The sequence below is a fragment of the Cupriavidus sp. 22TCCZM01-5 genome, from assembly GCF_057798915.1.
The window spans coordinates 54654-253808 of sequence record NZ_JBYOJR010000006.1; the positions used below are offsets into that span (position 1 = coordinate 54654).

Sequence of the window (199155 nt, forward strand, 5' to 3'; positions counted from 1 at the left end):
GCGGCCAGCTTCATCTGCTCGTATTCGAGCAGGCGGCGCACCAGCTCGGCGCGCGGATCCTCGGCATCCTCGTCGCTGTCGGCCTTCTTGACCGGCAGCAGCATGCGCGACTTGATCTCGATGAGCATCGCCGCCATCAGCAGGTACTCGGCCGCCAGCTCCAGATTGGTCTTGCGGATCTGCTCGATGTACGAGAGGTACTGCCGGGTGACCTGCGACATCGGGATGTCCAGGACGTTGAAGTTCTGCTTGCGGATCAGGTACAGCAGCAGGTCCAGCGGGCCCTCGAACGCCTCCAGGAAGATCTCGAGTGCGTCGGGCGGGATGTAGAGGTCCTGCGGCAGCTTGAACAGCGGTTCGCCATACAGGCGCGCGAACGCCATGCCGTCAACCACATCGGCCGGGCCGCCCGGCTGCGCCGGCGGCGCGGCAGGCAGTTCCACGGCAAGCGGCAGCTTGTCCTGATCGCTCGGGTTCATGGATGGCGTGCGTTATCCGCCACTTCAGAGCGAATCAATTGTCCAGCGAGTAGACGTAGGGCTTTTGCGCCACACGCGAAGCCTGGGCGCGGGTGCGCTCGTCGAGGTCGATCGGTTCCTTGTCCCACAGCAGGGCGCGGCCTTCGCGCTGCTCGGTTTCGAGGGCGGGACGTTCCTGCTTCAGCGATTTCAGGAACTGGGTGATTTCCGATTCGTACATGGCCATGGTGGGATTCTGGTAATGCGCCGCGAGGCGGCAGAAGGTACGGTGCGGCAGGATTTTACAGTATTCGGCCCCTGCCACGGTCCGTTCCACGGTGCCGGAATGCCGCCAGGGCTCGCCGGCCGGCATGCTTATGGCGGTATGTGGTTTCGGGCACGGGCGGGGGTGTGGTCAAATACCGACATTGCGTGCCGCGCGCACGCGCCATTCCGCCCGTCGGAGCAACACCAGCGAATGAGGACCGAACCGGCCCGCGTGGCGGCCACCCCAGACTGGAGTATCCGGCCGGATGCGCGGCGCCGGAGGCACGCGCGCCTGCGCGCGCTGCTCCTGCCTGCGCTGGCGGCGTGGCTGCTGCCGGCGCAGGCCGCCTACGAGGTCGAGGTAGAGGCACCCAAGCCTTTGCGCGAGATCCTGGAAAACCACCTCGACCTGTCCCGCTACAAGGACCGCACCGACCTGTCTCCCGACCAGTTCGACTATATGGTCGAAACCGTGGGCGACCAGGTGCGGCAATTCGCTTCCACCGAGGGATATTTCGACCCCGTCACCACCACGCGACTGGAGGGCGGGGGCGACAAGCGCGTGGTGCACGTGATGGTCGACCCCGGCGCGCGCACGCTCATTCGCAACGTCGATATCAAGGTGGATGGGCCGGCGGCCACGCGTTCTCCCGAACAGGTGGCCGAGGTGCAGAAAAAGTGGGGCTTGCCCGCCGGGGAGCCGTTCCGGCAGGAAGCCTGGGACAAGGCCAAGGAAGATGCGCTGGTGGCGCTGCAGAGCCGGAGCTACTACGGGGCGCGGCTGGCCCAGTCCCGGGCGCTGATTGAGCCCGACGAACTGCGCGCGGACCTGTCGGCGCGCTATGACAGCGGGCCGGCGTACCTGCTGGGGCCGTTGCATGTCAGCGGCACGCGACGCTACCCCGCGCAGATCATCTACAACGTGAATCCGCTCAACGAAGGCGAGCCGTACCGCGTGGAGCGGCTGCTCGAGCTGCAGCGCGCGATCCAGAACCAGCCCTATTTCTCGAACGTGCAGGTCGAGCTGGTGCCGCCTGCCGGGCAGGCGGCCAACCCGCCCGACGGCGTGATTACCGCGCCGGTCGAGGTCAAGGTGCGCGAGTATCCCGAACATCGGCTCAACGGCAGCGTCGGCTTCACGACCGATACCGGCGCGCAGGTCGGAGGCCGCTATTCCTACTACAACCTGTTCAACCGCGCCTGGGTGTTCGATTCCCAGGCCAGCATCGAGCAAAAACGCACCTACCTGTTCGCCGAAACCGCCATGCCGCCGGATCGGAGCACGTTCCGCAACAGCTTGTATGGCAGCTACGAACGCACCCTCGACCTCGAGAACACGGACACCACGAGCTGGCGTGCCGGCCTGAAGCGCTCGCGCTCGCGCGAGAAGTACGACATCACGCTGTCGCTGGACTTCTACTACGACAACCTGCTGCCGCAGAACCAGCCCGCGCAGATCAGCAAGGCACTGGTCCCGGCCTTCGCGTGGACGCGGCGCGATGTGGACAATCCCGTTTTTCCCCGGCGCGGCAACGTGATCAACACCCAACTCGGCGTGGCGGCCAAGGGGCTGCTCAGTGATGCCACGTTCTTCCGCGCGTACGGGCGCATCCGCCAGTACGTGCCGGTGGGCAACCGCGACTTGTTCATCGCGCGGCTGGAGCTTGGCGCCAACCTCACCAGCGCCGATTCCAGCAAGATCCCGGCCACGCTGCGCTTCCGCGCCGGCGGTACCGATTCCGTGCGCGGGTACAGCTACCAGTCGATCGGCACGGCAAGCGGCTCCAGCGTGCTGCCGGCCAAGTACCTGGCCACGACCGGGCTGGAGTACCAGTACTGGTTCAAGCCCGACTGGGGCATGGCGGTGTTCTGGGACGCCGGCACGGCCGCCGACGCGCTCAACGACGTGAAGATCTTCAATGGCGTGGGCGTCGGCGCGCGCTGGCGCAGCCCGGTGGGACCGGTGCAGCTCGACATCGGCTACGGCATCCAGGACAAGCAGTTCCGTCCGCATATCTCGCTCGGAGTGGCGTTCTGATGAGCCTGGCCGACATGCCTTCCGTACCGGGCCGGGGCAACGACGGGCCGCCGCCTGACGCACCGCCGCCTCGCCGCCGGCGTTGGCGGCGGGTGCTGGCGTGGATCGCCGCGGGCCTGCTGGCCTTGCTGGTGGCGCTGGCTGCCGCCGGCGTGCTGGCGCTGCGCTCCGAGGCCGGCACGCGGCACCTGTGGGCGCTGGCCACGCGGTTATCGGCAGGGATGCTGTCCGGCAAATATGAAGGCGGCACGCTGTTCCAGGGCCTGCGGCTGCGCGACGTGGTGTTCGCGAGCGGCGAAACGCGCGTCACGGTCGACCGGATCGACAGCAGCTGGAATATGGCGTGGTCGCCGCGGCACTGGCATGTGGCGTGGCTGCGTATCGGCAAAGTGGACGTGCAACTGGGGCCGTCCGCCCCGAGCACGACGCCGGCAAAGATGCCGGCTTCGCTCGAACTGCCGCTGGCCATCGACATCGACGTGCTGACGCTGGAGCGGCTGGCCCTGCGCACCAGCCCGGCGCCAACGGCGCAGCCGATGATCTTCACGGGGCTGGCGGGCGCGCTGCATTCCGACGGACTGCGGCATCGCCTCAGTGTCGACCGGCTCGAGACACCCTATGGCAAGCTGGCCGCCAACGCGCAGATCGCGGCGCAGGCCCCGTTTGCGCTCAACGTGCAAACCTTGCTCGAGGCAAGCTGGCAAAAGGAGGACTTTACGGTCAGCGCCAGCGCGCAGGGTTCGCTGGAGGCGTTGCGCGCCGAGCTTGAGGCCAACGGCGAGCGCATCCGCGCGCGTGCCAGCGCCGACGTGACGCCATACGGCAAGGTGCCGTTCACACACCTGCTGGTCGATGGCGAGCGCATCAACCCGCGGCTGTTCAGTCCGTCGGCGCCGCAGGCGAACCTGACGGTTCACGCCGAACTGCGGCCGGTCGACGCAACCGGTGCGCCGGCGAAGCCGCCGGCGCCGGCATCGGCGCCGGCATCGGTTCCGGCTTCAGGCCCGGCGGCACCTGCCCCAGCGGCGGCTCCGCTCACCGTCGCCGGCGACATCATGGTGCGCAACCTCGAAGCGGGCCGCATCGATGCTGGCAAACTGCCGGTGCAGTCCGTGCAGGCCCACGTGCAGCTCAACGAGAAGGCACAGGCCTTGCGCGATCTGCGCATCGCCCTGGCGGGCAAGGCCGAGATCACGGGCAGTGGCTCGCTGCAGGACGGCCGCGGTGCCTTCGACCTGGACGTGCGCGGCCTCAATCCCGCCGCCTTGCATGGCTCGCTGAACGAAGCCAGTTTGTCCGGCCCGCTGGCCGTTCGACTGGACCGCGGCCGCCAGAGCGTGGCGCTGGACCTCAGCGGCGGCGAGTTCAAGCTCTTTGCCGATGCCAGCATGGACGAGGAAACACTGACGCTGTCGGCGCTGCGCGCAACCCTGGGCGCGGGGACGCTCACGGCCGACGGCAAGCTCGGCCTGAAGGACCGGCAGGCCTTCGAGTTCAAAGGCAAGCTGGCGGCGTTCGACCCGGCGCGCCTGGCCAAGGTCGCCAGCGGCCGCATCAACGCGGACTTCAGCACGACCGGCACGCTGGTCAACGAGATTCGCGCCGCGGTGGATTTCACCGTGCGCGAGAGCGAGTACGCCGGCCTGCCGATGACCGGTGCGGGCAAGATCCGCCTGGCCGGCGAGCGCCTGCTGCCCAGCGAGGCCTCGCTCAGCATGGCCGGCAACCAGGTCGACCTGCGCGGCAGCTTCGGCGCGCGCGGCGACCGCCTGCATGTCGCCGTGGACGCGCCACAACTGGAGCGGCTGAAATTCGGCGTGGCGGGCAAGCTCAAGCTTGACGCGGACGTGAGCGGGACGATCAAGCGGCCCGAGATCGTGGGCGACTACAGTGCGCAGGCGCTGAAATTCGGACCACACAGCGTGGCGACGGCCAGCGGCCACGCCGAAGTTCGCGGCGGGCTCGACGGCACGTTGTCGGTCCAGCTCGCGGCGCGCGGCTACAAGGGGCCGCAGGCAAGCCTGAGTACGCTCGATGCCACGCTCAACGGCACCCAGGCCAGCCACGTTTTCGATGCCAAGGCTGCCGGCACGCTGCACCAGCGGCCGCTGCAGCTGGCGCTGTCCGGCCAGGGGGCGTGGAAGGGGCCGAAAGATGGCTGGCAAGGCACCATCCGCACGCTGGAGGAACGCAGCACCGTCAACGTGAAGCTGGCCGCGCCGGCGCAACTCATGGTGGCCGATCAACGGCTGCGGCTCGGCGCCACGCGCCTGCTGCTCGACCGCGCCGTGCTGCAGGTCGACAGCCTGGATTGGGACCACGGCCGCATCCGCACGCAGGGCCATCTGGATGGCATGCAGGTCGGCCATGTGCTGGAGCTCGTCGAAACCGTGACCGGTGAGAAGCCGCCGATGCGTTCGGACCTCGTGCTCGACGGCCGCTGGAACCTGACACTCGCGGAAACCGCGGCAGGGTTTGCCGAAATCCGCCGCCGCAGCGGCGATATGTCGGTCAATGCGGGGCGTGGCTTCACGTTGCTGGGGCTCGGCGAGACCTCGCTGCGCGCCGACATCGCCGGCAATCGCATCACGCTGCGCGGGGGCACCGTGGCCGAGCGCATCGGCAAGGTGGCGGTCGATGTCTCGGCGGGACTGGTGCCGGACCAGGGCCTGCTCACCGTAGGGCCGGCCTCGACGCTGGGCGGCACGGTGCGGCTCGATGTGCCGCGGCTGAAGTCTCTGGAAGCGCTGAGCGGGCCGCAGTATGCCTTCGAAGGCAAGCTCGCGGCCGCGCTGCGGCTCTCCGGCACGGTCGGCGCGCCCGTGCTGGCCGGCACGGTCGACGGCGACAGCATTGCGCTGACGATGTATGACCTGGGCATCCGTCTGACCGACGGTACCGTTCGCATCGTGCTGGATCAGAACACGGTGGAACTGAAGCAGGTAGTGTTCCACGGCGGCGACGGCAAGGTCACCGCCACCGGCAACGTCAAGCTGGGCGAAGCCGATCCGAACCTGACGGCCAGCATCGTCGCCGACAAGCTGCAGCTGTTCGCCAGCCCCGAACGCACGCTGATCCTGTCGGGTAACGCGACCATCGGCAATGAAAACCGCCAGATGGTGATCCGCGGCAAGTTCCGCGTTGACCGCGGCCTGTTCGATTTGCCGAAGGCGGGAGCCCCGGTGCTCGGCGACGACGTCGTGGTGGTGCGCCGCAAGGACCAGCGCGAACTGAAGACGGCGGCCACGCCGGCGCCGGAGACCAAGCCCGCAAGCAAGTTCAGCCCGCTGATCGAGGTCACGGTGGATCTCGGCAACGACTTCCGCTTCCGCGGCGCCGGCGCAGATATCGAACTGGCCGGGCAGATGACGGTGCGCAGCGAGCCGCTCTCGCCGCTGAAGGCCACGGGCACCGTGCGCGTGACCGAGGGCACCTACGAGGCCTTCGGCCGCAAGCTGAACATCGAACGCGGTACCCTCAACTTCAACGGCCCGATCGACAATCCGAACATGTTCATCCGCGCGATGCGCCGCGGCCAGGAAGTCGAAGCCGGCGTGGAGGTGACCGGCACGGTGCGACTGCCGCGCGTGCGGCTGGTATCCGAGCCCAATGTGCCGGAGGAAGACAAGCTGTCGTGGCTGATGTTCGGCTATGGTGCGGAAAGCGCCGCGGCGGGCCAGCAGAAGCAGCTCGGCGGCGCGGCACTGGGTGGTGCCGCGCTCGGCATGATCGGCGGCAAGGCGGGGAAGGGCGTCGTGCAGCATTTCGGCCTCGACGAATTCTCCATCGGCCCGTCCACGGCCGGCCTGAATGACCAGCAGGTGGTGAGCGTGGGCAAGGCCGTGACCGAGAAGCTCTCGGTCGGTTACGAGCAGAGCCTGACGTCGGCTTCCAACGTGGTCAAGCTGACCTGGGCGTTCTCGCGCCGCTGGTCGCTGATCGCCAAGGGCGGATCCATCAATGGTCTGTCGGTTTTGTTCAACCGCCGCTTCGACAACTGGGGCATCCTGTTCTCGGGGGCTTCGAATCGCAGCGGCACCAGAAGGAGCCAGGAGGATGGCAACCCGGAATCCGATAGTGAAAGCGCGGCACAGGCTGCATCGGCTGCCGCCGCAGAGCCGGTCAAGCGCTGACCGTCACCCGCCAACTTTTGCGTCGCCGCGACGCCTTGCCGCCATGGGACTGTTCGCTTCCTTGCTCGCGTTGTTCGGCTGCGACCAGCAGAAGGTCGATGAAGCCATGAAGAAGGCCGGCGACACCGCTCGCGCAACGTGGAACTCGGTCAAGCCGGATAGCCAGTTGTTCAAGGGCATCGAGCCGGGGCAGTCCACCGAGGCTGACGTGCTGCGCCAGGCCGGCAAGCCGGAGACCACCTGGGAAGAAGAGAGCGGCGCGCGGCGGCTGGAATATCCACGTGGGCCGGAGGGAGCTACCACGTGGATGGTGACGATCGATGCCGACGGCAAGGTCGCCCGCATCGAGCAGGTACTTACCGCGGAAAATTTCACCCGGGTGCGGCCTGGCATGAACCAGGACCAGGTCAGGCGCATGCTGGGCAAGCCGACCAAGGTCGAGAAGTTTTCGCTGAAGAAGGAGGAGGTGTGGGGCTACCGGTGGTGGGAGTCGTCGCAGGAGAAGGCCTTTTTCAATGTGCACTTCAATCCTGATGGCATGGTTACGACGACGTCGCGAAGCGACGATCCTTCCCGCATGGGGGGAGGGTGATCGCCCTGCTGCGATAAAAAAACGGCGGCTGCCCGAGGGCGCCGCCGTTTTGCATGCTGCCGTACCGCAAGGTCAGCCAATCCGCATGCCAGGCACCGCGCCGCTATGCGGCTCCAGGATATAAAGCCCCGGATTGGCCTTCTCATCCGCCGCCGAAGCCGCCAGCACCATCCCTTCCGACACGCCGAACTTCATCTTGCGCGGCGCCAGGTTGGCGACCACCACGGTCAGCTTGCCCACGAGCTGTTCCGGCGAGTAGGCCGACTGGATACCCGAGAACACATTGCGCGTGCGGCCCTCGCCAAGGTCGAGCGTGAGCTGCAGCAGCTTGCTGGAGCCTTCGACCTTCTGGCATTCGACGATCTTGGCGACCCGCAGGTCGATCTTGGCGAAGTCGTCGATCGTGATGGTGTCGGCGATCGGCTCGATCGATGCGGCCGATGCGGCTGCGGCCGGCGCCGTGGCCTGCAGGGACTCGCGGTTGGCTGCCAGCAGCGCGTCGATCTGCTTCGCATCGACACGGGTCATCAGGTGCTGGTACGGCTGCACCGGGCTCGCGGCCGACAACTGCTTGTCGATGGCGCGCCAGTCCAGCGGCTCGACATTGAGGAATCGCTCCACGCCAGCGGCCATCGTCGGCACCACCGGCTTCAGATAGACCGTCAGCAGGCGGAAGGCTTCGAGCGACACCGAGCACGCGGCGTGCAGCGCCGGGCGCTTGGCCTCGTCCTTGGCCAGTTCCCAGGGCTTTTCGGTATCGACGAAAGCGTTGACGGCGTCGGTCAGTTCCATCACCTGGCGCAGCGCCTTGCTGTACTCGCGCGCTTCATACAGGTGGGCGATCTGCGGGGCGGCCTGGCGCAGCTGCTCCAGCAGCGGATGGGCCAGCGCGGCCTCGTCGACCTTGCCCTCGAAACGCTTGACAAGGAAGCCCGCGGCGCGGCTGGCGATGTTGACGTACTTGCCGATCAGGTCGCTGTTGACCCGGGCGATGAAGTCGTCCAGGTTCAGGTCCAGGTCTTCCATGCTCGCATTGAGCTTGGCGGCGAAGTAGTAGCGCAGCCATTCCGGGTTCATGCCGGTGTCGACATAGCTCTGCGCGGTGATGAAGGTGCCGCGCGACTTGCTCATCTTGGCGCCGTCCACCGTCAGGAAGCCGTGCGCGAACACGTTGGTCGGCGTGCGGTAGCCCGAGAAGCGCAGCATGGCCGGCCAGAACAGCGTGTGGAAGTACAGGATGTCCTTGCCGATGAAGTGGTACTGCTCGGCCGTGGAGTGCGGGCCGACCCAGGCGTCGAAGTCGATGCCCTTCTTCTCGGCCAGGTTCTTGAAGCTCGCGTAGTAGCCGATCGGCGCGTCCAGCCACACGTAGAAGTACTTGCCCGGCGCGCCCGGGATCTCGAAGCCGAAGTAGGGCGCGTCGCGCGAGATGTCCCAGTCGGACAGGGTCGAGGCTTCGCCTTCGCTGCCCAGCCATTCCTGCATCTTGTTGGCGGCTTCGGGCTGCGCCAGGTCGGCCACCCACTCGCGCAGGAAGGTCTCGCAGCGCGGGTCGGACAGCTTGAAGAAGAAGTGCGTGGACGACTTGCGCACCGGGGTGGCGCCGGAGACTACCGAGTACGGGTTCTTCAGGTCGGTCGGCACGTATGTCGTGCCGCAGACCTCACACGAGTCGCCGTACTGGTCCTTGGCGCCGCACTTCGGGCACTCGCCCTTGATGAAGCGGTCCGGCAGGAACATGTTCTTGACCGGGTCATAGAACTGCTCGACCTCGCGCTCGGCGATCAGGTCGTCGGCCTTCAAGGCCAGGTAGATCTTCTCGCACAGCTCGCGGTTTTCCTCGGCGTCGGTGCTGTAGTAGTTGTCGAACGACACCAGGAAGCTGTCGAAGTCGCGCTTGTGCTCGGTCCAGACGCGGTCGATCAGCTGCTTCGGCGTAATGCCTTCCTTCTCGGCACGCAACATGACCGGCGTGCCGTGGGTGTCGTCGGCGCCGACGTAGTAAACCTCGTTGCCCATCATGCGCTGGAAGCGCACCCAGATGTCGGTCTGGATGTATTCCACCAGGTGGCCGATATGAATCTGGCCGTTGGCATATGGCAGGGCAGATGTGACGAGGATACGACGTGCGGTCATGGAAAAGAGCCGGTGGGGATGACGGGGGAAGCAATCGAAGCAGCAGCCGCGGCGGAGCCAGGCGCCAACTGCGAAAGGGCTATTTTAGCAAGCACCGCGGAGCGCGGCCGGTATTGCCGCAAGGTGAAAACTCGGAAACCCATTGAGTGACGTAACGGGCACTCATTTTGCTGAAGCCAAAAAAAAGCGCCGGTTAGAGCCGGCGCAGCTTTCCACAACGGAAAAGGAGGAGAAATCAGGCACCGCCCGGGAGGTCAGCCACCCATCGCGAGCCAGCAACGGTGGCAAGCGGTACCTGTCTCTATGACTAGGTCACCCTTGAATTGGTTTCAAAAAAATTTCGACACGGCGATTTTGTGTCCGGCCGGCCTCGGTGGCGTTGTCCGCCACCGGTTGGGTCTGGCCCCGGCCCTCGGCCGACAGGCGGTTGCGCGAGACTCCGCGGTCACCCAGGTAGCTGGCGACGCTCTGGGCGCGGCGCTGCGAGAGCTGCATGTTGTATTGCGCGTTGCCGGTGCTGTCGGTATGGCCGACGACATTGGCGCTCACGTCCTGGTGCTGGCCCAGCGTCTGGGCCACCTGGTCGAGTACCGAGCGGAACGACGGCTTGATCGTGGCGCTGTCGGTGTCGAAGGTGACCTGGCTCGGGATATTGACCTTGAGCGAGCCATCCGGCTGCTCGGTGATCTGGGTGCCGGTGCCGGCCGTGTCCTTGTTCAGCTTGCCGCGGATGGCGTTCCAGTTGTAGCCGGTGGCGCCGCCAATGGCACCGCCCACCGCCGCGCCGACCAGCGTGCCAGTGGTGTTGCCGCCGATCAGATTGCCCAGTCCCGCACCCACTGCAGCACCCACGCCGGTCCCGACGGCCGTGTGAGTCTGTTGTTCGGTGGCGCAGCCGGCGGCCAGCAAGGTGGCCGCGGCGAGCGAGACGGTGGCGAACTTGAATTTCATGCTTTCTCCTTCTGATGTTTCCCGTAGAAGTTCTTTTGCTGCTGCAACGCAGATGGTAACGCCGTTTAGTAGCGGCCAGTGCACGTGCCATGCCGTCGCGCCGCAGGCAAGCAGGCAGGGCGGGGCCCTATGCAACACTGGGGCACTACAATATGGATATGGCGGCGCGCGCACAAGTGCAAGCTTGTGAGATTTGTAAATGTCTGTAATCCCATAAGGCAGGCAAGGGCTTGTACGCCAATTCGCGGTCCTGATGGCCGCTGCTTCATACTTTGATACATTAGCCCGTCCCCACCCTCTACATAAAAGCGGAGTTTGTCTTGAGCCTCAGCACTGAACAGGTCACGGAAGTCCTGCGCACGGTGATCGACCCCAACACGGGCAAGGACCTGGTGTCCACCCGCTCGGCCAGGAACATTCGCGTCGACGGCGGCGAAGTATCGCTGGAGGTGGAACTCGGTTATCCGGGTAAGAGCCAGTTCGATCCGATCCGCAAGCTGGTCGTTGCTGCGGTGCGGCAATTGCCCGGCGTCAGCAACGTGAGCGTCAGCGTCAGCATGAAGATCGTCGCCCATGCGGTGCAGCGCGGTGTCAAGCTGCTGCCGGGGGTGAAGAACGTGATCGCCGTCGCTTCGGGCAAGGGCGGTGTCGGCAAATCCACCACGGCGGTCAACCTGGCGCTGGCCCTGGCGGCGGAAGGCGCGCGCGTCGGCATGCTCGACGCGGACATCTATGGTCCCAGCCTGCCGATGATGCTGGGCATCGACGGCCGTCCCGAATCGTCCGACGGCCAGACCATGGAGCCGCTGGAAGGCCACGGCGTGCAGGCCAACTCGATCGGTTTCCTGATCGAGCAGGACAACCCGATGGTATGGCGCGGCCCGATGGTCACGTCGGCCCTGGAGCAGCTGCTGCGCCAGACCAACTGGCACGACCTCGATTACCTGATCGTCGACATGCCGCCCGGCACGGGCGACATCCAGCTCACGCTGTCGCAGAAGGTGCCCGTGACCGGCGCGGTGATCGTGACCACGCCGCAGGACATCGCGCTGCTGGACGCCAAGAAGGGCCTGAAGATGTTCGAGAAGGTGGGCATCCCCATCCTTGGCATCGTCGAGAACATGGCGGTGTACTGCTGCCCGAACTGCGGCCATGTCGAGCACATCTTCGGTCACGGCGGCGGCGAGAAGATGTGCGCCGACTACGGCGTCGAGCTGCTGGGCAGCCTGCCGCTGAACCTGTCGATCCGCGAGCAGGCGGATTCGGGCCGTCCGACCGTGGTTTCCGATCCCGACAGCCCAGTGGCGGAACTGTATCGCGGCATCGCACGCAAGGTGGCCATCAAGGTGGCCGACAAGGCGCGCGACATGACCAGCAAGTTCCCCAGCATCGTGGTGCAGAACACCTGAGGCCAACGCCATGGACACGCCCGCGCCGCAAGCCCGCCCCGCCGTCACGATGGCGGTGGTCATGCGCAAGGTGGCGCTGGCGAGCCGCTGGCAGCCCTGGAAATGGGAGCTCGACGCGGTCTGGCCGGACCTGGGCGAGTTCGGCACCGCCCCCATGTGCCTGGCACAGGACGAGCACGGCGCGCGCTGGCTCTATCCGGGCTTCGAGGTCGTGCTGTTCCATGACCAGGGCGAAGGCTACTACCTCAACCTCACCTCGACGCAGCCCTGCTGGTTCGTGCACTGGCGCATGCAGGAAGATGTTCCCGCGGACGAGGCGCGGCCGGTGCCCGTCACCGTCTCCCTGTCCTACAACGAGGCGGGGCGCTGGCTCGATGCCGGCGAAACCGTCGAGAACGTGCCGCTTGCCGCCGACCAGCGCGAATGGCTGCAGGCCTACGTCGACCAGAACTATCGTCCCGAACCCAAGCAGCGCCGCCGGCCCGAGTCGTTCAAGGCGCCGCAGGATCGCGCACGCTACTGACGGCTGCCAGCCATGAGCGACTCGTCCTTCCTGTCACGCTGGTCGCGCCGCAAGGCTACGGTGCGGGACGGCGGTACCGTGCCGGACGAGGCGCCGGTTCCCGATCCCGTTCCTCCCGCACCGTTGCCGGCAACCGGTGCTCAGGCTCCTGCAACGGCCGCAGAAGCGCCGGTCGACTTTCCCACCATGGCGGACGTGGCGCGGCTTCGGCCGGGTGACAATATCGCGCGCTTTGTCGCGCGCGGCGTGGATGAAGGCGTCAAGCGCGCCGCGCTCAAGACCTTGTTTGCCGACCCGCACTTCAATGTGATGGACGGGCTCGACACTTACATCGACGACTACGGCAAGCCGGACCCCATTCCATTGGATGTGTTGCGTCGCCTGCGGCAGTCCGAGGCGCTGGGGTTATTCGACCCCGCGGATGCACCGGAGCCGACGGAGTCGGCGGCGTTGCCGGAAGGCGCCGCGCAGGCTGCGCCGGCCTTGTCCGACGAAGGACAGGACGATGCCGGGGTGCCCGAAGCACCCGCCCATGTGACTGAGCCGTACCCGGACAAACACGCGTAGCTTCCCGCATACACCGGTCCTACAATAGGACTCCCTCACAAATTCCCGGCCTGCAGACTCTCGCAAGAAAGGGCGCCCGGGCCGGTCAGCCGCATTCGCCATGCCGACGCTGATCTGCAATTGCAATGACACCATGCCGCTTGACGGGGCGGCGCTGTCGCAAGCCAGTGGGACGCCGCTGAAGGTACACCGCCTGCTGTGCCGCAGGGAAATCGGTGATTTCACCGCCGCGCTCGATGGTACCGATGACGTGATCGTCGCCTGCACGCAAGAGCAGCACCTGTTCGCGGAGATCGCGGCCGAGGCCGCGCGCGGCACCGATGGCCGCACCGTGGTGATCGCTCCCGTGCGTTTCGTGAACATCCGCGAGACCGGAGGCTGGTCCCAGGGCGCGAAGCGCGATCCCAGGACCGCCAACGCCAAGATCGCGGCATTGCTGGCCGTGGCCGCACTGCCGGAGCCGGAGCCCGTGCCGGTGGTGGACTACCGCTCCGAAGGCACCGTGCTCGTGATGGGGCCCGCCGACCGTGCCTTGCCCTGGGCCGAGCGGCTTGCGGCCATGTCGCTGGAAGTCACCGTGCTGCTGCCCGCCGGTACTGCGCCACATCGCCGTGTGGCGCCCGGAATTGTTCCCGCGCAGCGGGCCTACCCCGTACACAGCGGCACGCTGCAAGCGTTGACCGGCTGGCTCGGCGCGTTTGCCGCGACCTGGGAGACCGGTGCGGGCCGCAGCAATCCCATCGATCTGGATCTCTGCACGCGATGCAATGCCTGCATCGAAGCCTGCCCGGAACAGGCGATCGACTTCAGCTACCAGATCGACATGGACCGTTGCCGCGCGCACCGCGATTGCGTGCGGGCATGCGGCGCGGCTGCCGCGATTGATTTCGATCGGCCGGCAGCAACCGCCGAGGCACGTTTCGACCTGGTCTTCGATCTCAACGACGCGCCGGCCTTCACCATGCACCAGCCGCCGCAAGGCTACCTGCATGCCGGCGCTGATGCGCTGCGCCAGCAGCAACAGGCACTGGCCCTGACACAGCTCGTCGGCGAGTTCGAGAAGCCGAAATTCTTCCGCTACAAGGAAAGCCTGTGCGCCCACGGCCGCAACCAGACCACGGGGTGCACCGCCTGCATCGACATCTGCTCGACGCAGGCGATCCGCTCGCAGTGGCATGACGGCAAGGGACGCATCGAGGTCACGCCCAATCTCTGCATGGGCTGCGGCGCGTGTACCACGGTTTGCCCGAGCGGGGCGATCAGCTATGCCTATCCGGGCCCGGAGATGCTGGGCATGCGCTTGCGCACGCTGCTGTCGGCCTACCGCTCGGCGGGCGGACGCGACGCCGTGGTGTTGCTGCACGGCGATGCCTCCGGCACGCCGGCCATCCTGGCCCTTGGCCGCGCGGCGCGTGCCGGACAGGCGCAAGGCATACCTCCGAACGTGATGCCGGTGCCGCTGTTTCATCCGGCCGCCGCGGGGCTGGAGCTCTGGCTTGCGGCGCTGTGCTGGGGCGCGGCGCGTGTGGCGGTGCTGCTGATCGGTGACGAGGCGCCGCAGTACCGCACTGCGCTGATCGGGCAGGTCGATGTCGCCCGGTCGCTGCTGGCCGGGCTCGGCTACGACGGTGGCGCGGTGTCCCTGGTCGAGGCGGGCGACGCCGCGTCGCTGGACGCGGGGCTTGCCGCGCTGCGCCCGGCGCTGCGCGAATTGCCGCCGGCGCCGTTCGGTGCCGTGGCCGCCAAGCGCGAGATGCTCGAGTTCGCGCTAGACCACCTCGCGCGCCACGCGCCGGTTCCGGCCGACATCGTGCCGCTTCCGGCGGCGGCGCCGATCGGGGCCGTGGCGGTGGACACCGCTGCCTGCACGCTCTGCATGGCCTGCGTGGGCGCGTGCCCGACCCAGGCGCTGCGCGACAATCCGGAGCGCCCGGTGCTTGGCTTTCTCGAGCGCAACTGCGTGCAATGTGGCCTGTGCGAGAAGACCTGCCCCGAGAACGCGATCACGCTCGTCCCGCGCCTGCTGGCCGGTGATGCGGCGCGGCGCACCGTCACGCTCAACGAGTCGCAGCCGTTCCATTGCGTGCGCTGTGGCAAGCCGTTCGGCACCGCGCAGATGGTGGAGTCGATGCTGGTCCGCCTGGCCGGGCACCCCGCCTTTGCCGGTGCTGCCGCCGAGCGCCTGAAGATGTGCCCCGATTGCCGCGTGATCGACATGATGGAGCGCGATCCAGGAGCGGTCAGCGGTGCCACGCTGCGGTAAGCGCTTCCGCCCAGACAAGGAACATCACGATATGACAGATTTCCAGCCCATCCAGCTGACACCCCCTGCGCACGCCGACGATGCCGAGGACATTGCCCGTGCCGATCTTTATGGTCTCCTGGCCACGCTGTTCTACCGGGCGCCGGACGCGGCGCTGCTTCATCACATCGCTGCCAACCGCGCACCGGACGACGATTCGGACACGGTATTGGGTCGAGCATGGAATATCTTGTGCAATGCGGCATCGGCCACGACCGAGGCCGAGGCGGCTGACGAGTACCGTGAACTGTTCCTAGGTGTGGGCCGCCAGGAGGTCTTCCTGTATGGGTCCTACTACCTGACCGGCTTCCTGAACGAACGCCCGCTGGTGGCCTTGCGCGATGACCTGGACCGCTACGGGCTGGTGCGGCATGACGATGTCAGCGAGACCGAGGACCACGTGGCGACGCTGTGCGAGGTGATGCGCTTCCTGGTTGCCGGCGAGGATATCGCCATTTCCAATCTGGGCGAACAGCAGCGCTTCTACGCGCGGCACATGCAGCCCTGGATCGGAAAATTGTGCGATGCACTAAGCAGCCATCCACAAGCGCGCTTCTATCGCAGCGTTGCCGGACTGATGCAGGCCTTCGCGGAGGTCGAGGCCGTGGCACTCGAGATGCATTGAATACATCGCCCTCGCATATAGGGATTAACCCGGGATCGGCATGGTCTTTCAGCCAGGTTGCACCTAGAATATGCATAAGAACGCATAACGGCTGAATCATCGGCGCGCCAACGCCGAACCGAGGAGTGCCTTACATGAGAGAGAAGCAACCCAGGGTCGCACGCCGCACGTTTCTCGCGGGCGCTGGAGTTGTCGCTGCGGCCGCCGGCGCAGCGTCGCTGACCGCGCGCGGTCCTGCCGCGCCCGTCGGGAGTGCCGTCATTCCCGAGCCCGCCGACGTACCGTCGGACAGCAAGGGCTATCGCGTTTCCGAACACATTCGCAAGTACTACCGCACCACGCTGGTGTGAGCATGCCGGCGGGCCGGCATGCGCGGCCCCGCCTACTCCGCATCTGCTGGATGCCTGCTTTCCTCTGCTGAGGTGAGACATGATCTTGACCCGCAAACGCGCGGCGCAGGGCGCATCGACCCGGCTCGCTGACGGTCTGGCGCAGGCCAGCGCAACTGCCGGATCCGGCCGGCTTTCCACGCGGCTCGCCGCGGGCCTTGCCGGTGCCATGCCGACCATGGACCGGCGCAGTTTCCTCAAGCGTTCCGGCATCGGCGTCGGGGTGGGGCTGGCCGCTTCGCAACTGGCGCTGCTGCGCAAGGCCGACGCCGCCGATGACAAGACCGTCGCGGCCGCGGAAGGCAAGGGCGGCATTGTCGTGAAGCGTACCGTGTGCGGCCATTGCTCGGTGGGCTGCGCCGTCGATGCCGTGGTGCAGAACGGCGTATGGGTGCGGCAGGAGCCGGTGTTCGACTCGCCCATCAATATGGGCGCGCACTGCGCCAAGGGCGCCGCGCTGCGCGAGCATGGCCACGGCGAATATCGCCTGAAGTACCCGATGAAGCTGGTCAACGGCAAGTACCAGCGCATCAGCTGGGACCAGGCGCTCGACGAGATCACCGCCAAGATGAAGGAGATCCGCCAGCAGACCGGGCCGGATTCGATGTTCTTCATCGGCTCGTCCAAGCACAGCAACGAGCAGGCCTACCTGATGCGCAAATGGGTGTCGTTCTTCGGCACCAACAACACCGACCACCAGGCGCGCATCTGCCACTCCACCACCGTGGCAGGCGTGGCGAATACCTGGGGCTACGGGGCGATGACCAACTCGTACAACGATATGCAGAACGCGAAGGCGGCTCTTTATATCGGCTCCAACGCGGCCGAGGCGCACCCGGTGTCGATGCTGCACCTGCTGCACGCGAAGGAGAACGGCTGCAAGGTGATCGTGGTGGATCCGCGCTATACGCGCACCGCTGCCAAGGCGGACCACTATGTGCGCATTCGCTCGGGCACCGATATCGCCTTCCTGTTCGGCGTGCTGTACCACGTCTTCCAGAATGGCTGGGAGGACCAGAAGTTCCTGCACGACCGTGTCTATGGCATGGACAAGGTCAAGGAGGAGATCCTGGCCAAGTGGGCGCCCGACAAGGTCGAGGAAGTCTGCGGCGTGCCCGAGGCACAGGTGAAGATGGTGGCCGAGATCATGGCGAAGAACCGGCCCAGCACGCTGGTCTGGTGCATGGGGCAGACCCAGCACACGATCGGCAACGCGATCGTGCGCGCCTCGTGCATCGTGCAGCTCGCGCTCGGCAATATCGGTGTCTCCGGCGGCGGTGCCAACATCTTCCGCGGCCATGACAACGTGCAGGGCGCCACCGACGTCGGGCCCAACCCGGATTCGCTGCCCGGCTACTACGGCCTGGCCACGGGCGCGTGGAAGCACTATGCGGCGGTGTGGGGCGTCGACTACGAATGGATCAAGAAGCAGTTCGTGTCGCAGGCGATGATGGAGAAGTCCGGCTCGACCGTGTCGCGCTGGATCGACATGGTCACCGAGAAGAACGAGCTGATCGACCAGGACAACAACGTGCGCGGCGTGTTCTTCTGGGGCCATGCGCCGAACTCGCAGACGCGCGGCCTGGAAATGAAGAAGGCCATGGACAAGCTCGACCTGCTGGTCGTGGTCGACCCGTATCCGTCCGCCACCGCGGCCATGGCCAACATGCCGCCGCCCGAAGGCGACAAGGTCAATCCGAACCGCGCGGTCTACCTTTTGCCGGCCTGCACGCAGTTCGAAACCTCGGGCTCCTGCACGGCCTCCAACCGTTCGCTGCAATGGCGCGAGAAGGTCATCGAGCCGCTGTTCGAGTCGATGCCCGACCAGACCATCATGCAGGCCTTTGCCGACAAGCTCGGCTTTGGCAAGGAGCTGTCGAAGAACTACAAGATGATCGAGGTCAAGCGCGCCGGCCGTACCTGGATGGAGCCGGAGACCGAGTCGATCCTGCGCGAGATCAACCGCAGCAACTGGACCATCGGCTACACCGGCCAGTCGCCCGAACGCCTCAAGGCGCATATGCGCAATATGCAGATGTTCGACGTGAAGACGTTGCGCTGCAGCGGCGGCAAGGATGCCGCGACCGGCTACGACCTGACCGGCGACTACTTCGGCCTGCCATGGCCGTGCTACGGCAATCCGGAACTCAAGCACCCTGGCTCGCCGAACCTGTACGACACCAGCAAGCATGTGATGGATGGCGGCGGCAACTTCCGCGCGAACTTCGGCGTGGAGCGCGATGGCGTCAACCTGCTGGCCGAGGACGGTTCATACTCGAAGGGGGCCGAGATCACCACGGGCTATCCCGAGTTCGACCACGTGCTGCTCAAGAAGCTGGGCTGGTGGGACGACCTGACCGACGACGAGAAGAAGGCCGCCGAAGGCAAGAACTGGAAGACCGACCTCTCGGGCGGCATCCAGCGCGTGGTGCTCAAGGTGCATGGCTGCCACCCGTTCGGCAATGCCAAGGCGCGTGCCGTGGTGTGGAACTTCCCGGACCCGATTCCGCAGCACCGCGAGCCGCTGTATTCCACACGGCCCGACATGGTCGCGAAGTATCCGACCCACGACGACAAGATGGCGTTCTGGCGCCTGCCCACGCTGTACAAGACCGTGCAGCAGCGCAACGTCGAGAACAAGATCTACGAGAAGTTCCCGATCATCCTGACGTCAGGCCGCCTGGTGGAGTACGAGGGCGGCGGCGAGGAAACCCGTTCGAACCCGTGGCTGGCCGAACTGCAGCAGGAGAACTTCGTCGAGATCAACCCGCGCGCCGCCTCCGACCGCGGCATCCGCAACGGCGACTTCTGCTGGGTCAAGACGCCGACCGGCGCCCGCATCAAGGTACGTGCGCTGGTGACGGAGCGCGTCGGCCCCGATACGGCCTTCATCCCGTTCCACTTCTCGGGCTGGTGGCAGGGCAAGGACCTGAAGGAGTACTACCCCGACGGCGCGATGCCGGTCGTGCGCGGCGAGGCCGTCAACACGGCCACCACGTATGGGTACGACTCGGTCACGATGATGCAGGAAACCAAGACCACGATCTGCCAGATCGAACGCTTTGCATAAGGGCAGGATGACATCATGGCACGCATGAAATTTATCTGTGACGCCGAACGCTGCATCGAGTGCAACAGCTGCGTCACTGCCTGCAAGAACGAGCACGAGGTGCCGTGGGGCGTGAACCGGCGCCGCGTGGTCACCATCAACGACGGCATGGTCGGCGCGGAGAAATCGATCTCCGTGGCCTGCATGCACTGCTCGGACGCCCCCTGCATGGCGGTCTGCCCGGTCGACTGCTTCTACCGCACCGAGGATGGCGTGGTGCTGCACGACAAGGACGTCTGCATCGGCTGCGGCTACTGCTCTTACGCGTGCCCGTTCGGCGCGCCGCAGTTCCCGTCCACGGGCACCTTCGGCGTGCGCGGCAAGATGGACAAGTGCACCTTCTGCGCGGGCGGACCCGAGAAGAACGGCTCGGAGGCCGAATTCGAGAAGTACGGCCGCAACCGGCTGGCCGAAGGCAAGCTGCCGCTGTGCGCGGAAATGTGCTCGACCAAGGCGCTGCTCGGCGGCGACGGCGACGTGATCGCCGACATCCTGCGCAACCGCGTGATCAAGCGCGGCAAGGGCGGCGATGTGTTCGGCTGGGGCACCGCATACGGGACCAAGGGCGGTGCGCAGCAGGCGCCTGCAGCACCGGCGGCGCCGGCCAACCCGGCCCCCGCCGCGGGCAACGGAGGGCAACCGTCATGACGCACATTCCGATGGCCGCCATGCTGGCCGTGGCCAGCCTGCTGCTCGCGGGCTGTGGCGAAAAGGCCCAGACCGCGACGGCCTCGCACAAGAAGTCGGATGCGCCGGCCTACCAGGGCGCGCCGGACGACCCGTTTGTCGTCAAGGGTTGGACAGCTGGTGACAAGACCACCTGGGACAACCAGATCCGCCAGCGCAACCAGCTGCAGAACGAATACAACCGCACGCCATGACTGCGTCGCAGGCAAGGCGGGGTGACCCAAAGGAGCGCATATGAGGCCCACGCAGATTAGGTGCCCCTGGCGTGCCTGGCTTGCCGCAGGCGCGCTGGCCATGCTGACGTTCACAAGCGGCGGCGCCGCTGTTGCGCAGGCGCAGGCGCCGGCCTCGGCGCCGCCGGCCGCCCAGTCCATGCAGGCCGCGGACGCGAACAACCCGGCCACGCATCCGGTGCAGCCGTTCGCCGGCATTGCCTCGGAGAACATTTTCAACGTGCCGCGCCGCGACGTTGCCAACGAAGCCAGGTCGCAGCAGGAACGCACTGTGACGCAGCCGGGCAATAACGCGCCGGTCTGGCGGGAGGTCAATTCCGACCAGGCCCACTACAGCAGCCTGCCGGCCAAGGAAGCCGGCGTGCTGATCCAGCGTACCGGGCAGCAGTGGCGCCTGTTCCGCAATGGCGTGATCACCGTGTGGGGCGGCTGGCTGCTGGTCGTGGTGCCATTGGCGATCCTGGGCTTCTTCCTCTGGCGCGGCACCATCCCGCTGCGCGAGCCGCGCACCGGCCGCATGATCGAACGCTTCACGCCGTTCGAGCGCATCGTCCACTGGACCATGGCGATCTCGTTCGTGCTGCTGGCGGTGTCGGGCATCGTGATGCTGTTCGGCAAGCATTTCCTGCTGCCGGTGATGGGGCATACGCTGTTCGGCTGGCTCAGCTACCTGCTGAAGAACATCCATAACCTGGCGGGCCCCGTGTTCACGCTGTCGATCGTCGTTGCCTTCGTGATCTTTGTGCGCAGCAACCTGCCCAGCCGTGACGACCTCGACTGGATAACCAGCCTCGGCGGCCTGGCCAGCGGCAAGCACGTGCCGAGCGGCCGCTTCAATGCAGGCGAGAAGATGTGGTTCTGGGGCGGGCTGGTGATCTTCGGGCTGGTGCTGTCCGCGTCCGGGTGGGTGCTCGACATGATCGTGCCGGGGCTCGATTACTACCGCGCCACCATGCAGATCGCCAACGTGATCCACGGCATTGCCGCCGTGCTGATGATCGCGATGTCGCTTGGCCACATCTACATGGGCACCATCGGCATGGAAGGCGCCTACCGTGCCATGCGCGACGGCTGGGTCGACGAGGCCTGGGCCAGGGAGCATCACGAGCATTGGTACGACGATATCAAGGCTGGCAAGATCCCGGCCCAGCGCTCGCCGACGCCGGATGCCGGTGCTGCCCGCCGGCGCAATCCGGGCGAGGCCTGAGGTACGGACATTGACGCTCCTTCACGGATACCGACCATGAAACGCTTCCTGATGCTGGTTGCGCTGGCCGCCGGCGCCGTCGCAACCCAGGCCACGCTGGCCAAGCTGCCGCCGCCGACCGATGCGCAGAAGGCCAAGGCCGAGGAGACCAAGGCGAAGTCGGCCTGGGCCGACAAGGTCGCGGCCTTCCAGCTGTGCAAGTCCCAGGACAAGACCGCGGCACGCTACTACAGCGACATGAAGGCCGGCGGCAAGGAAACTCACGCCCCTGTGCAGACCGCCGCCTGCGTGGATCCGGGGCCATTCGTGCCGCCTGAGGCGCCAGCCGCCCCCGCCGCCTCGGCGGCAGTACAATCGCCTGCAAAGGCGCCGTAATCCAGGCCCCATCGCTTGCCAGGCTGGCGTATGGGGCAAACCTGAGCAGCCCCGATCTCGCCCCCCATGCCTCTGCGTCCCGAACTTACCCACGCGGCCGTTCCCCTGATCGAAGAAGTGGAAGTCGTCGACGAGCTCGGGCGCGCCCGCCCCGCGTACCTGCCCGGGGAGCGCCCGCTGACGGTCTATCTCGACAAGCGCGAACTGGTCACGCTGATGACGCTGGGTGGCGCGCCCGAGCACCTCGTGCTTGGCTACCTGCGCAACCAGCGGCTGGTGGAATCGATCGAGGACATCGCCGCCGTGCAGGTCGACTGGGAAACCGAATCGGCAGCCGTGACGACCAGGACGGGCGTTGACCGCATCGAGGAACGCACCGCGCGCCGCGTGGTGACGACCGGCTGCGGGCAGGGCACGGTATTCGGCTCACTGCTCGACGAGATCGACAATATCCGGCTGCCCGTCGGCGCCATGCTCGACCAGGACACCCTGTACGCCATCATCGACACCATCCGCCTGCAGCAATCGGTGTACAAGCAGGCCGGCTCGGTACATGGCTGTGCGCTGTTCCGCGGCAGCGAACTGCTGATGTTCGTGGAGGACGTGGGCCGCCACAACGCCGTGGACGCGATCGCCGGGCGCATGTGGCTGGAAGACATAAGCGGCGACGACAAGGTGTTCTACACCACCGGCCGCCTGACCTCCGAAATGGTGATCAAGGGCGCGCAGATGGGTATCCCTTTCCTGCTGTCGCGCTCGGGCGTGACGCAGATGGGCTATCAGATGGCGCAGCGCGTCAACCTGACCCTGTTTGCCAGGTGTACGGGCAAGCACTTCTTGCTATACACGGGGAAAGAGCGCTTTCAACACCGCCTGGCCGAGGAAGTTGTTGCGTAGGCAGCACTTCAATTGGCCCGGCATCGGGGCGGATTGGTTGTACAATTCGGCGCACTCTGCCTAAGCGTTTACCCCTCCCGACCCTATGAGCATCAAATCCGACAAGTGGATCCGCCGCATGGCGGAGCAGCACGGCATGATCGAGCCGTTCGAACCCGGCCAGGTGCGGGAGGCTGACGGGCGCAAGATCGTGTCGTACGGTACGTCGAGCTACGGCTACGACATCCGCTGTGCCGACGAATTCAAGATCTTCACCAATATCAACAGCACCATCGTCGACCCGAAGAACTTCGACGAGAAGTCCTTCGTGGACTTCAAGGGTGACGTCTGCATCATCCCGCCGAACTCGTTCGCGCTGGCGCGCACGATGGAGTACTTCCGCATTCCGCGCAGCGTGTTGACCATCTGCCTGGGCAAGAGTACGTATGCCCGCTGCGGCATCATCGTCAATGTGACGCCCTTCGAGCCCGAGTGGGAAGGCTATGTGACGTTGGAGTTCTCCAACACCACGCCGCTGCCCGCCAAGATCTACGCCGGCGAAGGCTGCGCCCAGGTGCTGTTCTTCGAGAGCGACGAAGTCTGCGAGACCTCGTACGCCGACCGGGGCGGCAAGTACCAGGGCCAGCACGGTGTCACACTGCCGAAGACCTGAGCGCATTACAATGCCGGCGTTTGCCGGAACGGACGGCTCGCACTAGACGCGCGGGCGCCAAGACCTGACGTGAGAGCCACATGTCGCCGTCGCAGGGGAACCCCTGCCGGCCATGTGGCTCAGTCCTTTATGTCCTGCTTTCCCATCAAGGATGCCCGATGAAATTCCGCTTTCCCGTCATCATCATTGACGAAGACTTTCGCTCCGAGAACATCTCCGGCTCGGGCATCCGCGCGCTGGCCGAGGCGATCGAGAAAGAAGGCATGGAGGTCATGGGCCTGACCAGCTATGGCGACCTGACCTCGTTCGCGCAGCAGTCCAGCCGTGCGTCGACCTTTATCGTGTCGATCGATGACGACGAGTTCGTGACCGCCGATGACCAGCCCGAGGCGGCTGCCATCGAGAAGCTGCGCGCCTTCGTCAACGAAGTACGCCGCCGCAACACCGACCTGCCGATCTTCCTGTACGGCGAGACCCGCACCTCGCGCCATATCCCGAACGATATCCTGCGCGAGCTGCACGGCTTCATCCACATGTTCGAGGACACCCCCGAATTCGTGGCGCGCCACATTATCCGCGAAGCCAAGGTCTACCTCGACACGCTGGCGCCGCCGTTCTTCAAGGCGCTGATCGACTACGCGCAGGATTCGTCGTACTCGTGGCACTGCCCGGGCCACTCGGGCGGTGTGGCATTCCTGAAGAGCCCGGTCGGCCAGGTGTTCCACCAGTTCTTCGGCGAGAACATGCTGCGCGCCGACGTCTGCAATGCGGTCGACGAACTCGGCCAGCTGCTCGACCACACCGGCCCCGTGGCGGCGTCCGAGCGCAATGCCGCGCGCATCTTCAACTCGGACCACATGTTCTTCGTGACCAATGGCACGTCGACGTCGAACAAGATGGTGTGGCACGCCAACGTGGCGCCGGGCGACATCGTGGTGGTGGACCGCAACTGCCACAAGTCGATCCTGCATGCGATCATGATGACGGGCGCGATCCCGGTCTTCCTGATGCCCACGCGCAACCACTACGGCATCATCGGCCCGATCCCGAAGAGCGAGTTCGACCCGGAGACTATCCGCAGGAAGATCGCCAATCACCCGTTCGCGAGCAAGGCGAAGAACCAGAAGCCGCGCATCCTGACGATCACGCAGGGCACCTATGACGGCGTGCTGTACAACGCCGAGCAGATCAAGGAGATGCTCGCCTCGGAAATCGACACGCTGCATTTCGATGAAGCGTGGCTGCCGCACGCGGCGTTCCACGAGTTCTATCACGACATGCATGCGATTGGCCGCAACCGCCCGCGCAGCAAGGACGCGCTGGTGTTCGCCACGCAGTCCACGCACAAGCTGCTGGCCGGCCTGTCGCAGGCCTCGCAGATCCTCGTGCAGGATTCCGAGACGCGCAAGCTGGACCGCTACCGCTTCAACGAGGCGTACCTGATGCACACCTCGACCAGCCCGCAGTATTCGATCATCGCGTCGTGCGACGTGGCCGCGGCGATGATGGAAGCTCCCGGCGGCACCGCGCTGGTGGAGGAAAGCATCCAGGAAGCGCTGGACTTCCGCCGCGCCATGCGCAAGGTCGAGGGCGACTTCGAGGCCGGCAACAACGGCGACTGGTGGTTCAAGGTCTGGGGGCCCGACACGCTCAACGAAGAGGGCATGCCCGAGCGCGAAGAGTGGATGCTCAAGGCCAACGAGCGCTGGCACGGCTTCGGCGACCTGGCCGACGGCTTCAACCTGCTAGACCCGATCAAGGCCACCATCATCACTCCGGGCCTGGACGTGGACGGCGAGTTCAGCGACCGCGGCATCCCGGCAGCCATCGTCACCAAGTACCTGGCCGAGCACGGCATCATCATCGAGAAGACGGGCCTGTACTCGTTCTTCATCATGTTCACCATCGGCATCACCAAGGGCCGCTGGAACTCGCTGGTGACCGAGCTGCAGCAGTTCAAGGACGACTACGACCAGAACCAGCCGCTGTGGCGCGTGCTGCCAGAGTTCGTCGGCAAGCACCCGCAGTACGAGCGCATGGGCCTGCGCGACTTGTGCGATGCCGTGCATAGCGTCTACAAGGCCAACGACGTGGCGCGCGTGACCACCGAGATGTACCTGTCGGACATGGAGCCGGCGATGAAGCCTTCGGATGCGTGGGCGATGATGGCACACCGCGAGATTGAACGCGTGCCGGTGGACGAGCTCGAGGGCCGCGTCACCGCCATCCTGCTGACGCCGTATCCGCCGGGCATCCCGCTGCTGATCCCGGGCGAGCGCTTCAACCGCACCATCGTCCAATACCTGAAGTTCGCGCGCGAATTCAACAAGCTCTTCCCGGGCTTCGAGACCGACGTGCACGGGCTGGTGCTGGAAGAGGTCGATGGCCAGAAGGCTTACTTCGTCGATTGTGTGAAGCAGGGCGGGTGAGCTTTACGCTGATGCGCTGAGGTGGTCATGCGCCGGCCTGCCAAGTGGGATGGCAGGCCGGTTTTTTTTGGGTGCTTCGCCGGATTGGAGGGTTTGGGTGGGGGTGCAATCTGGCGAAGATCCCTTCTTTTTGACAGCGCGCTCCCAAATGCGCTCTCACGCCTTCCAGTCCACGTTGAAGTCGCCCAGGTAGTCATCCACCGCTGCGCCCACCGTTGGATGAAAAGCATCCTTCCCCAGTTTGTCGAACAGTTCAAAGCGCTTGAGCTTGTCCTTGACGGGGTCCTTCATCTCCGCGAAGTGCAGCTCGATTCCGCGCTCGTCCAGGGCCTTGTCGAGTTCGCGCAGCATGTCCGCCGAGGTCACGTCGACGCTGGTCACCGGCTCGGCCGCCACCACCACGCGCCGCACCGCCGTGGGCGAGGCATCGACGGCGCGCAGCACGCATTCCTGGAACAGTTCGGCATTCGCGAAGAACAGTGGCGCATCCCAGCGGAACAGCACCAGGCCCGGCACGCGGCGCGCGTTCGGGTAGCGCTCCACGTCGTGATAGCCACGCACGCCGTCGGCCCGCCCGAGCACCGCGTAGTGCGGGCGCCAGCCGTCCCACAGGAACTCGATGATGGCAATGACCACGGCCAGGCAGATGCCCGGCACCGCGCCAAAGACCGCGACGCCGGCAAAGCAGGCCATTGACAGCCAGAACTCCCACTGCTGGATGCGGTAGATCCGCCGAAGGTCGGTAAACTCGAACAGGCCGAGCGCCGCCGCGATGACGACCGCGGCCAGCGCGCTGTTGGGCAGGTGGCGCATCAGGTCCGGTGCAAACAGCAGCAGCGCCGCCACGGCCAGCGCGCCGACCACGCCGGTGAGCTGCGTGCGCGCACCCGCGGCCTCGGCCACCGGCGTGCGCGACGCGCTGCTGCTGATCGGAAATCCCTGGAACAGCCCGGCGGCCAGGTTGGCGGCGCCCAGTCCGACCATTTCCTGGTTCGGGTCGACCGGGTACTTCAGGCGCGCGGCGTAGGTGCGCGACAGCACGCTGGTATCGGCGAACGCCACCAGCGCAACCGCGCAGCCGCCCAGCACGATCTGGGTCAGGTCGACGCCGCTGAGCCACGGCAGGGCGAAGCCGGGCAGGCCTTGCGGCATCTTGCCGAGCACCTTGACCCCGTGCGCATCGAGACCGAACAGGCTCACGCTGAGCGTTGCCAGCACGACCGCGATCAGCACGCCGGGCACGCGCTCGAACCGCTTCAGCAGCAGGATCAGTACCAGGCTCGCGCCGCCCACCGCCACGCTGTACCAGTTGGGCTTGCCGTCAAGGATGGCATTGCCCAGGCTCCACAATTCCCGCAACGGCCCGGCATCTTCGATCGAAATGCCAAACAGCTTGGGCAACTGGCTGACCAGCACGGTGAACGCGATGCCGTTCATGTAGCCATAGCGAATCGGCTTGGACAGCAGTTCGGTAATGAAGCCGAGCCGCAACAGGCCGACAACGATACAGACCAGCCCCGATACCACTGCCATCATGCTCGCGATAGTGATGGCGCGTGCCGGGTCGCCGCCGGAAAGCTGGACCACCACGGCCAGGATCGGCGCCGCCAGCGCGGAGTCGGGACCCAGTACCAGGATGCGGCTCGGGCCGAACAGCGCGTACGCGAGCAGCGGGACGATGGTGGCGTACAGGCCGTAGATGCCCGGCACGCCCGATGCTTCGGCATAGGCGATGCCGACCGGCACCAGCATGGTCGTGAGCACCAGTCCCGCCGCCAGGTCGCGCGGCAGCCAGCCAAGCTCGTACGTGCGCAGCATCTGCAGGCCCGGCAGCCAGCGCAGCCAGCCGGAGGTCGAATCATGAGCTGCGGTCTTGCGTGCCGTTGGGCTGTAGGGTTGGTCGGACACGGGCTCCTCTCTGCGGTTGCGCAACAGGATTCGAAGTGGACGATTCCTAGCATAGCAATCCGCGCGGATGGCGGGCATGGCGTTTGCAGCGATGGGTTTCAAGCCTGAGATAGATCGCGGAAACGGCACCTGGGCTGTGGGACCGTTTTTGTTGCGGCGCGGCACGGTACTGCCCGCAAGACGCGGGTAAAGGTGGCGCAAGCGGCAGCCAGGCTTGGCCTGCTCACAAGGCACGCGGCGCTCAAGGCAGCCGCGACCACCATGGGACGGGTACACCGGCGCAGGACCTTCCAGCGTGATCGGGTGGTCCAGCGCAAATCGCGCGGAGGCGGGAACCAAGCAGTCCTGCAACCGGTGGTCAAACTTTTCAGCAGCGCGCATATCCTGCCAATGAAAATCGCTCAAATTGCCCCGCTTCAGGAATCCTGCCCGCCCAGGCACTACGGCGGCACCGAACGTGTCGTGGCGTATCTCACCAATGAACTGGTCAGGCTGGGTCACGACGTGACGCTGTTTGCCAGTGCCGACTCATCGACTGCCGCCCGGCTCGTGAGTTGCGTGCCGCGGGCGCTGCGCAGCGACCCGTCGGTGCGTGACTTCGTGCCCTATCACGCGATGATGCTTGATGAAGTCCTCCGGCGGGCAGACGACTTCGATATCCTGCACTTTCACACCGAGCTGCTGCATTTCCCGATGGTGCGCAGCTTCGCGCATCGCACGGTGACCACACTGCACGGCAGGCTGGACCTTCCGGACCTGTGGCCGTTCTACTCCGTGTTCCCGGACATACCGCTGGTATCGGTGTCGCTCGGGCAGCGTGGTCCCATGCCGCCGGTCTCCTGGCTGGGCAACGTCTATCATGGCCTGCCTGAACAGCTGCTGCCGTTCCATGCCTCGGGCCGGGGCGGCTACCTGGCTTTCCTCGGGAGAATCTCGCCGGAGAAGCGCCCCGACCGCGCGATCGAGATTGCCGTGCGAAGCGGCCTGCCGCTGAAGATTGCCGCCAAGATCGACCGCGTCGACCGCGCATACTGGGAAGCCGACATCGCGCCGCTGCTCAGCCGGCACGCCAATGTGGAGTATCTTGGAGAAATCGGCCAGCGCGAAAAGATGCGCTTCCTCGGCGACGCCCGTGCGCTGCTGTTCCCGATCGACTGGCCCGAGCCTTTCGGCCTCGCGATGATCGAAGCCATGGCCTGCGGCACGCCGGTGATCGCGTTCCGGTGCGGCTCGGTCCCGGAAATCGTCGATGACGGGGTCACCGGCTTCGTCGTCGACAGTATCGACGAGGCTGTGGCGGCAGTCGGGCGTATCGGCGACATCGATCGCTGCGGCGTGCGACGCGCGTTCCAGGCGCGCTTCAGCGCCGAACGCATGGCCAACGATTACCTGGCATTGTATGGCCGCCTGCACGACCCGGCGTCCGGCAATGGGCGCCCGTATCGGGGTCAGCCCGCCGACCCGGCCTTGCACATCGCGGCCTGAACCTGGAGGGGAATCCATGCTTGATGCTCCCGAAGGCCGGCGCGGCACGGAGCCGGAAGCGACGCCGTCCGCGCCCATTGTGATCGCCGCGTCGCGCTCGCTGCGCCAGACCCAGCCGCGCACGCTGAAGCATGGCGATACCTTCTCCGTGTTCGACCAGCACGGGGACGCGATCGCCGGCTCGGGCGGCTCGGACGGCATCTATCACTGCGACACGCGCCACCTGTCGCACTTCCACCTGACCATCAACGGGTGGCGTCCGATCCTGCTCAGTTCCGTGCTGCGCGACGACAACGCCGCGTTCAGTTGCGATCTGACCAACCCCGACCTGTTCGATGCGCAAGGGCAACTGGCCATGCCGCACGACCTGATCCATGTACGCCGCTCGCGCTTCCTGTGGGACAGCACTTGCTACGAGCGGCTGGCCGTGCGCAATTTCGATGACGTGCCGCGGCACATCCGGCTGGAACTGGCGTTCGCGGCGGATTTCGCCGACTTGTTCGAGGTGCGCGGTGCCAGGCGCACCAGGCGCGGCCGTCATCATGCGCCTGTGCTGACGGGCAATGACGCGCGGCTCGCGTACACCGGGCTGGATGATTGCGAGCGCACCACGCATCTGTTATTCGATCCCGCGCCGACGCTCCTGCGTGAGGACGGGGCGTTATTCGAGCTGGAACTGGTGCCGCAGAAGACATATCTGCTTTACGTGGAGGTGTGCTGCGGCCAGGTGCGGCCCGAAGGGCCTCCCCTGCATTACGCCTTCCCGTCGGCCCTGCGTGCTTCGCGGCGCGCACTCCAGGCGTTGTCGGCGCAGGCCGCAACGGTGACCACCTCCAACGAGATCTTCAACGAGGCCGTGGGCCGCAGCATGTCCGATCTCTACATGCTGATCACGCAGACGCCTTACGGGCCCTATCCCTACGCCGGCATTCCTTGGTTCAGCACCTTTTTCGGCCGCGATGCGCTGATCACGGCGATGGAAACCCTGTGGCTGGACCCGGACATCGCGCGCGGCGTGCTGGGTTACCTGGCGGCGCACCAGGCGACGACATCCGATCCTTCGGCCGATGCCGAGCCGGGCAAGATCCTGCACGAAAGCCGCAAGGGCGAAATGGCGAACCTTGGCGAGGTGCCGTTCCGTTGCTACTACGGCAGCATCGATTCCACGCCGCTGTTCGTGATGCTGGCAGGCGCCTACCTGGACCGCACGCATGACCTGGCCACGGCACGCGCGCTGTGGCCGCATATCGAGGCGGCGCTGCGCTGGATCGACCAATATGGCGACCGCGACGGCGACGGCTTCGTCGAGTACGGGCGGCGCAGCGCCGAAGGGCTGCTCAACCAGGGCTGGAAGGACAGCCGCGATTCGGTCTTCCATGCGGACGGCACCCTGGCGGAAGGCCCGATCGCGATGGTGGAGGTGCAGGCATATGTGTACGGCGCCTTGACGGCGGCCGCACGGATCGCACACAGCCTGGGCCACGGCGGACGTGCTGTCGCACTCGAAACGCGTGCCGCGCAACTGCGCCAGCGCTTCGACGACGCCTTCTTCGACGAGGCACTGGGCACCTACGTGCTCGCGCTCGATGGCGACAAGCGGCCATGCCGCGTGCTGTCCTCCAATGCGGGCCATGCGCTCTATACGGGCATTGCACTGGCGGAGCGCGCGGCGCCGGTGGCGGCCGCGCTGATGGGCAGCGCGTCGTTCTCCGGCTGGGGCGTGAGGACCATCGCGTCGAGCGAAATCCGCTACAACCCGATGAGCTATCACAATGGTTCGGTCTGGCCTCACGACAACGCCATCATCGCCGCCGGGATGGTTCGCTACGGCTTGCGCGAAGCGGCATTGCGCATCTTCGACGGCCTGTTTGCCGCGTCCACCCATATCGACTTGCGCCGCCTGCCCGAACTGTTCTGCGGCTTCGTGCGCCGGCGCAACCGCGGCCCGACGCTGTATCCGGTGGCGTGTATCCCGCAGGCCTGGGCGGCCGCCGCGCCGCTGTCGCTGCTGCAATCGTGCCTGAACCTGGACTTCGACGTGGGCGCGCGCCAGATCCGCTTCGGCTATCCGGCGCTGCCGTCCTTCATGGAGGACGTGGTGCTGCAGGGACTCTGCGTTGCCGATGCGTCCGTCGATCTGATGCTGCGGCGTACGGGCAGCAGCGTGGTCGTGAATGTGCTGGCGCGGCGGGGGGATGTGCTGGTGACGACCACGAATTAGCCGTGGGGCTTCAAGTGGCTATCTGCCTCCTCGGAGGAAAACTCAAAAGGATTGTCAGGTTGACTGAACTTGAGATGCATCACCTTCCCGGTCGGAGTGAAGCGAGCTCGCTCGAACGAGTAATAATCCATCTGCAAGCCAACGCGAACCGTCCGCGCGTCGTCGAACAGATAGCTATTCTTCGGAAAGGAAATTCCGCCGCTCCTTGTTGATACTACTGCCCGACATGCTGAAAGCAGGCTCGGCAAATGCAGGAAGGTCGCCTTGCCATTCTGGCGGATCGGGTCAATCAGCAGGTAGATTTGAGTGTGCCGGCCAGCCTCGCCGGATCCGTTGCTGTGTCCTTCTACGCACAGCAGAGGGGGCCGGTAATCGGTTCGTTGCGCAAGAAACACCAAGGCACTTGTCGGCACGATATCCAAGGCATGCTCGCCGGGGAACGTTGTGGCACGGGCAAAACGATAGGCCCGGCCGTTGACGATGACGCGATTCCCGGCGACTTCAATATTCACAGGCTTTCCTTCCAGTTCGGATCGAAGCTGAATATAAATGCCTGGCTTGTCGGGATACGCGTACGCAATACCAGCGTCGCTCCTGATCGGATCATGAAACACGGCACCTGCCTGATCGGCATAGAAGGCATCATGGCTTTCGTAGGTAGGGGCCGCAACGCAATCTCCGGCAAGAAGAATCAGGGTCGCGGCCAGTATCGAAGCTGACTTCATCTATATGCCTTGCCTCCAGAGGCTTTCACGTAGTCTGGATTGTGGCCCCAGAATATTGAGCTGCCATGCGCGGCAGTAGAAACCCAAATGGAATCATATCTTCCACGCTCGGCGCCATCGACTATCTTTCCGGTCTTCTTGTTCCTGACCCTCCAGTACACAATAGTCTCACGTCGCTTCTCCTGTACGCCAAAGATGTTATGAGCGGGGCTTCCGAATTTGAAACCATCTTGTACTTTCGGATGCTTGGCATAGTTTGTCTTGAAGTCGAGACCGTCCCACCAGAACGCACCATTAGAAGGATCTGGTCCATCATTGGCTAAGGCCTTTTTTCCCCATTCAACGGCGAGTTTCATGCCCGGATTGAGTTCTATGTCTTTGACCGAGGCGCGCATTAACTTATTGAAACGAGCGTTTGACCCATCCCATGCATACGAATAGTTAGGATCGGCAGCTCGTAATTGCGATACCGTCTTTCCGCCCCATGCTCGACATCTGTTAGCCACAGCAAAGGCAATTCCACCGATTTCCTCGGAGTCATCGCGAATGGAAGCTTCCCCGTAGGCGATTGCAGCAAGCAAGCGCAGATCCTGGTCAATCGCGTCGCTCATCGAACGTCTCCCGCCCGCCAAGCGACAAGAACTATATGCGGATGCTCTTTGACTGCGAAGGAGCGAGTCGCCCCAGCTGCAAGCGCTTCATCATGAACAAGGGTTTGGCCGTAGCTCGAAATCTTGTAGGTCATGCCTTCGACGGGCTCCCCGGTCTCCGCATCAACGATCTCAAAGAAGTGCTCGAGCTCGTCGTCCGTTGCGCTCAACGATGCTGCGGAGTATCCGGTCGCTGCCTCCGGGCCACTGGCAGCATTCGTACCGCAGTCCATCCAATTTACTTCGACTGTGGTGTCCCATTGCGTATGGACGACGTAGGGCTTGATCGGGCACTTGCAATACACGCGGGCGCCACTCACGAGCAGTTGCTTACCCATTACGTCGAAGTTCGGATGGCAATCGTTAAATACGGGCCCGCTGGATTTGCAAGCCGGGCAAGTTGCAATGTCGCCCTCGACGCCCATCGGCACGCCATGATGCGTGAAACCATGGTGGCAGGCGATGAGTTGGCCTCCGGTACTTGTCGGATCGCCGTTCTTCAGTGCATAGCGAATATCGGGCATTCGTGGTCCCTCCGTGACAGAAAGAACCAGCTATACATGCCGCAACAAGCGCCGGATATAAGGAAAGGATGAAAATCGCCTGATGTTTTCGAGATAGGGCAGTCTCTGACTTTCAAGTCCTGGAGGCGATGGACCCGCCGTAGCAGAGGCAGGCCTGCGACGTGCGCTTATCCGGCGCAGAGCAACGCGCGGAAAAAAAATGCCCCGCATCCGCGGGGCATTTGTCGGTTTGACAGCCTCAGCCTACTTCTTCTCGAACTCGAACTGCGGCGCCGCCGGCTCCGCGGGTGCCGCTGTGCCTGGCAGTTCCAGCGTGCCTGGCGCCGATGCCGGCTTTTCCGGCTCGCCGCCGAGCGGAATACTGACCTCCGCCCCGGTGTTATGGTGCAGCGACCCCTTGTCCAGGAAAGCGGTCACCATGCCCGGCCAGAACATCACGGCCAGCACCATCAGCAACTGCAGGCCGACCCAGGGCAGGGCGCCCCAGTAGATGTCCGAGCTCTTGACCTCCTTGGGCGCGATGCCCCGCAGGTAGAACAGCGCGAAGCCGAACGGCGGGTGCATGAACGAGGTCTGCATGTTCACGCACAGCATCACGCCGAACCACACCAGCGCCGCGGTGGCCGCGGCTTCGGGGTTGCCGCCCATCGAGTCGGCGACCACCGGCGCCAGCACCTTCACCGCCACCGGAGCCAGCATCGGCACCACGATGAAGGCGATCTCGAAGAAGTCCAGGAAGAACGCCAGGAAGAAGATGAACAGGTTCACCACGATCAGGAAGCCGATCCAGCCGCCCGGCAGCGAGGTGAACAGGTGCTCCACCCAGGCACCGCCGTCCACGCCCTGGAATACCACTGAGAAGCAGGTGGAGCCGATCAGGATGAACACCACCATCGCCGTGATGCGCGCGGTGGACTGGTAGGCGTCGACGATCAGCAGGCGCAGGTCGGTCATCTGGCCGGAACGGATGACCAGCCACAGGATGACCAGGTAGAGTACCGCCAGAGGAATGCGGAACAGATGCGAGCCAAAGGCAAAAACGCCCACGGCCGCGGCGATCAGCGTCGCTACAATGCCGGCGCGGTAGACCAGGCGGTCGGTGCTGGTGAAGGCCTTGTCGCGGATCACCGCAAGCACCAGCGCGCCAACGGCACCCATGGCGCCCGATTCGGTCGGCGTGGCAATGCCCAGCATGATCGTGCCCAGCACCAGGAAGATCAGCACCGCGCAAGGGATGATGCCGCGCAGGCACTTGGCCCACAGCGCCCAGCCCCGCAGCGTGCGGGCTTCGGCCGGAACCGGCGGCAGCCAGTCGGGCTTGAAGCGCGCCAGGAAGAACGTGTACAGCGCGAACAGCGCGATCTGCACCACCGACGGGCCCCACGCGCCCAGGTACATGCTGCCCACGTCGGCGCTGCCGGCGGGCGTCTTGAGCTGGTCGGCCAGCACCACCAGCACCAGCGACGGCGGCACCAGCTGCGTGATGGTGCCCGACGCCGCCAGCACGCCGGTGGCGTACTTCATGTTGTAGCGGTAGCGCATCATCACCGGCAGCGAGATCATCGCCATGGCGATCACCTGCGCGGCCACCGTGCCGGTGATCGCGCCCAGGATGAAGCCGACGATGATCACCGAATAGCCGAGGCCGCCGCGCACCGGGCCGAACAGCTGGCCCATGGAGTCGAGCATGTCCTCGGCCAGCCCGCATTTCTCCAGGATCGCGCCCATGAAGGTGAAGAACGGGATGGCCAGCAGCAGCTCGTTGGCCAGCACGCTGCCGAACACGCGGCTGGGCACAGCCTGCAGGAAGCTCAGCGGAAAATAGCCCCACTGGATAGCCAGGAAGCCAAAGGCCAGGCCGACGGCGGACAGCGAAAACGCGACCGGGAACCCGATCAGCATGAATACCACCAGGCCGCCGAACATCAGCGGCGGCATATATTCCAATGGAATCATTGCACCGGCCTCTCGTATTTGGATTCGATACGCACCAGGCCTTTCAGGGCGGCAAAGCGCTTGATCAGTTCAGATACACCCTGCAGGGCGAGCAGGGCGAAGCCGACGGGCACCACCAGCTTGATCGGGTAACGCGGCAGGCCGCCGGAATTGCCCGATTGCTCGAGGAGGCGCCACGAGGGCAGGAACAGGGAATCCCAGGACAGCCACGTGAACAGGATGCACGAGGGCAGCAGGAAGACGATGATGCCGAAGATGTCGATCCAGTGCTGCGCACGCTCCGAGACATTGCCGTAGATCAGGTCGACGCGGACATGTTCATTGCGCTGGAAGGTGTACGAGGCGCCGAACATCACGGCGATCGCAAACATGTACCACTGCAGTTCGAGTGGCCAGTTATCGCTCAAGTTGAAGCCATAGCGCAGTAGGGCGTTGCCTGCGCTGATCAGGCACGACAGCAGGATCATGATGTTTGCAAGCCTGCCCGTGTGCTGATTCAACCTGTCGATCTGTCGTGACAGACCAAGCAAGTAGTTCATGGGTTGTCTCCCCGGTTTTTTGCGGCGATTAGTTTATCTGTAACAAAATGCGTCGGCGCTTGGGGCTAATACCTATCACATTGCGCAAAAATACGGCATGCCAAAGAAAAAAGCCACGATGGCCGGGCCATCGTGGCTTTTTCTTGCTTGAGCTTACGCGGAACTTACAGCGCGGCGCGTGCGGCGGCGATGGCGGCGCGCACCTGGTCCGGTGCGGTGCCGCCGATGTGGTTGCGCGCGGCGACCGAGCCTTCGAGCGTTAGCACGCCATGCACGTCGTCACCGATCAGCGCGGCCTTGTCGCCCAGGCCAGACACCTCGCGCAGCTCGGCCACGCTCAGGTCGGCCAGGTCGCACTGGCGGCTGTCGCAGGCGCGCACGGCATGGGCCACGGCTTCGTGCGCGTCGCGGAACGGCAGGCCCTTCTTGACCAGGTAGTCGGCCAGGTCGGTGGCGGTGGCGTAGCCCTGCAGCGCGGCGGCGCGCATCGCCTCCGGCTTGACGGTGATGCCCGGCACCATGTCGGCGAAGATGCGCAGCGTGTCGACCACGGTATCGACCGTATCGAACAGCGGTTCCTTGTCTTCCTGGTTGTCCTTGTTGTACGCGAGCGGCTGGCCCTTCATCAGCGTCAGCAGGCCGATCAGGTGGCCGTTGACGCGGCCGGTCTTGCCACGCGCCAGTTCGGGCACGTCGGGGTTCTTCTTCTGCGGCATGATCGAGCTGCCGGTGCAGAAGCGGTCGGCGATGTCGATAAAGCCGACCCGCGGGCTCATCCACAGCACCAGCTCTTCAGAGAAGCGTGACACGTGGGTCATCACCAGCGCGGCGGCGGCGCAGAATTCGATGGCGAAGTCGCGGTCCGAGACGGCGTCCAGCGAGTTGCGGCACACGCCGTCGAAGCCGAGCTGTTGGGCAACGAATTCGCGGTCGATCGGATAGCTCGTGCCGGCCAGCGCGGCGGCGCCCAGCGGCAGGCGGTTGACGCGCTTGCGGCAATCGGCCATGCGCTCGGCGTCGCGCGTGAACATTTCCACGTAGGCCAGCAGGTGGTGGCCGAACGTGACCGGCTGCGCCACCTGCAGGTGCGTGAAGCCCGGCAGGATGGTGTCGGCGTTCTGGTCGGCCAGGTCCAGCAGCGAGACGCGCAGCGCGCCGAGCAGGGCGATGATGTTGTCGATCTCGCTGCGCAGCCACAGGCGGATGTCGGTCGCGACCTGGTCGTTGCGCGAACGGCCGGTATGCAGTCGCTTGCCGGCGTCGCCCACCAGCGCGGTCAGGCGCGCCTCGATATTCAGGTGGACGTCTTCCAGGTCCAGCTTCCACTCGAAGCCGCCGGCCTCGATTTCGCCCTTGATCTGCGCCATGCCGCGCTCGATCTCGGCGCGGTCGGCGTCGGCGATGATGCCCTGCTTCGCCAGCATGGCCGCATGGGCCAGCGAACCCTGGATGTCGAACAGGGCCAGGCGCTTGTCGAAGAACACCGAGGCGGTGTAGCGCTTCACCAGATCGGACATCGGTTCGGAGAAGCGGGCGGACCAGGCTTCGCCTTTCTTGGCAAGTTGGGAGGTCGTCATGGACGTCAGGGCTGTGGCTCGCGCGGCGTGCGGCCGGTGCATGACCATGCGGGGCGGGCGCGAGCGGATTTCGGAGAAACGACGATTATATCGCCCGCGCGGCCCGCGACGGCGGTTGCGGGGCCGGGGCCAGGGGCGTCAGAGCGGGGAGTGGATCAACGGTCCCTTGAATACCACGGGGCCGCTCGGCCCGTCCGGGTTGGGCGATCCGCCCGGCGGCTCCACGCTGACCGCGAGAGCCGGGACGGCCGCGGGGAACTGCGTCAGTGCGAGCCGCGCCGTCTGCGCGCGGCCGATCACGCCCAGCGAGCGGGGCTTGCCACCTTCCGGCAGCGCCCATAACTGCAGCACCTGCTGCCCGGGCAACGTCATGTCGTCAAGCCTGCGCACCAGCAACTGCTGCGCGCCGGCATCCCAGGACACCAGCAGCGCCGGCCGGGATTGTGCATTGTTAAGCACCGCGATGACCGTGGTCTCGCCGGGCTGTCGTTGTGTCATCAGCCAGCCGATGCCGATGGCCAGCACGGCGACGGTGGCCATGGCGGCCGCGGCGCCGCGCCAGAATGCCGGCGCCGACCACAGCTTCTGCCACCACGACGGCCCCGGCGCCCCGGACGAAGGCGCGGGCTTCCAGCCGAGCCGCTGCTCGATACCGCACCAGACCGCCTCCACCGGCCCGGCGGCGGGCTGCAGCTCGGCCATGCCGGACAGCCTGACCTGCCAGTGGCCGATCGCCGCACGCACCGCCGGTTCCTCGCGCGCGAGCTGCTCCATGCGGCGCCGAGCTCCGCCGCGCAACACGCCCAGCGCGTACTGGGCCGCCATGCGGTCAAGCAGGTCGGGGTGCCGGGTCAGCCTCATGGCGCGCCCTCCAGGCAGGTGCGCAGGTGCTCCAGGCCGCGGCGGATCCAGGACTTGACCGTTCCAAGCGGCGTGCGCAGCCGCTGCGCCAGTTCGGCGTGGCTCAGGTCATGCAGGTAGGCCAGCACGATGGCCTGGCGTTGCGCCTGCTCCAGCCGCTGCAGGCAGCGGTTCAGTGCGCGCGCCTGCTGGCTCGCCAGCGCGAGTTCGGCTGGGCCCGCGGCATCGTCGGCCAGCCATTCTCCCAGTTCCTCATCGAGTTCCACCGTCTGCGGCAGGCGCGCGGCGGCCGCGCGGCGCAGGCAGTCCAGCGCGCGGTTGCGAACAATGGTGGTCATCCAGGTCATCGGCGCGGCCAGGTGCGGCCGGTAGTCGACGGCGTGGTGCCAGATGCTGACAAAGCTTTCCTGCACGACATCCTCCGCCCAGTCACGCCTGCCAGTGATACGCAGCGCAAGGCCGAACAGTTTCGCCGAAGTCTGCTCGTAGAGCGCGCGCAGCGCCTGGCGGTCGCCGAGCGCCACCGCCTGCAGCCACGCCGCAAGCTGGTCGTTGTCGGCCGGCGGGGCAAAGGACGGTTCCGGGGAAGCAGACACGCGGCGGTTCCAGGGGAAGGCTTTGCCCGATTATAGGCAGCGCCGGTGCATCCGATTGTCCGGTGCCTGCGTAAAAGGGTCAGGCGAGCCGCACAGCGGACGCTGCCCCTTGATTCCATACAGGAGAACACCATGGAACGCATGCCCACGCCAGACCGCCGGCTGGTCCAACCCGCGGACGTTGCCATCGTCAACTTGCCCGACGAGCGCCGGCGCGGCCTGCTCAAGGTGCCGGGCCTGTTCGCGCTCGGCTCGCTGGCCGTGCTGAGCCTGGGCGAGTCGATGCCGGCCTGGGCCCAGACACAGTCGGGCAGCACGAAGGACGACATCAATATCCTCAACGTCGCGCTCGGACTGGAGTACCAGGCCATCGCGGCCTACCAGGTCGGGGCGGAAAGCGGGCTGCTGCAGAAGCCCGTGCTCGATACGGCGGTGAAGTTCCAGACCCACCACAAGGCCCATGCGCAGGTGCTGGCCGGCACGGTATCGAAGCTCGGAGGGTCGCCGGTGATGGCGAAGAAGCCGTCGGAGTATGCATTTCCGACCGGACAGCTCAAGACGCAGGCGGACGTGCTGCGCTTCGCGGCGGGGCTGGAGAAGGGCGCCACCGCGGCTTATCTCGGCGTGCTGCCGAATTTCTACAACCGTGACCTGATCAAGGCAGCGGGCAGCATCCTCGGCGACGAGGCCATGCATTGGGCGGTGCTGCTGCATGCGCTGGGGGAAGACCCGGTGCCGGGCGCGTTTGTGGGCTGAGCCAGGCTATAGTCGCCAGATGGACAAACGCCCGGACGACATATCGTCCGGGCGTTCTGTGACGCAATGGCTCAGTTGGCGATCAACCCGTATTGCGCAGCCCCGCCGCTACCCCGTTGATAGTCAGGTGGATACCGCGGCGAACGCGGATATCGTCCCCGTCCTTGCCCGAGCGATAGCGCTTGAGCAGCTCGACCTGCAAGTGGTTGAGCGGATCCAGGTAGGCGAAGCGGTTCTTGATCGAGCGTGCCAGCAGCGGGTTGTCGGACAGCCGCTCCTGGTGGCCGGTGATCAGCGCCAGCATCTCGCTGGTCAGGTGCCATTCCTTGCTGATGCGCGCGAACACGTTCTTGCGCAAGGCCGCGTCGTCACAAAGCTGCGCATAGCGCGAGGCCACGGCCAGGTCGGTCTTGGCCAGCACCATGTCCATATTGGACAGCAGCGTGGAGAAGAACGGCCAGGTCTTGACCATCTTGCGCAGCGTGGCTACCGCGGCCTTGCGCGCCTTTTCGTCGGGAGCGGTGTCCAGCAGCGACTTGACCGCGCTGCCGAAACCATACCAGCCCGGCAGCAGCAGGCGGCACTGGCCCCACGAGAAGCCCCACGGAATCGCGCGCAGATCCTCGATGCGGCGGTTCTTCTTGTCCATCAGCTTGCGCGAGGCCGGGCGCGATCCCAGGTTCAGGTCCGCGATCTCGATGATCGGCGTGGTGGCGAAGAAGTAGTCCTTGAAGCCCGGGGTTTCATACACCAGGTTGCGGTAGGCGCCGAAGGCGCGGTCCGACAACTGCTGCATGATGCCCTCGAACGTGCTCAGCTCCTTCGGCGCGTTCTGCTGCGGCAGCAGCGACGCTTCCAGCGTCGCGGCGATCACCGTTTCCAGGTTGCGCCGGCCGATCTCGGCATTGGCGAACTTGCTGTTGATGATCTCGCCCTGCTCGGTCAGGCGGATCTGCCCGTTCACCGTGCCCGGCGGCTGCGACAGGATGGCCTGGTAGGTCGGGCCGCCGCCGCGGCCAACCGTGCCGCCGCGGCCGTGGAACAGGCGCAGCTTGACCTTGCGCTGCTCGAATAGCTGCACCAGCGCCAGCTCGGCCTTGTACAGCTCCCAGTTCGAGGTCAGGAAGCCGCCGTCCTTGTTCGAATCGGAGTAGCCCAGCATCACTTCCTGCTCGACGCCGTGGTGCTCGATCACCGAGTCGAAGCCCGGCAGGTCCAGCAGCGACTGCATGATGCCGGCGGCGTTCTGCAAGTCCTCGATGGTTTCGAACAGCGGAATGACCATCAGCTCCATGCGGGCCGGGTCGGTCTTGCTGCCCAGCGTGCCCTGCAGCATGCCGGATTCCTTCTGCAGCAGCATGACCTCGACCAGGTCGGACAGCGTTTCCGTGTGCGAGATGATGTAGTTGCGCGCGACCCGCTTGCCGTAGCGCGCGCGCAGTTCGCGTGCCGTTGCCAGGATCGCCAGTTCGTTGCGGGTCTGTTCCGAGTACTCGTGCCAGGGCAGCGTCAGCAGGCGCGGCTGGCGCAGTTCGGCCAGCAGCAGTTCGAGCTTGCGCGATTCCGGCAGCGCGGCGTAGTCCTTCTCGACGCCAGCGGCGGCGAACAGCTCGGCCACCACCGCTTCATGTACGTCGGAGACCTGGCGCATGTCGACCGATGCCAGGTGGAAGCCGAACACGGCAATCGCGCGTACCAGTGCATCGATGCGCGTGCTGGCCAGCGCCCGGCCGTGGTGCGCGCGCAGCGAGTCGATCACCACCTGCACGTCGGCGGCGAAGGCTTCGGCGCTGCTGTAGGGTTCGGCGTCGGCCACCGGATGGCGCGGCGCGCCGTGGCCGGTCAGCACCTTGCTGGTCGCGGCCAGGCGCGCGTAGATGCCGATCAGCGCGCGGCGGTAGGGCTCGTCGGCGCGATGCGCCGAATGGTCGGGCGAGGTCTCGGCCAGCGAGAGCAGCTCGGGGCTGGCGTCGACCATCAGCGACGACATCGACAGCTCGGCGCCGAGCGCGTGCACTTCATCCAGATACCAGCCCAGGATCATCTGCGACTGCTGGGTGGCGGCGTGATCCAGTGTTTCCGCCGTGACGTTCGGATTGCCGTCGCGGTCGCCGCCGATCCACGAACCCATCTGCATGAACGGCGCGAGCGGCGCCGGCTCGGCCGCACCGCCCTTGGCCTTGCGCGAGGCCGGGAAGATCGCGGCGATGTCCTCTTCCAGTTCGCTCATCAGCTGTGGGATGCCGTGCAGGAAGGTGGTGCGGTAGTAGGACAGCGCGTTGTCGATCTCGTCCGCGACGGTCAGGCGCGCGTCGCGCAGCATGCGGGTCTGCCACAGCGTGGTGACCTTGGCGCGCAGCTGCGCGGTGTTGCGGTCGCGCTCGCGCGCGGTCATCGGCAGGTCGCGCTCGGCCAGCAGGCGGGCGATCTCGCGCTCGGCGTCAAGAATGCTCTTGCGCTGGACTTCGGTCGGGTGCGCGGTCAGCACCGGCACGATCAGCGCCTCGTCCAGGAACTTGCGCAGCTGCTTGCCGGTGACGCCGGCGGCGTCGATCTTCTCCAGCGCGTGCTGCAGGCTGCCGTCCTGCGGCGGCGAGCCGGCCAGCGCGTGGATGCGGCGCCGGCGGTTGTGGTGCTGGTCCTCGGCGATATTGGCCAGGTGCGAGAAATAGCTGAACGCGCGAACGACCTGGTTGGTCTGGTCGCGCGACAGGCGCTTGAGCAGGCGGTCCAGCTCGGCGCCGGCGGCGCGGTCGTTCTCGCGGCGGAAACGCACGGCGGTCTGGCGGATGGTCTCGACCACCTCGAAGGCGGCGTCGCCTTCCTGCTCGCGCAGGCATTCGCCCAGCAGGCGGCCCAGGAAGCGGATGTCCTCGCGCAGGGGCAGGTCCTTGTCGGCGGCGGAGCGGCGGGCGGGGCTGGGGTTCATGGCACCGTTGGCGGGCACGACCATCAGGTTGGCCTTTGAAATCCGCTTGGTACCGGTGGCCTTGGAAGCGGTCTTACGGGTGGGGGCGCCGTTTGCGTCACTCTGGCCTGAGGCCTGGGAGGGGACTTCTCGATTGGCCATGCGTCGGCCGGGGCGCGCAGCGTGCTGCGTCATGCAATCTCCTCTTGCTCTACTTCTGGTCCAATGGTGCGGAGCGGCGATTGGGTCGCGTGCTAACATTGACGAATGCAAGCACCCGCCTCTCCGACTTCTTCTAACGCCGTGTCCAGCAGCCTCCCACACAAGCTCGTCATTGCCTCCCGCGAGAGCCGTCTGGCCATGTGGCAGGCGGAACATGTGCGTGCTGCGCTGCAACAATACTATCCCGCGTGCGATGTGTCCATTCTGGGCATGACCACGCGCGGAGACCAGATTCTAGACCGGACTTTGTCGAAAGTCGGTGGAAAGGGTTTGTTTGTCAAAGAGCTGGAATTCGCCATGGCGGAAGGCCGGGCCGACCTGGCGGTGCATTCGCTCAAGGATGTGCCGATGGAGCTGCCCGAAGGCTTTACCCTGACGGCGGTGATGGAGCGTGAAGATCCGCGCGATGCGCTGGTATCGTCGGCGTTCGCTTCGCTCGACGACATGCCGGCGGGCACCGTGGTGGGCACATCGAGCCTGCGCCGCGAAGCCGCGTTGCGGGCACGCTACCCGCACCTGGTCATCAAGCCGCTGCGCGGCAATCTGGATACCCGGCTGGGCAAGCTCGATCGCGGCGAGTATGGCGCGATCATCCTGGCCGCGGCCGGTCTCAAGCGCCTGGGCCTGGGCGACCGCATCCGCGCGCTGATCGCGCCGGAGGCCTCGCTGCCGGCGGCAGGGCAGGGGGCGCTCGGCATCGAGATCCTTTCGACGCGCCCGGACGTCGCCGGATGGCTGGCGCCGCTGAACCATGCGCCGACCGCGCTTGCGGTAACGGCGGAACGGGCCGTGTCGCGCAGGCTGGGCGGATCCTGTCAGGTGCCGTTGGCGGCGCATGCGCGCTGGGACGGCGACCAGTTGCGACTCGACGCCTTCGTGGCGATGCCCGATGGCACGCGCCAGACGCGCGCCATGGCGGCCGGTCCCGCGCCCGACGCCGCGGCGGCCGAAGCGCTCGGCGAATCCGTTGCACGCGACCTGCTGTCGCAGGGTGCGGCAGATATCCTCGCCGCGCTGGCCGAAACGCCTGATCCCCAAGCTCCTGCCTGAGGCCGGCCCATGCCCCGCCCGACTGTCGTTGTCACACGACCCGCCGGGCAGTCCCGGCAACTGACCGAGGCCCTCCAGGCCGCCGGCCTGGATGTGCTGGGCTTTCCGCTGCTAGCCATTGGCCCTGCTGCCGATGACGCGCCGCTACGCGCCGCGCTGGCGCGCCTGGGCGAGTTCGCGCTGGTGGTCTTTGTCAGTCCCAATGCGATCCAGTACGCGCTCGATGCACTGGCGACGGTGCAGGGCAATGCCATGGCCCAGTGGCCGTCAGGCGTGCCGGTGGCCGTGGTTGGCCCCGCGAGCGTCACGGCCCTCGCCGAGCGAGGCATTACCGCGCCCGATCATCGCGTGATCGCGCCCGCCGGCGCTGGCTGCAACGCTACGAACGGTATCGCCGCCGGTGAAGAGGCACGTTTCGATTCCGAAGCCCTGTGGGCGCAGCTGGACCCCTCCGCGCTGCGGGGGCGCGCCGTCCTGATCGTGCGCGGCAACGGCGGCCGCGACTGGCTCGGTGATCGCCTGCGGGAAGCGGGTGCCGAAGTCACGGCGGTCGAGGCCTACCGGCGCACCTTGCCGGAACCCAGCGCCATGCAATGGCAGGCGGTGCGCGACGGCCTGGGCGCGGGCGCCGCCCCGCAGGCCTGGCTGCTGACCAGCTCGGAGGCCGTGCGCAACCTCGATACCCTGGCGCGACAGAACCTGTCGCCGCAGGAACTGGCCACCCTGAAACAGGTGCAGTGCATCGCGCCGCATGCGAGAATCGCCGAACAGGCGGAGGCGCTCGGCTTTACGCGCATCCTGCGTGCGGCGCCGGGCGACGCCGGGCTGCTTGAGGCGTGCAAGCAGTGGGCGGATGCCTATGCCGGACCGGTGCCTGCGAGTACCGCGGCTCCCGCGGTCACCGTGGCACCGCCGGCGCCACGGCCGGAGTCGCCGCCCGTGCAGCCGCCTGCCATGACAAACAGGGTCGAACGCGTGACGCAAGAATCTACGTCCTCCTCAACCACCATTCCGCCCGCAGCGGCTTCAGACGGGCCAGCGCCGCCGTTCACCGGGCCGCGCCCCAACGCCGCATTGTGGGTGCTCGTGGCAGTCCTGGTACTTGCGACCGCCGGCGGCTTCTGGTGGCTGCAGCAGCGGGTCGACCACCTGACCGAGGAGCTGGCGCGGCGCCAGCAGAGCAACGACGCGTTGGTGCAGGAAACCCGCGTGTTGTCGCGCAATGCGCAGGACACGGTCAAGGAACTGCAGGCCAAGGTTGGCGGGCTTGACGGCCAGGTCGGCGAAACCCGCGACAAGCAAGCCGCGCTCGAACAGGTCTATCAGGACCTGATGCGCAACCGCGACGACTGGGAGCTCGCCGAGATCCAGCAGCTGCTGACCAATGCCGGCCAGCAGCTCCAGCTGACGGGCAACGTGCAGGTCGCGCTGGCGGCGCTGCAGAGCGCCGACGCGCGCCTGGCCCGTACCGACAAGCCGCAGTACAACCTGCTGCGCCGCGCGCTTGCACGCGATATCGCGCGCATGAAGGCGGTCCCTGATACCGATTTGACCGGTGCCGCGATCAAGCTGGACGAGGCCATCAACCAGATCGATTCGCTGCCGCTGCTGTCGAGCGAACGGATGCTTGAACGCACTGAAGCAGGAGACCGCCAGGAAGCAAGCCGTGGTGCGGCCAAGGGTGCCAAGGCATCGGCGCCGGCAACCGGCGGCACCGGCAACTGGTTCACGCGGTTCTGGGACTACATGCGCGAGGAACTGGCGCAGGTCATCCGCATTCGCAAGGTCGATGACGCCGAAGCCTTGCTGCTGTCGGGCGACCAGGGCTGGTTCCTGCGCGAGAACGTCAAGCTGCGCCTGCTCAATGCGCGGCTGGCGCTGTTGTCGCGCAACGAGCCGGTCTTCCGCAATGACCTGGCCGCGGCGCAGGCCATGATCGGCCGTTACTTCGACGCCAAATCGCGGCGCGTGCAGACCGTGCTGACCTTGCTCAAGCAGGCGCAGGCCGGCGCGGTGACGGTGCAGCTGCCGACCATGGCGGAAAGCCTGGGCGCACTGCACGCGCTGAAGAAGGAGTAAGCATGCGCCTTCTGTTCTGGGTAGCCGTCCTGTTCGGTGGCGCCGTCGGACTGGCGCTGTTCACGCAGTTCAACCACAGCAATGTGGTGCTGTTCTATCCGCCTTACCGGGTCGAGCTGTCGCTGAACCTTGCGCTGGCATTGCTGCTGCTGGTGTTCTTCGTGGTGTGGACGGTCCTGTCCACGGTGCGCCATCTTTCCGAGATGCCGCGCCGCGCCGCCGCCTATCGCGAGCGCAGCCGCATGAACAAGGCCCAGGCGGCGCTGCGCGAATCGATCGAGAACCTGTTCGCCGGCCGCTTCGCCCGCGCCGAACGAGCCGCTCGCGAAGCGCAGTCGTGGGAGGCGCAGGCGCAGACGGCGGCGCTGGTTGGCGCCCGCGCCGCACACCGCATGCAGGAAACCGAGCGCCGCGACGCCTGGATGGCGCAGGTCACCGATCCCGAGCGTGAGCAGGCCCGGCTGGTATCGATGGCGGAACTGCTGGTCGACGCGCGCGATGCCGACGGCGCGCTGGAAACCATCGCGCAATTGCAGGCACAAGGCGCGCGCCAGATCCACGTGCAGCGCATTGCGCTGCGCGCGCACCAGCACCTGAAGAACTGGTCCGAGGTGCTGCGCCTGGCCCGTTCGCTCGAAAAACGCAACGCGCTGCATCCGGTGCTTGCGCTGCGGCTCAAGCAGATGGCCTGCGAGGCCATGCTGGAAGAGCGGCGCCACGATGCCGAGGCGCTGTCTGCTTTCTGGCGCACGCTCTCGGCCGACGAGCGGCGCGCCGCGCGCATCGCCGAGCCGGCGGCGCGCTACTTTGCCGCGCTCGGCCGGCAGGATGAGGCGCGCCGCATCATCGAGGACGCGCTCAAGGTCAACTGGGACAGCCGCCTGGTGCTGCGCTACGCGGACTGCGCCAAGGCCGGCCAGGCATTACCGCAAATCCAGCAGGCGGAAAAATGGATCAGCGAGCATCCGGCGGACGCCGATCTCTACTACACGCTTGGCGTGCTTTGCCTCGGTGAGCACCTTTGGGGCAAGGCACAATCGAGCTTTGAACGTGCGTTGAAGTATGCGGACCGGGAGCAGCAGACCCGCCTGCGCGTGCGCACTCACCTGGCGCTCGCACGCCTGTTCGAAGAGACCGAGCGCCCCGAAGAGGCGCAGCGCCACTACCGCGAAAGCGCAATGCTGGCCGCTTGAGGCCGGGATGCGGAGGCCCACGGGCTTCCGCGCATCATTCCTTTGCGGCGTTCATCTTGCCAGCCGCCGCCTTCACTACCGCATAGCGCTCAAGCGTTTCCTTGCGCGCCACGTCGTGCTGCACCAGCGGGCGCGGGTAGTTCGCGCCAAGGCGCACGCCCGCGGCCGCGAGCACGTCTTCCGGTGCGGTCCACGGCGCATGCACGTACTTGTCCGGCAGCGCGGCCAGTTGCGGCAGGTACTTGCGGATAAAGCGGCCCTGCGGATCGAACTTCTCGGACTGAGTGACCGGGTTGAAGATGCGGAACCACGGCTGCGCATCGCATCCCGTTGAAGCAGCCCACTGCCAGCCGCCATTGTTGGCTGCAAGGTCAAAGTCGTTGAGCTGCTCGGCGAAATACTGCTCGCCGCGGCGCCAGTCCACGCCCAGGTCCTTGACCAGGAAGCTGGCGGCCACCATGCGCAGCCGGTTGTGCATGTAGCCGCTTTGCCGGATCTGCAGCATCGCGGCATCGACCAGCGGATAGCCCGTGGCGGCATCGCGCCATGCCTCGAAGTAGCGTTCGGCAGTTGCGCCGTCGCGCCAGCGGATGGTGTCGTAGGCGGGGTGGAAGGCTGCCCCCGCAGCCACATGCGGATGATGGTGCAGGATCATGAAGTAGAAGTCCCGCCAGATCAGTTCCGACAACCAGGTGGCCGCACCGGCGCTGGCCGCGCCACCGCGCAGCGCCGCCTCGTGTGCTGTGCGGGCGAGTGTGCGGATCGATACCGTGCCGAATCGCAGGTGCACGGACAGGTGGCTCGGCCCGCGCAGCGCGGGGAAATCGCGCCGGCGGGCATAGCTGCCCATGCGTGACGTGAATTCCTCCAGTAATGCCTGACCGCCGGAACTGCCCGTCGGCATGGCAATGTCCGGGAGGTTACTCGGGGCAAAACCAAGGGCTCCCAGCGATGGCAGCGGAGCCTGCCCGCTTTCGGGTGGTGGCGCCAGCGCATCGAGATACGGCTCGATCGGGTAGGGTCTCAGGTCGAACGGCTGGACCGTCCTGAGCCAGGCATTCTTGTAGGGCGCGAATACGGCGAACGGCTTGCCCTGGCCGGTCAGGATCTCATCGCGCTCGAAGATCACCTGATCCTTGAAGGTGAAGAAAGCGCGCGAGTCTGCCGCCAGCGACTCGCGTACGGCAGACTCGCGCGCATTGGCGGCCGGTTCATAGTCGTGGTTGGCGAATACAGCCTGTGCATCCAGCCGGTGGGCCAGCGCGGGAATCGCGCGGGCGGCGGCATCGTGGAGCACGATCAGGCCGCCGCCAGCCGCGCGCAGCGTGGCGTCCAGTTCCACCAGCGATCCGCGGATGAAATCGACACGGCGGTCCGCTCGCAGGCCGCGGGCCAGCAGGGGATCCAGGATATCGCGGTCGAACACGAACACACACCACACCCGGACGCAATGCTTGAGGGCATAATGCAGCGCCGCGTGGTCGGTGGCCCGCAGGTCGCGCCGGAACCACACGAGGCCGCGGTCGAACCGGCTGCCGATCTGGTACGGCGGACGAACTGTGCCCGATGTGTCTGCGACGCGCATGGTGCCCGAAGGAAGGAATTTCCGGGCGATACCCTACCATAGCGATACAGCGCCACGGCTGCGCAATCCTTTCATTGACGATTCCATTTCCATGACCCTCGATCGCATCCTTCAATCCCAGGGCTTCGGCACACGCCGCTATTGCGGCGACCTGATCGCCGCCGGACTGGTGGAGGTCAACGGCGAACTCTGCGAAGACCCGCGAGCCCAGTTCGAGGTCGACGGCCTGCAACTGACCGTCGATGGCGAAGCGTGGGTGGCCTGCGCCAAGGCCTACCTGATGCTGAACAAGCCAGCCGGCTACGAATGCTCGCAACGACCTCGCCACCATCCGAGCGTCTACAACCTGCTGCCGGTGCCGCTGCGCCAGCGCGAAGTCCAGGCCGTGGGAAGGCTGGATCACGACACCACCGGCCTGCTGCTGCTGACCGACGATGGCCAGTTCATCCATGCGCACACTTCGCCCAAGCGCAAGGTGCCCAAGGTGTACGAGGTCACGACGGCGGAGCCGGTCACGCCGGAACAGGCGCAAGCGCTGCGGGATGGCGTGCAACTCGACGACGAACCGGCGCCGATCGCCGCAGAAGCCTGCGAAATTACCGGCGAACGTAGCCTGAGGCTGACCTTGCTGCAGGGCAAGTATCACCAGGTCAAGCGCATGGTGGTGGCGGCCGGCAACCACGTGACAGCCCTGCACCGCAGCGCCTTGGGCGGCCTGCAGCTTGATCCCGCGCTTCCCGAAGGGGATTGGCGCTGGCTGACGCCGGCGGACCTGGCGGCCCTGAACAGCAAGGGGTGAGCGGACGGTTGCTGCACTGCAGCGCCCGCCAATTCTTTTCCGGAAGCCCTCCGGCGATTTGATAAAATGCCATTTATGGCCAAGCCCGAAGCACCTCCCATCAATCTGACCAATCAGTTCCTGATTGCCATGCCAGGCATGGCTGATCCGACCTTTTCGGGCTCCGTCGTCTACCTTTGCGAACACAATGAGCGCGGCGCGCTCGGGCTGGTGATCAACCGCCCGATCGATATCGACATGGCCACGCTCTTCGACAAGATCGACCTCAAGCTGGAAATCCAGCCGGTGGCCCATCAGCCGGTCTATTTCGGCGGCCCGGTGCAGACCGAGCGCGGTTTTGTGCTGCATGACCCGGTAGGCATCTATGTGTCGTCGCTGGCAGTACCTGGCGGGCTGGAGATGACCACTTCGAAGGACGTCCTCGAGGCCGTGGCCAACGGTAGCGGCCCGCATCGTTTCCTGCTGACGCTGGGTTACTCCGGCTGGGGCGCAGGCCAGTTGGAAGAAGAGCTTTCCCGCAACGGCTGGCTCACGGTCCAGGCTGATCCCGAAATCATCTTCAGCGTGCCGCCCGAAGAACGGTTTGCGGCAGCCATCCGCCTGTTGGGCATCGACATCACCATGCTTTCCGGCGAGGCAGGGCATGCCTGACGGCGTGGGGCGCGAACTGCCCCGCGACGGCACGGTCCTGGCATTCGACTACGGCGAAAAAAAGATCGGCGTTGCCCTGGGCAATTTCGTCACGCGCCACGCCACCGCACTGACTATTCTTCCGAACCTGTCTGTCGAAGGCCGCTTTCAGGCGGTGGGCGAGTTGATCCGTGAGTGGACCCCCGTGCAGCTGATTGTTGGCATGCCGGTCAACCCCGAAGGCGGCGAGCAGCCTTCCATGCGGCTTGCGCGCCGCTTCGGCAACCAGCTCAACGGGCGCTTCAGCCTGCCGGTGGAGTGGGTGGACGAACGCTATTCCTCGCGCATGGCCGCCATGGCCGGCGCGCGCCGCGGCGAACTTGATGCCGAAGCCGCGCGCATCATCCTGCAACAGTATTTCGACCAGCTTCCGCTATGACCCGACATACCAATCCCGACGCCGAGACGCTCTACCGCGCCTTGCTCGACCAGGCCCAGGCGCTGATCCCGCAAGCCGAGCGCGCGCAGTGGTCCGTGGCCGGCATCCACTCCGGCGGTGCCTGGATTGCGCAACGGCTGGCGGCGGACCTGAGCCTGCCCGATCACGGCGTCATCAACGTGGCGTTCCATCGCGACGACTATGCCAAGAAGGGCCTGCACAGCCAGGCGCAGCCGAGCACGCTGCCGTTCGACGTGCAGGACCGCAAGATCCTGCTGATCGATGACGTGCTCGCCACCGGCCGCACCATCCGGGCGGCAGTCAATGAATTGTTCGACTATGGCCGTCCGGCGCGCGTGGCGCTAGGCGTGCTGGTGGACCGGGGCGGCCGCGAGCTGCCGATTGCGGCGGACCTGGTCGCGCTGCAGACCGAGCTGCCGCGCGAGGCCACGCTCGTGCTGTCGCGCCAGGGCGAGGGCGCGCAGGCGACCTTTGCTTTCTCCACCGAATCCTCGGCCGGTTGAACCGGCCAATTTTTCGTCCACCGGCCCCGAGACCAGACCACTTCCCTGATTTTTGCCCGCGCCTGACCACCCATGACCAAGACGTTCCGCAACCCGCAGCTGACCAAGAACGGCGAACTGAAGCATCTGCTGTCGATCGAGGGATTGTCGCGTGACATGATCACGCACATCCTGGACACTGCCAGCCAGTTCGTGTCGCTGTCCGATTCCGACCGCGATGTGAAGAAGGTGCCGCTGCTGCGCGGCAAGAGCGTGTTCAACCTGTTCTTCGAGAACTCCACGCGCACGCGCACCACCTTCGAGATCGCCGCCAAGCGGCTGTCGGCGGACGTGCTGAACCTGAACATCAACGCCTCGTCGACGAGCAAGGGGGAGTCGCTGCTCGATACGATCAACAACCTGTCGGCCATGTCAGCCGACATGTTCGTGGTCCGCCACGCCAGTTCCGGCGCGCCGTACCTGATCGCCGAGCACGTGGCCCCGCACGTGCACGTGATCAACGCCGGCGATGGCCGCCATGCGCACCCGACGCAGGGCCTGCTGGACATGTACACGATCCGGCATTTCAAGAAGGACTTCACGCAGTTGCGCGTGGCGATCGTCGGCGACATCCTGCACTCCCGCGTGGCGCGTTCGGATATCCACGCGCTCACCACGCTGGGCGTGCCGGAAGTGCGCGCGATCGGGCCGCGCACGCTGCTGCCGTCGGCCCTGGAGCAGATGGGCGTGCGCGTCTTTCACAACATGGAAGAAGGCCTCAAGGGCGTGGACGTGGTGATCATGCTGCGCCTGCAGAACGAGCGCATGAGCGGCGCACTGCTGCCGTCGGCACAGGAATACTTCAAGGCCTTCGGCCTCACGCCGGAGCGCCTGGCGCTGGCCAGGCCCGACGCCATCGTGATGCACCCGGGGCCGATGAACCGCGGCGTGGAGATCGACTCCGCGGTGGCGGATGGCCCCCAATCGGTGATCCTGAACCAGGTAACGTTCGGCATTGCCGTGCGCATGGCGGTGATGGGGATCGTGGCAGGAAACAGTGACTGACCGCACGATGCCGATTTCGAGCCAGAACATCCTGAACACGCCAAGCGACACGACAAGCCAAGCTATGAAGATTCACATCCAGGGCGGCCGCCTGATCGACCCGGCCGCGAACCTCGACGCCCAGCAGGACCTCTACATCGCCGCCGGCAAGATTGTCGGCGTGGGTAGCGCGCCGGCGGATTTCACCGCCAACAAGACCATCGATGCCCGCGGCCTGATCGTGTGCCCGGGTCTGGTCGACCTGTCGGCCCGGCTGCGCGAGCCCGGCTCCGAACACAGGGCCACGCTCGAATCCGAAGTGGCCGCCGCGGCCGCCGGTGGCGTGACCAGCCTGCTCTGCCCGCCTGATACCGACCCTGTGCTCGACGAGCCCGGCCTCGTGGAGATGCTCAAGTTCCGTGCCCGTACGCTGAACCAGACCCACGTCTACCCGCTTGGCGCGTTGACTCAGGGCCTGAAGGGTGAAGTGCTGACCGAGATGAACCAGCTGACCGAAGCCGGCTGCATCGGCTTCAGCCAGGCCGAGGAGCCGGTGCGCAACACGCAAGTGCTGCTGCGCGCGCTGCAATATGCGCAGACCTTCGGCTTCACCGTGTGGCTGCGCCCGGAAGATCCGTTCCTCGGCGGTGGCGTGGCCGCGAGCGGCGCGGTGGCGTCGCGCCTGGGGCTGTCGGGCGTGTCCGTGATTGCCGAGACGGTGCGCCTGCATACCATCTTCGAACTGATCCGCTCCACCGGCGCACGCGTCCATCTTTGCCGCCTGTCGTCGGCGGCGGGTCTGGAACTGATGCGCCAGGCCAAGCGCGAAGGCCTGCCGGTCACGTGCGACGTCAATATCCACCATGTCTCGCTGACCGACGTCGACATCGGCTATTTCAACGCGCAGATGCGCTTTTCGCCACCGCTGCGCAGCACGCGCGACCGCGATGCCATCGTCGCCGCGCTCGCCGACGGCACCATCGACGCGCTGTGCTCGGACCACACGCCGGTGGACGACGATGAAAAGCTGCTGCCGTTCGCCGAAGCCACGCCGGGCGCGATCGGCCTGGAACTGCTGCTGCCGCTGACGCTGCGCTGGGCCACGGAGCACAAGGTGCCGCTGCAGGCGGCACTGGCGCGCATCACCTCCGAGCCTGCACGCGTGGCTGGTTTGAAGGCAGGTACGCTGGCTTTGGGCGCGGTCGCCGATATTTGCGTATTCGATCCGAAGGCAGTCTGGAAGGTCGACCGCCAGTCCATCAAGAGCCAGGGCAAGAACTCGCCATGGCTTGGTTATGAGATGGAAGGCAGGGTGCGCATGACGTTGGTCGGCGGCCAGGTCGTCCACGGCAACCACAACCAGCACTGACACGCGCATGATCTGGCTGCGCAAGGCGGCGCTGGTGCTGCACCTGGTGCGGGGGTTGCTGACCTGCGCGGTGTTGTTCCCATGGCTGGGCGCACGGTCGCGCGAATGGCACATCCGGCGCTGGTCGCGCCGGCTGCTGCGGATCTGCGGGATCGAGCTCGAAATCGCCGGTGACATGCCGGCGCACGGCGGTTGCCAGGGAGCGCTCGTGGTCTCCAACCACATCTCGTGGCTGGATATCTACGTGATCCACAGCTGGCGGCCGGTGCGCTTTGTCGCCAAGTCGGAGATACGGAGCTGGCCGGTCATTGGCTGGCTGTGCGAGAAGACCGGGACGTTGTTCATCGAACGCGCGCGCAAGCGTGATGCCCATCGCGTCCTGCATGACATTACCGATGTGATGCTGCAGGGTGACCTGGTCGGCGTGTTCCCTGAAGGCACGACCACGGACGGCAGTGACGTGCTGCCGTTCCACGCCAACCTGATGCAGGCGCCGATCTCGGGCGGGGTGCCAGTGTTGCCGCTCGGACTCAGCTATCTGGACGCCGCGACCGGCAAGCCCACGCTGGCCCCGGCCTATATTGGCGACCTGAGTCTGCTCGACTGCCTCAACGCCGTCTTGCGCGCGCCGCGTATTAAGGCTCGGCTGTCGGTCGGGCCGATGCTCCATCCCAGGTCCGACAGCCGCCGCGAACTGGCGGGCGCCGCGCGGGAAGTGGTCGTTCACCTGGCCCGGGGCGCACATGAGGCGGCAGCAGCTGCCGCGATCCAGCGCAGTCAGTCGGGTACGGAAGCGGTTGGCGTGGAGGCATCGACTGCCACGACCTGAGCCCGGCTGTCGCCCCCGCCGTGGCGGGGTACGGCGGGATCAGGCGAACGGGTCACAATATTGGGGGCACTCCACCTGGACCACCGTCCGCGCGGTGGGATCCGGGGCGAGCCGCGCGGCGGTCAGCTTGCCGCCCCAGACGCAGCCGGTATCCAGCGCCATCAGGTTCGGGCGCATCACCAGGCCCAGTGTCGACCAATGCCCGCACACGACGGTGACGTTCTCCGTGAGGCGACCCGGCACGTCGAACCACGGCATGAAACCGGCGGGAGCATTGCCCAGCCCTTCCTTGGTCTTGAAGTCCATCACGCCGTCGGCTGTGCAATAACGCAGCCGGGTCAGGGCGTTGATGACCACCCGGTGACGCTCGATGCCCCGCAGGCCGTCATGCCAGCGGTCGGCGGCATTGCCGAAAATGTCGGCGAGGAAGCCTTGCCAGTTGGGGCCTTGCAGTTGCTCTTCGACTTCGTGGGCCAGGTCGATGACTTGCTCGGCGGACCATTGGGGGAGGACGCCAGCATGGACGAGCAGGAAATCGTCCTCGAGCAGGGCCAGGGGGCGGTGACGCAGCCAAGTGAGCAGGTCCTCACGGTCGGGGGCAGTCAGAATGTCCTGAAAGGTGTCGGACTTGCCGTTCTTGCGGACGCCTGCGGCTGCGGCCAGGGCGTGGATGTCGTGGTTGCCCAGGACGGTTTCGGCGCGTTCACCCAGATCGCGCACGGTGCGCAGGGTCTGGAGGGAGGCGGGGCCGCGGTTGATGAGGTCGCCGACCAGGCGGAGGCCGCTGTCTTTGGGGAGCTTGGCGAGGAGTTGGTCGAAGGAGCCGGAGCAGCCTTGGAGGTCGCCAATGGCAAAAGATGATTTATGAGGCACTTTATGCTTGTGTCCGCAGAGCAGAAGAAAAAAAACGTCGCTATTTGTAGAGAAGTGACCGGCAATCTGCCGAATCGTTACAACAGGCTACAAAAAGACTCCGGCTATCGGGCGGCGAGCCCATACAGTCGGATAGAATACCGCGACTTCTGCAGGTACTTAACGCCCCGCCGTCCCCCACGAGGACAAGGTGGGCGCTCGGCTTTTGTCGGGTAATCGGAACATATCGAGAGCAGGGAGCTAGTTTTGTCGCATATTTTGGTCACTGGGGGTGCTGGTTTCATTGGCGCCAACTTCGTTCTGGCATGGCTGCGGGATAAGGCCGCCGACGGCGTCGTCAACGTCGACAAGCTGACGTATGCGGGCAACCGCAAGACGCTGGCGTCGCTGGATGATGACAGTCGTCACGTTTTCTCGCAGACGGATATCTGCGACCGTGCCGCGCTGGACGAACTGTTCGCGACATACAAGCCGCGCGCGGTGGTGCACTTCGCCGCCGAAAGCCACGTTGACCGTTCCATCCACGGCCCCGGCGAGTTCATCCAGACCAATATCGTTGGCACTTTCACGTTGCTGGAGGCCGCTCGCGCCTATTGGGGTTCGCTGGAAGAGCCGGCCAAATCGGCATTCCGGTTCCTCCACGTTTCCACGGACGAGGTTTTCGGCTCGTTGAGCGAGACCGATCCGCAATTCTCGGAGACCACCCCGTACGCGCCCAACAGCCCGTACTCGGCCTCGAAGGCCGCTTCGGACCACCTGGTTCGCGCCTACCACCACACCTATGGCCTGCCGGTCCTGACGACCAACTGCTCGAACAACTACGGGCCATACCATTTTCCCGAGAAGCTGATCCCGCTGATCATCGCCAACGCGCTGGCCGGAAAGCCGCTGCCTGTCTACGGCGATGGCCTCAATGTCCGTGATTGGCTGTACGTGGGCGACCACTGCTCTGCAATTCGGGAAGTGCTCTCGCGCGGCCGGCTCGGTGAGACCTACAACGTGGGCGGCTGGAACGAGAAGACCAATCTCGATGTGGTTCACACGTTGTGCGATCTGCTCGATGAGCTCAAGCCCAAGGCTGCTGGCTCCTATCGCGAACAGATCACCTTCGTGAAGGATCGCCCGGGACATGACCGCCGCTACGCGATCGACGCCCGCAAACTGGAGCGCGAACTCGGTTGGAAGCCGGCCGAAACATTCGAGACGGGGCTGCGCAAGACGGTGCAGTGGTATCTCGATAACCAGGCGTGGGTCCAGGACGTAATGTCTGGCGAGTACCGGAACTGGGTGGCGAAGCAATATGCAGCGTAATTCGAAGGTGCCGACGCTTCTGGTCACGGGTTGCAACGGGCAGGTTGGATTTGAACTGCGCCGCAGCCTGGCGCCGCTCGGCAATGTGGTGGCGCTGGATCGCACCGCCTGCGATCTGGCCAACGCCGACGATTTGCGCCGCGTGGTGCGAGAGCATCGGCCCGACGTGATCGTCAATCCTGCGGCGTACACGGCTGTCGACAAGGCGGAAACCGAGGCTGAACTGGCATTTTCCATCAATGGCACCGCGGCTGGCATCCTGGCCGAAGAGGCCAAGGCGCTGGGCGGCCTGCTGGTGCACTATTCGACGGACTATGTGTTCGACGGCAAGAAGGACGGTGCTTACGTTGAGACGGATGCTGTCAATCCGCAATCCGTTTACGGCAAGAGCAAGCTGGCCGGCGAACTGGCCATCGAGGCCACGGGCGCACAGGCTTTGGTGTTGCGTACTTGCTGGGTGGCGGGTGCCCATGGTGGCAACTTTGCCAAGACGATGCTGCGCCTTGGCCAGGAACGCGACAGCCTGCGTGTCATCGCTGACCAGTTTGGTGCGCCTACCACGGCATCGCTGATTGCGGATGTCACCGCGCAGATTGTGGCTCGTCAATGGTTGGCCGGGGATCCTCATGCCTTTGCTAGCGGCGTCTATCACCTGGCCGCAGCGGGCGAAACGACCTGGCACGGATACGCCACTGAGGTGCTTCGCTACGCGAAAGCGCATGGCGTTGAGTTGAACGTGAACCCAGAACAGATCGAAGCAATTCCCGCGACGGCGTATCCGCTGCCGGCGCCGCGCCCGTCCAACTCGCGACTGGATACTACGCGCCTGCGGGAAACCTTCGGCATTCATCTTCCGGACTGGAAGCAGGGCGTGCATTTCCTGCTGGACCAACTCCTTCCATAACAGGGGTCAATATGCGCAAGGGCATTATCCTGGCCGGAGGTTCCGGCACGCGGCTCTATCCCATCACGCGGTCTGTCTCCAAGCAGCTGTTACCGGTGTACGACAAGCCGATGATCTACTATCCGCTGTCCACGCTGATGCTGGCGGGGATTCGGGACATCCTGATCATTTCTACGCCGGAAGATACGCCGCGCTTTTCCGACATGCTCGGGGATGGCAGCAAGTGGGGCATCAATCTCCAGTACGCGGTGCAGCCGTCGCCGGATGGATTGGCGCAGGCGTTTATCATCGGCCGCGATTTTGTAGGCAATGACCCGAGTACGCTGATCCTGGGCGACAACATCTTTCATGGGCACGATCTGGTCAGCCAGCTCACTCGATCGTCGGCCCAGTCCCAAGGCGCAACGGTTTTCGCATATCACGTGCACGACCCCGAGCGATATGGCGTTGTCGAATTCGACCAGAATTTCCGTGCCCTGTCGCTGGAGGAAAAGCCGCTCAAGCCGCGTTCCAACTATGCGGTGACCGGTCTGTACTTTTACGACAACCAGGTTTGTGATATCGCGGCTGATATCAAGCCGTCGGCGCGCGGTGAGCTCGAAATTACTGATGTCAATAAGCGGTATCTTGAGGCGGCGCAGTTGGATGTGGAGATTATGGGGCGTGGCTATGCATGGCTCGACACAGGTACGCACGAGTCTTTGCTTGAGGCAGCTAGCTTCATCGCCACACTGCAGAACCGGCAAGGGCTCATGGTGGCATGCCCGGAAGAGATTGCTTATCGCAGCAAGTGGATCAGCGCGGAGAAGGTCGAGGAACTTGCGAAGCCGCTATGTAAGAATGGCTATGGCAAATACCTCCAGCAAATTATTTCGAGTACCGTCAAATGAGCCTTACTGTCATTCCGACCGCGCTCCCGGAGGTCCTGATTCTCGAGCCTAAGGTTTTCGGCGACGAACGGGGCTTCTTCATGGAGAGCTTCAATGCCAGGATCTTCGAGGAAGCCACCGGAGTCCGCCGGAACTTTGTGCAGGATAACCATTCGCGTTCCGCGTTCGCGGTGCTCCGGGGTCTCCATTACCAGATCCAGAAGCCGCAGGGAAAGCTGCTCCGTGTCACGTCCGGCGAGGTCTATGACGTGGCGGTCGACTTACGCCGCAGCTCGCCGAATTTCGGCAAATGGGTGGGAGTGACGATTTCCGAAGCGAATAAGCGGCAGTTGTGGGTGCCGGAAGGCTTTGCACATGGTTTCGTGGTGACATCTGCCTCTGCCGATGTCCTGTACAAGACGACCGACTACTGGTACCCGGAGTACGAGCGCAGCTTGCTGTGGAACGATCCAGCGCTTGCAATCGACTGGCCGGTGTCCGGCACGCCGACCCTCGCGCAGAAAGACCGGAAGGGAGCCCGGCTTGAGGCCGCGGAAACCTTTTCTTAATGACGCGTTGTTAACGCATTAAGTATGCAGAAATTTGAGACGTCGATATCGTCGCTAGGTCGATCCGTGCTGCAGCACAAAGGCCTGATCCTGAGTTTCGCCCGACGCGATGTCGTTGGCCGCTACAAGGGGTCAATGTTCGGCATTCTATGGTCGCTGCTGACGCCACTTTTCATGCTGGCTATTTACACGTTTGTGTTTGGGGCCATCTTCAAGGCGCGCTGGGGCGTAGGCTCGACGTCCAGGACCGAGTTCGCGATCGTGCTGTTCGCGGGCCTGATCGTATTCAACATTTTTTCCGAATGCATTGGGCGGGCCCCAAGCACCATCCTGTCCAACGCAAACTTCGTGAAGAAGGTCGTATTTCCGCTCGAAATCCTGCCGCTCGCGCACCTGCTGTCAGCACTGTTCCATGCCGTGATCAGTCTGCTTGTGCTTCTGGTCTTCGAGTTGATCATCGGCAACGGCGTGCCTGCGACTGTCTTCTTGTTGCCCGTGGTGATAGCGCCTTTTCTCTTATTCATCGCCGGGCTGAGCTGGTGGCTTGCGGCCACAGGCGTTTATTTCCGGGATATCGGCCAAACCATCGGCCTGATGATCACTGCGCTGATGTTCCTGTCGCCCGTGTTCTTTCCGATCTCCTCGCTGCCGCAACAATGGCAGATCGTGGCGAAGTTCAATCCTCTTACCTTGCCCATCGAACAGGCACGCAACATCATTGTCTGGGGCTCTCCGGTCCACTGGGGCGAGTGGGCAGTCTATTCGCTAGCGTGCTGCGCCGTGGCCTGGCTCGGCTATGCATGGTTCCAGAAGACCAGGAAGGGATTTGCAGATGTCCTCTGATGTGATCGTACACACCGAGAACCTTGGGAAGTGCTACGAAATCTACGATAGACCCAAGGACCGTCTCCTGCAAATGCTGGCAAGGGGGCGTAAGCAATACTACCGGGAGTTCTGGGCCCTGCGGAATATCTCGCTGGAAATTCGACGCGGCGAGAACGTCGGTATCGTCGGCCACAACGGCTCGGGCAAGTCCACGCTATTGCAACTGCTCGCAGGCACACTGAACCAGACTACCGGTACCGTCTCGGTTAGCGGCCGCGTTGCCGCGTTGCTGGAATTGGGCTCCGGCTTTAATCCGGAGTATTCTGGCCGCGAGAACGTAAAGATGTATGCCCAGCTGCTGGGTATGAGCGACGAGCAGATCGAGGAGCGCTTTGACCGGATCGTGGACTTTTCCGAGATCGGCGATTTCATCGATCAGCCGCTGAAGACGTATTCCTCCGGCATGTATGTGCGGCTGGCATTTTCCGTCGCCGTCCACGTCAATCCGGAAATTCTCATCGTCGATGAGGCGCTATCTGTCGGTGATGCCTTTTTCCAGGCTAAATGCATGGCGTTGCTCAAGAAGCTCATGGACGACGGCGTGACGCTGCTCTTCGTGAGCCATGACCCGGGGGCGGTCAAGGCGCTGTGCTCGCGTGCCGTCCTGCTCGACCATGGATCGATGCTTGCCAATGGTGATACGGAATCTGTGGTGGAGACGTACTACGCACAGTACGTGCAACGGCGTCAGAGCATCGCTGTTGGCGACGGCAAGGTACGAATGACCGATGCCGCCGATAAGGCTGCAGCACTCGCGGAGGATGCGGAATCGGAGGCCGCTTTCAAGTCGCGCTCGTCATACCAGCGCTTGCAGAACGGGATGGCCGAATATTTGAATGTGACTCTGCTCGACTCGTGCGGTAGGCCAGCGAGATCCGTGGACTTCGGCGAAAAAGTCACACTTCGGGTGAAAATCCAGGTCCGACGAGACCTGCCTCAGCTCAGCTTCGGGTATCACATCAAGGATAAGAACGGCTTCGATATCGTCTATTCGGATAGTGGCATTGAGCAATGCAACATCGAATCACCCCGCGAAGGGAGCGTGCACGTCGTAGACTGGACTTTCCGTGCGCGACTGAAGGAAGGTGAATACACGGTGGCGGCGGTACTGGCCGTCCCGGTCGACCTTTCGATCGGGCTTGTCGAGACATGTGACCACGTGCCGCTCGCGTGTCAGTTTCGCATCGACCGCGCCGGACATCTGCCGATCTACGGAGCCACGGCGTGGGACAACAAGGTGACCGTTATTGAGGTGCAGACGCCGCCTCTGCTGGAGCGTGTATGAATGCAAGGCTGACACCACTGGTGATTTACGGGGCGGGCGGATTCGCGCGCGAGGTGCTGCAAGTCGCCCTCGATATGAACTCGCAGACTCCACGCTGGGACGTTCAGGGTTTCCTTGTCGACCCCGGCTACGACGTCGCTGAGCCGGTGCATGGATTACCGGTCATGACCACCGATACCTGGACGGCCCCGGTAGATGGCGAACTGGTGATTGCCATCGGCGACACAAGCGCGCGCCGGGCGATCGCCCACCAGATGTACGCGCGATTTGGGATGCGATTCGCGACTCTGGTGCACCCACGTGCGTGGGTCGGGCGGCATGTCCGGATCGGTGAGGGCTGCGTGATTTGCGCCGGGGCGTTGATCACCACTGACATCGTCATCGGCAGGCACGTACATGTGAACCTGGGCAGCACGATCGGGCATGACGCGGTTCTGGAGGACTTTGTCACGCTTAACCCTACTGTCAGTGTATCGGGCAACGTCCATTTGTGCGAAGGCGTCATGGCCGGCACGGGCGCTAAGTTCATTCCACATGTCCGGGTTGGTGCCGGCACTGTGCTCGGTGCTGGTGCCGTCGCAGTGGCCGATCTGCCGGCCGACGTGACTGCGGTTGGCGTACCGGCCAAGGCCATCCGGCAACACGATGTTTCCTGGTCGATTCAGTCGCCGGGAGGGCAGGCATGAGCGCACCCAAGCCGTTCGCGCAGCAGATCTACGTCACGCGTCCCATGCTGCCATCCCTGTTCCGGTATCAGGAGCTCGTGGCGCAGATTTGGGAGGCTGGCTGGCTAACCAATGGCGGTGGCAAGCATGTTGCCCTGGAGCGTGCGCTGGAGACCTACCTCGGGTCCAGGCACGTGTCGCTGTTCAACAACGGCACCATCGCACTGATAGCGGCGTGCAAGGCGTTGCGCCTGCATGGCGAGGTCATCACTACGCCGTTCACGTTTCCGGCGACAACGCATGTACTGGACTGGGGCAACATCACGCCAGTGTTCTGCGATATCGACCCTGTGCGGCTGACAATCGATCCGCGCAGGATCGAACGCCTGATCACATCCCGCACGACCGGCATCCTGGGCGTACACGTGTATGGCATTCCCTGCCATACACAAATGATCCAGGACATCGCCGATGCCTATGGCCTGCGCGTCGTCTATGACGCCGCCCATGCGTTCGGCACGGAGATCGACGGCGTACCGGTCGCCCAGTACGGCGATTGCACGATGTTCAGCTTTCATGCGACCAAGCTTTTCCATACCGCCGAAGGCGGCGCGCTGGCTGTAAAGGATCCGGAACTGAAGCAGCGCATCGACCTGCTCAAGAACTTCGGGATCAAAAGCGAAGTGGATGTGGTCATGCCGGGCATCAATGGCAAGCTCAATGAGTTGCAGGCTGCCATGGGCCTGGCCAACCTGGAGTGCCTGGATGAGGAACGCGCGAAGCGAGCCAGAGTTGCGGCGGTCTACAGGGAGCGACTCGACCGCGTCGCGGGTCTGGAATGCGTAACGTTGCCGGAGGGGGTCAAGCCGAGCCTGCAATATTTTGTGATTCGGGTGCACTCGGGCGGCAAGGTCACGCGTGACCAGCTTTACGAAGAGCTCAAGGCCTTCAACGTGCTGTCTCGCCGGTATTTCTATCCCTTGTGCAGCGAATTTAGCTCCTATCAGGCATTGCCGAGCGCAGCACAGTCCGAATTGCCGGTGGCACATCAAGTCTCGCGCGAAGTCCTGGCGCTGCCGTTCTTCGGGGACCTGGGAGAGGAAGGGGCCGGCCGCATTTGCGACATGATTCAGCACATTATGGGACGATGAGCCCGCGAAAGGCACGACAATAAAAGTGCGTCCTCTAATTTCGATTATTACCACCTCCTACAATTACGAGCGCTACATCGGGCGCTCCATAGAGTCGGTACTGCAACAGAGCTACGGGAACTGGGAATTAATCATTGTCGATGACTGTTCGTCCGATGGTTCATGGGATGTTATTTCTCAATACAAGGATCCACGGATTCGAGCGTTCCGGAATGAGGTAAACCTGGGGGCCTGTGCTACCTATAACAAGGCGTATAGTCATTGCAGCGGTTCGCTGATCGCGAGCCTTGATTCGGACGATGTGTTTTTGCCGGAGAAGCTTGCGATCCAGGTCGCCGAATTCGAACGTCATCCTGAAATCGGTGTCTCCGGCACGAAGATTGAGGTGATCGATGAAGCCGGCACGATCGTCCCGGATAGTGCAGTGGCGGCATGGTTTAACGATTCGCGTGACCTGAATGTTCCCGGCGAGTGGGTGTGGGAAAACCACCTATGCCATTCAACCGTGATCCTTCGGAAGGAAATCCACGACGCCATCGGCGGGTTCAGGGACGAGCTCATCTATACGCCGGACTGGAATCTGTGGCTCCGGGCGCTTGCTGCGGGGGCGCGGTTCTCGATCGTGAATCAGGTCCTGCTCCAGTATCGCGTGCATGGAAATAACATTACGCACAAGGATCCGCTCTGCATGATCTCCGAATACGCGGAGACGACGCGCGAGATCCTGACGCCCTTTCTGTTGCAGCGCAAGGCATACGCGGCGGCCCGAGAGAATTTCCGGCGTTTCGCGGCCCATTCGGTGCTGAAGGAGCGCGGTGAAGACACGCTGGCGAACGTCCTATCCACGATCAGACCGCGGGGAACCGAGCGCAGCGAGCAAGCACCTTCGCCTCGCGATGTTGCGGAGCTGATTGCCGACTTGCTGCTCGAGGAAGGCAAGCTGCGTGAGACCTCTCGCCGGCTGCAGGAGCGGGACGCCGAGCGCGAGCAGCGGTTGGCATACCTGGAACAGAAGCTGGCCCAGAAGCAAGGCTTGCGGGCCGCTGGCGTGCCGGCCTACGGCCAGGATGAAAAGGAACAATTTCGTCGACTCATGAGCACATTGCGTCCAAAGCTATTGAGGCTCGCCCGAGTGGCTTATCACCGGGCGCCGCTGCCTTTGCACATGAAATGGCGTATCCGACAGTACGCTTCGCCTACCCTTGCATTGTTGCGGGGCCAGCGCTCCGACGTGTTCGGGGTATTAAGAGACACCCTCGCGCAAACGGGCAGGAAGGAACTCGCTGACAATGGGCGCTGCGGGTCCGACGAAGACATCCTGGGCCGCATACTGGGTGACCTGTCCCGGCAGTCCCTCGAGAAAGGGCCAATCGGGCATATTATCGTCCTGCCTTTCCTTGGCGCGGGCGGCGCTGAGATGACAGCCCTGAATTTCGCGCGTGCCGTGCGCGAATTCAATCCTGACGAGAGCGTGCTCATCGTCGTGGCGGACAGGCCCGCGGTGGACAAGGCCGTGGAACTGCCGCAGGGCGTGTACCTGCTTGCACTGGATGCGTACTACGGTGCGGGAGCGAGCTATGCCATCAAAGGCAGAGCGCTGCAGCAGCTCGCCTTGCTGATCCGGCCGCATACGTTCCACAACATCAACAGCGAAGTCGCCTGGCAGCTCATCATTGCCGAGGGCACGCGGCTGCGCCGGGCGATGAAGGTGGTTTCAAGCATTTTTGCACTGCAGTTCGCTGAAAACGGCAAGGATATCATTGGCTATGCAGCCAATTTCTTCCCGAAGGGATTTCCACAGATTGACCTGCTGCTGACCGATAACCATCGCTTCATCGAAGGCGCGAGCGCTCGCTTTGGCGTATCCGAAGCAGAGCGGGGCAAGCTGGTTGCCGTCTACAACCCGGTGCGCATCGACCAGTCTGTCGCCCAGCCTAGCAGGCAGTCGCAGGCCGCGCATCTGCGTGCCGCCGGCAAGAACCGGAGCCTGCGTTTCCTCTGGGCCGGGCGCCTCGATGCGGAAAAGCGCGTGGACCTGCTCTCTGCGATCGCGCGTCAATGTCCATCAATCCGATTCGAAGTATTCGGTCAGGCCGTGCTGAAGGATAAAGAGATGGAACCGTTGCCGCCTAACGTCAGCCTGCACGGACCGTTTGCGTCGCCAGCGGAACTTGTGGCCCATGGCCCCTATGACGGTTTCTTGTTCACGTCCCGTTGGGAGGGAATGCCAAACATCCTGCTTGAGGTCGGGGCGCTGGGTATCCCGCTGATCGCGCCAACGGTCGGCGGCGTGGGCGAACTCGTGAGTGACCAGACCGGCTATCCGCTGAAGGAATACCCCGAGCCCGCAGATTACATCGAAGCCATGCAGGCCATCGCCGGTGCGCCTGAGTCTGCGCTGGCGAAAGCGCAGCGGCTATGCACGTTAATTGATGAGCGGCACGGCTGGAAGGCCTTCGCGCAACGCGTGCGTGCATTGCATGGATACCTGCCGGAACAGGAGGGCCGAGAGTGACGAAGCGTGAATTGACTGAGCAATGGCCGCGCGTTTCCGTCGTGATCCCATGCTACAACCAGGCCGGCTATCTGATGGAATCCGTCGCATCCGTCAAGGCAGCGTACGCAGGTGAACTCGAGATCATTGTCATCAACGACGGCAGTACGGATTCTCATACCGCGCGCCAGCTGCGCGAGCTGCTGACGTACTATCCGGAAGTCCGTGTCCTGGACCAGCAGAATGCAGGGCTTTCGGCCGCGCGCAATGCCGGTATCCGCCAGTCGACGGGCACCTATATCCAGTTGCTCGATGCGGACGATCTGCTGTTGCCCGGCAAACTGACGCGGCAGGTCGAACACTTCGACGTCGCCAGCGCACTCGATGTGTCGGTATCCAATTTCTTGCTGTCGGATGAAGAGCTCATCAGTTTTTCCAAGCCGGAAGAAGCAATCGCGCAGTTTGACCTGTCCGTCGAAGACTTCCTGTTTAAATGGGAGCGCGGGTTTGCCATACCCATTCACGGTGCACTGTTCCACCGTCGGGTGTTCGATCACGTCCTGTTCGACGTCAGTGCTCGTGCAAAGGAGGACTGGCAGTTCTGGTGTCACCTGGCGCTGAACAAATATCGGATGGCATACCTGCCCCTGCATGCCGCGATCTACCGACAGCACGGTCACAGCATGCGCCGCTCGTACCTGAGCATGGGACGCTCCTGGATCCAGGCGGTGATCAACCTGGAGCAGAAGGTCCGCCATAGCCATCCGTTGTTTTTTGAGGCCGGGATGGCATGGTTCGAGCAGTGCTATCGCTCGCATCCTTCCTACCGCGCCGAAGTGGCCGCGCTTCAGGCCACGAAGCAGACTGTGCCGGCGCCAGCGGTGAGCCGCGCAGAGGAGCCGGAGCCCGAGGAACTGGCAGAGCAGATCCTGCAAGACTTGGTACCGCTTGGGACACCATGCGGGCAGCCCCTGATTACCGTGGTGGTTCCCATCTACAATCACTACGGATATCTGCGCGAATGCCTCGGTTCGTTGCGTGCGCAAGGCGACGTTGCGTTCGACGTGATCTGTGTCGAGGACGGTTCCAGCGATGTCCGCGTGACGCGGCTGATGCGAGCGCTCGCCAATCGGCTGTCGCGACTGCACGTCATTACACATGACGAGAACCATGGCATTTCCCGTAGCCAGATGGAAGCCGTCGGCCAGGCGCGGGGCGCGTTCATTGCTTTCCTTGACTGCGACGATGCGCTGGGCGAAGGTGCGCTGGGCCGGGTTGCGGCGGAGATCGAAAGGAAGCCAGGCGTCGATTACTTCTTTACCGACCGGTTGGACGTCGGCACCGACGACACCGTGATCCGTCATGCCCGCTATGGCGGCTATGACAACATCAAGCCCAGCGGCAATATCCGCGACGATCTGCTGGACGGGATGGTGGCGTCCCATCTGAAGGTAATCCGGCGTTCGGGCTATCTAGAGGCCGGCGGCGGGGATCCTGCGTTCGACGGCATCCAGGACTGGGAGATTGCCCTGACAGTGGCCGAGACGGGCGAGTTTTGCTACATCCCGGAAGCGCTATACCGCCACCGCATCCATGCGCGCTCGGTAACGACCGCGAGCGCTATCTCGCAGATGCGCAAGACCAACCGGTTGCGCCGCCACTTTCAGGAGCGGTGGATGACGGCGGGCGGCGACGCCCCGGTGGAATTCGCCATAGACGAGCGCTCAGCCGTCCTCAACCTGGACGAGGTAAAGGCGGCATGGCGCGCCGGGCGCCGCTGCGTCCTGACGCTTGAGGGCATGCCGATCGTGCCGGTGATCAACGTCATCCGCGAGTTCAACTCGTATTTCGACCGGATCAGCTACACGCAGCCTGAAGTATTTGCGGTCCTGATCGGCTATGTCTGGTCGCCGGACCTCCTTCAGAGGGCGTCGCAATAATGGCGTGGACCGACGGGCACCTGCTGACCGCATCGGTGGTCAGCCATCACCAGGAGGCGCTGCTCGAGCAACTGCTTCCGCAGCTGCTCGCCATTCCGGGGATGCAGATTGTGGTGACGGTAAACGCCGGCGGCGACTCCTTCGAGGCGCGCGACCCGAGGATCCGTGTCATCCGCAACGCCCGCCCGAAGGGCTACGGGGCTAACCACAATGCGGCGTTCGACCTCTGCCGGACGCCGTACTTCGCGGTGTTGAACCCCGATCTGGGCCTCACCGATACGACCTTTGGGCCGCTCCTGGCATGTGTGTCGGAGGCGCCGGGTGTCGCCGGCCCCCATGTTTTTTCCCCCGCTGGGACGATTGAGGATAGCGCCCGCCGCCTGCCCAGCATCACCAGGTTGCTGGCACGCAGGATCGCCGGCAGATCGTCACCTGACTATGATGCGGCCATTCCACGCCAGCAAGTGGACTGGGTGGCCGGCATGTGCCTGATGTTTGATAGCCACAGCTTTCGCACTGTGGGTGGATTCGACGAGCGCTATCACCTGTACTGCGAGGATGTCGACATCTGCCTGCGGCTTCATCTGATGCAGCGGCAAGTGAACTGGGTCAAGGAGGCCGCAGTCGTCCATGACGCCCGCCGTTCGAGCCGCCGCCGGCTGCGCTATATTTGGTGGCACCTCTCCAGCCTGACGAGGCTATTCCTGTCCGCCGCCTACTGGCGTTTCTCGTGTTCACGGAGCGGTTCCTGATCATTCATGTTTGATTTTTTCTGGGTTCCCGCCTTTACGTTCCTGGTGTCTGCGCTAGGTGTGCTACTACTGCGTCCCGTGGCGATGGTAGGGGGCTTGCTCGACCGGCCTGACAACCGCAAACGCCACCAGGGTGCCGTGCCCTTGGTGGGCGGAATTGCCGTCACGCTTGCGGTCTGGGCGGGCTGCCTCCTGTTCATGCGCGACCAGGGATACTACGTCGCCCTGCTGGGCGGCCTGACGCTGCTCGCGCTGGTGGGCCTGATCGATGACATGCAGGGCATGTCGCCCGTCGCCAAGCTTGCCGCGCAGTTGTTCGCAGCGATCCTGATGACATCCTGGGGGGGGGTCTACCTGACTTCGCTCGGCGATATCTTCGCGCGGCGCGAAATCGTGCTGGCGGACTGGGGCATCCCGCTGACACTTTTCGCAGTGGTATCCGTGATCAATGCCATGAACATGTGCGATGGACTGGACGGTTTGGCCGGCGGGCTGTCGTTCATCATGTTTGCATGGCTGGCGTATCTGGCTGGGGAACTCGGCAATGCTGCCGCCCAGCGCGTCTGCGTGATCTTCTGCGGCGCGATCCTCGGTTTCCTGCTGTTCAACATGCGGAATCCGCTTCGTGGCAAGTTACGCGTCTTCCTTGGCGACGCGGGCAGCCTGATGCTCGGATACGGCGTCGTGTGGTTTGCCGTGGAGCTTTCCCAGACCCGCTACAACTACGGGCATCATGTGCCCCCGGTTGTCATGCTCTGGGTGTTTGGCTTTGTTCTGATCGACCTCCTGACGGTGGTCATTCGCAGGGCGCTGAAGAGGCGCAATCCGTTGTCGGCGGATCGCACCCATTTGCACCATGTACTGCTGAGACTTGGTGTAGGGCCTGACGCGATTGTCTGGGTCATAGTGATCAGCAACGCGATGCTCGGCCTGATCGGCGTTTATGGCTGGAAAAGCGGTGTCTCCGAGCAAACGCTTTTCCTCGGCTTTCTCGGCTTGACGCTCGCACATCTGTTCGTCATGCGCAATGCCTGGCGTTGCCTGCGCGTCGGCCGGCGGCTGATCTCGCGTGTCCGGCAAGGCTGGGCCGCGAAGGTCGGCAGATAGAAGGGGAATCCGTGCCACCCTTACCATCTCGATCGGGCACTACAAATAGCAATCAGCCGTGTCGCGTCATGCAGCGAGGGAACGACAATGACTAAGGTACTTTTGATTGGTGGCGGCGGCTTTATTGGCAGCCGACTCGCGCTGCGCTGTCTCTCGGCAGGATTTTCAGTTCGTGTTGCTGATGTCCAGTTGCCCGCCGCGGATCAGGTGGCTGCGCGCAATATTGAATATGTAGCGGGCGACTTCAGCGAGACGTCGGATCTGGATCGGATGCTTGAAGGCGTCGATATCGTCGTCCATCTGGTGCATCGGGCGATGCTGCTGGGCCTGGATTCCAGCATGCTCCCGGAGATTGAGCGCAACGTCGTGCCGGCGATCAAGCTATTCGACCGCTGCCTCGAGCATCCCGGCCTGCGACTGGTTTTCGTCTCGTCTGGTGGCACCGTCTACGGTGATCCGGATGAGAGGCGGCCCCTCGCGGAGCATGCGGCGCTACGCCCCATCTCGGTCTACGGTACGTCCAAAAGCATGATCGAAAAGGCCCTGGGCCTGTACGTGGCCCAGCGCGGGCTTCGTGCGCTTGTGGTGCGTCCGGGAAACGCTTACGGTCCGGGCCAGCTCCCTTTCAAGGGGCAAGGCCTGATTCCCACGGTGATGGCGTCGGCGCTGCAAGGAAAGCCGGTCACGATCTACGGCGACGGAACTGCCATTCGCGACTACATCCATGTGGAAGACATCGCACAGGGCATTGTTGCTGCCATTCAGGCCGGCAGCAACGGCGAAGCCTATAACATTGGCACCGGCAGGGGCGTTTCGATCAACTCGCTCATCAATGACCATATCAGGCCGCTCGTCATCGCACACGGTATCGACATAGACCTGCGCTACGTGGAATCGCGTGGCGTGGATGTCAGCTATAACATTTTGGGTACCGCGAAGCTGACCAACGAATGCGGCTTCACAGCACAGACCCGGCTTGAGGACGGCATCGCTGAAACCTGGAACTGGATCCTCCGAGGCTATTCAAGTGTTCGACAGTAGAACCATGGTCAACTGATCGCACGATCCAACAGATTGCCCTTAGTTGGCGGCGGGCAACGCCGGCATGCAGGGAGAAATGAATATGGAAACATCGCAGAGTCGTATTGAAATGCCTTCGGATCCGACGGTCAGCGCCATCATGACCTTTCATGGGGAAAAGGTCCTGGCGAATTTTGCATTGCGGGGTTTTGCCCGGATGAGGCAGACATCCGAAGCCGCAGGCGTTTGCATCGAACTAGTGGCGGTGCTCGACTGCGCAGATGACGAAACCACGCGGATTGTGACAAATCACTCCGCCGTCCGCCAAAGCGACCAGATTGTAGAGGTAAAGAACGGAGATCTGGCGTCGTCGCGCAACGATGGCATCAGGCGTGCAAAGGCGTCATACATTGCAATTCTGGACGGGGACGACTACTACTCCAAGGACTGGTTCGTGTCAGCGCTACAGACGGCAAGTACAGCACGGGGCACGGTGATCGTTCATCCCGAACTGACGATCTCCTTTGGTGCGGTCCATTGCGTCGCGGAGACCTTCGACATGGATTCGGGAAGCTATCCCCTGGCCGGTTGCATGATGGCGCACCCCTGGGTGTCCTGCTCCTTCGGAGCGCGTGATGTCTACCTGAGCCACCCCTACCAGCCCACGCATCTCCGTGCCACTGGCTTTGGCTATGAAGACTGGCACTGGAACCTCGAGACGCTCGCCCACGGTATCAGGCATGTCACGGCGCCCAGGACGGCGCTGTACTATCGGCGAAAGGCGTCGTCCATGGTCACCGAAATGGCGCAGAACGGCGCAACCGTGCGGCCGAGTCTTTTTTTTGACGAGCCGGAGAAATGGCAGCAGGCGTCTTGCGGGAAGGGTGGAGCAAATTGATGAAGCGCATGGCCAAGAACGTTGTGCGGGCCACGTGGCGGTCGCTGTTGAAGCCAATCGTACGAAAGCTGCCGCCATCAATCGGCGATCGGATCGAGACCCTGCTTCACTACACCAAGCTAACTCTGGTCGGCGGCCAGACGATTTCGTTCAGGGATATCGAACGACAACTGGCCGAGGAAGATTCGGTATTGGATAGGCCGGCCGACAACATCAGCGTGACGGTCAGTCCGATCACACATAAGCAGCCACCGGCGTTGCTGCCCGACTGGGCCCTTGCCGACTTGCGCGAGCTTGCCGAGATCGAGCCATCGTTGTATCCGAATCGCGATTATGTCGCTTCGTTCCAGCGGTACGAGCTGCCGGTGAAGCCTGCCGCGGGCGAGCTTTACGTCGAATGCTTCCCCGTGGTCCGCGACCTGAACCCCGACTTGATTATATTGGTCCCGTGGATCAAGCATGGCGGTGCCGACCAAGGTGTTCTGCACCATGCAGAAGCGGCCGTGACAGCCGGGAAAGCAGTGCTTGTCATTGCCACCCTGGACGCCGAATCTCCGTGGGCGGATCGGTTGCCACAGGGCGCCGTTTTCCTGCCTTTTGGGCAAATGGCGCGCAGCCTGACTTGGGAGGAGCGGATGGCGGTTCTGACGCGAATCCTAATTCAGTCATCGGCGAAGACGATCCACCTGATCAATTCTCCCCTGGGCTGGGATGTCCTGCGCCATCATGGCAAGTCGCTACGAACGCTGGACAAGCGCATCTTTGCCAGCGTTTACTGCGACGACTTTGATCGTCATGGGGTCAGGTGGAGCTATGCCGATCTCTATTTCCCTAGCTGCCTGTCATATCTGGATGGCATCTTCTGCGACACTCGGGCTTATCCGGGCGAGTTGAAAAAGCGCTTCGGCATCAGCGCAGCCAAGCTCCATACCTTGTACTTCCCTCATGCATTGGATGCACACCCCCGCTATCGGGCCGGTGCAGGGCGCACGGTGCTTTGGGCGGGACGATTCAGCCGGCAAAAGCGCGTCGACCTGCTGGAGAAGATTGCTGCGGCGATGCCGGACGTCCATTTTGATGTGCACGGCTGTGGCAATGGCCAGGAAGAACGTGATCTTGCCGATCGCCTCACTGAACTCGGGAATGTCACGGTACATGGCCCGTTCCGTTCGCTCGATCATTTGATCGAGGACGGCAAGTATGCGGCGTTTCTTTATACGTCGGCTTGGGATGGACTCCCGATTGTCCTGCTGGATGCCACTGCGGCGGGGCTTCCCATCGTCGCCTCCTTAGTTGGCGGGGTCGCGGAGTTTGTTACTCCGGAAACAGGGATTCCAGTCGAGCAGGACGATGTGCAGGGCTATGTGAATGGTCTCAGATGCTTCATTGAGGACCCGCACAACAGTCGGGTGCGTTGGGAGCGGGCAGAGAAGCTGCTTAAAAGTCGACATACGGGGGAGCAATTCCGATCAGCTGTTGCAGCAATCCCTGACTACCTGTGACGCCCGCTTGCATTGATGGGCGATCAATTTTTCTATTGTTGAAAGTTCACGGAGTAAGAGCACGAGGCAGAAACGGCTCCGCCGGGGCAATTACGAGCATGGGGCTTTAGCTGCCGGCCACTAGGCCAAACAGATCTCCCTGAATTGCCGACAATACCGCCGATTCCAAGAATCGCGATGAATAGACCGGGTGCGTAGTCTTAAAGACTCCCCGGAAGTCAACCAGACACCACGATCTTTAGAATATCCATATCTGCCCATGGAAAGCAATCCCTGCCTGGTCTGCACCGGCCCATCCTTTCCGTACTTCCGCAAACATTTCTCGGCGTACGGTTTGTCTGATGTCGAGTACCTTCGGTGTTCTCGTTGCGGATTTGTTCATTCTAAGACTCATGCCGATATGTCAGATGAGGATTGGGGCAGGCTGAATGAAGCATACCATTCAGGCTACCAGTCCCTTGAGCACAATCCAGACGACCCGCGATGGCTGGCCAGAATTGATGCGCAAGCGGCATTCATTGCGGATTCCGCACATCTGGGGCTGATACCGACGGAGCGTGCATGGATTGACTATGCAGCCGGAGGTGGTCAACTATCTTCTGCCTTGCAGAAGGTTAGTGACCGTACATTACTGAACTTCGATCGGTATATGGAAAGTCCGGAACCAGCTCTGAAGACTGCGCCCATTCCGGCGGCCTTTGATTTCGTTATTTCCACATCCGTGTTCGAGCACTTAAGAAGACGAGAAGATCTCGACGCAATCAACGCGCTTGTTTCCCCAGGCGGGGTGATGGGTTTACATACCCTGGTTCGTGAAGAAATTCCCGCGGATCCCGAGTGGTTTTATCTGCTGCCTGTTCATTGCTCTTTTTTTACAAACCAGAGTATGGAGGTTCTGTTCCGTCAATGGGGATATCAATGTTCCATATATGAGGTCGAATCGCGTCTATGGCTTTTCTTTAAGCGGCCATTTGAAGAGATTAAGGGCATCGTCGACCGAGTACATAATAGGAAAGGTAAAGTGGTCTACCTATTAAAGCAAGGATTTTTGGATTATTGGAAGTAACGAATTTCGCACTTAGCTATCCGCCTAGAAGATCGAAGAGACGTGCGGTGGAAGCGTGGACAGATATGCCGACCGCCTCTAATCGACTTCTGTCACTTTCCTTCGATACCCAAGAGGAGAGCGCGAACCAAAGCGCCAGGATGCGTCTCTTGGGGGCGGGGGAAGAAGCGATCGACGAAGGGTCTTTGGCATGGTCACTTCGGCTCCATCGTGATTGGAGGAATAGATGAACGGAAAAGCCGCAAGAGATGTCTGAGTCGCCCAAAGCGTTTCCCAAGTGAATGAACGCATACAGGATTTCCGCGGATTTTCGTGGGAACTACTGGATAGGTTCGCTTCGCATCTACACGGTCATCAGCGGAGTGCGAGGCTTGGGCAGGGCGCACTGGCCGGCCCCTCTGGCCGTTACAGTATGGCCACCTCTGCGAATTACCGTGAAGAGCATGGATGCGAAGCGCTGTTCAAGAAAAGTCGACTTCAGAAGAAAAGATTCGATAATTCAACTTACAAGCCCCAGAACTATCGCTGCTTCAAGCAAACATACATGGCGCCGGAAACTCTCTTAATTGATTCTTCTGCCGGCCAGGCAGCGACGTTCTCGCATGGCTCTGCCCGATTGACGGAATCGACGTTCCAAACTCTGCCAGTTGCTTCCATCATTAGGTGTTGAGTTGCCCAAGTTACCGCTAGGGCAGATGAGTTGAGATCGCCGTCAATCGTACCCATACCAACGGGGTGGCTCCAGTTCGCGCCGACCAGCGTAACTCGCTGGTCGGCCGTGACGCCCTTCTTTAAGAGATCCTTTGCGATTTCGCCGGCAACCCAGGCATCCCACCGGTTGAGGCGCACCTGATCGTGAAGCATGGCGTTGCTGTGAAAGGAAAAAATGAGGGCAATTAGGGAGGCTCCGATGGCAAGTTGACGCGCTGCGGAGTGCGACAGGCAGAGGGAGATGACCGCTAGCGTGATCCCATAGGCAAAACCCACGCCATACAAGGCTCGTGGCACAGGCCACCACACGCTGGAAACGGTCACCAGGAATACGCTACCGAAGTACATCGTGATCGCCATGCAGATGATCACTGCCGCAGCCTTCGGTCGCGTGAGCGCAATTCTGGCGAGACAACAGGCAAAGATTAGTGCAAGCAGCAGCTTTGGCTCAGAGGACAGTACCGCTTCGGACTCAATCAGAATCTTCCGGGTCACGCCGCCAACCTGAATCAGCCGCGGCATGATTTCGTCGATCTGTATGATTGAGCCCCTAGTGTCTAACGATGCGCTCAATGTGCTTCTGCAGACCTTGTAGGCTATGACATAGAGCACGATGGCTGCGGCAAAGGCAAATACAACATGCGCGTTTGCCTGCAGCGCGGATGCAAAGCCCTTGCGCTCGCCGCTGTGCAGCATATCGACGGTTATTCGGGCTAGCAGGATAAATACGGCGACGATGAATGCGGTTTGTTGAGCTCCGGCGAGGAGGACGAGGGGGATAATCAGCCATGCCAATGCATATCCTACTGTTATCCGGTCGCTCTTGCTTTCGAGCCTGGTGATGCAGGTGAAGACAAGCGCCAGCAGCCCGAAGGACGTGCCTTGGGTGATTAATGATTCCCGGAATGTAAAATACTCAGTCAGGTACGGGTGGGCGCCGATCAGTGCGCCAATTGCCGCAAGGGTATAGGCATTGCCTCGGGTCCTTGTGATATAGAGCAAGGCTCTCGAGATAGCAATCGCAGCAAACGCAAAGAAAAGCAGCGTGGCCGTCCAGGAAATCGAGGTCGGTGTTACGCCGAGCGCTGATAGGATCGATTGGATCGCAGCCTGAGTAAAGCGCCCCTGCGACATATAGAAGAGCGGATTTCTGTCGTGGTGACTTGCTACATAGTCATCCAGCCCATATGCAGGAAACAGCGCTAGGCCTTTGCTGAAAGCCAGTCCGAGCAGAGAACCGCAGAATACGATTTGGGCCCTGCTCAAGCTGTAGCTGTCAGCAAAAATCTCTTGGTTTTTCACTTTTGGAGAGAAATCCATTCGCTAGATGATGATTTGAGTATCTTGATTCCGTTTAGTTAGCGGAACGAATATCTCTTGTGGCCAAGATAGCTTGTCACAACCGGAACCGCGACCCCAAATAGGTGTGCGACCTCTTTAGCGTGCAAGACTACCCCGAGTGCAGGCAATACATGGTAGGCCAATACTAGACTCACAGCCCAAGTCTGGATGACCGCGGCGATATTGACGATGGTGAAGATTACTGCCGAGCGCGCTATCGATTGCGTCGATGTAGTAAAGACGAATATCTTCGCCAGCAAGAAGGCCGTCACCATCCCGGTCACGTAGGCAGCCACGATCGCATAGGAGAAGGGCATCCACAAGTTGTAAACGATACGGCTGGTCCAATTCACTACGGCAGCAAAGCCGCCAGTCAGCAGGAACAGCAGGAAAGTGCGAGATGGCATCAGAACATCCTGGCCATCTTGCGGGACAGTCCGATGCTTTCCGAGATGCCGCGGTCTTCCGGGTAGTAGTAGGACGTGTCTGCAACCAGCAGGCCCTTTACAGGAAGCTGGATCGGCGGCAGGCGGTCGAGGTATCCCGGCTCGCAGATCGGCTGTGCGAAGCGGTAACGGCTCGCGCGGACTTCAAGGAAGTCGCTCTCCTTCAGCGACGGGTTTATCTTCATCAGGTAGGACTTCACCTTGTCAATGAAGACATTGTCCGGGTGCTGGTATATCGGATGCTCGCCGGGCACGTAATACGGTACATAGACGATGTGGCTGTCCATCTTGCGCAGGTTCGTATATTCGACGATACCCGGGATGTCCATGTCGGGATCATTGACGTTAAGCCAGAAATTTTCCGTAACTGCCTTCTTCAGCTTGGCAATGACGCAGACCACGGCGACGTTCTTGACGCTCTTGAACTTGTCGAGCACGTCATTGGGCAAGTCCGGCATGATGCGAGGCACGTACGGCAGCGGTACGGTGCTGATGACCTTATCGTAGCTCTCTACGCCATCCTTGGTCTCTACGCCCTTGACGATGCCCTGCTCGATGACGACGCGTTGCACGGGTGTAGACAGGCGGAACTCGCCGCCACCGGCAATGATGGCGTCGCGCATGGCGTTCAGCAAAGTGTCCGAACCTCCATCGAGATAGCCGAGCTTCTCGTGGAACAGATTGTAGCGTGACCGGCCGATCCGACGAATACGGCTCCAGATCCAGGCTGCGGACAGGTTGTAGGCGTAATCGTAGAACTTGTAGTCGAAGAGGCGCCGCCAGAGAACTTCCCATGCCTCTTCGCCGATCCAGCGACGGATCCAGCCCGTTGCCTCAACCTTGTCCAGAGGGCGCCAGTCGTCACGCTTGGTAGACAGGAACGCGTGCAGGCCGTAGCGAAATTTGGCAATGAAGCTAAGGCCCTTGAATTTCAGGAGGGCGATGGGATTGCCCCAGGGTTGGACCTTTCCCCGGTAGTAATAACCCATTTTGGTTTCGCGCCATTGCAGCTTGTCGGTGAGCCCCAGTTCCTTCAGGACTTCGAAGAAGGCGACGTCCGACGTTGCATGGAAATGGTAATAGCGCTCGATCGATGTGCCGCCGAAATCGAAGCAGGCTGCCATGCCGCCGACACGGTCATCTGCTTCGTAAATGACGGGCTTGTGCCCGTCGCGCACGAGTTGGTAGGCGGCGCCCAGGCCCATCGGACCAGCGCCGAGTACGGCGATGCGTTGCGACATTCAGAACTCCAGCACCACGCGGCTGTAGCGCGGATCGTTAAAGGTTTCGTCGACGGCCTTCTTGAAAGGGGTCGAGGTGACGCCGAAAATGCCGGGCCAGTCGATGACCTCGAATTCATCCTTGGCGCTAAGCGCAGCGAGCTGTTGCGTCGTAAACGGGGGATTCTTGTCGAAAAGCGACCAGGTCCAGAGCAGCGCATAGAAGAGCCCGTACGGTATGCGCACGATCGGCGTCTTTGAGCTTGTAGCCTGCTTGATCTCGCGGATGATGTCGATGTAGTCGACCTTCTCGTGCCCGGAGATGTTGTGCACGCCTGCGCCGCGCCGGTTTTCAATGCAGCTAATGATAATGCGGCAGAAGTCGCCGACATAAAGCGGCTGGCGCATATAGCGTCCGTTCCCCGGAATCGGAAATACCGGGACCTTTTGCATGAAACGCGAGAGCCACCCGAGGTGCTTGCGGTCGAACCAGCCGAACATCAGCGTCGGGCGCAGGATCGGGCAGGGGATGCCGCTGGCGAGGACCATCTCTTCCTGCTCTTTCTTGCTGCGCGTGTAGAAATCGTCGGCCACGGACTCGACCACGGACGAACTGATGTGGACGAGGTAAGGCACGTTCTTCGCCTTGATGGCGTCAAGGATAACGCGCGTCGAATCGACGTTGTTGCGCACGAACTCCTGCCAATCGGTGCCGCCAATCTGGGCCTGCAGCATGACCACCACAGCGGCGCCATCGAAGTGAGCCAGCCAATCGCCAGGCCCCGAAACGTCGACGCATTCGACGGTCACATCGGGTTGGGTCTTCCTGAGGACTTCCACGTTGGCGCGATGCTTGTCGAGCACTACGATGTTGCTGTAGCCAAGCTCCTTCAGGCGGGCCACCAGGTTTTGTCCAACCAGGCCCGCACCGCCCGGGAGGACGATCTTCTCGTTCAGGTTTTTCACACTTCGCCTCGATTCATGATGTTCGCTGTATTGCAGTCGGCTATCGGCAGGTCATCCGGGGACAACACGTACACCGGTCCGCTGCCAATGCAGCGCGGGAGCCTGCTTTCAAATATCCATCTTGTTAAAGACAACGCTCGGCAAATGTCGGATCACCATCATGATCACGGCCCATTTTCCCGGTGCGTAGACGACCGGCCTGCCCCCGCGCATCCCGTCGACGATGCACTTCGCGACGTCTTCCACCCGGGCCATCTTGCCGGCCTGGGCGGCCATATGCGCGGTCATCGGCGTGGCGGTGGGGCCGGGCTTGATCAGGACGACCTTCACGCCGTTGCGGCCGCCCAGAGCCATGCGGTGCTGCAGGCCTTGCGCATACCGGGTGACCATGCCTTTGGCGGCACCGTAAACATAGTTGGACTTACGCCCGCGATCCCCGGCCACCGAACCGATGATGCCGAGCGTACCGCGGTTGGCATTGGCCATGTGTCCGGCGAAGGCTTCCGCGAACAAGACCGGCGAGATGCCATTGACGGTCAGCGCCTCGGTGGATGCGGCGAGATCCCGCTGGCAGAGCTCCTGGTCGGGCAATGAGCCGTGCGCGATCAGCACGGTGTCAAGCTGGCCATCGGCTGCGATGGTGTCGGCTAGCTGGCGAATCGCAGTTGGGTCGGTGAACTCGCTCTCGACGATGCGGACCGCCGCGCCGGGGCCGCGAACCAGGAGATCGGCGGCGATGCGCTCGGCTTTCACACGGTTGCGAACTACAAGCGTCAGTTCGACCCCCGGTTCGGTGGCCCATGCGCGTGCGCAGTGCTCGGCGATCGAGGAGGTTGCGCCAACGATGACGATTCGCTTTCTCTGGTCTTGCAAGGTCAGTGCCCCATGAGTCTGCGTGACAGGGCAGAGCTGATGCCCGGATCACGAAATGGAAGAAATTCCGCGAGCCGCGGATAGCCGGCTTCGAACAGCGCGCGCGGCATGCGCGCGTCCTTGGCCGGATAGAGCCGCCCTCGCGCGTTACGGACGATGGCGTCAAGACGTTCGAATAGCTTGGCGGTCTTCTCGCTCCGGTTGGGGAAATCGAGCGCGAGCGTGACGCCGGGCTCCGGAAAGCTCAGCATTCCCGGGGCCTGCCGGTCGCCGAAGGTCTTGAGCACGGCAAGGAACGAGCCCTCGCCCGACCTTGCGATCTCGGTCAGCATGGCCTGAACGGCATCACGGCCGACCGCACGGGGCACCACGCTCTGGTACTGGAAGAAGCCCTTGGGACCGTACATACGGTTCCATTCGTGCAGGTTGTCGAGCGGATAGAAGAACGGTTCATAGTGGGCCACGCCACGACCTGCCTTCCACTTGTTGAGATGGAAGTAGGCCGTGTTGAATGGCCGAAGCGTCAGTCCGTTCACCAGTGAAACCGGTGGCACGAATGGCATCGTCTTGCTGCGGCCCTTCGGCTCGGGACGGCCCGTCGCACTGCTCGGATTGCCTCGCATGAACAGCCCGCGCTGCGAGCTGCCGCCAAGGCAGTCGATCCAGGACACTGTGTGCTCCCAATCTGCCTCCGAGCTGTCGGCAATGGCGAAGAACTCGTCCAGGCTGGCATAGGGCAGGGTCTCTGTATCGAGCCAGGGTCCGGCAATTCGCCGCAGTTGCAGCTCGGCCGTCACAATGACTCCCGTCAGGCCCAGCCCTCCGATGGTCGCGGCGAACCATTCCGGCTGCTCACCAGGGCCGCATTCGAGCACGCTGCCATCGGTACGCACCAGCGTCAGCCGGCGAACGTGGTCGCCGAATGAACCGAAGACATGGTGGTTCTTGCCATGCACGTCGTTCGCAATGGCGCCGCCGACCGTGATGAGCTGGGTGCCTGGTGTTACCGGCAGCATCCAGCCGAGCGGCAGGGCGAGATGCTGGATATCGCGCAGCAGCACACCGGCCTCGCAGACCAGGTACCCGTTTTTGTCGTCAAATGCAATGAAACGGTCGAGGCCGGTCGTCTTCCAGAGAGTGTGGCCGGGATTGAGGCAGACGTCGCCATAGCTGCGACCCATGCCGTGCGCAAGTCCTGGCAGCGAGCCGGCAAGGTGCCGCGCCACCTGCGTTCGATCGGTCAAAGCCTGAACTTCATGTTCCCAGCTTGCTAGCCGGCCCCACGACGAGACGCCTACCACGGCCACCCCACCGTCCCCATTGCCAGCACGGCGGCAAATGCGACCCCGGCGAGCTGGCTGGCGCGGTCCTTGACCGCGAAGATCAGCGGATCGTCGTGCATCCGGCCGCGATGTGCCTTCATCCACATCCAGCTGACCCAGAATAGCATGATGGGCACCGCGCCCCAGATGAATTCGGGAGTGCTGTAGAGTACCAGCACGGAATCGCTGTTGAGATAGAGCGCGAGCACCAGGACAGATGCGTAGCCAGCGCCAATGCCAAGTGACTGGATCAGTTGCGCATCGCTGGTGTAATAGCCACGGCCATGGACCTTCTCCTTACCGTTCTGCAGCTGAACTTCAAGTTCGGCGTAGCGTTTGACGAATGCCAGCGACATGAAGAGGAATATCGAAAACGCCAGCAGCCAGAACGTCATCGGCAGCATTGCCGCGGCGGCGCCGGCGATGATGCGCAATGTGTAGAGCAAAGCCAGCACAAGGCAGTCCACAAGGATGATCCGCTTGAGTGCCAGGGAATAGGCGCAGGTGACGAGGAAGTAAACCGCTAGCCAGGGCAGGAAACTGCCGCCGACGAACGATCCCAGCGCCACGCTGATCAACAGCAGCACAGGCGCCAGTACCACACCCTTCCACGCGGGAACCTGGCCCGACGCGAATGGGCGGAAGCGCTTACGCGGGTGCTGCCGATCGCTTTCCAAGTCGAGCAGGTCGTTGGCGATATAGACCGATGACGCGCAGATGCTGAACGAGAAGAACGCCAGGAGCATCGCGATCCAGATCGAGCCACTGGTCAGCTTGTGGCCGGCAAACATCGGCACGAACAGCAGCAGGTTCTTGAGCCACTGGTGGACTCGCAGCACGCGGCGCCATGCCGTGAAGCCGAAACCTTCGGCCGGGAACACTCGTTCGATTTCGCAGCAGGCGCCTGCGGCTCTGGCCAGGCTAGCCGATCCATTGACCACGATGGCATTGCGCGCGCAGCGCCAGACGGCAATATCGGCGCTGGAGTTCCCAACATAGTCGAAACCGGCGTGACCGTAGCGCTCGTGGAGAACGGCGGCCTTATTGGGGCCGGCGAGATTCGTGACACCATCGCTGGCCATGACCTCGTCGAAAATGGTCAGGTGTTCGGCGATAGCGAGGGCCAGCGACTTGTCGGACGCCGTACACAGAACCAGTTTGCGGCCTGCGGCCTTCTGCACCTTGAGCCATTCGAGCAGCTCGGCATTGTAGGGCAGGGAGGCTGGGTCGATGTCCACCAGCCCTGCCAGGCGTTCCTTGAGCACCGCCCTTCCTCGAGTAAGCCAGAGAGGGATGCGCAGGACGCTCCCCGGGCTGTCCCGCAAGACGCGCAGTGCGGATTCGTGGAGCATGTCCGTACGAATCAGTGTGCCGTCAAGGTCGACTACGAGTGGCATGAATACCAAGAAACCCCTCCCCAAAACTTGTTATATGTACTACTCGCGCATGAGATCGTGCATGGCGGCAGCAAACGGCGTTGGCTCGGCCTGCAGTCAATACTCGGATCTCGGATTCATCTATGGCCGGGCGCTTCTAGCGCAGGGCGAATACTGCGATCCGGCGTATCCGGTCGCCTCAACCCTGTTTGGCCATTTCGGCTTGCGTGCGCGTGAATACCGCATTCCCACAACGAAGGCAGTATTTTAGCGGCATCTTTCAGGTCTGTTTCTAATCGCGAGCCAATTTAGGGTCACAATGCCAGTCCACTGTGACTGGCATATGGATGGAGAGCTATTAGGACCCGCCTTCCTTTCACATTCGCCCCATCAAATTGCCCCACTTTGCAGCAATGTCCGGAAAAGCGAATGCCCTAGCCTTACCTCTTGCTGTCGCGCCAATCCGCGCAGCCTCATCCGGGTTTTGGATGAGTCGCAGCAACCCTTCAGCAAGCGACTCTGTGTTGGCAGCTGAAACGAGTAGTGCGTTTTCGCCACTTTTCAGCAATTCCTTCGGTCCGGCGTCGCAATCAGCTGAAACTATTGGTAATCCAAATGCCATAGCCTCAATAAGTACAAGCCCGAATCCCTCATACCGCGAGCTCAGGCAAAAGACCGAAGCTCTACGATAGGACTCCGCCGCATCCAGACAGATACCCGGCAAGCTGACACTGCCTTCCAGTCCGAGCTCGTCAATAAGCGCCGTCAATTCCGGCCGTTCTTCGCCTTCCCCATGGATGATAAGGTTCCAATCTGGAGCTTCGGCAGAGACTTGCTTCCACGCCTGAATCAGCACGTCAAAGCCCTTGGCATGCACCAGCCTCCCCATCGCCAGCACGGTCTTGCTTGTCCGGGGCGCCGGGTCTTCCGGGAACGGAAACGGCAGAGGATTAGGAATGGCAACCACATGACTACGTGGCCGCAGCGCTTCCTCCCACCTTAGCCTGTCCCGCTCCGTCAGCACCACGACATGCCTGCAATAACGCGCAGCCAGTCGCCGCGCAAGCTTCCGGGCCGGTTTGCCTAGGTCCTCGTCAAAGTGACAATGTTCCCAGGCAATATGCTCGACACCCAGCCCCACCGTGGCTGGCAGCGTGAAAAGCGCCAGCATGGTGTCAACTTGCACCAGTACATCGACTCCACGCTCACGACAATACCGTCGGATGCCTGCCACCGTCGCCAGATAGGCCCGCTTGAACGACGGCCGCTGCGCAAATAACGCGTCGTGCCGAACGGCGGGATGTAAGGGAAAGCAGCTCTCCTTATCCCAGAGGCTCAGAACGCTGACGGTGTAACCGCAATCGGCCAGCGCATTGGCGATGACCGCCGTCATCCGCTCGGCCCCGGCCATCGCATTCAGAGTGCCCGTCAGGAAACAAACATGGCGATTCTGACTCATGCCTTTGCCCCATGTGCCGCCGGTGTCCCCGGCAGTGGACGAAGGCAGACTGCAATGCCGAACGCAATGGCAAGCAGATTTGCCACCGCGTAACCAAGAATGGCTCCGCGCGCACCAAGGTTCGGAATCGCAATGCTATCCACAACGACGGTGGTGGCAAACACGATGCCCCATTTGAGCGCTACCAGTTGAGGCCGTCGCATGTAGATAGGCAGCAGGGTGAGCGCAACGTCCGCAAACACCAGTGAGGATGCCATTGCCGCGAGCTGAAGCAGCTCTGCTGCAGAGGCGAACGCCGAGCCGTAAAGCAAGTGGATGATCCAGTGCGCCGACGTGGCGATGATAATCCCGCCCGTGGTGCCGATCACAACCATGCCAACCGTAATGCGCAGGATATTCCGACGAGCCTGAGCCAACGTTGGCTGCGCGTAAACATAGATGGGCGCGATGCCTGCGGCAACGATGCTGGCCACTGTAACGAAGTTGTCCAGTATCTGCATGGTGGCCGCGTAGGCGCCGAACTCGGACAAGGGTACGAGAGGCTTGAGCAATAGCTGGTCCACCCGGCGCGAACCCATCATCAGCATGAAGCTCACCCAGAACAGCGTGCCGTTACTGAATAACTCTCGCACCAATCCGGGATCGGCGGCGACGCGCGCCTGGGGAGCGCGCGACAGATAGAACTGCGCCAGCAGGATTGCCGCGAGGACCGGCTCCAGCGCGATCGCCATTGCGTAGGCAGACACATTCTGGCTTCCGAACCAGAAAAGCAATCCGACACAAGCTGCCTTGACCAGCAAGGATGAGGCATTGATGACAGCGTTGGGTCGCGTGCGCGTCTGTGCTTGCATCCACGCGGTCACGATGCCGGAGGGCTCGCGCAGCAGGATTGCCATCCCTAGGATCAAGGCCGGCCACCATGTTTCAGGTCCCTGGCCGGTCACGAGCATGAAGGCGCAGATCATCAGGTACGCCAACACCCCCGCAGCTAACCTCAACCCAAACGCATGCACCACCAACCGATGCTGCGCCACCGGATCCGTATTCGCCACCAGCCGGGGAATCACCACCTCGCCACCACAGATCAGCGCCACCGACGCCGCGATATACACCACGGCCTGCGCATACTGAAAATGCGCGAATCCTTCCGGCCCGAGTCCTCGCGCCAGCATGGCGACGATGCCAATACCGCCCGCGACCTGGAGGCCGCGCTCCATCAGCATCCAGGCGAGATTGCTGGCTACCTGTCGCCTCATCGGGCTGGCTCCGGTGCCGGGTTGCAGGTAACGCCAGCCAATCCGGCATAGCAGGCCACCCATTGCCTTGCAACGGCCTCGAGGCTGAACCTGTCCAGAATGCGCTGACGGCGCGCTGACTGCTCCAGGGCAGTACCCGTGCCGTGAGCCAAGGCCCGATCCAGCGCTCCAGCCAGTGCCTCGACATTGCCACGCGGCACGATTTCCCCAGCGTAGCCAAGCAGTTCTTCCACGCCCGCCGCGTCGGTCGCGACCACGGCACAGCCACTCGCCAGGGCTTCCCCGATGACCAGCGGCATGCCTTCGATATCCGACGACAACGCAAACACGTCAGCCGCGTTCAGCAATTCCGGTACGTCATGCCGCATGCCGAGCAGCGTGACGAAATTCTCCAGCTTGTGCCGGTGGATGCTGGCTTCCAGCTCGCCTCGCATTGGGCCTTCGCCCGCGATAAACAAGCGCAAGTTCGCCCCAGATGTAGCGGTCTGCGTTTGGCGCAGCAGCCGCGCGAACGCTTCGATCAGTACATGCTGGGCTTTCTCCGGCACTAGCCGTCCGACGGTGATGGCGACTCGTGTGCTCGCATCTACCCCGAGCGCTGTGCGAGCGGCTTGCCGCCGCCCGGAATCCGGCCGGAAGAGCGAGGTGTCTATGCCGTTAGGCATGACGCGGATACGTTCCGGCGCCATCGCGCCGGCGGCGATCATGGCCTGCCGCCCAGCCTCGCTGACATGCGTGGTCAGCGCCGCCCATCGGTCGGTCAGGCGATAGGCCAGCATGCGCGCGCGTCCGCCTTCGCGGGCGCTGTGCGCGGAACACAGCACGGGCGGCGCGTCAGTCAGGGCGGCAAGCGTCCGGGCAGCGAGGTTGGCGTGCACCATATGGGCGTGAATGACGTCAGGCTCCCACTTTCGCACAAACCGATTCAATCGCCACAATGCCAAGGCAAAGGACGGCACGGTCTTGCGCATGCCAAGGTGCAGCACGGTGGCGCCATCAGGCAGCGATACCTCCTGTTCCGCCGTCAGGCTGACCACGGCCACCGCATGCCCGTCACGCAGGAACTGCCGCGCGAGCCCGGCAATCTGCTGTTCCGCGCCACCCATCTTGAGGCCAGTGCATAGCAACAGGATCCGCATGGGCCGCTGCGCGGGCATGCTTATCGATTCTTGCTGCGTCACCGCGCACCGTACCCGGTCAGGATCGTCTGCATCGTCTTCACGGCAATCAGCAGGTCCAGTGCGAACGAGCAATGCTTGACGTAGTACAGGTCGTAGCTGAGCTTGGTCACGGTCTCTTCGCGCGTGCCCACATATCCCTGCTGCACCTGCGCCCAGCCAGACAGGCCAGGCCGCACCAGGTGGCGATAGGGGTAGTAGGCAATGGTGCGCTCGAAATCCTCCACCATCGGAATCTGTTCCGGGCGCGGACCGATCAGGCTCATGTCGCCTGTCAGCACGTTCCATAGCTGCGGGATTTCATCCAACCGGTACTTGCGGATGAACCGCCCGACGCGCGTCACGCGGGGGTCCTTGCGTGCCGCGAACTGCGCGCTGCCCGAGTTGTCCACAGCCATGCTGCGGAACTTGAACATGGTGAAGGGCTTGCCCAGCAGCCCCGCCCGCACCTGGCGGAAAAGGGCCGGTCCCGGCGATTCCAGGCGGATGGCCACTGCCACGGCCAGTGCGAGCGGCAGCGCTAGCGGCGCCAGGCACAGCACCGTGCCGATATCGATGACGCGCTTCAGGTAGCCATAGAAGTAATGCGCCGCGTAATCGTCCAGGAAATTCTCGTCGATATGCGCCAGTCCGACCCGGCCGGTCAGCATCTCGCCGACGCGCTCGACTGAATAAATGCGGACATGGCTGAGCTTGAACTGCGCCAGTGCGCGGGTGCGTTCGGGGTCGGCGGCGGCGTTGCGATCGAGCATCAGGCCGTCGCAATTCACTGCTTCTGCGAGCGAGCTGATGGGCTGGAAGCGGGTGCGGCCGGCGGGCGCGGCACCGGGCATGGCTAGCACGGCTTCGAGTTGCGCCAGCGCGGCTGCGTCCGTGTAGCCAAAGACCGGTACATAGTTGCGCACGAAATGCCGGTAGCCAAACCAGAGCCAGGCGAGCGTGGTGAAGTACGCCAGCAAGAACGCGCCGCGCGAGTACTCGATATGGAAGCCGGCAAATACGAACAGCAAGGCCGCGAAGGGCAGGGTGGCGGCCAGGCCTGCCAGGCTATTGCCTTCCATGGCGGGCAGGTGCAGGGAGCGGTGCAGCAGGATGAAAGCCGCCAGGTACGGGGCGATCGACCAGAGCAGCGTGCGATTGAACACGTAGGTCACGAAGCCGGCGCGCTGTGCCAGTTCGGCGAGGGCGATGTTCATGCCGAACAGCAGCAGCCCGAGCAGGGCCCAGGCCAGCATGCGGCTGGCGCGGCGGATGGTTTCGGAGCCTGTGGCGCGGGCGACTGCTGGCCGGCGCAGGCTGTCAGTTTTGTGCATGGCGTTGTCGTGCGGACGCCCGGTAGCGCGGCGCGCTGGCGAGCGTGTCCTGATAGACGGCCCAGGTGGCCTGGATCATGCGCGCCAGGCCAAACTGCTGCTCCCAGCGCTGGCGCGCCAGGCGGCCAAGCGCCTCGCGCCGCGGCGCGTCGGCGGCCAGGGCTTGCAGCGCGCGCGCCAGGGTTTGCGGCTGCTTGTCTTCCAGCAGGATGCCACAGCGGCCGTCGTCGAGCTGCTCGCGAATGCCGGGCAAATCGCTGGCGATGACGGGCAGGCCTGCCCGCATGGCCTCCAGCACCGACAGTGGCAATGCCTCATGGTCTGAAACCAGCACAAAGATCTGCGAGGAGGCCAGCAGGCCCGGGACGTCATGGATACTGCCCGGCAAGGCCACCTGCGCAGGTGTCATGGCTTGCGCCCGCGCCCGGATGGCGGGCAGCTGCGGCCCTTCGCCGGCGATGACCAGTTCACACTGGGCAAGCCCCGTCTGCCCGAACGCTTCCAGCAGGACGTCAGGCCGCTTAGGGTGCGCAAAGCGCGCAACCATGGCGATTCGGCGCAGCGGCGCGCCCGGACGGGCACGCTCCGCCACGTCTGCCAGCCCATTGCGGATGACGCTGACGCGCGAACCGGCGATCGGCAGGCTGCGAGCCAGTTCACGTTCTCCATCCGCCACGCAGATCAGTCGGGTGGTCAAGGGCGCGAGCAGCCATTCCGTCACGCGCGCCGCCAGGCGCTGGCGCCAGGGCGCGGCCGGCTTGAAGGCGAAGCCGTGTACGGTGTAGATCACAGGAATCCCCAGTACCTTGCCGGCCACGCGCCCGAGCGCACCTGCTTTGGCGCTGTGGGCATGGATGATGTCGGGTGCAACCTGGCGCAGTGCGGTATTCAGCTCCCTGAGGGCCTGAACCGCGCGCACCGGAGAGAGGGCGTTGTCCAGCATGTGCAAGCGTATTGCCGGAATGCCGGCCGCTTGCGCGCTCGCGAACAGGTGCCCGTCGCCGCCTGCCAGCAGGGTGACATCAGCGTGCTGGCGCATAGCTTGCATCAGGTCTGCCACATGCGCCTGCGCCCCGCCGATCTCCGAATTGGTGATCAGGTAGGCAATGTGCGGGCGGTGGGCGGATGTGGCTGACAAAGGATTCCGGGCAGACGGGAACGGGATTGCCGTGTCGAAAGGCAGATAAGGCTGGCCGCGCCGGGGTGCCCCATCAGCAAGAGCGATAACGCCGCCGAACGGCAGAACGGCGCCCATTCCGGGGCGGCGGCGTGATTATAGCGCCGGCTATCCTCGCGATCCGGCAAAATAACACCTTTGGCGCGACGAGCGTCCCGCAAGCCGGGACGGCACCGGGCAGCAGAATCTCTAACTGGAACCCCTATGCAAATCGATCCCAGCATCTTCAAAGCCTATGACATCCGCGGCATCGTCGGTAAGACGCTGACCCGCGACGTGGCCCGCCTGATCGGCCAGTCATTCGGTTCCGCGGCAGCCGAAGCCGGCGAGAAGGCCGTCGTGGTCGGCCGCGATGGCCGTCTCTCGGGCCCTGACCTCATCGGCGGCCTGGTCGAAGGCCTGCGCGCCGCGGGCATGGACGTGATCGACCTCGGCATGGTTGCCACGCCGATGGTCTATTTCGGCACGAATATCGAGCTGGATGGCGTAAAAGCCACTTCCGGCATCATGGTCACCGGCAGCCACAACCCGCCGGACTACAACGGCTTCAAGATGGTCCTGGCCGGCAAGGCGATCTTCGGCGAGCAGATCCAGGCCTTGCGCCAGCGCATCGAAGCGGGCAATTTCACCAGCGGCGCTGGCGGCTACCGCCAGTACGATGTGCGTCAGCAGTACCTCGACCGCATCACCAGCGACGTGAAACTGGCCCGCCCGATGAAGATTGCGCTGGATGCCGGCAATGGCGTGGCTGGCGCCTTCGTAGGCGACCTGTTCCGCGGCCTGGGCTGCGAGGTCACCGAGCTGTTCTGCGAGGTGGATGGCAACTTCCCCAACCACCACCCCGATCCCGCTCATGTGGAGAACCTGCAGGACCTGATGCGGTGCCTGCGCGACACCGACTGCGAGCTGGGCCTGGCCTTCGACGGCGACGGCGACCGCCTCGGCGTGGTGACCAAGGACGGCCAGGTCATCTTCCCGGACCGCCAGCTGATGCTGTTCGCCGAGGAAATCCTCGGCCGCAACCCGGGCGCGCAGGTGATCTATGACGTCAAGTGCACTGGCAAGCTGGCCCCGTGGATCCGCCAGCACGGCGGCGAGCCGCTGATGTGGAAGACCGGCCACTCGCTGGTCAAGGCCAAGCTGAAGGAAACCGGGGCACCCATCGCCGGCGAGATGAGCGGCCACGTGTTCTTCAAGGATCGCTGGTACGGCTTCGACGACGGCCTGTACACCGGTGCACGCCTGCTGGAAATCCTGTCGCGCCATGCCGACCCGAGCGCCGTGCTGAACGCGCTGCCCAACGCCAACAACACGCCCGAACTGCAGCTCAAGTGCGCGGAAGGCGAACCGTTCACGCTGCTCGACAAGATCAAGGCGAATGCGAAGTTCGACGGCGCGCGCGAGGTGATCACCATCGACGGCGTACGCGTGGAGTATCCCGACGGGTTCGGCCTGGCACGTCCGTCCAACACCACGCCGGTCGTGGTGATGCGCTTCGAGGCTGACAACGACGCGGCGCTGGCCCGCATCCAGGCTGAATTCAAGCGTGTGATCCTGGCCGAAAAGCCTGATGCCAATCTCCCGTTCTGAACAGATGCGTGAGGCAATGGCCGCTCCGGCGGCACCGCAGGCCGTGACGCAGGCGGTGCCGTTCGTATTGCCGGCCAATCCGCGCATCCTGGTAGTCAAGGTCTCGTCGCTGGGCGATGTCGTTCACAATATGCCGCTGATCCACGATCTGCGCGCGCGCTGGCCGGGCGCGCAGATCGATTGGGTGGTGGAGGAGGGCTACGTTGACCTCGTGCGCCTGCTGCCCGACGTAGCGCGCGTGATCCCGTTTGCGCTGCGGCGCTGGCGCAAGCGCTTCTGGCAACCCGCCATCTGGCATGAGATCGGTGAGATTCGCGATGCGCTGCGCGCGCAGCGCTATGACGCCGTGATCGAGAGCCAGGGGTTGCTGAAGACCGCGGTGGTCGCGCGCGTGGCCGCGCGGGCTGCCGGCGCGCCGGTCATCGGCCTTGGCAACCGCACGCAGGGTTCCGGCTATGAGCCGGCTGCACGCTTGCTGTACACCGATCCCGTCCGCGTTCCGCGCCAGGCGCACTCTGTACGCCGTTCGCGCCTGCTTGGCGCCGCCCTCACCGGCATGGCTCCGACCGAGCCGCCAAGGTTTTTCGGCGAGTCGGCGCAATCGCTCCATGTCGATGATCCAATCTGGGCGCAATTGCCGGCGCGCTACGCAGTGTGCTTCCACGCCACCGCCGGCGCGAAGAAGAAATGGCCGGTAACCAGCTGGCACGCGCTCGGCCAGCGCCTGCAGGCGGATGGCCTGACCATGCTGCTGCCCTGGGGCAACGATGCGGAGCGCCGCGCGGCACAGGAGATCGCAGCCGGTGTGCCTGGCGCGCAGGTGCTGCCGCGCTTCTCCGTGATGCAGGGCTTCGGGCTGATCAATCGCGCCGAGGTGGTCATCGGGGTAGACACCGGGCTGGTCCATATCGCTGCGGCGCTGTGCCGGCCGACCGTGGAAATCTATACCGCCACCTGGCGCTGGAAGACCGAGGGGTACTGGTCCGAGCGGATCGCCAACGTGGGCGACGACGGCGTCGTGCCCACGGTCGATGAAGTCTGGCAGGCGGCCAGCCGCGTACGCGGAGCTGGCCGATGATGCTGCGCGTCCTGTACAGCCTGCTATGGATCGTCATCCTGCCGCTGGCGTTGTTGCGGCTCTACTGGCGCGGGCGCAAGGAGCCAGGCTATGTCCGCAACGTCGGCGAGCGGCTCGGCGCCTACGGCCATCTGCCCGCGCCAGGCCCATGGCTGTGGGTGCACGCGGTTTCCGTGGGCGAGACGCGCGCGGCGCAGCCGCTCGTCGAGGCCTTGCTGGGCGCCTATCCGACGCACCGGCTGCTGCTCACGCACATGACCCCTACGGGGCGTCAGACTGGCGCGCAACTGTTCGGCAAGGAGCCGCGCGTGCTCCAGTGCTACCTGCCCTACGACTTGCCCTGGCTCGTGAGCCGGTTCTTGCGGTATTTCCGGCCGGCGGCGGGCATGCTGATGGAAACCGAGGTGTGGCCCAACCTTGTGCACGGCGCGCGCCGTGCCGGCGTGCCGCTGTTCCTCGTCAATGCACGCCTGTCGCCGCGCAGCTTCCGCCGCACGGCGCGCTTCGGACGCGCAGCGGCAGCCATGTACGCGGACTTTGCCGGCGTGCTGGCGCAGACCAGCGGCGATGCCGAGCGTTTCCAGGCCCTCGGCCTCGATACGGTACAGATCACCGGCAACCTCAAGTTCGACATGCAGCCGGCACCGGCTGGTATCGAGCGCGGCCATCGTCTGCGCCAGGCGTTCGGCAGTCGTGCCGTGCTGGCGGCCGCCAGCACGCGGGAGGGTGAGGAACCGTTTCTGCTGGATGCACTGTCGCGCTGGCCGCGGCTTGGTGGCGACACGCCAAGACCGGCCTTGCTGCTGATACCGCGCCATCCGCAACGCTTTGACGAAGTGGCGGCCATGGCGGAGCGAGCAGGCTTCTCGGTCCAGCGCCGCAGTGCGATGGATATCGACCACCTTGCCGCGCCGATCACCGCCGACATCGTGCTGGGCGATTCGATGGGCGAGATGGCCATGTACTTCGCCGCATCGGACCTGGCCTTTGTGGGCGGCAGCCTGTTGCCGCTGGGCGGGCAAAACCTGATCGAGTCCTGCGCCGTGGGCACGCCGGTGCTGGTTGGCCCGCATACCTTCAACTTTGCGCAGGCAACGGAAGATGCCATCGACGCCGGTGCATGCCGGCGCGTGGCGAACGCCGAAGAGTTGATGCAGGCCGCGGCCCGCTTGCTCGCCGATGCCACCGCGCTGACGGACATGCGCGCACATGCACGCACGTTCGCGGGAGTGCACCGCGGGGCTACGCTGCGGACGCTGGCGGCGCTGGCGCCTGCGCTGGGTGCCTGAGCCGATCGGGAATTCGTGGCAAGGCCCCAGGCTCTAAGGGGCATTGACCTGGCGCGCCCGGCAGTCGGACTGCCTGGCTCGCCTCATGACAGGAGCCGAACCCATGCAGACACTGACCCGTGATACCTGCCGCCGGATTGCCCGGCGCGGGGCAGCCGCCGCCATCCTGGCAGGTGCCCTGGGCGCGTGCGCGACCGGGCCTGCGCCTGACTCCACCGGCGCCACCACCGCCCTAAACCAGACCCAGTCCTCCGGCCCGAGCCGCTGGGAACTGGTGCGCTGGCAGCAGCCCGACGGCACGTTGCGCGACATCCCGCATGGCGACAACGGCCAGCCCATCATCTTCGAGTTCAGCGCCGGCATCGACGCCGCGCAGGGCACGGTCAGCGGCACCAGCGGCTGCAACCGCTTTACCGGCAGCTACGGCAAGACCGATACCGGCATCCGCTTCGACCACGTCGCCGGTACGCGGATGGCCTGCCCGCCGCCGCGCATGGAGCTGGAGTCGGCCTTGCTCAAGGCCATGCAGACCCCGTTCCTGACGGTTGGCACGCAGCCGACGGCGGGTTCCACGGGGCGCCAGATCATCTGGAAGACCGCCAGCGAAGACCTGCTGCAGTTCGTCGAGCGTGAGGGTGTCGGCCAGCGTGGCGCGCGCATCGACGCCGCGGGCAGCGTCGAGAAGACCGTCTATATCGATTCCCAGCGCGTGGAATGCAGCGGCGTGGGCCGCATGACCTGCTACCGCTGGCGCGAGTCGCCGGAGGCGCCGTGGCAGCTCTGGTATGGGCCGATCGAGGGCCTGGATTTCGAGCCGGGGGTGTCGTACAAGCTGCGCGTGCGCGAGTACAAGGTGCCCAACCCGCCTGCGGATGCCGCTTCGATCCGCTGGCAATTGCTCGGCGTGGAGTCGCGCACGCGCGCGAACTAGGGTCAGCGCATAAGCAAAACGGGCCGCATTGCGGCCCGTTTTGCGTTGTCCAGCATGTCCGTCAGGAGCGGGGCGTGCCGCTTGCCAGCGCCTCACGCCGGCCGCCGCCGCGAGCAGACGCCGCGGGCGCGGGCGTCGCCACCGCACCGACCTTGGCCTTTTGCGGCAACTGGTACATGGCCCCCGGTGCCGACGTCAGCAGCGTGTTGATCTGGACGATATCGTCTTCCTTCAGCGCGCCCGTCGATGCCTTCAGCCGCAGGCCGTTCATGATCGTGTCATAGCGCGCCTTGGCCAGGTTGGCGCGAGTCTGGAACAGCTGCGCCTCGGCATTGAGCACATCGATGTTGATGCGCACGCCAACCTCGTAACCGAGCTGGTTCGATTCCACCGCGCTCTGGGCCGAACGCTCCGCCGCTTCCAGCGCCTTGACCTGCGCCAGGCCGTTGGAGACGCCCGAATAGCTCTGGCGCGCGCCCTGCGCGGCAGTGCGGCGCGCGAATTCCAGGTCGCTGGCGGCCTTGTCGGCCAGCGCCAGCGTTTCACGCACGCGCGACTGGATCTGGCCGCCCGCGAAGATCGGCATGCTCAGCTGCACGCCGATCTGCGAGGCGTTGTAGTGCGTGGAGATCGTCTGCGTGGCGCTGCCGGTCTGGTTGGTGAAGCCGTAGGAAGCCACCAGGTCCACGGACGGCAGGTGTGCGGCGCGCGCCTTGTTGGTTTCGCGCTGCGCGGTTTCCAGGTTGTAGTTGGCCAGGCCCACCTGCAGGTTGCTGGCCTCGGCCTGCGCCGCCCAGGCGTTGGCGTCGGCCGGGATCGGCGCGGGCAGCGCGGCCTCCGGCCGCAACCCGAGCAGTTCGTCGACGGGCTTGCCGGTGATCTGCTGCAGGTTGGCGCGGGCGACTTCCAGCGCGCTCTGCGCGGCGATCTCGGTCGAGGTGGCCAGGTCGTAGCGGGCCTGGGCGTCGTTGGCGTCGGTGATGGTGGCGGTGCCCACCTCGAAATTGCGCTTGGCCTGGGCGAGCTGCTCGCCGATGGCCTTCTTCTGCGCGCCGGCCAGATAGAGGTTGTCCTGGGCCGTGAGCACGTCGAAGTAAGCCTGCGAGGACCGGGTGATCAGGTCGAGCTGCGCCTGCTGGAACGTGACTTCGCCCGCCATCGCGGCCAGCTCGCCCTGCTTGTAGGTTTCCCAGCGGTCCCAGCGGAACAGCGGCTGGCTCAGCTGCAGGGCCCAGCTGTTGTTGTCGAAGAAGCGTACCCCCGAGGCAGTGGGCAGACCCGGCGCCAGCGCCGCAGTCTGGTCCAGCCTGGTGCGGTTGGCGCCTGCCGTGCCGGTGACCAGCGGCAGCAGCCCGGCCCGGCCCTGCGGCAGCTTCTCGCGCGTGGCCAGCAACTGGGATCGCGCGCTGGCGAACTGGGCGTCATTGGACTGGGCGTCGCGGTAGACCTGCAGCAGGTCGGCAGCCGTGGCCGGCATTTGCAGCAGCGCATACAAGGACAGCGCTATAGCCAGCCGCGTCTTGCCGGACACGGCGAAAGGCGCAAACGTCATCACATCTCCAGGTTGCCGGCACAGGCGCGGCCAACAGTCGTTTTCTTGTTCGGGTTTGACTTCGCGGGCGGGCCGGCAAACTGGGTCGCGCAGCCTCTCTCAGTACTTCGGCATGGCCGGATCCACTTCGCTCGCCCAGGCGTCGACGCCGCCGGTGAGGTTGTAGACCTTGGCATAGCCTTGGCGTTCGAGATACGCGGCTACCTGCATGCTGCGCATGCCGTGGTGGCAGATGCAGACGATGTCCGCGTCTTCGTCGAGTTCGGCAGCGCGCGCCGGAATGTCGCGCATCGGGATATGGGTGATGCCCGGCATGGCGCAGGTCTGCACCTCCCAGGGCTCGCGCACATCGAGCAGGACCGGCCTGGCGCGGCTGGCATCCGCCAGCCACTGGGCCAGTTCGGCAGCTTGAATGACCTGCATGGCGGCTGTGTCCTCAGAAACGGAACTGCGACGGCTGGGCCGCGCCGACCAGCGGCTTGACCGCGGTCTCGAACAGGTTCAGCACCTGGTATTCGGTTTCGGACAGGCGCGTGATCAGGCGTGCTTCCATCACCGGCAGCGTGCCGACGAAGGCCGCGATACGGCCGCCCACCTTGACCTGCGACAGGATCGACTGCGGGATGGCCGGCAGCGAGCCGGAGATGCAGATCACGTCGTACGGCGCGGCGGCGGTCCAGCCGTCGGCGGCGTTGCCTTCGGCCACGTCGACATTGGTGACGCCGGCGCCGGCCAGGTTCTGGCGGGCCAGGGTCACGAGTTCCGGCATGATATCCACGGTCAGCACATGGCGCGCGCGGTTGGCCAGCAGCGCGGCCATGTAGCCGGAGCCGGCGCCGATTTCGAGCACGTTCTCATGCTTGCGCACGGCCAGTTCCTGCAGGATGCGGGCTTCCACGCGCGGAGGCAGCATGTTCTGGCCGCCCGCCAGCGGAATCTCCATGTCGACAAAGGCCAGGCCCTTGTAGGCCGCGGGAACGAATTCCTCGCGCTTGACCACCGCCAGCAGGTCCAGGATTTCCTGGTCCAGCACATCCCACGGGCGGATTTGCTGTTCGATCATGTTGAATCGGGCTTTTTCGAGATCCATCTTGCCATTCCTTACCAATGCCAACCGCTATGTGGGTGCTTGTGTCCGGGCCGCGCGGTGCCACGGCCGGGCAGTCTTGTCAAACCTGGTATTTTAACCCTCCGTGCGCGGTCCGGCTCATTCGGCGCTCCGATGTTGTGCCACGGCCTCCGCGTCGGTCCCGGCGGGCGAAGTGGCCGCCACGGCCGCCACGGCCGGCTTGCCTTGCCAGCGCCGCCGCAGCCACGTTGCGAAATCATCAAGGTACGTATAGATCACAGGTACCACCACGAGCGTCAGGATCGACGACGTGATGATGCCGCCGATCACCGTCTGGCCCATCGGCGCGCGCTGCTCGGCGCCTTCGCCGAGGCTGAAGGCCAGCGGCACCATGCCGAAGATCATGGCCAGCGTGGTCATCAGGATCGGGCGCAGGCGCACGCGCGCGGCCTCGACCAGGGCGGCTTCGCGCGAGAGCGGCGCATGGCCGTCGGCGCCGTCCACATGCCCGCGCCGGGCCTGGTTGGCAAAGTCCACCAGCAGGATCGCGTTCTTGGTGACCAGCCCCATCAGCATGATGAAGCCGATGATCGAGAACATGTTCAGCGTCGAGCGGAACAGCAGCAGCGCCGCGAACACGCCGATCAGCGTGAGCGGCAGCGAGGTCATGATGGCGATCGGCTGGAAGAAGCTGGCGAACTGCGAGGCCAGGATCATGTAGATGAAGATCACGGCGAGCGCCAGCGCCGAGACTGCATAGCCGAAGGACTCGTTCATCGACTTGGTGGAGCCGCCAAAACGGTACTTGTAGCCGGCTGGCCAGGTCATGCCCTCGAGCGCTGCCTTGACGTCGCGCGCCACCTCGCCCGCGGAACGTCCGGCGGTGTTGGCAGTCAGCTCGACCTCGCGGTTCAGGTCGCGGCGGCTGATCTGGTTGGCGCCCGTGGTCGGCACCAGGTCGGCCACCTGCCGCAGCGGCACCATCTTCGGCGTGCCGTCGGGGTTGGTCTGGCTGCTGGCGATCATCAGCGCATTGAGGTCCGCCAGCCCCGTGCGCGCATCGCGCGGCAGCCGCACGCGCACGTCGTAGTTCTGGTCATCGGGCGCGCGCCACGAACTGATGGCATCGCCCGCGAGCAGCGGCCGCAGCGCATTGCCGATCTGCGCGACGCCCACGCCCAGGTCGGAGGCCAGCTCGCGGCGGATGCGCACCTCGATGGTGGGGCGGTCGTCCTTCATGCTCGAATCCAGGTCCGCCAGGCCTCGAATGGCCAGCATGCGGCGGCTGGCCTCCTGCGACAGCCGCCGCAGCTCGTTCAGGTCATCGCCCTGGATCGACACCTGGATCGCCTTCTGGCCGCCCGCGCCGTCGGGCATGCCGACCATGGTCAGCGTGATGCCGGCAATGCCGCCCAGGCGCTCCCGGATCTTCGGGTTGAGCTGCACGGTGGACAGCTTGCGCGCGCGGCGATCGACCAGCCGCACCGACACCAGCGCGTTGTTGCGCCCGGACGTATTGCCGGAATTGATCGTCGCGTAGGTATAGGCAACCTCGGGGAAAGACTTGAGCGCGGCTTCGACCTGGCGCACCTTGGCCTCGGTGACCTCAATCGACGTGCCGACCGGCGTGGTGAAGCCGACCTGTGTCTCGCCAAGGTCGGCGGCGGGCACGAATTCCGTGCCGATCAGCGGCACCAGCGCAAAGCTGCCGAAGAAGGTGACGATCGCGATCAGCGTGGTGGCCAGCCGGTGCCTGAGCGCCCAGCCCAGCATGCCGGCATAGCCATGGCCGAGAGCATCCATGCGCGCGGAGAACCAGTCCAGCAGCCGGCCCACGGTGCGGCCGTACCAGCTGGTCTTGTTGCCGGTGCCGTGCAGGTCGGGGTCATGCCAGACAGAGGACAGCATCGGGTCCAGCGTGAACGACACGAACATCGAGATCAGCACGGCCGCCACCACGGTGATGCCGAACTGGTGGAAGAAGCGCCCGATGATGCCGCCCATGAAACCCACCGGCAGGAACACCGCGACGATCGAGAACGTCGTGGCCAGTACCGCGAGGCCGATCTCGGCGGTGCCGTCCAGTGCCGAGGTGCGGTGATCCTTGCCCATCAGGTTGTGGCGCACAATGTTCTCGCGCACCACGATGGCATCGTCGATCAGCAGGCCCACGCACAGCGACAGCGCCATCAGCGTGATCACGTTGAGCGTGAAGCCGCACAGGTACATCACGCCGAAGGTGCCGATCAGCGCGATCGGCAGCGTCAGGCCCGTGATCACCGTGCTGCGCCACGAGCCCAGGAACAGGAAGACGATCGCCACGGTCAGCAGCGCGCCTTCGAGCAGCGTGGAGCGCACCTCTTTCACGCTGCTGCGGATGCCGCGCGCGGTGTCGTTGACCACGGTAAGCTGCACGCCCGCGGGCACCAGCTTGCGAACTTCATCGGCCATGCGCACCAGGCCATCGACGGTATCCACCGTGTTCTGGCCCTGCGCCTTGACCACGGACAGGAAGAGGGCGCGCTTGCCGTCTAGCAGCGCCAGGCTTTCCTGCTCCTCCTGGCCGTCGCGCACGTCGGCGATCTCACCGAGCGTGACCGGCTGGCCCGCGCGGCGCGCGACGATGATGCGGCGGAAGGCGTCGGGCGTGGCCACGCGGCCCTTGACCTGCACCACGGTTTCGGTCGCGGACGAGCGCAGTTCTCCGGCCGGCAGCTCCTGGTTCTCGCTGCGGATCGCATTCATGACCTGGTCGATGCCGATGCCGAGCGCTTCGAGCTGCGCCGGGCGGATGCGGATCTCCACCTCGCGCTTGGTGCCGCCGACGATGTTGATCGCGCCCACGCCGCGCACGGTCTCGAGCCGCTTGCGCACGATCTGGTCGGCAATGGTGGTCAGCTCGCGCTGGCTGCGCTGCGCACCGGGCGCGTTCGAGACGGAGAGATAGAAGATCGGCGCGTCGGTGGGGTCGTAGCGCAGCACGCGCGGCTCTTTGACTTCGTCGCGCAGCTGCGGGCGGATCAGCGCCAGCTTGTCGCGCACGTCCTGCGCGGCCTGGCCGACGTCGACGCTCAGGTCGAACTTGACCACGACCACGGAGGTGCCCTGGTAGGAATGCGAGAAGATCTCGTCAATGCCCGAGATCGTGTTGACGATCTCCTCGACCTTGCGCGTGACGTCGGACTCGACCGATTCCGGCGCGGCGCCCGGGTATTCGGTCTGCACCACCACCACCGGGAAGGTGATGTCGGGGAACTGGTCCACCGGCAGGCGCTGGTAGGAGAACAGGCCCACCACGATGAAGGCCAGCATCATCATGGTGGCCAGCACGGGGTTCTGGATCGACAGGCGGGTGAACCACATGGCGCGTCGTCCTCAGGCCTCAGGCCTCAGGTCCTTCACGCGGCGCACCTGGCTGCCGCTGCGCAGCGTGCCCAGGTTGTTGCGCACGATCTCGGCTCCGGCGGCCAGCCCCGAGATGATCTCGACCATGCCGCTGCCTTCGTCGCGCACGCCGGTCTGCACGGCGCGCTCGGCCAGCATGCCGTTCTCGACCACGTAGACAAAGGCGCGTTCGCCGTCGCTGCGCACGGCCGAGACCGGCACGGACACCACGCCGCTGCGCTCGCCCAGCACCAGCGCGCCGCGCGCGAACATGCCGGCGCGCAGCTTGCCCTCGCCGTTCTGCACGCGCACATAGACCATGATGCTGCGCGTACCCTGGCTGACAGCGGGATTGATGCGCACGAGCGCGCCAGCGAATTGCCCCGCGCCTTCCACATTCAGCCGCACCGACTGGCCCACCGACGCGCGCGCCACGTCAGCCATCGGAACGGGCGCTTCCAGTTCCAGCACGCGCAGGTCGACCAGGTCGATCAGGCGTGTGTCGGGCGATACTTTTTCCCCGGGCTGCACCGCGCGCGCGGCGACCATGCCGTCGAGCGGGGCCTTGACCACGGTATCGTTCAATGCCTTCTGCGCCACGGCCAGCCCGCCCTGGGCGGCATCGAGGTTGGCGCGCGCCACATCGAGGTTGGACTGGTAGTTGTCGAACGCGGTCTTCGAGATAAAGCCCTTGCCGACCAGCTCGCGGTTGCGCTCCCAGGTCTGGCGCGAGTTCTCGAACTGGCCGCGTGCCGCCAGCATCTGGCCGCGTGCCTGCGCGACCTTGGCCTCGTACTCGGTCGGGTCGATGCGCACGATGACCTGTCCCGCGCGCACGGCCTCGCCTTCGCGTACGAGCACCTGCTGCACCTCGCCCGAGACCTTGGCCTTGACCGAGGCCTGGTTCAGCGCGCGCAGGCTGCCCGACAGGGGCAGCGCGACCTGCAGGTCATGCGTGCCAGCCAGCACCAGATCGGACTGCAGGAACTCCACCACGGAAGGCGCAGCGGCCTGCGCCGACGCCTGCGCCCGGCGCGTGCTGCTGGCCTTGCGTACCGCGGCGGTGGCGCTGAGCACAGCCACCGCGCCCAGTACGGCAATCAGGATCTTCGTGTTTCGCTTCATGTCTCGTCTTCTTGTGCGGCGCCTGTGGCTGCCGTCGTGTCCGGCTCGCCGGCGCCCTGCGCCAGCTGCTGGGCCTGCATCTCGTCGCGGATCTTTTCCCAGACGTAGGGTCCGGACTTCGGCGGCAGCGGGCGGTCGCGCGCCTCGCCCGTCGTCAGGCCGAACAGCAGCATTTCGAGCAGGTTGTCGAGGTAGGCATCCGGGTCGATTTCCTTGTGCGCGTAGAGGCCGAACGCACGCTGCCAGAGCATCAGGAACACCAGCGGCGCACAGACCAGCGTGGTGGCCGGATTCGCGGGCAGGGCCCGGAACTCGCCGCGCTCGACGCCGCGCGCCAGCACGCGCGCGAACAACTCGTCGCCGGGCACCATCACTTCTTCCTGGTAGAAGCGCGCGATGTCCGGGAAGTTGCCCGACTCCGCCATGATCAGCTTGGTCAGTCCCGCCACCGGCGTGGCGCCGATCAGTCCCCACCAGCCGCGCAGCAGCTCGCGCAGCAACTCCGGGGTCGAGCCCTCGAAGCGGTCGACCAGGTCCGTGCCGCGCGCCAGGGCCGGCACCAGGTTCTCGCGCACCACGGTCTTGAACAGCTCTTCCTTGTTGGCGAAGTAGAGGTACACCGTCCCCTTGGAGACGCCCGCGGCCGCGGCCACGTCTTCCAGTCGCGTGGCGGCATAGCCGCGCGCCACGAACAAGTCGAGCGCGGCGGCGACCAGTTCCTGCGGGCGGGCGGCCTTGCGCCGGCTCCAACGCGGGACTTCGGCGTCTTTGGGGGAGGCGGGGCGGTCGATCACGGGGGTCTTGCCAGGTATTGCCATGGTGACGAGCAGCGGGGGGCGGATATTAATAACTTATGGGTCAGTAATGTAGGGCGGGTTCGCGGCAGGGGTCAACCCGGGTTCGCCCTGCCTTGGGGCGGATAGCGCGGCACCCATACAATAAGTGACTCAAGATGCTCCTGATGATGGATGCCTGGGAAGACCAGCGGGAGTTGCGGTCGTATTCGGGCACAATGGCGCGTTTGCCGCCGCCTGGCGACGGCCTGCTGAACCAATCACATGAGCTGTCAGTCTCACATTTCTTGCCGCGACGGCTGCGGCGCCTGTTGCATTGCGCCCTCGATCGCATCGCCGCTACCCGGCATGCCGGCTGGAAAACCGGCCGGGGTTCGTTGCGCGCAGTTGCTGCCCGATGCGAGATGCGCGGTGTTCGGCCGGCCGGAGCGGCCGGCCTTTTGCGGCGGGCTGCAACCCTCGGCCGAAATGTGTGGCGACTCGCGTGAATCGGCGCTGCGCTGGCTCACGCAGCTTGAAATCCTGACCGCGCCTGCCGGGCGCGATGCGTAATGGCTTCGCAATGGCTGTGCAGGGGCTGCCCGCGCCGATCGGCGCAAATCCATCCATCGGAGGCAATATGATCCGGATTTCCCGGCGGCGCTGGACTGGCGCCATCGCCGCTGCTGTTGCGACTGTCTGGCTGGGCGCCTGCGGTTCCTTCGGCAACGAATACACGTTTTCGCAAAGTCAGCTGCAATCGGCGCTGGAGCATAAATTCCCGTTCAGCAAGCGCTACCTGGAGCTGTTCGACATCCAGTTGTCCAACCCACGCCTGACGCTCGATGCGGCACGCAATCGTGTCAACTTGCAGTTCGATGCCATCGTTGACAACAAATTGTTCTTCCGCCAGGCGCTGGCGGGCCGGTTCGCGCTGGACAGCGGGCTGCGTTATGACGCTCCCAGCCATTCGGTAGTGCTGCAGGATCCGGAAGTCCAGCAGTTCGATGTGCAGGGACTGCCCGGCCAGTTTTCGCGCCAGATCAACGCGCTGGGCGGGATTGTGGCTGAGCAGTTCCTGCAGGGCTACGCGCTGTATACCTTCAGGCCGGACCAGCTGCGTCTTGCGGGACGAGATGTCGAGCCCGGTACAATCACCGTCTTGTCCGACGGTATCAACGTCAAGATTAACCGCCCCTGAGCCACCAAGCAGGCATCGCCCGGTCCATACCGGGCATGTCCCCGCCTAATCGATCCCATCCATGGAAATCGCACTTGCCCTGAAAGCCGTGATCCTCGGCATCGTCGAAGGACTGACCGAGTTTCTGCCTATTTCGAGCACCGGCCACCTGATCCTGGCCGGCCAGTTGCTCGACTTCAACGACGAGAAGGGCAAGATCTTCGAGATCGTGATCCAGTTCGGCGCGATCCTCGCGGTCTGCTGGGAGTTCCGCCGGCGCATCGCCAATGTATTGAGCGGGCTGACCTCCGACCCGAAGGCGCAGCGCTTCGCCGTCAATGTCATTGTGGCGACGGTACCGGCCATCGTGCTGGCGCTGGTGTTCGGCAAATGGATCAAGGCCCATTTGTTCAACCCGATCACGGTGGCGCTGGCGTTCATCATCGGTGGCGTCGTGATCCTGCTGGCCGAATGGCACGACGGGCGGCGCGGCATGACAACTAATCCGCGCGGCAACGCCTTGCTGCAGGCCGCCAAGGCCGGTGCGCCGCGCATCGAGTCGGTGGATGACCTGAACTGGCGCGATGCCGTGAAGGTCGGCATCGCGCAGTGCTTTGCACTGGTCCCGGGCACGTCGCGTTCGGGCGCCACCATCATCGGCGGGATGCTCTTCGGCCTGTCGCGCCAGGTGGCGACCGAGTTCTCGTTCTTCCTCGCCATCCCCGTGATCTTCGGGGCGACGGTGTATGAGCTGTACAAGGCCCGCTCCATGCTGTCGGCGGACGACCTGGGCATCTTCGCTGTCGGCTTCGTCTTCGCCTTCGTGTCGGCCTTCTTTTGCGTGCGCTGGCTGCTGCGCTTCGTCGCCACGCATGATTTCAAGCCGTTCGCGTGGTACCGGATTGCATTCGGCATCATCGTGCTGGCTACGGCGTACACCGGGATGGTGTCCTGGCACGCTTGATACGGCGGCCGCAGAAAACAAAAAGGCGTGGCCTGTGCCACGCCTTTTTGTTTATGCCAGCCGAGTCGTTCAGCAGCGCTTGCGGAACACGACATCCCAGACGCCATGCCCGAGCCGCACGCCGCGGCGCTCGAACTTGGTGATGGGCCGGTATTCCGGCCGCTCCGAAAAGCCATCAGCGGCCGAGGACGTGTTCTCCAGGGCCGGCTCCCCGGACAGCACTTCCACCATCTGGTGGGCGTACTCTTCCCAGTCCGTGGCGCAGTGGATATAGCCACCCGGTTTCAGGCGCGAGGCCAGCAACTTCACCAGCGGCGCTTGCACCAGCCGGCGCTTGTTGTGGCGCTTCTTGTGCCACGGGTCGGGGAAGTAGATATGCACGCCATCCAGGCAGTTGTCCGTCAGCATGTGGGCGATGACCTCCACGGCATCGTGCTGGATGATGCGCACGTTTTCGATGCCACGCTCGCCCGCGAGCTTCAGCAGTGCGCCCACGCCAGGTTCGTGCACTTCGCAGCCAAGGAAATTGTCCTGCGGGCGGAGCTGCGCGATATGCGCGGTGGTCTCGCCCATGCCGAAGCCGATTTCCAGGATCGCGGGGGCCTTGCGGCCGAATGTGGCTTCCCAGTCGAGCGGCTGGGGGGCGTAGGGTACCAGCAGGCGCGGGCCTACTTCGTCGATGGCGCGTTGCTGGCCGGTGGAGGTGCGGCCGGCGCGCCGGACGAACGAGCGGATGCGGCGGGGGTGGGCAACGCCTTCCGGATCGTTCGTGGGAGGGGCTTCGCTCAGGGCAGTCTGCATGCCTTCTGCGGGGATCGGTTCGGTAGTGGGGTCTTGGGGGAGCATGGCAACAAGGAGGCTATCCCGCAGTTCTCTGTGGGACTGTCATGGCGGCCTTCTTCTTATCAATGAAGGTTATGAATGTGGCAACACCTACCGCGTAGAAGGGGAAGACCTCCCACCAAAGGAACACCACGTCGGTCAGGCCGAGTATGAAAATGCCGGCACACAAGCAGGCGCCCATGCAAGCCGCGGCACGGACCTCTTTGTCGCGGTGCCTGAGATCCCGCGCGAAATAGTAGGCGGGTACCAGGTACAGGGCCAGCAGGGCGGCAATGCCAAACAGGCCAAGTCTGGCAGCGTTGAACAGGAACTCATTGTGCGAATGAGCAAATTCGGAAGCTGCCGGCGTAATGACCTTCCGATTGGCCAAGTCTGCAAGCGCTTCACGATACCTTTCAACGCCCACACCGAAAACCGGATGCTCGCTGAAGATCACGGCGGAGCCGTGCCACAGCTGAAAGCGAAAGCCTATTGAGGTGTCGACATTGCTGCCGGTCATGTACTGCTGGATATCGTTGCGCGCGTCGGCAATCCGGTCTTTAACCAGCTTGGCTTGGCTCATTGCTCCGATGAGCGCGAACGCAATCAGAACTGCAATCACCAGCTTGCGGCCCTTCGGTAGCATTCCGCTGGAGAACAGTGCAATTCCGCCGAACACTGGTATGGTTATCCATGCGCCGCGTGATTGGGAAAGGTAGCTGCCGTACAGGACAATTGCTGCCGCCAGGACTTTAATAAAGATTTGAATCTTGTCCTGTTTCGAGTTCCAGGCAAGCGAGAACAAACCGTACGTTCCCATCACCATTGCCATTTCAATGAAGATGGTGATGGGAATGAAGTCCGTCAGGTATCTGTCTTGCCCCCCGTGGGTTAGTACGTGGATCTTGACAGTGGACAGGACTGCACCGGCAACAAAGGCCCATTGCACATGTCGCAAGTAGCGGATTGGGATGCTCGAAACAGACCACAGCACCAAGGCAAAAAAGGCAAGCCGCGATGGTGCATCAAGGCTACGGCTCGAGAATTGCAGCCTCGATATCTCGTTTGCCACTACCGCAACCATTGGTGCGGCCATTGCGAGGATAAGTGGCCAGTAACGCCTGATCTGACTGACAAGCAGGGGACTTTGCGATTTCCAGCGGCAGATCAGTAACGTGAGGCCCAGCACAATTAGCAGGCCATACAGCACACCGGCCGCACGATCGACGATCAGCGCAAGGACGTAAAAGGCCGCAAGGATGAATGCGGCAAGTCGGGTTATAACCCTGAATATCGCGGAATCCCTTTCCGTAGAATCAAAACCCGACAATTGAGCCGGCGAAGTGAGGCTTTGATCGAGTTGAGTCATTCTCTTCTTGGTCTGCACTTACTTGCGTAAAACGGTAGTTCTCAGGCGAAAGCCTTATGAGGATTTCAGGTTCTGCATTAGCCGCGATTTCAGGTAACGGCAATGCCAGTAGACGCCTTCCGCGATACGGTGTTGTGTGATCAGAAACTTGGAAAACAGTTTCAATTCTCGCGCGGTTCCGGGCCCGTCAAGCGGCGAATCCGCCCATGGCGAGCGGGACTGGATATCAGTGAACAACTCGCGGATGTCATGCAGACACCAGCTGTGCCATGGCTTTACCGGGCCGGTGAAGTGCATGAAAACGTAAGGTTGCGATACGTTCAGCTTGGTTTCGCCGCGTGTCAGGTAGTCCACAAGGTGATATCGATAGTTCCACTTCGAATCTACCAATCTGACCCTGCCATCAAGCGCGATGTTGAGGGCATCCTGGTCCGCAAATCGCATGTCCAGCGTCGTGAGTGCTTTTAACGCGACCTGCTGGACGTCGGCGGCGATCCAGTTCTGCACATCGATGTACATGACGCCGGCATTGAAGTAGTGGCCGTGTTTCAGCCCCAGTGCCGGGATCTGCGTCTTGACAGTCGTGTCCTTCTCATCGGCGACCGCTGCGGCGATGCAGTCTCCGAGATCGATGGCGAGCAGGTCGGACATATCGCCAAAGCAAAGCAGGTCAGCATCCAGGTACAGCACCTGGTCCGCGATACCGCTCAGCCTCGATGGAATCAGCAAGCGGATAAAAGTGCCCAGGGAATGCTTGCTGAAACAGGGGAACTGACGAAAATCGTCGAGGGTGGCCGTGTCGAGCAGATGGAGCTGGACGGTGACGCCATACAGTTTCTCCAGCTTCTCCAGCTTCTCTCGATTGTCTGCCGTGACGGAAAAAGCAAAAACATGGAAAACGAAATCCACTCCCGGGTTGTTTTCCACAACGGACGTGATGGTGACACCCATGCCGCGGTAGTAGCCAGCATCCACGCCGAATGCCACATGGACCGGCTTCTTGTCGGCGTGCAGGTCAGATACGTCTCGCTGTTTAGATGGCACTGATCATCCTCGGATAAGGGGGGTGAACCATGTAGGGGCATGGATAACCCCGGAGGAAAGCCAGGGTTGCAAATGCGGCAACGACAACCATCCGAGTGATGGAGTTGGCCGCAATGGGGACAACGTGTGTCTCCTCTGCCTGCTACCGATCGGTCTGTGTGGGGCCAGTGGCACCCGCCACGAACTTGGCAGTGGAGCGGGCGATGGGAATCGAACCCACGTCTTTAGCTTGGGAAGCTAAGGTAATAGCCATTATACGACGCCCGCATGGCATAGCTTGGGGGCGGATTCTAGCACGAATTGCCGCCGGCTCGCCGCATTGCCGGGACGTGATGGCCTGCTGGTTGCTTTGAGTGGCGGCCGCGCCGTATGCTTGCCTGTGCGCCATTCGCCATCCTTCCGCCATTTCCAGAACAAAGGACCGACCGTGACCACCGACTTCATCGCGCGATTCGAAGCAGACTGCCTCCCGCGCATCGTCGATGCGATAGTCCGCCTTTACCCGCACCGTTTACAGGTGGAAGTCCTGCCGGGTACGCTGCCAGGCTCGCCGGCGCGCGTCCGCATTCGGGGGCACGGTGCGGTGGAGTTGCAGCGTTTTGCGCATCCGCTCGATGTCACCCTGGCGTGGGACGGACTGGAAGTGGAGTCGCTGTTCACAGCCGGTGGCGATCAACGCTTTGCCGCCTACCTCACGGCCTTGCCGGCCAAGCTGAGGGCCTGGCAGGAGCCGCGTCAGCTTGACTGGAGTTCGCTCTCGCAGGCTGACCCGTCGGTGTTGATCGGCGGGCTCGATTTCGAACACTGAGATGGGTATCTAGTCCACGCGCAGTCGGCAGGTGGCGGTTTCCTGCTGGCCGGGCTCCAGCCAGCGCAGCCCCTGGCCATTGTGGATGGCGTCAGGCAGGCCGAGCCACGGCTCGACGCAGTAGAAGTCTGAATCGTCACTTTCCGACCATGTCGTCACCGCGTGCCATGCGATGCTGCCCGGCACTTCGAGGTCAACCGTCAACGTCTTGTCCGGCGATGCCATCGTGATGGAGCCGGCACCTTTCAGCACATGGAAAGTGTCTTGCAGGCGGTGGTCGTCCAGTGCATAGGCCGGTTCACCCGCCGCCGGCGTGGTAAGCCGACCGTCCGGCTCCTGTCGCACTCGCGCCGTTTCTGACAGTAACAGGCGGCACTCGCACCGCTGCATGGCGGGCAGGGAAAAATAGAAGTGGTGGCCGGCATAGTAGGGCAGGCGCGTGCCCCCAGTGTTTTCCGTGCGCAGGGCCACTTCCAGTCCACAGTCGAGCAAGCGGTAGCTTGCCTCGAACCTGAACGCATGGGGATAGCCGGCCTTGGAGCTGTCCGACGATTCCAGCACCATGGCGATGCCGTCGTCCGCAGTGTCAGCCACTGCGAAGGGCAGGTCGCGCGCAAACCCATGCTGCGGCAAGGCGTGAATCAAGCCGTCCGCGTCGCGCCAATGGCCGGCTTGTCCGTCGGCAAAGTGCCGTCCAATAAACGGGAACAGCAGAGGATTGCCGCCTCGGATCTTCGCCGGGCGGTTCCAGTCGGCCTGAGCGGGCCAGTAGAGGATGTCCTCCCCGTGCAGTACCCAGCGCACGAGCCGTCCACCATGTTGTGGCGCCAGCAGCAGGTAATTTTCCTCGTGGCCGATGCGTACCAGGTCCTGATCCTGAAAGCGTTGGATATGTCGGAATGCCATGCTTTGTCCGGTAATGGACTGCGCATTGTATTCGCGATGGCGCGAGGGGAGACATCACTCGCGCATATAGATCGTATCCCGCACCAACGGATAGACCTGAGTCTCCCAGCGCCTGCCATTGAACACGCCATAGTGGCCAACTCCCGTCTGCACATGGTGCATGCGCAGGTACGGGCGCAGGCTGCCACACAGGTCCTGGGCGGCCATGGTCTGACCGATGGCGCAGATGTCGTCGCGTTCACCCTCCACGGTCAGCAGGGCGGTACGGCGGATGGCGTGCGTGGAAACGCGGCGACCGCCCACTTCCAGCAGCCCCTGCGCCAGCAGGAAACGCTGGAACACCATACTGACGGTCTCGAGGTAGAACTCCGCCGTGAGGTCCATGGTGGCGAAGTACTCGACGTAGAAGTCCTGGATGGCGTCGGCCCTGTCGTGCTCGCCGCGCGAGCGCAGCGCGTGCAACTCGCGCAGCGCCTGTTCGTGCCGATCCAGGTTCATGCTCATGAAGGCCAGCAACTGGACAAAGCCCGGGTAGACACGGCGCAGCCCACCAACAAAGCGCAGCGGCACGAAGCCGATCAGGGTGCTCTCGAACCACTCAATCGGACGGCTCATGGCCAGTTCGTTGACCTTGGTCGGATTGACGCGCGCGTCGATTGGCCCGGCCATGAGCGTGAGGCTGGGCGGCTGGGCCGGGTCGTCATCCTCGGCCATCAGCGCGGCGGCGGCCAGCGCCGCAACGGTGGGCTGGCATACGGCCACCAGGTGCGTGTGCCCGCCCAGCGTCTGCAGAAAGAAGATCAGGTGATCGACGAATTCATCGAAGCCGAAGCGGCCGGCCAGCAGCGGGATATCGCGCGGGTTGTGCCAGTCGGTAATGTAGACGTCATGGTCGGCCAGCATAGTCTGCACCGTGCCGCGCAGCAGCGTGGCGAAATGGCCGGACATCGGCGCGACCAGCAGCACGCGGGGTTGCCCGCCGATGCCGTGACGGCGGAAGTGCAGCAGCGAGCAGAATGGCGTACGCGCCACCACTTCCTCGGAAACCTGCACGGGCACGCCATTGACGACTACGCTGTCAATACCAAAGGCGGGACGGTGGTGGGTCAGGCGTGCCAGTGCCAGGATCTCGCAGGCTGCCCACAGAGAACGCAGTGAGTCGGTACCGGCGGCGCGCGGGTTGGCGGCAATCCAGGATGCAGTGAGATCGGCCAGCGTGCAGCCCGGCTGCATCAAGTCCGCATAGGTCTGGTACGCCTGGTACAGCATGGCTCGCCTCCCGTGATTCAGTGGGCCGGTATCCGCAATATATATGCCATCGGCATGAATGGTGGCACAAGCTTTGCGAGCCGCACGGTCAAGATGGCGGGGACGTGCCGCAGGTGGCGTCGCAGTCGCCCGCAAGGGGCTGCGGGTTGACAGCATGCGCAAGGGCTTCATGCTGGTGCTGGCCCGCTGCACTGCATGGGTGCGTAGTGCCGGAGAGCCGGCATTGCGCGGATCGTCGCGACGGGTAAGGAGGCGAGATGGGCAAGACCACACTCACCATCAGCAGCAAGACCTATTCATCGTGGTCGCTGCGCGGATGGCTGCTGGCGCGCTTTGCGGGCCTGGAGTTCGAGGAGGTGCTGGTGACCCCGGACGACCCGGCCGTGCGGGCCGAAATCCTGCTGCTGTCGCCGTCGATCCTGGTGCCTTGCCTGCGCCATCAGGGCGTGACCGTCTGGGACACCCTGGCGATCGCCGAATATCTGAACGAGATCCATCCGAAGGCGGGGCTGCTGCCGGACGACCGCGCAGCGCGCGCGCATTGCCGCGCGATCTGCGGGGAGATGCATTCTGGCTTTGCTGCCATGCGCGCGGCGTTGCCTATGAATCTCAAGGGGCATTTCCCGGGCTTGAAGGTATGGTCGCGCGCGCAGGCCGATATTGATCGCATCACCGCCATCTGGACGGACTGCCTGACGCGCTATGGCGGGCCTTATCTGTTTGGCACGCGCACGATGGCCGATGCCATGTATGCGCCGGTGGTGACGCGCTTCGTCACGTACGGCGTGATGCTGGACCCGGTGCCCGTGGAGTACTGCAAGCAGATCCTGGCCATGCCCGAACTGCAGGAGTGGATCGCCGCGGCCAAGCAGGAGCCCGACGAAATCAGCGAACTCGACGTGGAGTTTTGACGTTCGCCGGGCGCACGGCGGTTCAGGCCGGGGCGGAGTCTGCCTGCCGAGCCGCAAGATATCGCCCGGCGTAGGCGAAATACCAGTCCAGGCTGTCCGGATTGGCCATGGCATCGCGGTTGGCGATGCTGTGCGGTGCATGCCCCAGCAGCAGCTTCTTGATTGGCACTTCCATCTTCTTGCCGGACAGCGTGCGCGGGATGGCCGGCGCCTGGAGGATCTCGTTGGGCACGTGGCGGGACGACAGTGCGTCGCGAATGCGGCTGCGCAGCGTATCGCGCAGGGCATCGTCCAGCACCAGTCCGTCGCGCAGCACCACGAATAGCGGCATGTACGAATCCCGGCCCAGGTACTCGAGATCCACCACCATGCTGTCCAGGACTTCGGGCAGCTCTTCCACCACGCGGTACAGCTCGCTGGTGCCCATGCGGATACCGTGCCGGTTGATGGTGGCGTCGGAGCGTCCGTAGATGATGGCGCCGCCACGCGCGGTGATCCGAATCCAGTCGCCATGCCGCCACACGCCGGGGTAGGTGTCGAAGTAGCTGTCGCGGTAGCGCTTGCCGTCGGCGTCGCCCCACAGGTACAGCGGCATCGACGGCATGGGTTCGGTGCAGACCAGTTCGCCGACCTGGTCGATCAGAGCTTGTCCGATCTCGTCAAAGGCCTCTACCTTGGCGCCGAGGCAGCGGCACTGCATCTCGCCCGCATACACCGGAAGCAGCGGGCAGCCGGCAACGAAGGACCCGGCGAAATCGGTGCCGCCGGACATGGGCACCAGCCAGATATCGCTGCGCACGTGGCGGTAGATCCATGCATAGGCTTCCTCCGGCAGCGGCGAGCCGGTCGAGCCCAGGCCGCGCAGCCGCGACACGTCGGCCATGCGCGCCGGCTCGACGCCGGCCTTCATGCAGTTGGTGAAGAAGGCCGCGCCGGCGCCGAACATCGTGACACGCGCGTCGTCGACAAAGCGCCACAGCACGCCTGCATCCGGCCACGCCGGGTTGCCGTCATAGAGCGCGATGGTCGTGCCTAGCAGCAGTCCGGCGACCTGCGCGTTCCACATGATCCAGCCGCTGCTGCTGTACCAGTGGAACACGTCGTCGGGGCCGAGGTTGTTGTGGAACGCCATCAGCTTGAGCTGCTCGATGACGATGCCGCCATGGCCATGCACGATCGGCTTGGGCATGCCCGTGGTGCCGGACGAATAGACGATCCACAGCGGATGGTCGAAGGGCACCGATTCGACGGCGAGCGGCACGCGGTGGCACAGCACGTCCTGCCATGCATGGACGCTTACGCCATCGCGTGCGATGACCCGGTTGCCAGTGTGCGGGACGATGACGACATCGGTGAGCGAGGGCAGGGCGGCGACAAGATCCGCCACCACCGGGGCACGGTCATAATCCTTGCCACCGTAGCGATAGCCGTCGACCGCGATCAGCACACGCGGTTCGATCTGGCGGAAACGGTCGATCACCGCGACCTGGCCCATGTCCGGCGCGCAGCCCGACCATACCGCGCCGAGACTGGCCGTGGCGAGGAAGGCGACGATGGTCGCGGGAATATTCGGCAGGTAGCCGGCCACGCGGTCGCCGCGGCGTACGCCCATCTGGCGCAGCGCATGCGCGAGCGACGCAACCTGGGCTTCGAGCGTATCCCAGCTCAGGTCTTCAAGGGGGCGATTCTCGCCTGCATGGCGGATGGCCGCGCGCTGGCGGGCCGCGCCGCTGCCGGCGTGGCGGAACACCTGCTGCACGTAGTTCAGGCTCGCGCCCTCGAACCAGCGCGCGCCGGGCATCACGCGCCGGTCCAGCACACTTTGCGCGGGCGTGTCGAAGCGCACGTCGAAGTACGCGCGCACCGCATCCCAGAAAGCTTCGATCTCGGTGACCGACCACCGCCAGAGACTGGCGTAGTCGTCGAACGCGAGCCCGCGCTCGCGCTGCAGCCAGCGCATGAACTGCGCGAGCTGGCTGCCGTCGCGGAATGCGGCAGACGGCGTCCACATCAGCTTCCCTTCTTTCCCTTCTGCAAGGGTGGTCATGTCTCCTCCTGGCGCCCGTCTGTCGCGGGCATCGGATGGTGAAGGCGAACGGGGCGGCACGGGTGCGTCTCGCGCCGCTCCGCGGTTCAGCCTGCCATGATAGCGGCGCCCGGGCTCACGCGCTGGCGGGATGGTCGAACAGGGTGGCCATCATGTCGTCCACCCTGGCCTTCACGGCCGGATTCATGCTGATCGTACGGCCCCATTCGCGCGTGGTCTCGCCCGGCCACTTATCGGTGGCGTCGATGCCCATCTTGGAACCGAGCCCGGACACCGGCGAGGCAAAGTCCAGGTAGTCGATCGGCGTGTTCTCCACCATGACCGTGTCGCGCGCCGGATCGACGCGCGTGGTGATGGCCCAGATCACTTCCTTCCAGTCGCGCACGTCGATGTCGTCGTCCACGACCACGATGAACTTGGTGTACATGAACTGGCGCAGGAAGCTCCACACGCCGAACATCACGCGCTTGGCGTGGCCGGCATACTGCTTCTTCATGCGCACCAGCGCCATGCGGTAGCTGCAGCCTTCGGGCGGCAGGTAGAAGTCGGTGATTTCCGGGAACTGCTTCTGAAGCAGCGGCACGAACACCTCGTTGAGCGCCACGCCGAGCACCGCCGGCTCATCGGGCGGTTTGCCGGTGTAGGTCGAGTGGTAGATCGGGTCGCGCCGCATGGTGATGCGGTCGATCGTGAAGACCGGAAACCAGTCCTGCTCGTTGTAATAGCCGGTGTGGTCGCCATAGGGGCCTTCGAGCGCGTGCTGGTAACCCGACGGATGGTCCGGGTCGGGCTGGATATGCCCTTCCAGCACGATCTCGGCCGAGGCCGGCACGCTCAGTTCGGACAGTGTCGGCGTCAGGCAGCCGGCCAGTGCCGTGCGACTGCCGCGCAGCAGGCCGGCGAACTGGTATTCGGAGAGCGTGTCCGGCACCGGCGTGACCGCACCGAGGATGGTGGCCGGGTCGGCGCCGAGCGCCACCGCGATCGGGAACGGCTTGCCGGGATTGGCCAGCGCGTGTTCGCGAAAGTCGAGCGCGCCGCCGCGGTGCGCCAGCCAGCGCATGATGACCTGGTTGCGGCTGATCACCTGCTGGCGGTAGATCCCAAGGTTCTGGCGCTTCTTGTGCGGGCCCTTGGTGACGACCAGCCCCCAAGTGATCAGCGGCGCGGCATCGCCGGGCCAGCAGGTCTGGATCGGCAAGCGCGCCAGGTCGACGTCATTGCCTTCCCAGACGATCTCCTGGCAGGCGGGGCTGCTGACGCGCTTGGGCGCCATGTCCCAGACCGACTTGGCCAGCGTGAACAGCTTGCCGGCCTCGCGCAGTCCGCGTGGCGGCTCGGGCTCCTTCAGGGCCGACAGCACGCGGCCGATGTCGCGCAGGTCTTCGAGCGATTCCGCGCCCATGCCCAGCGCCACCCTGTGCGTCGTCCCGAAGAGATTGGCGAGTACCGGGACGCCATAGATGCCCTCAGGGCTGCCAAAGCCGGCCGGACGCTCGAACAGGACAGCCGGCCCGCCAGCGCGCAGCAGACGGTCGCAGATCTCCGTCATTTCCAGGTTGGGGGACACCGGCACGCGCGTGCGTCGCAGCTCTCCCAGCTGCTCGAGCTGGTTGATGAAATCGCGCAAGTCTTTGTATTGCATAGTGAATTCAGGTCCTGATGTGGCGTCGCAGCAGCGCCGGTGCGTGGCTGCGGTGTGTGCCACGATACACACGCGCAGGCGTCCCGGCAAAAAAATCGCTTATTTGCGTCAACGCAAATTGTAAGTTTTTTGATCCCCGGCGCCTCGCTCGAATCGGTATGGGCCTAGGCCAGGCCTACGATTCCGGGCAATCGAGTGGCGCTTGCGCGACCTGGGGTGCCTTGTTACTAATAACAAAAAGTATGGTTATGATAAATCGTTATGCTTGACTGGTTATAAAAGCGTTCCTACAATCGCGTCTGCTCGATGGACTGTTGCGACGCAACATGGAATCTCCCCTTGTGTCAAGGGGTGCACATAGAAATTTGTGAGCAGAAGATTCCTCCATCCAGACCGGTAGCGGTGGCCCGACAGACATGAGGCCCGACCGGCCGCTCTGGCGACTCGCCGGAGCGTATTGAGTTGTCCGTGGCAGGGCGCGTTCCCCCAAGAGCGTGCCCTGTTTCTAGTTGGGCGCATGGGGAGCGCCCACCAACAGGTGCTGGTTGCCACTGCTAGGCAGCGCAGCATCCTTACTTGAGTACGTTGAGATCGGGTGCGTGCAGCTGTCTGGGCGCGCGCAGCGGGCAACGGATGGAGGTAAGCATGAGCGGTTGGAAAACCCTTCATCTTCCCGGCATCGGGCGGGCATTGCAGGTCCGCCTCAGAAAGCCGGTACCCGGAGTGAATCGGGCATTTCAGTTCCGGTTCGCGCATCCGGTCGCGGGCCGCGCCTTGCGCGGTGGCCGCACAACTTTGAAGTACGCCCTGAACAGCCTCGGCGTGGTATCGGTCGTTACGGCCGTCTCGCTGTCGCTGAGCCAGGAATGGCGCACCACGCTGGCGGCGTTGCTTGCCGGCGATGAAGCGCCCGCAGTGCTCGTGGGGGCTGCGGCGCCCGCTACCGCTACCGCAAGTACCGCCGTACCGTCGAGTTCGGCGGATGCCGCGGCGGCCAGGCTCGGTTACGGCCGCGCCGGCCTGCCGACCGTGTCGGGCGTGGATGAATGGAGCGTGGCGGCAGCCGCCAAAGTGCCATCCGTGGCCCACCTGGCGGCCCAGATCCCGGTGACCCGCGTGGCGCTCGACGCCCGCAGCACCAGCGCGCTTGGCTCCGCGCGCGAACAGGCGGCCGTGGCTGAGTATATTGCGCGCAAGTACCGCGTGGCGGCGCAGGCCACCGCGCAACTGGTCAAGGCAGCCTACCTGACGGGCCGCGAGGTCGGTATCGACCCGCTGCTGATCCTGGGCGTGATCGCGATCGAGTCCAGCTTCAATCCGTATGCCGAAAGCGGTGTCGGTGCGCAGGGCCTGATGCAGGTCATGACCAAGGTGCACCAGGACAAGTACGAAGCCGTCGGCGGCGTGGCCGCTGCACTGAACCCGTACGCCAATATCAAGATCGGCGCACTGGTGCTGAAGGACTGCATTGCCCGCGCCGGTTCGATCGAAGGCGGCCTGAAGTACTACGTGGGTGCCACCACCAATACCGACGGCGGCTACGGCGCCAAGGTGCTGGCCGAGCGCGCACGCCTGCGCCAGCTGCTGGGCGTGCGCGTTGCCGACGCGCAGGCCGAGAAGGCTGCCGAGGGCAAGGCGCAGGCGGAGCACCGCCAGAACGGCGAGAAGCTGGAGGCGGCGAGCAACACGCAGCAGAGCGCCTGAGCGGCGTCTTGCGCCGAGACGAAAAAGCACCCCGCGGGGTGCTTTTTTCTTTTGCCTGTGCAGCCCGGCGGATCAGCGGATCAGCGGAACAGCGGATCAGCGGAACAGCTTTTGCAGCCGCTCCATGGCTTGCTCGATGTTCTGGCGCGAGGTCGCGTAGGAGATCCGGATGTAGTCGCGCGCCGTGTGGGGCCCGAAATCCTGGCCGGGCACCATGACGACGCCGGCATCGTGCAGCATCGCCTGGGTCAGCTTGTCGGCATCGCCGGCGGCGGCGTGGTTCACGCCACGGCAATCCGCGTAGACATAGAAGGCGCCATCCGGCATGACCGGCACGTGCAGGCCGAGCGATTCCAGCGCCGGCACGATCAGGTCGCGGCGGCGGCGGAATTCGGCCTTGCGTTCGTCATAGATGGCCATTGCGTCCGGCTCGAAGCAGGCCAGCGCGGCATGCTGCGCCACGGCCGATGCGCAGATGAAGAGGTTCTGCGCCACTTTCTCGAAATCGGGCACCAGCGCGTCCGGCACCACCAGCCAGCCCAGGCGCCAGCCGGTCATGTTGAAGTACTTCGAGAAGCTGTTGACGGTCACGACGTTGTCGTCGAGGCTCAGTGCCGAGACCGGCGGCGCATCGTAAGACAGGCCCTGGTAGATCTCGTCGAGGATGGCGAAGCCTTGGCGGGCGCGCACCGCCTGCAGGATGCGCGCGAGTTCTTCGGGCAGGATCGAGGTGCCGGTCGGGTTTGACGGCGAGGCCAGCAGTACGCCGCGCGTGCGCTCGTTCCAGTGCGCTTCGACTTGCGCGGCCGTCAGCTGGAAGCGCTCGGCGGGGCCGCTCGGGATCATGCGCGCCGCGCCATCGAAAGCCGCGACGAAATGCCGGTTGCAGGGGTAGCTCGGGTCCGGCATCAGTACCTCGGCACCGATCTCCACCAGCACCGCGCAAGCGAGCAGCAGCGCGCCCGAGGCCCCGGCCGTGACGATCACGCGCCGCGCCGGGATCTCCAGGCCGTACATCGTCTTGTAGTAGCCGGCGATCGCCTCGCGCAGCGCGTGGATGCCCAGCGCGCCGGTGTATTGCGTAACGCCGCGCCGCATGGCGGCTTCCGCCGCGCGCACGACCGGCTCGGCGGCGGTGAAGTCCGGCTCGCCGATTCCCATGTGGATGATGTGGCGGCCGGCGCGTTCCAGCTCGTTAGCCTGCTTGGCCAGCTCCATGACGTGGAAGGCTTCGATATTGGCGAGGCGGGAGGCGGTGGCAAGGCGCTGCAGGTCCATGGCGGTTTGGGCTGTGCCTTTACAGGCTGGCAATGATTGGAAGTGAAAACACCCGCTCGCGCGGGTGTCGTATCGAAGCAGGGCGGGGCCCGCGGGCCCGGTGCTTCAGCGGCGCGCGGCGACCTCGGCCGAGCGCACCTGGGCGGCGAGCTTGTCCAGTACGCCGTTCACGTACTTGTAGCCCTCGACGCCGCCAAAGGTCTTGGTCAGTTCAACGGCTTCGTTGATCACGACCTTGTAGGGGATGTCGACGCAATGCACGAGCTCATAGCTGCCCACCAGCAGGGCGGCACGTTCCACCGGCGACAGTTCATTGACCGTGCGGTCCAGGAACGGCTCGAAGGCCGCGGTCAGGCGGGCCTCTTCGCGCACGGCGCCATTCAGCAGCGCGTCGAAATGCTCGCCGTCGGCCTTGTTGAAGCCCTGTGCGTCGTGCAGGTGAGCCTGGATCGCGCCGATGTCGTTGCGGTTCAGCAGCCACTGGTAGAGGCCCTGCAGGGCCAGTTCGCGCGAGCGGCGGCGCGCGCTCTTGGGCGGGGCCTTGGCTTCGGTGCGGGCGGCGGGCTTGGCGCCGGCCGCCGGCTTGCCGGTTTCAGGCGTGTCACTCATCGTCGTTCTCGTCTTCATCGTCGCCGTTGTGCTCGCGCAGCGAATCCAGGGCGACCACCAGGTTGGCCATTTCGACGGCGGCGCGGGCGCAGTCGCGGCCCTTCTCGCGCGTGCGGGCATGGGCCTGCTCGTCCGTGTCGACGGTCAGGATGCCGTTGGCGATGGGCACGTTGAAGTCCAGGCCAACGCGGGTGATGCCGGCGCCGGACTCGTTCGAGACCAGCTCGAAATGGTAGGTTTCGCCGCGCACCACGGCGCCCAGCGCCACCAGTGCGTCGAACTGGCCGCTTTCGGCCATCTTCTGCAGTGCCAGCGGCACTTCCAGCGCGCCCGGCACGGTCACCACCAGGGTGTCTTCGCCTTCGACACCGAGCTTTTCCAGCTCGGCCACGCAGGCTTCGAGCAGCTCGGCGCAGACCGGCTCGTTGAAGCGGGCCTGCACGATGCCGATACGCAGGCCTTCACCGTCGAGGTTGCTGGGGTAGAAGCCGTGATCCATTGTTCAGTTCTCCAGAGTTCGGGGGTGGCGGCCACGACCGGGCGCGGCTGCCAGGATATTCAGTCTCAGTCGGCCTGCCCGTTCATGGGCTGGTAGCCGGTCACTTCCAGGTCGTAGCCGGTCATGCTGGGCATGCGCTGCCGGGCCGCCAGCACGCGCATCTTGCCCACGCCCACATCCTTCAGGATCTGCGCGCCCATGCCGTAGGTGCGCAGGTCCGGCTTGCGGCGCGGGCGGCTTTGGGGTTCGTCCAGCGCGGTGAACTGGGTGAAGAGCTGTTCGGCCGAGTCGCCGCAGTTGAGCAGCACCATCACGCCGCTTTCGGCCTGGGCGATGGCTTCGAGCGCTGCCGGCATGCTCCACGAATGGGTGGTGCGGGACACTTCCAGCAGGTCGAGCACCGACAGGGGCTCATGCACGCGCACCAGCGTTTCCTTGTCCACCGTGGGCGTGCCCTTGACCAGCGCCAGGTGGGCATGGCCGGTGGGCTTGTCGCGGTAGGCGATGCTGTGGAAGGTGCCGTACGGGGTTTCCATCGACCGCTCGCCCACGCGCTCGACGATGCTCTCGGTGCGGCTGCGGTAGTGGATCAGGTCGGCAATGGTGCCGATCTTCAGGTCGTGTTCCCGCGCGAATTCGATCAGGTCGGGCAGGCGCGCCATGGTGCCGTCGTCCTTCATGATCTCGCAGATCACGGCAGCCGGCGTCAGGCCGGCCAGGGCGCCGAGGTCGCAACCGGCTTCGGTGTGGCCGGCGCGGATCAGCACGCCGCCGGGCTGGGCGGTCAGCGGGAAGATGTGCCCCGGCTGCACCAGGTCGGACGGCTTGGCGTCGCGTGCGACGGCGGCTTCCACCGTGCGGGCGCGGTCTGCCGCGGAAATGCCGGTGGTCACGCCCTCGGCGGCTTCGATCGATACCGTGAAGTTGGTGCCGTGCTGGGTGCCGTTGCGGCTGACCATCGGCTGCAGGTTCAACTGGCGGCAGCGTTCGGCCGTCAATGTCAGGCAGATCAGGCCGCGGCCATACTTGGCCATGAAATTGATCGCTTCGGGTGTGACGAAATCGGCAGCCAGGACCAGGTCGCCTTCATTCTCGCGGTCTTCTTCATCCACGAGGATGACCATGCGGCCGGCACGGATGTCGGCAATGATGTCTTCGGTACGGGCGATTGTCATGGCTTGCTGGGCGGCAATAAGGGGCGGATAAGCGGCCAGCCGGCGGGCGGCGGCTCAAACATGCGGGGACTGCTGCGGGTGTGCGCCAGGCCGGCCATCGGGCGGCAGCCAGGGGCTCGCATCGTCAAACCGGATATTGTACGCCAAGGCAGGCAAGGCGGGAGTGTCCCCGCGCCAGCACACGCGCTGGCCGGGATTCTGCGCGGCGTCTGAAGCACCGCGCGGGAAAGCTGCTACTGCGCGTATTGGCGGGCGGTTTGCCGGGGGTCGTGAACGATCACGCCATACCATCCCATGCCGGGGTAGGTTTCGTAGCCCGGCGTGCGGGCGAAGGCAACCAGCCGGCCGGCATTGTCCGTGTAGAAGCCTGAGGGGGCGTTGCCGTCCTGCAGCGGGAATACTTCGTCCAGCACGCCGGAGCCGTCGGACGCCGCAATCACGCGCCGTCCGGAATCGAGCAGCAGGCAACGCGTGCCCCGCCATTCTTCCTCGGACAGCCGCACATTCCTGACCACCGCGGCGGCTTGCGGCGCCCAGTCGAAGAAGATGGCCAGCACCCCGATCGGCTCGCCATCGGCCTTGCCGCCGGCGCGGATCGCGGTGGCGTAGGTTGCCACTTCTGCCTGGTTCAGGAAGCGCGACACGGCAATGTCGTGGGCGATATAGTCCTGGCCCGACGCGGTACCCATGGCGCGGCGGAACCAGTCCACGCCCGACACCATGCGCCCGGCCACGCTGCCGTAGGTGCCAGGGCGGCCATTCGCGATCACGCGGCCGTGCGCATCGATGACCCACAGGTCGAGGTAGACCGTATAGCTGTCCAGGATGATGCCGAGCCGCTTGCTGGCCCAGGCGCAGGCAGATGCCTCGGCCTGCGCCGCGGCGGCGACGATGGCCGCGTCGGTGGCCCACCAGCGCACGTCGCACGAACGCTCATACAGGTTGCGGTCGATCAGTTCGATCATGTTCAGCGCCATGTCGGCGAAGCGCTGGCCCTGGTGGTCGCGCATCTGCCCGATCATCGCGTCGCCGAGCTGTGTGAGTTCGGAGATGGACCCGGCAAGTTCGCTGGTGAGTTCCCCGGTGATGGCCGAAATGCGCTCGGATACCTGCTTTACCTGGCTTGCCACCACGCTGAAGCCGCGTCCGGCATCGCCCGCGCGAGCGGCTTCGATCAGCGCATTCAGCGCGAGAAACTTTGTCTCGCGGTTGATTTCCGCAATGCCCGAGATTTTCCGGTCCGCGACGCGGCCCACATGGTGGGACAGTTCAACGATGCGATCTGCGCTTGCCAATTCTCTTCCCCCTGTTCATTGTTTTCGCAGGCGCCCTGGTAGCGGTCGTGCGCCCTGACTGGTTGCGGCAAGAGCAATATTTGTGCCAATAATCGTGCACTTTTTGGTGCGAAAGCGGCGATTCCGACACTTTCGGACTGGATTCTGGCGCGGAAGGTGCGGGAGACGGTTGGCGCGGACAACAGCGAAGACTAGAGGGGGCGCGCGGAAAGACGATTGCCGTCCATGACCACACGAAGCAAAACCGCCCGCGCAGGCGCGGGCGGTTTATGGCATGGCAAGTTGTCGCGTACGGCTGAATGCCCTGATGCGCCAATGCGCTGCCTGAATCAGGCGGAGAGGTTTTCCTTTGGCGCCGACAGCATTCTTTCCACGTACCTGGCAATCAAGTCGATCTCCAGGTTCACGCGGCTGCCCGGCTTGAGTTCCTGCAAGGTGGTGACTGCCACCGTGTGCGGAATCAGGTTGATCGAGAACTCGCAGCCGTCGGCCTCGTCGCTGACACGGTTGACGGTCAGCGACACGCCGTTGACGACAACCGAGCCCTTGTACGCCAGGTAGCGGCCCAGTTCGCGCGGGGCGCGCACACGCAGTTCGTGCGATTCGCCGACCGGGGCAAAGTGCACGACCTCGCCGAGACCGTCGACGTGGCCAGAGACCAGATGCCCGCCGAGCCGGTCGGCCAGCCGCAGGGCCTTTTCCAGGTTGACGCGGCCGGCGCGTTCCAGCCCGACGGTCTTGTCCAGCGATTCACGGGAGACTTCCACGTCGAAGCTGTCGGCGGTCATGGCGATCACCGTCATGCACGCGCCCTGGATGGCGATGCTGTCGCCGATGACCACGTCGGTAAGGTCCAGCCCGCCGGCGGCCACGTGCAGGCGCACGCCGGCGTCGCCTGCGCCGAGCGCGGTGACGGTCTCGATGCGGCCCACGGCCGCCACAATGCCAGTAAACATGATGCGTTCTCGAAAGTCGGGGTTCGGTAACCGGCGTGGCATCCACGCCGTCGGTAAATATCAGGCCGAGGTCAGGCGTCGTTGCGGCGCGCGATCAGGCGCAGGTCCTCGCCGATCTGGCGCACATCATGCCAGCGGAACGTTGCCGCATCCTGCAGCCGGGGCAGCGGCGGCAGGTTGAACATGCCCTGCGCGTCGCCGAGCAGCTTGGGGGCCAGGTAGATCAGCAGTTCGTCGGCGCACCGCTCGCGGATCAGCGAACCATTGAGCTTGAAGCCGGCCTCGACATGCAGTTCGTTGATGTTGCGCCGGCCCAGTTCCTCGATCATCTGGCGCAATTCGACCTTGCCGTGCGGGTTCGGCAATACGACCACCTCGGCACCGCGGGCCTCCAGCGCGTGGCGTCGTTCGCGGTTGTCCACCGCACAGAACACCAGCACTGGCTTGGCAAAGTCGCCGCTGTCAGGCGTCAGAATGCGTGCGTCAAGCGGCACTTCCAGGCGCGAGTCCACCAGCACGCGCTGCGGCTGGCGCGGCGTCGGGATGGCGCGCACGGTCATTTGCGGATTGTCGTCGCGCACCGTGCCGATGCCGGTCAGGATGGCGCACGCGCGCGCGCGCCAGGCATGGCCGTCGTCCCGTGCGGCCTGCCCGGTGATCCACTGGCTGGTGCCGTCGTGCAGGGCCGTGCCGCCGTCCATCGATGCCGCAACCTTGATCCGCACCCACGGCAAGCCGCGCGTCATGCGCGATACGAAGCCGATATTCAGGTCGCGCGCTTCCTTTTCCAGCAGCCCGCAGCGCACGTCGATGCCGACGTCGCGCAGCCGCTGCAGACCGCGGCCCGAAACCGACGGATTGGGGTCTTCCATGGCCGCGACCACGCGGGCGATGCCAGCGCGCACTAGCGCGTCCGCGCAAGGGGGCGTGCGGCCGAAATGGCTGCACGGCTCCAGCGTCACGTAAGCGGTCGCGCCGGCCGGGTCGATGCCGCGTGCCTGCGCGTCCTTCAGCGCCTGGATCTCGGCATGGTCCTGCCCGGCCGGCTGGGTGAAGCCTTGTCCGATGATCTGGCCGTTCTTGCTCAGCACGCAGCCGACGCGTGGATTGGGAGTGGTGGTGAACATGCCGCGCGCGGCAAGCGCGAGCGCTTGCTGCATGGCGGCGTGGTCGGAATCGGAAAACATTTGGCCGGTGACTCTTGCCCGCTGGGCGTTTGGTGTGCGTACGGCTGTCAGGGCGGGGCGGGTTCGCCCGATGCCTCGCAGTCCTTGTCATGCCCGGGCGTGCAAAGGCGGATCCGTCCTTGCGCTCCCAAGCGAACCTGGCGCTGCTCGCCGCGGCAGCTGAGCGTGAAAGTGGCGGCCTGAAATCCGCCTTGCTCAGACCGAGAGTATCCCACAGCTGCGAATCGCAGGACGTTGCTGGCGCGCGCGGTCTGTCGCAGGACGACTGACAGGCACGGCGCGTCGAGCTGGACGACCGACAGGACGGTGGCGTCCTGTTCCAGGCGCCGGCGTCCGTTTGTGGCCACCAGTTGCCAGCCATGATCCAGCACAAGGCGGCCGTCGAGCGGCTGTAAGGCGACTTCGACGCGCCGGGCCAGGGCCGTGCCGCGCGCCAGCGCTAGCGATGCGGCGAGCCGGTCGGCGGCGATCGTTACCTGCTGGCGGGCCATCAGGACGCCGGCGAGGTGATAGGCCACCGCTCCCAGTACCGCGAGGACTGCCAGGCAAACCAGCAGTTCTGCCAGAGTGAAGCCGTCTGGATGATGCTGTGCTGATTTGCGCATATCAACAGTCCGATTCCGACTGAGCGGCGTGCGCGGTGCCTCCCGGCAGGTTCAGTCGCTGGCCCGTGCTGCGCAGGATGAGCACGCCACAGCGATGGTCCGGCGCCACCGGTGTCGCCCGGATCTCGACGCAGGCATCCAGGCCGGCGTGCGGGCACGCGGCAGCCGTAAGAACGTGGCGGGGATTTGGCCCGGGCGGAACTGGCCGGGGCCAGTTCCCGGCGGCGATGTCACTGCCCGGCTGCAGGGCAAACGTGGCGGCCGCCAGCGCGTGCTGCTCAAGCTCCAGCATCGCCGCGACCAGCTCCGCGCGCGCCTGCGTCCGCCAGCCGCGCTCAAGATACTGGCTCCATGCCGGCACGGCGACTGCGGCGAGGATCGCCAAGATGGCGAGCGCGATCAACAGCTCGATGAGGCTGAACGCCTGTTGCGCCGAGGCTTTGCGATCGGGGGGAGGTGCGGGCCTCATGGGGCGTCCCGCTGCATGGGAGCCACGACTTCGCGCCAGCTGATGCGGCCAGTGCGGCGCGTTGCGATGGTCGTCGACAGCGGCCGGGCGGACGCCTGGTCCACGGCCCACAGCGTGATCGTGTGAGCGTGCGTGCTGCTGGCACCTGCTTGCTGACGCGGGGCAGATCCTGGGGTACTCGTCAGGACGAAGCCGCCTTCGGCCGCGACCGCCTGTCCGGTCACGAACGCCTGCAGCGGTGCGCCTTCCTGGGTACGGCCCGCGGATTCGCCGGTAGCCGCCAGCACAAGATAGGCCCGCTGAAGCCCGTCGGCGGCACGGGTCGTGAAATGGAGGTAGCCGGGAAACGCATCGCTCAGCGCGTCGAGCTGTTCCCCGGGATTCGGCAGAGTCAGGTGCCAGCCGGCTTCGGCGGCCGTGCCGTGCTGGCCGGGCGGGGCGCGCAGCAGGAATCCTCCGTCGGCGGGCTGGGCCGTGATGCGGGTTGGGGGCCCGCCCGAGCGGGAGGGAATGGCAGCGATTTCGCGGCCTTGGCCATATATGACGAGCGGCGAAGCAGAAGAGCCCGTCAGCAATGGAGGCTCCGCATGCTCCGTCCCGGCGACTACCGGCAGCCGGTGCCGGCAACTCGGGGTGCCCGGGGCAGGGCGTCGCGTAGCGTCGGCTAAGGGGAAGTGCCAGAGCTGGCCACTATCGTCGGTGGCATAGATGGCCAGCGTCGCCCCGGTCATGTCACTCAGGACACTGACGCCGGCAATTGCCGATGTCACCGGTGCGCCGGTGCAGTCGCGCTCGGGCAGCGGCCAGGTCTGTGCGGATTCTCCTGCGGCTTGATCCAGCGGTATCAGGGCCAGGCCCGGACGGGATGCCGGGCTGTCGGGGCGCGCGTCGACAGTGGTGACAGCGAACGACCGGAGACCGTCGTTGCCGGCAAAGGCCGCGGCGCGAACCGGGCCACGGGCAGATAGCGGCAGCGAGGCCGTTGCTGTCATTTCCCACAAGAGGCGGAGCGGCGCGAGCTCCGTTGGATCAGTGATATCCAGCGTGAACACTCCAGGCGGACTGTCACCCTTGGCAGCAGCCGGCATGCCGCACAGCAGCACGGTACGCCACTCACGGTGGATCACGACGTCCGCCGCCTCCGGTCGTGGACAGGGTGCGGGTGCTAGCGCGCCTTTCGGGTCGGCCATGGCGATTGCCTGCGGCAGCAAAGTCCGCGGCAGGTAGGCGACAAGCTCCTCGCCGTTGACGGCATCGAATCCATGCAGCAACGCGTCCGTGGTGCCCAGCCAGACCATGTGCGGCCGCGTGCGATGCCGCTCCCGGAAGGCAGCATGGCCGGCTTTGCCGGGTTGCCATTGCGGCGGGCGAACGACCAGCACGCGCGCTACGCGGGCATTGGCCATGCGCGTCTCGCGCGGACGCAACGCGGTGTTGTTGCGCTCGCCGCGCAGCCACGCGAGCTTGTCTCCCTCGGATACGCCGTTGCCTGCACCGGGCGCCTTGAGCGGACCTGCCGCATCGAGTGCGGGCCACTGCAGAGGTACCAGGCGTTCCGAGTCCGGGCCTATGGGGGCGACCGAAGTGTAAAGACGCCGTGCGGCCACCGGCTTGGCATCGAGCGCTGCGCCGGCTTCCCAGAGCCTCTCGTGAGGGACGGTCTCCGGAGCTTGATGCTGCAGACTCCACCCAAGTGCGTACAGGCGGCCGGTCCAGGGATAAGCGCCGTTGCGGGACTGGTATGAGAGGGGGAGATTGCCGGCGGGCATGTCCGCAACCGTGCTGGCCCATGCAGCCGACGACAGCGACAAGAGCCAGGCCAGGACAATGACGATCATGGTCAGCGGGCTCATGGCTGGATCACGCTCTGGACCACGACTGTAGTATCCCGGGTCCGGCCAAAGCCGATTGCAGTGACGCGAAAGCGCGGGACGGCCGGCTGCGGCCCGTATCCGCTGGAGCCAGCGACGTCGCCAGTCGGCTCGGCAACATAGCGCGGCGGGATGACCGCACCGGCCATGCCTTGCGGCAACGTTGGCATCGCATTGCCGGTAAACGTACCAAACGGCACGCCGATTTCGTCGGCGAGCCCCGTGCCCGACAGCCACGCTTGCCACACGGGCACGCTGTCGGGAGCCGGCATGCAGACTCCGGCCTGCATGCCCTTGCCGCAAGTCCCGCTTGCCGGAAGCGGATCGAGACGCTCAGGCCGACCGCGGCCTGCTGCCGCACCGAGCAGGTCCGCCTCTCCATCCAGCAGCGCCACTTCGGCAGCCCGGAAGGCGATTTCCCTGTCGAGCTGCAACGTGGCGAGCTGGCGGGTGGAGAGCAGGAACTGCAGCGTGGCGGCGGCAGTGAATTCCGCGAGCAACAGGAGCGTTGCGGCGAACAGCAGTGTCGCGCCGCCGTGCATCGGGCGGATGTGGGGCATGGGTGGGGCTAGCACAATGTCTCCAGACATTGCGGCATGTTTCGCACGCGGATAGTTGTGGCGAAGACCCGCCATGTGTTCCGGCTATATCCGGGGAGCGTGTCGAGGGCGTCGGCCATGGCATTGTCGATGTGAGCATGGGTGGCCGTTGCCTGCATGCCCGGTGGCGTGGCGCTGCGTCCTTCCAGCCGGAAGGCCAGTGCTATCTGCACCGCTGTCACGCGGTGCCATGCGTCTTCGCCCAGGGCGCTGACCTCGTCCGCACGAAGGAAGATGCCGGGTTTCTGGTCGTGTTCGCGCAGGCCGTAACGAATCTGCATCGACTCCACGCCCCGCACGATCGCGCCCGATGTCCAGCCGCTGCCGTCGATGCGCCCGTTTCGGCGCGCCGGGTAGCGGCAAAGCAATTGGGGCTCGCCATCGCTGGCGATGGCCACGTAGACGAGATTTGCCGCGACATAGTTCGCGCCGGCGGAGGTGTCCGGTCCCTGCGCGGCAACGGCGTAGCCACTGCAGTCGATCATGGTCTGGTCGGGCATGGCGGCATCGCGCGCCTGGCCGCTGCCGCTGAAGCGGATCAGCAGCGCGTCGCTACCCGCCACACCGGGTTTGCCGCAGCCCGGAATGGCTGCCATGGATGGCTGGCCGCAATTGTCCGCGCCGCTGATCGCGGGCTGCGCCGGCGCGCTGGCGGCCGGATCGGGACGCCAGCCGCCCTGCCGGATCAGGAGCGAGAGGACACTCAACGCGCGCTGTCCGCGTTCCTCGAGCAGGGCCCGCTCCGCCGTAACGAGATAGGCTGCGCGGCAAAGCAGGAACGCGGTGCCGGCGACCGCCGTGACCACCAGTCCCAGCGCCAGGCCGACCATCATCTCCGTCAGTGTGAAGCCACTCGCCGCCAGATTGCGAAGATGGTGATGTGCAAGGCGTGACCTCATGGCTGCATCCACAGTGCGATGCCCCGCAGCGCGGCCGCTGAACCCGGTTCTCCGGCTGCCAGTCTGGCAATGGCCAGCTTGCCACCACCCGGGCAAGCGGCTTGCACCGTGTCTGGTAGCCGCGGACAGCTTTCGGTCGGGAGCGGATCGAACCGGTGCATCGGTGTTACGTCCAGCTCCGCGGTCTCGACGATTTCTCCGGCGGCTCGCATAGCCTGGGCGAGTTGCTCGTGGCCGCGTAGCCGCGTCAGCGCCGTGGTCCCCACGCTGGCCAGCGGGATCAGGCCGGCGCTGACGAGCAGCAGCGCGCAGAGCGACTCGGCCAGGGCGTGGCCGCGACGGTAACGGAGTGAGCGGAAACAAGGCGGCATGGCACTCGGCGACGGTAGAGATGAGGTCGTCAAAGTACCGCCCCGCGGGTCGCCGATCCGTAGACGAACGTAGCGAAACTGGCAAATTTGGTTGCGTCGATGCCGTGGCGCTGGACCAGATTGGCACGCGGCTCAATACCGTCGGCGCGAACCCGGCGGCGTACCTGCAGAATTGCTGGGAACGCTGAACGCTGAACGCTGAACGCTGAACGCGTGGCGCTAGCGCTTGTGGTTGCCTGAGGTCACCTCGGCCAGCACATCGGAAAACTCGGCAACGTCCTCGAAACTCCGGTACACCGAAGCAAAGCGGATATAGGCGATCTTGTCGAGCTTGCGCAGCTCTCGCATGACGAGTTCACCGACCTGGCTGCTCGGAATTTCCTTCTGGCCGAGCGCCAGCAGCTTTTCTTCGATGCGGGTGATGGCTTCGTCGATGGCTTCGGCGGAAACAGGGCGCTTGCGCAGCGCGAGCCGCATCGAGTCCTTCAGCTTGGCGCGGCTGTAGTCCACGCGCGAGCCGTTCTTCTTGACGATGGCCGGGAAGAACAGTTCGATCCGTTCGTAGGTGGTGAAGCGGCGGTCGCAGGCTTCGCAGCGCCGGCGCCGGCGCACGGCATCGCCGTCTTCAGACATGCGCGTGTCGAGCACCTGGGTATTGGAATGTCCGCAAAAGGGGCATTTCATGCCTGACCACCTTCAGATTAGAGCCCCGTCGCCTTGGTATCTTGTCCTTCTGCGGCAACAGGGCGGGTTGGCGAGGCCCGCAAGCGGCGCGACGGCGCGCCCGCGGGGCTGCCGGCCGCCTCGCGGGCGGCCTTGCGCGGCATCAGCCGTAGACCGGGAAACGCTTGGTCAGTGCGGACACCTGCTCGCGCACGCTGGCGATGTTGCCGGCGTCGTGCGGGTTGTCCAGCACGTCGGCGATCAGGTTGGCGACGATGCGCGCTTCTTCTTCCTTGAAGCCGCGCGTGGTCATGGCCGGCGAGCCGACGCGGATGCCCGAGGTCACGAACGGCTTTTCCGGATCGTTCGGGATGGCGTTCTTGTTCACCGTCAGGTGCGCTTCGCCCAGGATGCGCTCGGCTTCCTTGCCGGTGATGTTCTTGGCGCGCAGGTCGACCAGCATCACGTGGCTTTCGGTGCGGCCCGAGACGATACGCAGGCCGCGTGCGATCAGCGTTTCGGCCAGCACGGCGGCGTTCTTGACCACCTGTTCCTGGTAAGCCTTGAATTCCGGCGTCAGTGCTTCCTTGAACGCCACGGCCTTGCCGGCGATCACGTGCATCAGCGGACCGCCCTGGATGCCCGGGAAGATCGACGAGTTGATGGCCTTCTCATGCTCGGCCTTCATCAGGATCACGCCGCCACGCGGGCCGCGCAGGCTCTTGTGCGTGGTGGTGGTGACGAAGTCGGCGTGCGGCACCGGGTTCGGGTAGACGCCCGCGGCGATCAGGCCGGCGTAGTGGGCCATGTCGACCATGAAGTAGGCACCGATCGCCTTGGCAACCTTGCTGATGCGCTCGAAGTCGATGCGCAGCGCGAAGGCCGAGGCGCCGGCGATGATCAGCTTCGGCTTCTTTTCGTGGGCCAGCTTTTCCAGCGCGTCGTAGTCGATGTCTTCCTGCGCGTTCAGGCCGTAGCTGACCACGTTGAACCACTTGCCCGACATGTTCAGGGCCATGCCGTGAGTCAGGTGGCCGCCTTCGGCCAGGCTCATGCCCATGATGGTGTCGCCCGGCTTCAGCACGGCGAAGTACACGCCCTGGTTGGCCTGCGAGCCCGAGTTCGGCTGCACGTTGGCGGCTTCGGCGCCGAACAGCTGCTTGACGCGGTCGATGGCGAGTTGCTCGACCATGTCGACATACTCGCAGCCACCGTAGTAGCGCTTGCCAGGATAGCCCTCGGCGTACTTGTTGGTCAGCTGCGAGCCCTGCGCGGCCATCACGGCCGGCGAGGTGTAGTTCTCGGAGGCGATCAGTTCGATGTGATCTTCCTGGCGCTGGTTTTCCTTCTGGATGGCGGCAAAGACCTCGGGGTCGATCTGGTCGATCGTATAGCGGCTGCGTTCGAACATGGCGAAACTCGTCTGAAAAAAGGGAATCCGATTACTGCTTCGGGGTAGGGCGCGCGGGGAAAGCGATTGGCGGCCGGCACCGGCGGAACTGCGTGAACCGTCGGCGCAGGGCGCACCCTGCTTCCCATTCGCTGCCCAGGCGAGCGGCAGGCGCTTGAAACTTCACGCCAGAGAACTTGCGCTTCCTCGTGGTAGTACCCACTGACATCGCCAGTCGCGCAAGATGGAATGGTTGGGCGCAGTGTAGCGTGAGGCGGGGATTTGCCGCAAGCCGCGTCCTATGGCCCGCAACGCCAGGCGCGGCGCGGCCCGCAACTTGCTGTTGCAAACTCGTCCTGCGGGTTAACACCGAAGCCGTCTCGCTCTCCGTTACAATCCCGGCCATGACAAACTTTGTCTGGACCCTGCGGGTGTACTGGGAAGACACCGACGCGGGCGGCGTAGTGTTCTACGCCAACTATCTCAAATTCTTCGAGCGCGCCCGAACCGAGTGGCTGCGCTCGCTTGGCGTCGAGCAGCAGGCGCTGGCTGATAAGGCCGGCGTGGTGTTCATCGTCCGCAGCACAGCGCTCGACTACAATGCGCCTGCCCGACTCGACGACCAGCTTGAGATCCGCACGCGCATTGAACGCGTAGGACCCGCATCGGTGCAGTTCGCGCAAGAGGCGTGGCGCGGCGAGACCTTGCTCGCCAGCGGCCAGATCCGCGTTGGCTGTGTCGATCGAAGCACTTTCCGTCCATCTCCCATTCCCGCCCCTGTCCTGGCTACCATCAAGACCGCCCGATGAATCCCGTGACCGTCACGCAAGACCTGTCGATCATTTCGCTGGTGATGCACGCCAGCCTGCTCGCACAGGCCGTCATGGCGCTGCTGCTCGTCATGTCGCTGTTCTCCTGGACCTATATCTTCCGCAAGCATCTGGCGCTGCGCTCGGCGCGCACGCAGACGGAAGGGTTCGAGCGCGACTTCTGGGCCGGCGGCGACCTGCAGGCGCTATATAACAGTGCGGTGAACAACCGGCACAACACCGGCGCGCTGGAGCGGATTTTCGAATCCGGCATGGGCGAATTCCTGAAGGCGCGCGAGCGTGGCAACGAAGCGAGCGCACTGCTCGACGCCGCCCGCCGCGCCATGCGCGCTGCCTACCAGCGCGAAATGGACGTGCTCGAATCGCACCTGCCGTTCCTGGCCTCGGTCGGCTCGGTGAGCCCGTATATCGGCCTGTTCGGCACCGTGTGGGGGATCATGAACGCCTTCCGCGGCCTGTCGAACGTGCAGCAGGCGACGCTGGCATCGGTGGCTCCCGGCATCGCCGAAGCGCTGGTGGCAACCGCAATCGGCCTGTTTGCGGCAATCCCGGCCGTGATCGCCTATAACCGCTACGCCACGGAAATCGATCGCCTGGCGATCCGGTTCGAGAGCTTCATGGAAGAATTCCTGAACATCCTGCAGCGGCAGACCCGCTGACCGACTGAACGCCCGGGAGCACAGCAATGGCAGCTATTCAGCGCCGCGGCGGATCGCGCCGCCGGGCCAGTGCCGAGATCAACGTCGTGCCTTATATTGACGTGATGCTCGTGCTGCTGGTCATCTTCATGGTGGCGGCACCGATCGTCAGCCCCGCCGTCGTCGACCTGCCGACCGTGGCCAACGCCACGCCGCAGCAGAAGGCGCCGCCGATCGTTGTGACGGTGCACGAGGACGGTGCGCTGACCGCGCGCGGCAAGGACAACGCCGGCAATTCCTTCGAGCGCCAGCTCGACAAGAACGGCCTGCTCGAATTCGTGCACCAGCGCCAGAACGAGAACCCGGACCAGCCGGTGGTGATTGCCGCCGACCGGTCGGTCAAATACGAGTCCGTGCTCGACGTCATGTCGGTGCTCAAGGCCGACGGCATCAAGCGCGTCGGCCTGATGGTGAAGTCCAAGTAGAACGCGCTTGCTGCGTGAGATGCCTGTCCGAATGCCGCGCCCGATGACGACCGCTGCCGCCTTTCCTTACCAGCCGGTGAAGGAGCGGGGAACCCTGCGTTCCTTCCTGCTCGCGCTCTTCATGCACCTGCTGCTTGGCATCGTGCTGTACTACGGCGTGCATTGGCAGAGCAGCACGCCGGTCGGTTCCGAAGCGGAGCTGTGGGATGAGATTCCCGCCACCACCGCACCGCCTCCCGCACCGCCGGCGCCACCCGAGCCGGTGGTGCAGCCGCGTCCCGCGCCGCCGGCGCCCGAGGTGAAAAGCAAGGTCGAGGAAGAGGCCGATATCGCGCTGGAGCGCCAGAAGCGCCGCGCCGCCGAGCAGGCCGCGCGCGAAGAGGCTGCGCATAAGGAAGCCGCTCGGAAGGAAGCGGAACGCAAAGAGGCGGAGCGCAAGGAAGCCGAGCGCAAGGAAGCCGAGCGCCAGGAGGCGCAACGCAAGGAAGACGCAAGGAAGAAGGCCGCCCAGCAGGAGCAGCAGCACCGCGAGCAAGCCGAGCGGGAGCGCGAGCGCAAGGAAGCCGATGCCAAGGCCAGGGTGAAAGCGGAAGCCGAGGCGAAGGCCAAGGCCGACGCGCAGGCGAAAGCTAAGGCTGAGGCTGATGCCAGGGCCAAGGCCGAAGCGAAAGCCAAGGCGGATGCCGACGCCAAGGCCAAGGCGGACGCGCAAGCCAAGGCCAAGGCGGATGCCGACGCCAAGGCCAAGCGCGAAGCTGCGGCCAATGCCCAGCGCAAGGGCGAGCTGGCGCGACTGCAGGCTCTGGCCGGCGGTGCCGGCGCGGGTGGCCAGGGCGGTGGCGGTGTGGGCAGTACGGCCGGTGCGGGTGCTGGCGGTGGTGGCAAGGCTTCGCCAGGGTATGCCGATCGCGTGCGTCGCAAGGTCAAGCCCAACATCGTCTTCACCGAGGATGTGCCGGGCAACCCGACTGCCGTGGTGTCCGTGCAGCTTGCGCCGGACGGCTCGCTGATGTCGGCGCGGCTGAGCAAGTCCAGTGGCAATTCGGCTTGGGATAACGCCGTGCTGCGCGCCGTCGAGCGCTCGGACCCGCTGCCGCGCGACGAGAATGGCAAGGCGCCTGCCGGCTTCACCATCACTTTCCGTCCCAAGGACTAAGTGACCCGGGCGCCATGAATTGCAACATAATGCAACCTTCATTAACCGGTGCCAGTCCCACCGCTACCATGACAGGTTGCCTGACGCGGCCGGCAGCGTGCGATACGTACGTGGAACGGACATGCGCCGTGCGCATCCACGCCTGTTCTGCTGTCTGCCCGCCATGCCCGATGAATCCTGAAATCGACTGAGGAGCAGCATGCGAAAGCTTTGGGCCCCCAACTGGATGTCCGCGAAGCGGCACCAAGCAAACCAGGCCGCAACCCGAGCCGCAACCCGGCTCGTCGGCCGCCACGCGCTGATGGTCTGGCTGGCCACCGCGATGGCCTTGTCCGCCGGCGCCGCACAGGCGCAACTGAACGTTGAGATTTCGGGGGTTGGCTCGAGCCAGTTCCCGGTCGCCACGGCGAATTTCCAGGGCGAGGCCCAGGCCCCGCAGAACCTGACCGCCATCATCCGCAGCGACCTCGCGCGCAGTGGCCGTTTCCGCAACGTTGATCCGGGCGGCGCCACGGTGGCCGAGTCGGCCAATGTCGATCTCGGCAGCTGGAAGGGACGCGGTGCCGATGCGTTCGTCGCCGGCAGCGTGACCCCTTCGGGCAACGGCCAGTACGAAGTGCGCTTCCGCCTGTATGACACCGTCAAGGGCCAGAGCCTGGGCGGCCTGGCGTACAACGTCAACCAGGGTCAGCTGCGCGTGACGGCCCACAAGATCGCCGACTACATCTACGAGAAGCTGCTGGGCGAGCGTGGCGTGTTTGCCACGCGCCTGTCCTACGTCTCGCGCGTCGGCGGCCGCTACCAGCTGCTGATCTCCGATTCGGACGGACAGAACTCGCAGGTGGCGCTGACGAGCAACGAACCGATCATCTCGCCGTCGTGGTCGCCGGACGGCCGCCGCGTGGCCTATGTCTCGTTCGAGGCCAAGAAGCCGGTGGTGTATGTGCACGACCTGGCCACCGGCAAGCGCACGCTGGTGTCCAACCAGAAGGGCAACAACAGCGCGCCGTCGTGGTCGCCGGATGGCCAGCACCTGGCCGTGGCGCTTTCGCGCGACGGCAATACCCAGGTGTACCAGGTCAATGCCGATGGTTCGGGCATCCGCCGCCTGACCCGCAGCAGCGCCATCGACACCGAGCCGCAGTATTCGCCGGACGGCAAGAGCATCTATTTCACCAGCGACCGCGGCGGTGCCCCGCAGGTCTATCGCATGCCGGCAGGCGGCGAGGAAGCGGGCAGCGCGCAACGCGTAACGTTCAAGGGCAGCTACAACGTCAGCCCGCGGATCTCGCCGGACGGCAAGTACCTGGCGTACATCACGCGTACGGGCGGCTTCAAGCTGCAGCTGCAGGACCTGACCAACGGCGACGTCACTTCGCTGACCGATACGTCGAATGACGAAGCGCCGAGCTTTGCCGCCAACGGCAAGTACATCCTTTACGCCACCCGCGTGGGCGGCCGCGCGGTGCTGGCGGCGGTGTCCACTGACGGGCGTACCCGGCAGGTTCTGTCCCTCCAGTCCGGCGATGTGCGCGAGCCGTCCTGGGGTCCTTTCATGCAATAACGCAATAACAGGAGTCTCTCGCCATGTCCCAACTGATGACCAAAACCCTTGCCGTTGCCGCCCTGCTGGCCCTGGGCGCCTGCAGCTCTGGCGTGAAGCTGGACGATACCGCCAATGCCGGCGCAAACAAGGGCGGCGGCGCTGATGCCCGCACCGTGCAACCCGTGGACGTCTCGCGCGACCCGCTGAACGATCCGAACAGCCCGCTGGCCAAGCGCAGCGTGTATTTCGACTTTGACAGCTACAGCGTGAAGCAGGACTACCAGGGCATGCTGGGCGATCACGCCAAGTACCTGAGCGCCAACAAGGGTCGCAAGATTCTGATCCAGGGCAACACCGACGAGCGTGGCACCAGCGAGTACAACCTGGCGCTGGGCCAGAAGCGTGCCGAGGCGGTGCGCCGTTCGCTGGCGACCATGGGCGTGCCTGACAACCAGATGGAAGCCGTGAGCCTGGGCAAGGAAAAGCCGAAGGCAACGGGCCACGACGAGGCTGCCTGGGCTGAAAACCGCCGCGCCGACATCAACTACTGATCCGATCCGCGTACAGGCCATCCATGAAAGCACGCGTTTCCACCCTGTTGTGGCTTGCCGCCGTTTCCGGCGCGGCCATGCTGCCCCTTGCCCCGGCCCGTGCCGGGGTGTTCGACGATGACGAGGCGCGCCGCGCGGTCCTCACCCTGCGCGACCAGTTCAACGGTTTCCAGGCGACGGCGACGCAGCGCATCGAGCAGAACAGCCGCACCACGATCGACATGCAGAACCAGCTGGAAGGCCTCCGTCAGGAGGTAGCCCGGCTGCGTGGCCAGAACGAGGTGCTGCAGAACACGGTGGATACGCTGCAGAAGCAGCAGAAGGACTACTACGCGGACCTGGATGCGCGCCTGAAGAAGTTCGAGCCGCAGCAGGCCACCGTGGATGGCCGCGAGGGCATGGTGCAGCCGAACGAGAAGCCCGAGTATGACGCCGCGCTCAAGCAGTTCCAGGCCGGCGACTTCAAGAGCGCGGGCAGTTCCTTTGCCGCGTTCGCCAAGAAGTATCCGCAGAGCCCGTACCTGCCGCTGGCGCAGTACTGGCTCGGCAACTCGCTCTATGCGCAGCGCGACTACAAGGGCTCGACCACGGTGCTGCAGAACATGCTGCAGGCGAACCCCACGCACCCGAAGGCGCCGGATGCCATGATCGCCATCGCCAACAACCAGCTCGAATCGGGCCAGAAGGCCGCGGCCCGCAAGACGCTGGAGCAGGTGGTGGCCAAGTATCCGGGCACCGAAGGGGCGCAGGCCGCCACCAACCGGCTCAAGACCCTGAAGTAAGCCGGCCGGAACCGGTCAGAGTCTGCAGGGCCCGCTGAAAGCGGGCCCTTTTTGCTAGCCGCGCTAAAATGCGTGATTCGCCTGCAATTTCCGAGTGCCGCTTGTGCGGCGCGACCGCCACTCATGACCAAACGCGCCATTGTCCTGCTTTCGGGCGGGCTAGATTCCGCCACTGTTCTTGCCATGGCCAAGGCCCAGGGCTTCGAGACCTATGCGTTGTCGATGCGCTATGGCCAGCGCCATTCCTCGGAGCTGGAGGCCGCCAAACAGGTGGCCAGCGCGCTCGGCGCCGTCCGCCACGAGATCATCGACCTGGACCTGCGCCGCTTCGGCGGCTCGGCCCTGACCGACGACAAGTTCGACGTGCCGACCGATGGCGCGTCGTCGGGCATCCCGATCACCTATGTGCCGGCGCGCAACACCATCATGCTGTCGCTGGCGCTCGGCTGGGCTGAAGCCGTCGGCGGGCGCGACCTGTTCTTCGGCGCCAACGCGGTGGACTATTCGGGCTACCCGGACTGCCGCCCCGAGTATGTCGCGGCCTACGAGACGCTGGCCAACCTCGCCACCAAGGCGGGCGTGGAGGGTGACCGGTTCCGCGTGCATGCGCCGATCATCGACATGACCAAGGCCGAGATCATCCGCGCGGGCATCGGCCTCGGTGTGGACTACAGCCTGACGGTGTCGTGCTACCAGGCCGACGACGACGGCCGTGCCTGCGGTGTCTGCGATTCCTGCCGCATCCGCCGCGCTGGCTTCGAGGCGGCCGGCGTTGCCGACCCGACCCGCTACCAGAACGCCTGAGCGCGCCACCCGCCTTTTCATCGCCCCCGACATGCCCGAGATAGATATCGACGCGCTTTCGCGCACCGTGCTGCTGAGCACGTTTGCCCTGACCTTCCTGTTTGGCGCCATCCTGCAGCGCACGCACTTCTGCACGATGGGCGCGGTCTCGGACATCGTCAATATGGGCGACTGGAGCCGTATGCGCATGTGGGGCCTGGCCGTTGGCGTGGCCATGATGGGCACCGGCGTGCTCGCCTGGGCCGGGCTGATCGACCCGACCAAGACCATCTACGCGACGAGCAAGCTCGGCTGGCTGTCTGCGCTGGCCGGCGGGCTGATGTTTGGCTTCGGCATGGTGCTGGCGTCGGGCTGCGGCAGCAAGACGCTGGTGCGCATTGGCGCGGGCAACCTCAAATCGCTGGTGGTCTTCGTGTTTCTGGGGCTGTCGGCCTATATGACGCTGCGCGGCCTCTTTGGCGTGGTGCGCGTCAGCACGGTGGATGCCATCGCGCTCACGCTCCCGACCACGCAAGACCTGCCGTCGCTGCTGTCGCAGGGCACCGGCGCGGCGCGCGGCGCGCTGCAGCTCGGCCTGGGCCTGCTGCTCGGCGGTGCGCTCGTGGTATGGGCGCTGGCCGCGCGGGGCTTCCGCACCTTCGACAACTTGCTCGGCGGCGTCGCGGTCGGGCTGATCATCGTCGGCATGTGGTACGTCTCGGGCCATCTCGGCTACGTGGCGGAAGATCCCAACACGCTTGAGGAAGTGTTCGTCGCCACCAACAGCGGCCGCATGGAAAGCCTCAGTTTCGTGGCGCCGTATGCCTACACGCTGGACTGGCTGATGATGTTCAGCGACAAGAGCAAGGTGCTGACCGTCGGCATCGTCAGCGTCTTCGGCGTGATCGCCGGAGCGGCGGCTTATGCGCTGGCCACGCGCACCTTCCGCTGGGAAGGGTTTGGCAATGCGGAAGACGTGGCCAACCATATGATCGGCGGCATCCTGATGGGTGCCGGCGGCGTGACGGCGCTCGGGTGCACGGTCGGGCAGGGACTGTCCGGGGTATCGACGCTGGCCATCGGCTCGTTTATTGCGCTGGCTGGCATCCTTGCAGGCGCGGTGCTTGCGTTCCGCTACCAGATATGGCGTCTCGAGCGCATGGCATTTGCATGAATCGGCGCTCAACGCTTGACACATCAGGAAGAACGTCACTATAATCGCGGTTCTGTTTTTTCGGGTCGTTAGCTCAGTCGGTAGAGCAGCGGACTTTTAATCCGTTGGTCGCGTGTTCGAGTCACGCACGACCCACCAGTATTACGAAGGGCCTGTGGCGCAAGTCACAGGCCCTTTTTGTTTTTTCGCGGAGCCTGCCCGCACAGCCTGCTCGCATTAACCCCTTCGAGTTAGAGACATTGCCGGTCCTGCCACGGACAATGAACCGAGTTCCTGGCAGCACTGGTGGCGCCGCCACGCCGTCAGCGCCACAACCGTTGGAAGTCCTATGCGGCAAGCAGGCAGGTCTTTGCCAGGCGATGTGCATGCATTGCGCGTTATCTGGCCGTTCGTTCCCGTGGTCATTGCACTGGCGCTGTTCACCATCGCCAGCGTCGACGTTCTATCCGCCGTGCGTGCGTTTGTCGCGGGCGAGAGCGAATGGTCCAAGGGCCAGAAGAACGCCGTCATGCACTTGCTGCGTTATGGCGAGGACCGTAACGAGGCGGACTTCCAGGCCTACCTGTCGGACATTGCCGTGCCGATGGGAGATCACCGCGCCCGCATCGAGCTCGATCGCGACAAGCCGGATTACGAGCGCGCGCGTGCGGGCTTTCTCGCTGGCGCCATCCACCCCGATGACATCGCGGGCATCATCCGTCTGTATCGCAATTTTCGCCACGTTGAAGAGGTCGATGCCGCCATCCGGATCTGGGCGGAAGGAGACCGCGAGATCGCGGCGCTTCACGAGCAGGCGCTGGTGCTGCGGCAACTGGCGGCGCAACCCGGCTGCGGCGTGGGGTGCACGGAGCCGGTGCTGCGGGGCATTGTTGCCATTGACGCACGGCTGACGCCGCTGGAGTCCGCGTTCTCGCACCAGCTCGGCAAGGCTTCGCGGCGCGTCACGCAAGGGCTCACCGTTGGAACCGCCGTGGTGGCGGTTGCGCTGCTGCTCTCCGCGATCCTGTTGTCCCACCGGCGGCTGCGCCGCGAGCGCAGCCTGCGCGCGGCGCTGGCCGAGAGCGAGGAGCGCCTGCAGCTGGCCGTCGGCGGCAGCAACGACGGGCTGTGGGACTGGGACCTGCGCAGCCGCAGGCTGTACTTCTCGCCGCGCTGCGCGCAGATGCTTGGGTACGAGCCGGACGCGTTGCCGCAGGCGCCCGAGACGCTGCTCGGGTTGCTCCATCCCGCTGACGTGAATGTGCTCGACCACAAGCTCTTGGGTCATCTGCGCCGCGGCACGCCGTACGATGCCGAGTTCCGCATGCGTGCGCGCGGCGATCGCTACCTGTGGGTACGTGCGCGCGGGCGGCTGGTGCGCGGCGATGACGGGCGGGCCATGCGCATGGCCGGCTCGCTTACCGACATCTCGGAGCACAAGCGCTACGAGGCACAGCTGTTCGCAGAGAAAGAGCGCGCCCAGGTCACGTTGCAGGCGATCGGCGACGCCGTGGTCACCACCGATGTCTGGGGCCGGATCGATTCGCTGAATCCCGCAGCCGAAGCACTGACGGGCTGGACCGAGGCCGAGGCCCGCGGACGCCCGCTCGAACAGGTATGCGCCCTGTTGGAAGAGGGGAGCGAGGCGCCATTGCGCAAGCTGGTCGCGCTGGCGCTGCAGCAGCGCTGGACCGGCGTGACGGCCCTGCTGACCGGCCGCGGCGGGCGTACGGTGGCCGTCAAGCCATCGGTGGCGCTGATCCGTGACCGCGCGGCGCAGGCGATCGGTGTCGTCGTGGTCCTGCACGACGTCAGCCAGGAGCGCGAGCATGCCGCGAGGCTGGCCCACGAAGCCAGCCATGACGCGCTGACCGGCCTGGTCAACCGGACCGAGTTCGAGCGTCGCCTGGCTGCGGCCATCGCGCGGATGGGGGTGATTGGGGGCGCGCACGCGCTGATGTATCTCGACCTGGACCAGTTCAAGGTCGTGAACGACACCTGCGGGCATGCCGCGGGCGACGAACTGATCCGGCAGATCTCCGCGGTCATGCGCGGCCAGTTGCGCAAGGGCGACACGCTCGCACGCCTGGGCGGCGACGAGTTCGGCATCCTGCTGGAGCATTGCGTGGCGCCCGATGGCGAGCGGCAGGCCGAGGCGCTGCGGCGCGCGGTGGCGGGGTTCCGCTTCACGCACCGCCAGCGTACGTTTGCCGTTGGCGCCAGCATCGGCCTGGTGGTGCTGGACAGCGGTACCGGTGGCGTGGCAGAGGCGCTCAGCGCTGCCGACGCCGCGTGCTATGTGGCCAAGGAGAACGGCCGCAATCGCGTGCAGGTCTACCATCCCAAGGACAGCGTGGTACAGGCGCGCCATGGCGAGATGGAGTGGGTCAGCCGGGTGCATGCGGCGCTGGCCGCCGGCCGGTTCTGCCTCTACGCGCAGGAAATCATCCCGCTGCGCAGCGATGGGCGCGGTGGCCGCCATGTCGAACTGCTACTGCGCATGGTGGACGAGCGCAACCAGCTTGTGCCCCCGATGGCGTTCGTGCCCGCTTGCGAACGCTACAACCTCATGCCGATGATCGACCGCTGGGTGGTCGAGACCGCGTTTGCCGCACTGGCGCATCGGCGGGCGGAATGCGGCGAGGATATCGAGTTGTGCGCCATCAATCTGTCCGCGTCGTCACTGGCCGATGTCCAGTTCCCGGCGTTTGTCCGCGAGCAGGCGCAACGTGCCGGCATCGCACTAAGCGGCATCTGCTTCGAGATCACCGAAACCGCGGCGATTGCCAACCTGACGCAGGCGGCGGCGTTTATCGAGCAGATGCAGGAACTGGGCTGCGCGTTTGCGCTGGACGACTTTGGCGCGGGCATGGCGTCGTTCATCTACCTGAAGCACCTGCCGGCAGCCTACCTGAAGATCGATGGCAGTTTCGTGCGCGAAATGCTGGACGATCCTGTCAAGCAGGTGATGGTGGAGGTCATCCAGCGCATTGGCCATGCCACTGGCAAGAAGACCATCGCCGAGTATGTGGAGAGCGAGGCCATGCTGGCGCGGCTGCGCGAACTTGGCGTGGATTTCGCGCAGGGGCATCACGTTGCGGTGCCCAGGCCATTCGCATCAGGACCGCGTCGGGAGCTGGCCGCGATCGATGAGGGGCAGGGCCAGGCGGCCCTGATGCCGTAATGCCCGGCTAGGGTACGAGCGGGTCGCGGAAGCCTGTGTCCTGCGGTGCCCTGGCGCTGCCGGTGTCGGCCGGCGGCACCGCCTGGCTCTTGGCCTGGCGCCACGCGTTGTAGGCCCAGTAGGCGGCGCCGGCTGCCATGCCGAGCTTGGACGCCTTCCAGGTCCAGCGCAGCAGGGGCGTGCGCCGCAGCAGTGGCAGCGCGAGGGTGACGGCCGTGCTGAGCAGCGGATAGTCCTGGGCCAGGCCCAGCAGCTTCATCCACGAACCCGGCCGCACCGCGCGCGGCAACCAGCTGGCGAAGCTGCCCAAACGCCTGGCGCCGCCTCTTACCTCGTGCAGGGCCTTCAGCAGGTCATGGCGTTCCAGTTCGGCTCGGGTCAGCAGCAGTTCCTTGCGGACTTCGAGCGGCAGGCGCACTTCACGCGCGTAGCGCACGGGGCGCAGGTGTTCGCGGCGGGGCGCCTTGACGGCGTCTGGCCCGGATTCCGGAGTAGTCATCGGCGCAGGGTCTCGCGGTCTTTGTCGATTTCCGCCAGTGTTGCCTCGAACATCGGCGGGGCAGTGCGCACCAGGCGGCGGGCATATCCCAGGCAGCCGGCGGACAGGACCAGGTAGGCGACCACCAGCGCCACCAGCGCCTGCCAGCGGTAGGTGTCCCAGAACAGGATGGCGATCAGCGCGGTGAAGGTCACCAGCGCGATCCCGAAGAAGACCAGGCCGAAGCAGGCCAGCAGGCCGACCTTCATCAGCCGGGCGCGCTCTTCGGCGAATTCGACGCTGGCCAGTTCCAGGCGCGTCTGGACCATCGCAACCAGCGAGCTGGCCAGGTTGCGCACGGATTCCAGCAACTTGGGTGAGGGAGAGGGTTCGCTCATGCGGCTCCGGCGAGGGAACGGCGCGCAGGCACTTGCCGGTCGCGCCTTTCAGCGGGCGAAGCCCGGAAGGCACAAGCCATCGTGCCCGGGCCCGGGCTAACGGCATGCCCGCTCGCGATGACGGGCATTGCCAGTGTTGCCGCGGCGCCGGGGCGCCGCGAGCGGTGCAGCCTTACTTGCGATTCAGCAGCAGACCGATCAGCAGGCCTACGCCAGCTGCCGCGCCGACTGCACGCCACGGATGATCGTGCACGTAGTCATCGGTCGCGCGCGCGGCTGCCTTGCTCTTGGTGACCACGGCGTCTTGCAGGTCCTGGGCCTTTTCCTTGGCTTGCTTCAGCAGGCCCATGCCACGCTCGCGCAGTTCGGCAGCCTTTTCGCCGGTGGTCGACGCTGCTTGCTTCAGCAGTTCTTCAGCGTCGGACAGAACGGTCTTGACATCGCTCATCAGTTTCTCCTGTTTGCGGGCGGTTGGTTCGGATTGTGCAGTTTCTGACATTTTGCCTTGCTTGCGAGAGTAACGGCACGTCTTGTCTGTTACTTAGCATATGTGGCGGGTACCCGTGGTTTCAAGACCACGTCGCCATCAAGGGAAAATCATTGCGATCTGGCGGCGCACGCCCCGGCGCCGCGCTATATGACCTGGAGTGATTTTGTAGTGACTTTATATTCGTTTGGGTTCGATCGCAATCCGGATACTCTGGTTCCACGCTTTTTTTCAGGAGACAGAGCATGGCATTGCGCCTGGGCGACCTCGCCCCCGACTTCGAGCAGGATTCCAGCGAAGGCCGCATTCGCTTCCACGACTGGCTGGGTGAGGGCTGGGGCGTGCTGTTCTCGCATCCGGCCGACTATACGCCGGTGTGCACCACGGAACTGGGCCTGACCGCAAAGCTCAAGGACGAGTTCGCGCGCCGCGGCGTGAAGGCGATCGCCCTGTCGGTGGATGGCGTCGAATCCCACCAGGGCTGGATCCGGGACATCAACGAGACGCAGTCCACCACGGTCAATTTCCCGATCCTGGCCGATGGCGACCGCAAGGTCTCCCAGTTGTACGACATGATCCACCCGAACGCGAACGAGACCCTGACGGTGCGCTCGCTGTTCATCATCGATCCGAAGAAGAAGGTGCGCCTGATCATCACCTATCCGGCCAGTACCGGGCGCAACTTCAACGAGATCCTGCGCGTCATCGATTCGCTGCAGCTCACGGACAGTCACAGCGTGGCCACGCCCGGCAACTGGCAGGACGGCGATGACGTGGTGATCGTCCCTTCGCTGAAGGATGAGGCGGTGATCCGCGAGAAATTCCCGAAAGGCTACAAGGCGGTGCGCCCCTACCTGCGCCTCACGCCGCAACCGAACAAATGAACGCGGCCCCGCATGGTGCGGGGCCGGCGTTCAGGACAGGTGTTTTATCGACGGGGGCAGCCTCGTCGTCTCCTTGGTAGTGTGCTTCGCCCGGCTTCGCAGCCGGGCTTTTTTATTCCGGAATTCCTGTCGACAAGGCGTGGTGGACCTTGTTCAGAAGAATGCCTGGAGGCCGGTCTGGGCGCGGCCCAGGATCAGCGCATGGATGTCGTGCGTGCCTTCGTAGGTGTTGACCACTTCCAGGTTCACCACGTGGCGGATCACGCCGAATTCGTCCGAGATACCGTTGCCGCCGAGCATGTCGCGCGCCACGCGGGCGATGTCCAGCGACTTGCCGCACGAGTTGCGCTTCATGATCGAGGTGATCTCGACTGCCGCGGTGCCTTCGTCCTTCATGCGGCCCAGGCGCAGGCAGCCCTGCAGGCCCAGCGTGATCTCGGTCTGCATGTCGGCCAGCTTCTTCTGCACGAGCTGCGTCTGGGCCAGGGGGCGGCCGAACTGCTTGCGGTCCAGCGTGTACTGGCGGGCGGTGTGCCAGCAGAACTCGGCGGCGCCGAGCGCGCCCCAGGCGATGCCGTAGCGGGCCGAGTTCAGGCAGGTGAACGGACCCTTCAGGCCCTTCACGCCCGGCATGATGTTCTCTTCCGGTACAAAGACCTGGTCGAGCACGATTTCGCCGGTGATCGAGGTGCGCAGGCCGACCTTGCCGTGGATGGCCGGGGCGCTCAGGCCCTTCCAGCCCTTTTCCAGGATAAAGCCGCGGATATCTTCCTTGCCGTCTTCGCCCGCCAGCTTGGCCCACACCACGAACACGTCGGCGATCGGCGAGTTGGTGATCCACATCTTGGCGCCGGTCAGCTCATAGCCGCCGTCGACCTTCTTGGCGCGGGTGACCATCGAGCCCGGGTCGGAGCCGTGGTTCGGCTCGGTCAGGCCGAAGCAGCCGATCCACTCGCCGGTGGCCAGCTTGGGCAGGTACTTCTGCTTCTGCGCTTCGCTGCCGAATTCATAGATCGGCACCATCACCAGCGACGATTGCACGCTCATCATCGAACGGTAGCCCGAATCCACGCGCTCGACTTCGCGCGCGATCAGACCGTAGCTGACGTAGTTCAGGCCCGGGCCGCCGTATTGCTCGGGGATGGTCGGGCCGAGCAGGCCCAGTTCGCCCATCTCGCGGAAGATTTCCACATCGGTCTTTTCATTGCGGAACGACTGAAGGACGCGCGGCATCAGCTTGTCCTGGCAATACGCCGCGGCGGCGTCGCGGATCATGCGCTCGTCGGCGGTCAGTTGCTGGTCCAGCAGCAGGGGATCGGCCCAGTGGAATTCGGCGTTGGCAGCCATGCAGGTCTCCTTCGGTAGAGCGGGGGCACCGCTTCAAGGCGCTTGTGGCGCGCCCGTCTCAGCGGCAATCCCGGGAATCGGTGGAATTTTGAGGTTCCGCATTGCGGAACTGTGTTCCGCTGGATTAGTATATCGCAATGCGATCGCCATGCAAGCGGGATGAACACCAGCGTGTTCGATTGCCGCGCATGGCGGCCGACCTCCCACAGGAGCCAGCCTTGAGCAGCCTTTCTCCCGACATCCCGCCCGCCACGTCCGCCCCCACGGCGCGCGAGAGCGACCCCAACTTCGTTACCGCACTGGCCCGCGGCCTGGAACTGCTGCGCTGCTTCCGCACCGGCGAAGCCATGCTGGGCAACCAGGAATTCGTACGCCGCACCGGCTTTCCCAAGGCCACGGTGAGCCGGCTGGCCGGTACGCTGGTCCAGCTTGGCTACCTGCGCTATGACGAAAGCCTGGGCAAGTACGCGCTCGATGCGGGCGTGCTGGCGCTGGGCTATGCCTACCTGTCCGCGTCGGACGTGGTGACGCTGGCGCGTCCGCACATGCTGGCGTTCGCGCAGTCCTATGGGGTTTCGGTGTCGCTGGGCAAACGCGAGCGCATGGAGGTGATCTACTTAGAGTCGATCCGTAATGACGCGGGCGTGATGCTGGGGCTGGGCGTGGGCTCGCGGCTCTCGCTGGTATCCAGCTCGATGGGGCGCGCCTACCTGGCGGCGCTGCCGCCGGCCCGGCGCGAGCGCGTGCTGGACGAGTTCAGCCAGGCATTTCCGGAGCAGTGGAAGCAACAGGAGGCGCCGATGCGCGTCGCGCTGGAGGACGCGGAGCGCCGCGGCTATTCGTCCTCGTTCCGCGACTGGCACCCCGCCATCCATGCCTGTGCGGTGGCATTCCGGCCGGTGGGGGAGAAGGAGTTGCACATGCTGAGCTGCAGTGCGTCGTATGGGACCGTGGAAGAGACCGTGTTCCACGAGACCCTGGCGCCCGCGCTGAAGGCGCTGGCGGCGCGGCTGTCGGACCCGGCCGGCTGAGGCCGGGCCCGCGGCGGGCTGCGCTTACAGGTCGGTGCGCAGCTTCCACAACTCCGGGAACAGCACCACGTCGAGCATCTTGCGCAGGTAGCTGACGCCTTCGGTGCCGCCGGTGCCACGCTTGAAGCCGATCACGCGCTCGACCGTGGTCACATGGCGGAAGCGCCATTGGCGGAACGAGTCCTCCAGGTCGACAAACTTCTCGCCGAGTTCATAGAGTTCCCAGTGCGCGTTCGGATTGCGGTAGACCTCGAGCCACGCCGCCTCGACCGAGGCGTTGTAGGAGGTCGGCTGGGTCCAGTCACGCTCGACGCAATCGGCGTCGATGGTAAAGCCGCGGCGCGCCATCAGGCGGATGGCCTCGTCATACAGCGACGGTGTCTTCAGTGCCGTCTCCACCAGCGCCAGGTGCTCCGCCCGGTGCGCATGCGGACGCAGCATCGCCGCGTTCTTGTTGCCGAGGATGAACTCGATCTCGCGGTACTGGTACGACTGGAACCCTGACGACATGCCCAGGTAGGGCCGCATCGCCGAGTACTCCGGCGGAGTCATGGTGGCCAGCACGTTCCACGCCTGCACGAGCTGGTCCATGATGCGCGACACGCGCGTCAGCATCTTGAAGGCCGGCGGCAGCGTGTCTTCGCGCACCGATGCGCGCGCCGCGCGCAGCTCGTGCAGCATCAGCTTCATCCACAGCTCCGTGGTCTGGTGCTGCACGATGAAGAGCATCTCGTTGTGGTCCGGCGAGAGCGGATGCTGCGCGCTCAGGATCTGGTCCAGGCCGAGGTAGTCGCCGTAGCTCATGTCCTTGGCGAAATCCATCTGCGCACCGTGCCAGCGGTCGTCGTCCTTGTCCTGCCGTGCCGAGCCCGACATCGGGCATCCCTTGAATTCACTCATGATCTGCTCCGCTCAGGTCACCGCGCCACGGGCATGGAAGCGCGCGTCCCGGTAGGTTTGCGTGTCGAGCACGTCGCGCAGCGTTTCCACGGCGTCCCAGACTTCGGTAAAGCTCGTGTACAGCGGCGTGAAGCCGAAGCGGATGATGCGCGGCTCGCGGTAGTCGCCGATCACGCCGCGCTCGATCAGGGCCTGCATCACGGCATAGCCTTCCGGGTGTTCGAAGCTGACCTGGCTGCCGCGGCGCGCATGCTCGCGCGGCGTGACCAGCGCGAGCGGATGGTGGCGGCAGCGCTCTTCCACCAGCGCGATGAACAGGTCGGTCAACTGCAGCGACTTGGTGCGCAGGGCGGACATATCGGTCTGCGCGAAGACATCGAGGCCGCACTCGACCATGGCCATCGACGTGATCGGCTGCGTGCCGCACAGGAAGCGGCGCACGCCGTCGACCGGACGGTATTGCGGTTCCATGGCGAACGGCGCGGCGTGGCCCCACCAGCCCGACAGCGGCTGCCAGAAGGCGTCGCGCAGCGCGGGTGCCACCCAGACGAAGGCCGGCGAGCCCGGGCCGCCGTTGAGGTACTTGTAGGTGCAGCCGATCGCGTAGTCAGCCTTCGACGCGTTCAGTGCCACGGGCACGGCGCCGGCCGAATGGCACAGGTCCCACACGGTCAGCGCGCCGCGCGCATGCGCGAGTTCGGTCAGCGCGGCCATGTCGAGCATCTCGCCGCTCTGGTAGTTGACGTGCGTGAGCATCAGCACGGCGGTATCCGGGCCGACGGCGGCGTCGATCTCAGCCGGCGAATTCACCAGGCGCAGCGAGTAGCCCTGCTGCAGCAGGTCGGCCAGGCCCTGCGCGATATACAGGTCGGTCGGGAAGTTGCTGGCTTCGGACACGATCACCTTGCGCGAAGGATCGCGCGTGGCCTGCACGCGCAGCGCGGCGGCCAGTACCTTGAACAGGTTGATGGACGTGGTGTCGGTGACCACCACTTCGTTCTCGCCGGCGCCGACCAGCGGAGCCAGCTTGTTGCCCAGCCGCTGCGGCAGTTCGAACCAGCCGGCGGTGTTCCAGCTGCGGATCAGGCCCGTGCCCCATTCCTCGCTGACGACTTCGGCGGCGCGCGCGGCCGAGGCGCGCGGCCGCGCGCCCAGCGAATTGCCATCGAGATAGATCACGCCATCAGGCAGCGCGAACTGTTCGCGCAATGCGCGCAGGGGGTCTTGCTGGTCGAGCAACAGGCATTGCTCGCGGGTCAGTGCGGTCATGTCGGAAAGAGGCAAAGGGATTGCGGGGGATATTCAGGTGTATTCAGCCAAGGCTGCGCAGCACGGCGCGCACCGGGCTGGCATCGAGCCCGGCAAAGCGCAGCGGCAGCGCGATCAGTTCGTAGTCGCCTTCGGCGACGCCATCGAGCACCAGGCCTTCCAGGATGGCCAGGCCATGGCGGCGCACGGCGTTGTGCGCATCCATGGTCTTGGATTCCTGCGGGTCCAGCGACGGCGTGTCGATGCCGACCAGCTGCACGCCGTGCGCGGCGAGCAGCGCGATGGTTTCCGGCGCCACGGCGCAGAAGCCGGCGTCCCATTGTTCGAGTGGCGCGCGCGCATAGGTGCGCAGCAGCACGCGCGGCGGCAGGGCGTCCAGTGCGTGCTCCACGTGATGCGGCGCGACGACTGGCGTGGCGCCCACGCAATCGATCACGCGGCAGCGCCCCAGATAAGGCTCCAGTGCCACGGCACCGATCGGCGCGCCATCCACGGCATAGTGCAGCGGCGCATCCGCATGCGCGCCGGTGTGCGGCGACAGCGTGATGCGGCCCACATTCACCGGGCAGTGTTCATCGATCTGCCAGGCCGCTTCCTGCTGGAACGGGGTGTCGCCGGGCCAGACGGGCGTGGCGGGCGAAAGTGGGGGGCTGATGTCCCACAGCTTGCGGCTGTCGGCGGGCATGGCGGGGCGGTTTGTCATGTCTGCACGGCTACCGTTGGGCGGCGCCGGTGTCGTCCTCGATGACGGCATGATAGTCAAAAAAACCGGCAAGAGGCTTGCGAAATCCACTGTGTAAGGTGGCAGATTTCGCATAAAATTCGACAATGCCATTAAATAATGCTGGAATATTCGAATGAATCTCGATCCCATAGATCTGCGCATTCTCGAGTGCCTCCAGGAGCACGGCCGCATCAGCAATCAGGACCTGGCCGACCGCGTAGCCCTGTCGCCGTCGGCATGCCTGCGGCGCGTGCGGCTGCTGGAAGAGTCAGGTGTGATCGGCGGCTACCGCGCCTGGTTCGACGCCGAGCGGCTCGGGCTGGAGCTGGAAGCGATCGTGCAGGTCTCGATGCGGCACGACGTGGAAGGCTGGCACGATACCTTCATCGCGGCAGTGCAGGCGTGGCCCGAGGTGCTCTCGGCCTACATCATCACCGGCGACAGCAACTACATCCTGCGGGTGCAGGCGCGCAACCTGAAGCACTACTCGGATTTCATCGTGAACCGGCTGTACCGCACGCCCGGGGTGATGGACATCCGCTCGAACATCGTGCTGCAGCGGATCAAGACGGACAGTTCGCCGCTGGCCGTGCTGAAGGCCGCGGATCCAGCGGGAACTTGAGGGGAGGCTGCGGCAGGACGGCGCCGGGGCCGTCAGTCTTCCAGGGGCGAGGTGGTCGAAAAGATGCCGTTCTGGAAGACCAGCGGCGGTTCATTGCTGTCGAGCACGCCGCAGCGCTCGACTTCACCGACAAAGATGACGTGGTCGCCTTCGTCATAGCGGCTGCGATTGTGGCACTCGAACCAGGCGAGGGCATTGCCAAGGATCGGCAGGCCATTTTCGGACAAGCGGTAATCGACGCCCGCGAAGCGATCGCCCTTGAGGGTGGAGAAGCGCTTGCACAGGTCGAGTTGCGATGCCGACAGTACGTTGACGATGTAGTGCGAGCCGTCGCGGAACATCGGCAGGCTGTTGGCGCGCGTGGCCATGCTCCACAGTACCAGCGGCGGATCGAGCGAAACCGAATTGAACGAACTGGCCGTGATGCCGATAAACGGCGGCGCCCCCGCGGCCACGGATGCGGCACTCGCGCGCGTGGTAATGATCGTCACGCCGGTCGCGAACTGCGACAGCGTGCGGCGGAAATGCGAGGAATCGAAATCCGGCGATGCGGCCTGTCTGGCCTTCCGCGCCGGGACTTCAGGCATGCCCATCGCAAGGGCTCCACTGGCGGTCATGATGATTCATAGTTGGGGGTCGCGGCGACAGGGACAAGATCGGCCCGTCTGCGCACTGGCCTCGGTGTGCCAGGTAACGCTGGAGGCAAGGATTTTCGCGCCCGCGCTTCGATGCCGCGCGGTGCAACGATGTGGCCAGTCGGCGACAGATTCTTGAGAATTGTAACGGGTTTGGAAACTCGCTGCGCCGGGCGGGCCGCACTACGGCTCGCCCGGGGCGGTTAAGCCGCAGGCAACTTGCCTTATCTGCGCTTATGCTTAAGGTCGGCAGGTCGACACAACGCATGGATCCCGGGGGGGGGCGGCGAGCATGGAACACGAACTGGAGACGGCGACGCTGGGTGGAGGATGCTTCTGGTGCCTCGAAGCGGTGTACCAGCAAGTGAACGGCGTGCGCGCGGTGGAATCCGGCTATACCGGGGGGCATGTCAGCCATCCGACCTATCAGCAGGTCAGCGAGGGCGATACCGGTCACGCCGAGGTCGTTCGGGTGACATTCGACCCGGCCGTCATCAACTTTCGCGAGATCATCGAGATCTTCTTCGCGATCCATGATCCGACCACCTTGAACCGGCAGGGCAATGACGTGGGCCCGCAGTACCGCTCCGTCATCTTCACGCACTCCGAAGCGCAGCGTGCCGTGGCCGAGTACGTCATGCGGGAGCTGGTCGCCAACAAGACCTTCGATGCGCCCATCGTGACGCAGATCGAACCGGAGCAGCCCTACTGGCGCGCCGAGGCCAGCCACCAGAATTATTTCCAGGATCATCCGAGCCAGGGGTACTGCGCGTTCATCATTTCGCCGAAGCTGGCCAAGTTCCGCGAGCGGTTCGCGGGCAAGTTGCGCCGCTAGCCAACAGCGGCGCACGCTTACAGGCGTGCGGCGATTGCTTCGGCCAGGCGCACGCACGTCAGCGGTGCGCAGCCCTCGGCCTTGTTGCTGATGATGACGGTCGCGCTCTGGCCGGCGCGCAGCGTGCGCACGACCAGGTCGGCGATGGCTTCGCGTGTTTCGGGATCTTCATCCACCAGGCGATTGAACGGCGAGTAGATCGACTCGGCCACTTCGTATGGCCGGCCGGCATGGAGCATCCAGCGCAACACCAGCGGCCCGGGCGCGTCGGCATCCATCAAGGCCTGGGCCGAAGCCTGGCGGTGCACCGGCGGCAGCCGGTCACGCGCCGACAGGCAGAAGCGCACACCGTGCCTGCGCAGCAGCTTGATGTAGCGCGGCGTCAGCAGGACCGGGTCGCGCATCTCCACGGCGTAGCAGGCATGCGGTGTGATGGACGGATCCAGCGGCGGCAACGCGGCAAGAAAGCCATCGAGCCGTTCGAGGAAGGCTGCGCCGTCACTGGCCAGGCTGCCTAGCGGCGAGAGCTGGAACAACAGCGGGCCGCATTTGGTGCCCAGTCCGCTGGTAGCTGGCGTGATGAAGTCGCGGATGGCGATGCCGGCATCCAGGAAGGCAGCATTGGCCAGCCGTCCGGCGCCGTCCGATCCGCGCAGCCACGCATCGCAGACGCTGGCAGGCGCTTTCACCAGGAAGCGGAATGACTCCGGTACCTGGGATGCGTACGACAGATAGTCAGCCAGCGGGATCGGGCCATAAAAGCCGCGGTCGATGCCAGCCGCGCGCAGCAGCGGGTGCCGCGAGTAAGCGGCAAGACCTTTGCGCGAGAGCAGGCTGTCGCTGTAATCGCCGTCATAGACCAGTCCGTTCCAGCCGTTGTAGGACCACGACGAGGTGCCGAGATACAGGTTGGGCGGCAGCTGCTTCGCCAGCGCATCCAGCGAGGGATCGAGCCGTGCCGGCAGGACGGATTTGCCGCGCGAGGGTCTGCTCGAGGTGCCCGCAGCGCCGCCGTCGGCGGCGCGCGGTGGTGGCGAGGCTGGCGGGAGCCGCTCGCCAAACAGGTCTTCAGTCAATCTTTCTGGCCAATCGGATGGTCGTAGATATAGCGGCGCGACCAGGGGATGGCCGACGACGGGTTGCCCGCCTTATGGCACACGACCTGGTAGATCGACATCTGGTCGGTGTCGAAGGCGTGCGCGCAGCCTGCCAGGTAGACGCGCCAGATGCGGTACTTCTTCTCGCCCACCATATCGCGGATGGCGCTTGCGTGGGCTTCGAAGTTGTCGGCCCAGTGCCGCAAGGTCTGCGCATAATGGCGGCGCAACAGCTCCACGTCAAATGCTTCCAGCCCGCCTTCCTGCATGGTCTTCAGCACCAGCCCGATGTGCGGCAGTTCGCCTTGCGGAAACACGTAGCGGTCCATGAACTCGGAACCGTCCATCGGCGTGTCGCTCGGGTCGGGCACCGTGATGCCGTGGTTCATGGCGATGCCGTTGTCGGCCAGCAGCTCGCGCATGCGTCCGAAATAGCCGGGGAGGTTCTTCTTGCCCACGTGCTCGAACATGCCGACGCTGGTGATGCGATCGAACGTGCCGGTGATGTCCCGGTAGTCCTGCAGGCGGATCTCGATCCGGTCCGACAGGCCTGCCGCCATGACACGCGCGGTGGCCAGCTCGAACTGGTTCTGCGACAGCGTGATGCCGACGCAGCGCGCGCCGAATTTCTGCGCGGCGCGCAGCACCAGCGCGCCCCAGCCGCAGCCGATATCCAGCAGCGTATGGCCCGGCTGCAAGCGGATCTTGGTCAGGATGTGGTCGATCTTCTTGAGCTGGGCGGTGGCAAGATCCTCATTGCCCTGTTCGAAATACGCGCACGAATAGACCATGTTCGGGTCCAGCCACTGGCCATAGAACTCATTGGACACGTCGTAGTGGTACTGGATCGAGTTCTTGTCTTCCTGCCTGGTGTGCGTGAAATGGCGGGCCACCTTGGCCAGTGCGCCGCCGGCGCGCCGCTTGGCCGCCGCCGAGAAGCGGTAGCCCACGTCGATGATGTCGGTGAGCTTGCCGTCAAGGTCGATCTTCTCCTGGACATAGGCTTCACCCAGATTGTCCAGGCTAGGCGTGAACAGCAGGGGCAGGGCGCCTGCCTCGCGCACCGTCAGCGTCACGTCCGGCTTGTCGAAACGTCCCAACGGGTACTCGCTGCCATTCCACAGGCGAAGCTTGACGGGCAGGTTGGCGTGCTCGCGCAAGTCGGCGATCCAGTTGTCCAGTTGCTTGTCGAGGGCTTGCTTGAAGAACATGCGCGTTACCTCCTGTCGTTGCGGCACATGTGACGAACGAAGGCGCCGGGGGCGATGACAAGCAGGGCAGTCACGGCCCGGCGCGGCTTGGTCGCGGCAGCGGGCGTGCTCAGGCAAGCCGCGTGAACATTGCGCCACGCGGTGTCCGACACATTCCCAAAGCGACGCTTATCCCACTTTAGGACAATTCGCCACTATGTGCAGCACAGCCGTCAGGGCGACAGCCGCACGATCTTCCAGCCGTCAGCGGCGTCCAGCCGATAGGCGATGCGGTCATGCAGGCGCGACGGCCGGCCCTGCCAGAATTCGAGCGCGGTGGGAACCAGGCGGTAGCCGCCCCAGTGTGCCGGGCGGGGCGGGTTCTCGCCGAACTTGGCACGGTACTCGGATTCACGTTGCTCGAGCACATCGCGGCCCGCGACTTCCCTGCTCTGTTCGGAAGCCCAGGCACCGAGGCGGGAGCCCAGCGGGCGCGTGGCGTAGTACGCGTCGCTCTCGTCATCGTCGACTTTTTCGACGTGGCCTTCCACGCGCACCTGGCGCTCGAGCTGCACCCAGTGGAACAGCAGCGCGGCGCGTGGGTTGGCGGCGAGGTCGAGGCCTTTCCGGCTCTCGTAATTGGTAAAGAACGTGAAGCCTTTGTCGTCCATGCCCTTGAGAAGCACGATACGTGCCGAAGGTTGGCCGTCGGCGCCGACGGTGGCCAGCGTCATCGCATTGGGCTCGGGGAGCTTGGCGGTGACAGCCTCATCGAACCAGCGTTTGAACTGGGCGATCGGATCGGCCGCCACGTCCGATTCGTTCAGCGAGCCCAGTACATAGGTACGGCGGAGGTCAGCGAGTTGAGTCATGTCGCATTCGGTTGGAATCAGCCGGAAATCCGGTTGATTTGAGTATAGCGAATGCGCTGCAAGCCGCATTTGTGTGCCGGCAAATCAATGCGTCGGCGGAGAAAATTCTGCTTGTGCGGCGCGTGCCTGCCGCCGTGAGTAGAGGCCGGCCATGCCCATGGCGCCCGCCATGGAAAGAAAGATGGGCAGCATGCCCAGTGCCGTGCCGACCACGCCGAACGTGAGCGGCCACACCACCTGGCTGGTGTTGAGGACCGCAGAGCGCAGCCCCAATGCCTCGCCGGCACGGCCGCTGGGCGAGGCCGTGTGGAGAATGTTCATGACATTGGGCTGGGCACTGCCAAGCGCCAGGCCAAGGATGAAGGCCAGGCCGCACATCATCCAGAAATGGGTGACGAACGGGTAGATCAGGTAAGCCGTTGCCCCCAACATCAGCGCGATGCGGATGATCTTCCACTCCGACAGCCGGCGCGACACCATCGGCATGGCCACGCGAATCGCGAACGTGGCGATTGCGAAGGCCCCCAGCACCCAGCCGATCGATGACGGCGACAGGCCGATGCGCGAACCCTGGATCGGGATCAGGAACGCGTGCAGGTCCCAGGCGGCCGACAGCACCGCGCTGGCGACAAAGACTGCGCGAAGTTCCGGGTACTGCAGCAGGTCCAGCGTGGAGCGGCGGCTGCCGTCTTCGATGGCGATGCGCCCGGCATTGCCGCCCCGCGCGGGCAGGCGCGGACGTACCCACTGCAGCCCGGCCTGGCCGGCCAGCGCGACCACCACCAGCACGAGGAATGCGGGCCGGAACCCGGCATGCTCGATCACATAGCCCATCACGACCGGCCCGAGCGTGCCCGACACCGACAATCCAAGCGCATGCAGCGTGTAGTTGCGCAGGCGCGTGTCGTTGGTGGATACCTGGCCGATCAGCAATTGCATCGCCACCTGGACCAGCATGAAGCCCACGCCGATCAGCGCGCAGGAGAAGTACAGCGCGGCGATCTCCTGCCACACGGCCGGCAACAGCGTGCCGGCCACGACCATCAGCGAGCCCGCCGTCATCGGCTTGCGCGGACCGATCTCGTCGATGCGCTTGCCGGCGCGGATCGCGAGCAGCATGGGCAGCAGCGCATAGAGCGACATCAGCAAGCCCAGCGTAACGGTCGACGCCTTAAGTGAGATGGCAAACAAGGACACCACCACGCGGCTCGCATTGAACGCCACGTGATTGCACACCGTCAGCGCGATCAGCCAGCTGATCGGCGGGACGGCGGCATGTGGCAGCGTCATGGGGGCGGGCGGTAGATTCGGATTTTGTTGCCGACTTGCGACGGGCAACAAAAAAACAAGGGCGGCCACAGGCCGCACCTTCGGAAGGGCGCCGTTGCCGGCACCCGGAGTGTGCCATTTGTTTGATACATCTTGTAAATGGCCGTTTAATTATGCGCCGGCCGTGCGCATGGCACAACGCGCGAATCGCGCAGTGCGGCGAATTCATGCACAAGTGTTGTGAATTTGCTGCGCTGACGGTGCGAGGGTATCAGCCGCCCCGGTACAGCTCGGTGTCGTTCGCCGGGCGGTTGGCCGGCGCCGCAGGCTGGGGCGCCGGGGGCCGGGCGCCGTCGGCCGCCTGCTGGCCCGGTACGGTACGGCCTTCCTGCGCCTGATGGACCTGCTTGGCCTGTTCGGCGGCGCCCGGCTGTCCAGGCTTGCGCAATTCGGATGCGACCGCGCTGGCCGCGCCCGGAGCCTTCGGATCGCGGTAGGTCTTGCCGGGGGGCGGCGCGGCCGGCTTCTTACCCAGCTCCGCGAGCAGCTGGCCGCAATGGTTTTCCTTCGACGACGACAAATCCACCAGCGGCACCACTGCCGTGGCCACCGGCGCCGCCAGTGCCAACGCCAGCGCTCCCCCGGCCCGCAGCGCGAGCACGCCGAAATCGGGGCTTACACGTGGCTTCTTCAGCGTGCCGCCCACATAGAGCGGCGAGCGCAGCGAGAGGATCCGCACGCCCTTGGAGTCCGGATGGATCGTCATTGCCAGCTTTTCGCTGTTGAGGTCGACCGCACCTTCGGTGACGATCTCTGCGTCTTGCGTGTCCAGCACGAAGGTACGCGCCCGCGCGATGCCGTTGGTGAAGGCGAAATCGCTGACGCCGCAGTTGATCTGTACGGGCTTGTCGCCGAACAGCTTGGAAATGATCACGCTGCCGAGGTTCAGGCCCATTGCCTCCAGCAGGAACTTGCTCACGGTGCCGTTCTCGATGAGCAGCTTGGCTTCGCCGTTGGAGGATCCCAGCAACGCCCCCACCGAATTGCCTGCGGCAGACAGCTTGGCGCTGCCGTTGATCTCGCCGATGCTGGCCCGCATTGACTGCACGGTCGGGAAAAGCTGCTTGAGCTTGAGGTGACGCGCGCGCATGTCGATCATGGCGCCCATCGGCTCGCGCTTGCCGTCGAGGCGGATAGTGGACGTGAGATCGCCGTCGGCCACGCCGAAGTTGAGCGGGTCCAGCAGCACCACGGCATCCTTCAGCTTCAGGTGCGTCACGAGGTCGGTGACCGGCAGCCGTTCGTCGCGGATGATCCGCTTGCCGGTGAAGTGCACGTCGGCATCGATCGCATCCCAGCGCTCGGTGCGGAACGGCGCCACTGGCAGCGCCTTGTCGGCCGGCTGGCGCACATTGCTGTCTGGCGCTGCCTTGCCCGGCTTCGCGTTGGCGCCGATCAGCGGTGCCAGGTCGACGAAGCGCAGTTCGTTGGAGACCAGCTTGCCCTCCAGCAGCGGCCGCGGCGCGCGCTGCGTGAAGGTCAGCGTACCGCTCAGGTCGCTGCCGCCGACGCGGCCGGTAAAGCCGCGGTACTCATAAACCGAGGCGCCCTTGTGGATCGTTGCCACGAGCCGGCCGCGCGTTTCGTATGGCGGCGTGGACGGGAGCACGATGCCAGTCAGCGCGTACAGCTTGGCCATGCTGTCGCCCTGCAACTGCAGATGGACATCCAGCGCGGCGAGGTGCGCAGGGTTGGTCAGCGTGCCCTCGATGACGGCCCGGGTCGCACCGACGCGCACGTCAGCCAGCAGCGGATAGGGCAGGTTGATATTGCGCAGGCTGAGCACATTACCGGCCTTGCCGCTCGCGTTGATAGTCGCCTCGTTATACCGGCCGGTGGCCTTCCAGCGCAGGCCATAGCGCTGGTTGCCGGCCACGGCATTAGCCGGTGGTCCGGAAGCGGGCGGTGCGCTCGCCGCACCCGGCGCCGATTCGCTGGCCGCTGCCGCGACTTCCGGCGCGACCAGCGCGCCGTCTCGTGCCTTGTCATAAAGCGAGCCATCTCCGACAGTGTCGACTGTCGCCTGGAGCTCGATCTTCTGCGCCTGGTCGGACAGTGCCAGGTTGCCGCGTGCCAGCACCACTTCGCCGATATCGAGATGCCAGGGGGACTTCCCGGTTTTCGGGCCGGTGTCGAAGGTCCAGTTATTGCGGTTGTCGGCCAGCCGTTCGAGCCACACCGCGGGGCTGTCGATCACGATGGTCGGCACCGCGATCTCGTGTGTCAGCAGCGGCACCGGGCGCAGCACGAAGATCAGCTCGCGCACCGTCCCGATGTTCGGCGCCTTGGCCCAGTCCGGGTTGCCGATGGTGATGTCGCGCGCCGACAGCCGGGGCCACGGCACCAGCGTATGCCAGCCGGTTTCCCCCTCGCCCGTGCGCCAGGTGACGGTAAGGTCGCCATTGATCGCGAACGGGCGACCGATGGCCTCCGACACGCGCTCGTTTAGCCAGGGCTTCAGGCGGTTCCAGTCGAAGGTCAGGATCAGGATGACCAGCAGGGCAATCAGCAGGATCGGCGTAAGCACTGTCCAGAGAATGACCTTGCGGTGCACCGGCATGGGGTGTCTCCTGTAGGAGGGCGCCCGGCATCTGCAACTTATGCGGCGGACGGGACACTATGTCTATTGTATAGTTGCGCGCTTTGCTTACCTGTCGGGCTATGGCTGACAGGGTGGCGTGCGCGGCATGTGCGCGCCTGCACGTTTTTCCGCTCGGTTTTTCCGCCCGATTTCCAGCCCGCCGCCAGCATGAACGACGCTGTCCCCTCCCTGACCGACCTGCCGGGTTTGCCCGAGCCGCTGACCCACGAAAGCCCGGCCGACGATGATTACCACCGCCGCTTCGGCGGCGTCGCCCGGCTCTATGGCAATGCCGGTCTGGCCCGGCTGGAGGCCGCCAGCGTTTGCGTGGTGGGCATCGGCGGCGTCGGCAGCTGGGCTGCCGAGGCGCTGGCGCGCAATGCGGTCGGGCGCATCACGCTGATTGACCTGGACCACATCGCTCTGTCCAATACCAACCGGCAGATCCATGCGCTCGGCGATGCGTACGGCCGCGCCAAGGTCGAGGCCATGGCCGAGCGAGTCCTGGCGATCAACCCGCGCTGCCAGGTCACGCAGGTCGATGACTTCGTCACGCTCGACAACGTCGCCGAACTGCTCGGGACTGGCCTCGACTATGTCATCGACGCGATCGATGCGGTGCGGGTGAAGACCGCGATGCTCGGCTGGGCGCGCCGGCAGGGCGTGCCGGTCATCACCTGCGGCGGCGCGGGCGGCCAGTTCGATCCGACGCGCGTGCGCATCGACGATCTCGCCCGCACCATCCAGGATCCGCTGCTTGCCAAGGTGCGCGCGAACCTGCGCAAGGACTGGGGCTTTACGCGCGACCCGAAGAAGAAGTTCGGCATTGCCGCGGTCTATTCGGATGAGCCGCTGCAATATCCCGAGCCCGAACAGCAGGCCTGCGAGATCGACGAAGCGCCGCCGGCCGCTGCCGCGACGCCTGCGGCGGGTCCGCAGGGCCTGGCCTGCGCAGGTTTTGGCTCTTCCGTGGCCGTGACCGCGGTGTTCGGTTTCGTGGCGGCGTCGGCCGCGATCGGCGCCATTGCCAGGGGCGAAGCCTAGGCGCTCAGCGCGCCCAGCAGCGCTTGCGTTTCTCCCTCCGCGGGCGCGAGGTTGCTGAAGTAGATGAGTTCCGGGTATTCAGCCGGCTCCGGCATGAAGCGGCGCGTGCGATAGGCATCCCAGTGCGCGAGCTTGTAGGCGTCGTTGGGATTGCCGCGCCGTACGATGCGGTCGTGGGCCTCGTCCTCCGGCAGGTGCACCCACACGATGCGCACGGTGGTGTTGCCCGGCACATTCAGCCAGGCCGGATCATGGAGTTGATGGGCTTTGACTTCGCGTGACAGGGGCCCGACCACCAGGACGCTGATGCCGAGTGCCAGGTTTTCCCGCGCGGTGTCGAGCAGGCCCTGGTATTCGGGATCGCGCAGGTTTTCCAGGTAGGCCGGGCTGTCCCGGTCGTTCGGGTCGCCGGTGATGGCAGCCATGGCGGCCGCGCTGTAGCGGCCGTACAGCGTGTCCTTGTCGAGCAGGCAGAACGGCTCGCCGGTGGCCTGCATCAGCGGGCCGATCAGGCGATGAGCAAGGGTGGACTTGCCGGTGCCGGCATGGCCGCAAAAGAAGATCAGTCGTGGCATCGAAGAAGGCTTGGCTCAGGGGTGTCGCCGGTGGCGGCGCAACAGGAAGCATAACCTGCCGCGCGTTCGGGGCCGATTTGCGCAATATCAGATACCGCGGGGCTGATTTCGGTATCCTTTCTGTTTCTTTTCAAACCGCCCGCCGCGCCAGCTCCTTCCATGGATCCCAAAGACCAGCTTTCCACCGACGGCCTGCCTGCCCACCTGCTGCTGGGCGAACCGGTTACCGACGCCACCCATGCGGAGTTCGTGCAATTGCTGGATGCCGTTGCGCGTGCGGACGACGCCGGTTTCCTGGCCGCCATGGACGAATGGATCGAGCATACCCGGCATCACTTCGCCCAGGAGGAGTCCTGGATGGAGGCCATGGGATTCGGCCCGCGCCGTTGCCATGCCGGCGAGCACAAGCAGGTACTCGCCGTGGCCCAGGCCGTGCGCGACAAGGTCGTCAGCGACGGGGAACTGGACCTGGGCCGCCGCCTGGTGGCCGAGTTGTCGGGCTGGTTCGATCACCACGTCAAGTCCATGGATGCCATGATGGTCGAGCACATGCGCGAGAACGGCTTCACGCTGATCGAGGCGCCGGCTGGCCAGGCGGCCTGATTCAGGCGGGCTGGCCGGGAGGCGCCTCGCGGTCGATCACGACAAAGTACTTGCGCACCGGCTCCAGGACCTCGAACAGGCCGGTGAATCCGGCGGGAATGACGCAGGCATCGCCCGGCCCGAACTCGTTGGCGGCGCCGGCATCGTCGCTGATGCGCAGGCGGCCGCTAATCACGTGGAAAAATTCCTCCTTGCCGGCCGGAAAGGCAATGCGCCACGCACCCGGTTCGCAAGCCCAGATACCGCAATCGAAATCGCCATGCCGGGCGCTGTAGTGCGTCCAGGTGGTGCGGTCGGGATTGCCCGCGACGAGGCGGTCGGGGCGCGGGCGGTCGTGGGTAGGCGCGGGCGCGGCGGCTTGGAAATCGATCAGGCGCACGGATGCGGTCATGGCGGGTATGGCGGGTGGAATGCAGGAATCGGGCCCGCCAGTTTACCGCGCCATGTCTGGGTGCCGTCAGTTGAGCGAGGTGCTCAACTGGCGGCGCCAGCGCGATACCACTTCGGGCTGGTCGGCAAGCATGTCGAAGACCGAGATCATGGTCTTGCGGCCGATATCGTCTTCAAAGCCGCGATCCGTGCGCACGATGGCCAGCAATTGCTCGAGTGCGTGTTCGTACTGCTGCCGGGCGATCAGCAGTCGCGCCAGGTCAAGGCGGGCCGGCAGGTCTTGCGGGTCGGCCGCGACACGGCTCGCCAGGGTCTGTTCGTCAGGCAGGTCCGCCACGCCCTTCATGGCTTCCACGCGCGTGCGCAGGGCGGCGTAGGCATCGTCCTGGGCGGCTTGTGCGGACAAGTTGCCGAATTCCGCTTCCGCCTCGGCGACCGCATTGCCGTCCAGCAGGAAGCTGATATAGGCGAAGCGCGCCGCATCCGATCCCGGATCCAGCGCCAGCGCCGACCGGAAGGCATCGCCGGCGGCCTGCCGGTCGCCAGCGGCGGCCAGCGACTGGGCGTCGTGCAGTGCCAGTTGCGCCGGGTTTGGCGTGAGGCGCGACAGGAAGTCGCGCAGGCCCGATTCCGGCAGTACGCCGATGAACTGGTCCACCGCCTGCCCGTCGGCGATGGCCACCACATGAGGGATGCTGCGCACGCCGAAATGGCCGGCCAGCTCCTGGTTCTCGTCAACGTTCACCTTGACCAGCTTCCATTGGCCGTCGGCTTCTGCCTCGAGCTTCTCGAGCATCGGGCCGAGGGTCCGGCAAGGGCCGCACCACGGCGCCCAGAAATCCACGAGCACCGGGGCCTGGCGCGAGGCCTCGATCACTTCCGATTCAAAATTCTGCAGGGTGACATCGCTCATGGCGGCTAGCCTGTCGGGCAGGCATGGAGTTCGGCAATAGCAGGATTGTGAGGGCAAAGGCGCCAATTGCAACCGGCGCCGGCATTAACTTGAACACGCGATTCGGGGAAGCCACCGATTGAAAATAGAACGATCGTTCGGTTATAGTGACTTAATGCCTTACAAACAGGTCACCCAAGACCGCAAAGGAGACTCTTCGATGCAGAACCCTGCTCGCCCGCATTTCCAGTTCTGGCCAAAACGCGTGCCGACCTCGATCGTGCTGCCGGAGACGTCTCTCTGGTACAACCTGGAGGTTTCCGCGCATCGCTACGCGGACAAGGCGGCCATTCGCTATTTCGGCAAGGCCATCACGTTCCGCGAACTGGAGGCGCAGGCTACGGCCCTGGCGGGCTGGCTGCAGCAGAAGGCCGGTGTGAAGAAGGGCGACCGCGTGCTGCTGTACATGCAGAACTGCCCGCAGTTCATCATCAGCTACTACGCGATCCTGCGCGCGGATGCGGTGGTGGTGCCGGTCAACCCTATGAACCGGGCCGAAGAGTTCAAGCACTACGTCACTGATGCCGGCGCGCGCGTGGCGATCTGCACCGCGGACCTGGGCGCCGGCGTCGAGCAGGCGCTGTCCGAACTGGCGCCGGCCGAGCGCCTGCAGCACCTGCTGGTCACGCAATATTCGGACGCCCTGCCGAGCGCCCACGAGCACCCCGAAGACGCCCCGGCCGCCTGGCTGACCACGCAGCACCCGCTGCCGGCCGGCGCCACGCCGTGGGCCGAAGCGCTCGGCGCGGGCTTGCAGCCGGGGCCGCACACGGCAGGCCCCGACGACATGGCAGTGATGCCGTATACCTCCGGCACGACTGGCTTCCCGAAGGGCTGCATTCACACGCACCGTTCGGCGATGCACAACGTCATCGGCGGCTCGACCTGGTCGGGCAGCGGCGCGGAATCGGTGATCCTGTCGGTGCTGCCGCTGTTTCACGTCACCGGCATGCAGTACGGCATGAACGGCCCGATCTACAGCGGCGCCACGGTCGTGATGCTGCCGCGCTGGGACCGCGAAGTGGCCGGCCGCCTGATTTCGCGCTACCAGGTCACGCACTGGACCAACATCCCGACCATGGTGATCGATTTCCTGGCCAGCCCCAACCTGCCGGAGTTCGATCTGTCCAGCCTGCGCTACATCGGCGGCGGCGGCGCGGCCATGCCGCAGGCCGTCGCGGAGCGGCTGCGCGACCAGTTCGGGCTGAACTATCTGGAAGGCTACGGCCTGTCGGAGACCATGGCGCCGACCCACAGCAACCCGGCCGATCGTCCGAAGCTGCAGTGCCTGGGCGTGCCGACCTTCAACACCGACGCGCGCGTGGTCGACCCGGTCACGCTCAAGGAACTGCCGCCCAACGAGGTCGGCGAGATCATCGTGTCGGGGCCGCAGGTGTTCAAGGGCTACTGGGGCAAGGAGGAGGCCACGCGCGACGCCTTCATCGAATTCGAAGGCAAGACCTTCTTTCGCACCGGCGACCTCGGGCGCATGGATGAAGAGGGCTACTACTTCATCACCGACCGCCTCAAGCGCATGATCAATGCGTCGGGCTTCAAGGTGTGGCCGGCCGAAGTGGAAAACCTGCTGTACAAGCATCCGGACGTGCAGGAGGCCTGCATCATCGGCACGCGCGACGCGTATCGCGGCGAGACTGTGAAGGCCGTGGTCGTGCTGCGTGCGCATGCCAGGGGCAAGACCACGGCGGAGCAGATCGTCGAGTGGGCCAAGGAAAACATGGCGGCCTACAAGTACCCGCGCGTGGTCGAGTTCGTCGATGCCCTGCCCAAGTCCGGTACGGGCAAGGTGATGTGGCGCCAGTTGCAGGAAACCGAAAACGCGCGCAACGCGGGCGCGCAAAAGTCCACCGCCTGAGGCAGCAGGTTCGGCGCGCCGCGATCAGTGACCGCGTGCGCGCATGAGAATCTTCACCATCGACTTGTAGCCCCGGTCGCGCGCATGGCGCGTGGGCGACACGCCTTCGCGGTCGGGCAGGTTGGCGTCGGCCCCGGCGTCGATCAGCAACTGCACGATTTCTTCATAGCGCGCGCTGCCGTCGCCGAGGATCACCGCCTCGAGCAAGGCGGTCCAGCCAAGCTGGTTGACATGGTCGACGGCAATGCCCTTTTGCAGCAGTAACTTCACGACTTCCACGTTGCCATGCTGGCTTGCCGCGATCAGCGCGGTGCCGTCGTAGCGGTCCGTGCTGGCCAGGTCCGCGCCATGCGACAGCGTCAGCCGCAACACATCCACCTGGCCAGTGGCGGCTGCCAGCAGGAACGGACTATTGGATTCTGCATCCTTGCGGTTGACGTCGGCGCCGGCCAGGATCAGCGTCTTCGCGACCTCGGCGCGCCGGTTGTAGACGGCTGTCAGCAGCGCGCTGCGGCCGCGTTCGTCGACCGCCTGCGCCGAGGCGCCGGCCGCCAGCAGGCGGTTGACCAGTTCCAGGTCGCCCCCCATGGCGGCCGTGATCAGGTTGCGGTCCAGCGCGCTGATGCCTTCCGTGCGGTTGGGAACCTGTGCGCCGTTGCCGTGCGTGCCGCGCGGGGAGCCGGCGCCGTCCGTGCCTGCGGGGCGTGCAGCCAGGGTCGGGCCACCTTGGCCGGCCAGCAGGGCGCCGCAACTCAGGAGCCCCATCAGCCCAAGCATCTCGGCGAGCGCCTGGCGGCGGGTGCGGACAAAGGGGCGCGTCATGGCGTTCGCTCCTGGGTCAGACGGTCTCGCGCGGACTGGCCGGCGCGGGCAATGGCGACGCCTCGCCATCGGGCCGCTGTGGATGGGCCGGCCCGCCATGGCCGCCATGGCCGCGCTCGGCATCGGCGGCATCATGGGCCTGGAGCTGGCGCCACAGGCGACCGAGGTAGGGGTCGTCGACGCCATTGGTGGCCAGGCCCAGCAGCGTCTGCTGCAGGTATTCACGCGCCGGGCCGTAGAGGCCGACGGCATGGCGCAGCCGTTCCACCACGCTGGCGTCGGGCAGGCGGCCCGCATAGCCTTCGTGATCGCGATTCATGACGAACGCGAGCGCGCGCTGCTCCGGGCCACCGGCTTCGTCGGCTGTGCCGGTACGGATGCGCAGCCAGCGCGGATGGTAGGCGCCCGTCAGCATCTCGCGGCGCCACAGCAGCCGGAATTCCCGCTCCACGACATGACCCGGGATGCGGAACACCATGCCATGGCAGCAGCCGCCGCGGTCCAGGCCAAGCACCAGACCCGGGTTGTCCCAGGTGCCGCGGTTGATGCGGGAATACAGGTAGAAGCCGCGATGGTAGCCATGCACGGTAGCGCGCTGGCGCTCGGTATGCACCACCATCGGGTTCCAGATCAGCGAGCCGTAGCCGAACACCCAGACATCGCCATGGAGTGCGCAGTCGTCCGGGCGGCTGGCCAGCGCATCGCGCAGCGATCGTTCGAAGGCTTCTTCCGGCAACAGGGCGGACGCGACCGGCGTGCTGCACAGCGAGGTGCGCAGCCGGTCCGTTTCGAGGTCCTGTCGGGTAATGGCCATGTTGCCAGCATAATGCAAAGCCGGGCAACGGGCAGGGCCGCGAAGCGGCACGGCCGCCATATTTCGTCGCGGGCGGACAAGGGTGTGGGCGCCAGGCAACGGTCGGTCCGCAACGGCCGCCTTGTCCGTGATCACGCCGGCTTGTGATTGGGCCAGCCCGGGCTGGCTCAGGCTGCCACCTTGTCCTTACAATGGCAGCATCATCCCGACCTTGGAGAACCGGCAATGGCGCGTACGCTTACGGTGGTGTTCGGCAGCGGCAAGGAGTTCGAATTCACGATCAGCCAGGCCGAACTGGCATCGGTCGGTGAAGAGGCGGCGTGGCGGTGGTTCGACAAGGAGTACACCGAGCTCGATTGCCAGGCCTCCAGCCCGGTCGGCAAGGTGCTCGTGATCGACAAGATCCTGAACGTGGCCAAGTTTTCGGGGGAGTCGCGCTTTGCCGACGATACCGCCTGGGCGCAGGACTATGCGCGCCACGCGGCTCGCCTGCTGGACCGCGACAAGGTCCGTGTCGATGTCGGCAATGCCGCCATCGGCTTCTGAGCAGGTCCCGGGGCGAAGCGGGCGGTGCCCGCTTCGACGCCGGTGTCAGACCGCCAGCAGTTCCACTTCGAACAGCAGCGTGGCGTTGGGCGGAATCACGCCGCCCGCGCCGCGCGCGCCGTAGCCCAGGTCGGCCGGGATCACCAGGCGGCGCACGCCGCCGACCTTCATGCCCTGCACGCCTTCATCCCAGCCGCGGATGACATGGCCGGCGCCCAGTGGGAACACGAACGGATCGTTGCGGTCCTTGCTCGAATCGAACTTGCGGCCGGCCTGGCCGTTTTCATACAGCCAGCCGGTGTAGTGCACGGTCACGTGCTTGCCAGCGACGGCTTCGGTGCCGGAACCGACAGTGGTGTCTTCGTACTGCAGGCCAGACGGGGTGGTTTGCATGGTGTTATTCCTTCCGGTTGGTGCAAAAAATGCGGTTGGATCGGGAGAGCAGGGCAGGCCGGTGCGCGGCGCGTTCCGGGCCTGCTCAGCTTGCGGCGCGCTGGAGCACGTCCAGCGTCAGTTGCACATTGCGGTCGTCGTCGCTGACCCAGATTTCACCGTCCTGGATCGTGACGGACAGGCGCATGGCGCGTTGCGCCAGCGCAGCCAGGGCATCGACCGCGTCAGTCGGCACATTGTAGATCGTCACATTGCGCAGCTTGCCAGCCTTGCCGGCCATGCCTTTCCACCACTCGCGCGCGCTGGCGCCGTTGTAGGCATAGACCGTGACGCGGTCCGAGCGGGCGGCCGCGCGCTTCAGGCGCGCTTCATCGGGCTGGCCCAGTTCGACCCAGTGCTCGATCTCACCGGTCAGCTTGCGGTCCCACAGGTCGGGTTCGTCGGGTTCGTCCAGGCCGCGCGTGAAGGCGAGGGTCTCGCTGGCTTCGCAGGCAAAGGCAAGCAGGCGCACCATCATGCGCGCGTCGTTCTCGGACGGGTGCTGGGCGATGGTCAGGGTATGGCTGCCGTAGTACGGCCGGTCCATGTCGGACACGGACAGTTCGGCTTTGAAAATGGTGGATTTGAGCGCCATGAAGAAAGGTGTGCGGCACGCGTCGTCGCGACGCGAAAGGCCGCATCATACGTGATTCAGGCGGCTGGCCGTATGTCCGGCCCCGCCCCCTTGGCGCGGGCAGGTGTCAGCGCTTGCGGTATTCGCTGAGATAGAAGCGCAGCAGCGCCGACATCAGCACGGTTGTCAGGAAGGCGGCGGCGACCACCATGGCATTTCCTGCCGGGCTGTCGAGCTGGCCGGCAGTCGCGAGGCGGAACAGCCAGGTTCCGACCGTCATGGCCAGGAACGGCAGCAACAGCGCGCCGCGCCCGTAGGTCCGCACGGCCCAGAGCGGGAAGCGCCGCAGGAAATCGGCGGGGATGGCGCACAGCAGGCAGGCACCGGACGCCGCCAGCGCGGCGGCAACGATGTCGCCGGAGTGGATATCGATCATTGGCTGTCTCGCGTCGCCAGCACGCAGTTCGCGACGCGCGGCAGGCAGTTTATGGGAAGCAAACGACCAATTTTACAAAAGAATCCCGTCGTAAAGGTGATCGGATGCCGTCATTGCGCAGTGGAATCCCCGGGGGATGCCTCTACTGAGATCTGCAGCGTCACGGTATCGCTCACTTCCGGCAGGAACCGCGTCATGCCAAAGGCGCTGCGCGTGACAGTGGCGTGGAAATCACCGCCGCAGACCTTGCGACGGATGCCGAACAGCGAGATTTCGCCGCAACTGAAGCGATCGACCTCAAGCCTCAGCGGCCTTGTCGTCCCTAGCAGGCTCAGTTCGCCTTCCACCGCCACGAGCTTGCCGTTCTCCGCAACGAAGCGGTCAGCTCGCAGCCTGGCCACGGGCGCATTGACGGCATCCAGGAACTGTGGCGAACGAAGCACGCCATCGAGGCTGCGATTGCCGGTGTCGACCGAAGCGGTTTCCACAGTGAAGTCGATTCCGCCCGCGCCGGTGGCGGGGTCGTAGACGATGCGCCCGTCGATCTTGCCGAAGCGCCCGCGTACCGTGGTTCGGTCGAAGTGGCTGGCGGCAAAGTAGACGCTCGTATGTGTCGGGTCGACGGTGTAGGAGAAAGGGGCGGCGACGGCCGCCGCGCTGAGAACGGCCGCCAGCAGCCACGCAAGGCGAAACGCGCGCATAACTGGTCGCTCCTAGTTATGCACAAAGACCGGCAGCAGGAAGATGCCGACTACCGACAGCAAGCCGATAGTCCAGCACAGCGTGCGCAGCGTGGGGCGGTCGGCCAGGTAGCACACCGTGTAGAGCACGCGGGCGATGATGAAGACCACCGCGAGTTCGTTGATGCGCGCCTGGGGCGCCTGCATGTGGCTGGCCACCAGCACCGCAGCGGCAAAGAAGGGGAAGGCTTCGAAGTGGTTCCGGTGTGCCAGGTCGGCGCGGCGCGCGCGGCCGCTCTGGCGCTCCAGCCAGCCGCGCGGGTCGTGGTTGTCGAAGGCCTTGCCGCCGGCCTTGGCAATGGCCACGGTCACGACAGGCAGGATGCCTGCCACGAGGACACACCAGAATGCGATCGGCATGGTTCGGCCCTTGCGTGAAGCTGCATTCATCGCAGCGGCTGAGCCGCTGCCGACCGCCAGCCGTCAGGCCGCGACCACCCGGATGTCGATGCCGGCCAGGCTGACCACCTGGCCGGCGCGAATCTTCGCAGTCTTGCGCGATTCGGGCTCGCCGTCCACCGAGACTTCGCCGGCGGCGACCAGCGCCTTGCCGGCGCCGCCGCTGTCGCATACGCCCGCGAGCTTGAGCAGGTCATTGAGCGCGATGAACTCGCGATCGAGCGGGAACGTAATGACCTGGGCCTGGGATTTGCCTGCCTTTGCCATCACTTGCCCCAGCTGTCCTTCAGCCCGACGATGCGGTTGAAGACCGGCTTGCCTGGCTGCGAATCGACGCGGTCGGCGACGAAGTAGCCGTGGCGTTCGAACTGGAAGCGATCTTCCGGACTGGCGTCGCGCAGGCTCGGCTCCAGGTAGGCCGTGATGACCTTCTTGGAGTCCGGGTTCAGGGCTTCGAGGAAATTCTTGCCGCCGGCATCCGGATTCGGGTCATTGAACAGGCGGTCGTACAGGCGCACTTCGCACTCGTAGGCCGCAGCGGCGCTGACCCAGTGGATCACGCCCTTGACCTTGACGCTGTCCGCGCCCGGCGTGCCGCTCTTGGTGTCGGGCAGGTAGTTGGCATGCACGGCCACGACGTTGCCGTCGGCGTCCTTGTCCACGCCGGTGCACTCGATCACGTAGCCGTACTTCAGGCGCACCTTGTTGCCCGGGAACAGCCGGAAATAGCCCTTCGGCGGGTTCTGGTTGAAGTCCTCGCGCTCGATCCACAATTCGCGCGAGATCGGGAACACGCGCTTGCCCAGTTCCGGCTTCTTCGGGTGGACGGGCGCCGAGCATTCCTCGGCCTGGCCTTCGGGGTAGTTGTCGAGGATCAGCTTGAGCGGGTCGAGCACGGCCACGCCGCGTGCGGCGCGTGTGTCCAGGTCATCGCGCACGGCGCCTTCCAGGGTGCTCATGTCGATCCAGCTGTCGGCCTTGGCCACGCCGACGCGATCACAGAACAGCTGGATCGATTCCGGCGTGTAGCCGCGGCGGCGGATGCCGACGATGGTCGGCATGCGCGGATCGTCCCAGCCGTCGACGCGCTGCTCGTCCACGAGCTGCTTGAGCTTGCGCTTGCTGGTGATCGCGTAGGTCAGGTTCAGGCGTGCGAATTCGTACTGGTGCGGCAGCGGATCGCGGAACACGCCGCAATCGCGCAGGTGCTCGAGCACCCAGTCGTACAGCGGACGGTTGTTCTCGAACTCCAGCGTGCACAGCGAATGCGAGATGTTCTCGATCGCATCCGAGATGCAGTGCGTGAAGTCGTACATCGGGTAGATGCACCACTTGTCGCCGGTACGGTGGTGGTGCGCATGGCGGATGCGGTACAGCACCGGATCGCGCATCACGATGTTCGGCGCGGTCATGTCGATCTTCGCGCGCAGCACGTGCTCGCCGTCCTTGTACTTGCCGTCGCGCATGTCGCGGAACAGCTGCAGGTTTTCCTCGACGCTGCGGTCGCGGAACGGCGAAGGCTTGCCCGGCTCGGAGAAGTTGCCGCGGTTGGCGGCCATCTGCTCGGCGCTCTGGCTGTCGATATAGGCGACGCCGCGCTCGATCAGCTTCTCGGCGAACGTGTAGAGCTGGTCGAAGTAATCGCTCGCGTAGTGCAGGTGCGGCTGGCCGCCCGGGGTCTTGTTGTCCCAGGAGAAGCCGAGCCAGTGCACCGCGTCGATAATCGAGTCGACGTATTCGGTGTCTTCCTTGACCGGGTTGGTGTCATCGAAGCGCAGGTGGCAGCGGCCGCCGTAGTCGCGGGCGAGGCCGAAGTTCAGGCAGATGCTCTTGGCGTGGCCAATATGCAGGTAGCCGTTGGGCTCCGGCGGGAAGCGGGTGATGACGGTCGGCAGCGGTTCGCCCTGGCTGTCCTTGCGGCCGGCATAGGTGCCGGCGGCGAGGTCCTGGTCGATGATGCTTCGCAGGAAGTTGGATGCGATGGGCGTGCTGTCGGTGGGCTTGTTGTCGTGGCTCATGGTGGCGCCGGTTGGCGGCTGGATCGACCGCTTGGTCTTCAGTGTTGCGTGGCGGATTGCCAATTTGGTGATTTTACCGTGCCAGCGGCGCCACCCGGCGCGAGCACGGCGGATTTGTGCCCGCTTTTGTCTCCGGGGCTGTCCCGTCGGCACTCCGGGGCAGCCGGAAGTGACGTCCGGGGGTAGCATGGAGGCCGAACGTCCACCGGCCGGCTGGCCTCGCGCCATCCGCCATGTTTCCCGGGGTTTGCCGCCATGACTGCCAGTCTCGATACCGCTTCCGCTTCCGTTCCCGACGCGCCCGCCAGTGCCGTCGCCGCCTTGTGGCAAGGCGCCGGGCTACCCGCCGAAGCGCTGGGCCACCTTGACCTGAGCGGCGCCGATCCGGTGCTTCCGTCCAGTTTTGCCGTAGGCGCCGCGGCGCAGGCCAGCCTGGCCGCCTCGGCCCTGGCCGCCGCGGCGCTATGGCAGCAGCGCACCGGACGCTGGCAGCAGGTGGGCGTGGACATGCGCCACGCCATCACCGAGTTCCGCAGCGAACGCTACCTGCGCGTGGATGGCGGCCCGGCGCCGGAGCTGTGGGACAAGATCGCCGGCGTCTACCGCTGCGGCGACGGCCGCTGGGTCCGCCTGCATACCAATTTCCCGCACCACCGCGACGGCGTGCTGCGGCTGCTGGGCTGTGCCCACGACAAGGCTGCCGTGCAGGCGGCGCTGGCGAAATGGGAAGCCGAGGCCTTCGAGGCCACGGCTTCCGATGCCGGCCTGGTGGTCGCGGCCATGCGCAGCTTCGAGGAATGGGACCGGCATCCGCAGGCGCAGGCGCTGCGCGGACTACCGCCGGTGACGCTGGAGCGGATCGGCGAAGCGCCGCCGCAGCCGCTGCCGGCGCTGCCCTCGGCCGAAGGCCGGCCGCTCTCCGGGGTCCGGGTTCTCGATTTCACGCGGATCATTGCCGGGCCGGTGGCCGGCCGCACGCTCGCGGCACATGGCGCCGACGTGCTGCTGGTCACGGCGGCGCACCTGCCGTCGATTGCCCCGCTGGTCATCGATACCGGCCGCGGCAAGCGCAGTTGCCAGCTCGACCTGCGCGATCCCGACGACAAGCGCACGCTGCACAAGCTGCTGCACGGCGCCGACGTGATGATCCAGGGCTACCGGCCCGGCGGGCTCGCGGAACTGGGAGTTGGCGCCGAGGCGGCGGTCCGTGCGCGGCCCGGTCTTGTCTATGTGTCGCTGAGTGCCTATGGCCATGTCGGCCCGTGGTCGGGCAAACGGGGATTCGATTCGCTGGTGCAGACCGCTACAGGCTTTAATCATGCCGAGGCCCAGGCTGCGGGGGAGGATGCGCCCCATCCGTTGCCGGCCCAGGTGCTCGACCACGCAGCCGGCTACCTGCTGGCGTTCGGCGCCATGGCGGCGCTGCACCGGCGCGCCACGGAGGGTGGCAGCTGGCACGTGCGGGTGTCGCTGGCGCAGGTCGGGCAGTGGCTGCGGGGCCTGGGGCGCGTGCCGGCCGGGTTGCAGGCGCCCGAGCAAAAGATCGATGACGTGGCCGACCTGTTGGAAGTTTTGCCCTCGGGCTTCGGCATGCTGACCGTGGTGCGGCATGCGGCGCAGTTGTCGGAGACGCCGGCTCATTGGGCGCTGCCATCCGAGCCGCTCGGCACGCACGCGCCCGAGTGGCTGCCGCGCGGCTGATACCGGATCAGGCGCCAGTCGGCCGCGCCATCAGCTATGTCCGGCGAGCGTGGTGATCGTGTACGCGTCCATGCGCGATCCTGTCGGAACGGGGGCACGCATTACAGCGTGACCGTACCGCGGCCGATTTCGATGACGCGGCCGCCGACACGAATCGCGCCCGCCGCAGTCACGGCAAGCCGCAGTGTACAGGGACGGTCGACGGCGGCACCCTGGTCGACCTCGTACTCGGCGGGCAGCGCGTGCGCGTTGGCCAGCAGCCAGCCGCCGAGATTGGCGCATGCGGACCCGGTGCCCGGGTCTTCCGCCACGCCGCCGCCTTGCTTGCTGAAGAAGTACCGGGCGAGCACGCGGCCGGGACGGGTCGGGTCAAAGGCGAACACATAGGCTGTCTTGCGGCCGAGACTGCTCTGTGGCCACTGCTCCAGACGCGCAGTGTCCGGCCGGGCCCGCTGCACGGCGTCGGTGCTGCGCACGGCAACCAGCAGCTGGTCCGCGCCGGTATCGACCCACATCGGCGAGGTCAGCAAATCGTGCGCTTCCAGTCCGAGCAGTGCCGCCATGTCCGCGTCGGGCAGGCTGACCGCGGCGGTCTTGGGCGGGCCCGCATGGGGTGCCGTGAAGGTCCATACATTGCCCCTGGCCTCGACTGGCACGACGCCGGCCTTGAATTCGAGCGTCAGCCGGTCGCCACTTGCGACCAGGTCGCGCACCACATGCGCGGTGCCGAGCGTGGGATGCCCGGCGAAGCGCATTTCATAGCCGGGCGTGAAGATCCGCACCTGCGCATGCGCGTGCTCCGAAGGCAGGACGAAGGTGGTTTCTGACAGGTTGAACTGCAGTGCCAGCGCCTGCATGGTGGCGTCGTCCATGCCGCGGGCATCCTCGAAGACGCACAGCGGATTGCCGCCGAACGTGGATTCGGCAAAGACGTTGAGCAGGCGGAAGGCGTAGGTGGGCATGGCGCGAAGGCTCCGGAGGCTGGTCGAGCACAAGTGTACGGAACGGGGGCGGACACGCCATGCACAGTTGAGCCCATCTCAGGCGGGCCAGTTCTGCTGCCGCTGGCTTGCTCCCCTCTCCCGCTTGCGGGAGAGGGGCCGGGGGTGAGGGCAAGAGGGTCAAAGGCTGAGGTCTGTGGGTTCAAACCGTTGGCCCCGCCTGATGTGGTTCCTAGCTAAACCACCCCTCACCCCGGCCCTCTCCCCATGTGGGGAGAGGGAGTACAAGGCCCAGATAGGCTCGAGCGGCGTTGGAGCACCCCACACCGCGCGCCTCTTCTATGCCTCAGAACCCCACCGCCTGTCCGTCGCGCCGGCTATCGCTTGCGGCGACGTAGCCATGCTCGGCATCATCCGACAGGCGCCAGATGAACTGGCCGGACCCAAAGTCCATGTACGGATCGTCCACCGACTTGAGCTGGTGGCCGCGCGCCTTCAGGCCTGCGACCGTTGCCGGATCCATGGTGCCCTCCACATCCAGCGTGAAGTCGCGGTTGACCTTCCAGCGCGGCGCACAGCAGGCCGCCTGCGGCTGCTGCTTGTAGTCGAGCATGCGGACCACGGTCTGCAGGTGGCCTTGCGGCTGCATGTCGCCGCCCATGACGCCGAAGCTCATCACCGGCTGGCCGCCGCGCGTCAGGAAGGCCGGGATGATGGTGTGGAACGGCCGCTTGCCGCCCGCCACCGCGTTGGCGGACTTCGGATCCATCGAGAAGCCCACGCCACGGTTCTGCAGGCTGATGCCGGTACCCGGCACCACCACGCCCGAGCCAAAGCCCATGTAGTTGGACTGGATGAACGAGATCATCATGCCGTTCTCGTCGGCCGCGGTCAGGTAGATGGTGCCGCCGACCTTGGGCATGCCGAAATTGAAGTGCGTGGCGCGCTGCATGTCGATCAGCTTCGCGCGCGACTTCAGGTAGGCGTCATCGAGCATCTGCTCGGGCGTGACCTCCATGCTGCGCGGGTCGGCCACGTAGCGGTAGAGGTCGGCGAATGCCAGCTTCATGGCTTCGATCTGCAGGTGCTGGGAATCGACCGAATCCACCTGCAGGGCACCAACATCGAACTGGTCGAGGATGCCCAGCGCCATCAGTGCCGCGATGCCCTGGCCGTTCGGCGGGATCTCATGCAGCTCGTAGCCGCGGTAGGACTTGCTGATCGGCTTGACCCAGTCGGGGCGGTAGTTGCGCAGGTCGTCCACGGTCATGGCGCCGCCGCACTGCTTGCTGAAGGCCGCGATCTTCTCGGCGATCTCGCCTTCGTAGTAGGCGCGGCCGCGGGTTTCGCCGATCTTGCGCAGCGTGTCGGCAGCGGCCTTCATGGTGAACTTCTCGCCGACCAGCGGCGCGCGGCCGTTGGGCATGAAGGTGTCTGCAAAACCCGGCTGGTCCTTCAGTTCCGGGACAGCCGCGGCCCACTTGTGCGCGACCACCGGCGGCATCGCGTAGCCGCGCTCGGCGATCTCGATCGCGGGTTCCATCAGGTCCGCGAAAGGCAGCTTGCCAAAACGCTCGTGCAGCGCCGCCCAGCCGGCGATGACGCCGGGCACGGTGACCGAGTCCCAGCCGCGCACCGGGCGCTTGGCCAGGCCATTGGCGTCGGTGCCGTACTTGCTCTTGAAGTACTCGGGGTTCCATGCGGCCGGGGCCACGCCCGACGAGTTCAGGCCGTGCAGTTCCTTGCCGTCCCACAGGATGGCGAAGGCATCGCTGCCCAGGCCGCAGGACACGGGCTCGACGATGGTGATCGCCGCGGCAGCGGCGATCGCCGCATCCACGGCATTGCCGCCCTTGAGCAGCATGCGCAGGCCGGCCTGTGCCGCGAGCGGGTGCGAGGTCGACACCACGTTGCGCGCGAACAGCGGAATGCGCACGGACTGGTAGGGGTTGGTCCAGTTGAAGTTCTGCATGGTCTTTGTCCGTAGTCTCGTGGCAGCCGGCTTGGGGTGAGGGTGAGGGGGTGAGGGCCGGCCGCGGCTTCACGTTATTCTGCCGTGATCTTGCGATCCTTGATGAGCTTGCCCCAGCGGGCGCTGTCCTTCTTCACCATCGCCGCAAACTGTGCCGGCGTGCCGCCGACCGGCTCGGCGCCCAGCTTGGCGAGACGGTCCTTCACGTCCTGCGACTGGATGGCCTTGTTGAATTCGGCGTTGAGCCGGTTGACGATATCGGCCGGCATGCCTTTCGGGCCGTAGATGCCGAACCACGTATCCGACTCGAAGCCGGGCAGGCCCGATTCACTGGCTGTCGGGATCTCGGGCGCCAGCGGCGAGCGCTTGAGGCTGGTCACGGCCAGGGCCTTGAGCTTGCCGTCCTTCACATGCGGCAGGCCCGACACGATGCTGTCGAACAACACCTGCACCTTGCCCGAAATCAGGTCCGGCACCGCGAGCGCCGTGCCGCGGTAGGGGATGTGCGTGATGAACACGCCGGCCTGGGCCTTGAAGGCCTCGGCGGTCAGGTGGACGACGGTGCCGTTGCCGCTGGACGCATAGTTCAGTTCGCCGGGGCGCTTCTTCGCGTAGTCGATCAGTTCGCGCACATTCCTGACGGGCAGGCTGTTGGGCACCACCAGCACGTTGGTCGCGATCGCGACCTGGCCGACCGGCGTGAAATCGGTCTCGGTGTTGTACGGCAGGTGCGCATTGATATGCGGGCCGATCGAATGCGTGCTGGTGGTGGCGATCAGCAGCGTGTAGCCGTCCGGTGCCGCCTTCGCTGCCATGTCGGAACCGATGGCGCCGCCGGCGCCAGGCCGGTTGTCGACCACGATCTGCTGCCCGAGGTTGGCGCCGACCTTCTGCGCAATGGCGCGCGCGAGCAAGTCGGTGGCGCCGCTCGCGGGGAACGGCACGATCAGGCGGATCGGCTTGCTTGGGTAGTTGTCGGCCAAGGCCGGCATGGCGGCCAGGCAGAGGCCAGAGGCAAGGCCGATGCCGAGCAGGCGCAGCCAGGGTTTCATGCGGATCTCCGGAATCGTGCGAATCAGGTCAGCGGAACAGCGTCAGGCCGGCAGACCCGGATGCGCATGGCGTCGCGGGTGCCTGCGCATTATTATTCCGCGCTCGCTATCACAAAGAAAGCTAATATTTCTTTTCCTTCAAACAAGTTTTTCTTGTGGATCGCGGCCGCGCAATGGCTGATTTCCTGGTGTCCCAATGAGCACAATCCGATTCCTGCGTACCTTTGTTGCCGTGGCCGAACATGGATCCTTCGCCGCCGCTGCGGGCCACGTGGCGCTTACGCAGGCAGCGGTGAGCTTGCAGATGCGCTCGCTGGAAACCGAGCTGCGCCGCGAACTGTTCGACCGCAACGGGCGCGTCGCCGTCCTCAATGCCGACGGGCGCGAGCTGTTGCCGCGCGCGCGCCGCCTGCTCGCGCTGTATGACGAAATGCGCGTGCCGCTGGCCCAGCCAGACGCCATGGCCGGCGCGGTGGCCGTTGGCGCCGTGGTATCGGTGATGGGCGGCCTGTCGCATGTCGTGGCGCGCATGAAGCGCGCCTATCCGGCGCTGGAGGTCCGGCTGGTCGGTGCCAAGTCCATCGAGCTCGCGGCGATGGTCGATTCGGGCGAACTCGATGCCGCGATCCTGGTCGAGGGCGGCGCCCGGATACCCGGCACGCTGCGCTGGACGCCGCTCTACCACGAGCCGCTGGTTGCCATTGCCGCACAGGGCAGCGCGGGGCAGGACGTGCGCGAAGCGCTGGCCCTCAATCCGTACCTGCGCTTCGACCGCAGCCAGCGCACCGGCATGCTGGTGGAGCGTGCGTTGCGGCGAGCGCACCTGCAGGTCAACGAGTTCCTGGAGCTGAACTCGATCGAGGCGCTCGTCGAACTGGTGCGGCAAGAGGTGGGCGTAACCGTGGTGCCGCTGCTGCAGCGTGCGCGCTGGCGCAACGATGCGGCGCTGCGCATCCTGCCGCTGCTGGTCAATGGCGAGCCCGTGATGCGAACCATCGGCATGCTTGAGCGGCGCGATCATGGCAGGGGGCATGTGACCGGCGCGGTCAGGACGGCCTGCGCGGAGTTGTTTGGCGGCTGAGGCGCAGAACCAGGCGGCGGTGCGCCAACAAAAAAGGGGCGTCTCGCGACGCCCCCAGTATTGCACTGCATGACAGACCAGCGGCCAGCGGCTAGCGGCCGGCGGTCTTGCCTTCTTATTCTTCCTGGAACGCTTCCTCGCGCTTGGCCTTGATCGACGGCGAGGCCACGATCAGCACCAGCACCGCGGCGGCGATCAGCAGGCCCATCGACAGCGGACGGGTCACAAACACGCTGAAGTCACCACGCGACAGCAGCAGCGAGCGGCGGAAGTTCTCTTCCATCATCGGCCCCAGCACGAAGCCCAGCAGCAGTGGCGCCGGTTCGCACTTGAGCTTGATGAACAGGTAGCCGATCACGCCGAAGGCCGCAGTCTGGAACACGTCGAAGGTGGTGTTCTGGACCGAGTACACGCCGATGCAGCAGAACACCAGAATGGCCGGGTACAGGTAGCGGTAGGGCACCTTCAGCAGCTTCACCCAGATGCCGATCAGCGGCAGGTTCAGCACGATCAGCATCAGGTTGCCGATCCACATCGAGGCGATCAGGCCCCAGAACAGCGCCGGATTGCTGGTCATGACCTGCGGGCCGGGCTGGATGTTGTGGATGGTCATCGCACCGACCATCAGCGCCATCACCGCGTTGGGCGGAATGCCCAGCGTCAGCAGCGGGATGAACGAGGTCTGTGCCGCGGCGTTATTGGCCGATTCCGGACCTGCCACGCCTTCGATCGCGCCCTTGCCGAACTCATGCGCGTACTTCGAGGTCTTCTTCTCCAGCGAGTAGGCCGCGAACGAAGCCAGCGCCGCACCGCCGCCCGGCAGGATACCCAGCGCCGAGCCGAGCACCGTGCCGCGCAGCACGGCCGGGATCATGCGCTTGAAGTCTTCCTTGTTCGGGAACAGGTTGGTGATATGGTCGGTGAAGGTTTCGCGGTTTTCCTTCTGCTCCAGGTTCGCGATGATTTCCGCGAAGCCGAACACGCCCATGGCCACCGACACGAAGTTCAGGCCGTCGGTCAGTTCAGGCACATCGAACGAAAAGCGTGCGGCGCCCGAGTTCACATCGGTGCCGACCAGGCCCAGCAGCAGGCCCAGCACGATCATGGCAATGGCCTTGACCAGCGAACCCGAAGCCAGCACCACGGCACCGATCAGGCCCAGCACCATCAGCGAGAAGTACTCGGCGGGGCCGAACTTGAACGCCAGTTCCGACAGCGGGGCGGCAAAGGCGGCCAGGATCAGCGTGGCCACGCAGCCGGCGAAGAACGAGCCCAGGCCGGCGGTGGCCAGTGCCACGCCCGCTCGTCCTCGTCTTGCCATCTGGTAGCCGTCGATGGTGGTCACCACGGACGACGATTCACCAGGCAGGTTCACCAGAATCGCCGTAGTCGAGCCACCGTACTGGGCGCCGTAGTAAATGCCGGCCAGCATGATCAGCGCGGCCACCGGCGGCAGCGTGTAGGTCACCGGCAGCAGCATGGCGATGGTGGCCAGCGGCCCCAGGCCCGGCAGCACGCCGATCAGGGTACCCAGCACGCAGCCCAGGAAGGCGTAGGCCAGGTTCTGGAAGGAGAGGGCGGTAGCAAAGCCCAGTCCCAGGTTAGAGAGCAGTTCCATGTTGGCGGTCTCCTTAGCTTGCCAGGAAAGCCGGCCACACCGGCATCTGCAGGTTGATGCCGTACACGAACGCGCCAAGGCTGATCAGCACCAGGATGATCGCGTTCAGGATGGCGCCCTTCCAGTTGAATTCATGGCTCGCCATCGACGACACCAGCACCAGCACCAGGACCGACAGCACCATGCCCAGCGGCTTGAGCATCAGGCCGAACAGCACCACGGCACCCAGGATCCACAACAGCGACTTGATGTCCCAGCGGGCCAGGTGGTCCTCTTCCGCCTTGGCGGACAGCGAACCCCACAGCACCAGCGCGCCCAGCAGGGCGAGCACGACGCCGAGCCAGAACGGGAAGTATCCCGGCCCCATCTTTGCGGCAGTTCCCATGGAATAGCCGCGTGCGACCCAGGAAAAGCCGAATCCGACCAGGATGAACATCAGGCCGGAGGCAAAGTCCTTTTGGCTACGTATGCGCAAAATGATTCTCCTCGATAAGACTGCTTGAAATCTGCCGGGCGCCGTTGGTGCGGTGCAGTAAGGCACTTGCACTGAAGGGCCTGTTCGCGGGCAGGGTGCAAGGTAAGGGTGCGACCTTTCAGCTACCTTTCAGATGTCTGCAAACTTGGTCATGCTGAGGGTATCTCCTAATGAGGCGGCACTTAAATGGCTACAAAGCGAGACTGGAGGCGGGGTTGCGGTGCATGATGGGCGGTTCGGCAAGGCGGTTTCCAGGGTGCTGAGCTATCATCGGACTGGCCCCGCCCGGCATTGGCGGGTGGCGGCCGCAGCACTGACTGCAAGGTACTGAAAGGTTGAGAACGGCAGCTGGCGAAAGTAGAAGGGACACCGTTTGGAGAGCGTCGACCACGTCATCCTGATCGGCGCCGTCGTGATGTCGCTGGGCATCGTGGTGGGCGCCTTCTCCGCACGCGCAGGCGTGCCGTTCCTGCTTGTCTTCCTGGCGGTCGGCATGCTGGCGGGCGTCGATGGCCCGGGCGGCATCCGCTTCTCCAACACCTGGCTCAGCTTCCTGGTCGGCAACCTTGCGCTGGCCGTGATCCTGCTCGATGGCGGCCTGCGTACGAGCTACGCCACGTTTCGCGTGGCCTTGCGGCCGTCGCTGGCGCTGGCCACCGCGGGTGTCCTGGTGACAGCAAGCCTGGTCGGCCTGTTCGCGGCATGGATCCTGGACATCGACTGGAAGCTGGGCTTGCTGCTGGGCGCCATCGTGGGCTCTACCGACGCTGCGGCCGTCTTTTCGACGCTGCACAGCAGCGGCATCCGGCTGAAGGATCGCGTGGCTAGCGTGCTCGAGATCGAATCGGGCATCAACGACCCGATGGCGATCTTCCTGACGCTGACCCTGATGGAGTGGATCGCCGCGCCCAACGGACTGACGCCGCTGGCGCTTGCCGTGCGGCTCGCCGTGCAGTTCGGCGTTGGTGCCGTGCTGGGGCTCGGGCTTGGCTACTGCCTGGCCCATGTGCTCGAGCGCATCGAGGTGGCCGAAGGCCTGCACGCCATCCTGATCTGTTCCGGCGGTGCGATGATCTTTGCCATCACGCAGAGCCTGGGCGGCAGCGGCTTCCTGGCGGTGTACCTGGCCGGCATGCTGGTTGGCAACCGGGACCGCGCCGTGACTGCCGACACCATGCGCGCGATGGACGGCATGGCCTGGCTGGCCCAGTCGGCGATGTTCCTGCTGCTTGGCCTGCTCGTGGCGCCCCACCGGATCTGGGAGATTGCGGTGCCCGCGGTAGCGGTGGCCGCCTTCCTGATGCTGGTGGCCCGGCCGGCAGCCGTATTCCTGGCCTTGCTGCCGTTCCGGCTGAACGTGGGGGAGAAGGGCTTCATCGCCTGGATGGGCCTGCGTGGCGCCGTGCCCATCGTGCTGTCGCTGTTTCCATTGCTGCGCGGATTGCCCGAGTCGGGCCTGATCTTCCGCGTGGCGTTTGCCGTGGTGCTGGCCAGCCTCTTGCTGCAGGGGACGACCGTGGCGCCTGCCGCGCGCCTGGCCCGCGTGCTGCGTCCCGGGTTTCCGGAGCCGCTCGCGCGCTCGCGCCTGCGCGGCGTCCATGGGCCGACGATGGAGGTCATGCAGTTCCGGGTCAGCGTCAACGCGCCGGTCGAGAATGTGCGGGCCGACCGGCTTGAACTGCCGCCGAGGTGCCGGCTACTGACGGTGGCGCGCGACGATGCACTGGCCCCGCACGAGCAGACCATGTTGCGCGCCGGCGACACGGTATCGGTGCTGGCGCCCGCCACGGTGCTGCCCAGGCTCGCGGCACTGTTCCAGGCGCCGGGGCCCGCTCCGGCATGGGATCAGGTGACGCATGATTTCCTGCTCTCCGGCGACGCCTTCCTGCGCGACGTGGCGGCGCTCTATGGGGATCGGACGCTGACGCCCGCCGAGGCCCCGCTGACGCTCGCCGACGCCATGCAGGCCAGCTTCATCTCGCCGCCGGTGGAGGGCGACAGCGTCGTGATCGCCGGCCTGCACCTGACTGCCGCCCGCATGGAAGGGCCGCGCATCATCCAGGTCGGCGTGCTGCTGCCCCGCACCGAAAGCGGCACGGGCATCCGGCGCTGGGGCATCCGCCGCAAGCCGCAGGCTTAGTCGACCTTAGCGCCCGATACGCGCACGATCTGCGCGTACTTCTTCAGCTCGCGCTGCACCAGCGCGCCGAACTGTTCGGGCGTGGTGGGGGCCGGCTGGGCGCCGATGCGGGCGAGGCGTGCCTTCATGTCGTCGGTCTTCAGGATGGCGACGATATCGTGGTTGAGCCGCTCGACGATCTCGCGCGGCGTATTGGCCGGCGCGAACACGCCGAACCACGTGGAGATATCAAAGCCTTCCAGTCCCAGGCCCTTGCCCGCTTCCGCGATGGTCGGCAGCTCCGGGAAGGCGGCTGCGCGGCTGGCGGTGGTGACCGCGAATGCCTTCAGCTTGCCTGCCTTGATATTGGCGGAGGCCGAGGCCAGGTTGTCGAAGATCAGGTCGGTCTGGCCCGACAGGACCGACAACTGCGCGGGCGACGCGCCGTTGTATGGGATATGGACCATACTGATCTTCGCCATGCTCTTGAACAGCTCGCCCGACAGGTGGCCGGCGCTGCCGTTGCCGCCCGACGCATAGTCGAGCTTGCCCGGATGCTTGCGCGCGTACTCGACCAGTTCGCGCACATTGTTGATATGCAGCTCCGCGGCCTTGCCCGGATGCATCACCAGCACATTGGGCACGTCCGCGACCAGCGTGACCGGCGCGAAATCCTTGACCGGGTCATACGGCATCTTGCTGAACAGCGTCGGGTTGATGGCGTGCGTGGCCACCGCGCCCATGACGATGGTGTAGCCATCGGCCGGCTGCTTGGCCACATAGTCCGCGCCAAGGTTGCCGCCGGCGCCCGGCTTGTTCTCGACCACCACCGGCTGGCCGAGGCTGTCGCGCAGTTTCTCGCCGATGGCGCGCGCGACCGTGTCGAGAGGGCCGCCAGCCGGGTAGGGCACCACGAACTTGATCGGCTTGGACGGGTAGGCGGTGGCCGGGACGGCCGCGATGGAGGCCGCGGCGGGCAGCATGGCCGCGACGACAGTGGCGGCGAGCAGTTTATTCAGCATGACGACTTCAGGGGTACGGAAAACAGGGGTAGCGCCTTACCTTGCCCCGATGCCGCGCGCCATCATCACGGCGCACAGCGGCAGCAGGATCACCAGGTGGGCTTCGATCATGACCCAGCGGCGGGCCTTCCTGACCTCGGACGGCGGCGGCACGAAATCGGGCAGCTTGCGGCTCTGCTTGCGCCAGCGCGAGATCGCGAAGGTCGGCGGCAGCGAGCACAGCGCGATGACGACGAACACGGTAACCTTCGCGTGGAACCACGGGTTGTGCAGGTAGAAGTCCGCGCCCTTGGCGCCATAGAACAGGCGCAGCAGGCCGGTCGCCAGTGCCGCCATCGCCGACAGGAAGTACACGCCGTCATAGATCGACAGCCGGCGCACCGTGGCCGGCGTGATGTCGGGGCGCAGCACCACGGCTTCGGCGGCCATCAGCGTGATCAGGACGAAGATGGCCAGGAAGTGGAAGAAGGCCAGCAGGGCATCGGTCAGCATGGAATTTCCGGGTGGGTCCGCGGACGCGAACAGCCGGGCCCGGACCCGCCAGGGCGTCGGGCGCAGGCAGTGCCGGCCGCGCGGAACAGCTTCGGGGGACGACTGATCAACTGCTTGCGCCGGTTCCGGCACAAGTGGCTCTTATACCACGCCCTTGGCGCGCAGGGCGGCGATCTGTTCGGCGCTGTAGCCGAGCGCCTCGGTCAGCACCGTGTCGGTGTGTTCGCCGAGCAGCGGCGGATGGCGCAATGCCTCGGGCGGCGTGACGCTCATCTTGATCGGGCTGCCGACCAGCTTGACTTCGCCGGCGCTCGGGTGGGGCAGGTCCACGCGCAGGCCGCGCGCCTTGACCTGTTCGTCCTCGAAGACCTCGTCGAGCGAGTTGATCGGGCCGCAGGGCACGCCGGCCGCTTCCAGGTCGCGGATCCACTGCGCGCGCGTGCGCGTGCGGACCATGTCGGCCAGGATCGGCACCAGCACGTCGCGATTGGCCACGCGCTGCGGGTTGGTGGCGAAGCGCGGGTCGTCGGCCAGTCCGGGCTGGCCGCCATCGGTCACGAACTTGCGGAACTGTCCATCATTGCCGACCGCGACGATCAGCCAGCCGTCGGCCGCCTGGAAGGTCTGGTAGGGGACAATGTTCGGGTGTGCATTGCCCCAGCGCCGCGGCGCCTGGCCGCTGGCCAGGTAGTTGGTGTTCATGTTGGCCAGCATCGCCACCTGCACGTCGAGCAGGGCCATGTCGATGTACTGGCCTTCGCCCGTGCGCTCGCGGTGCGCCAGGGCCGCCAGCACGGCAATGGTGGCGTACTGGCCGGTCATCAGGTCGGAAATGGCCACGCCGGCCTTCTGCGGGCCGCCGCCGGGCAGGTCGTCGCGTTCGCCGGTCAGGCTCATGAAGCCGCCCATGCCCTGGATGATGAAATCGTAGCCGGGGCGGGCCGCGTAGGGGCCGCTCTGGCCGAAGCCCGTCACCGAGCAGTAGATGAGGTCCGGCTTGACCGCCTTCAGCGATTCATAGTCCAGGCCGTACTTCTTGAGCTGGCCGACCTTGTAGTTCTCCAGCACCACATCGCTCTGCGCGGCCAGCTCGCGCACGAGCTTCTGGCCCTCTGGCGAGGAGATGTCGCATGTCACCGAGCGCTTGTTGCGGTTGGCGGCGAGGTAGTAGGCGGCCTCGGCGGTGTCGCTGCCGTCTTCGGCCTTGAGCCAGGGCGGTCCCCAGGTGCGGGTATCGTCGCCAGCGCCGGGCCGCTCGATCTTGATGACGTCGGCGCCGAAATCGGCAAGGTTCTGGGCACACCATGGACCGGCGAGGACGCGGGTCAGGTCGAGGACGCGGAGATGGCTTAAGGCTCCCATGGCAGTGAGGGGGCTCCGGATGCAGGGGTGTAAAGGGGGACTTGCCGGGCCGACGGCGCGGCCGGCGCGGACAGCCTGCAATGTACCACCGGGGTCCACGCAGACGGGTCTGCAAGTGCCCCGTGAGGCGCTTTTAGTCGCCGGATTTGGGCGATAGCCGGCCGGTCCCACGGCGCCATACCCGCTGCGGCCGCCATGTCCCCGCCATGTCCTTTTGGGGCTGGCTTGCCCGTATAATCAACGGTTTGCAAATCCAACACTGATTCGTCGCGCCCTGCATGCCGCGGGAAGCGTCCGCCATCCCATGAAAGTCTCCGACATTCGCAGCAAGTTCCTGCAGTACTTCGAATCGAAGGGCCATACCGTGGTCCGCTCGTCCAGCCTGGTGCCGGCGAACGACCCGACGCTGCTGTTCACCAATTCCGGCATGGTGCAGTTCAAGGACGTGTTCCTGGGCACCGACAAGCGCCCGTACCGCCGCGCCACCTCGGCGCAGCGCTCTGTGCGCGCCGGCGGCAAGCACAACGACCTCGAGAACGTGGGCTACACCGCCCGCCACCATACGTTCTTCGAGATGCTGGGCAATTTCTCGTTCGGCGACTACTTCAAGCGCGAAGCCATCCAGTACGCGTGGGAACTGCTGACCAAGGTCTACCAGCTGCCGGCGGAGAAGCTGTGGGTGACGGTCTACGCCGAGGACGACGAGGCCTATGACATCTGGGCCAAGGAAGTCGGCGTGCCGGCCGAGCGCATCGTGCGCATCGGCGACAACAAGGGCGCGCGCTACGCCTCGGACAACTTCTGGCAGATGGCCGACACCGGCCCGTGCGGCCCGTGCTCGGAAATCTTCTTCGACCACGGCCCGAATGTGTGGGGCGGCCCCCCGGGATCGCCCGAGGAAGACGGCGACCGCTACATCGAGGTGTGGAACCTCGTGTTCATGCAGTTCAACCGCGACGAGCAGGGCAATATGACGCCGCTGCCCAAGCCGTGCGTGGACACCGGCATGGGCCTGGAGCGCATTGCCGCGGTGCTGCAGCATGTGCACAGCAACTACGAGATCGACCTGTTCCAGGCGCTGATCAAGGCCGCCGCGCGTGAAACGCATTGCGACAACCTGAACCAGAACTCGCTGAAGGTCATCGCCGACCATATCCGCGCGTGCTCGTTCCTGATCGTCGACGGCGTGATCCCCGGCAACGAAGGCCGCGGCTACGTGCTGCGCCGGATCGTGCGCCGCGCCATCCGCCACGGCTACAAGCTGGGCCAGAAGACCCCGTTCTTCCACAAGCTGGTGGCCGACCTGGTCGCGCAGATGGGCCAGGCCTATCCGGAGCTGGCTGAAGCCCAGGGCCGCGTGACCGAAGTGCTGAAGGCCGAGGAAGAGCGCTTCTTCGAGACCATCGAGAACGGCATGTCGATCCTCGATGCCGCGCTGGCCGACCTGAAGCTCAAGGGCGGCAAGACGCTCGACGGCGAACTGGCGTTCAAGCTGCACGACACCTTCGGCTTCCCGCTGGACCTGACGCAGGACGTCTGCCGCGAGCAGGAAATCGCCGTGGACGAGGGCGCGTTCGACGCCGCCATGAACCGCCAGCGCGAGCAGGCTCGCGCCGCCGGCAAGTTCAAGATGGCCGCGGGCCTGGAATACTCGGGCGACAAGACCGTGTTCCACGGCTACGAGAAGCTGGAACTGCCGCAGGCCAAGGTCATCGCGCTGTATGTGGACGGTGCCGCGGTCGACGCCATGCAGCCGGGCCAGACCGGCGTGGTGGTGCTCGACAACACCCCGTTCTACGCTGAATCCGGCGGCCAGGCCGGCGACCAGGGCGTGCTGAAGGCCGGCAATGCGGTGTTCGCCGTGGCTGACACCACCAAGATCCAGGCTGAAGTGTTCGGCCACCAGGGCACGCTGGCAGGCGCCGCGCTGAAGGTTGGCGACACCGTGCAGCCGCAAGTGGACGCACTGCGCCGCGCGCGCACCGTGCGCAATCACTCGGCCACCCACCTGATGCACAAGGCCCTGCGCGAAGTGCTGGGCAGCCACGTGCAGCAGAAGGGCTCGCTGGTCGACGCCGATAAGACCCGCTTCGACTTCTCGCACAACGCGCCGATGACGGACGAGCAGATCCGCCGCGTCGAAGAGATCGTCAACGCCGAGATCCTGCGCAACGAAGACACGCATGCCGAGGTCATGCCGTTCGACGATGCGGTCAAGAGCGGCGCCATGGCGCTGTTCGGCGAGAAGTACGCCGATGACGTGCGCGTGCTGTCGATCGGTACCTCGAAGGAACTGTGCGGCGGCACCCACGTGCACCGCACCGGCGACATCGGCCTGTTCAAGATCGTGGTGGAAGGCGGCGTGGCTGCCGGCATCCGCCGCGTGGAAGCGATCACCGGCGACAACGCGCTGCACTACCTGCAGAAGCTCGACGCCAAGCTGAACGAAGCCGCCGCCGCGCTCAAGGCCCAGCCTTCGGAACTGGTGCCGCGCATCGGCCAGGTGCAGGAGCAGGTCCGCGCGCTCGAGAAGGAGCTGGAGCGCCTGAAGAGCAAGCTGGCGTCCTCGCAGGGCGACGAACTGGCCGCGCAGGCGGTCGACGTCAAGGGCCTCAAGGTGCTGGCCGCCCAGCTCGACGGCGCCGATGTGAAGACGCTGCGCGAGACCATGGACAAGCTCAAGGACAAGCTACAGAGCGCGGCCATCGTGCTGGCGGCCGTGGCCGACGGCAAGGTCAGCCTGATCGCCGGCGTGACGGCGGATGCCACGGGCAAGGTCAAGGCCGGCGAGCTGGTCAACTTTGTCGCCCAGCAGGTCGGCGGCAAGGGCGGTGGTCGTCCCGACATGGCGCAGGCTGGCGGCACCGAGCCGGCCAATCTGCCGCAGGCGCTGTCTGGCGTGGCGGAGTGGGTGTCGGCGAAGGTTTGAGGTTTTCCGGCACTGGAGAAAGGGCGCTTCGGCGCCCTTTTTCATTGGCCTCGGCCCGCTGCAGCCGCTATTCCACGATCCGATAGATCTCCCATCGCGCTGTCCCGGAAACCACGTGAGGCTCGAGTTCCTTGCCCCACGCTGCATGCTCGGGGATGGTGGCCAGCTTGGCCCAAGCCCGTTCCAGTTCGCCGAGATCGGCGATTTCCCAGTCATGCACGACGGTAGCCTCGCGCGCGCCGATCGAGCCGGTCAGCATCCGGCCCGTGGTCATGCCGATCTGCGGCGCGATCTCGCGCGCCCAGCGTTGCAGCCGTTCGATGACTTCCTGCTTGTGGCCGAAACGGGCATCGATTTGCCATCTGGCGATCATCATGATGTTCTCCTTGTCGTGCCTGGCGCGCACACTGGTCGTGCACTATTCACCCTGGGACGAACCCGCACGCAAGGTCGCGAGCAGGTCTATCGGCAGCGGGAATACGATGGTGGAGCTCTTGTCCCCCGCGATCTGCGTCAGCGTCTGCATGTAGCGCAGTTGCATCGCCTGCGGCTGCCGCGCCAGCATCTGGGCTGCTTCCAGCAGTTTCTCCGAAGCCTGCAGCTCGCCCTCGGCATGGATCACCTTGGCGCGCCGTTCGCGCTCGGCCTCGGCCTGCCGCGCAATCGCGCGGACCATGGTTTCATTCAGGTCGACGTGCTTGATCTCGACGTTGGACACCTTGATGCCCCAGCCGTCAGTCTGCGCGTCCAGCGCCTGCTGGATGTCGAGGTTGAGCTTCTCGCGCTCGGCCAGCATTTCATCCAGCTCATGCTTGCCCAGCACCGACCGCAGCGTGGTCTGCGCGAGCTGGCTGGTGGCCTCGAGGAAGTTCGCGACCTGGATGATGGCGCGTTCGGGGTCCACCACGCGGAAGTAGACCACCGCGTTGACCTTCACTGAAACGTTGTCGCGCGAGATCACGTCCTGCGGCGGCACGTCCATCACCACGGTGCGCAGGTCCACCCTGACCATCTGCTGCACGGCGGGAATCAGCAGCACCAGTCCCGGGCCCTTGACCCGCCAGAAGCGCCCGAGCATGAACACCACGCCGCGCTCGTATTCGCGCAGCACGCGGAACGACATGATCACCAGCAATGCCAGCAGGAAGATCACACCGCCGAAGCTGAATCCGTAGGCCATGGTCAGGCTCCCTTCTCTGGCGTCGGTTGGGATGGGGGCGCCGCAGCCTGCGGGGCGCTGCCGGCGGCGATCACGTCAAGCGTCAGGCCGTGCCGTGCGGTGACAAGCACCGGCGTGCCGCGCGCCAGCGGGCTGGCGCTGCGCACGCGCCAGTTCTCGCCGCGCACCTGGGCCCAGCCTTCCTCATTCAGGTCGTCCAGCACTTCACCACGGCTGCCGACCAGCGTGTCGGCGCCGCTGACCACGGGCCGCCTGCGCGCGCGCAGCAGGATCGCGGACATGCCGAATACAAAGACCGCGGACATGGCGGAAAGCGCCGCGACCATCGGCAGCGGCACGCCGAAACCCGGCACGTCGGTGTCGATCAGCATTACCGCGCCGAAGGCAAAGGCGACGATGCCGCCTACGCCCAGCGCGCCGAAGGTGGGCAGGAACAGCTCCGCCACCATGCAGCCGATGCCCAGCGCCACCAGCGCCAGCCCGGCGTAGTTGACGGGCAGCATGTGCAGCGCGAACGCCGCAACCAGCAGGCAGATCGCGCCGGCGATGCCGGGCACCACCATGCCCGGCGTAGAAAACTCGAAGATCAGCCCGTAGATGCCGATCATCATCAGCATCAGCGCGACGCTCGGCTCGGTGATGACGGCCAGGAAGCGGCTGCGCCAGTCGGGTTCCAGCGTCACGACCGTGGCGTGACCGGTCTGCAGCACGCGCTCGGCGCCGGCGGCCGTCACGTGCTTGCCGTCGAGCTTGCGCAGCAGGTCCGCCAGGTCGGTGGCGACAATGTCGACCACCCGCTGCTCTGCGGCTTCGCTTGCGGACAGGCTGACGGCTTCGCGCACCGCGCGCTCGGCCCATTCGGCATTGCGGCCGCGCAACTGCGCCAGGCCGCGGATGTAGGCCGAGGCATCGTGCATCTGCTTGCGTGTCATGGTGTCCTGCGCGGCCGGCTCGCTCGCGGGCGCAGAGGCCGGAATGGCCTCGGGCTTCTGTGGCCCGCCGATGCCGATCTGCACGGGACTGGCAGCGCCCAGGTTGGTGCCGGGCGCCATGGCGGCGATATGGCTGGCGTAGAGGATGTAGGTACCGGCGCTGGCGGCGCGCGCGCCACCCGGGAAGACATAGCTGGCCACCGGCACGGGCGAGGCCAGGATGGCCTGGATGATCTCGCGCATCGACAGGTCGAGCCCGCCGGGCGTGTCCATTTCCAGCACCACGAGCTGGGCACCGCCTTCGCGCGCGCGCGTCATGCCGCGCATCACGAAGCCAGCGCTGGCCGGGCCGATGGCGCCGTTGAGCGGGATCACGTACACGGAGCCGACGCCTGCCCCTGCGGCAGCCGGCGCAGACGTGGCGGGGGCGGCTGCCAGCACCGCGAGCGCGAAGCCGGCCAGCAGCAATCCGATATAGAGCCAGGGGTGCGCTAGGCGCGCAATGGCGAATCTCATCGCAAAGGGCGTGGCACAGGGAGTGCCGTGGTGGCGCCACTTTCAGTGTAGGCGACCGGGCACATCCTGCACGTCCCGGTCGGCCTGCGAGGCTCAGGCTGCGGCGGGCAGGGGCGGGTTGCTGGCCGGAGCGCCGGGCGCCGGCAGGGCCTGGACAAGCGCGTCCAGCGCGGCGCTGGCCATGGCCGGATGCCAGGCCAGCAACGTGCGCACGCGGCCGGCCTCGCCCAGGCCATGCACGCTGATGGCGGGCAGGTCGCGGTACAGGCCAAGCACCGAGCGCGGCACGATGGCGGCGCCGATGCCGGCCGCCGCGCATGCGACGATGGTGTGGTAGGAGTTCAGCTCCAGCACGCGCGGCGGCGCAGCGCCGCCCGCCGCGTGCCAGGCCTCGAGCCGCGCGCGGTAATTGCAGCCCGGCTCGAAACCCAGCAGCGTGGACGTTTCCAGGTCCGCGGCGCTGCGGATCGGGCGGTGGCCGGCGCGCGCAATCACGACCAGTTCTTCCTCGAATGCAGGCCGGGATGCCAGCGCCGGGTTGCCAAGCGGCTCGGCCACGAAGGCGCAGTCGGCCTCGAAGCGCTCCAGTGCCTCCAGCGCCTGGCGCGTCGCCAGCGTGACCAGTTCAAGCTGCACGTCAGGCCACGCCTGGTGGTAAGCGGCCAGCATGGCAGGCAACCGGCTGGCGGCAGTGCTTTCCATCGACGCAATGCGCAGGCGCCCGTGCGGACGTGACGGCAGCACCGCATGGCGTGCCTCTTCGGCCAGGCGCAGCATGCGACATGCGTAGTCGAACAGCGTCTGTCCGGCCGGCGTCAGCACCATGCGCTTGCCGTCGCGCAGGAACAGCTCGACCCCGAGCGATTCCTCCAACTGGCGGATGCGCGTGGTCACGTTGGATTGCACACGGTGCAGGCGTTCGGCGGCGCGTGTGACGCCACCTGCCTCCACCACCGTGCGGAAGATCTCGAGTGCGGCTAAGTCCATGGTGGCTCCAGGCGGGAGGTTGCGCTTTTCATCTCATGAAAAGATTAAAAGCATCTTGATAATTCATTTTTGAAGATGGTCGTCACGGCGTAGGATAGGTGAATCCAGGCAGGTTTGCCACCGCTGCGACACGGAGGAACGACGACATGCCGTACGTGAACTTCAAGATCCGCTGCTTCGGCGGCGAAACCACCATGGAGCGCCGCAAGGCGGTCAGGTGATGTCTGCTTCAACAACTGGCACGGCGGCGACCGACATGGCGCGGCGCGAACCGGGTGCGTGGGCGATTGCGCTCGCAGGGCTGGCTTCGCTGGCCGTGGTCATGGGAGTCGGCCGCTTCGCCTTCACGCCGCTGATGCCAATGATGCTTCACGATGGCCTGGTCAGCCTGCACGAAGGCGGCTGGTTGGCCACGCTGAACTACATCGGTTATTTCGTCGGCGCCGCCGTCTGCCTGTTCATCCGCCCGGATCCGGCGCGCATGATCCGGCTCGGGCTGGTGGCCACGGTCTTGCTGACGCTGGGCATGGCACTGCCAGGCGGCATGCTGGCCTGGTCGCTGTGGCGCACCGCCGCGGGCGTGGCGAGCGGGCTGGTGCTGGTCTATACCTCGGGCTGGTGCATGCAGCGGCTCGCCGACCTGGGACAGCCGGCACTGGGCGGGCTGATCTTCTGCGGGCCGGGCATCGGCATCGTGGTCACGGGCGTTTCCGCCTTTGCCATGGTCGGTGCGGGCTGGCATGCGGTAGCAGGGTGGGTCGCCTTCACGGTCATGGGCGCCGTGCTGGTGCTGGCGGTCTGGCGCGTGTTCGCCACTGACGGAGGTACGGTGCGAGCGGCCGCAACGCGGCCTGAAAGCGAGCCTGCCCATGGCGCCCGGTTGGACGGCGAGGCCTGGGCCCTGACGCTGGCCTACGGCCTGGCGGGATTCGGCTACATCATCACGGCGACGTTCCTGCCTGTGATTGCCCGGCAGGCGATGCCAGGTTCCGTCTGGGCCGACCTGTTCTGGCCGGTCTTCGGTGTCGGTGTGTCGATCGGCGCCTTTGCGGCGACGCGCGTCGGCATGGCGCACGACAACCGCCGCTTGCTCGCGTGGTCCTACGCCATGCAGGCGCTGGGTGTCGCGATCGCCGTGGTCTTCCCGACCGTCGCCGGGTTTGCCGTCAGCAGCCTGCTGGCGGGCCTGCCGTTCACCGCGCTGGTGTCGTTCGCGATGCGCGAGGCGCGCCGGCTGTGGGGCCCGCAGGCGCCGCGCCTGATGGGCCTGATGACGGCGTCCTATGGCCTGGGCCAGATTGCCGGCCCGCCGCTGGCCACGGCACTCGTCGCGCGTTCGGGTGGCTTTGCCAGTTCGCTGGCGTGCGCCGCGACCGCGCTGCTCGCCGGTGCCGTGATGTTCGTCTGGATGCGCCACGCATGGCCCATGCAGGTAACGCGGCAGACTGCGCTACAGTAACGCCTTCGCCGCCCTTTTGCGGACCCCAGATTCACCAAGCCGGGACCCACACCGGCACCACGAACACCGGGCGGCGCTGGAGCGACCCCCATGTCTTTCTCATTGCAGCCGGCGCGTGCCGCCGGCGCACCCAGCCCAGTCACGCCGGAAGAGCAGCGCGTCCGCGTGGACCTGGCCGCCGCTTACCGCTTGTCCGCCCTGCAGGGCTGGGATGACCTGATCTATACCCACATCTCGGCCACGGTGCCCGGCGAGCCCGATCATTTCCTGATCAATCCGTTCGGCTTCGCCTTCGAGGAAATCCGCGCATCGGATCTGGTCAAGATCAATGGCCGCGGCGAGGTGGTTGGCGAGACCGTCCATCCAGTCAATGTCACCGGCTTCGCGCTGCACGCCGCGGTGCATGCGGCACGTGCGGACGCCATGTGCGTCATGCACCTGCACAACACCGCCGGCATTGCCGTATCCGCGCAGGCCGAAGGGCTGCTGCCGCTGTCCCAGCATGCCATGCGCTTCCACGGCCGCATGGCATACCACGACTATGAGGGCCTGGCGTTCACGCCCGCCGAGGGCGCGCGGCTGACAGCTTCACTGGGCCAGCAGCAGGCCATGCTGCTGCGCAACCACGGCACGCTGACCGTAGGCCGCACGGTCGCCGAAGCCTATGTGCTGATGGCGACGCTGATCAAGGCCTGCGAAATCCAGATCGGTGCGCAGGCCGGCGGCCGGCTGGTGCGGCCCGCGCCGGGCGTCGCCGACAAGGCATCCGGGCAGCTCTATGACAACGGCGCCGTCGAAGGCACCCTGGAGTGGCCGGCGCTGCTGCGCAAACTCGATAGAATCGATCCCTCGTACCGGGACTGAACGCCCCCGGTTTCCCCCGATACGCAGATACAGGCAAAGCCAACACAAGGAGTCATAGATGCCGACTTTCCACGTAGAGATGTTTGAAGGCCGCACCGTCGAGCAGAAGCGCAAGTTCGTCGAGGAAGTGACGCGCGTGACCTGCGAGACGCTGGGCTGCACCGCTTCGGCCGTCGACATCATCATCACCGACGTCAAGCGCGAGAACTGGGCCACCGGCGGCGAGCTGTGGGCTGACAAGACGTAATCGCGCCAGACTCACACCGCCAGACCCGCAGATGACCATGCAGCATTTCGCCTCGGACAACTACGCCGGCTTTTGCCCGGAATCCCTGAAGTACTTCCTGGAGGCCAACGGCACCGGGCATGAGCAGGCCTATGGCGACGACTCCTGGACGCAGAAGGTCTGCGACCGGATCCGCGACCTGTTCCAGACCGATTGCGAAGTGTTCTTCGTCTTCAACGGCACGGCCGCCAACTCCCTGGCGCTGTCGGCGCTGTGCCAGTCGTACCACTCGGTCATCTGCCACGAGCTGGCGCATATCGAGACCGACGAGTGCGGCGGGCCGGAGTTTTTCTCCAACGGCTCGAAGCTGCTGACCGCGCCGGGCGAGAACGGCAAGGTTACGCCCGCTGCGGTCGAGGCGCTGGTGACGCGGCGCTCGGACATCCACTACCCGAAGCCCAAGGTGGTCTCGCTGACGCAGTCCACCGAGGTCGGCACGGTCTACACGGTGGAAGAGGTGCGCGCGATTGCCGCGATCGCCAAGCGCCGCCAGCTTCGCGTGCATATGGACGGCGCGCGTTTTGCCAACGCGGTGGCCTCGCTCGGCGTGCATCCGTCCGAGATCACATGGCGTGCCGGCGTGGATGTACTGTGCTTCGGCGGCACCAAGAACGGCTTGCCGGTGGGCGAGGCGGTGGTCTTCTTCGACCGCCGCCTGGCCGAGGACTTTGCCTACCGCGTCAAGCAGGCCGGCCAGCTCGCATCGAAGATGCGTTTCATCTCGGCGCCGTGGCTGGGGCTGCTGGAGAACGATGTCTGGTTGTCCAATGCGCGTCACGCCAATGCCATGGCGCAACTGCTGCAGTCGCGTATCGCCGGCATTCCCGGTGTGCGCATCATGTTCCCGACCGAGTCCAACGCCGTGTTCGCCGAACTGCCGTTGCCGGCGATCGAGGCGCTGCGCGCAAAGGGCTGGCGCTTCTACACGTTTATCGGTGCCGGCGGCTGCCGCTTCATGTGCGCGTGGGACCTGCAGCCGGAGACCGTTGAGGCCCTCGCGGCCGATATGCGCGCGGCCTGCGGCGCCTGCTGAAATGCGCGGGCAGGCGTAAGATACCGGCCGGTAGCAGAACATAACGAGACACCGAGGAGCCCCTGATGCAATACCGATTCTGCCCGCAATGCGGCGCGCCGCTCGAGGTGCTGCCGCTGTCGGGGCGCGAACGCCACGCCTGCGTCCAGCCCGAATGCGGCTTCGTGCACTGGAACAACCCGCTGCCGGTACTGGCCGCAGTGGTCGAGTACGAAGGCAAGCTGCTGCTGGCGCGCAATGCAGCCTGGCCGCAGAAGATGTTCGCGCTGGTCACCGGTTTCCTCGAGCGTGACGAGACACCGGAACTCGGGGTGGCGCGCGAGCTGAAGGAAGAAACCAACCTCGATACCGAGGCCGTGTCGCTGATCGGCGTCTACGAGTTCATGCGCAAGAACGAGCTCATCATTGCCTACCATGTGAAGGCATACGGCGACATCGCGCTGTCCGAGGAGCTGGCCGAATACAAGCTGGTGGCGCCCGAGGACATGCGCATCTGGTCCGCCGGCACCGGCTTCGCGGTGGCCGACTGGCTGCAGTCACGCGGCTACCCGGTGCGCTTCTTCGACCGCCAGACCGGCGAGGACATCCCCGACCCGCGTCGGCCGAGTGACTTCAGCGTCCTGAGCGCTTCGCTACAATACCGGGTCTGAAGACTGATAAGAGCAAGGAAGAGAGGAATGGAGTTCCAGAAAGAAGTCGATGCGCGCGGCCTGAACTGCCCGCTGCCGATCCTGCGTACCAAGAAGGCTCTGGCCGACATGGCCAGCGGCGAAGTGCTCAAGGTGCTGGCCACCGACCCGGGCGCCACGCGCGATTTCCAGGCCTTTGCCAAGCAGACTGGCAACGAGCTGCTGTCGCACCAGGAAGTCGACAAGGTGTTCGTGTTCTACATGCGCCGCCGCTGAACGCCGCGGTCAGGCGTCCAGACAGCAGAAGAGCCGCCCTCGGGCGGCTCTTCTTATTGGTACGGGTCGAGTTGCAGGTCAGGCTGCCGTGCCGTCGGCCAGGTAGGTGCCGCGGTGTTCCAGGTAGTCGCGGAAGCCTGCGCTGACTTCGGGGTGCTTCAGCGCGTACTCGACCGTCGCCTTCAGGTAGCCGAGCTTGCTGCCGCAGTCGTAACGCGTGCCCTGGTAGCGGTAGGCCAGCACCTGTTCCTGCCCCAGCAGCGACTGGATCGCGTCGGTGAGCTGGAACTCGCCGCCGGCGCCCGGCTTCAGCTCGCGCAGGTGGTCGAAGATGCGCGGGGTCAGGATGTAGCGGCCGACCACGCCCAGGTTGGACGGCGCGTCTTCCGGTGCCGGCTTCTCCACGATGCCGGACATCTTGATGACGCCTTCGTCCCATTCGCGGCCATCGACCACGCCATAGGAGCGGCTCTGTTCCGGCGCGATCTCTTCGACGCCCAGCACCGAGCAGTTGTAGTGGTTGTAGAGATCCACCATCTGCTTCATCACCGGCGGGGTGCCGTCGATCAGGTCGTCGGCCAGCATCACCGCGAACGGGCTTTCACCTACCAGCTTGGCGGCGCACAGCACGGCGTGGCCGAGGCCCAGCGCTTCGGGCTGCCGCACGTAGTAGCACTCGACATTGGCCGGCTTGATCGAACGCACCACGTCGAGCAGGGCCTGCTTGTTCTTGGCCTCCAGCTCGACTTCGAGTTCGAAGGCCTTGTCGAAATGATCCTCGATGGCGCGCTTGGAACGGCCGGTGACGAAGATCATCTCCGTGATGCCGGCGGCCATGGCTTCTTCCACCGCGTACTGGATCAGCGGTTTGTCGACTACAGGCAGCATTTCCTTGGGGCTAGCCTTGGTGGCCGGCAGAAAGCGGGTGCCCAGGCCCGCGACCGGGAAGACGGCCTTGGTAACGCGATTTTCCATGTCAGCTATTCCTTCGAATTTGACTCATAACCGTGCCGGATACTCCGGGGGCCGTCTGTCGGGTTCTGTCCGACGCGAGGCGGACGGAACCCGACGTACCCGCGATACTTAGGCCGGCAGGCGCTGCAGCTGGTCCTGCAGCTTGGCCAGCGTCTGCTCGAAATCGGACAGGCGCTGGGTTTCCTGCGCCACCACGGCGGGCGGCGCCTTGGCGACAAAGCTCTCGTTCGACAGCTTGCCACGGCACTTGCCGATCTCGCCGCCGATGCGCTCGATTTCCTTCGACAGGCGCACGCGCTCGGCCGCCACGTCGATCTCGATCTTCAGCAGCAGGTGGTTGCCGCCGACGATGGCCACCGGTGCCCCGGCGCCCTCGGTCTGCAAGGTCGCATCGTCTTCGAAGACGCGCACCTCGGACAGTTTCGCCAGCGCCTGGATATGCGCGCTGGCCTCGCGCAGGAAGGCGTTGTCGCCATGCGCATAGAGCGGAATGCGCTGGGCCGGCGAAATATTCATTTCGCCGCGCAGGTTGCGGCACGCGTCCACCATGGCCTTGAGTTGCGCCACCCATTGCTCGGCGGCCTCGTCGATCTTGGCCATGGCCGGCAGCGGGTAGGCCTGCTGCGCGATGCTTTCGCTGCCATCGCCCTTGGCGCGGCCGGCCAGCGGCGCAACCTTCTGCCACAGTTCTTCCGTGATGAACGGGATGATCGGGTGCGCCAGGCGCAGCACCGTTTCCAGCACGCGCAGCAGCGTGCGGCGCGTGGCGCGCTGCTGGGCTTCGGTGCCGGTCTGGATCTGCACCTTGGCCAGTTCCAGGTACCAGTCGCAGTACTCGTCCCAGACGAACTTGTAGATCGCGCTGGCGATATTGTCGAAGCGGTACTCGGCAAAGCCCTTCTCGACATCGGCTTCCACGCGCTGCAGCAGCGACACGATCCAGCGGTCGGCCTGCGAGAAGTGCAGGTAGCCGTCCGGGCCGCAGTCGTTGTTGCACGGGCCCATGCCGCAGTCATGGCCCTCGGTGTTCATCAGCACGAAGCGCGTGGCGTTCCACAGCTTGTTGCAGAAGTTGCGGTAGCCCTCGCAGCGGCCGGTGTCGAAGTTGACGTTGCGGCCCAGCGTCGCCAGCGAAGCGAACGTGAAGCGCAGCGCATCGGCGCCGAAAGCGGGAATGCCCTCGGGGAATTCCTTCTTCGTCTTCTTCTCGATCTTGGGCGCATCCTTCGGACGGCGCAGGCCGGTGGTGCGCTTCTGCAGCAGCGTGTCGAGGTCGATGCCGTCGATCAGGTCCACCGGGTCCAGCGTGTTGCCCTCGGACTTGCTCATCTTCTTGCCTTCCGAGTCGCGCACCAGGCCGTGCACGTACACGGTATGGAAGGGCACCTGGCCGGTGAAGTGCTTGGTCATCATGACCATGCGCGCCACCCAGAAGAAGATGATGTCGTAGCCGGTCACCAGCACCGACGACGGCAGGAAGTGCTTGAGCTCAGGCGTCTCCGCGGGCCAGCCCAGCGAGGAGAACGGTACCAGTGCCGACGAGAACCACGTGTCGAGCACGTCTTCCTCGCGACGCAGCGCGCCGGTGCTGCCGGCGGCCTTGGCCTTGGCCAGCGCTTCCTCTTCGGTGCGGGCGACGAAGCAGTTGCCGGCGTCGTCGTACCAGGCCGGGATCTGGTGGCCCCACCAGAGCTGGCGCGAGATGCACCAGTCCTGGATATTGGCCAGCCACTGGTTGTAGGTGCTGTTCCAGTTTTCCGGCACCAGCTTGATCTCGCCGCTCTGCACGGCGTCGAGCGCGACCTCGGCGATCGAGCGGCCCGGGTAGAACGTGCCTTCCGGTGCCGGCTTGCTCATGGCGACGAACCACTGGTCGGTCAGCATCGGCTCGATCGCGCTGCCGGTGCGCTCGCTGCGCGGCGTCATCAGCTTGTGCTTCTTGACCTCGGCCAGCAGGCCCTGGGCATCCAGGTCCATCACGATCTGCTTGCGGGCCTCGAAACGGTCCAGGCCGGCATAGGCGGCCGGGGCGTCGGCGACGATCTTCGCGTCGAGCGTGAGGATCGACAGCTGCGGCAGGTTGTGGCGCTGGCCGACGGCGTAGTCATTGAAGTCATGGCCCGGCGTCACCTTGACCACGCCCGTGCCGAACTCGCGGTCGACGTATTCGTCGGCGATCACGGGGATCTGGCGGCCGGTCAGCGGCAGGTGCACCGACTTGCCGATCAGGTGCGCATAGCGCTCGTCTTCCGGGTGGACCATCACGGCCACGTCGCCGAGCATGGTTTCCGGACGCGTGGTGGCCACGGTCAGGTGCGTGAGGCCGGTCTTGGTATCGGCTTCCACCAGCGGGTAGCGGATGTGCCACAGCGAGCCTTCTTCCTCGACGTTCTCGACCTCCAGGTCCGACACGGCGGTGCCCAGCACCGGGTCCCAGTTGACCAGGCGCTTGCCGCGGTAGATCAGGCCCTGCTCATGCAGGCGCACGAACACCTCGGTGACCGCCTTCGACATGTCCGGCGACATCGTGAAGTACTCGCGGGTCCAGTCGATCGACGCGCCCATGCGGCGCACCTGGCGGGTGATGGTCGAACCCGACTCTTCCTTCCAGGCCCAGACTTTCTCGGTGAACTTCTCGCGGCCCAGGTCGTGGCGCGACACGCCTTGCGCTTCGAGCTGGCGCTCCACCACGATCTGCGTGGCAATGCCCGCGTGGTCCGTGCCCGGCACCCACAGCGTGTTCGCGCCCAGCATGCGCGCATGGCGGGTCAGGCCGTCCATGATGGTCTGGTTGAAGGCATGGCCCATATGCAGCGTGCCGGTCACATTGGGCGGGGGCAGCTGGATGGCGAAATCAGGCCTGGCCGGGTCGAACGTCGGCTGGGCAATGCCGCGCTTCTCCCACTCGGGGCCCCATTTCGCCTCGATGGCGGCGGGTTCGAAGCTCTTGGCAAGGGATTGGTCTTGGGCGGTCATGCTGGGATGTCGATGTTTGCGTCGGGGCTTGTTGCAGGCGGGTGCTTTGGCCTGCGCCTGGCGCGGCCTTGGGTGCATTGCACCAGTAAAACGTCAAATTATACGGAACGTCGGGGGGCGGGGAGGAAATCGTTCGCTTCGCGGGTTGGGGGGTCGGTATAATTTGGGGTTTGGTTTTTGGTTTGATGGGGGTGTTGTGCTTGGCGGGCGCTGCTGTTTCGCCGGCGTAGCCGGCGAGTCACTTTTTGTCCGAGCGACAAAAAGTAACCAAAAAGCGCGTCGCCTGGCGGCTGGCCATCAACGAGGCGCTCCTTGTGTTCAAGGGGCTTTGGTCTCGCGCCTGGTTGCCCGTTCGACCCTGCTACGCATAGTGATTCAGAACCAGTGCCTGCGATAACCTGCCCTTGTACGATCCCCATGTAGGACTCGGGTACAGCGTTCCAAGAGCGTCAGTGGTAGGGCAGCCTTCGGCTGCGTTGCGCGCATGTCCTAGTCGGTCTGCGACGGGCATCATCGTCGCCAGTGCCGACGGTTCGGTTTCTCTGCTTCGCTGCGGCGCGGTTTGCCTGCGGCCTGGGTGCTCAGACTAGG

180 protein-coding genes, 2 tRNA genes and 1 riboswitch (1 of these 183 cut by a window edge) are annotated in these 199155 nt (G+C 65.1%); of the genes, 86 read left to right on the forward strand and 96 right to left on the reverse strand.

Annotated features, from left to right (window positions below; genetic code table 11):
- Both AC3FNH_RS07905 and AC3FNH_RS07910 read right to left on the reverse strand, forming a co-directional pair.
- Nucleotides 1-479, reverse strand: the 5' portion of a protein-coding gene (locus tag AC3FNH_RS07905) for a segregation and condensation protein A (RefSeq protein WP_488719649.1). The gene continues 406 nt to the left of window position 1, outside the view; 479 of the gene's 885 nt are visible here — the first part of the coding sequence; the start codon lies at nt 477-479; its stop codon lies beyond the left edge, outside the window.
- Nucleotides 480-513: 34 nt separating this feature from the next.
- The gene (locus AC3FNH_RS07910) at nt 514-705 is read right to left on the reverse strand and encodes a DUF3460 family protein (protein WP_276100802.1); all 192 of its coding nucleotides are present in this window, start codon (nt 703-705) and stop codon (nt 514-516) included.
- Nucleotides 706-936: 231 nt separating this feature from the next.
- On the opposite strand from AC3FNH_RS07910, the gene AC3FNH_RS07915 reads away from it, so the two are divergent.
- Genes AC3FNH_RS07915 through bamE form a run of 3 tightly spaced genes read left to right on the forward strand, consistent with a single transcriptional unit; the run spans nt 937 to nt 7488 of the window.
- Nucleotides 937-2763, forward strand: coding sequence for an autotransporter assembly complex protein TamA (locus AC3FNH_RS07915; RefSeq protein ID WP_488719650.1), 1827 nt, complete (start codon nt 937-939; stop codon nt 2761-2763).
- A complete protein-coding gene (locus AC3FNH_RS07920; protein ID WP_488719651.1) occupies nt 2763-6896 on the forward strand; it encodes a translocation/assembly module TamB domain-containing protein in 4134 nt (1377 codons plus the stop codon). Before AC3FNH_RS07915 ends, AC3FNH_RS07920 begins: the two co-directional genes overlap by 1 nt.
- Before the next feature lie 43 nt (nt 6897-6939).
- Entirely contained in the window at nt 6940-7488 is a 549-nt protein-coding gene (bamE, locus tag AC3FNH_RS07925; RefSeq protein ID WP_488719652.1) for an outer membrane protein assembly factor BamE domain-containing protein, read from the forward strand.
- Nucleotides 7489-7560: 72 nt separating this feature from the next.
- On the opposite strand, the gene metG is transcribed toward bamE, so the two are convergent.
- Nucleotides 7561-9624: a methionine--tRNA ligase gene (metG, locus tag AC3FNH_RS07930; protein WP_488719653.1), complete on the reverse strand. Its 2064-nt coding sequence runs from the start codon at nt 9622-9624 to the stop codon at nt 7561-7563.
- A 312-nt stretch (nt 9625-9936) separates the two neighbouring features.
- Entirely contained in the window at nt 9937-10575 is a 639-nt protein-coding gene (locus AC3FNH_RS07935) for a YiaD family glycine zipper/OmpA-like lipoprotein (RefSeq protein WP_276098290.1), read from the reverse strand.
- A gap of 320 nt (nt 10576-10895) precedes the next feature.
- Between AC3FNH_RS07935 and apbC the strand changes: the two genes are divergently transcribed.
- From apbC to AC3FNH_RS08005, 14 genes are all read left to right on the forward strand, one after another.
- Nucleotides 10896-11984: an iron-sulfur cluster carrier protein ApbC gene (gene apbC / locus AC3FNH_RS07940; RefSeq protein WP_488719654.1), complete on the forward strand. Its 1089-nt coding sequence runs from the start codon at nt 10896-10898 to the stop codon at nt 11982-11984.
- A gap of 10 nt (nt 11985-11994) precedes the next feature.
- Entirely contained in the window at nt 11995-12507 is a 513-nt protein-coding gene (locus AC3FNH_RS07945) for a DUF3305 domain-containing protein (RefSeq protein WP_276098287.1), read from the forward strand.
- 12 nt (nt 12508-12519) lie between these two features.
- Nucleotides 12520-13074: a DUF3306 domain-containing protein gene (locus tag AC3FNH_RS07950; protein WP_488719655.1), complete on the forward strand. Its 555-nt coding sequence runs from the start codon at nt 12520-12522 to the stop codon at nt 13072-13074.
- A 100-nt stretch (nt 13075-13174) separates the two neighbouring features.
- Nucleotides 13175-15337, forward strand: a complete 2163-nt coding sequence (locus tag AC3FNH_RS07955) for a 4Fe-4S dicluster domain-containing protein (RefSeq protein WP_488719656.1) — start codon at nt 13175-13177, stop codon at nt 15335-15337.
- Nucleotides 15338-15368: 31 nt separating this feature from the next.
- On the forward strand, nt 15369-16001 hold the full coding sequence (locus tag AC3FNH_RS07960) for a TorD/DmsD family molecular chaperone (protein ID WP_488719657.1): 633 nt from the start codon (nt 15369-15371) through the stop codon (nt 15999-16001).
- 134 nt (nt 16002-16135) lie between these two features.
- On the forward strand, nt 16136-16351 hold the full coding sequence (locus AC3FNH_RS07965; RefSeq protein ID WP_276098282.1) for a formate dehydrogenase: 216 nt from the start codon (nt 16136-16138) through the stop codon (nt 16349-16351).
- A 79-nt stretch (nt 16352-16430) separates the two neighbouring features.
- Nucleotides 16431-19460 (forward strand): molybdopterin-dependent oxidoreductase, encoded by a 3030-nt coding sequence (locus AC3FNH_RS07970; protein WP_488719658.1) that lies wholly within the window; start codon nt 16431-16433, stop codon nt 19458-19460.
- 15 nt (nt 19461-19475) lie between these two features.
- The gene (fdh3B, locus tag AC3FNH_RS07975) at nt 19476-20147 is read left to right on the forward strand and encodes a formate dehydrogenase FDH3 subunit beta (RefSeq protein ID WP_276098280.1); all 672 of its coding nucleotides are present in this window, start codon (nt 19476-19478) and stop codon (nt 20145-20147) included.
- Complete coding sequence (locus tag AC3FNH_RS07980) at nt 20144-20380, forward strand: hypothetical protein (protein ID WP_276098279.1); 237 nt, start codon at nt 20144-20146, stop codon at nt 20378-20380. Before fdh3B ends, AC3FNH_RS07980 begins: the two co-directional genes overlap by 4 nt.
- A 40-nt stretch (nt 20381-20420) precedes the next feature.
- Nucleotides 20421-21626 carry a formate dehydrogenase subunit gamma gene (locus AC3FNH_RS07985; protein ID WP_488719659.1) on the forward strand — a complete coding sequence of 402 codons (1206 nt, stop codon included), beginning with the start codon at nt 20421-20423 and terminating at the stop codon, nt 21624-21626.
- A gap of 36 nt (nt 21627-21662) precedes the next feature.
- Nucleotides 21663-22001, forward strand: coding sequence for a hypothetical protein (locus tag AC3FNH_RS07990; protein ID WP_276098277.1), 339 nt, complete (start codon nt 21663-21665; stop codon nt 21999-22001).
- A gap of 66 nt (nt 22002-22067) precedes the next feature.
- Nucleotides 22068-22898: a formate dehydrogenase accessory sulfurtransferase FdhD gene (locus AC3FNH_RS07995; protein ID WP_488719660.1), complete on the forward strand. Its 831-nt coding sequence runs from the start codon at nt 22068-22070 to the stop codon at nt 22896-22898.
- Between the two features lie 85 nt (nt 22899-22983).
- Nucleotides 22984-23550: a dCTP deaminase gene (dcd, locus tag AC3FNH_RS08000; protein WP_029046089.1), complete on the forward strand. Its 567-nt coding sequence runs from the start codon at nt 22984-22986 to the stop codon at nt 23548-23550.
- Between the two features lie 158 nt (nt 23551-23708).
- The gene (locus AC3FNH_RS08005; RefSeq protein WP_488719661.1) at nt 23709-25979 is read left to right on the forward strand and encodes an Orn/Lys/Arg family decarboxylase; all 2271 of its coding nucleotides are present in this window, start codon (nt 23709-23711) and stop codon (nt 25977-25979) included.
- Nucleotides 25980-26135: 156 nt separating this feature from the next.
- Here AC3FNH_RS08005 and AC3FNH_RS08010 read toward each other — a convergent pair whose 3' ends face one another.
- Nucleotides 26136-27797, reverse strand: a complete 1662-nt coding sequence (locus tag AC3FNH_RS08010; RefSeq protein WP_488719777.1) for a SulP family inorganic anion transporter — start codon at nt 27795-27797, stop codon at nt 26136-26138.
- Nucleotides 27798-28277: 480 nt separating this feature from the next.
- Here AC3FNH_RS08010 and AC3FNH_RS08015 point away from each other — a divergent pair, with 480 nt between their 5' ends.
- Both AC3FNH_RS08015 and AC3FNH_RS08020 read left to right on the forward strand, forming a co-directional pair.
- Nucleotides 28278-29372 carry a glycosyltransferase family 4 protein gene (locus tag AC3FNH_RS08015; protein WP_488719662.1) on the forward strand — a complete coding sequence of 365 codons (1095 nt, stop codon included), beginning with the start codon at nt 28278-28280 and terminating at the stop codon, nt 29370-29372.
- Nucleotides 29373-29388: 16 nt separating this feature from the next.
- Entirely contained in the window at nt 29389-31593 is a 2205-nt protein-coding gene (locus tag AC3FNH_RS08020; RefSeq protein WP_488719663.1) for an amylo-alpha-1,6-glucosidase, read from the forward strand.
- Here AC3FNH_RS08020 and AC3FNH_RS08025 read toward each other — a convergent pair.
- From AC3FNH_RS08025 to AC3FNH_RS08060, 8 genes are all read right to left on the reverse strand, one after another.
- On the reverse strand, nt 31590-32318 hold the full coding sequence (locus AC3FNH_RS08025) for a hypothetical protein (protein WP_488719664.1): 729 nt from the start codon (nt 32316-32318) through the stop codon (nt 31590-31592). The two genes, AC3FNH_RS08020 and AC3FNH_RS08025, sit on opposite strands and share 4 nt — an antisense overlap.
- Nucleotides 32315-32929: a hypothetical protein gene (locus AC3FNH_RS08030; RefSeq protein WP_488719665.1), complete on the reverse strand. Its 615-nt coding sequence runs from the start codon at nt 32927-32929 to the stop codon at nt 32315-32317. Before AC3FNH_RS08030 ends, AC3FNH_RS08025 begins: the two co-directional genes overlap by 4 nt.
- Nucleotides 32926-33492, reverse strand: a complete 567-nt coding sequence (locus AC3FNH_RS08035) for a PAAR domain-containing protein (RefSeq protein WP_488719666.1) — start codon at nt 33490-33492, stop codon at nt 32926-32928. Before AC3FNH_RS08035 ends, AC3FNH_RS08030 begins: the two co-directional genes overlap by 4 nt.
- A gap of 243 nt (nt 33493-33735) precedes the next feature.
- Entirely contained in the window at nt 33736-35448 is a 1713-nt protein-coding gene (locus AC3FNH_RS08040; RefSeq protein ID WP_276098268.1) for a TRAP transporter large permease, read from the reverse strand.
- Nucleotides 35445-35987: a TRAP transporter small permease subunit gene (locus tag AC3FNH_RS08045; protein ID WP_488719667.1), complete on the reverse strand. Its 543-nt coding sequence runs from the start codon at nt 35985-35987 to the stop codon at nt 35445-35447. Before AC3FNH_RS08045 ends, AC3FNH_RS08040 begins: the two co-directional genes overlap by 4 nt.
- A 164-nt stretch (nt 35988-36151) precedes the next feature.
- A complete protein-coding gene (argH, locus tag AC3FNH_RS08050) occupies nt 36152-37564 on the reverse strand; it encodes an argininosuccinate lyase (RefSeq protein WP_488719668.1) in 1413 nt (470 codons plus the stop codon).
- A gap of 138 nt (nt 37565-37702) precedes the next feature.
- On the reverse strand, nt 37703-38425 hold the full coding sequence (locus AC3FNH_RS08055; protein WP_488719669.1) for an anti-sigma factor: 723 nt from the start codon (nt 38423-38425) through the stop codon (nt 37703-37705).
- Nucleotides 38422-39021, reverse strand: a complete 600-nt coding sequence (locus AC3FNH_RS08060) for a sigma-70 family RNA polymerase sigma factor (RefSeq protein ID WP_488719670.1) — start codon at nt 39019-39021, stop codon at nt 38422-38424. The genes AC3FNH_RS08055 and AC3FNH_RS08060 overlap by 4 nt, the downstream gene beginning before the upstream one ends.
- 141 nt (nt 39022-39162) lie before the next feature.
- On the opposite strand from AC3FNH_RS08060, the gene AC3FNH_RS08065 reads away from it, so the two are divergent.
- The gene (locus AC3FNH_RS08065; protein WP_488719778.1) at nt 39163-39777 is read left to right on the forward strand and encodes a ferritin-like domain-containing protein; all 615 of its coding nucleotides are present in this window, start codon (nt 39163-39165) and stop codon (nt 39775-39777) included.
- A gap of 82 nt (nt 39778-39859) precedes the next feature.
- On the opposite strand, the gene ppc is transcribed toward AC3FNH_RS08065, so the two are convergent.
- Nucleotides 39860-42880, reverse strand: coding sequence for a phosphoenolpyruvate carboxylase (gene ppc, locus AC3FNH_RS08070; protein ID WP_488719671.1), 3021 nt, complete (start codon nt 42878-42880; stop codon nt 39860-39862).
- A 72-nt stretch (nt 42881-42952) separates the two neighbouring features.
- Between ppc and hemC the strand changes: the two genes are divergently transcribed.
- From hemC to AC3FNH_RS08085, 3 genes are read left to right on the forward strand one after another with little or no spacing between them, the layout of a single operon-like run.
- Entirely contained in the window at nt 42953-43957 is a 1005-nt protein-coding gene (gene hemC, locus AC3FNH_RS08075; protein WP_488719672.1) for a hydroxymethylbilane synthase, read from the forward strand.
- A gap of 9 nt (nt 43958-43966) precedes the next feature.
- Entirely contained in the window at nt 43967-46036 is a 2070-nt protein-coding gene (hemDX, locus tag AC3FNH_RS08080; RefSeq protein WP_488719673.1) for a fused uroporphyrinogen-III synthase HemD/membrane protein HemX, read from the forward strand.
- A 2-nt stretch (nt 46037-46038) separates the two neighbouring features.
- Nucleotides 46039-47229, forward strand: a complete 1191-nt coding sequence (locus AC3FNH_RS08085) for a heme biosynthesis HemY N-terminal domain-containing protein (protein WP_276098260.1) — start codon at nt 46039-46041, stop codon at nt 47227-47229.
- Between the two features lie 34 nt (nt 47230-47263).
- On the opposite strand, the gene AC3FNH_RS08090 is transcribed toward AC3FNH_RS08085, so the two are convergent.
- Complete coding sequence (locus AC3FNH_RS08090) at nt 47264-48814, reverse strand: cryptochrome/photolyase family protein (protein ID WP_488719674.1); 1551 nt, start codon at nt 48812-48814, stop codon at nt 47264-47266.
- A gap of 91 nt (nt 48815-48905) precedes the next feature.
- Between AC3FNH_RS08090 and AC3FNH_RS08095 the strand changes: the two genes are divergently transcribed.
- The 7 genes from AC3FNH_RS08095 to AC3FNH_RS08125 all read left to right on the forward strand — a co-directional run bounded on the left by AC3FNH_RS08095 (nt 48906) and on the right by AC3FNH_RS08125 (nt 54427).
- Nucleotides 48906-49613, forward strand: coding sequence for a pseudouridine synthase (locus tag AC3FNH_RS08095; protein ID WP_488719675.1), 708 nt, complete (start codon nt 48906-48908; stop codon nt 49611-49613).
- 75 nt (nt 49614-49688) lie between these two features.
- A complete protein-coding gene (locus tag AC3FNH_RS08100; RefSeq protein ID WP_276098257.1) occupies nt 49689-50264 on the forward strand; it encodes a YqgE/AlgH family protein in 576 nt (191 codons plus the stop codon).
- Complete coding sequence (gene ruvX, locus AC3FNH_RS08105) at nt 50257-50682, forward strand: Holliday junction resolvase RuvX (protein ID WP_276098256.1); 426 nt, start codon at nt 50257-50259, stop codon at nt 50680-50682. Before AC3FNH_RS08100 ends, ruvX begins: the two co-directional genes overlap by 8 nt.
- Nucleotides 50679-51206 (forward strand): bifunctional pyr operon transcriptional regulator/uracil phosphoribosyltransferase PyrR, encoded by a 528-nt coding sequence (gene pyrR, locus AC3FNH_RS08110; RefSeq protein ID WP_276098255.1) that lies wholly within the window; start codon nt 50679-50681, stop codon nt 51204-51206. The genes ruvX and pyrR overlap by 4 nt, the downstream gene beginning before the upstream one ends.
- A 72-nt stretch (nt 51207-51278) precedes the next feature.
- On the forward strand, nt 51279-52250 hold the full coding sequence (locus AC3FNH_RS08115) for an aspartate carbamoyltransferase catalytic subunit (RefSeq protein ID WP_488719676.1): 972 nt from the start codon (nt 51279-51281) through the stop codon (nt 52248-52250).
- Between the two features lie 64 nt (nt 52251-52314).
- The gene (locus AC3FNH_RS08120; RefSeq protein ID WP_488719677.1) at nt 52315-53598 is read left to right on the forward strand and encodes a dihydroorotase; all 1284 of its coding nucleotides are present in this window, start codon (nt 52315-52317) and stop codon (nt 53596-53598) included.
- A 7-nt stretch (nt 53599-53605) separates the two neighbouring features.
- On the forward strand, nt 53606-54427 hold the full coding sequence (locus AC3FNH_RS08125; protein WP_488719678.1) for a lysophospholipid acyltransferase family protein: 822 nt from the start codon (nt 53606-53608) through the stop codon (nt 54425-54427).
- Nucleotides 54428-54466: 39 nt separating this feature from the next.
- On the opposite strand, the gene AC3FNH_RS08130 is transcribed toward AC3FNH_RS08125, so the two are convergent.
- Nucleotides 54467-55300, reverse strand: coding sequence for a symmetrical bis(5'-nucleosyl)-tetraphosphatase (locus AC3FNH_RS08130; RefSeq protein WP_488719679.1), 834 nt, complete (start codon nt 55298-55300; stop codon nt 54467-54469).
- Nucleotides 55301-55546: 246 nt separating this feature from the next.
- Between AC3FNH_RS08130 and rfbB the strand changes: the two genes are divergently transcribed.
- The 16 genes from rfbB to AC3FNH_RS08210 all read left to right on the forward strand — a co-directional run bounded on the left by rfbB (nt 55547) and on the right by AC3FNH_RS08210 (nt 73718).
- The gene (gene rfbB / locus AC3FNH_RS08135; RefSeq protein ID WP_488719680.1) at nt 55547-56611 is read left to right on the forward strand and encodes a dTDP-glucose 4,6-dehydratase; all 1065 of its coding nucleotides are present in this window, start codon (nt 55547-55549) and stop codon (nt 56609-56611) included.
- Nucleotides 56601-57515: a dTDP-4-dehydrorhamnose reductase gene (gene rfbD, locus AC3FNH_RS08140; RefSeq protein ID WP_488719681.1), complete on the forward strand. Its 915-nt coding sequence runs from the start codon at nt 56601-56603 to the stop codon at nt 57513-57515. The genes rfbB and rfbD overlap by 11 nt, the downstream gene beginning before the upstream one ends.
- Nucleotides 57516-57526: 11 nt before the next feature.
- Nucleotides 57527-58405 (forward strand): glucose-1-phosphate thymidylyltransferase RfbA, encoded by an 879-nt coding sequence (gene rfbA / locus AC3FNH_RS08145; protein ID WP_488719682.1) that lies wholly within the window; start codon nt 57527-57529, stop codon nt 58403-58405.
- Entirely contained in the window at nt 58402-58953 is a 552-nt protein-coding gene (gene rfbC / locus AC3FNH_RS08150) for a dTDP-4-dehydrorhamnose 3,5-epimerase (RefSeq protein ID WP_488719683.1), read from the forward strand. The genes rfbA and rfbC overlap by 4 nt, the downstream gene beginning before the upstream one ends.
- Before the next feature lie 24 nt (nt 58954-58977).
- Nucleotides 58978-59796, forward strand: a complete 819-nt coding sequence (locus AC3FNH_RS08155) for an ABC transporter permease (protein WP_488719684.1) — start codon at nt 58978-58980, stop codon at nt 59794-59796.
- A complete protein-coding gene (locus tag AC3FNH_RS08160; protein WP_488719685.1) occupies nt 59786-61123 on the forward strand; it encodes an ABC transporter ATP-binding protein in 1338 nt (445 codons plus the stop codon). Before AC3FNH_RS08155 ends, AC3FNH_RS08160 begins: the two co-directional genes overlap by 11 nt.
- On the forward strand, nt 61120-61809 hold the full coding sequence (locus AC3FNH_RS08165) for an acetyltransferase (protein WP_488719686.1): 690 nt from the start codon (nt 61120-61122) through the stop codon (nt 61807-61809). Before AC3FNH_RS08160 ends, AC3FNH_RS08165 begins: the two co-directional genes overlap by 4 nt.
- A gap of 44 nt (nt 61810-61853) precedes the next feature.
- Nucleotides 61854-62939, forward strand: a complete 1086-nt coding sequence (locus tag AC3FNH_RS08170) for a DegT/DnrJ/EryC1/StrS family aminotransferase (protein WP_488719687.1) — start codon at nt 61854-61856, stop codon at nt 62937-62939.
- 25 nt (nt 62940-62964) lie between these two features.
- On the forward strand, nt 62965-65454 hold the full coding sequence (locus AC3FNH_RS08175) for a glycosyltransferase (RefSeq protein WP_488719688.1): 2490 nt from the start codon (nt 62965-62967) through the stop codon (nt 65452-65454).
- The gene (locus AC3FNH_RS08180) at nt 65451-67373 is read left to right on the forward strand and encodes a glycosyltransferase family 2 protein (RefSeq protein WP_488719689.1); all 1923 of its coding nucleotides are present in this window, start codon (nt 65451-65453) and stop codon (nt 67371-67373) included. The genes AC3FNH_RS08175 and AC3FNH_RS08180 overlap by 4 nt, the downstream gene beginning before the upstream one ends.
- A complete protein-coding gene (locus AC3FNH_RS08185) occupies nt 67373-68125 on the forward strand; it encodes a glycosyltransferase (RefSeq protein WP_488719690.1) in 753 nt (250 codons plus the stop codon). Before AC3FNH_RS08180 ends, AC3FNH_RS08185 begins: the two co-directional genes overlap by 1 nt.
- A gap of 6 nt (nt 68126-68131) precedes the next feature.
- Nucleotides 68132-69232 carry an MraY family glycosyltransferase gene (locus AC3FNH_RS08190; RefSeq protein ID WP_488719691.1) on the forward strand — a complete coding sequence of 367 codons (1101 nt, stop codon included), beginning with the start codon at nt 68132-68134 and terminating at the stop codon, nt 69230-69232.
- Between the two features lie 87 nt (nt 69233-69319).
- Nucleotides 69320-70273, forward strand: a complete 954-nt coding sequence (locus tag AC3FNH_RS08195) for an NAD-dependent epimerase/dehydratase family protein (protein WP_488719692.1) — start codon at nt 69320-69322, stop codon at nt 70271-70273.
- A gap of 82 nt (nt 70274-70355) precedes the next feature.
- On the forward strand, nt 70356-71150 hold the full coding sequence (locus AC3FNH_RS08200) for a glycosyltransferase family 2 protein (RefSeq protein ID WP_488719693.1): 795 nt from the start codon (nt 70356-70358) through the stop codon (nt 71148-71150).
- Nucleotides 71150-72652: a glycosyltransferase family 4 protein gene (locus tag AC3FNH_RS08205; protein ID WP_488719694.1), complete on the forward strand. Its 1503-nt coding sequence runs from the start codon at nt 71150-71152 to the stop codon at nt 72650-72652. The genes AC3FNH_RS08200 and AC3FNH_RS08205 overlap by 1 nt, the downstream gene beginning before the upstream one ends.
- A 259-nt stretch (nt 72653-72911) precedes the next feature.
- Nucleotides 72912-73718, forward strand: a complete 807-nt coding sequence (locus AC3FNH_RS08210; protein ID WP_488719695.1) for a class I SAM-dependent methyltransferase — start codon at nt 72912-72914, stop codon at nt 73716-73718.
- Between the two features lie 519 nt (nt 73719-74237).
- On the opposite strand, the gene AC3FNH_RS08215 is transcribed toward AC3FNH_RS08210, so the two are convergent.
- The 7 genes from AC3FNH_RS08215 to AC3FNH_RS08245 all read right to left on the reverse strand — a co-directional run bounded on the left by AC3FNH_RS08215 (nt 74238) and on the right by AC3FNH_RS08245 (nt 81994).
- Nucleotides 74238-75749: a hypothetical protein gene (locus AC3FNH_RS08215; RefSeq protein ID WP_488719696.1), complete on the reverse strand. Its 1512-nt coding sequence runs from the start codon at nt 75747-75749 to the stop codon at nt 74238-74240.
- A 38-nt stretch (nt 75750-75787) separates the two neighbouring features.
- Nucleotides 75788-76177, reverse strand: a complete 390-nt coding sequence (locus AC3FNH_RS08220; RefSeq protein WP_488719697.1) for a GtrA family protein — start codon at nt 76175-76177, stop codon at nt 75788-75790.
- Nucleotides 76177-77457 (reverse strand): NAD(P)/FAD-dependent oxidoreductase, encoded by a 1281-nt coding sequence (locus tag AC3FNH_RS08225; RefSeq protein ID WP_488719698.1) that lies wholly within the window; start codon nt 77455-77457, stop codon nt 76177-76179. Before AC3FNH_RS08225 ends, AC3FNH_RS08220 begins: the two co-directional genes overlap by 1 nt.
- The gene (locus tag AC3FNH_RS08230) at nt 77458-78393 is read right to left on the reverse strand and encodes an NAD-dependent epimerase/dehydratase family protein (protein ID WP_488719779.1); all 936 of its coding nucleotides are present in this window, start codon (nt 78391-78393) and stop codon (nt 77458-77460) included.
- 117 nt (nt 78394-78510) lie between these two features.
- Nucleotides 78511-79275, reverse strand: a complete 765-nt coding sequence (locus tag AC3FNH_RS08235) for an SDR family NAD(P)-dependent oxidoreductase (RefSeq protein ID WP_488719699.1) — start codon at nt 79273-79275, stop codon at nt 78511-78513.
- A gap of 2 nt (nt 79276-79277) precedes the next feature.
- Nucleotides 79278-80576, reverse strand: a complete 1299-nt coding sequence (locus AC3FNH_RS08240; RefSeq protein WP_488719780.1) for an FAD-binding oxidoreductase — start codon at nt 80574-80576, stop codon at nt 79278-79280.
- Nucleotides 80570-81994, reverse strand: a complete 1425-nt coding sequence (locus AC3FNH_RS08245) for a UbiA family prenyltransferase (RefSeq protein ID WP_488719700.1) — start codon at nt 81992-81994, stop codon at nt 80570-80572. The genes AC3FNH_RS08240 and AC3FNH_RS08245 overlap by 7 nt, the downstream gene beginning before the upstream one ends.
- On the opposite strand from AC3FNH_RS08245, the gene AC3FNH_RS08250 reads away from it, so the two are divergent.
- Nucleotides 81993-82244 carry a hypothetical protein gene (locus AC3FNH_RS08250; RefSeq protein ID WP_488719701.1) on the forward strand — a complete coding sequence of 84 codons (252 nt, stop codon included), beginning with the start codon at nt 81993-81995 and terminating at the stop codon, nt 82242-82244. The genes AC3FNH_RS08245 and AC3FNH_RS08250 overlap by 2 nt on opposite strands.
- Nucleotides 82245-82349: 105 nt before the next feature.
- Here the strand turns inward: AC3FNH_RS08250 and AC3FNH_RS08255 are convergent, their stop codons facing one another.
- The 5 genes from AC3FNH_RS08255 to AC3FNH_RS08275 are packed head-to-tail and all read right to left on the reverse strand — an operon-like array spanning nt 82350 to nt 88317.
- Nucleotides 82350-83432 carry a glycosyltransferase family 4 protein gene (locus AC3FNH_RS08255; protein ID WP_488719702.1) on the reverse strand — a complete coding sequence of 361 codons (1083 nt, stop codon included), beginning with the start codon at nt 83430-83432 and terminating at the stop codon, nt 82350-82352.
- Nucleotides 83429-84688 carry a lipopolysaccharide biosynthesis protein gene (locus AC3FNH_RS08260; protein WP_488719703.1) on the reverse strand — a complete coding sequence of 420 codons (1260 nt, stop codon included), beginning with the start codon at nt 84686-84688 and terminating at the stop codon, nt 83429-83431. The genes AC3FNH_RS08255 and AC3FNH_RS08260 overlap by 4 nt, the downstream gene beginning before the upstream one ends.
- Nucleotides 84685-85827, reverse strand: a complete 1143-nt coding sequence (locus AC3FNH_RS08265; RefSeq protein ID WP_488719704.1) for a glycosyltransferase — start codon at nt 85825-85827, stop codon at nt 84685-84687. Before AC3FNH_RS08265 ends, AC3FNH_RS08260 begins: the two co-directional genes overlap by 4 nt.
- A gap of 38 nt (nt 85828-85865) precedes the next feature.
- Nucleotides 85866-87179 carry an exopolysaccharide biosynthesis polyprenyl glycosylphosphotransferase gene (locus AC3FNH_RS08270; protein ID WP_488719705.1) on the reverse strand — a complete coding sequence of 438 codons (1314 nt, stop codon included), beginning with the start codon at nt 87177-87179 and terminating at the stop codon, nt 85866-85868.
- Entirely contained in the window at nt 87166-88317 is a 1152-nt protein-coding gene (locus AC3FNH_RS08275) for a glycosyltransferase (RefSeq protein WP_488719706.1), read from the reverse strand. Before AC3FNH_RS08275 ends, AC3FNH_RS08270 begins: the two co-directional genes overlap by 14 nt.
- A 243-nt stretch (nt 88318-88560) precedes the next feature.
- On the opposite strand from AC3FNH_RS08275, the gene AC3FNH_RS08280 reads away from it, so the two are divergent.
- The 4 genes from AC3FNH_RS08280 (at nt 88561) to AC3FNH_RS08295 (ending at nt 93244) form a co-directional block, all read left to right on the forward strand.
- The gene (locus tag AC3FNH_RS08280; protein WP_488719707.1) at nt 88561-89946 is read left to right on the forward strand and encodes a phosphomannomutase/phosphoglucomutase; all 1386 of its coding nucleotides are present in this window, start codon (nt 88561-88563) and stop codon (nt 89944-89946) included.
- A complete protein-coding gene (waaC, locus tag AC3FNH_RS08285; protein WP_488719708.1) occupies nt 89927-91024 on the forward strand; it encodes a lipopolysaccharide heptosyltransferase I in 1098 nt (365 codons plus the stop codon). Before AC3FNH_RS08280 ends, waaC begins: the two co-directional genes overlap by 20 nt.
- Nucleotides 91024-92313, forward strand: a complete 1290-nt coding sequence (waaA, locus tag AC3FNH_RS08290) for a lipid IV(A) 3-deoxy-D-manno-octulosonic acid transferase (protein WP_488719781.1) — start codon at nt 91024-91026, stop codon at nt 92311-92313. Before waaC ends, waaA begins: the two co-directional genes overlap by 1 nt.
- A gap of 103 nt (nt 92314-92416) precedes the next feature.
- Nucleotides 92417-93244 carry a DUF4377 domain-containing protein gene (locus tag AC3FNH_RS08295; RefSeq protein ID WP_488719709.1) on the forward strand — a complete coding sequence of 276 codons (828 nt, stop codon included), beginning with the start codon at nt 92417-92419 and terminating at the stop codon, nt 93242-93244.
- Nucleotides 93245-93305: 61 nt separating this feature from the next.
- Here the strand turns inward: AC3FNH_RS08295 and AC3FNH_RS08300 are convergent, their stop codons facing one another.
- The 6 genes from AC3FNH_RS08300 to AC3FNH_RS08325 all read right to left on the reverse strand — a co-directional run bounded on the left by AC3FNH_RS08300 (nt 93306) and on the right by AC3FNH_RS08325 (nt 101192).
- Nucleotides 93306-94796 carry a TolC family outer membrane protein gene (locus AC3FNH_RS08300; protein WP_488719710.1) on the reverse strand — a complete coding sequence of 497 codons (1491 nt, stop codon included), beginning with the start codon at nt 94794-94796 and terminating at the stop codon, nt 93306-93308.
- Between the two features lie 99 nt (nt 94797-94895).
- On the reverse strand, nt 94896-95219 hold the full coding sequence (locus AC3FNH_RS08305) for a rhodanese-like domain-containing protein (RefSeq protein ID WP_276098217.1): 324 nt from the start codon (nt 95217-95219) through the stop codon (nt 94896-94898).
- Nucleotides 95220-95232: 13 nt separating this feature from the next.
- Nucleotides 95233-95886, reverse strand: coding sequence for a protein-L-isoaspartate O-methyltransferase family protein (locus AC3FNH_RS08310; protein ID WP_488719711.1), 654 nt, complete (start codon nt 95884-95886; stop codon nt 95233-95235).
- Between the two features lie 117 nt (nt 95887-96003).
- The gene (locus tag AC3FNH_RS08315) at nt 96004-99228 is read right to left on the reverse strand and encodes an efflux RND transporter permease subunit (RefSeq protein WP_488719712.1); all 3225 of its coding nucleotides are present in this window, start codon (nt 99226-99228) and stop codon (nt 96004-96006) included.
- Nucleotides 99229-99240: 12 nt separating this feature from the next.
- On the reverse strand, nt 99241-100374 hold the full coding sequence (locus tag AC3FNH_RS08320; protein ID WP_488719713.1) for an efflux RND transporter periplasmic adaptor subunit: 1134 nt from the start codon (nt 100372-100374) through the stop codon (nt 99241-99243).
- Entirely contained in the window at nt 100371-101192 is an 822-nt protein-coding gene (locus AC3FNH_RS08325) for a TetR/AcrR family transcriptional regulator (RefSeq protein ID WP_488719714.1), read from the reverse strand. Before AC3FNH_RS08325 ends, AC3FNH_RS08320 begins: the two co-directional genes overlap by 4 nt.
- 240 nt (nt 101193-101432) lie before the next feature.
- Here AC3FNH_RS08325 and AC3FNH_RS08330 point away from each other — a divergent pair, with 240 nt between their 5' ends.
- The 3 genes from AC3FNH_RS08330 (at nt 101433) to AC3FNH_RS08340 (ending at nt 103291) form a co-directional block, all read left to right on the forward strand.
- Nucleotides 101433-101720 (forward strand): YkgJ family cysteine cluster protein, encoded by a 288-nt coding sequence (locus AC3FNH_RS08330; protein WP_276098212.1) that lies wholly within the window; start codon nt 101433-101435, stop codon nt 101718-101720.
- A 67-nt stretch (nt 101721-101787) separates the two neighbouring features.
- Nucleotides 101788-102348: a DUF1439 domain-containing protein gene (locus tag AC3FNH_RS08335; protein WP_276100789.1), complete on the forward strand. Its 561-nt coding sequence runs from the start codon at nt 101788-101790 to the stop codon at nt 102346-102348.
- A 61-nt stretch (nt 102349-102409) separates the two neighbouring features.
- Nucleotides 102410-103291 carry an undecaprenyl-diphosphate phosphatase gene (locus AC3FNH_RS08340; RefSeq protein ID WP_488719715.1) on the forward strand — a complete coding sequence of 294 codons (882 nt, stop codon included), beginning with the start codon at nt 102410-102412 and terminating at the stop codon, nt 103289-103291.
- A 69-nt stretch (nt 103292-103360) separates the two neighbouring features.
- On the opposite strand, the gene trmB is transcribed toward AC3FNH_RS08340, so the two are convergent.
- From trmB to AC3FNH_RS08360, 4 genes are all read right to left on the reverse strand, one after another.
- Entirely contained in the window at nt 103361-104137 is a 777-nt protein-coding gene (trmB, locus tag AC3FNH_RS08345; protein WP_488719716.1) for a tRNA (guanosine(46)-N7)-methyltransferase TrmB, read from the reverse strand.
- Nucleotides 104138-104150: 13 nt separating this feature from the next.
- On the reverse strand, nt 104151-105482 hold the full coding sequence (locus AC3FNH_RS08350; protein ID WP_488719717.1) for an O-antigen ligase family protein: 1332 nt from the start codon (nt 105480-105482) through the stop codon (nt 104151-104153).
- Between the two features lie 54 nt (nt 105483-105536).
- A complete protein-coding gene (locus AC3FNH_RS08355) occupies nt 105537-106526 on the reverse strand; it encodes a glycosyltransferase family 8 protein (protein ID WP_488719718.1) in 990 nt (329 codons plus the stop codon).
- A gap of 192 nt (nt 106527-106718) precedes the next feature.
- A tRNA-Gly gene (locus AC3FNH_RS08360) sits at nt 106719-106793 on the reverse strand.
- A 160-nt stretch (nt 106794-106953) separates the two neighbouring features.
- On the opposite strand from AC3FNH_RS08360, the gene AC3FNH_RS08365 reads away from it, so the two are divergent.
- Nucleotides 106954-107334 carry a DUF5594 family protein gene (locus tag AC3FNH_RS08365; RefSeq protein ID WP_488719719.1) on the forward strand — a complete coding sequence of 127 codons (381 nt, stop codon included), beginning with the start codon at nt 106954-106956 and terminating at the stop codon, nt 107332-107334.
- A 9-nt stretch (nt 107335-107343) separates the two neighbouring features.
- Here the strand turns inward: AC3FNH_RS08365 and AC3FNH_RS08370 are convergent, their stop codons facing one another.
- Nucleotides 107344-108240, reverse strand: a complete 897-nt coding sequence (locus tag AC3FNH_RS08370; RefSeq protein WP_488719720.1) for an aldose epimerase family protein — start codon at nt 108238-108240, stop codon at nt 107344-107346.
- 54 nt (nt 108241-108294) lie between these two features.
- Nucleotides 108295-109509: a polyhydroxyalkanoate depolymerase gene (locus AC3FNH_RS08375; RefSeq protein ID WP_488719721.1), complete on the reverse strand. Its 1215-nt coding sequence runs from the start codon at nt 109507-109509 to the stop codon at nt 108295-108297.
- A gap of 257 nt (nt 109510-109766) precedes the next feature.
- Between AC3FNH_RS08375 and AC3FNH_RS08380 the strand changes: the two genes are divergently transcribed.
- A complete protein-coding gene (locus tag AC3FNH_RS08380; RefSeq protein ID WP_488719722.1) occupies nt 109767-110420 on the forward strand; it encodes a glutathione S-transferase family protein in 654 nt (217 codons plus the stop codon).
- Nucleotides 110421-110442: 22 nt separating this feature from the next.
- On the opposite strand, the gene AC3FNH_RS08385 is transcribed toward AC3FNH_RS08380, so the two are convergent.
- The gene (locus tag AC3FNH_RS08385; protein ID WP_488719723.1) at nt 110443-112467 is read right to left on the reverse strand and encodes an acetoacetate--CoA ligase; all 2025 of its coding nucleotides are present in this window, start codon (nt 112465-112467) and stop codon (nt 110443-110445) included.
- A 115-nt stretch (nt 112468-112582) separates the two neighbouring features.
- A complete protein-coding gene (gene ubiD, locus AC3FNH_RS08390; protein WP_488719724.1) occupies nt 112583-114112 on the reverse strand; it encodes a 4-hydroxy-3-polyprenylbenzoate decarboxylase in 1530 nt (509 codons plus the stop codon).
- Between the two features lie 645 nt (nt 114113-114757).
- Here ubiD and AC3FNH_RS08395 point away from each other — a divergent pair.
- On the forward strand, nt 114758-115816 hold the full coding sequence (locus AC3FNH_RS08395) for a lytic transglycosylase domain-containing protein (protein ID WP_488719725.1): 1059 nt from the start codon (nt 114758-114760) through the stop codon (nt 115814-115816).
- 96 nt (nt 115817-115912) lie between these two features.
- Here AC3FNH_RS08395 and AC3FNH_RS08400 read toward each other — a convergent pair whose 3' ends face one another.
- The 15 genes from AC3FNH_RS08400 to glyA all read right to left on the reverse strand — a co-directional run bounded on the left by AC3FNH_RS08400 (nt 115913) and on the right by glyA (nt 129703).
- On the reverse strand, nt 115913-117094 hold the full coding sequence (locus AC3FNH_RS08400) for a pyridoxal phosphate-dependent aminotransferase (RefSeq protein ID WP_488719726.1): 1182 nt from the start codon (nt 117092-117094) through the stop codon (nt 115913-115915).
- A 105-nt stretch (nt 117095-117199) separates the two neighbouring features.
- Complete coding sequence (nusB, locus tag AC3FNH_RS08405) at nt 117200-117703, reverse strand: transcription antitermination factor NusB (protein WP_276098196.1); 504 nt, start codon at nt 117701-117703, stop codon at nt 117200-117202.
- A complete protein-coding gene (gene ribH, locus AC3FNH_RS08410) occupies nt 117696-118202 on the reverse strand; it encodes a 6,7-dimethyl-8-ribityllumazine synthase (protein ID WP_276098195.1) in 507 nt (168 codons plus the stop codon). Before ribH ends, nusB begins: the two co-directional genes overlap by 8 nt.
- A 65-nt stretch (nt 118203-118267) precedes the next feature.
- The gene (ribBA, locus tag AC3FNH_RS08415; RefSeq protein WP_488719727.1) at nt 118268-119377 is read right to left on the reverse strand and encodes a bifunctional 3,4-dihydroxy-2-butanone-4-phosphate synthase/GTP cyclohydrolase II; all 1110 of its coding nucleotides are present in this window, start codon (nt 119375-119377) and stop codon (nt 118268-118270) included.
- A gap of 233 nt (nt 119378-119610) precedes the next feature.
- Nucleotides 119611-120672, reverse strand: a complete 1062-nt coding sequence (locus AC3FNH_RS08420) for a methyl-accepting chemotaxis protein (RefSeq protein ID WP_488719728.1) — start codon at nt 120670-120672, stop codon at nt 119611-119613.
- Nucleotides 120673-121001: 329 nt separating this feature from the next.
- Nucleotides 121002-121628 (reverse strand): riboflavin synthase, encoded by a 627-nt coding sequence (locus AC3FNH_RS08425; protein ID WP_488719729.1) that lies wholly within the window; start codon nt 121626-121628, stop codon nt 121002-121004.
- Nucleotides 121629-121699: 71 nt separating this feature from the next.
- On the reverse strand, nt 121700-122815 hold the full coding sequence (ribD, locus tag AC3FNH_RS08430) for a bifunctional diaminohydroxyphosphoribosylaminopyrimidine deaminase/5-amino-6-(5-phosphoribosylamino)uracil reductase RibD (RefSeq protein ID WP_276098172.1): 1116 nt from the start codon (nt 122813-122815) through the stop codon (nt 121700-121702).
- Nucleotides 122816-122862: 47 nt separating this feature from the next.
- Nucleotides 122863-123420, reverse strand: a complete 558-nt coding sequence (locus AC3FNH_RS08435) for a GspH/FimT family pseudopilin (protein ID WP_488719730.1) — start codon at nt 123418-123420, stop codon at nt 122863-122865.
- 1 nt (nt 123421) lies between these two features.
- Nucleotides 123422-123889 carry a prepilin-type N-terminal cleavage/methylation domain-containing protein gene (locus AC3FNH_RS08440; protein ID WP_488719731.1) on the reverse strand — a complete coding sequence of 156 codons (468 nt, stop codon included), beginning with the start codon at nt 123887-123889 and terminating at the stop codon, nt 123422-123424.
- Nucleotides 123886-125742 carry a pilus assembly protein gene (locus AC3FNH_RS08445; RefSeq protein ID WP_488719732.1) on the reverse strand — a complete coding sequence of 619 codons (1857 nt, stop codon included), beginning with the start codon at nt 125740-125742 and terminating at the stop codon, nt 123886-123888. Before AC3FNH_RS08445 ends, AC3FNH_RS08440 begins: the two co-directional genes overlap by 4 nt.
- A complete protein-coding gene (locus AC3FNH_RS08450) occupies nt 125739-126320 on the reverse strand; it encodes a pilus assembly PilX family protein (RefSeq protein WP_488719733.1) in 582 nt (193 codons plus the stop codon). Before AC3FNH_RS08450 ends, AC3FNH_RS08445 begins: the two co-directional genes overlap by 4 nt.
- An 8-nt stretch (nt 126321-126328) precedes the next feature.
- Complete coding sequence (locus AC3FNH_RS08455; protein ID WP_488719734.1) at nt 126329-127258, reverse strand: PilW family protein; 930 nt, start codon at nt 127256-127258, stop codon at nt 126329-126331.
- Nucleotides 127255-127629 (reverse strand): hypothetical protein, encoded by a 375-nt coding sequence (locus tag AC3FNH_RS08460; protein ID WP_488719735.1) that lies wholly within the window; start codon nt 127627-127629, stop codon nt 127255-127257. Before AC3FNH_RS08460 ends, AC3FNH_RS08455 begins: the two co-directional genes overlap by 4 nt.
- A gap of 219 nt (nt 127630-127848) precedes the next feature.
- Nucleotides 127849-128313 (reverse strand): transcriptional regulator NrdR, encoded by a 465-nt coding sequence (gene nrdR / locus AC3FNH_RS08465; RefSeq protein WP_276098166.1) that lies wholly within the window; start codon nt 128311-128313, stop codon nt 127849-127851.
- A gap of 142 nt (nt 128314-128455) precedes the next feature.
- The gene (gene glyA, locus AC3FNH_RS08470; RefSeq protein ID WP_488719736.1) at nt 128456-129703 is read right to left on the reverse strand and encodes a serine hydroxymethyltransferase; all 1248 of its coding nucleotides are present in this window, start codon (nt 129701-129703) and stop codon (nt 128456-128458) included.
- 126 nt (nt 129704-129829) lie between these two features.
- Nucleotides 129830-129931, reverse strand: a riboswitch (ZMP/ZTP riboswitch).
- A gap of 155 nt (nt 129932-130086) precedes the next feature.
- Between glyA and ybgC the strand changes: the two genes are divergently transcribed.
- The 11 genes from ybgC (at nt 130087) to AC3FNH_RS08525 (ending at nt 140790) form a co-directional block, all read left to right on the forward strand.
- Nucleotides 130087-130491 (forward strand): tol-pal system-associated acyl-CoA thioesterase, encoded by a 405-nt coding sequence (gene ybgC / locus AC3FNH_RS08475; RefSeq protein ID WP_276098164.1) that lies wholly within the window; start codon nt 130087-130089, stop codon nt 130489-130491.
- Entirely contained in the window at nt 130488-131171 is a 684-nt protein-coding gene (gene tolQ / locus AC3FNH_RS08480; protein WP_211954427.1) for a protein TolQ, read from the forward strand. The genes ybgC and tolQ overlap by 4 nt, the downstream gene beginning before the upstream one ends.
- Before the next feature lie 26 nt (nt 131172-131197).
- Nucleotides 131198-131635: a protein TolR gene (gene tolR / locus AC3FNH_RS08485; RefSeq protein ID WP_276098163.1), complete on the forward strand. Its 438-nt coding sequence runs from the start codon at nt 131198-131200 to the stop codon at nt 131633-131635.
- Nucleotides 131636-131678: 43 nt separating this feature from the next.
- Nucleotides 131679-132791, forward strand: a complete 1113-nt coding sequence (gene tolA, locus AC3FNH_RS08490) for a cell envelope integrity protein TolA (protein ID WP_488719737.1) — start codon at nt 131679-131681, stop codon at nt 132789-132791.
- 199 nt (nt 132792-132990) lie between these two features.
- A complete protein-coding gene (gene tolB / locus AC3FNH_RS08495) occupies nt 132991-134355 on the forward strand; it encodes a Tol-Pal system beta propeller repeat protein TolB (RefSeq protein WP_488719738.1) in 1365 nt (454 codons plus the stop codon).
- 23 nt (nt 134356-134378) lie between these two features.
- On the forward strand, nt 134379-134888 hold the full coding sequence (gene pal / locus AC3FNH_RS08500) for a peptidoglycan-associated lipoprotein Pal (protein WP_276098160.1): 510 nt from the start codon (nt 134379-134381) through the stop codon (nt 134886-134888).
- 23 nt (nt 134889-134911) lie between these two features.
- Nucleotides 134912-135670: a tol-pal system protein YbgF gene (gene ybgF / locus AC3FNH_RS08505; RefSeq protein WP_276098159.1), complete on the forward strand. Its 759-nt coding sequence runs from the start codon at nt 134912-134914 to the stop codon at nt 135668-135670.
- A gap of 123 nt (nt 135671-135793) precedes the next feature.
- On the forward strand, nt 135794-136474 hold the full coding sequence (gene queC, locus AC3FNH_RS08510) for a 7-cyano-7-deazaguanine synthase QueC (RefSeq protein WP_276098158.1): 681 nt from the start codon (nt 135794-135796) through the stop codon (nt 136472-136474).
- Nucleotides 136475-136505: 31 nt separating this feature from the next.
- Entirely contained in the window at nt 136506-137627 is a 1122-nt protein-coding gene (locus AC3FNH_RS08515) for a YeeE/YedE family protein (RefSeq protein WP_276098157.1), read from the forward strand.
- A gap of 62 nt (nt 137628-137689) precedes the next feature.
- Nucleotides 137690-137765, forward strand: a tRNA-Lys gene (locus tag AC3FNH_RS08520).
- 190 nt (nt 137766-137955) lie between these two features.
- Entirely contained in the window at nt 137956-140790 is a 2835-nt protein-coding gene (locus AC3FNH_RS08525; RefSeq protein WP_488719739.1) for an EAL domain-containing protein, read from the forward strand.
- Between the two features lie 7 nt (nt 140791-140797).
- Here AC3FNH_RS08525 and AC3FNH_RS08530 read toward each other — a convergent pair whose 3' ends face one another.
- The 3 genes from AC3FNH_RS08530 to AC3FNH_RS08540 all read right to left on the reverse strand — a co-directional run bounded on the left by AC3FNH_RS08530 (nt 140798) and on the right by AC3FNH_RS08540 (nt 142165).
- Nucleotides 140798-141289: a DUF3318 domain-containing protein gene (locus tag AC3FNH_RS08530; RefSeq protein ID WP_488719740.1), complete on the reverse strand. Its 492-nt coding sequence runs from the start codon at nt 141287-141289 to the stop codon at nt 140798-140800.
- Nucleotides 141286-141666: a phage holin family protein gene (locus tag AC3FNH_RS08535; protein WP_276098154.1), complete on the reverse strand. Its 381-nt coding sequence runs from the start codon at nt 141664-141666 to the stop codon at nt 141286-141288. The genes AC3FNH_RS08530 and AC3FNH_RS08535 overlap by 4 nt, the downstream gene beginning before the upstream one ends.
- Nucleotides 141667-141838: 172 nt before the next feature.
- A complete protein-coding gene (locus tag AC3FNH_RS08540) occupies nt 141839-142165 on the reverse strand; it encodes an ElaB/YgaM/YqjD family protein (RefSeq protein ID WP_338031349.1) in 327 nt (108 codons plus the stop codon).
- 233 nt (nt 142166-142398) lie between these two features.
- Between AC3FNH_RS08540 and AC3FNH_RS08545 the strand changes: the two genes are divergently transcribed.
- Nucleotides 142399-143037 (forward strand): peroxiredoxin, encoded by a 639-nt coding sequence (locus AC3FNH_RS08545; RefSeq protein ID WP_488719741.1) that lies wholly within the window; start codon nt 142399-142401, stop codon nt 143035-143037.
- Between the two features lie 153 nt (nt 143038-143190).
- On the opposite strand, the gene AC3FNH_RS08550 is transcribed toward AC3FNH_RS08545, so the two are convergent.
- A complete protein-coding gene (locus AC3FNH_RS08550) occupies nt 143191-144384 on the reverse strand; it encodes an acyl-CoA dehydrogenase (protein ID WP_276098152.1) in 1194 nt (397 codons plus the stop codon).
- A gap of 188 nt (nt 144385-144572) precedes the next feature.
- Here AC3FNH_RS08550 and AC3FNH_RS08555 point away from each other — a divergent pair, with 188 nt between their 5' ends.
- Entirely contained in the window at nt 144573-145415 is an 843-nt protein-coding gene (locus tag AC3FNH_RS08555; RefSeq protein ID WP_488719742.1) for an IclR family transcriptional regulator, read from the forward strand.
- A 24-nt stretch (nt 145416-145439) separates the two neighbouring features.
- On the opposite strand, the gene kynA is transcribed toward AC3FNH_RS08555, so the two are convergent.
- The 3 genes from kynA to kynB are packed head-to-tail and all read right to left on the reverse strand — an operon-like array spanning nt 145440 to nt 148287.
- Nucleotides 145440-146315: a tryptophan 2,3-dioxygenase gene (kynA, locus tag AC3FNH_RS08560; protein ID WP_488719743.1), complete on the reverse strand. Its 876-nt coding sequence runs from the start codon at nt 146313-146315 to the stop codon at nt 145440-145442.
- A gap of 12 nt (nt 146316-146327) precedes the next feature.
- On the reverse strand, nt 146328-147584 hold the full coding sequence (gene kynU / locus AC3FNH_RS08565) for a kynureninase (RefSeq protein WP_488719744.1): 1257 nt from the start codon (nt 147582-147584) through the stop codon (nt 146328-146330).
- Nucleotides 147585-147627: 43 nt separating this feature from the next.
- A complete protein-coding gene (gene kynB / locus AC3FNH_RS08570) occupies nt 147628-148287 on the reverse strand; it encodes an arylformamidase (RefSeq protein WP_488719745.1) in 660 nt (219 codons plus the stop codon).
- Nucleotides 148288-148441: 154 nt separating this feature from the next.
- Between kynB and AC3FNH_RS08575 the strand changes: the two genes are divergently transcribed.
- On the forward strand, nt 148442-148930 hold the full coding sequence (locus AC3FNH_RS08575; protein ID WP_276098147.1) for an Lrp/AsnC family transcriptional regulator: 489 nt from the start codon (nt 148442-148444) through the stop codon (nt 148928-148930).
- A 32-nt stretch (nt 148931-148962) separates the two neighbouring features.
- Here AC3FNH_RS08575 and AC3FNH_RS08580 read toward each other — a convergent pair whose 3' ends face one another.
- Complete coding sequence (locus AC3FNH_RS08580; RefSeq protein WP_488719782.1) at nt 148963-149523, reverse strand: flavin reductase family protein; 561 nt, start codon at nt 149521-149523, stop codon at nt 148963-148965.
- 334 nt (nt 149524-149857) lie between these two features.
- Between AC3FNH_RS08580 and msrA the strand changes: the two genes are divergently transcribed.
- A complete protein-coding gene (gene msrA / locus AC3FNH_RS08585; protein ID WP_276098146.1) occupies nt 149858-150400 on the forward strand; it encodes a peptide-methionine (S)-S-oxide reductase MsrA in 543 nt (180 codons plus the stop codon).
- Between the two features lie 17 nt (nt 150401-150417).
- On the opposite strand, the gene AC3FNH_RS08590 is transcribed toward msrA, so the two are convergent.
- From AC3FNH_RS08590 to AC3FNH_RS08610, 5 genes are all read right to left on the reverse strand, one after another.
- The gene (locus tag AC3FNH_RS08590) at nt 150418-151476 is read right to left on the reverse strand and encodes a DUF72 domain-containing protein (RefSeq protein WP_488719746.1); all 1059 of its coding nucleotides are present in this window, start codon (nt 151474-151476) and stop codon (nt 150418-150420) included.
- On the reverse strand, nt 151473-152708 hold the full coding sequence (locus AC3FNH_RS08595; RefSeq protein WP_488719747.1) for a class I SAM-dependent methyltransferase: 1236 nt from the start codon (nt 152706-152708) through the stop codon (nt 151473-151475). The genes AC3FNH_RS08590 and AC3FNH_RS08595 overlap by 4 nt, the downstream gene beginning before the upstream one ends.
- Nucleotides 152709-152920: 212 nt before the next feature.
- Nucleotides 152921-153559, reverse strand: coding sequence for a pyridoxamine 5'-phosphate oxidase (pdxH, locus tag AC3FNH_RS08600; protein ID WP_276098143.1), 639 nt, complete (start codon nt 153557-153559; stop codon nt 152921-152923).
- A gap of 84 nt (nt 153560-153643) precedes the next feature.
- Nucleotides 153644-154849, reverse strand: a complete 1206-nt coding sequence (locus AC3FNH_RS08605) for an MFS transporter (RefSeq protein WP_276098142.1) — start codon at nt 154847-154849, stop codon at nt 153644-153646.
- Between the two features lie 250 nt (nt 154850-155099).
- On the reverse strand, nt 155100-157448 hold the full coding sequence (locus tag AC3FNH_RS08610) for an AsmA family protein (RefSeq protein ID WP_276098141.1): 2349 nt from the start codon (nt 157446-157448) through the stop codon (nt 155100-155102).
- Nucleotides 157449-157637: 189 nt separating this feature from the next.
- Between AC3FNH_RS08610 and tcdA the strand changes: the two genes are divergently transcribed.
- The gene (gene tcdA, locus AC3FNH_RS08615; RefSeq protein ID WP_488719748.1) at nt 157638-158513 is read left to right on the forward strand and encodes a tRNA cyclic N6-threonylcarbamoyladenosine(37) synthase TcdA; all 876 of its coding nucleotides are present in this window, start codon (nt 157638-157640) and stop codon (nt 158511-158513) included.
- Here tcdA and AC3FNH_RS08620 read toward each other — a convergent pair.
- The gene (locus tag AC3FNH_RS08620; protein ID WP_488719749.1) at nt 158510-159088 is read right to left on the reverse strand and encodes a P-loop nucleotide/nucleoside kinase family protein; all 579 of its coding nucleotides are present in this window, start codon (nt 159086-159088) and stop codon (nt 158510-158512) included. The two genes, tcdA and AC3FNH_RS08620, sit on opposite strands and share 4 nt — an antisense overlap.
- 159 nt (nt 159089-159247) lie before the next feature.
- Here AC3FNH_RS08620 and AC3FNH_RS08625 point away from each other — a divergent pair, with 159 nt between their 5' ends.
- A complete protein-coding gene (locus AC3FNH_RS08625; RefSeq protein WP_488719750.1) occupies nt 159248-159691 on the forward strand; it encodes a bacteriohemerythrin in 444 nt (147 codons plus the stop codon).
- A gap of 1 nt (nt 159692) precedes the next feature.
- On the opposite strand, the gene AC3FNH_RS08630 is transcribed toward AC3FNH_RS08625, so the two are convergent.
- Both AC3FNH_RS08630 and trxA read right to left on the reverse strand, forming a co-directional pair.
- A complete protein-coding gene (locus AC3FNH_RS08630; RefSeq protein WP_276098137.1) occupies nt 159693-160082 on the reverse strand; it encodes a cupin domain-containing protein in 390 nt (129 codons plus the stop codon).
- A 66-nt stretch (nt 160083-160148) separates the two neighbouring features.
- On the reverse strand, nt 160149-160994 hold the full coding sequence (trxA, locus tag AC3FNH_RS08635) for a thioredoxin (RefSeq protein ID WP_488719751.1): 846 nt from the start codon (nt 160992-160994) through the stop codon (nt 160149-160151).
- A 199-nt stretch (nt 160995-161193) separates the two neighbouring features.
- Between trxA and AC3FNH_RS08640 the strand changes: the two genes are divergently transcribed.
- A complete protein-coding gene (locus tag AC3FNH_RS08640; RefSeq protein WP_488719752.1) occupies nt 161194-162906 on the forward strand; it encodes a long-chain fatty acid--CoA ligase in 1713 nt (570 codons plus the stop codon).
- A gap of 24 nt (nt 162907-162930) precedes the next feature.
- Here AC3FNH_RS08640 and AC3FNH_RS08645 read toward each other — a convergent pair whose 3' ends face one another.
- Nucleotides 162931-163728, reverse strand: a complete 798-nt coding sequence (locus tag AC3FNH_RS08645; protein WP_488719753.1) for an ankyrin repeat domain-containing protein — start codon at nt 163726-163728, stop codon at nt 162931-162933.
- Nucleotides 163729-163744: 16 nt separating this feature from the next.
- Complete coding sequence (locus AC3FNH_RS08650; protein WP_488719754.1) at nt 163745-164542, reverse strand: gamma-glutamylcyclotransferase; 798 nt, start codon at nt 164540-164542, stop codon at nt 163745-163747.
- Between the two features lie 225 nt (nt 164543-164767).
- Between AC3FNH_RS08650 and AC3FNH_RS08655 the strand changes: the two genes are divergently transcribed.
- Complete coding sequence (locus tag AC3FNH_RS08655; RefSeq protein WP_276098132.1) at nt 164768-165088, forward strand: hypothetical protein; 321 nt, start codon at nt 164768-164770, stop codon at nt 165086-165088.
- 45 nt (nt 165089-165133) lie between these two features.
- Here AC3FNH_RS08655 and AC3FNH_RS08660 read toward each other — a convergent pair whose 3' ends face one another.
- The 7 genes from AC3FNH_RS08660 to AC3FNH_RS08690 form a co-directional block, all read right to left on the reverse strand.
- Nucleotides 165134-165481: an FKBP-type peptidyl-prolyl cis-trans isomerase gene (locus tag AC3FNH_RS08660; RefSeq protein WP_276098131.1), complete on the reverse strand. Its 348-nt coding sequence runs from the start codon at nt 165479-165481 to the stop codon at nt 165134-165136.
- 85 nt (nt 165482-165566) lie between these two features.
- Complete coding sequence (locus tag AC3FNH_RS08665; protein WP_488719755.1) at nt 165567-166115, reverse strand: YaeQ family protein; 549 nt, start codon at nt 166113-166115, stop codon at nt 165567-165569.
- 106 nt (nt 166116-166221) lie between these two features.
- Nucleotides 166222-166530, reverse strand: coding sequence for a hypothetical protein (locus tag AC3FNH_RS08670; RefSeq protein ID WP_488719756.1), 309 nt, complete (start codon nt 166528-166530; stop codon nt 166222-166224).
- A gap of 110 nt (nt 166531-166640) precedes the next feature.
- Nucleotides 166641-167231 (reverse strand): YceI family protein, encoded by a 591-nt coding sequence (locus AC3FNH_RS08675; RefSeq protein WP_488719757.1) that lies wholly within the window; start codon nt 167229-167231, stop codon nt 166641-166643.
- Nucleotides 167232-167243: 12 nt separating this feature from the next.
- Nucleotides 167244-167630 carry an MAPEG family protein gene (locus tag AC3FNH_RS08680; RefSeq protein ID WP_276098127.1) on the reverse strand — a complete coding sequence of 129 codons (387 nt, stop codon included), beginning with the start codon at nt 167628-167630 and terminating at the stop codon, nt 167244-167246.
- A gap of 63 nt (nt 167631-167693) precedes the next feature.
- Nucleotides 167694-167936 (reverse strand): RNA-binding S4 domain-containing protein, encoded by a 243-nt coding sequence (locus AC3FNH_RS08685; protein ID WP_276098126.1) that lies wholly within the window; start codon nt 167934-167936, stop codon nt 167694-167696.
- Nucleotides 167936-169687: a glutamine--tRNA ligase/YqeY domain fusion protein gene (locus tag AC3FNH_RS08690; RefSeq protein WP_488719758.1), complete on the reverse strand. Its 1752-nt coding sequence runs from the start codon at nt 169685-169687 to the stop codon at nt 167936-167938. Before AC3FNH_RS08690 ends, AC3FNH_RS08685 begins: the two co-directional genes overlap by 1 nt.
- Before the next feature lie 255 nt (nt 169688-169942).
- Between AC3FNH_RS08690 and AC3FNH_RS08695 the strand changes: the two genes are divergently transcribed.
- Nucleotides 169943-171388 (forward strand): CoA transferase, encoded by a 1446-nt coding sequence (locus tag AC3FNH_RS08695; protein ID WP_488719759.1) that lies wholly within the window; start codon nt 169943-169945, stop codon nt 171386-171388.
- A 101-nt stretch (nt 171389-171489) separates the two neighbouring features.
- Here AC3FNH_RS08695 and AC3FNH_RS08700 read toward each other — a convergent pair whose 3' ends face one another.
- From AC3FNH_RS08700 to AC3FNH_RS08710, 3 genes are all read right to left on the reverse strand, one after another.
- Nucleotides 171490-172350: a PhzF family phenazine biosynthesis protein gene (locus tag AC3FNH_RS08700; RefSeq protein WP_488719760.1), complete on the reverse strand. Its 861-nt coding sequence runs from the start codon at nt 172348-172350 to the stop codon at nt 171490-171492.
- Between the two features lie 325 nt (nt 172351-172675).
- Complete coding sequence (gene ggt, locus AC3FNH_RS08705) at nt 172676-174301, reverse strand: gamma-glutamyltransferase (RefSeq protein ID WP_488719761.1); 1626 nt, start codon at nt 174299-174301, stop codon at nt 172676-172678.
- 74 nt (nt 174302-174375) lie between these two features.
- The gene (locus AC3FNH_RS08710; protein ID WP_488719762.1) at nt 174376-175353 is read right to left on the reverse strand and encodes a Bug family tripartite tricarboxylate transporter substrate binding protein; all 978 of its coding nucleotides are present in this window, start codon (nt 175351-175353) and stop codon (nt 174376-174378) included.
- Between the two features lie 196 nt (nt 175354-175549).
- Here AC3FNH_RS08710 and AC3FNH_RS08715 point away from each other — a divergent pair, with 196 nt between their 5' ends.
- The gene (locus AC3FNH_RS08715; RefSeq protein ID WP_488719763.1) at nt 175550-176434 is read left to right on the forward strand and encodes a LysR substrate-binding domain-containing protein; all 885 of its coding nucleotides are present in this window, start codon (nt 175550-175552) and stop codon (nt 176432-176434) included.
- Between the two features lie 115 nt (nt 176435-176549).
- Here AC3FNH_RS08715 and AC3FNH_RS08720 read toward each other — a convergent pair whose 3' ends face one another.
- Entirely contained in the window at nt 176550-178052 is a 1503-nt protein-coding gene (locus tag AC3FNH_RS08720) for a tripartite tricarboxylate transporter permease (RefSeq protein ID WP_488719764.1), read from the reverse strand.
- 13 nt (nt 178053-178065) lie between these two features.
- Nucleotides 178066-178527, reverse strand: coding sequence for a tripartite tricarboxylate transporter TctB family protein (locus tag AC3FNH_RS08725; RefSeq protein ID WP_276098117.1), 462 nt, complete (start codon nt 178525-178527; stop codon nt 178066-178068).
- Between the two features lie 373 nt (nt 178528-178900).
- Here AC3FNH_RS08725 and AC3FNH_RS08730 point away from each other — a divergent pair, with 373 nt between their 5' ends.
- Entirely contained in the window at nt 178901-180667 is a 1767-nt protein-coding gene (locus tag AC3FNH_RS08730; protein ID WP_488719765.1) for a potassium/proton antiporter, read from the forward strand.
- On the opposite strand, the gene AC3FNH_RS08735 is transcribed toward AC3FNH_RS08730, so the two are convergent.
- The 3 genes from AC3FNH_RS08735 to AC3FNH_RS08745 all read right to left on the reverse strand — a co-directional run bounded on the left by AC3FNH_RS08735 (nt 180664) and on the right by AC3FNH_RS08745 (nt 183522).
- A complete protein-coding gene (locus tag AC3FNH_RS08735; RefSeq protein WP_488719766.1) occupies nt 180664-181668 on the reverse strand; it encodes a Bug family tripartite tricarboxylate transporter substrate binding protein in 1005 nt (334 codons plus the stop codon). The two genes, AC3FNH_RS08730 and AC3FNH_RS08735, sit on opposite strands and share 4 nt — an antisense overlap.
- A 36-nt stretch (nt 181669-181704) precedes the next feature.
- Nucleotides 181705-182160, reverse strand: coding sequence for a DUF2214 family protein (locus AC3FNH_RS08740; RefSeq protein WP_276098114.1), 456 nt, complete (start codon nt 182158-182160; stop codon nt 181705-181707).
- A 141-nt stretch (nt 182161-182301) separates the two neighbouring features.
- Nucleotides 182302-183522, reverse strand: a complete 1221-nt coding sequence (locus AC3FNH_RS08745) for a CaiB/BaiF CoA transferase family protein (RefSeq protein WP_488719767.1) — start codon at nt 183520-183522, stop codon at nt 182302-182304.
- Nucleotides 183523-183826: 304 nt separating this feature from the next.
- On the opposite strand from AC3FNH_RS08745, the gene alaS reads away from it, so the two are divergent.
- Entirely contained in the window at nt 183827-186451 is a 2625-nt protein-coding gene (gene alaS, locus AC3FNH_RS08750) for an alanine--tRNA ligase (protein WP_488719768.1), read from the forward strand.
- A gap of 67 nt (nt 186452-186518) precedes the next feature.
- Here alaS and AC3FNH_RS08755 read toward each other — a convergent pair whose 3' ends face one another.
- The 4 genes from AC3FNH_RS08755 to AC3FNH_RS08770 all read right to left on the reverse strand — a co-directional run bounded on the left by AC3FNH_RS08755 (nt 186519) and on the right by AC3FNH_RS08770 (nt 190066).
- A complete protein-coding gene (locus AC3FNH_RS08755) occupies nt 186519-186827 on the reverse strand; it encodes a hypothetical protein (protein ID WP_276098111.1) in 309 nt (102 codons plus the stop codon).
- A gap of 42 nt (nt 186828-186869) precedes the next feature.
- Nucleotides 186870-187631, reverse strand: coding sequence for a slipin family protein (locus AC3FNH_RS08760; protein WP_488719769.1), 762 nt, complete (start codon nt 187629-187631; stop codon nt 186870-186872).
- Between the two features lie 2 nt (nt 187632-187633).
- Nucleotides 187634-189079, reverse strand: a complete 1446-nt coding sequence (locus AC3FNH_RS08765) for an NfeD family protein (RefSeq protein ID WP_488719770.1) — start codon at nt 189077-189079, stop codon at nt 187634-187636.
- A gap of 93 nt (nt 189080-189172) precedes the next feature.
- Nucleotides 189173-190066: a LysR substrate-binding domain-containing protein gene (locus AC3FNH_RS08770; protein WP_276098108.1), complete on the reverse strand. Its 894-nt coding sequence runs from the start codon at nt 190064-190066 to the stop codon at nt 189173-189175.
- A 220-nt stretch (nt 190067-190286) separates the two neighbouring features.
- Between AC3FNH_RS08770 and AC3FNH_RS08775 the strand changes: the two genes are divergently transcribed.
- The 6 genes from AC3FNH_RS08775 to AC3FNH_RS08800 all read left to right on the forward strand — a co-directional run bounded on the left by AC3FNH_RS08775 (nt 190287) and on the right by AC3FNH_RS08800 (nt 194613).
- On the forward strand, nt 190287-191525 hold the full coding sequence (locus tag AC3FNH_RS08775) for a YbfB/YjiJ family MFS transporter (protein ID WP_488719771.1): 1239 nt from the start codon (nt 190287-190289) through the stop codon (nt 191523-191525).
- Nucleotides 191526-191615: 90 nt separating this feature from the next.
- Entirely contained in the window at nt 191616-192389 is a 774-nt protein-coding gene (locus tag AC3FNH_RS08780; protein ID WP_488719772.1) for a class II aldolase/adducin family protein, read from the forward strand.
- Between the two features lie 58 nt (nt 192390-192447).
- A complete protein-coding gene (locus tag AC3FNH_RS08785; protein WP_276098105.1) occupies nt 192448-192636 on the forward strand; it encodes a 4-oxalocrotonate tautomerase in 189 nt (62 codons plus the stop codon).
- 37 nt (nt 192637-192673) lie between these two features.
- The gene (locus AC3FNH_RS08790) at nt 192674-193708 is read left to right on the forward strand and encodes a threonine aldolase family protein (RefSeq protein WP_488719773.1); all 1035 of its coding nucleotides are present in this window, start codon (nt 192674-192676) and stop codon (nt 193706-193708) included.
- 65 nt (nt 193709-193773) lie between these two features.
- Nucleotides 193774-194358, forward strand: coding sequence for an NUDIX domain-containing protein (locus AC3FNH_RS08795; protein WP_276098104.1), 585 nt, complete (start codon nt 193774-193776; stop codon nt 194356-194358).
- 27 nt (nt 194359-194385) lie between these two features.
- On the forward strand, nt 194386-194613 hold the full coding sequence (locus tag AC3FNH_RS08800) for a sulfurtransferase TusA family protein (RefSeq protein WP_071014635.1): 228 nt from the start codon (nt 194386-194388) through the stop codon (nt 194611-194613).
- Between the two features lie 78 nt (nt 194614-194691).
- On the opposite strand, the gene galU is transcribed toward AC3FNH_RS08800, so the two are convergent.
- Together galU and AC3FNH_RS08810 are read right to left on the reverse strand one after the other, a co-directional pair.
- Complete coding sequence (gene galU / locus AC3FNH_RS08805) at nt 194692-195588, reverse strand: UTP--glucose-1-phosphate uridylyltransferase GalU (RefSeq protein ID WP_276098103.1); 897 nt, start codon at nt 195586-195588, stop codon at nt 194692-194694.
- 108 nt (nt 195589-195696) lie between these two features.
- Entirely contained in the window at nt 195697-198564 is a 2868-nt protein-coding gene (locus tag AC3FNH_RS08810; protein ID WP_488719774.1) for a valine--tRNA ligase, read from the reverse strand.
- Between the last annotated feature and the right edge of the window lie 591 nt (nt 198565-199155).

Bases quoted from the DNA above. Each gene is read 5' to 3' on its own strand.
- AC3FNH_RS07910 (WP_276100802.1), bottom strand. From the start codon at position 705: ATGGCCATGTACGAATCGGAAATCACCCAGTTCCTGAAATCGCTGAAG.
- AC3FNH_RS07915 (WP_488719650.1), top strand. From the start codon at position 937: ATGAGGACCGAACCGGCCCGCGTGGCGGCCACCCCAGACTGGAGTATC.
- AC3FNH_RS07920 (WP_488719651.1), top strand. From the start codon at position 2,763: ATGAGCCTGGCCGACATGCCTTCCGTACCGGGCCGGGGCAACGACGGG.
- bamE (WP_488719652.1), top strand. From the start codon at position 6,940: ATGGGACTGTTCGCTTCCTTGCTCGCGTTGTTCGGCTGCGACCAGCAG.
- metG (WP_488719653.1), bottom strand. From the start codon at position 9,624: ATGACCGCACGTCGTATCCTCGTCACATCTGCCCTGCCATATGCCAAC.
- AC3FNH_RS07935 (WP_276098290.1), bottom strand. From the start codon at position 10,575: ATGAAATTCAAGTTCGCCACCGTCTCGCTCGCCGCGGCCACCTTGCTG.
- AC3FNH_RS07945 (WP_276098287.1), top strand. From the start codon at position 11,995: ATGGACACGCCCGCGCCGCAAGCCCGCCCCGCCGTCACGATGGCGGTG.
- AC3FNH_RS07950 (WP_488719655.1), top strand. From the start codon at position 12,520: ATGAGCGACTCGTCCTTCCTGTCACGCTGGTCGCGCCGCAAGGCTACG.
- AC3FNH_RS07955 (WP_488719656.1), top strand. From the start codon at position 13,175: ATGCCGACGCTGATCTGCAATTGCAATGACACCATGCCGCTTGACGGG.
- AC3FNH_RS07960 (WP_488719657.1), top strand. From the start codon at position 15,369: ATGACAGATTTCCAGCCCATCCAGCTGACACCCCCTGCGCACGCCGAC.
- AC3FNH_RS07965 (WP_276098282.1), top strand. From the start codon at position 16,136: ATGAGAGAGAAGCAACCCAGGGTCGCACGCCGCACGTTTCTCGCGGGC.
- AC3FNH_RS07970 (WP_488719658.1), top strand. From the start codon at position 16,431: ATGATCTTGACCCGCAAACGCGCGGCGCAGGGCGCATCGACCCGGCTC.
- fdh3B (WP_276098280.1), top strand. From the start codon at position 19,476: ATGGCACGCATGAAATTTATCTGTGACGCCGAACGCTGCATCGAGTGC.
- AC3FNH_RS07980 (WP_276098279.1), top strand. From the start codon at position 20,144: ATGACGCACATTCCGATGGCCGCCATGCTGGCCGTGGCCAGCCTGCTG.
- AC3FNH_RS07985 (WP_488719659.1), top strand. From the start codon at position 20,421: ATGAGGCCCACGCAGATTAGGTGCCCCTGGCGTGCCTGGCTTGCCGCA.
- AC3FNH_RS07990 (WP_276098277.1), top strand. From the start codon at position 21,663: ATGAAACGCTTCCTGATGCTGGTTGCGCTGGCCGCCGGCGCCGTCGCA.
- AC3FNH_RS07995 (WP_488719660.1), top strand. From the start codon at position 22,068: ATGCCTCTGCGTCCCGAACTTACCCACGCGGCCGTTCCCCTGATCGAA.
- dcd (WP_029046089.1), top strand. From the start codon at position 22,984: ATGAGCATCAAATCCGACAAGTGGATCCGCCGCATGGCGGAGCAGCAC.
- AC3FNH_RS08005 (WP_488719661.1), top strand. From the start codon at position 23,709: ATGAAATTCCGCTTTCCCGTCATCATCATTGACGAAGACTTTCGCTCC.
- AC3FNH_RS08010 (WP_488719777.1), bottom strand. From the start codon at position 27,797: ATGCTGCGCACGTACGAGCTTGGCTGGCTGCCGCGCGACCTGGCGGCG.
- AC3FNH_RS08015 (WP_488719662.1), top strand. From the start codon at position 28,278: ATGAAAATCGCTCAAATTGCCCCGCTTCAGGAATCCTGCCCGCCCAGG.
- AC3FNH_RS08020 (WP_488719663.1), top strand. From the start codon at position 29,389: ATGCTTGATGCTCCCGAAGGCCGGCGCGGCACGGAGCCGGAAGCGACG.
- AC3FNH_RS08025 (WP_488719664.1), bottom strand. From the start codon at position 32,318: ATGAAGTCAGCTTCGATACTGGCCGCGACCCTGATTCTTCTTGCCGGA.
- AC3FNH_RS08030 (WP_488719665.1), bottom strand. From the start codon at position 32,929: ATGAGCGACGCGATTGACCAGGATCTGCGCTTGCTTGCTGCAATCGCC.
- AC3FNH_RS08035 (WP_488719666.1), bottom strand. From the start codon at position 33,492: ATGCCCGATATTCGCTATGCACTGAAGAACGGCGATCCGACAAGTACC.
- AC3FNH_RS08040 (WP_276098268.1), bottom strand. From the start codon at position 35,448: ATGATTCCATTGGAATATATGCCGCCGCTGATGTTCGGCGGCCTGGTG.
- AC3FNH_RS08045 (WP_488719667.1), bottom strand. From the start codon at position 35,987: ATGAACTACTTGCTTGGTCTGTCACGACAGATCGACAGGTTGAATCAG.
- argH (WP_488719668.1), bottom strand. From the start codon at position 37,564: ATGACGACCTCCCAACTTGCCAAGAAAGGCGAAGCCTGGTCCGCCCGC.
- AC3FNH_RS08055 (WP_488719669.1), bottom strand. From the start codon at position 38,425: ATGAGGCTGACCCGGCACCCCGACCTGCTTGACCGCATGGCGGCCCAG.
- AC3FNH_RS08065 (WP_488719778.1), top strand. From the start codon at position 39,163: ATGCCCACGCCAGACCGCCGGCTGGTCCAACCCGCGGACGTTGCCATC.
- ppc (WP_488719671.1), bottom strand. From the start codon at position 42,880: ATGACGCAGCACGCTGCGCGCCCCGGCCGACGCATGGCCAATCGAGAA.
- hemC (WP_488719672.1), top strand. From the start codon at position 42,953: ATGCAAGCACCCGCCTCTCCGACTTCTTCTAACGCCGTGTCCAGCAGC.
- hemDX (WP_488719673.1), top strand. From the start codon at position 43,967: ATGCCCCGCCCGACTGTCGTTGTCACACGACCCGCCGGGCAGTCCCGG.
- AC3FNH_RS08085 (WP_276098260.1), top strand. From the start codon at position 46,039: ATGCGCCTTCTGTTCTGGGTAGCCGTCCTGTTCGGTGGCGCCGTCGGA.
- AC3FNH_RS08090 (WP_488719674.1), bottom strand. From the start codon at position 48,814: ATGCGCGTCGCAGACACATCGGGCACAGTTCGTCCGCCGTACCAGATC.
- AC3FNH_RS08095 (WP_488719675.1), top strand. From the start codon at position 48,906: ATGACCCTCGATCGCATCCTTCAATCCCAGGGCTTCGGCACACGCCGC.
- AC3FNH_RS08100 (WP_276098257.1), top strand. From the start codon at position 49,689: ATGGCCAAGCCCGAAGCACCTCCCATCAATCTGACCAATCAGTTCCTG.
- ruvX (WP_276098256.1), top strand. From the start codon at position 50,257: ATGCCTGACGGCGTGGGGCGCGAACTGCCCCGCGACGGCACGGTCCTG.
- pyrR (WP_276098255.1), top strand. From the start codon at position 50,679: ATGACCCGACATACCAATCCCGACGCCGAGACGCTCTACCGCGCCTTG.
- AC3FNH_RS08115 (WP_488719676.1), top strand. From the start codon at position 51,279: ATGACCAAGACGTTCCGCAACCCGCAGCTGACCAAGAACGGCGAACTG.
- AC3FNH_RS08120 (WP_488719677.1), top strand. From the start codon at position 52,315: ATGAAGATTCACATCCAGGGCGGCCGCCTGATCGACCCGGCCGCGAAC.
- AC3FNH_RS08125 (WP_488719678.1), top strand. From the start codon at position 53,606: ATGATCTGGCTGCGCAAGGCGGCGCTGGTGCTGCACCTGGTGCGGGGG.
- rfbD (WP_488719681.1), top strand. From the start codon at position 56,601: ATGCAGCGTAATTCGAAGGTGCCGACGCTTCTGGTCACGGGTTGCAAC.
- rfbA (WP_488719682.1), top strand. From the start codon at position 57,527: ATGCGCAAGGGCATTATCCTGGCCGGAGGTTCCGGCACGCGGCTCTAT.
- rfbC (WP_488719683.1), top strand. From the start codon at position 58,402: ATGAGCCTTACTGTCATTCCGACCGCGCTCCCGGAGGTCCTGATTCTC.
- AC3FNH_RS08155 (WP_488719684.1), top strand. From the start codon at position 58,978: ATGCAGAAATTTGAGACGTCGATATCGTCGCTAGGTCGATCCGTGCTG.
- AC3FNH_RS08160 (WP_488719685.1), top strand. From the start codon at position 59,786: ATGTCCTCTGATGTGATCGTACACACCGAGAACCTTGGGAAGTGCTAC.
- AC3FNH_RS08165 (WP_488719686.1), top strand. From the start codon at position 61,120: ATGAATGCAAGGCTGACACCACTGGTGATTTACGGGGCGGGCGGATTC.
- AC3FNH_RS08170 (WP_488719687.1), top strand. From the start codon at position 61,854: ATGCTGCCATCCCTGTTCCGGTATCAGGAGCTCGTGGCGCAGATTTGG.
- AC3FNH_RS08185 (WP_488719690.1), top strand. From the start codon at position 67,373: ATGGCGTGGACCGACGGGCACCTGCTGACCGCATCGGTGGTCAGCCAT.
- AC3FNH_RS08190 (WP_488719691.1), top strand. From the start codon at position 68,132: ATGTTTGATTTTTTCTGGGTTCCCGCCTTTACGTTCCTGGTGTCTGCG.
- AC3FNH_RS08195 (WP_488719692.1), top strand. From the start codon at position 69,320: ATGACTAAGGTACTTTTGATTGGTGGCGGCGGCTTTATTGGCAGCCGA.
- AC3FNH_RS08200 (WP_488719693.1), top strand. From the start codon at position 70,356: ATGGAAACATCGCAGAGTCGTATTGAAATGCCTTCGGATCCGACGGTC.
- AC3FNH_RS08205 (WP_488719694.1), top strand. From the start codon at position 71,150: ATGAAGCGCATGGCCAAGAACGTTGTGCGGGCCACGTGGCGGTCGCTG.
- AC3FNH_RS08210 (WP_488719695.1), top strand. From the start codon at position 72,912: ATGGAAAGCAATCCCTGCCTGGTCTGCACCGGCCCATCCTTTCCGTAC.
- AC3FNH_RS08215 (WP_488719696.1), bottom strand. From the start codon at position 75,749: ATGGATTTCTCTCCAAAAGTGAAAAACCAAGAGATTTTTGCTGACAGC.
- AC3FNH_RS08220 (WP_488719697.1), bottom strand. From the start codon at position 76,177: ATGCCATCTCGCACTTTCCTGCTGTTCCTGCTGACTGGCGGCTTTGCT.
- AC3FNH_RS08225 (WP_488719698.1), bottom strand. From the start codon at position 77,457: ATGTCGCAACGCATCGCCGTACTCGGCGCTGGTCCGATGGGCCTGGGC.
- AC3FNH_RS08250 (WP_488719701.1), top strand. From the start codon at position 81,993: ATGAATACCAAGAAACCCCTCCCCAAAACTTGTTATATGTACTACTCG.
- AC3FNH_RS08245 (WP_488719700.1), bottom strand. From the start codon at position 81,994: ATGCCACTCGTAGTCGACCTTGACGGCACACTGATTCGTACGGACATG.
- AC3FNH_RS08255 (WP_488719702.1), bottom strand. From the start codon at position 83,432: ATGAGTCAGAATCGCCATGTTTGTTTCCTGACGGGCACTCTGAATGCG.
- AC3FNH_RS08260 (WP_488719703.1), bottom strand. From the start codon at position 84,688: ATGAGGCGACAGGTAGCCAGCAATCTCGCCTGGATGCTGATGGAGCGC.
- AC3FNH_RS08265 (WP_488719704.1), bottom strand. From the start codon at position 85,827: ATGCGGATCCTGTTGCTATGCACTGGCCTCAAGATGGGTGGCGCGGAA.
- AC3FNH_RS08270 (WP_488719705.1), bottom strand. From the start codon at position 87,179: ATGCACAAAACTGACAGCCTGCGCCGGCCAGCAGTCGCCCGCGCCACA.
- AC3FNH_RS08280 (WP_488719707.1), top strand. From the start codon at position 88,561: ATGCAAATCGATCCCAGCATCTTCAAAGCCTATGACATCCGCGGCATC.
- waaC (WP_488719708.1), top strand. From the start codon at position 89,927: ATGCCAATCTCCCGTTCTGAACAGATGCGTGAGGCAATGGCCGCTCCG.
- waaA (WP_488719781.1), top strand. From the start codon at position 91,024: ATGCTGCGCGTCCTGTACAGCCTGCTATGGATCGTCATCCTGCCGCTG.
- AC3FNH_RS08295 (WP_488719709.1), top strand. From the start codon at position 92,417: ATGCAGACACTGACCCGTGATACCTGCCGCCGGATTGCCCGGCGCGGG.
- AC3FNH_RS08300 (WP_488719710.1), bottom strand. From the start codon at position 94,796: ATGACGTTTGCGCCTTTCGCCGTGTCCGGCAAGACGCGGCTGGCTATA.
- AC3FNH_RS08305 (WP_276098217.1), bottom strand. From the start codon at position 95,219: ATGCAGGTCATTCAAGCTGCCGAACTGGCCCAGTGGCTGGCGGATGCC.
- AC3FNH_RS08310 (WP_488719711.1), bottom strand. From the start codon at position 95,886: ATGGATCTCGAAAAAGCCCGATTCAACATGATCGAACAGCAAATCCGC.
- AC3FNH_RS08315 (WP_488719712.1), bottom strand. From the start codon at position 99,228: ATGTGGTTCACCCGCCTGTCGATCCAGAACCCCGTGCTGGCCACCATG.
- AC3FNH_RS08320 (WP_488719713.1), bottom strand. From the start codon at position 100,374: ATGAAGCGAAACACGAAGATCCTGATTGCCGTACTGGGCGCGGTGGCT.
- AC3FNH_RS08325 (WP_488719714.1), bottom strand. From the start codon at position 101,192: ATGGCAATACCTGGCAAGACCCCCGTGATCGACCGCCCCGCCTCCCCC.
- AC3FNH_RS08330 (WP_276098212.1), top strand. From the start codon at position 101,433: ATGAGCTGTCAGTCTCACATTTCTTGCCGCGACGGCTGCGGCGCCTGT.
- AC3FNH_RS08335 (WP_276100789.1), top strand. From the start codon at position 101,788: ATGATCCGGATTTCCCGGCGGCGCTGGACTGGCGCCATCGCCGCTGCT.
- AC3FNH_RS08340 (WP_488719715.1), top strand. From the start codon at position 102,410: ATGGAAATCGCACTTGCCCTGAAAGCCGTGATCCTCGGCATCGTCGAA.
- trmB (WP_488719716.1), bottom strand. From the start codon at position 104,137: ATGCTCCCCCAAGACCCCACTACCGAACCGATCCCCGCAGAAGGCATG.
- AC3FNH_RS08350 (WP_488719717.1), bottom strand. From the start codon at position 105,482: ATGACTCAACTCGATCAAAGCCTCACTTCGCCGGCTCAATTGTCGGGT.
- AC3FNH_RS08370 (WP_488719720.1), bottom strand. From the start codon at position 108,240: ATGGCATTCCGACATATCCAACGCTTTCAGGATCAGGACCTGGTACGC.
- AC3FNH_RS08375 (WP_488719721.1), bottom strand. From the start codon at position 109,509: ATGCTGTACCAGGCGTACCAGACCTATGCGGACTTGATGCAGCCGGGC.
- AC3FNH_RS08380 (WP_488719722.1), top strand. From the start codon at position 109,767: ATGGGCAAGACCACACTCACCATCAGCAGCAAGACCTATTCATCGTGG.
- AC3FNH_RS08385 (WP_488719723.1), bottom strand. From the start codon at position 112,467: ATGACCACCCTTGCAGAAGGGAAAGAAGGGAAGCTGATGTGGACGCCG.
- ubiD (WP_488719724.1), bottom strand. From the start codon at position 114,112: ATGCAATACAAAGACTTGCGCGATTTCATCAACCAGCTCGAGCAGCTG.
- AC3FNH_RS08395 (WP_488719725.1), top strand. From the start codon at position 114,758: ATGAGCGGTTGGAAAACCCTTCATCTTCCCGGCATCGGGCGGGCATTG.
- AC3FNH_RS08400 (WP_488719726.1), bottom strand. From the start codon at position 117,094: ATGGACCTGCAGCGCCTTGCCACCGCCTCCCGCCTCGCCAATATCGAA.
- nusB (WP_276098196.1), bottom strand. From the start codon at position 117,703: ATGAGTGACACGCCTGAAACCGGCAAGCCGGCGGCCGGCGCCAAGCCC.
- ribH (WP_276098195.1), bottom strand. From the start codon at position 118,202: ATGGATCACGGCTTCTACCCCAGCAACCTCGACGGTGAAGGCCTGCGT.
- ribBA (WP_488719727.1), bottom strand. From the start codon at position 119,377: ATGACAATCGCCCGTACCGAAGACATCATTGCCGACATCCGTGCCGGC.
- AC3FNH_RS08425 (WP_488719729.1), bottom strand. From the start codon at position 121,628: ATGTTTACTGGCATTGTGGCGGCCGTGGGCCGCATCGAGACCGTCACC.
- ribD (WP_276098172.1), bottom strand. From the start codon at position 122,815: ATGTTTTCCGATTCCGACCACGCCGCCATGCAGCAAGCGCTCGCGCTT.
- AC3FNH_RS08435 (WP_488719730.1), bottom strand. From the start codon at position 123,420: ATGCGCAAATCAGCACAGCATCATCCAGACGGCTTCACTCTGGCAGAA.
- AC3FNH_RS08440 (WP_488719731.1), bottom strand. From the start codon at position 123,889: ATGAGGCCCGCACCTCCCCCCGATCGCAAAGCCTCGGCGCAACAGGCG.
- AC3FNH_RS08445 (WP_488719732.1), bottom strand. From the start codon at position 125,742: ATGAGCCCGCTGACCATGATCGTCATTGTCCTGGCCTGGCTCTTGTCG.
- AC3FNH_RS08450 (WP_488719733.1), bottom strand. From the start codon at position 126,320: ATGCCCCACATCCGCCCGATGCACGGCGGCGCGACACTGCTGTTCGCC.
- AC3FNH_RS08455 (WP_488719734.1), bottom strand. From the start codon at position 127,258: ATGAGGTCACGCCTTGCACATCACCATCTTCGCAATCTGGCGGCGAGT.
- AC3FNH_RS08460 (WP_488719735.1), bottom strand. From the start codon at position 127,629: ATGCCGCCTTGTTTCCGCTCACTCCGTTACCGTCGCGGCCACGCCCTG.
- nrdR (WP_276098166.1), bottom strand. From the start codon at position 128,313: ATGAAATGCCCCTTTTGCGGACATTCCAATACCCAGGTGCTCGACACG.
- glyA (WP_488719736.1), bottom strand. From the start codon at position 129,703: ATGTTCGAACGCAGCCGCTATACGATCGACCAGATCGACCCCGAGGTC.
- ybgC (WP_276098164.1), top strand. From the start codon at position 130,087: ATGACAAACTTTGTCTGGACCCTGCGGGTGTACTGGGAAGACACCGAC.
- tolQ (WP_211954427.1), top strand. From the start codon at position 130,488: ATGAATCCCGTGACCGTCACGCAAGACCTGTCGATCATTTCGCTGGTG.
- tolR (WP_276098163.1), top strand. From the start codon at position 131,198: ATGGCAGCTATTCAGCGCCGCGGCGGATCGCGCCGCCGGGCCAGTGCC.
- tolA (WP_488719737.1), top strand. From the start codon at position 131,679: ATGACGACCGCTGCCGCCTTTCCTTACCAGCCGGTGAAGGAGCGGGGA.
- tolB (WP_488719738.1), top strand. From the start codon at position 132,991: ATGCGAAAGCTTTGGGCCCCCAACTGGATGTCCGCGAAGCGGCACCAA.
- pal (WP_276098160.1), top strand. From the start codon at position 134,379: ATGTCCCAACTGATGACCAAAACCCTTGCCGTTGCCGCCCTGCTGGCC.
- ybgF (WP_276098159.1), top strand. From the start codon at position 134,912: ATGAAAGCACGCGTTTCCACCCTGTTGTGGCTTGCCGCCGTTTCCGGC.
- queC (WP_276098158.1), top strand. From the start codon at position 135,794: ATGACCAAACGCGCCATTGTCCTGCTTTCGGGCGGGCTAGATTCCGCC.
- AC3FNH_RS08515 (WP_276098157.1), top strand. From the start codon at position 136,506: ATGCCCGAGATAGATATCGACGCGCTTTCGCGCACCGTGCTGCTGAGC.
- AC3FNH_RS08525 (WP_488719739.1), top strand. From the start codon at position 137,956: ATGCGGCAAGCAGGCAGGTCTTTGCCAGGCGATGTGCATGCATTGCGC.
- AC3FNH_RS08530 (WP_488719740.1), bottom strand. From the start codon at position 141,289: ATGACTACTCCGGAATCCGGGCCAGACGCCGTCAAGGCGCCCCGCCGC.
- AC3FNH_RS08535 (WP_276098154.1), bottom strand. From the start codon at position 141,666: ATGAGCGAACCCTCTCCCTCACCCAAGTTGCTGGAATCCGTGCGCAAC.
- AC3FNH_RS08540 (WP_338031349.1), bottom strand. From the start codon at position 142,165: ATGTCAGAAACTGCACAATCCGAACCAACCGCCCGCAAACAGGAGAAA.
- AC3FNH_RS08545 (WP_488719741.1), top strand. From the start codon at position 142,399: ATGGCATTGCGCCTGGGCGACCTCGCCCCCGACTTCGAGCAGGATTCC.
- AC3FNH_RS08550 (WP_276098152.1), bottom strand. From the start codon at position 144,384: ATGGCTGCCAACGCCGAATTCCACTGGGCCGATCCCCTGCTGCTGGAC.
- AC3FNH_RS08555 (WP_488719742.1), top strand. From the start codon at position 144,573: ATGGCGGCCGACCTCCCACAGGAGCCAGCCTTGAGCAGCCTTTCTCCC.
- kynA (WP_488719743.1), bottom strand. From the start codon at position 146,315: ATGAGTGAATTCAAGGGATGCCCGATGTCGGGCTCGGCACGGCAGGAC.
- kynU (WP_488719744.1), bottom strand. From the start codon at position 147,584: ATGACCGCACTGACCCGCGAGCAATGCCTGTTGCTCGACCAGCAAGAC.
- kynB (WP_488719745.1), bottom strand. From the start codon at position 148,287: ATGACAAACCGCCCCGCCATGCCCGCCGACAGCCGCAAGCTGTGGGAC.
- AC3FNH_RS08575 (WP_276098147.1), top strand. From the start codon at position 148,442: ATGAATCTCGATCCCATAGATCTGCGCATTCTCGAGTGCCTCCAGGAG.
- AC3FNH_RS08580 (WP_488719782.1), bottom strand. From the start codon at position 149,523: ATGGGCATGCCTGAAGTCCCGGCGCGGAAGGCCAGACAGGCCGCATCG.
- msrA (WP_276098146.1), top strand. From the start codon at position 149,858: ATGGAACACGAACTGGAGACGGCGACGCTGGGTGGAGGATGCTTCTGG.
- AC3FNH_RS08595 (WP_488719747.1), bottom strand. From the start codon at position 152,708: ATGTTCTTCAAGCAAGCCCTCGACAAGCAACTGGACAACTGGATCGCC.
- pdxH (WP_276098143.1), bottom strand. From the start codon at position 153,559: ATGACTCAACTCGCTGACCTCCGCCGTACCTATGTACTGGGCTCGCTG.
- AC3FNH_RS08605 (WP_276098142.1), bottom strand. From the start codon at position 154,849: ATGACGCTGCCACATGCCGCCGTCCCGCCGATCAGCTGGCTGATCGCG.
- AC3FNH_RS08610 (WP_276098141.1), bottom strand. From the start codon at position 157,448: ATGCCGGTGCACCGCAAGGTCATTCTCTGGACAGTGCTTACGCCGATC.
- tcdA (WP_488719748.1), top strand. From the start codon at position 157,638: ATGAACGACGCTGTCCCCTCCCTGACCGACCTGCCGGGTTTGCCCGAG.
- AC3FNH_RS08620 (WP_488719749.1), bottom strand. From the start codon at position 159,088: ATGCCACGACTGATCTTCTTTTGCGGCCATGCCGGCACCGGCAAGTCC.
- AC3FNH_RS08625 (WP_488719750.1), top strand. From the start codon at position 159,248: ATGGATCCCAAAGACCAGCTTTCCACCGACGGCCTGCCTGCCCACCTG.
- AC3FNH_RS08630 (WP_276098137.1), bottom strand. From the start codon at position 160,082: ATGACCGCATCCGTGCGCCTGATCGATTTCCAAGCCGCCGCGCCCGCG.
- trxA (WP_488719751.1), bottom strand. From the start codon at position 160,994: ATGAGCGATGTCACCCTGCAGAATTTTGAATCGGAAGTGATCGAGGCC.
- AC3FNH_RS08640 (WP_488719752.1), top strand. From the start codon at position 161,194: ATGCAGAACCCTGCTCGCCCGCATTTCCAGTTCTGGCCAAAACGCGTG.
- AC3FNH_RS08645 (WP_488719753.1), bottom strand. From the start codon at position 163,728: ATGACGCGCCCCTTTGTCCGCACCCGCCGCCAGGCGCTCGCCGAGATG.
- AC3FNH_RS08650 (WP_488719754.1), bottom strand. From the start codon at position 164,542: ATGGCCATTACCCGACAGGACCTCGAAACGGACCGGCTGCGCACCTCG.
- AC3FNH_RS08655 (WP_276098132.1), top strand. From the start codon at position 164,768: ATGGCGCGTACGCTTACGGTGGTGTTCGGCAGCGGCAAGGAGTTCGAA.
- AC3FNH_RS08660 (WP_276098131.1), bottom strand. From the start codon at position 165,481: ATGCAAACCACCCCGTCTGGCCTGCAGTACGAAGACACCACTGTCGGT.
- AC3FNH_RS08665 (WP_488719755.1), bottom strand. From the start codon at position 166,115: ATGGCGCTCAAATCCACCATTTTCAAAGCCGAACTGTCCGTGTCCGAC.
- AC3FNH_RS08670 (WP_488719756.1), bottom strand. From the start codon at position 166,530: ATGATCGATATCCACTCCGGCGACATCGTTGCCGCCGCGCTGGCGGCG.
- AC3FNH_RS08675 (WP_488719757.1), bottom strand. From the start codon at position 167,231: ATGCGCGCGTTTCGCCTTGCGTGGCTGCTGGCGGCCGTTCTCAGCGCG.
- AC3FNH_RS08680 (WP_276098127.1), bottom strand. From the start codon at position 167,630: ATGCCGATCGCATTCTGGTGTGTCCTCGTGGCAGGCATCCTGCCTGTC.
- AC3FNH_RS08685 (WP_276098126.1), bottom strand. From the start codon at position 167,936: ATGGCAAAGGCAGGCAAATCCCAGGCCCAGGTCATTACGTTCCCGCTC.
- AC3FNH_RS08690 (WP_488719758.1), bottom strand. From the start codon at position 169,687: ATGAGCCACGACAACAAGCCCACCGACAGCACGCCCATCGCATCCAAC.
- AC3FNH_RS08695 (WP_488719759.1), top strand. From the start codon at position 169,943: ATGACTGCCAGTCTCGATACCGCTTCCGCTTCCGTTCCCGACGCGCCC.
- AC3FNH_RS08700 (WP_488719760.1), bottom strand. From the start codon at position 172,350: ATGCCCACCTACGCCTTCCGCCTGCTCAACGTCTTTGCCGAATCCACG.
- ggt (WP_488719761.1), bottom strand. From the start codon at position 174,301: ATGCAGAACTTCAACTGGACCAACCCCTACCAGTCCGTGCGCATTCCG.
- AC3FNH_RS08710 (WP_488719762.1), bottom strand. From the start codon at position 175,353: ATGAAACCCTGGCTGCGCCTGCTCGGCATCGGCCTTGCCTCTGGCCTC.
- AC3FNH_RS08715 (WP_488719763.1), top strand. From the start codon at position 175,550: ATGAGCACAATCCGATTCCTGCGTACCTTTGTTGCCGTGGCCGAACAT.
- AC3FNH_RS08720 (WP_488719764.1), bottom strand. From the start codon at position 178,052: ATGGAACTGCTCTCTAACCTGGGACTGGGCTTTGCTACCGCCCTCTCC.
- AC3FNH_RS08735 (WP_488719766.1), bottom strand. From the start codon at position 181,668: ATGCTGAATAAACTGCTCGCCGCCACTGTCGTCGCGGCCATGCTGCCC.
- AC3FNH_RS08740 (WP_276098114.1), bottom strand. From the start codon at position 182,160: ATGCTGACCGATGCCCTGCTGGCCTTCTTCCACTTCCTGGCCATCTTC.
- AC3FNH_RS08745 (WP_488719767.1), bottom strand. From the start codon at position 183,522: ATGGGAGCCTTAAGCCATCTCCGCGTCCTCGACCTGACCCGCGTCCTC.
- alaS (WP_488719768.1), top strand. From the start codon at position 183,827: ATGAAAGTCTCCGACATTCGCAGCAAGTTCCTGCAGTACTTCGAATCG.
- AC3FNH_RS08755 (WP_276098111.1), bottom strand. From the start codon at position 186,827: ATGATGATCGCCAGATGGCAAATCGATGCCCGTTTCGGCCACAAGCAG.
- AC3FNH_RS08760 (WP_488719769.1), bottom strand. From the start codon at position 187,631: ATGGCCTACGGATTCAGCTTCGGCGGTGTGATCTTCCTGCTGGCATTG.
- AC3FNH_RS08765 (WP_488719770.1), bottom strand. From the start codon at position 189,079: ATGAGATTCGCCATTGCGCGCCTAGCGCACCCCTGGCTCTATATCGGA.
- AC3FNH_RS08770 (WP_276098108.1), bottom strand. From the start codon at position 190,066: ATGGACTTAGCCGCACTCGAGATCTTCCGCACGGTGGTGGAGGCAGGT.
- AC3FNH_RS08775 (WP_488719771.1), top strand. From the start codon at position 190,287: ATGTCTGCTTCAACAACTGGCACGGCGGCGACCGACATGGCGCGGCGC.
- AC3FNH_RS08780 (WP_488719772.1), top strand. From the start codon at position 191,616: ATGTCTTTCTCATTGCAGCCGGCGCGTGCCGCCGGCGCACCCAGCCCA.
- AC3FNH_RS08785 (WP_276098105.1), top strand. From the start codon at position 192,448: ATGCCGACTTTCCACGTAGAGATGTTTGAAGGCCGCACCGTCGAGCAG.
- AC3FNH_RS08790 (WP_488719773.1), top strand. From the start codon at position 192,674: ATGCAGCATTTCGCCTCGGACAACTACGCCGGCTTTTGCCCGGAATCC.
- AC3FNH_RS08795 (WP_276098104.1), top strand. From the start codon at position 193,774: ATGCAATACCGATTCTGCCCGCAATGCGGCGCGCCGCTCGAGGTGCTG.
- AC3FNH_RS08800 (WP_071014635.1), top strand. From the start codon at position 194,386: ATGGAGTTCCAGAAAGAAGTCGATGCGCGCGGCCTGAACTGCCCGCTG.
- galU (WP_276098103.1), bottom strand. From the start codon at position 195,588: ATGGAAAATCGCGTTACCAAGGCCGTCTTCCCGGTCGCGGGCCTGGGC.
- AC3FNH_RS08810 (WP_488719774.1), bottom strand. From the start codon at position 198,564: ATGACCGCCCAAGACCAATCCCTTGCCAAGAGCTTCGAACCCGCCGCC.